Origin of the sequence: Kribbella sp. NPDC051718 (genome assembly GCF_040681515.1) — a bacterium.
Classification (GTDB): domain Bacteria; phylum Actinomycetota; class Actinomycetes; order Propionibacteriales; family Kribbellaceae; genus Kribbella.
In genome coordinates this window covers 1,018,785-1,241,917 of the sequence record NZ_JBFAYZ010000001.1, presented here as the reverse complement: position 1 = coordinate 1,241,917, position 223,133 = coordinate 1,018,785, and the positions used below count along the sequence as shown (strand labels likewise).

225 protein-coding genes, 5 tRNA genes, 1 pseudogene and 1 riboswitch (2 of these 232 cut by a window edge) are annotated in these 223,133 nt (G+C 67.8%); of the genes and pseudogenes, 125 read left to right on the top strand and 106 right to left on the bottom strand.

The window, feature by feature from the left end; all coding sequences use genetic code 11:
* Positions 1-463, bottom strand: partial view of a nuclear transport factor 2 family protein gene (locus AB0M15_RS06120; RefSeq protein WP_363814391.1) — the 5' portion only. Its footprint begins 116 nt before the window's first position; the window shows 463 of its 579 coding nt (coding positions 1-463); it begins with the start codon at positions 461-463; its stop codon lies off the left edge, out of view.
* 107 nt (positions 464-570) lie between these two features.
* Between AB0M15_RS06120 and AB0M15_RS06115 the strand changes: the two genes are divergently transcribed.
* The gene (locus tag AB0M15_RS06115) at positions 571-948 is read left to right on the top strand and encodes a helix-turn-helix domain-containing protein (protein ID WP_363814389.1); all 378 of its coding nucleotides are present in this window, start codon (positions 571-573) and stop codon (positions 946-948) included.
* 52 nt (positions 949-1,000) lie between these two features.
* On the opposite strand, the gene AB0M15_RS06110 is transcribed toward AB0M15_RS06115, so the two are convergent.
* Positions 1,001-2,056: an SIS domain-containing protein gene (locus AB0M15_RS06110; protein ID WP_363814387.1), complete on the bottom strand. Its 1,056-nt coding sequence runs from the start codon at positions 2,054-2,056 to the stop codon at positions 1,001-1,003.
* Positions 2,057-2,165: 109 nt separating this feature from the next.
* On the opposite strand from AB0M15_RS06110, the gene AB0M15_RS06105 reads away from it, so the two are divergent.
* Both AB0M15_RS06105 and fbaA read left to right on the top strand, forming a co-directional pair.
* Complete coding sequence (locus tag AB0M15_RS06105; protein ID WP_132156117.1) at positions 2,166-2,885, top strand: GntR family transcriptional regulator; 720 nt, start codon at positions 2,166-2,168, stop codon at positions 2,883-2,885.
* A 163-nt stretch (positions 2,886-3,048) separates the two neighbouring features.
* Positions 3,049-4,074, top strand: coding sequence for a class II fructose-bisphosphate aldolase (gene fbaA / locus AB0M15_RS06100; protein WP_363814385.1), 1,026 nt, complete (start codon positions 3,049-3,051; stop codon positions 4,072-4,074).
* 28 nt (positions 4,075-4,102) lie between these two features.
* Here fbaA and AB0M15_RS06095 read toward each other — a convergent pair whose 3' ends face one another.
* On the bottom strand, positions 4,103-4,723 hold the full coding sequence (locus tag AB0M15_RS06095; protein ID WP_363814383.1) for a TetR/AcrR family transcriptional regulator: 621 nt from the start codon (positions 4,721-4,723) through the stop codon (positions 4,103-4,105).
* A 74-nt stretch (positions 4,724-4,797) separates the two neighbouring features.
* Here AB0M15_RS06095 and AB0M15_RS06090 point away from each other — a divergent pair, with 74 nt between their 5' ends.
* Both AB0M15_RS06090 and AB0M15_RS06085 read left to right on the top strand, forming a co-directional pair.
* Positions 4,798-5,241 carry a nuclear transport factor 2 family protein gene (locus AB0M15_RS06090; RefSeq protein WP_363814381.1) on the top strand — a complete coding sequence of 148 codons (444 nt, stop codon included), beginning with the start codon at positions 4,798-4,800 and terminating at the stop codon, positions 5,239-5,241.
* A 226-nt stretch (positions 5,242-5,467) separates the two neighbouring features.
* A complete protein-coding gene (locus AB0M15_RS06085; protein ID WP_363814379.1) occupies positions 5,468-6,325 on the top strand; it encodes a TIGR03619 family F420-dependent LLM class oxidoreductase in 858 nt (285 codons plus the stop codon).
* Between the two features lie 11 nt (positions 6,326-6,336).
* On the opposite strand, the gene AB0M15_RS06080 is transcribed toward AB0M15_RS06085, so the two are convergent.
* Positions 6,337-7,401 (bottom strand): type IV toxin-antitoxin system AbiEi family antitoxin domain-containing protein, encoded by a 1,065-nt coding sequence (locus AB0M15_RS06080; protein WP_363814377.1) that lies wholly within the window; start codon positions 7,399-7,401, stop codon positions 6,337-6,339.
* A gap of 91 nt (positions 7,402-7,492) precedes the next feature.
* Positions 7,493-7,942, bottom strand: a complete 450-nt coding sequence (locus tag AB0M15_RS06075) for an HNH endonuclease (protein ID WP_164601105.1) — start codon at positions 7,940-7,942, stop codon at positions 7,493-7,495.
* Positions 7,943-8,087: 145 nt separating this feature from the next.
* On the opposite strand from AB0M15_RS06075, the gene AB0M15_RS06070 reads away from it, so the two are divergent.
* From AB0M15_RS06070 to AB0M15_RS06060, 3 genes are all read left to right on the top strand, one after another.
* The gene (locus AB0M15_RS06070) at positions 8,088-8,495 is read left to right on the top strand and encodes a DUF3151 domain-containing protein (protein ID WP_363814374.1); all 408 of its coding nucleotides are present in this window, start codon (positions 8,088-8,090) and stop codon (positions 8,493-8,495) included.
* 13 nt (positions 8,496-8,508) lie between these two features.
* The gene (locus AB0M15_RS06065) at positions 8,509-9,282 is read left to right on the top strand and encodes a 2-phosphosulfolactate phosphatase (protein ID WP_363814372.1); all 774 of its coding nucleotides are present in this window, start codon (positions 8,509-8,511) and stop codon (positions 9,280-9,282) included.
* A gap of 125 nt (positions 9,283-9,407) precedes the next feature.
* The gene (locus tag AB0M15_RS06060) at positions 9,408-10,640 is read left to right on the top strand and encodes an MFS transporter (protein WP_363814370.1); all 1,233 of its coding nucleotides are present in this window, start codon (positions 9,408-9,410) and stop codon (positions 10,638-10,640) included.
* Here AB0M15_RS06060 and AB0M15_RS06055 read toward each other — a convergent pair.
* On the bottom strand, positions 10,631-11,452 hold the full coding sequence (locus tag AB0M15_RS06055) for a helix-turn-helix transcriptional regulator (protein ID WP_363814368.1): 822 nt from the start codon (positions 11,450-11,452) through the stop codon (positions 10,631-10,633). The two genes, AB0M15_RS06060 and AB0M15_RS06055, sit on opposite strands and share 10 nt — an antisense overlap.
* Positions 11,453-11,541: 89 nt before the next feature.
* Between AB0M15_RS06055 and AB0M15_RS06050 the strand changes: the two genes are divergently transcribed.
* Together AB0M15_RS06050 and AB0M15_RS06045 are read left to right on the top strand one after the other, a co-directional pair.
* On the top strand, positions 11,542-12,033 hold the full coding sequence (locus AB0M15_RS06050) for a VOC family protein (protein WP_363814366.1): 492 nt from the start codon (positions 11,542-11,544) through the stop codon (positions 12,031-12,033).
* A gap of 367 nt (positions 12,034-12,400) precedes the next feature.
* Positions 12,401-13,693: an adenylosuccinate synthase gene (locus tag AB0M15_RS06045; RefSeq protein WP_363814364.1), complete on the top strand. Its 1,293-nt coding sequence runs from the start codon at positions 12,401-12,403 to the stop codon at positions 13,691-13,693.
* 69 nt (positions 13,694-13,762) lie between these two features.
* Here the strand turns inward: AB0M15_RS06045 and AB0M15_RS06040 are convergent, their stop codons facing one another.
* The gene (locus tag AB0M15_RS06040; protein ID WP_363814362.1) at positions 13,763-15,787 is read right to left on the bottom strand and encodes a serine/threonine-protein kinase; all 2,025 of its coding nucleotides are present in this window, start codon (positions 15,785-15,787) and stop codon (positions 13,763-13,765) included.
* A 139-nt stretch (positions 15,788-15,926) separates the two neighbouring features.
* On the opposite strand from AB0M15_RS06040, the gene AB0M15_RS06035 reads away from it, so the two are divergent.
* Positions 15,927-16,247 carry a DUF1330 domain-containing protein gene (locus AB0M15_RS06035; RefSeq protein ID WP_363814360.1) on the top strand — a complete coding sequence of 107 codons (321 nt, stop codon included), beginning with the start codon at positions 15,927-15,929 and terminating at the stop codon, positions 16,245-16,247.
* On the opposite strand, the gene AB0M15_RS06030 is transcribed toward AB0M15_RS06035, so the two are convergent.
* Complete coding sequence (locus AB0M15_RS06030) at positions 16,240-17,043, bottom strand: alpha/beta hydrolase (RefSeq protein ID WP_363814358.1); 804 nt, start codon at positions 17,041-17,043, stop codon at positions 16,240-16,242. The genes AB0M15_RS06035 and AB0M15_RS06030 overlap by 8 nt on opposite strands.
* 86 nt (positions 17,044-17,129) lie before the next feature.
* On the opposite strand from AB0M15_RS06030, the gene AB0M15_RS06025 reads away from it, so the two are divergent.
* A complete protein-coding gene (locus AB0M15_RS06025) occupies positions 17,130-17,756 on the top strand; it encodes a TetR/AcrR family transcriptional regulator (protein ID WP_363814356.1) in 627 nt (208 codons plus the stop codon).
* A gap of 50 nt (positions 17,757-17,806) precedes the next feature.
* Here the strand turns inward: AB0M15_RS06025 and AB0M15_RS06020 are convergent, their stop codons facing one another.
* Positions 17,807-19,876 (bottom strand): sialate O-acetylesterase, encoded by a 2,070-nt coding sequence (locus tag AB0M15_RS06020; protein ID WP_363814354.1) that lies wholly within the window; start codon positions 19,874-19,876, stop codon positions 17,807-17,809.
* A 213-nt stretch (positions 19,877-20,089) separates the two neighbouring features.
* On the opposite strand from AB0M15_RS06020, the gene AB0M15_RS06015 reads away from it, so the two are divergent.
* A complete protein-coding gene (locus tag AB0M15_RS06015; protein WP_363814352.1) occupies positions 20,090-20,689 on the top strand; it encodes a DJ-1/PfpI family protein in 600 nt (199 codons plus the stop codon).
* Here AB0M15_RS06015 and AB0M15_RS06010 read toward each other — a convergent pair.
* A complete protein-coding gene (locus AB0M15_RS06010) occupies positions 20,675-21,808 on the bottom strand; it encodes an SAM-dependent methyltransferase (RefSeq protein ID WP_363814350.1) in 1,134 nt (377 codons plus the stop codon). The genes AB0M15_RS06015 and AB0M15_RS06010 overlap by 15 nt on opposite strands.
* Before the next feature lie 60 nt (positions 21,809-21,868).
* Positions 21,869-22,435, bottom strand: coding sequence for a TetR family transcriptional regulator (locus tag AB0M15_RS06005; RefSeq protein ID WP_363814348.1), 567 nt, complete (start codon positions 22,433-22,435; stop codon positions 21,869-21,871).
* Between the two features lie 39 nt (positions 22,436-22,474).
* Between AB0M15_RS06005 and AB0M15_RS06000 the strand changes: the two genes are divergently transcribed.
* Positions 22,475-23,248 carry an SDR family NAD(P)-dependent oxidoreductase gene (locus AB0M15_RS06000; RefSeq protein ID WP_363814346.1) on the top strand — a complete coding sequence of 258 codons (774 nt, stop codon included), beginning with the start codon at positions 22,475-22,477 and terminating at the stop codon, positions 23,246-23,248.
* Positions 23,249-23,254: 6 nt separating this feature from the next.
* Here AB0M15_RS06000 and AB0M15_RS05995 read toward each other — a convergent pair whose 3' ends face one another.
* Complete coding sequence (locus AB0M15_RS05995; RefSeq protein WP_363814344.1) at positions 23,255-23,956, bottom strand: SDR family oxidoreductase; 702 nt, start codon at positions 23,954-23,956, stop codon at positions 23,255-23,257.
* Positions 23,957-24,054: 98 nt separating this feature from the next.
* Here AB0M15_RS05995 and AB0M15_RS05990 point away from each other — a divergent pair, with 98 nt between their 5' ends.
* Positions 24,055-24,645 carry a TetR/AcrR family transcriptional regulator gene (locus AB0M15_RS05990; protein WP_363814342.1) on the top strand — a complete coding sequence of 197 codons (591 nt, stop codon included), beginning with the start codon at positions 24,055-24,057 and terminating at the stop codon, positions 24,643-24,645.
* On the opposite strand, the gene AB0M15_RS05985 is transcribed toward AB0M15_RS05990, so the two are convergent.
* On the bottom strand, positions 24,625-25,746 hold the full coding sequence (locus AB0M15_RS05985) for a glycoside hydrolase family 88 protein (protein ID WP_363814340.1): 1,122 nt from the start codon (positions 25,744-25,746) through the stop codon (positions 24,625-24,627). The genes AB0M15_RS05990 and AB0M15_RS05985 overlap by 21 nt on opposite strands.
* Positions 25,747-25,926: 180 nt before the next feature.
* Between AB0M15_RS05985 and AB0M15_RS05980 the strand changes: the two genes are divergently transcribed.
* On the top strand, positions 25,927-27,138 hold the full coding sequence (locus AB0M15_RS05980; protein WP_363814338.1) for an alginate lyase family protein: 1,212 nt from the start codon (positions 25,927-25,929) through the stop codon (positions 27,136-27,138).
* A 112-nt stretch (positions 27,139-27,250) separates the two neighbouring features.
* Here the strand turns inward: AB0M15_RS05980 and AB0M15_RS05975 are convergent, their stop codons facing one another.
* Positions 27,251-28,087, bottom strand: coding sequence for a siderophore-interacting protein (locus tag AB0M15_RS05975; RefSeq protein ID WP_363814336.1), 837 nt, complete (start codon positions 28,085-28,087; stop codon positions 27,251-27,253).
* Positions 28,088-28,208: 121 nt separating this feature from the next.
* Between AB0M15_RS05975 and AB0M15_RS05970 the strand changes: the two genes are divergently transcribed.
* Genes AB0M15_RS05970 through AB0M15_RS05960 form a run of 3 tightly spaced genes read left to right on the top strand, consistent with a single transcriptional unit; the run spans position 28,209 to position 31,307 of the window.
* Complete coding sequence (locus AB0M15_RS05970) at positions 28,209-29,306, top strand: iron chelate uptake ABC transporter family permease subunit (protein WP_363814334.1); 1,098 nt, start codon at positions 28,209-28,211, stop codon at positions 29,304-29,306.
* The gene (locus AB0M15_RS05965; RefSeq protein ID WP_363814332.1) at positions 29,306-30,358 is read left to right on the top strand and encodes an iron chelate uptake ABC transporter family permease subunit; all 1,053 of its coding nucleotides are present in this window, start codon (positions 29,306-29,308) and stop codon (positions 30,356-30,358) included. The genes AB0M15_RS05970 and AB0M15_RS05965 overlap by 1 nt, the downstream gene beginning before the upstream one ends.
* A 1-nt stretch (position 30,359) precedes the next feature.
* Positions 30,360-31,307: an ABC transporter ATP-binding protein gene (locus tag AB0M15_RS05960; protein WP_363814330.1), complete on the top strand. Its 948-nt coding sequence runs from the start codon at positions 30,360-30,362 to the stop codon at positions 31,305-31,307.
* Here AB0M15_RS05960 and AB0M15_RS05955 read toward each other — a convergent pair.
* The 3 genes from AB0M15_RS05955 to AB0M15_RS05945 all read right to left on the bottom strand — a co-directional run bounded on the left by AB0M15_RS05955 (position 31,304) and on the right by AB0M15_RS05945 (position 33,313).
* Positions 31,304-31,921, bottom strand: a complete 618-nt coding sequence (locus tag AB0M15_RS05955; RefSeq protein WP_363814328.1) for a hypothetical protein — start codon at positions 31,919-31,921, stop codon at positions 31,304-31,306. The genes AB0M15_RS05960 and AB0M15_RS05955 overlap by 4 nt on opposite strands.
* 115 nt (positions 31,922-32,036) lie before the next feature.
* Positions 32,037-32,408: an FKBP-type peptidyl-prolyl cis-trans isomerase gene (locus AB0M15_RS05950; protein WP_363814326.1), complete on the bottom strand. Its 372-nt coding sequence runs from the start codon at positions 32,406-32,408 to the stop codon at positions 32,037-32,039.
* 35 nt (positions 32,409-32,443) lie between these two features.
* Positions 32,444-33,313, bottom strand: a complete 870-nt coding sequence (locus tag AB0M15_RS05945; RefSeq protein ID WP_363814324.1) for an alpha/beta hydrolase — start codon at positions 33,311-33,313, stop codon at positions 32,444-32,446.
* A gap of 73 nt (positions 33,314-33,386) precedes the next feature.
* On the opposite strand from AB0M15_RS05945, the gene AB0M15_RS05940 reads away from it, so the two are divergent.
* Complete coding sequence (locus tag AB0M15_RS05940) at positions 33,387-34,118, top strand: hypothetical protein (protein WP_363814322.1); 732 nt, start codon at positions 33,387-33,389, stop codon at positions 34,116-34,118.
* Between the two features lie 13 nt (positions 34,119-34,131).
* Here AB0M15_RS05940 and AB0M15_RS05935 read toward each other — a convergent pair whose 3' ends face one another.
* From AB0M15_RS05935 to AB0M15_RS05920, 4 genes are read right to left on the bottom strand one after another with little or no spacing between them, the layout of a single operon-like run.
* Positions 34,132-37,296 (bottom strand): type I restriction endonuclease subunit R, encoded by a 3,165-nt coding sequence (locus AB0M15_RS05935; protein WP_363814320.1) that lies wholly within the window; start codon positions 37,294-37,296, stop codon positions 34,132-34,134.
* Positions 37,296-38,486, bottom strand: a complete 1,191-nt coding sequence (locus tag AB0M15_RS05930; RefSeq protein ID WP_363814318.1) for a restriction endonuclease subunit S — start codon at positions 38,484-38,486, stop codon at positions 37,296-37,298. The genes AB0M15_RS05935 and AB0M15_RS05930 overlap by 1 nt, the downstream gene beginning before the upstream one ends.
* Positions 38,479-40,101: a class I SAM-dependent DNA methyltransferase gene (locus tag AB0M15_RS05925; RefSeq protein ID WP_363814317.1), complete on the bottom strand. Its 1,623-nt coding sequence runs from the start codon at positions 40,099-40,101 to the stop codon at positions 38,479-38,481. Before AB0M15_RS05925 ends, AB0M15_RS05930 begins: the two co-directional genes overlap by 8 nt.
* A 1-nt stretch (position 40,102) precedes the next feature.
* Complete coding sequence (locus AB0M15_RS05920) at positions 40,103-41,962, bottom strand: hypothetical protein (RefSeq protein WP_363814315.1); 1,860 nt, start codon at positions 41,960-41,962, stop codon at positions 40,103-40,105.
* A 193-nt stretch (positions 41,963-42,155) separates the two neighbouring features.
* On the opposite strand from AB0M15_RS05920, the gene AB0M15_RS05915 reads away from it, so the two are divergent.
* From AB0M15_RS05915 to purD, 3 genes are all read left to right on the top strand, one after another.
* On the top strand, positions 42,156-43,085 hold the full coding sequence (locus tag AB0M15_RS05915; RefSeq protein ID WP_363814313.1) for a hypothetical protein: 930 nt from the start codon (positions 42,156-42,158) through the stop codon (positions 43,083-43,085).
* Between the two features lie 8 nt (positions 43,086-43,093).
* Positions 43,094-43,576, top strand: a complete 483-nt coding sequence (locus tag AB0M15_RS05910; RefSeq protein WP_363814311.1) for a hypothetical protein — start codon at positions 43,094-43,096, stop codon at positions 43,574-43,576.
* A gap of 379 nt (positions 43,577-43,955) precedes the next feature.
* Positions 43,956-45,245: a phosphoribosylamine--glycine ligase gene (purD, locus tag AB0M15_RS05905; RefSeq protein WP_363814309.1), complete on the top strand. Its 1,290-nt coding sequence runs from the start codon at positions 43,956-43,958 to the stop codon at positions 45,243-45,245.
* Here purD and AB0M15_RS05900 read toward each other — a convergent pair.
* Positions 45,242-45,904, bottom strand: a complete 663-nt coding sequence (locus AB0M15_RS05900; protein ID WP_363814307.1) for a TetR/AcrR family transcriptional regulator C-terminal domain-containing protein — start codon at positions 45,902-45,904, stop codon at positions 45,242-45,244. The genes purD and AB0M15_RS05900 overlap by 4 nt on opposite strands.
* A gap of 74 nt (positions 45,905-45,978) precedes the next feature.
* Here AB0M15_RS05900 and AB0M15_RS05895 point away from each other — a divergent pair, with 74 nt between their 5' ends.
* From AB0M15_RS05895 to AB0M15_RS05805, 19 genes are all read left to right on the top strand, one after another.
* Positions 45,979-46,947, top strand: coding sequence for an NAD(P)-dependent alcohol dehydrogenase (locus AB0M15_RS05895; RefSeq protein ID WP_363814305.1), 969 nt, complete (start codon positions 45,979-45,981; stop codon positions 46,945-46,947).
* 382 nt (positions 46,948-47,329) lie between these two features.
* Positions 47,330-48,295: an AvrD family protein gene (locus tag AB0M15_RS05890; RefSeq protein ID WP_363814304.1), complete on the top strand. Its 966-nt coding sequence runs from the start codon at positions 47,330-47,332 to the stop codon at positions 48,293-48,295.
* Positions 48,295-49,338, top strand: coding sequence for a beta-ketoacyl-ACP synthase III (locus tag AB0M15_RS05885; protein WP_363814302.1), 1,044 nt, complete (start codon positions 48,295-48,297; stop codon positions 49,336-49,338). The genes AB0M15_RS05890 and AB0M15_RS05885 overlap by 1 nt, the downstream gene beginning before the upstream one ends.
* Before the next feature lie 10 nt (positions 49,339-49,348).
* Positions 49,349-49,594 (top strand): phosphopantetheine-binding protein, encoded by a 246-nt coding sequence (locus AB0M15_RS05880; protein WP_343974746.1) that lies wholly within the window; start codon positions 49,349-49,351, stop codon positions 49,592-49,594.
* Between the two features lie 117 nt (positions 49,595-49,711).
* Positions 49,712-50,554 (top strand): helix-turn-helix transcriptional regulator, encoded by an 843-nt coding sequence (locus AB0M15_RS05875; RefSeq protein WP_363814299.1) that lies wholly within the window; start codon positions 49,712-49,714, stop codon positions 50,552-50,554.
* The gene (locus tag AB0M15_RS05870) at positions 50,551-51,330 is read left to right on the top strand and encodes an MBL fold metallo-hydrolase (RefSeq protein ID WP_363814297.1); all 780 of its coding nucleotides are present in this window, start codon (positions 50,551-50,553) and stop codon (positions 51,328-51,330) included. The genes AB0M15_RS05875 and AB0M15_RS05870 overlap by 4 nt, the downstream gene beginning before the upstream one ends.
* Before the next feature lie 61 nt (positions 51,331-51,391).
* Positions 51,392-52,846: an MFS transporter gene (locus tag AB0M15_RS05865; protein WP_363814295.1), complete on the top strand. Its 1,455-nt coding sequence runs from the start codon at positions 51,392-51,394 to the stop codon at positions 52,844-52,846.
* On the top strand, positions 52,843-53,766 hold the full coding sequence (locus tag AB0M15_RS05860; RefSeq protein ID WP_363814294.1) for an AvrD family protein: 924 nt from the start codon (positions 52,843-52,845) through the stop codon (positions 53,764-53,766). Before AB0M15_RS05865 ends, AB0M15_RS05860 begins: the two co-directional genes overlap by 4 nt.
* A 23-nt stretch (positions 53,767-53,789) precedes the next feature.
* Positions 53,790-54,479, top strand: a complete 690-nt coding sequence (locus AB0M15_RS05855) for an AAA family ATPase (protein ID WP_363814292.1) — start codon at positions 53,790-53,792, stop codon at positions 54,477-54,479.
* A 69-nt stretch (positions 54,480-54,548) separates the two neighbouring features.
* Entirely contained in the window at positions 54,549-55,280 is a 732-nt protein-coding gene (locus tag AB0M15_RS05850; RefSeq protein ID WP_363814290.1) for an HAD-IB family phosphatase, read from the top strand.
* Positions 55,277-55,819: an AAA family ATPase gene (locus AB0M15_RS05845; protein ID WP_363814288.1), complete on the top strand. Its 543-nt coding sequence runs from the start codon at positions 55,277-55,279 to the stop codon at positions 55,817-55,819. Before AB0M15_RS05850 ends, AB0M15_RS05845 begins: the two co-directional genes overlap by 4 nt.
* 206 nt (positions 55,820-56,025) lie before the next feature.
* On the top strand, positions 56,026-56,178 hold the full coding sequence (locus tag AB0M15_RS05840) for a hypothetical protein (RefSeq protein WP_363814286.1): 153 nt from the start codon (positions 56,026-56,028) through the stop codon (positions 56,176-56,178).
* Between the two features lie 26 nt (positions 56,179-56,204).
* The gene (purB, locus tag AB0M15_RS05835) at positions 56,205-57,650 is read left to right on the top strand and encodes an adenylosuccinate lyase (RefSeq protein ID WP_363814284.1); all 1,446 of its coding nucleotides are present in this window, start codon (positions 56,205-56,207) and stop codon (positions 57,648-57,650) included.
* Between the two features lie 28 nt (positions 57,651-57,678).
* On the top strand, positions 57,679-58,035 hold the full coding sequence (locus AB0M15_RS05830; protein ID WP_363814282.1) for a hypothetical protein: 357 nt from the start codon (positions 57,679-57,681) through the stop codon (positions 58,033-58,035).
* A gap of 1 nt (position 58,036) precedes the next feature.
* Entirely contained in the window at positions 58,037-58,435 is a 399-nt protein-coding gene (locus AB0M15_RS05825; RefSeq protein ID WP_363814280.1) for a hypothetical protein, read from the top strand.
* A 65-nt stretch (positions 58,436-58,500) separates the two neighbouring features.
* Positions 58,501-59,733, top strand: a complete 1,233-nt coding sequence (locus AB0M15_RS05820) for a bifunctional glycosyltransferase family 2/GtrA family protein (RefSeq protein ID WP_363814278.1) — start codon at positions 58,501-58,503, stop codon at positions 59,731-59,733.
* Entirely contained in the window at positions 59,733-61,778 is a 2,046-nt protein-coding gene (locus AB0M15_RS05815) for a glycosyltransferase family 39 protein (protein WP_363814276.1), read from the top strand. Before AB0M15_RS05820 ends, AB0M15_RS05815 begins: the two co-directional genes overlap by 1 nt.
* A 14-nt stretch (positions 61,779-61,792) precedes the next feature.
* Entirely contained in the window at positions 61,793-62,182 is a 390-nt protein-coding gene (locus AB0M15_RS05810) for a hypothetical protein (protein WP_363814274.1), read from the top strand.
* Between the two features lie 91 nt (positions 62,183-62,273).
* Positions 62,274-62,693: a hypothetical protein gene (locus AB0M15_RS05805; RefSeq protein ID WP_363814272.1), complete on the top strand. Its 420-nt coding sequence runs from the start codon at positions 62,274-62,276 to the stop codon at positions 62,691-62,693.
* Positions 62,694-62,760: 67 nt separating this feature from the next.
* On the opposite strand, the gene AB0M15_RS05800 is transcribed toward AB0M15_RS05805, so the two are convergent.
* Positions 62,761-63,345: a TetR family transcriptional regulator C-terminal domain-containing protein gene (locus AB0M15_RS05800; protein ID WP_363814270.1), complete on the bottom strand. Its 585-nt coding sequence runs from the start codon at positions 63,343-63,345 to the stop codon at positions 62,761-62,763.
* Between the two features lie 47 nt (positions 63,346-63,392).
* Here AB0M15_RS05800 and AB0M15_RS05795 point away from each other — a divergent pair, with 47 nt between their 5' ends.
* Positions 63,393-64,556: an FAD-dependent monooxygenase gene (locus AB0M15_RS05795; protein ID WP_363814268.1), complete on the top strand. Its 1,164-nt coding sequence runs from the start codon at positions 63,393-63,395 to the stop codon at positions 64,554-64,556.
* Positions 64,553-65,425 (top strand): phosphoribosylaminoimidazolesuccinocarboxamide synthase, encoded by an 873-nt coding sequence (locus AB0M15_RS05790; protein ID WP_363814266.1) that lies wholly within the window; start codon positions 64,553-64,555, stop codon positions 65,423-65,425. Before AB0M15_RS05795 ends, AB0M15_RS05790 begins: the two co-directional genes overlap by 4 nt.
* Before the next feature lie 3 nt (positions 65,426-65,428).
* Here AB0M15_RS05790 and AB0M15_RS05785 read toward each other — a convergent pair whose 3' ends face one another.
* Positions 65,429-66,277: a helix-turn-helix transcriptional regulator gene (locus AB0M15_RS05785; RefSeq protein ID WP_363814264.1), complete on the bottom strand. Its 849-nt coding sequence runs from the start codon at positions 66,275-66,277 to the stop codon at positions 65,429-65,431.
* A 51-nt stretch (positions 66,278-66,328) separates the two neighbouring features.
* Between AB0M15_RS05785 and AB0M15_RS05780 the strand changes: the two genes are divergently transcribed.
* A complete protein-coding gene (locus tag AB0M15_RS05780; RefSeq protein WP_363814262.1) occupies positions 66,329-67,891 on the top strand; it encodes a tannase/feruloyl esterase family alpha/beta hydrolase in 1,563 nt (520 codons plus the stop codon).
* Here AB0M15_RS05780 and AB0M15_RS05775 read toward each other — a convergent pair.
* The 5 genes from AB0M15_RS05775 to AB0M15_RS05755 all read right to left on the bottom strand — a co-directional run bounded on the left by AB0M15_RS05775 (position 67,888) and on the right by AB0M15_RS05755 (position 71,635).
* Entirely contained in the window at positions 67,888-68,376 is a 489-nt protein-coding gene (locus AB0M15_RS05775; protein WP_363814260.1) for a hypothetical protein, read from the bottom strand. The genes AB0M15_RS05780 and AB0M15_RS05775 overlap by 4 nt on opposite strands.
* Before the next feature lie 79 nt (positions 68,377-68,455).
* The gene (locus AB0M15_RS05770; protein ID WP_363814259.1) at positions 68,456-69,076 is read right to left on the bottom strand and encodes a CDP-alcohol phosphatidyltransferase family protein; all 621 of its coding nucleotides are present in this window, start codon (positions 69,074-69,076) and stop codon (positions 68,456-68,458) included.
* Positions 69,076-70,446 carry an FtsX-like permease family protein gene (locus tag AB0M15_RS05765; RefSeq protein WP_363814257.1) on the bottom strand — a complete coding sequence of 457 codons (1,371 nt, stop codon included), beginning with the start codon at positions 70,444-70,446 and terminating at the stop codon, positions 69,076-69,078. Before AB0M15_RS05765 ends, AB0M15_RS05770 begins: the two co-directional genes overlap by 1 nt.
* On the bottom strand, positions 70,443-71,117 hold the full coding sequence (locus tag AB0M15_RS05760; RefSeq protein WP_363814255.1) for an ABC transporter ATP-binding protein: 675 nt from the start codon (positions 71,115-71,117) through the stop codon (positions 70,443-70,445). Before AB0M15_RS05760 ends, AB0M15_RS05765 begins: the two co-directional genes overlap by 4 nt.
* Positions 71,114-71,635 carry a PadR family transcriptional regulator gene (locus tag AB0M15_RS05755; protein ID WP_363814253.1) on the bottom strand — a complete coding sequence of 174 codons (522 nt, stop codon included), beginning with the start codon at positions 71,633-71,635 and terminating at the stop codon, positions 71,114-71,116. Before AB0M15_RS05755 ends, AB0M15_RS05760 begins: the two co-directional genes overlap by 4 nt.
* A 113-nt stretch (positions 71,636-71,748) precedes the next feature.
* Here AB0M15_RS05755 and purS point away from each other — a divergent pair, with 113 nt between their 5' ends.
* The 10 genes from purS to AB0M15_RS05705 all read left to right on the top strand — a co-directional run bounded on the left by purS (position 71,749) and on the right by AB0M15_RS05705 (position 80,698).
* Complete coding sequence (gene purS / locus AB0M15_RS05750; protein WP_363814251.1) at positions 71,749-72,003, top strand: phosphoribosylformylglycinamidine synthase subunit PurS; 255 nt, start codon at positions 71,749-71,751, stop codon at positions 72,001-72,003.
* Positions 72,000-72,671 carry a phosphoribosylformylglycinamidine synthase subunit PurQ gene (purQ, locus tag AB0M15_RS05745; RefSeq protein ID WP_363814249.1) on the top strand — a complete coding sequence of 224 codons (672 nt, stop codon included), beginning with the start codon at positions 72,000-72,002 and terminating at the stop codon, positions 72,669-72,671. Before purS ends, purQ begins: the two co-directional genes overlap by 4 nt.
* On the top strand, positions 72,671-74,764 hold the full coding sequence (locus AB0M15_RS05740) for a hypothetical protein (protein WP_363814247.1): 2,094 nt from the start codon (positions 72,671-72,673) through the stop codon (positions 74,762-74,764). The genes purQ and AB0M15_RS05740 overlap by 1 nt, the downstream gene beginning before the upstream one ends.
* Positions 74,742-77,003: a phosphoribosylformylglycinamidine synthase subunit PurL gene (purL, locus tag AB0M15_RS05735; RefSeq protein ID WP_363814246.1), complete on the top strand. Its 2,262-nt coding sequence runs from the start codon at positions 74,742-74,744 to the stop codon at positions 77,001-77,003. The genes AB0M15_RS05740 and purL overlap by 23 nt, the downstream gene beginning before the upstream one ends.
* 1 nt (position 77,004) lies before the next feature.
* A complete protein-coding gene (locus AB0M15_RS05730; RefSeq protein WP_363814244.1) occupies positions 77,005-77,700 on the top strand; it encodes a tyrosine-protein phosphatase in 696 nt (231 codons plus the stop codon).
* 70 nt (positions 77,701-77,770) lie between these two features.
* Positions 77,771-78,268, top strand: coding sequence for a DUF1707 domain-containing protein (locus AB0M15_RS05725; protein WP_363814585.1), 498 nt, complete (start codon positions 77,771-77,773; stop codon positions 78,266-78,268).
* Positions 78,269-78,384: 116 nt separating this feature from the next.
* Complete coding sequence (locus AB0M15_RS05720) at positions 78,385-79,149, top strand: hypothetical protein (protein WP_363814242.1); 765 nt, start codon at positions 78,385-78,387, stop codon at positions 79,147-79,149.
* Between the two features lie 18 nt (positions 79,150-79,167).
* Complete coding sequence (locus tag AB0M15_RS05715; RefSeq protein ID WP_363814241.1) at positions 79,168-79,500, top strand: YnfA family protein; 333 nt, start codon at positions 79,168-79,170, stop codon at positions 79,498-79,500.
* Between the two features lie 14 nt (positions 79,501-79,514).
* The gene (locus AB0M15_RS05710) at positions 79,515-80,066 is read left to right on the top strand and encodes a GNAT family N-acetyltransferase (protein WP_363814239.1); all 552 of its coding nucleotides are present in this window, start codon (positions 79,515-79,517) and stop codon (positions 80,064-80,066) included.
* On the top strand, positions 80,063-80,698 hold the full coding sequence (locus tag AB0M15_RS05705; protein WP_363814237.1) for a hypothetical protein: 636 nt from the start codon (positions 80,063-80,065) through the stop codon (positions 80,696-80,698). Before AB0M15_RS05710 ends, AB0M15_RS05705 begins: the two co-directional genes overlap by 4 nt.
* On the opposite strand, the gene ptsP is transcribed toward AB0M15_RS05705, so the two are convergent.
* The 6 genes and pseudogenes from ptsP to AB0M15_RS05675 form a co-directional block, all read right to left on the bottom strand.
* Complete coding sequence (ptsP, locus tag AB0M15_RS05700) at positions 80,689-82,665, bottom strand: phosphoenolpyruvate--protein phosphotransferase (RefSeq protein ID WP_363814583.1); 1,977 nt, start codon at positions 82,663-82,665, stop codon at positions 80,689-80,691. The genes AB0M15_RS05705 and ptsP overlap by 10 nt on opposite strands.
* Before the next feature lie 81 nt (positions 82,666-82,746).
* A pseudogene (gene dhaM / locus AB0M15_RS05695) lies at positions 82,747-83,127 on the bottom strand (dihydroxyacetone kinase phosphoryl donor subunit DhaM); the annotation flags it as partial.
* A complete protein-coding gene (gene dhaL, locus AB0M15_RS05690) occupies positions 83,124-83,744 on the bottom strand; it encodes a dihydroxyacetone kinase subunit DhaL (protein WP_363814581.1) in 621 nt (206 codons plus the stop codon). The gene dhaL and the pseudogene dhaM, both read right to left, overlap by 4 nt.
* A gap of 2 nt (positions 83,745-83,746) precedes the next feature.
* Complete coding sequence (dhaK, locus tag AB0M15_RS05685) at positions 83,747-84,751, bottom strand: dihydroxyacetone kinase subunit DhaK (protein WP_363814235.1); 1,005 nt, start codon at positions 84,749-84,751, stop codon at positions 83,747-83,749.
* 40 nt (positions 84,752-84,791) lie between these two features.
* On the bottom strand, positions 84,792-85,355 hold the full coding sequence (locus tag AB0M15_RS05680) for a DUF4240 domain-containing protein (RefSeq protein ID WP_363814233.1): 564 nt from the start codon (positions 85,353-85,355) through the stop codon (positions 84,792-84,794).
* The gene (locus AB0M15_RS05675; protein WP_363814231.1) at positions 85,355-85,915 is read right to left on the bottom strand and encodes a sigma-70 family RNA polymerase sigma factor; all 561 of its coding nucleotides are present in this window, start codon (positions 85,913-85,915) and stop codon (positions 85,355-85,357) included. Before AB0M15_RS05675 ends, AB0M15_RS05680 begins: the two co-directional genes overlap by 1 nt.
* 62 nt (positions 85,916-85,977) lie before the next feature.
* Here AB0M15_RS05675 and AB0M15_RS05670 point away from each other — a divergent pair, with 62 nt between their 5' ends.
* Both AB0M15_RS05670 and AB0M15_RS05665 read left to right on the top strand, forming a co-directional pair.
* Positions 85,978-87,903, top strand: a complete 1,926-nt coding sequence (locus AB0M15_RS05670) for a serine/threonine-protein kinase (protein ID WP_363814229.1) — start codon at positions 85,978-85,980, stop codon at positions 87,901-87,903.
* A 10-nt stretch (positions 87,904-87,913) separates the two neighbouring features.
* A complete protein-coding gene (locus AB0M15_RS05665) occupies positions 87,914-88,036 on the top strand; it encodes a hypothetical protein (protein WP_363814227.1) in 123 nt (40 codons plus the stop codon).
* A 180-nt stretch (positions 88,037-88,216) separates the two neighbouring features.
* Here AB0M15_RS05665 and AB0M15_RS05660 read toward each other — a convergent pair whose 3' ends face one another.
* The 4 genes from AB0M15_RS05660 to AB0M15_RS05645 all read right to left on the bottom strand — a co-directional run bounded on the left by AB0M15_RS05660 (position 88,217) and on the right by AB0M15_RS05645 (position 91,848).
* Positions 88,217-88,930, bottom strand: a complete 714-nt coding sequence (locus tag AB0M15_RS05660; protein ID WP_363814225.1) for a hypothetical protein — start codon at positions 88,928-88,930, stop codon at positions 88,217-88,219.
* 97 nt (positions 88,931-89,027) lie between these two features.
* A complete protein-coding gene (locus AB0M15_RS05655; protein ID WP_363814223.1) occupies positions 89,028-89,762 on the bottom strand; it encodes a hypothetical protein in 735 nt (244 codons plus the stop codon).
* Positions 89,759-90,370 (bottom strand): transcriptional regulator, encoded by a 612-nt coding sequence (locus AB0M15_RS05650; RefSeq protein ID WP_363814221.1) that lies wholly within the window; start codon positions 90,368-90,370, stop codon positions 89,759-89,761. The genes AB0M15_RS05655 and AB0M15_RS05650 overlap by 4 nt, the downstream gene beginning before the upstream one ends.
* 47 nt (positions 90,371-90,417) lie before the next feature.
* The gene (locus AB0M15_RS05645) at positions 90,418-91,848 is read right to left on the bottom strand and encodes a family 43 glycosylhydrolase (protein WP_363814219.1); all 1,431 of its coding nucleotides are present in this window, start codon (positions 91,846-91,848) and stop codon (positions 90,418-90,420) included.
* Between the two features lie 95 nt (positions 91,849-91,943).
* On the opposite strand from AB0M15_RS05645, the gene AB0M15_RS05640 reads away from it, so the two are divergent.
* The 6 genes from AB0M15_RS05640 to AB0M15_RS05615 all read left to right on the top strand — a co-directional run bounded on the left by AB0M15_RS05640 (position 91,944) and on the right by AB0M15_RS05615 (position 97,484).
* The gene (locus AB0M15_RS05640) at positions 91,944-92,198 is read left to right on the top strand and encodes a hypothetical protein (RefSeq protein ID WP_363814217.1); all 255 of its coding nucleotides are present in this window, start codon (positions 91,944-91,946) and stop codon (positions 92,196-92,198) included.
* A 251-nt stretch (positions 92,199-92,449) separates the two neighbouring features.
* Entirely contained in the window at positions 92,450-92,683 is a 234-nt protein-coding gene (locus AB0M15_RS05635; RefSeq protein WP_343974893.1) for a hypothetical protein, read from the top strand.
* A 74-nt stretch (positions 92,684-92,757) separates the two neighbouring features.
* Positions 92,758-93,954: a Gfo/Idh/MocA family oxidoreductase gene (locus AB0M15_RS05630; RefSeq protein ID WP_363814214.1), complete on the top strand. Its 1,197-nt coding sequence runs from the start codon at positions 92,758-92,760 to the stop codon at positions 93,952-93,954.
* A gap of 62 nt (positions 93,955-94,016) precedes the next feature.
* The gene (locus AB0M15_RS05625; RefSeq protein WP_363814212.1) at positions 94,017-95,690 is read left to right on the top strand and encodes a phosphodiester glycosidase family protein; all 1,674 of its coding nucleotides are present in this window, start codon (positions 94,017-94,019) and stop codon (positions 95,688-95,690) included.
* 146 nt (positions 95,691-95,836) lie between these two features.
* Positions 95,837-96,514: a hypothetical protein gene (locus AB0M15_RS05620; RefSeq protein ID WP_363814210.1), complete on the top strand. Its 678-nt coding sequence runs from the start codon at positions 95,837-95,839 to the stop codon at positions 96,512-96,514.
* Positions 96,456-97,484: a hypothetical protein gene (locus AB0M15_RS05615; protein ID WP_363814209.1), complete on the top strand. Its 1,029-nt coding sequence runs from the start codon at positions 96,456-96,458 to the stop codon at positions 97,482-97,484. The genes AB0M15_RS05620 and AB0M15_RS05615 overlap by 59 nt, the downstream gene beginning before the upstream one ends.
* A 40-nt stretch (positions 97,485-97,524) precedes the next feature.
* Here the strand turns inward: AB0M15_RS05615 and AB0M15_RS05610 are convergent, their stop codons facing one another.
* The gene (locus tag AB0M15_RS05610; protein ID WP_363814207.1) at positions 97,525-98,205 is read right to left on the bottom strand and encodes a GntR family transcriptional regulator; all 681 of its coding nucleotides are present in this window, start codon (positions 98,203-98,205) and stop codon (positions 97,525-97,527) included.
* Between the two features lie 81 nt (positions 98,206-98,286).
* On the opposite strand from AB0M15_RS05610, the gene AB0M15_RS05605 reads away from it, so the two are divergent.
* Genes AB0M15_RS05605 through AB0M15_RS05575 form a run of 7 tightly spaced genes read left to right on the top strand, consistent with a single transcriptional unit; the run spans position 98,287 to position 108,888 of the window.
* Positions 98,287-101,037, top strand: coding sequence for a UxaA family hydrolase (locus AB0M15_RS05605; protein ID WP_363814204.1), 2,751 nt, complete (start codon positions 98,287-98,289; stop codon positions 101,035-101,037).
* Between the two features lie 25 nt (positions 101,038-101,062).
* A complete protein-coding gene (locus AB0M15_RS05600) occupies positions 101,063-101,953 on the top strand; it encodes a fumarylacetoacetate hydrolase family protein (protein ID WP_363814202.1) in 891 nt (296 codons plus the stop codon).
* Positions 101,950-103,401: an aldehyde dehydrogenase (NADP(+)) gene (locus tag AB0M15_RS05595; RefSeq protein WP_363814200.1), complete on the top strand. Its 1,452-nt coding sequence runs from the start codon at positions 101,950-101,952 to the stop codon at positions 103,399-103,401. Before AB0M15_RS05600 ends, AB0M15_RS05595 begins: the two co-directional genes overlap by 4 nt.
* Before the next feature lie 34 nt (positions 103,402-103,435).
* A complete protein-coding gene (locus AB0M15_RS05590) occupies positions 103,436-105,289 on the top strand; it encodes an IlvD/Edd family dehydratase (RefSeq protein ID WP_363814199.1) in 1,854 nt (617 codons plus the stop codon).
* Entirely contained in the window at positions 105,289-106,608 is a 1,320-nt protein-coding gene (locus AB0M15_RS05585) for a DUF2088 domain-containing protein (protein WP_363814197.1), read from the top strand. The genes AB0M15_RS05590 and AB0M15_RS05585 overlap by 1 nt, the downstream gene beginning before the upstream one ends.
* Before the next feature lie 31 nt (positions 106,609-106,639).
* Entirely contained in the window at positions 106,640-107,515 is an 876-nt protein-coding gene (locus tag AB0M15_RS05580; RefSeq protein WP_363814195.1) for a hypothetical protein, read from the top strand.
* A complete protein-coding gene (locus tag AB0M15_RS05575; RefSeq protein WP_363814193.1) occupies positions 107,512-108,888 on the top strand; it encodes an FAD-linked oxidase C-terminal domain-containing protein in 1,377 nt (458 codons plus the stop codon). The genes AB0M15_RS05580 and AB0M15_RS05575 overlap by 4 nt, the downstream gene beginning before the upstream one ends.
* A gap of 276 nt (positions 108,889-109,164) precedes the next feature.
* Here AB0M15_RS05575 and AB0M15_RS05570 read toward each other — a convergent pair.
* The 7 genes from AB0M15_RS05570 to AB0M15_RS05540 all read right to left on the bottom strand — a co-directional run bounded on the left by AB0M15_RS05570 (position 109,165) and on the right by AB0M15_RS05540 (position 111,895).
* Positions 109,165-109,255 (bottom strand) — tRNA-Ser (locus AB0M15_RS05570).
* Positions 109,256-109,308: 53 nt separating this feature from the next.
* Entirely contained in the window at positions 109,309-109,689 is a 381-nt protein-coding gene (locus AB0M15_RS05565) for a hypothetical protein (RefSeq protein WP_363814191.1), read from the bottom strand.
* Positions 109,690-109,743: 54 nt separating this feature from the next.
* On the bottom strand, positions 109,744-110,886 hold the full coding sequence (locus AB0M15_RS05560; RefSeq protein ID WP_363814579.1) for an RtcB family protein: 1,143 nt from the start codon (positions 110,884-110,886) through the stop codon (positions 109,744-109,746).
* An 86-nt stretch (positions 110,887-110,972) separates the two neighbouring features.
* Positions 110,973-111,045: transfer RNA gene (locus AB0M15_RS05555), tRNA-Gln, on the bottom strand.
* 32 nt (positions 111,046-111,077) lie between these two features.
* A complete protein-coding gene (locus tag AB0M15_RS05550) occupies positions 111,078-111,524 on the bottom strand; it encodes an HNH endonuclease (protein WP_363814189.1) in 447 nt (148 codons plus the stop codon).
* A 76-nt stretch (positions 111,525-111,600) separates the two neighbouring features.
* Positions 111,601-111,674 (bottom strand) — tRNA-Arg (locus AB0M15_RS05545).
* A 148-nt stretch (positions 111,675-111,822) separates the two neighbouring features.
* A tRNA-Pro gene (locus AB0M15_RS05540) sits at positions 111,823-111,895 on the bottom strand.
* Between the two features lie 595 nt (positions 111,896-112,490).
* Here AB0M15_RS05540 and AB0M15_RS05535 point away from each other — a divergent pair.
* A tRNA-Thr gene (locus AB0M15_RS05535) sits at positions 112,491-112,563 on the top strand.
* A 146-nt stretch (positions 112,564-112,709) separates the two neighbouring features.
* On the opposite strand, the gene AB0M15_RS05530 is transcribed toward AB0M15_RS05535, so the two are convergent.
* Entirely contained in the window at positions 112,710-112,970 is a 261-nt protein-coding gene (locus tag AB0M15_RS05530) for a hypothetical protein (protein ID WP_363814187.1), read from the bottom strand.
* Positions 112,971-113,381: 411 nt separating this feature from the next.
* Positions 113,382-113,735 (bottom strand): carboxymuconolactone decarboxylase family protein, encoded by a 354-nt coding sequence (locus AB0M15_RS05525; protein ID WP_363814185.1) that lies wholly within the window; start codon positions 113,733-113,735, stop codon positions 113,382-113,384.
* 235 nt (positions 113,736-113,970) lie between these two features.
* Between AB0M15_RS05525 and AB0M15_RS05520 the strand changes: the two genes are divergently transcribed.
* From AB0M15_RS05520 to AB0M15_RS05500, 5 genes are all read left to right on the top strand, one after another.
* Positions 113,971-114,876 carry a helix-turn-helix transcriptional regulator gene (locus AB0M15_RS05520; protein ID WP_363814183.1) on the top strand — a complete coding sequence of 302 codons (906 nt, stop codon included), beginning with the start codon at positions 113,971-113,973 and terminating at the stop codon, positions 114,874-114,876.
* The gene (locus AB0M15_RS05515; protein WP_363814181.1) at positions 114,873-115,289 is read left to right on the top strand and encodes a cupin domain-containing protein; all 417 of its coding nucleotides are present in this window, start codon (positions 114,873-114,875) and stop codon (positions 115,287-115,289) included. Before AB0M15_RS05520 ends, AB0M15_RS05515 begins: the two co-directional genes overlap by 4 nt.
* Before the next feature lie 4 nt (positions 115,290-115,293).
* Positions 115,294-116,280 carry an aldo/keto reductase gene (locus tag AB0M15_RS05510; protein WP_363814179.1) on the top strand — a complete coding sequence of 329 codons (987 nt, stop codon included), beginning with the start codon at positions 115,294-115,296 and terminating at the stop codon, positions 116,278-116,280.
* A gap of 381 nt (positions 116,281-116,661) precedes the next feature.
* Entirely contained in the window at positions 116,662-118,605 is a 1,944-nt protein-coding gene (locus tag AB0M15_RS05505) for a S8 family serine peptidase (RefSeq protein WP_363814177.1), read from the top strand.
* Positions 118,606-118,695: 90 nt separating this feature from the next.
* Positions 118,696-119,628: an XRE family transcriptional regulator gene (locus tag AB0M15_RS05500; protein ID WP_363814175.1), complete on the top strand. Its 933-nt coding sequence runs from the start codon at positions 118,696-118,698 to the stop codon at positions 119,626-119,628.
* 79 nt (positions 119,629-119,707) lie between these two features.
* On the opposite strand, the gene AB0M15_RS05495 is transcribed toward AB0M15_RS05500, so the two are convergent.
* From AB0M15_RS05495 to AB0M15_RS05485, 3 genes are all read right to left on the bottom strand, one after another.
* On the bottom strand, positions 119,708-119,986 hold the full coding sequence (locus AB0M15_RS05495) for a hypothetical protein (RefSeq protein ID WP_363814173.1): 279 nt from the start codon (positions 119,984-119,986) through the stop codon (positions 119,708-119,710).
* Positions 119,987-120,078: 92 nt separating this feature from the next.
* A complete protein-coding gene (locus AB0M15_RS05490; protein WP_363814171.1) occupies positions 120,079-121,074 on the bottom strand; it encodes a chitinase in 996 nt (331 codons plus the stop codon).
* Between the two features lie 120 nt (positions 121,075-121,194).
* Complete coding sequence (locus AB0M15_RS05485; protein WP_363814169.1) at positions 121,195-121,410, bottom strand: hypothetical protein; 216 nt, start codon at positions 121,408-121,410, stop codon at positions 121,195-121,197.
* Between the two features lie 186 nt (positions 121,411-121,596).
* On the opposite strand from AB0M15_RS05485, the gene AB0M15_RS05480 reads away from it, so the two are divergent.
* The 3 genes from AB0M15_RS05480 to AB0M15_RS05470 all read left to right on the top strand — a co-directional run bounded on the left by AB0M15_RS05480 (position 121,597) and on the right by AB0M15_RS05470 (position 122,890).
* On the top strand, positions 121,597-121,980 hold the full coding sequence (locus AB0M15_RS05480) for a DUF4440 domain-containing protein (RefSeq protein WP_363814167.1): 384 nt from the start codon (positions 121,597-121,599) through the stop codon (positions 121,978-121,980).
* Between the two features lie 89 nt (positions 121,981-122,069).
* Positions 122,070-122,426 (top strand): hypothetical protein, encoded by a 357-nt coding sequence (locus AB0M15_RS05475; protein ID WP_363814165.1) that lies wholly within the window; start codon positions 122,070-122,072, stop codon positions 122,424-122,426.
* 23 nt (positions 122,427-122,449) lie between these two features.
* Positions 122,450-122,890 (top strand): GNAT family N-acetyltransferase, encoded by a 441-nt coding sequence (locus tag AB0M15_RS05470; protein WP_363814163.1) that lies wholly within the window; start codon positions 122,450-122,452, stop codon positions 122,888-122,890.
* Here AB0M15_RS05470 and AB0M15_RS05465 read toward each other — a convergent pair.
* From AB0M15_RS05465 to AB0M15_RS05445, 5 genes are read right to left on the bottom strand one after another with little or no spacing between them, the layout of a single operon-like run.
* The gene (locus tag AB0M15_RS05465; RefSeq protein ID WP_363814161.1) at positions 122,844-123,119 is read right to left on the bottom strand and encodes a hypothetical protein; all 276 of its coding nucleotides are present in this window, start codon (positions 123,117-123,119) and stop codon (positions 122,844-122,846) included. The genes AB0M15_RS05470 and AB0M15_RS05465 overlap by 47 nt on opposite strands.
* A complete protein-coding gene (locus tag AB0M15_RS05460) occupies positions 123,116-123,568 on the bottom strand; it encodes a GNAT family N-acetyltransferase (RefSeq protein ID WP_363814159.1) in 453 nt (150 codons plus the stop codon). Before AB0M15_RS05460 ends, AB0M15_RS05465 begins: the two co-directional genes overlap by 4 nt.
* Positions 123,568-125,940, bottom strand: coding sequence for an excinuclease ABC subunit UvrA (locus AB0M15_RS05455; RefSeq protein ID WP_363814577.1), 2,373 nt, complete (start codon positions 125,938-125,940; stop codon positions 123,568-123,570). The genes AB0M15_RS05460 and AB0M15_RS05455 overlap by 1 nt, the downstream gene beginning before the upstream one ends.
* Complete coding sequence (locus AB0M15_RS05450; protein ID WP_363814157.1) at positions 125,937-126,347, bottom strand: VOC family protein; 411 nt, start codon at positions 126,345-126,347, stop codon at positions 125,937-125,939. Before AB0M15_RS05450 ends, AB0M15_RS05455 begins: the two co-directional genes overlap by 4 nt.
* A gap of 5 nt (positions 126,348-126,352) precedes the next feature.
* Positions 126,353-126,802, bottom strand: a complete 450-nt coding sequence (locus AB0M15_RS05445) for a helix-turn-helix transcriptional regulator (RefSeq protein ID WP_363814155.1) — start codon at positions 126,800-126,802, stop codon at positions 126,353-126,355.
* Positions 126,803-126,925: 123 nt separating this feature from the next.
* Here AB0M15_RS05445 and AB0M15_RS05440 point away from each other — a divergent pair, with 123 nt between their 5' ends.
* From AB0M15_RS05440 to AB0M15_RS05420, 5 genes are all read left to right on the top strand, one after another.
* On the top strand, positions 126,926-128,203 hold the full coding sequence (locus AB0M15_RS05440; protein ID WP_363814153.1) for an MFS transporter: 1,278 nt from the start codon (positions 126,926-126,928) through the stop codon (positions 128,201-128,203).
* Positions 128,204-128,298: 95 nt separating this feature from the next.
* Positions 128,299-130,218 (top strand): heparinase II/III family protein, encoded by a 1,920-nt coding sequence (locus tag AB0M15_RS05435; protein WP_363814151.1) that lies wholly within the window; start codon positions 128,299-128,301, stop codon positions 130,216-130,218.
* Between the two features lie 86 nt (positions 130,219-130,304).
* Positions 130,305-130,718 (top strand): VOC family protein, encoded by a 414-nt coding sequence (locus AB0M15_RS05430; protein WP_363814149.1) that lies wholly within the window; start codon positions 130,305-130,307, stop codon positions 130,716-130,718.
* A gap of 1 nt (position 130,719) precedes the next feature.
* Complete coding sequence (locus AB0M15_RS05425) at positions 130,720-131,604, top strand: alpha/beta hydrolase (RefSeq protein WP_363814575.1); 885 nt, start codon at positions 130,720-130,722, stop codon at positions 131,602-131,604.
* Complete coding sequence (locus tag AB0M15_RS05420; protein WP_363814147.1) at positions 131,601-132,119, top strand: DinB family protein; 519 nt, start codon at positions 131,601-131,603, stop codon at positions 132,117-132,119. Before AB0M15_RS05425 ends, AB0M15_RS05420 begins: the two co-directional genes overlap by 4 nt.
* A gap of 5 nt (positions 132,120-132,124) precedes the next feature.
* Here the strand turns inward: AB0M15_RS05420 and AB0M15_RS05415 are convergent, their stop codons facing one another.
* On the bottom strand, positions 132,125-133,096 hold the full coding sequence (locus AB0M15_RS05415) for a 2-hydroxyacid dehydrogenase (protein ID WP_363814145.1): 972 nt from the start codon (positions 133,094-133,096) through the stop codon (positions 132,125-132,127).
* 156 nt (positions 133,097-133,252) lie between these two features.
* Between AB0M15_RS05415 and AB0M15_RS05410 the strand changes: the two genes are divergently transcribed.
* Positions 133,253-134,725: an alpha/beta hydrolase gene (locus AB0M15_RS05410; RefSeq protein WP_363814143.1), complete on the top strand. Its 1,473-nt coding sequence runs from the start codon at positions 133,253-133,255 to the stop codon at positions 134,723-134,725.
* Here the strand turns inward: AB0M15_RS05410 and AB0M15_RS05405 are convergent.
* Positions 134,722-135,375, bottom strand: a complete 654-nt coding sequence (locus tag AB0M15_RS05405; protein ID WP_363814573.1) for a response regulator transcription factor — start codon at positions 135,373-135,375, stop codon at positions 134,722-134,724. The genes AB0M15_RS05410 and AB0M15_RS05405 overlap by 4 nt on opposite strands.
* Positions 135,372-136,499 carry a histidine kinase gene (locus tag AB0M15_RS05400; protein WP_363814141.1) on the bottom strand — a complete coding sequence of 376 codons (1,128 nt, stop codon included), beginning with the start codon at positions 136,497-136,499 and terminating at the stop codon, positions 135,372-135,374. The genes AB0M15_RS05405 and AB0M15_RS05400 overlap by 4 nt, the downstream gene beginning before the upstream one ends.
* 92 nt (positions 136,500-136,591) lie before the next feature.
* Between AB0M15_RS05400 and AB0M15_RS05395 the strand changes: the two genes are divergently transcribed.
* The 3 genes from AB0M15_RS05395 (at position 136,592) to uppS (ending at position 138,940) form a co-directional block, all read left to right on the top strand.
* Positions 136,592-137,590, top strand: a complete 999-nt coding sequence (locus AB0M15_RS05395; RefSeq protein WP_363814139.1) for a magnesium and cobalt transport protein CorA — start codon at positions 136,592-136,594, stop codon at positions 137,588-137,590.
* Positions 137,591-137,629: 39 nt separating this feature from the next.
* Positions 137,630-138,064 carry a VOC family protein gene (locus tag AB0M15_RS05390; RefSeq protein ID WP_363814137.1) on the top strand — a complete coding sequence of 145 codons (435 nt, stop codon included), beginning with the start codon at positions 137,630-137,632 and terminating at the stop codon, positions 138,062-138,064.
* Positions 138,065-138,163: 99 nt separating this feature from the next.
* A complete protein-coding gene (gene uppS / locus AB0M15_RS05385) occupies positions 138,164-138,940 on the top strand; it encodes a polyprenyl diphosphate synthase (protein ID WP_363814135.1) in 777 nt (258 codons plus the stop codon).
* A gap of 1 nt (position 138,941) precedes the next feature.
* Here the strand turns inward: uppS and AB0M15_RS05380 are convergent, their stop codons facing one another.
* Positions 138,942-139,430, bottom strand: a complete 489-nt coding sequence (locus AB0M15_RS05380; RefSeq protein ID WP_343975049.1) for an Lrp/AsnC family transcriptional regulator — start codon at positions 139,428-139,430, stop codon at positions 138,942-138,944.
* A gap of 118 nt (positions 139,431-139,548) precedes the next feature.
* Between AB0M15_RS05380 and AB0M15_RS05375 the strand changes: the two genes are divergently transcribed.
* From AB0M15_RS05375 to AB0M15_RS05365, 3 genes are read left to right on the top strand one after another with little or no spacing between them, the layout of a single operon-like run.
* A complete protein-coding gene (locus AB0M15_RS05375) occupies positions 139,549-140,637 on the top strand; it encodes a thiamine pyrophosphate-dependent enzyme (protein ID WP_363814133.1) in 1,089 nt (362 codons plus the stop codon).
* A 2-nt stretch (positions 140,638-140,639) separates the two neighbouring features.
* On the top strand, positions 140,640-141,626 hold the full coding sequence (locus AB0M15_RS05370; protein ID WP_363814131.1) for an alpha-ketoacid dehydrogenase subunit beta: 987 nt from the start codon (positions 140,640-140,642) through the stop codon (positions 141,624-141,626).
* Positions 141,623-143,047: a dihydrolipoamide acetyltransferase family protein gene (locus AB0M15_RS05365; RefSeq protein ID WP_363814129.1), complete on the top strand. Its 1,425-nt coding sequence runs from the start codon at positions 141,623-141,625 to the stop codon at positions 143,045-143,047. The genes AB0M15_RS05370 and AB0M15_RS05365 overlap by 4 nt, the downstream gene beginning before the upstream one ends.
* A 104-nt stretch (positions 143,048-143,151) precedes the next feature.
* On the opposite strand, the gene AB0M15_RS05360 is transcribed toward AB0M15_RS05365, so the two are convergent.
* Positions 143,152-143,859 (bottom strand): TetR/AcrR family transcriptional regulator, encoded by a 708-nt coding sequence (locus tag AB0M15_RS05360; protein WP_363814127.1) that lies wholly within the window; start codon positions 143,857-143,859, stop codon positions 143,152-143,154.
* Between the two features lie 105 nt (positions 143,860-143,964).
* A complete protein-coding gene (locus AB0M15_RS05355; protein WP_363814125.1) occupies positions 143,965-144,759 on the bottom strand; it encodes a serine protease in 795 nt (264 codons plus the stop codon).
* A gap of 663 nt (positions 144,760-145,422) precedes the next feature.
* Between AB0M15_RS05355 and AB0M15_RS05350 the strand changes: the two genes are divergently transcribed.
* On the top strand, positions 145,423-146,235 hold the full coding sequence (locus AB0M15_RS05350; protein ID WP_363814123.1) for a hypothetical protein: 813 nt from the start codon (positions 145,423-145,425) through the stop codon (positions 146,233-146,235).
* Between the two features lie 4 nt (positions 146,236-146,239).
* Here AB0M15_RS05350 and AB0M15_RS05345 read toward each other — a convergent pair whose 3' ends face one another.
* Positions 146,240-147,067, bottom strand: a complete 828-nt coding sequence (locus tag AB0M15_RS05345; protein ID WP_363814121.1) for an aldo/keto reductase — start codon at positions 147,065-147,067, stop codon at positions 146,240-146,242.
* Positions 147,068-147,079: 12 nt separating this feature from the next.
* Complete coding sequence (locus tag AB0M15_RS05340; protein ID WP_363814119.1) at positions 147,080-148,264, bottom strand: MFS transporter; 1,185 nt, start codon at positions 148,262-148,264, stop codon at positions 147,080-147,082.
* Positions 148,265-148,390: 126 nt separating this feature from the next.
* On the opposite strand from AB0M15_RS05340, the gene AB0M15_RS05335 reads away from it, so the two are divergent.
* Positions 148,391-148,846 carry a MarR family transcriptional regulator gene (locus AB0M15_RS05335; protein WP_363814117.1) on the top strand — a complete coding sequence of 152 codons (456 nt, stop codon included), beginning with the start codon at positions 148,391-148,393 and terminating at the stop codon, positions 148,844-148,846.
* Here AB0M15_RS05335 and AB0M15_RS05330 read toward each other — a convergent pair.
* The gene (locus tag AB0M15_RS05330; RefSeq protein WP_363814115.1) at positions 148,802-149,194 is read right to left on the bottom strand and encodes a MerR family transcriptional regulator; all 393 of its coding nucleotides are present in this window, start codon (positions 149,192-149,194) and stop codon (positions 148,802-148,804) included. The two genes, AB0M15_RS05335 and AB0M15_RS05330, sit on opposite strands and share 45 nt — an antisense overlap.
* Positions 149,195-149,285: 91 nt before the next feature.
* Here AB0M15_RS05330 and AB0M15_RS05325 point away from each other — a divergent pair, with 91 nt between their 5' ends.
* The 5 genes from AB0M15_RS05325 (at position 149,286) to AB0M15_RS05305 (ending at position 153,695) form a co-directional block, all read left to right on the top strand.
* Positions 149,286-149,795 (top strand): sigma-70 family RNA polymerase sigma factor, encoded by a 510-nt coding sequence (locus AB0M15_RS05325; protein WP_363814113.1) that lies wholly within the window; start codon positions 149,286-149,288, stop codon positions 149,793-149,795.
* A complete protein-coding gene (locus tag AB0M15_RS05320) occupies positions 149,792-150,319 on the top strand; it encodes a hypothetical protein (RefSeq protein WP_363814111.1) in 528 nt (175 codons plus the stop codon). The genes AB0M15_RS05325 and AB0M15_RS05320 overlap by 4 nt, the downstream gene beginning before the upstream one ends.
* Before the next feature lie 164 nt (positions 150,320-150,483).
* Positions 150,484-150,912, top strand: a complete 429-nt coding sequence (locus AB0M15_RS05315; RefSeq protein ID WP_363814109.1) for a hypothetical protein — start codon at positions 150,484-150,486, stop codon at positions 150,910-150,912.
* Between the two features lie 77 nt (positions 150,913-150,989).
* Positions 150,990-152,273 (top strand): DUF1800 domain-containing protein, encoded by a 1,284-nt coding sequence (locus AB0M15_RS05310; RefSeq protein ID WP_363814107.1) that lies wholly within the window; start codon positions 150,990-150,992, stop codon positions 152,271-152,273.
* 171 nt (positions 152,274-152,444) lie between these two features.
* Complete coding sequence (locus tag AB0M15_RS05305) at positions 152,445-153,695, top strand: DUF1501 domain-containing protein (RefSeq protein ID WP_363814105.1); 1,251 nt, start codon at positions 152,445-152,447, stop codon at positions 153,693-153,695.
* On the opposite strand, the gene AB0M15_RS05300 is transcribed toward AB0M15_RS05305, so the two are convergent.
* Positions 153,685-154,989, bottom strand: a complete 1,305-nt coding sequence (locus AB0M15_RS05300) for a HAMP domain-containing sensor histidine kinase (protein WP_363814103.1) — start codon at positions 154,987-154,989, stop codon at positions 153,685-153,687. The genes AB0M15_RS05305 and AB0M15_RS05300 overlap by 11 nt on opposite strands.
* 5 nt (positions 154,990-154,994) lie before the next feature.
* Positions 154,995-155,657 carry a response regulator transcription factor gene (locus AB0M15_RS05295; RefSeq protein WP_363814101.1) on the bottom strand — a complete coding sequence of 221 codons (663 nt, stop codon included), beginning with the start codon at positions 155,655-155,657 and terminating at the stop codon, positions 154,995-154,997.
* A 96-nt stretch (positions 155,658-155,753) separates the two neighbouring features.
* On the opposite strand from AB0M15_RS05295, the gene AB0M15_RS05290 reads away from it, so the two are divergent.
* Positions 155,754-155,933 (top strand): hypothetical protein, encoded by a 180-nt coding sequence (locus AB0M15_RS05290; protein WP_343975101.1) that lies wholly within the window; start codon positions 155,754-155,756, stop codon positions 155,931-155,933.
* Here the strand turns inward: AB0M15_RS05290 and AB0M15_RS05285 are convergent, their stop codons facing one another.
* The gene (locus AB0M15_RS05285) at positions 155,934-156,803 is read right to left on the bottom strand and encodes a LysR family transcriptional regulator (RefSeq protein WP_363814099.1); all 870 of its coding nucleotides are present in this window, start codon (positions 156,801-156,803) and stop codon (positions 155,934-155,936) included. It lies immediately after the preceding gene.
* A 71-nt stretch (positions 156,804-156,874) separates the two neighbouring features.
* On the opposite strand from AB0M15_RS05285, the gene AB0M15_RS05280 reads away from it, so the two are divergent.
* The 6 genes from AB0M15_RS05280 to AB0M15_RS05255 all read left to right on the top strand — a co-directional run bounded on the left by AB0M15_RS05280 (position 156,875) and on the right by AB0M15_RS05255 (position 163,445).
* A complete protein-coding gene (locus tag AB0M15_RS05280; protein ID WP_363814097.1) occupies positions 156,875-157,930 on the top strand; it encodes an SDR family oxidoreductase in 1,056 nt (351 codons plus the stop codon).
* Between the two features lie 56 nt (positions 157,931-157,986).
* Positions 157,987-158,550, top strand: a complete 564-nt coding sequence (locus AB0M15_RS05275) for a helix-turn-helix domain-containing protein (RefSeq protein WP_363814095.1) — start codon at positions 157,987-157,989, stop codon at positions 158,548-158,550.
* Positions 158,551-158,624: 74 nt separating this feature from the next.
* Entirely contained in the window at positions 158,625-159,779 is a 1,155-nt protein-coding gene (locus AB0M15_RS05270; protein ID WP_363814093.1) for an FAD-binding oxidoreductase, read from the top strand.
* Complete coding sequence (locus AB0M15_RS05265) at positions 159,776-161,548, top strand: FAD-dependent oxidoreductase (protein ID WP_363814091.1); 1,773 nt, start codon at positions 159,776-159,778, stop codon at positions 161,546-161,548. Before AB0M15_RS05270 ends, AB0M15_RS05265 begins: the two co-directional genes overlap by 4 nt.
* Complete coding sequence (locus AB0M15_RS05260; protein ID WP_363814089.1) at positions 161,545-162,447, top strand: dihydrodipicolinate synthase family protein; 903 nt, start codon at positions 161,545-161,547, stop codon at positions 162,445-162,447. Before AB0M15_RS05265 ends, AB0M15_RS05260 begins: the two co-directional genes overlap by 4 nt.
* The gene (locus AB0M15_RS05255) at positions 162,444-163,445 is read left to right on the top strand and encodes a proline racemase family protein (protein WP_363814087.1); all 1,002 of its coding nucleotides are present in this window, start codon (positions 162,444-162,446) and stop codon (positions 163,443-163,445) included. The genes AB0M15_RS05260 and AB0M15_RS05255 overlap by 4 nt, the downstream gene beginning before the upstream one ends.
* On the opposite strand, the gene AB0M15_RS05250 is transcribed toward AB0M15_RS05255, so the two are convergent.
* From AB0M15_RS05250 to AB0M15_RS05235, 4 genes are read right to left on the bottom strand one after another with little or no spacing between them, the layout of a single operon-like run.
* A complete protein-coding gene (locus AB0M15_RS05250) occupies positions 163,426-164,259 on the bottom strand; it encodes a biotin-dependent carboxyltransferase family protein (protein WP_363814085.1) in 834 nt (277 codons plus the stop codon). The two genes, AB0M15_RS05255 and AB0M15_RS05250, sit on opposite strands and share 20 nt — an antisense overlap.
* Complete coding sequence (locus AB0M15_RS05245; RefSeq protein ID WP_363814083.1) at positions 164,256-164,858, bottom strand: allophanate hydrolase subunit 1; 603 nt, start codon at positions 164,856-164,858, stop codon at positions 164,256-164,258. The genes AB0M15_RS05250 and AB0M15_RS05245 overlap by 4 nt, the downstream gene beginning before the upstream one ends.
* On the bottom strand, positions 164,858-165,610 hold the full coding sequence (locus tag AB0M15_RS05240; RefSeq protein ID WP_363814081.1) for a 5-oxoprolinase subunit PxpA: 753 nt from the start codon (positions 165,608-165,610) through the stop codon (positions 164,858-164,860). The genes AB0M15_RS05245 and AB0M15_RS05240 overlap by 1 nt, the downstream gene beginning before the upstream one ends.
* An 18-nt stretch (positions 165,611-165,628) precedes the next feature.
* The gene (locus AB0M15_RS05235) at positions 165,629-166,942 is read right to left on the bottom strand and encodes an NRAMP family divalent metal transporter (protein ID WP_363814079.1); all 1,314 of its coding nucleotides are present in this window, start codon (positions 166,940-166,942) and stop codon (positions 165,629-165,631) included.
* A 153-nt stretch (positions 166,943-167,095) separates the two neighbouring features.
* Here AB0M15_RS05235 and AB0M15_RS05230 point away from each other — a divergent pair, with 153 nt between their 5' ends.
* From AB0M15_RS05230 to AB0M15_RS05210, 5 genes are all read left to right on the top strand, one after another.
* A complete protein-coding gene (locus AB0M15_RS05230; RefSeq protein ID WP_363814077.1) occupies positions 167,096-167,842 on the top strand; it encodes a GntR family transcriptional regulator in 747 nt (248 codons plus the stop codon).
* A gap of 3 nt (positions 167,843-167,845) precedes the next feature.
* A complete protein-coding gene (locus AB0M15_RS05225; RefSeq protein WP_363814075.1) occupies positions 167,846-168,793 on the top strand; it encodes a putative hydro-lyase in 948 nt (315 codons plus the stop codon).
* Positions 168,793-170,211 carry an aminopeptidase P family protein gene (locus AB0M15_RS05220; protein WP_363814073.1) on the top strand — a complete coding sequence of 473 codons (1,419 nt, stop codon included), beginning with the start codon at positions 168,793-168,795 and terminating at the stop codon, positions 170,209-170,211. Before AB0M15_RS05225 ends, AB0M15_RS05220 begins: the two co-directional genes overlap by 1 nt.
* A gap of 25 nt (positions 170,212-170,236) precedes the next feature.
* Positions 170,237-170,800, top strand: a complete 564-nt coding sequence (locus AB0M15_RS05215; RefSeq protein ID WP_363814072.1) for a hypothetical protein — start codon at positions 170,237-170,239, stop codon at positions 170,798-170,800.
* 178 nt (positions 170,801-170,978) lie between these two features.
* Positions 170,979-171,215, top strand: coding sequence for a hypothetical protein (locus tag AB0M15_RS05210; RefSeq protein ID WP_363814070.1), 237 nt, complete (start codon positions 170,979-170,981; stop codon positions 171,213-171,215).
* Between the two features lie 58 nt (positions 171,216-171,273).
* Here the strand turns inward: AB0M15_RS05210 and AB0M15_RS05205 are convergent, their stop codons facing one another.
* A complete protein-coding gene (locus tag AB0M15_RS05205; RefSeq protein ID WP_363814068.1) occupies positions 171,274-172,728 on the bottom strand; it encodes an alpha/beta hydrolase in 1,455 nt (484 codons plus the stop codon).
* A gap of 97 nt (positions 172,729-172,825) precedes the next feature.
* On the opposite strand from AB0M15_RS05205, the gene AB0M15_RS05200 reads away from it, so the two are divergent.
* Together AB0M15_RS05200 and AB0M15_RS05195 are read left to right on the top strand one after the other, a co-directional pair.
* Positions 172,826-173,158, top strand: a complete 333-nt coding sequence (locus AB0M15_RS05200) for a DUF3817 domain-containing protein (protein ID WP_363814067.1) — start codon at positions 172,826-172,828, stop codon at positions 173,156-173,158.
* A 69-nt stretch (positions 173,159-173,227) separates the two neighbouring features.
* Positions 173,228-173,320, top strand: a riboswitch (glycine riboswitch).
* 77 nt (positions 173,321-173,397) lie between these two features.
* Entirely contained in the window at positions 173,398-174,771 is a 1,374-nt protein-coding gene (locus tag AB0M15_RS05195; RefSeq protein WP_363814065.1) for an L-serine ammonia-lyase, read from the top strand.
* Here the strand turns inward: AB0M15_RS05195 and AB0M15_RS05190 are convergent.
* Complete coding sequence (locus AB0M15_RS05190; protein WP_363814063.1) at positions 174,733-175,425, bottom strand: alpha/beta fold hydrolase; 693 nt, start codon at positions 175,423-175,425, stop codon at positions 174,733-174,735. The two genes, AB0M15_RS05195 and AB0M15_RS05190, sit on opposite strands and share 39 nt — an antisense overlap.
* 30 nt (positions 175,426-175,455) lie before the next feature.
* A complete protein-coding gene (locus AB0M15_RS05185) occupies positions 175,456-176,154 on the bottom strand; it encodes an SDR family NAD(P)-dependent oxidoreductase (protein WP_363814061.1) in 699 nt (232 codons plus the stop codon).
* Positions 176,155-176,257: 103 nt separating this feature from the next.
* Between AB0M15_RS05185 and AB0M15_RS05180 the strand changes: the two genes are divergently transcribed.
* Entirely contained in the window at positions 176,258-177,100 is an 843-nt protein-coding gene (locus AB0M15_RS05180) for a helix-turn-helix transcriptional regulator (protein ID WP_363814059.1), read from the top strand.
* Here AB0M15_RS05180 and AB0M15_RS05175 read toward each other — a convergent pair.
* The 3 genes from AB0M15_RS05175 to lysX all read right to left on the bottom strand — a co-directional run bounded on the left by AB0M15_RS05175 (position 177,071) and on the right by lysX (position 182,454).
* Positions 177,071-177,940 (bottom strand): alpha/beta fold hydrolase, encoded by an 870-nt coding sequence (locus AB0M15_RS05175; protein ID WP_363814057.1) that lies wholly within the window; start codon positions 177,938-177,940, stop codon positions 177,071-177,073. The two genes, AB0M15_RS05180 and AB0M15_RS05175, sit on opposite strands and share 30 nt — an antisense overlap.
* 69 nt (positions 177,941-178,009) lie before the next feature.
* Entirely contained in the window at positions 178,010-178,972 is a 963-nt protein-coding gene (locus AB0M15_RS05170; RefSeq protein WP_363814055.1) for a hypothetical protein, read from the bottom strand.
* A gap of 128 nt (positions 178,973-179,100) precedes the next feature.
* Positions 179,101-182,454 (bottom strand): bifunctional lysylphosphatidylglycerol synthetase/lysine--tRNA ligase LysX, encoded by a 3,354-nt coding sequence (gene lysX, locus AB0M15_RS05165; RefSeq protein WP_363814053.1) that lies wholly within the window; start codon positions 182,452-182,454, stop codon positions 179,101-179,103.
* Positions 182,455-182,541: 87 nt separating this feature from the next.
* Between lysX and AB0M15_RS05160 the strand changes: the two genes are divergently transcribed.
* Positions 182,542-183,279: an alpha/beta hydrolase gene (locus AB0M15_RS05160; protein ID WP_363814052.1), complete on the top strand. Its 738-nt coding sequence runs from the start codon at positions 182,542-182,544 to the stop codon at positions 183,277-183,279.
* Here AB0M15_RS05160 and AB0M15_RS05155 read toward each other — a convergent pair.
* The 6 genes from AB0M15_RS05155 to AB0M15_RS05130 form a co-directional block, all read right to left on the bottom strand.
* The gene (locus tag AB0M15_RS05155; RefSeq protein WP_363814050.1) at positions 183,276-184,505 is read right to left on the bottom strand and encodes an ROK family transcriptional regulator; all 1,230 of its coding nucleotides are present in this window, start codon (positions 184,503-184,505) and stop codon (positions 183,276-183,278) included. The genes AB0M15_RS05160 and AB0M15_RS05155 overlap by 4 nt on opposite strands.
* A gap of 194 nt (positions 184,506-184,699) precedes the next feature.
* Entirely contained in the window at positions 184,700-187,621 is a 2,922-nt protein-coding gene (locus AB0M15_RS05150; protein WP_363814048.1) for an AAA family ATPase, read from the bottom strand.
* Positions 187,622-187,744: 123 nt separating this feature from the next.
* Positions 187,745-187,951 (bottom strand): hypothetical protein, encoded by a 207-nt coding sequence (locus tag AB0M15_RS05145; protein WP_363814046.1) that lies wholly within the window; start codon positions 187,949-187,951, stop codon positions 187,745-187,747.
* 15 nt (positions 187,952-187,966) lie between these two features.
* Positions 187,967-188,164 (bottom strand): hypothetical protein, encoded by a 198-nt coding sequence (locus AB0M15_RS05140; protein ID WP_363814044.1) that lies wholly within the window; start codon positions 188,162-188,164, stop codon positions 187,967-187,969.
* 29 nt (positions 188,165-188,193) lie between these two features.
* Positions 188,194-188,409 (bottom strand): hypothetical protein, encoded by a 216-nt coding sequence (locus tag AB0M15_RS05135; protein WP_363814043.1) that lies wholly within the window; start codon positions 188,407-188,409, stop codon positions 188,194-188,196.
* Between the two features lie 34 nt (positions 188,410-188,443).
* A complete protein-coding gene (locus AB0M15_RS05130; protein WP_363814041.1) occupies positions 188,444-191,335 on the bottom strand; it encodes a type 2 lanthipeptide synthetase LanM family protein in 2,892 nt (963 codons plus the stop codon).
* A 398-nt stretch (positions 191,336-191,733) separates the two neighbouring features.
* On the opposite strand from AB0M15_RS05130, the gene AB0M15_RS05125 reads away from it, so the two are divergent.
* Positions 191,734-192,813, top strand: coding sequence for an MsnO8 family LLM class oxidoreductase (locus AB0M15_RS05125; RefSeq protein ID WP_363814039.1), 1,080 nt, complete (start codon positions 191,734-191,736; stop codon positions 192,811-192,813).
* Positions 192,814-192,861: 48 nt separating this feature from the next.
* The gene (locus AB0M15_RS05120) at positions 192,862-194,322 is read left to right on the top strand and encodes an NAD-dependent succinate-semialdehyde dehydrogenase (RefSeq protein ID WP_363814037.1); all 1,461 of its coding nucleotides are present in this window, start codon (positions 192,862-192,864) and stop codon (positions 194,320-194,322) included.
* Here AB0M15_RS05120 and AB0M15_RS05115 read toward each other — a convergent pair whose 3' ends face one another.
* The 5 genes from AB0M15_RS05115 to AB0M15_RS05095 are packed head-to-tail and all read right to left on the bottom strand — an operon-like array spanning position 194,323 to position 198,872.
* Complete coding sequence (locus tag AB0M15_RS05115) at positions 194,323-195,549, bottom strand: glutathionylspermidine synthase family protein (RefSeq protein ID WP_363814036.1); 1,227 nt, start codon at positions 195,547-195,549, stop codon at positions 194,323-194,325. It lies immediately after the preceding gene.
* The gene (locus tag AB0M15_RS05110) at positions 195,549-195,974 is read right to left on the bottom strand and encodes a hypothetical protein (protein WP_363814034.1); all 426 of its coding nucleotides are present in this window, start codon (positions 195,972-195,974) and stop codon (positions 195,549-195,551) included. Before AB0M15_RS05110 ends, AB0M15_RS05115 begins: the two co-directional genes overlap by 1 nt.
* Positions 195,971-197,326 carry an APC family permease gene (locus AB0M15_RS05105; RefSeq protein ID WP_363814032.1) on the bottom strand — a complete coding sequence of 452 codons (1,356 nt, stop codon included), beginning with the start codon at positions 197,324-197,326 and terminating at the stop codon, positions 195,971-195,973. Before AB0M15_RS05105 ends, AB0M15_RS05110 begins: the two co-directional genes overlap by 4 nt.
* A 51-nt stretch (positions 197,327-197,377) precedes the next feature.
* Positions 197,378-198,283, bottom strand: a complete 906-nt coding sequence (locus AB0M15_RS05100) for a polysaccharide deacetylase family protein (protein WP_363814030.1) — start codon at positions 198,281-198,283, stop codon at positions 197,378-197,380.
* Between the two features lie 31 nt (positions 198,284-198,314).
* Positions 198,315-198,872 (bottom strand): GNAT family protein, encoded by a 558-nt coding sequence (locus AB0M15_RS05095; RefSeq protein WP_363814028.1) that lies wholly within the window; start codon positions 198,870-198,872, stop codon positions 198,315-198,317.
* A gap of 49 nt (positions 198,873-198,921) precedes the next feature.
* Between AB0M15_RS05095 and AB0M15_RS05090 the strand changes: the two genes are divergently transcribed.
* Genes AB0M15_RS05090 through AB0M15_RS05080 form a run of 3 tightly spaced genes read left to right on the top strand, consistent with a single transcriptional unit; the run spans position 198,922 to position 200,234 of the window.
* Positions 198,922-199,509 carry a TetR family transcriptional regulator C-terminal domain-containing protein gene (locus tag AB0M15_RS05090; protein WP_363814026.1) on the top strand — a complete coding sequence of 196 codons (588 nt, stop codon included), beginning with the start codon at positions 198,922-198,924 and terminating at the stop codon, positions 199,507-199,509.
* A gap of 39 nt (positions 199,510-199,548) precedes the next feature.
* Positions 199,549-199,824 (top strand): ribbon-helix-helix protein, CopG family, encoded by a 276-nt coding sequence (locus AB0M15_RS05085; protein ID WP_363814024.1) that lies wholly within the window; start codon positions 199,549-199,551, stop codon positions 199,822-199,824.
* A complete protein-coding gene (locus AB0M15_RS05080) occupies positions 199,824-200,234 on the top strand; it encodes a type II toxin-antitoxin system VapC family toxin (protein WP_363814022.1) in 411 nt (136 codons plus the stop codon). The genes AB0M15_RS05085 and AB0M15_RS05080 overlap by 1 nt, the downstream gene beginning before the upstream one ends.
* 1 nt (position 200,235) lies before the next feature.
* Here the strand turns inward: AB0M15_RS05080 and AB0M15_RS05075 are convergent, their stop codons facing one another.
* Together AB0M15_RS05075 and AB0M15_RS05070 are read right to left on the bottom strand one after the other, a co-directional pair.
* Positions 200,236-200,991 (bottom strand): 3D domain-containing protein, encoded by a 756-nt coding sequence (locus AB0M15_RS05075; RefSeq protein WP_363814020.1) that lies wholly within the window; start codon positions 200,989-200,991, stop codon positions 200,236-200,238.
* 82 nt (positions 200,992-201,073) lie between these two features.
* Positions 201,074-203,584 (bottom strand): glycoside hydrolase family 2 protein, encoded by a 2,511-nt coding sequence (locus AB0M15_RS05070; protein ID WP_363814019.1) that lies wholly within the window; start codon positions 203,582-203,584, stop codon positions 201,074-201,076.
* Between the two features lie 138 nt (positions 203,585-203,722).
* Between AB0M15_RS05070 and AB0M15_RS05065 the strand changes: the two genes are divergently transcribed.
* Positions 203,723-204,304, top strand: a complete 582-nt coding sequence (locus AB0M15_RS05065; protein ID WP_363814017.1) for an adenylate kinase — start codon at positions 203,723-203,725, stop codon at positions 204,302-204,304.
* A 50-nt stretch (positions 204,305-204,354) separates the two neighbouring features.
* Here the strand turns inward: AB0M15_RS05065 and AB0M15_RS05060 are convergent, their stop codons facing one another.
* The 3 genes from AB0M15_RS05060 to AB0M15_RS05050 are packed head-to-tail and all read right to left on the bottom strand — an operon-like array spanning position 204,355 to position 206,800.
* Entirely contained in the window at positions 204,355-204,960 is a 606-nt protein-coding gene (locus AB0M15_RS05060; protein WP_363814015.1) for an SGNH/GDSL hydrolase family protein, read from the bottom strand.
* On the bottom strand, positions 204,960-206,057 hold the full coding sequence (locus tag AB0M15_RS05055; RefSeq protein WP_363814014.1) for a Gfo/Idh/MocA family oxidoreductase: 1,098 nt from the start codon (positions 206,055-206,057) through the stop codon (positions 204,960-204,962). The genes AB0M15_RS05060 and AB0M15_RS05055 overlap by 1 nt, the downstream gene beginning before the upstream one ends.
* Positions 206,054-206,800, bottom strand: coding sequence for a sugar phosphate isomerase/epimerase (locus AB0M15_RS05050; protein ID WP_363814012.1), 747 nt, complete (start codon positions 206,798-206,800; stop codon positions 206,054-206,056). Before AB0M15_RS05050 ends, AB0M15_RS05055 begins: the two co-directional genes overlap by 4 nt.
* Positions 206,801-207,167: 367 nt before the next feature.
* On the opposite strand from AB0M15_RS05050, the gene AB0M15_RS05045 reads away from it, so the two are divergent.
* Positions 207,168-208,181, top strand: coding sequence for a LacI family DNA-binding transcriptional regulator (locus AB0M15_RS05045; protein ID WP_363814010.1), 1,014 nt, complete (start codon positions 207,168-207,170; stop codon positions 208,179-208,181).
* Between the two features lie 4 nt (positions 208,182-208,185).
* On the opposite strand, the gene AB0M15_RS05040 is transcribed toward AB0M15_RS05045, so the two are convergent.
* The 5 genes from AB0M15_RS05040 to AB0M15_RS05020 all read right to left on the bottom strand — a co-directional run bounded on the left by AB0M15_RS05040 (position 208,186) and on the right by AB0M15_RS05020 (position 212,277).
* Complete coding sequence (locus tag AB0M15_RS05040; protein WP_363814008.1) at positions 208,186-210,285, bottom strand: molybdopterin-dependent oxidoreductase; 2,100 nt, start codon at positions 210,283-210,285, stop codon at positions 208,186-208,188.
* 32 nt (positions 210,286-210,317) lie between these two features.
* On the bottom strand, positions 210,318-210,836 hold the full coding sequence (locus AB0M15_RS05035; RefSeq protein WP_343975244.1) for an AAA family ATPase: 519 nt from the start codon (positions 210,834-210,836) through the stop codon (positions 210,318-210,320).
* A gap of 70 nt (positions 210,837-210,906) precedes the next feature.
* Positions 210,907-211,068 carry an Imm49 family immunity protein gene (locus tag AB0M15_RS05030; protein WP_363814005.1) on the bottom strand — a complete coding sequence of 54 codons (162 nt, stop codon included), beginning with the start codon at positions 211,066-211,068 and terminating at the stop codon, positions 210,907-210,909.
* Positions 211,034-211,681, bottom strand: a complete 648-nt coding sequence (locus AB0M15_RS05025) for a hypothetical protein (RefSeq protein ID WP_363814003.1) — start codon at positions 211,679-211,681, stop codon at positions 211,034-211,036. Before AB0M15_RS05025 ends, AB0M15_RS05030 begins: the two co-directional genes overlap by 35 nt.
* Positions 211,678-212,277 (bottom strand): TetR family transcriptional regulator C-terminal domain-containing protein, encoded by a 600-nt coding sequence (locus AB0M15_RS05020; protein WP_363814001.1) that lies wholly within the window; start codon positions 212,275-212,277, stop codon positions 211,678-211,680. Before AB0M15_RS05020 ends, AB0M15_RS05025 begins: the two co-directional genes overlap by 4 nt.
* 78 nt (positions 212,278-212,355) lie before the next feature.
* On the opposite strand from AB0M15_RS05020, the gene AB0M15_RS05015 reads away from it, so the two are divergent.
* The 3 genes from AB0M15_RS05015 to AB0M15_RS05005 are packed head-to-tail and all read left to right on the top strand — an operon-like array spanning position 212,356 to position 214,239.
* A complete protein-coding gene (locus AB0M15_RS05015) occupies positions 212,356-212,901 on the top strand; it encodes a 2TM domain-containing protein (protein ID WP_363813999.1) in 546 nt (181 codons plus the stop codon).
* A 41-nt stretch (positions 212,902-212,942) separates the two neighbouring features.
* Positions 212,943-213,584 (top strand): Pr6Pr family membrane protein, encoded by a 642-nt coding sequence (locus AB0M15_RS05010; RefSeq protein ID WP_363813997.1) that lies wholly within the window; start codon positions 212,943-212,945, stop codon positions 213,582-213,584.
* A 7-nt stretch (positions 213,585-213,591) separates the two neighbouring features.
* A complete protein-coding gene (locus AB0M15_RS05005) occupies positions 213,592-214,239 on the top strand; it encodes a methyltransferase domain-containing protein (protein ID WP_363813995.1) in 648 nt (215 codons plus the stop codon).
* A 62-nt stretch (positions 214,240-214,301) separates the two neighbouring features.
* Here the strand turns inward: AB0M15_RS05005 and AB0M15_RS05000 are convergent, their stop codons facing one another.
* On the bottom strand, positions 214,302-214,949 hold the full coding sequence (locus AB0M15_RS05000) for a transglycosylase family protein (RefSeq protein ID WP_363813993.1): 648 nt from the start codon (positions 214,947-214,949) through the stop codon (positions 214,302-214,304).
* A gap of 872 nt (positions 214,950-215,821) precedes the next feature.
* Here AB0M15_RS05000 and AB0M15_RS04995 point away from each other — a divergent pair.
* Positions 215,822-216,421: a response regulator transcription factor gene (locus AB0M15_RS04995; protein WP_363813991.1), complete on the top strand. Its 600-nt coding sequence runs from the start codon at positions 215,822-215,824 to the stop codon at positions 216,419-216,421.
* A gap of 4 nt (positions 216,422-216,425) precedes the next feature.
* Here AB0M15_RS04995 and AB0M15_RS04990 read toward each other — a convergent pair whose 3' ends face one another.
* From AB0M15_RS04990 to lanKC, 5 genes are all read right to left on the bottom strand, one after another.
* Positions 216,426-218,114: an ABC transporter ATP-binding protein gene (locus AB0M15_RS04990; protein ID WP_363813989.1), complete on the bottom strand. Its 1,689-nt coding sequence runs from the start codon at positions 218,112-218,114 to the stop codon at positions 216,426-216,428.
* Complete coding sequence (locus tag AB0M15_RS04985) at positions 218,111-219,772, bottom strand: ABC transporter ATP-binding protein (protein ID WP_363813987.1); 1,662 nt, start codon at positions 219,770-219,772, stop codon at positions 218,111-218,113. Before AB0M15_RS04985 ends, AB0M15_RS04990 begins: the two co-directional genes overlap by 4 nt.
* Entirely contained in the window at positions 219,769-221,730 is a 1,962-nt protein-coding gene (locus tag AB0M15_RS04980) for a prolyl oligopeptidase family serine peptidase (protein WP_363813986.1), read from the bottom strand. The genes AB0M15_RS04985 and AB0M15_RS04980 overlap by 4 nt, the downstream gene beginning before the upstream one ends.
* 137 nt (positions 221,731-221,867) lie before the next feature.
* Entirely contained in the window at positions 221,868-222,005 is a 138-nt protein-coding gene (locus AB0M15_RS04975; RefSeq protein WP_328330177.1) for a SapB/AmfS family lanthipeptide, read from the bottom strand.
* Between the two features lie 4 nt (positions 222,006-222,009).
* Positions 222,010-223,133, bottom strand: partial view of a class III lanthionine synthetase LanKC gene (gene lanKC / locus AB0M15_RS04970; protein WP_363813984.1) — the end only. The gene runs 1,438 nt beyond the window's last position; 1,124 of the gene's 2,562 nt are visible here — the last part of the coding sequence; its start codon lies beyond the right edge, outside the window — the gene reads right to left on this strand; the stop codon is at positions 222,010-222,012.

The window sequence follows — 223,133 nt, the reverse complement described above, 5'->3', positions numbered from 1 at the left end:
TGCCGGTCGGCTGGATGAAGCCGCCCTTGCCGTCGGGCATCGGCTTGGTGAAGGTCCCCAGCATGTTGCCGGTGACCGCGGTCAGCTGGCCGTTGGCGAGCCGGAAGGGGTGCTCCTCGATCCGGGTGTCCGGCGCCCAGACGAACAGCGCGGCCAGGTCGGCGATGTGCTTGTCGATGCCGTCGGTGAAGTGCCCGTCGGGCCAGTGCGCCCGGATGTTGCGGGCGTGGCTCTCGTGCAACCGATCCCACTTCTGGCCGGTGAAGATCTCGAAGTCCAGCTCGTCGAAGATCTTCAGGTGCTTGCGCTCGGCGGCAGTCAGGTTGGCCGGGAAACCGTCCCAGCCGCCGTGCCCTTCGGCGGCGCCGTAAGCCAGCTCACTGCCGCTGCTCACCGCGGCCAGCGCCAGTGCGCCGAAGCCCGCCGCGCTGCTGTTCCGGATCAGAGAACGTCGATCGATCATCTGGGTCGCATCCTTCGGTGGAGGTCTGGAGTCACTTTTAGATACTGCTCTCCAGAAGGTACTACAACCTTCAAGTAACTGGTACCCGGCAGCGGTACTCTGGTGGCATGGCTGACGAGGTGGAGTACGACGTCTTCGGCGCCGCCTGCCCGTCCCGGCCGGTGCTCGAGGATGTGACCGGTCGCTGGGGGGCACTCGCGCTAGGCGCTCTCGCCGACGGCCCGATGCGCTTCAACGAGCTGCGTCGGCGGGTCGAAGGGGTCAGCCAGAAGATGCTGGCTCAGTCCCTGCAGGCGCTCGAACGCGACGGCCTGGTGATCCGGGAGGTCCAGTCGACGTTCCCGCTGAAGGTCGAGTACAGCCTCACGCCGACCGGCGAAGTACTGGCCGCCAAGCTCCTCGACCTGATCGGCTACCTGACCAGCAGCATGCCCGGCATCCTCGACGCCCAGCACTCCTACGACCAGTCCCGCGCCGAAGCCTGAACGACAAAACTCCCGCCACCCTTGTGGGTGACGGGAGTTTTCTGGGTGAAGGTCAGTCGGTCTGGGTGACCTTGCGGAGGCCGCGGGGGGCGTCGGGGTCGAGGCCGAGTTTGCGGGCCAGGGCCTCGATCGCGCGCTGGGCCGGGATGATCAGGGCCAGCGGGGCGAGCGTCTCGGGCAGGTCCGGGCCGGCCAGGTTGACGTCGCAGAGCGAGGCGAAGCGGGCGTCGCCGCCGATGCCGAGGATCTTGCTGCCCTTCTCCCGGACGATCGCGGCCAGCTCGGTCATCCCCGGCAGTGCGGGGCCTTCGCCGGCCGCGACCAGGATGGTGACCAGGTCGGAGTCGACGACGGCGATCGGGCCGTGCTTGAGGTCGGCGTACGAGAGGCCACGGACCGGCTGCAGGCAGGTCTCCTCCAGCTTGAGGGCGACCTCGAGCGTCGTACCGAAGGTCAGGCCGCGACCGCTGGACAGGACGTCGTGGGCGCCGGCGAGCAGGTCGGCGGCGGCGTCGACCGAGCCTTCGAGCATCTTGGCGGCCGCCTCGGGGACGCGGGCGATGTCGGCGTCCAGGGTGCCCGGCTTCTGCGCCAGCGCGTCGACCGCGACGGTGATCGCGGCGAGCTGGGTGGTGTAGGTCTTGGTGGCCGGGACGGCCAGCTCCTTGCCGGCCTGGGTGATCAGCGCGACGTCGGCCACCGAGACCAGGGGGCTGTCGCCGTCGTTGGTGATGCCGACGATCGCGGCGCCGTTGCGCTTGGCCCACTCGGCCGTGTCGACGATCTCCTGGGTGGCGCCGGACTGGCTGACCGCGACGACGAGCGAGTTCGACAGGTCGAGGTTGGCGCCGTACAGGGTGGCCACCGACGGCGCGGCCAGGGAGGCCTGCCGGCCGGCGTGGATCTCGGTCAGGTAGCGGCCGTACACGCCGGCGTTGTCCGACGACCCCCGGGCCACGAAGATCACGTGCCGGCGGCCGGCGGCCAGCCGGGTGATCTCGTGCCGCAGCGGCAGCACGTGCTCGAACGTCGCGGCCAGCGCGGCCGGCTGCTCGGCGATCTCGCGTGCCATCTGGGTGGCAGGGACGGGGACGGGCGTTGACACCACGACGATCACTGGTCCTATCTGGTCTTAACAGGTATGCTGCGCACGATAGCAGTGAGCGGTGAATCGGGGCACCCCCGACTTCCGCCGAGGTCTGGAGGATCGAGTTTCGATGGTGGCGACCAAACGGGCCCAGGTCCGATCGGTACTGGAACGGCTGATCGACGTCGAGCTGCACCCGGGCGACCCGATCCCTTCCGAGCGGGCGCTGGTGGACAAGCTGAACGTCTCCCGGGTGACCGTCCGGCAGGCGATCAGCGACCTGGTCGAGTCCGGCGCGCTGGAGCGGGTGCACGGCAAGGGGACCTTCGTCACCGGCCCGCAGGTCGACTCCCAGTTGCACCTGACCTCGTTCTCCCGCGAGATGCGCGCCCGTGGCCTGGAGCCTGGCACGGTCGTCTTGTCGGCGACCGAGATCGAGGCCTCCGACGAGACCGCGAAGGGCCTGCGGGTCGCCAAGGGCACCAAGGTGATCCGGGTCGAGCGGCTGCGCACGGCCGACGCGTCGCCGATGGCCTACGAGGTCGGCTACTACCCGTCCGCGCTCTTCCCCGGCCTGCTCGGCCGCGAGCTCGGCACCCTGTACGACGTCTTCGCCAGCGAGTACGACGTCGTCGTCACCTCGGGTGAGCAGACCGTCCGGGCGGACAACGCCGACGGCCATGTCGCCCGGGTGCTCGGCGTGGCCAGGCGGGCACCCCTGCTGGTCCTCGAGCGCACGACCTTCGCCGGCCGCAAGGTGGTCGAGCTGTCCTGGTCGGCGTACCGGGCCGATCGTTATCGGCTGCACATGGCCCTCACGCCGCGGGGTCCGCGGTCGGGGTCCGCGTAACAAACTGGATCGGTCCTGTTCATCAACTGGTCTGTTCCCCTGCTGTTCGCTCCCCGGTCACCTGGCCGGCTCAGCAGGCGGGCCGCCTCGTCCGACGAAGTGTGCGGCGGCAATACTGGAGCTCAACCCACATGGAACTTTGCTGTGAGGAGTACCGCGAGACATGCCTATTGCCACCCCTGAGGTCTACGCCGAGATGCTGGACAAGGCGAAGCAGAACGCCTTCGCCTACCCGGCCATCAACGTCAGCTCCTCGCAGACGCTGACCGCCGCGATCCGTGGTTTCGCCGAGGCGGGCTCGGACGGCATCGTCCAGGTCTCCACCGGCGGCGCGGAGTACCTGTCCGGCTCGACCGTCAAGAACATGGTCAGCGGATCGGTCGCGCTGGCGGCGTACGCGCACGAGGTCGCGAAGAACTACAACGTGAACATCGCGCTGCACACCGACCACTGCCCCAAGGACAAGCTGGACGGCTTCGTCCGGCCGCTGCTGGAGATCTCCGCCGAGCGGGTCGCGCGCGGCGAGAACCCGCTGTTCCAGTCGCACATGTGGGACGGCTCGGCCGTGCCGCTGGACGAGAACCTGGAGATCGCCAAGGAGCTGCTGGCCAAGGCCGCGGCGGCGAAGATCGTGCTGGAGATCGAGGTGGGTGTCGTCGGCGGTGAGGAGGACGGCGTCGCCAACGAGATCAACGACAAGCTCTACACCACGGTCGAGGACGGCCTGGCCACGGTCGAGGCGCTCGGCACCGGCGAGCACGGCCGGTACCTGACCGCCCTGACCTTCGGCAACGTGCACGGCGTCTACAAGCCGGGCTCGGTCAAGCTGCGCCCGGAGATCCTGAAGGACATCCAGGACGCGGTCGGCGCCAAGGTCGGCAAGGACCGCCCGTTCGACCTGGTCTTCCACGGCGGCTCGGGCTCGACGCTCGAGGAGATCCGCGCGGCCGTCGACCACGGTGTGATCAAGATGAACGTCGACACGGACACGCAGTACGCGTTCACCCGTCCGGTCGCCGGTCACATGTTCGCCAACTACGACGGCGTGCTGAAGATCGACGGCGAGGTCGGCAACAAGAAGGCCTACGACCCGCGCGCCTGGGGCAAGGCAGCCGAGGCCGGCATGGCCGCCCGGGTAGTAGAGGCCTGCGAAAACCTCCGCTCCACCGGCACCTCGCTCCTCGCGTAGTACCTGTTTTTTCTGGAAGGGCTCGCCGTCAGGCGGGCCCTTCCAGCTTTTGGCGGGCTGCTTGGACGAGTGCTTGGGCTGCCCAGACCATCGTGTCGAGGGCTTCGGCGGGTTCGAGGCCGACGGCGTCTCGGGTGGCGATGAGGGCTTCGACTCCCCAGACCAGCATCACCGCGTTGACCAGCCGGGTGAAGTCCTTCGGCGGTAGCTCGTCGACCAGTGGGCGCAACGCCAGTTCGACGCCGTCGCGGCGGGCGGTGGACCGTACCGGCACCATCTCGCCGCCGGCCTCCCACTGGGCGAACCAGCGCTCCTGCGTCATCTGGAACACGCTCCGCCAGACCGGCTCGTCCGCGAACTGCAGTCCGGTAATCGTCCGGATCAGCAACTCGACCCGGACCAGCGGATCGTCGCCGGCGTCGGCCAGTACGTCTTCGAAGCTCGGGAAGTCGCGGGTCGCCCAGGTCGACCCGTCGTCGCGCAACGACTTCGGATTCGGGAAGTACCGGTACGCCGTGGCGACCGAGATCCCCGCCTTCTCGGCCACCTGCTGCACGGTCGGCGACTCGCCGCCGTCACGAACCATCGTCAGGTACGCGTCGATGAGCGCCTGCCGGGTGCGCTGCTTCTGCTGCTCACGGCCTGTCATCGAACCCCTTGACGTGAGAATGATTTCTCATGATGATAAACCTATCGCATAATGACGAACCCTGGGGGATCGCAATGACACCAGCTGAGATGGACGCCGTCCTCGACCGGCACTTCGCCGGTGAGGCCGCCCACGATCTGGAGGCCACGCTCGCCACTCTGACCGAGGACGTCGAGCATGACGTCGTCGGCCTCGGCGTACGTAAGGGACATGCCGAGGTGGCGCCGCTCTACCAGGCGTTGTTCGACGGCGCGACTGACGAGATCTACGAGCCGATCCGGCGGATGTACGGCGACGACTTCATGGTCGACGAGGTGATGATGACGCAGACCGTCGTCGGCGACCTGTACGGCGTACCGGGTAACAACACCGTGGTCACCGCCCGGCTGCTGCATGTGCTCGAGTTCCGCGACGGACTCATCAGCCGCGAGAACGTCTGGATGGACACCGGCACCATCATCGCCCAACTGACCGCGGCCAACGCCGCAACCCAGGCCGCTGCTGAGTCCGGGGCCTGATGAGTTCATATCGGGTGACCTTCTCGACCCGGCCGTCGCCGAACCGCTCCGGCGGCAGTCGCACGGCCGGCGCGTACCGGGTCCTCCGCAACCCACCCACCGACAAACCGCACCCCACCAAACCCCCGACCCGCCAGCGGTGGCTGCTCGAACATCGTGAACCCTGATCGCCTCCATCGGAAATGATCGCTATTCATGAACCCCTGCCCTTTCTACGGTGGGGGACATGACATCGCTCAAATCTGCCGTCTGGATCCCGTTGTTCGACGAGCTGGCCGATCCGCGGGTGGTCGCGTCGCTGGCCGCGGCCGCTGAGGAGGCGGGCTGGGACGCGTTGTTCGTCTGGGACCACGTGCGCTGGCGCTCCCCGGTACGCGCGGTCGCCGACCCCTGGGTCGCCCTCACCGCCGCGGCGATGGTCACCGAGAGACTCCGCCTGGGCCCGATGGTCACCCCCCTTGCTCGCCGGCGCCCGGCGGTCCTCGCCCGGCAGACCGCGTCCCTCGACGTATTGAGCGGTGGTCGCCTGACCCTCGGCGTCGGCATCGGCGCCGACCGCTTCGGCGAAGAGTTCAGCCGCTTCGGCGACGAGCCCGACGACCGGGTCCGCGCCGCGATGACAGACGAATCCCTGGACATCCTCCGAGCCGCCTGGACGGGCGAACCGGTCCACCACCACGGCAACCACTACACCATCGACGACGTCGAGTTCCTCCCCAAACCACCTCAGCCCGATGGCATCCCCATCTGGATCGCAGGCTTCCCCGGCAACCTCCGCCCCCGCCGTCGAGCAGCCCGCTACAACGGCTTCTTCCCCGTCAACCTGACCTCTCCCGACCAACTGGCCGAAGCAGTAGCAGCAGTACAAACCTTCCGCACCGAAGCCGCCACACTGCCGGCCGATCCGGGCGCGACGTCGGCCGGGGCGGTTGCGCCGTACGACTTTGCGGTTGCTCTGGAGCCGGACGTCGACCCCGCGCCCTACGTCGCGGCGGGTGCGACCTGGTGTCTCACCGAGTTCGACCCGCACTCCGTCACGCAGGCGGAGGTGGCAGCGGTGATTGCCGAAGGCCCCTTCAGATAGGCGACGGGGAGTCAGCTGGGTTGGTCTGGGGTGGCGGTGGAGAGGTAGAGGTGCGAGCGCCGGAAGGCTGAGCGAGGGCGGCGTTGTCGGGTGGGGTCGAAGAGGTGGACGCCGGTTTGGCGGGCGGCTCGGGCGAAGGTCGATCGGAGTTGGTCGACGACGGTGCGTGGGGTGTCGAGGTCGTGCCAGGAGATGAAGCAGTACTCCAGTGGCTCCGGTGGATCGGGGTCCACCGACGGGCTGGCACCGAATGCGCGGTCGGCGGCGTCCGTCGCGTAGTCGTCGAATTCCTCACTCCAGAAGGGAAAACGAGGCTCGAACTCAACCACCGTCCGCTGGTCCGGGAACCAGAGCGCGCAAGCCAGATCGACCAGCTGGTCATCAGACATCGGCGGTGCCGAGGAGGACGGCTTCGGCAACCCCGCCTCCGCCAGGATCAACCGAAGCCGAGACTCAGCCACCGACGCCGACTCAGTACAAGCCAACTCGAAAACCCGCAACGCACGAGCAAGCGGCCCGTCCACGTCGCCGAGGAGGTGGGTGGCGGAACGTTTTAGGGAGGGGAGGGTGGCTAGGCCGGCGTAGAGGGTGGCTTCGGTTAGGGCTACTGCGGGGGCGAGGGGAGCGGTGGCGGCTACCTCGGCTACGGCTCGGGCTGGGGTGGTCAGGCGGAGTTTGTTCCAGGTGGTGATGCCGGGGCCGATGGGGTCTCGGACGTGGTGGTGGGTGCCAGGGGGATGCGGGCCAGGATGGGCTGTGCGGGTGGTGAGGTGAAGGGTGGTCAGGTCCAGGCCCCAGAGGGGGAGGGCGTGGAGGGCTGCGGCTGATTGGTGGCTGGCGATGAGGCCGGGGTCGCCGCGGCGTAGTACCTGGAAGAGGCGGCGGACGTGGAGCATGGCGTCGTCGACCAGGGTGAGGGTCTGGTGCGGGGCATACGTGCCCGGCCGGATCCGGCGCCAGCCGCCGGTGTCCAGCAGGGAGTCGATGTCAGGGTCGGGGTAGCCGCACGCGCGCGCATCGGCTCGCGTGAAGACCCCGCCGCGGATGTGCGTCATCACGCTGAGTTGTGGGTTCATACCCAAGAAGGTGCACCGGACACCGCCCCGGATCCGCGACTACTTCAAAGCTGTGGACAGCCGACCGGTGAGAGGGCATAAAAATAGCCCGTCATGTTTGTATGACGAGCTCGGCGCGGGTTGGTACCCAGGGTTGCCACAGGAGCGGCATATTGGCCTCGGACGGCGTCCGGTTGCCTTTGCGCTCGTTGCACGAGGCGTGGGCGGCGACCGCGTTCAACCACTCCGTCCGGCCGCCTCTGGACCTCGGTTGGACGTGATCCATCGTGTCGGCGTTGGCCAGGCCGCAGTACGCGCAATGGAACTTGTCCCGCCGCAGCACGCCGTGCTTGCTGTACTTCATCCGGCCGGCGGCATACCGCCAGTGCGTGACCACGTAGCGGACCAGGCGGAGCACTCTGGGCACCGGGAAAGGACCGATGGTCCGTTCGCCATGCGCCTCTTCGACCACTGCGACCTCGCGGACCAGCATCCGGATGGCGTGCTGGATCGACACGGTGTGCAGCGGCTCGTATGACGCGTTCAGGACGATCACGCTCATCCGGTGCCTCCTTCCGGCCGTAGCTGGGAACCACGGCGGTCTCGACGCAAGGTCTCAAGCATCCGTGGCCATCAGGTGAACGGTCAACGGATTTCGACAGACGGTCACGTGCCGGGATGGCGGCGTGATCGGCGAAGATGTGCTTATGGAATTGAACAATCTGCTATCAGGCCCACCCGAGACATTACTCCCCGTCGACCCCGCCGCTGCGGAACTCGCCGCCGGGGCCGCCGCAGTGGACCTCGCGGCCAAGTACCCGACCTCTTCGCTGGCCTGGTCGGTGCTCGCCGAGGAGGCCCTGAAGGAGGGCCACACGATCGAGGCGTACGCCTATGCCCGGACCGGCTACCACCGCGGTCTGGACTCGCTCCGCCGCAACGGCTGGAAGGGCCACGGGCCGGTCCCGTGGGAGCACGAGCCGAACCGCGGCTTCCTGCGCTGCCTGGCCGTCCTCGGCAAGGCAGCGGCGATCATCGACGAGAAGGACGAGGCCGAGCGCTGCAAGACGTTCCTGCGTGACTCGTCTGCCACCGCGGCCGACGTACTGGCTTAAGTAAGTTGTAGGGGTGACCAGCCCCTATGCACAGCAGGGATTCCGCGTCGGCTTCGACTGGGGACCGGCCGGCGCGGCCGCTGTTCCCGGCAGCATTGTGGCGGTGGTGGACATACTGTCATTCACCACCGCCGTCACGGTGGCTGTCGACGTCGGCATCGACGTGTACCCGTACCGCTGGCGCGACGAGACAGCAGTCGCGTACGCCGAACAGCACGACGCCGTACTAGCCGTAGGCCGGTCTCAACCCGGTATCACCCTCTCGCCGGTCTCGATCCGTCAGGCCCGGGGAGTGCGACGCCTGGTGCTCCCATCGCCCAACGGCTCCACCATCTCCCAGCAGCTCAGCGACAGCGGCTCTACTGTCGTCGCCGTCTCGCTGCGCAACACCTCCGCCGCCGTGGACTGGGTCGCTGCCCAGCTCGCCGCCGACCCGTCGCTGACCGTAGTGGCGATCGCTGCCGGTGAGAGGTGGAAGGACGGCTCGCTGCGCCCGGCAGTGGAGGACCTCTGGGGTGCCGGCGCGTTTCTGGCCGGCCTGGCTGACCGCGGGGTTGGCCCGCTGTCACCGGAGGCTCGGGCGGCCGCAGCGGCGTACAGGGAGGTGGTGGACGAGCTCCCGGAGGTGCTGCACGAGTGCGCTGGTGGGCGGGAGCTGACGGCGTACGGGTTCGCGGAGGATGTGGCGGTTGCGGCGGAGGTGGACATAAGCGGGCTCGTGCCGGTGTTACAAGGTAGTAGACTCAGCGAGTCATCAAAACCCTCGAGGTTCTGCCCGGTGACATAGCCGGCAGGCGGCGTGCGTCCCCGCTTCCTGCCGAACTTGGACGGTTGTAGGCGGCAACGACGGATCGGCGTAGTAGGACGCCCACGGTCAGGTCACCGCCCCGCCGGGCAGCGGAAGGTACTACCGTGCCGGCACTCACCGGACGGATCCGCACGCCCCAAAAGACTGCGCAGAAGACCGCGCAGCAGACAGAGAGCGGCTACCGAGTCGCCCTGCGCACCCCGGGAGCGTTGAAGTTCTACCTGGCCGCCGCACCAGCGCGGATCGGCATCGCCATGACCGGCCTAGGCATCGTCTGGCTGGTCCACGGCTCCACCGGCTCGTACGCCGTAGCAGGCGCAGTAACCGGCGGCTTCGCCGTCGCCGAAGCAGTAGGCGGCCCACAGGTAGCCCGGCTGATCGACCGCTACGGCCAACCCCGCATGCTCCCAATCACCCTGCTGCTCCACACCATCGCGATAGCGCTGCTCATCGCCCTGACACTGGCCGCCGCGCCGCTGTGGATGCTCGTACTTGCCGGGGTGCTCGCCGGAGCATCGCTACCCCAGATCGGCGCCCAGACCGCCGCCCGCTGGTCGCACGCACTCCGGGGAGTCCCGGCCCTCTCCTCCGGCTTCGCCTTGGAGTCACTGGGCACAGGCCTGGCCTTCCTGGTTGGCCCGGCGCTCATCGGCACAGTCAGCGCCCTGGTGTCCCCGGTAGCCGGCTCAATCCTCGCGACGACCCTGGTGGTCGGCGGCGGCCTGTCCCTGGCGGTGCAACGCAGTAGTGCGCCGCCACCGACTGCCGGGGTACGTGCTGAAGGCTCAGGACGCCTGCTGACCAAGGGATTCCTGGCGCTCGCCGGCACCAACGTCGGCGTCGGCCTGTTCTTCGGCAGCATGCAAGTCTCGGTGACTGCCTTCGCTGTCGGCAGGGACTCGGCCTCGCTCGCCGGACCGCTCTACAGCATCACCAGCCTGATCAGCCTGGCGGCCGGTATCGCCTACGGAGCAAGGCGTTGGCGCATGCCTGCCCGGACCCAGTTCGTGGCCGCCATGGCGATCCTGTTCGTCACAACCTTGCCGTTGCTTGCTGCAGACACCCCATTGGCGCTTGCGCTCGCGCTGGCTTTGCCTGGGTTGGCGTTGGCGCCTATTCAGGTGTTGGCGTCGGTGCTGGTTGAGTCAGAGGTGGAGCCTGCGGTGCTGACGCAAGCCTTTACCTGGTTGAACTCCGGGAGTGCGGCCGGCATCGCGATGGGGGCGGCGGTAGCTGGTCGGGCGGTGGATACGCATGGCTCGCAGCTGGGGTTCGCGCTGGCGATCGCGGCGACGCTGGTCGCCACCGGGATGGCTGTTGTGGTGCGTCAGCGGTAGGTGATTTGGGATTCTGCTGCGGCTCGGGTCGCGTATTCGGCGGGGGTCAGGCCGATCTGTTCCTTGAACTCGTGGGAGAAGTGGGCCTGGTCGAAGTAGCCGAGGGCGGTGGAGAGGGTGGCCAGGTCGGTCAGTTCGCCGCGGGCGAGGAGGTCGGCGCCGTCGTGGAGGCGGTAGCGGCGGAGGACCCACTTGGGTCCGACGCCGACATACCGGCGGAAGAGGCGTTGGAGTTTGCGGATGGGGAGGTCGAAGCGTTCGGTGACCTGGTCCACCCGGGTCAGGTCGCGGTCCTCGCTCATCGCCGCGATCACCGCCCGGACCAGCTCGTACTGCGCGTCCGCCGCCACCAGGTGATCGGACAGGAACGCCTCGAAGACGGCCCGGCGGCGGACGTCGTCCGGCTCCGCGAAGACCAGGTCGGCCAGCCGGTCGGCGTCGTCGAACACCTCGCGCAGGGGCAGCACCTCGTCGCGGAACGAGCCGACATCCAGCCCGGTCATCGCGCCGAACCCGCCGGCCCAGAACTTCACCCCGAAGGCACGCCCCGGCCCGACCAGCTCCCGCTCGAACTTGCGGGTGCAGACCCCGTTCACGAAGGCGCCGCCCGGCTCCTCGAACGTTACGTTGACGCACGGATACGGCAGCACCTCGGCCACGTACGGCTCTTGGAGGTCCCACTCGACGATCCAGTACCACTCCACGAACCGGTCGATGCCGGGGCTCGGAAGGAGCCTGCTCAGGCTCCGGTGCCGGGCCTGCTCGCGGGGATGCAGGATGCCGCGCTCGCTGTCGTACGGCTGCCTGGACACGCCCCCAAACCTACGACAGTCCACCGACAGAAACCTGCCTGTCGCGTTCTTACAAGACCCGGCCCAGCCGGCTCGCGAAGACTGCGGGTATGACGACGAACAAGGTGAATCCCATCCCGGCCGGCTACCACTCGCTCACCCCGTACCTGGCCGTCTCGGACGGTCCGAAGGCGATCGAGTTCTACTCGGACGTGTTCGGGGCGGAGGTGGTCAGCCGGCAGGACCTGCCTGACGGGCGACTCGGCCAGGCGGAGCTGAAGTTCGGCGACTCGATGCTGCAGCTGAGCAACGAGATGCCGCAGATCGGGCTGCAGGCGCCGACCGGCGAGTGGGTGCACTCGTCGCTGGTGCACTACGTACCGGACGTGGACGCGACCTTCGCGAAGGCGATCGAGGCCGGCGCCCGCCAGGTGGAGGCGGTCCAGACGTTCATGACCGGAGACCGCTTCGGCACGATCATCGACCCGTTCGGCCACCGCTGGGCGATCATGACCAAGGTCGAGGACGTCACCCCGGAGGAAGCCGACCGGCGGATCAAGGAGTGGTTGGCAACCAACCCCGAAGGCCTCGACGCGGACTGATTCGACGCCCCGGGCAACGAGCTTGAGCGTTTGTGAATGGACCGGAATCCCTTGTAGGCATGAAGAAAGCGGCCCGCCGGAACCGTCCCCTGCGGCAGTTTCGGCGGGCCGCTGACTAAGAGTGTGCACGTGATCACGGAAAATGGCAACCCGTCGTGGTGAATTGCGCGCTCGGTGTCACGTGTTGCCCACGCCGACGAGCAACTACGTGGTAATGCGCAGTTCCGGTAGGGTTGGGTCGCAAGAGCCTGGACGCGTCACCGAAGCGAAGCTTTGGTGAACCGTGCCCGGGCTTCACCGTTTCTAGCGGCCGGCCACCGAACGGCGACGATGCCGTCCGGGCCGACGCGTGAAGAGGAGGGCTGAGATGCCCGCAATCGTGCTCGTCGGCGCCCAGTGGGGCGATGAGGGCAAAGGCAAGGCGACCGATCTGCTCGGCAACACCGGAGCGACGATCGACTACGTGGTCAAGTTCAACGGCGGCAACAACGCCGGCCACACGGTCGTGATCGGGGACGAGAAGTACGCCCTGCACCTGCTCCCGAGCGGAATCCTGACTCCGGGCGTCACCCCGGTGATCGGCAACGGGGTGGTGGTCGACCTCAGCGTGCTGTTCGAGGAGCTCGACGCGCTGCAGGTCCGGGGGGTCGACACCTCCCGGCTGCTGATCAGCGCGAACGCGCACCTGATCCCGCCGTACAACCGGACCCTGGACAAGGTCGCCGAGCGATTCCTCGGCAGCCGGAAGATCGGTACCACCGGGCGCGGCATCGGCCCGACGTACGCCGACAAGATGAACCGGATCGGCATCCGGGTCCAGGACCTGTACGACGAGAAGATCCTCGAGCAGAAGGTCACCGGCGCGCTGGAGCAGAAGAACCAGCTGCTGGTGAAGGTCTACAACCGGCGCGCGGTGGAGATCGCCGAGGTGATGGACGAACTGCTCGGGTACGCCGAGCGCCTGCGCCCGATGGTCGCCGACACGCCCCTGCTGCTCGGCCGCGCCCTCGACGAGGGCAAGACGGTCCTGATGGAGGCCGGCCAGGCGACGCTGCTGGACGTCGACCACGGCACCTACCCGTTCGTCACGTCGTCCAACGCGATCTCCGCGGGCGCCTGTACCGGCTCGGGCATCCCGCCGACCCGGATCGATCGCGTGATGGCGGTCGTGAAGGCGTACACGACGCGTGTCGGCGAGGGGCCGTTCCCGACGGAGCTGCTGGATGCCGACGGCGAGTGGCTGCGGCAGCAGGGGTTCGAGTTCGGTACTACGACCGGGCGGCCGCGACGCTGTGGCTGGTACGACGCGGTGATCGCCCGGTACGCGGCGCGCATCAACGGGGTCACCGACTTCGTGCTCACCAAGCTGGACACGTTGACCGGGCGCGAGAAGATCCCGGTCTGCGTTGCGTACGAGGTGAACGGCGTCCGGTACGACGAGATGCCGATGACGCAGACCGACTTCCACCACGCGACCCCGGTCTACGAGGAGTACGACGGCTGGAGCGAGGACATCACCGGCTGCCGGACCTTCGAGGACCTGCCGAAGAACGCGCAGACCTACGTGAAGGCGGTCGAGGCGCTCAGCGGCGCCCCGATCTCCGCGGTCGGCGTCGGGCCGGAGCGCTCCCAGATGGTCATCCTGGACAACCGCTTCTGACCGCTGCACCCCAGCCGGTCGTCGATCGGCTGGGGTTGCCGCTTGTACGCCGTATTGCCTCGCGCGGCGTCAGCCGTTGCCGATGATGGGCAGGTCCCGGACGATCGGCCAGTCGCCGATGTCGCCGAGGCCGGGGCGGTTGGGTAGCTCGGGCGCGGTGATCGGCTGGCGGGCCCAGGAGGCGCCGTTGCCTGCCGCCGCGTCCTTGAAGGTGAGCGCGGCCGCGCCGATCAGGATGGCGGCGATGAGCAGGCTCAGCCAGGCGGGGCGGAAGGCTTTGCGGAGGGTGATCTTGGTGCCGCGCCGCAAGGAAGTACCACCTGGTCCCCACCATGCGGTGAACAGACCGGCGATACCGCCGGCGCCGAAGCCGACCGCGGACAGCGGCACCCAGTCGAGGCCGTGGGTGTTGGCGGCGCCGACGGTGACGATCCCGCCGACGATGAAGCCCATGATGACCGGCAGGATCAGGCAGAAGACGGTGATGAGCGCGGCCGCGAGCAGGTGCATCGGGCTGGCGGCGACTGCCACCAGTCCGTCCGACTTGCCGCGACCACCGCGGACCTGACGGCGGCGCATGATCGCCGTACTACCGCGGTCGACCGTCCGTGCGAGAGCAATCAGCAGTGCGGCCACCAGTACGCCGAAGCCCGGCGTGTACGCGATCAACCCACCCAGCGCCACCATGAACCCGACCACCAGCACCGACCGAGCCACCTGCTGGTCACCCGACGGCGGCACATCAGCCCTCGATACCGGCACAGCAGCATCTCGCCGAGCAACCTCCTGCCCCCGATATGCCTGCGGTTGAGGCTGCGGCTGGTACGGCTGCTGCACCGGGTACTGCGGCTGCGCCGGGTACTGCGGTTGGTATGCCCCAGGCTGATACCCCTGGTAGTTCAGCGGCATCCCCGCAGGCGCAGCAGCAGTAGGCGTAGGACTGTAGGTCGCCGGATGAACCGGCACGCCGGCGGGGCCGCCGGCCAGGGCTGCGCCTCCAGCGCCTGCTGCTGCGGCAGCGGCGGCCTTCTTGGCTTTTTGTTTGGCGGCTACGTCGCGGAGCATGTCGCGGGCCGGGGCGAAGGCAGAGAGCGGCGGGATCACCGGTGGTACGAGCTGTGCAACCTCGGCTGGGTTGTGGTCGCCGACTGGTGCGGCGGCTGCTTCGTCTTCTGGCATGACTCGGGTCATCACCGCGGTTGGTGGGGTGATGAGGGCGGTCTTCGGTGGCTGCTCAGTGTGGGGGTTGGGGATCAGGGCGTCGCGGCCCTCGGCGTAGCGGTTCAGGCCGGCCATGATCTCCGCCTGGGTGGGACGGTCGCGGCGGTCGGGGGAGAGAGCTGCAGCGAGCAGTGGCTTCAGGCGGGGGTCCAAGCCCTCCAGATCCGCCTGGCCGCTGTGTACGCGATGCAGTACGACCTCGAAGGGCCCTTTGCCGAAGGGACGGCGGCCAGTAGCCGCGTAGGCGACAGTGGCTGCCCAGCCCCACCAGTCGGCCGACTCGGAGACCATCTCGCCCTCGATGAGTTCCGGCGCGAGGTAGCCGGGCGTACCGATCACCAGGCCGGTCTGGGTGAGGCGGAGGTCGTCGGCCGCCTGGGCGATGCCGAAGTCGATCATCACCGGCTTGCCGTTGAACATCATCACGTTGCCCGGCTTGAGGTCGCGGTGCACGACCCCCACCTGGTGGATCGCCTGCAGCGACTCCGCCAGACAGCCGGCCACCGGCAGCCAGCGCTGCGGCGTCAGCGGCCCGCGCTCGTCCACCTGCTCGTCCATCGGGCGCCCCGGGACGAATCGCGTCACCAGGTACGGCCGGTCGCTGTGCAGGTCGTGGTCGAGAATCCCTGCGACACCAGGGTGGTTCACCTTCTGCAGGGTCGTCGCCTCGCGCTGCAGCCGGGCCCGCGCGGTCGGGTCGTGCGCGACGTGCGCCCGCAGCACCTTGAGCGCTACCTCTTTGTGTTCAGGCCCTTCCGCCAGGTAAACGACACCCATGCCGCCTTGCCCGAGCCGCCGGATCAACCGGTACGGACCGATCCGCTCCTCCATCACCTCCGTGGGTGTCGAAGGCTGTCCCCCTGTACCTGACATGGCATCCACCGTACGTCGAGACCAGCCCAACCGCTGTCCCGCGACGGAGTCCTTTCGCTATGACCTCGGACGTAATCGTCCTCGAGCACGTTCCGTCCGACCCTGGTCTCATCCGAAGGAACGAGAAGGAGACCGGCCGATGACGCACTACGCGATCGCGAACCTCACCAACGTCCGGCTGTGCGCCGGGATCATCGAGTATCTCGAACGGATCGACGCCACCCTGGCCCCCTTCGACGGGCACTTCATCGTGCACGGCGGCGTACCGGAGCACGTCGAGGGGGAGTGGCAGGGGACGTTGATCGTGATCGAGTTCCCCGACTACGAGCACGCGCGCGGCTGGTACGACTCCGCGGCGTACCGGGAGATCCTGCCGCTGCGCACCGACAACTCCGACGGCGTCACGATGCTCCTGGCCGGTGTCGGCCGTGAGCACCTGGCCACCGACGTCCTCAGCTGAAGAACCGCAGCAGCACCGGCGCGATCACGTCAGCCGCGACGTCATGCGTCTGACCAGGCAGTACTTCGAGAGTGGCCGCCGGCAGCACCTTGGCCAGCAACTGGTCGCCCTCGATGATGGAGGCGTCGGTGGCGTCTCCGTACGCGACGAGCGTCTCCGTTGCGATCCCGGCGTACCGGTCGAGCGTGGAGGGGTCGCCTGACATGGTCTTGCCGACGATGGCGCCGTCGTTGGCGATGGTGTGCGCGATCTCCAGCATGGTCGGCCAGAACGGGCTCTCGGTGATACCGCCGAGGTACTCCTCGGGCATGCCGACCGCCTTGGTCAGGAAGATCTTCGCGGCGTCGTCCCGGCGCCCCTCGGCGACCGCGGTCTGCAGCTGGGCGACGTAGTCGTCAGGCAGCGGCGGGCGGACGTCGGAGACGATGAACGGCGGCTCGTAGACGGCCAGCTTGGTGATCGGCAGCCCAGCGCGGGCGGCCTCCAGGGCAAGGATCCCGCCCGACGAGATGCCCCAGACCGCGGCGGATCCGCCGGCTGCCTCGATGATCGCGGCCAGGTCGGCCAGCTCGTCGTCGTACGGCGTGGTCGAGGCGTCGTTCCAGCCGCTCTCGCCCCGGCCGCGGCGGTCGTAGGTGTAGACGGTGAAGGAGCCGGACAGCAGCTCCGCGATCTGCCCCGAGGTCGGGTTGAAGGCGCGGAAGGCGGTGGCGCCGTCGACCAGGATCACGGCCGGGCCGGAGCCGACCTGCGAGTAGCCGAGCTCGGTGCCATCGGACGAACGAACAGTGGACATCGGATTCTCCTCACGATTTGAGTACTGAACCGTACCGTACCCAGAAGAGTACGGTACTGTCTAGTACTGGCGAAAGGAGACGACCGATGCCAGAACTCACCGCCCGCGCGGCACTCAAGCGCGAGCAGATCCTGGACGCCGCGCTGGAGGCGTTCCTGGAGAACGGTTACGTCGGCGCGAGCATGGACCAGGTCGCGGCCACCGCGTCGGTGTCGAAACAGACCGTCTACAAGCAGTTCGCCGACAAGGAACATCTGTTCCGGGCCCTGATCGTCGCGATCAGCGACCGGGTCGAGGACCCCTTCGCCGAGATCGGCCGCGAGGTCGCCGAGGCCGACGACATCGACGACGCCGTCCGCCGGCTCGCGGACGCCTTCGTCGGCGGGATCATGACCGAGTCCGTGCAGCAGATGCGCCGGCTGGTGATCGCCGAGGCGGCCCGCTTCCCCGACCTCGGCCAGGAGTACTGGAACCGCGGCTTCGGCCGGGTCCTCCCGACCCTGGCCGCCTGCTTGGAGCGGCTCGCCGACCGCGGGCTGCTCAGCATCAAGGATCCGGTGATCGCCGCCAATCACCTGGCCGGCCTGCTGTTGTGGATCCCGAGCAACCGGGTGATGTTCTTCGGCCGGATGGACGCGAACTCACCCGAGGAGCTCGCCCATTTCACCGAAGTAGGCGTCGAGGCGTTTCTCGCTGCATACAAGAAGAAGTAGTACTGGCGCGGCCAATGCCTCGGGGCGGAGGGCACCGGCCGCGCCCGGCTTCAGGTGACTGGCAACGTGAAGGCGAGCAGACCCGTCCCAGTGGCGTTGGTGATCCAGGGCCCGGCACCGTTGTGCCCCTGGTAGGTCAGGGCGGTCACACCGGCCGCCGGCCCGGACAGAGTCAGTACGAGCTTCCCGCCGGCCTGGTAGGCCACAGACGACACAGCAACCGCCGCACCATCCACCCGGAAGTCAGCAGCCACCCCTGCATCAACAGTCAGCACATCGCTCGACCGCAGCTGTACTACGAGTTGCGACCCGCTAGCACTAACGCTGGAAGGGTTAGGCGGCGCCACCCCAACGCTCGGCCCACCGTAAAGATCCCTGGCCAGCACCGCGAACGTATGGTCGCCCATATCGCGATACCCGCCCAGGTACGCGTAGTGGCACCCGTCATGCCCCGACAGCCCATTCGTCGAGAGCACTGTGACCCCTGCGGTGTCGCCAAGCTCCCGCTGCGCCTCCCGCAAGCTCATCGCAGTCGTGTTGCCGCAAGGCGCGGTGCGCACCTGGTAGACGTAGTACCGAGCAGCACTCCCGAAGTCAGATCGCCAGTCCTGCAGCAAGGCGGTGAAGCCGGCGATGTGCACCGGAGCGTTGTCGTTGTCCGACTCGCCCTGGTACCAAAGCACACCCTTCACCTGGTTGATCACACCAGCAGAGGTCAGGCGCTGGCGAAGCCTTCCGTAGTTGGTGGTGACGTCATCGGGGTTCGCGTCGTTGCGCTGGAAGAAGCTGATCGGTTGGCCGCCGTGTGCTCCGTTGATGAGCGCCACGGGCACCTTGTAGGTGTCGACGATCCGCCGGCCCATCCGGATCGCCCACTGCCCGATCGAGCCGGACTGATTGGTTACGTCACCAGTCGCGTAGTGCCAGACCCGGTCGGCGCCCGAGATGCTGGGGTTCGAGGTCGGCGAGCCGTAGCTGCGCAGGTACTCGGATTCCTCCGCGTTGGCAGCGCCGTTGTACTTCGCCGCCTCCGAGTTGGACTGTCCCTGCACCACATAGACATCACCGGAGACCACACTGTCGCGCCGAGTCACTACCCGGTCCAAACCGGGACCAGTGGCACGCACCTCGAAGCTGTACTCCTGCAGGCCCGCCTTGATCCTCGGCGTGAACCGGAAGCTGCTCGACGAAGAGCTGTAGGTGTCGGTATGGCCGTTGCTGCTCACTCGCAGCTGCACCCGGCGTACCCGGGGATCGGTGACCCGCCCGGCCACCGGCACCGTCGAGCCGCCCTTGGCGTCGCGCGGGATCAGCTGGCGATCCTGCGGCGACTCGCTGAGCGCCACGACCGCAGTACGGACGTACGCGGTGAAGCGGCGTTGGGAGTAGCGGTTCGCGTTGTTGGCGAAGGTCCAGTCCGGTTGACCGGCGAGGTTGGTGCCGATGCCGAGGGACAGCGTGCTGTTGTCCGACTCGGTGAACGTGTTGATCGCGAAGACCTGCTTGGCGGCGAGGTTCGACGGCCGGGTCGGCCCGATCTGGGCGACCTGGAACGAGCCGTAGCCGAGCGGTGAGGTCGGGTTGTCGTCGACGTCGAAGGTGATCGGCGACGCGTTCGAGACCTGGGTGCTGGCGCTCTCCTGGTACTGGTTCGGCCACATCTCCAGGTAGCCGGTCTGGCCGGTACCACTCGTCACGCTGGGCACGTTCGACTGGACGTCCAGGTCGCTGACCCGCTGCCGGACGAGTTCACCAGGCCTCGTCGGCAGCCCGATCCGCCTTGCGTCTGTGGAGAACGGCTCCATGGCCGTCCATACCCATTGCGGCCCATCTGGCCCGTTGAGCTCGACGCAGTAGCCGACCCGGTCGAAGTTCGCGCCGATCTCGGCGGTCCGGTCGAGGCTGTACGGCGGGGTCTCGTTGAGCCAGCCTGCCTGCTGTGGGACGTCCAGCTGGAGGACCAGAGTGAAGCCCGTCGCGGCAGCGTCGCAACCGGTCGCGGCCGCGAGTCCGGAGGAGGTTGCGGCTGCCGGTGCCACCACCGCCTGCAGGGTGGCAGTGGTGGCGATCAGCGTGGTGGCGATGGTGACGATCGAGCCGGCGTTGACGCGTCGAGGCATGGGCGGACCTCCATGGGCGGGATGTCTCCACCATGGGTAGCGGGTCGCTCACCCTTCGTGCGAGCTTTCTGCGCCCAGCGGTCCGATCCCTGCGCCCAGCGGTTGTCACTACCATTTTCTGTGCGCCGGTGTTCGAGCCTGTTGGCTGGAATCTAGCGAACGATGTCTATCGAGCCACTTCCGCTGTGGCGGCGGTCACGATGAGCTGGTTCCATGCGAATCGAGATCCTGGTGTTCGACGGTGTGGACGAGATGGACGTGATGGGCCCGTTCGAGGTCTGGAGCCACGCGTCCCGGCGACCGGAGTTCGAGCTGGCCTTGGTCGGGCTCGACGGCCCGGCCGAGGTGACCGGCCTGCATGGCCTGCAGTTCAAGGCGCCGGAAGGACTCGGTACGCCGGACGCGCTGTTCGTCCCCGGCGGCGGCTGGATGAACCGCGCCGAGCGCGGGTCCTGGGCGCAACGCAACCTGCTGGCCCCGAGGATCGCCGAGGTCGCGCCACACACCCAGTGGATCGGCTCGGTCTGCACCGGCTCGATGTTGCTGGCCGAGGCAGGTCTGGTGAAGGGCCGGCCGGCGACGACGAACCGCGGCGCCTGGCACGAACTGGAGGCGTTCGGCGCCGACGTGAAGCACAACCGCGTCGTCGACGACGGCGACCTGGTGACAGCCGGCGGAATCACGGCCGGCATCGACCTCGCCCTGCACATCGTCGAGCGTGAGGTCTCGGCCGAGGTAGCGGATGGCATCGCCGCAACGGTGGAGTACGCCCGGGTCCGCGACGTCTGCCAGAGCGGATTACCTTCTGCGTAAGAGGATTCCGCGGCTGCCGCGTTTGCGGAGGTAGGCGCGGCCGCCGACGACCGCCTCGACTCGCGGGGTCACGAGATCGAGTTGCTGCTCGACCGACCACGCGGCCGGCCAGACCTGGTGCGCCAGGACCTCGGGGTCCATCGAGACGAACAGTCGGTCGGTGGGGAAGCGGTCGAGGAGGGTGAGGTCCTGGCCGTAGTACAGCATCTCGATCAGCAGGTACGCCGAACCCGTCAGCCGCCGTGTCGTCGTCAGCTCCTCGAAGCTGTGCGAGTGGATCCGGACGTCACCCTCGACGTTCTCGTGCAACCTCGCGAGGAAGACCGGATTCGGCTCGGTGGCGTCGACCGAGTAGCCGTCGGCGAGCAGCCGTCGAGTCAGTGCGCCTTCGCACGCGCCGACCTCGATGACCTGGCCGGCGGCCGGATCGAGATGCTCGCGCACCCAGGCCGCCGTCGCGTCCAGCCGCTCGATCTCGTACGCCGAAGTCGCGAACTCCCACGGATCGGGGACGATCGCCGCGTCCGAACTCATGCTGCCCATCAACGCGAACAGCCGGGCGCGCTCGTCGGCGCTCGCGTCGAAGAACCGCTCGACCGAGTGGAGCCGACGCGTCAGCAGGGCATTCTCGTCCTCCTCGCCCAACAGGAGCAGGTCGGCGCAGTGCGTGTTGACGAAGTCGAGCTTGGCGTCGATGAGTGGCTGGTCGAGCTGGACATCGAAGTCGGTCTTCCATTGGAGCCAGTGGCCGTCGCCGACCGCATGCCGCACCGCCGCCCGGCCTATGGCGGCAGCGAGGTCGAGCGCCCACCGGCTGCGGCTCGAGCGGGTGTCGGCAGGGGAGTGGGTCCAGATGGTCGCCGCGACGTCGCCCGTTTCGAGCGCGATCGCTTCGGCGGCGCTGCCCGGCGAGAACGGTTTCGCGCCCTCGCCGGACGTCTGCAGCAGGTCGGCCAACGGCGCCAGGCGGCCGGCGAGCGGGACTCCCGCCGGCAGCTTCAGATAGGCACCGCGGCCGGCGATGACCAGATGCACTTCGCGGCCGGAGCCCGGATCGAGAACGGAGAGGAAGTCCACCACGACGTCCTCGGGACGCGTCACCGCAACGACATCAATCATCACCAGCCATTTTACGCAAGAAGGCTACGAAAAGATGTCGCGCGCGTGTCGCGGAGTGGACTAGACCTTGAGTAGGGCGCTGACGGCGTCGGTGACGACCTTCCGGCGCTCGGTTGCGGAGGTCCGGCTGACCATCAGTGCGTACTCCGGGGTCATCCCCGCCCAGAGTGCCGCCAGGTGCAGGACCAGCCCGAGGAGCACGATCGGCTCGTAGTGCGACGGCAGCCGGCCGTCGGCCTGGGCCTGCGCAATCGCCTCGACCTTGTGCTTGTTGCTCGCCATGATCAGCTCGAGCGGGTCGTCGGCGGTCGACCGCTCCAGCCGGTACCAGGTCGCGAGCCGCTGGATCTCGGGGTCCTGCTCGTAGCGGTCGAACAGCTTGCCGGCGTACTCCGGCAGGTCGAGCGGATCGATCGGCGTCTCGCTGGTGGTGCCGACGACGATCTCGTTGAAGACCGCGTCGAACAGCCCGTCCTTGCTGCCGAAGTAGTGGTAGATCTGCGCCTTGTTCGAGCCGGACTCGGCCGCGATCCGGTCCACCCGGGCGCCGGCGATGCCGTACGCGCCGAACTCCTTGCGGGCCGCCGCCAGCAGCCTCTTCTTCGTCGCTTCCGCATCTCCGGCCATGCTCCAAGAGTAGCCGACTAACCGGATAGTTGACGGCTGGTGGCGACCGCCCGGCGGCCCGAGCAGCTCGACGATCTCGTCGCGCGGTACGGCGACCGGATCCGCGCGGTGAAGCTGGATGTGACCGACTACGCCGCCGCGCAGGACGCAGTACGGGTTGCGATGGAGGCGTTCGGGCGGCTCGATGTGGTGGTCGACAACGCGGGCTACGCCAACTTCGTGTCCGTCGAGGACATTCCGGTCGACGACTTTCGGGAGCAGATCGAGACCAACCTGTTCGGCGTCGTCAACGTCACCAAGGCCGCGCTCCCGACCTTCCGCGAGCAGGGCGCCGGGTACTTCATCCAGGTCTCGTCCGTCGGGGGCCGGGTGGTCGCGCCTGGACTGTCGGCGTACCAGGCGGCGAAGTGGGCCGTCGGCGGATTCTCCGGAGTGCTCGCCCGCGAGGTGAACCCGCTCGGGATCAAGGTGACGGTGCTCGAACCGGGTGGCATGTCCACCGACTGGGCCGGCTCGTCGATGAAGGTCTACCCGATCAGCGAGCCGTACGAGCAGTCGCTCGGCGCCCTGCGCGACGCCATGGACGGCGGCCTCACCGCCAGCGACCCGGACAAGGTGGCCCAGGTGGTTCTGCAGTTGGTCGAGCTCGACGAAGTACCGCAAAAGCTCTTGCTGGGCAGCGATGCCGTCACCGTCGCCGCCGCCTTCGAGCAAGCGCGCGCCGAGTCCGACGCCCAATGGATCGACCTCTCCCGTTCAACGGACCACGACAACGTCGCACCGGAGATGCTCGACCCACTGGGTCATCTCTGAGATCGGCTACTTCTTGAGTTCGGCGTAGACGTCGGCGAGGTCGCCGGCTGTCGAGGCCTTCGCCCAGCGGGCGGTGTCGTCGGCCAGTACTTCGTACGCGTTGGACTCGATGCCGTCGAGGGCCGCCTTGGCGACGTCGGCCGGGGCGGTCTTCGGGCCGGGGGCGTTGGCTGCCATGTCGGTGTCGACGTAGCCCATGTGCAGACCGGTCACGTTGATGCCGCGGTCCAGCACCTCCAGCCGCAGCGAGTTGCTCGCCAGCCAGAGTGCCGCCTTCGTCGCCGAGTACGCGCCGTGCCGGGCGACCCAGGACAGGGCCGAGTGGGCGTTCAGGATGTGGCCGCCGCCGTTGCGCTCGATCACCGGGACCAGCGCGCGGGTCAGGTTCAGCGGGGCGAAGAAGTTGATCTCGAAGACCTCGCGGAGCGTGTCGAACGGCACGTCCAGGTAGGTGTCCGGCGAGCTGCCGCCGGCGTTGTTGATCAGCACCGTGACGTCCTGCACCTGGGCGACCAGGGCGTCGACCGATGCCTGGTCGGTGGCCTCGAGCGGCAGGGGGACGACGCGCGGGTCGGTGCTCGGCTTCGGGCTGCGGGCGGTGGCATAGATCTTCTTCACGCCGCGGGTGAGCAGGTCGTCGACGAGTGCCTTGCCGATACCGCGCTGGCCGCCGGTGACGAGAACGACGGCGCCTTCGAGGGTGATCATGTCAGATGCTCCTGGGGAGAGAGTGTGGAAACCGATCTGTTTCCAGAGCCTAAACCGATCGGTTTCCAAACGCAAGCCGAGCCGGTACGCTCGATCCCATGACCACCCAGGCGACACCCCGCGAGCGGCTGCTGGACGCGGCGGGCGAACTCTTCTACCGAGACGGCGTCAACATCGGCGTGGACGCGCTCTGCAAGGCGGCCGGCGTCTCGAAGAAGTCGATGTACCAGCTGTTCCGTTCCAAGGACGAGTTGATCGCGGAGAGCCTCGCCAGCGTGGGGCCGTCGTACCAGCGCGCGCTCGAACCGGATCTGGGCGAGGCGTCGACGCCGCGCGAGCGGATCCTGGTCGTCTTCGAGAAGCAGGACCGGCTGACGGCGCAGGGCGAGTTCTTCGGCTGCCCGTTCGTGAGTACTGCGTTCGAGCTCAAGAATCCCGAGCACCCGGGCAGCGTCGTGGCGCGACACTTCAAGCAGCGGCTGACCGACTTCTTCCTCGGTGAACTGGTGGCCGCCGGGGTCGACGACCCCGAACTGATGGCGGTGCAGTTGACGATGGCGTTCGACGGCGCGAGCGCCCGGGCCGTCGTACGGGCCCAGGCGCTCGGCGGTCTCGGCATCAAGATGGCCGAAGCCCTCCTGGATGCGGCTGGTGTGCGGGCTCCCGAGCTAGCTAGCCAGGCCCGCTAGCTCGGAGCCGGCGAGCAGGAAGCCGCCGACGCCGAAGTCGGCGGTGGAGTCGTAGGTGATCGGCTGGCTCGACTCCGGCCGGTCGCCGACCTTCTGGACATAGCCGAGGAATCCGTCCGGGTGGACGGCGGTCGCGACCATTCCGTTCCAGGCGCGGGCAGCGGTCGACAGATAGCCACTGGCTGTCACCAAACCGGTTTTGATCGCGTATGCGCTGGCATAGGTGAAGAATGCCGTGCCGCTGGTCTCCGGGCCGGGCAGGTGTTGCGGGTCCGCCAGATTGACGTTCCAGAATCCGTCGCTCCGCTGGATCGGCCGCAACGCACCCACCAGTTGCGTCAGCGTGCTCCGGTACTCGGCGACATTCGCTTGGGTCGCCGGCAATGCCTTCAGCGTCTTCACGTGCCCGGCGGCGACCCAGCCGTTGCCACGCGACCAGAGCACAGGCTTGCCGTTCGGCGAGACGATCTTGCCGGGCAGGAACCGGTCGTCGCGGTACCAGAGTCCGCGCGACGGAACGTACAGACCGCGCCTGATCTTGGTGTCCTGGTAGAGCTGGTAGAGCTTCGTCCAGTACGCCGGATCGCCACGCAGCTTGCCGATCCGGGCGAACGGCGGCATCGCCATGTGCAACGCGTCGTCCCACCACCAGTCGTCGATCTTGCTACTGGCAACCATCCGGCTCAGGGTGTCCGTTGCCGCGGTCAACTTGTTGGCGGAAGGCTCTATTTCGTAGAGATCCAGGTACGCCTGGATGGCCGTGTGGTTGTCGGCGTGCCGGGTGGCGACGCCGCCCATGATCCCGTACGAGTGCTTCTCGGCCCAGCTGTGGGTGTAGTCGAGATAGCGCTTCTCGTTGGTCAGTCGGTAGGCGGCCATCAGGCCGCTGAAGAAGGTCGCGCGAGCCCAGCCGTTGTCGCCGGAATCGGGGTGGGTGGCGATCCACTGATCGGCGACCTTGCGGACCAGGCTGACGATCTGGGCCTTCGCCGGGAGGACGTCGGAGGGTGCTGCGGCGGGGGCTGCGGAGGCGGTGACGGAGGGTAGTGCCGGGGCGGCCATGACGGCGGTTCCGAGACTCAGGAAGTGGCGTCGTTTCATGGGACAAGACCTCACTTTGTTCCATTGAGGATGGGACAAATCAGATTTCTGTTCCGGAGTGAAGTTAGTGCTGGTTTGGATATTGACGCCTTCACCCTCTGTCGTCAAACTTCCGAAAAGACTCTTCGGTAGTGGGGGGAACCTGCGAGTCTTTCCGCCCCCACATGCAAGGACCCGCCCATGAAAAAGAAAGCAGTCATTCCAGCGCTGGCCGCCGCCTGCGCGGCCTTGGTCGCCGGCACGCTGACCAGCCCGGCCGTCGCCGCCTCGAAGGCAGAGTCAACGATCCAGGCGCCGCTGGCGCCCGCCACCTTCACGCACCCCGGTGTCGGCGTCAGCGCCGCGCAACTCGACTTCGTCCGCGCCAAGGTCAACGCCGGCGCCCAGCCCTGGACGAACGCGTTCAACCAGGCCAAGAACAGCGTGTACGGATCGCTGTCCCGGGCGCCGAAGGCCCGCGCGGTGGTCGAGTGCGGCCCGTACTCCGACCCCGACATCGGTTGCCGCGACGAGCGTGGCGATGCGATCGCGGCGTACACGGACGCCCTGATCTGGTACATCACCCGAGACGATCGCTATGCGCAGAAGGCGATCCAGCTGATGGACGCCTGGTCGGCGACGATCCGGGACCACACCAACAGCAACGCGCCGCTGCAGACCGCCTGGTCGGCCTCGTCCTGGCCGAAGGCCGCCGAGATCATCAAGCACGTCTACGGCAACTGGCCGAACTCGGGCCGGTTCGGCACCATGCTGCGCAACGTCTATCTGCCCGAGATCATCAACGGCTCGAACTCCAACGGCAACTGGGAGTTGAGCATGACCGAGGCAATCCAGGGCATCGGCGTGTTCCTGGAGGACCGGACCGTCTACGACAAGGCGATCTCGCTGTACCGGGTCCGGGTGCCCGCCTTCGTCTACCTGGAGTCCGACGGCGCGCTGCCGAAGACGAAGCCGAGCCAGAACCTCAACACCCGCGACAAGATCGTCGCGTACTGGCAAGGCCAGGGCACTTTCGTCACCGGCCTGACCCAGGAGACCTGCCGCGACTTCGTCCACACCGGCTACGGCATCTCCGCGATCGGCCACGTGCTGGAGACGTCCCGGATCCAGGGCATCGACCTGTACCCCGAGTTCGGTGAGCGACTGCGCCAGGCCCTCGGCTTCCAGTCCCGCTGGGAGCGCAACCTGGAGCCGGTCCCGTCCTGGCTCTGCAAGGGCAGCGTCAACCGCGGCCTAGGCCCGATCACCGAGGTCGGCTACAACGCCCTCCACACCCGCCTCGGCATCGCCATGGCCAACACCCAAGCCCTCACCGAATCCCGCCGCCCAGCCGGCACCAACGACCTCTTCGTAGCCTGGGAAACCCTCACCCACGCAGAAAACCCGAGCTGACCACCCGCCAGGAGTAGCGACTTCGAACACCCAGTGGCGACCTCGGACATGCTATTACCTGTCCGAGGTCGCCGTTTGGTGTTCAAGGTCGCCATTTGCGGGCGACGCCGCGTCAGATCTGGGGTTCGCCGCGTTTCCAGTAGCCCTGGAAGGAGATGGCGGGTTTGGGGAGGCCGACTGTGTTGACCAGGTGGCGGCGGATTTGTTTGATCATGGTGGATTCGCCGGCCACCCAGGCGTAGTCGACGTCGAAGGGGAGAGTCGCCGATTTCAGGGCCTCGGGCAACGACTTGGGGCCGTCGGTGGGGCCGCCGGTGTGCGGGAGCCAGGTGATGTCGACGCGGCCGGGGCTCGGGAGGGGGCGGATGTCGCGGATGTCGGGGACCTCGACGAAGACGGTTGCCTGTACGTCGGCCGGCAACTGCTCCAGAATGCCGGCCAGCGCAGGCAGTGCGGTCTCGTCGGCGACGAGCACCCGACTCACACTCGTTGCCGGGGGCACGTAATCCACGCCGGACATCAGCATGCCTTTGATGCTCGTGGTGTCCACCGCGAACGGCAGGATCAGACCGATCTCCGCGCCGACGGAGACGGAGCTGACCCAGGCCGACGCAGGACCGTTCACCCCGTGCAGTACGAACTCGATGTCGAGCTCGCCCACCTCGGGACGGAGCGCGCGCACCGTGTACGTCCGCATGATGAAGCGCTCGTCGGCGGGCTGCGCGCACCACTCGGCGTACCAGTTGTCGCCGGCGGGCAGCCGCAGCTCCCCGCCGTCGGGCGGGGAGAGCAGCACCTTGATGCGCTGGTCGGGGCCGGCCGTGACCGCGTCCGCGATCCGCGGGGCCACGAACGTCACCCGGCGCAGGTGCGGGCTGAGGTCGTCGACCGCCGCCACGGTGGCCAGCACCGCCTGGAAGTCGATCGGGCGCTCGAGCACTGTCGTCATGCCAGTGTCTCCGTCAGGGGAAAGTAGTGACAAAGTAGGAGTTCAGGTGCGACCCAGGAGCGAGCCGGGTTAGAGTGAAGCAACTAGAGGTTAGCCTTACCTAAGAGGATCCCAAAGTCCAATGCCCCCGCCTGCAGCAAACGACACGGTCGCCGCAGACCCGGTGTCCGGCGGCCGTTCGGCGACCGGTGCTGCCGGTGGTCAGCGGCGCCCGCGCGCACGGCGTACGACGCTCATCATCGGTTTGATCGTCTGCGCCGCGCTGCTGGTGCTGGTCACGTTGCTCAGCATCGCGGTCGGCTCGAAGCAGATCCCGCTGTCGACCGTGATCGACGCCCTGCGCCACTACGACGCCGGCAACACCGATCACGTGATCATCCGGTCGCTGCGGATGCCCAGGACGGCGATCGGCCTGATGGTCGGCGCGGCGCTCGGCCTGTCCGGCGCGCTGATGCAGGGGGTGACCCGCAACCCGCTCGCCGACCCGGGCATCCTCGGCGTCAATGGCGGTGCCGCCCTCTTTGTTGTCGCGGGCATCTATTGGTTCGGGCTGACCTCACTGACCGCGTACGTCTGGCTCGCCTTCGCCGGCGCGGCTGCTGCCTCCGTCGCGGTCTATCTCCTCGGATCCCTCGGGCGAGAAGGCGCAACCCCGGTCAAGCTCGCCCTGGCCGGCGCGGCGCTGACCGCGATGCTCGGCTCGCTCACCACCGCGCTGCTGATCGGCGACGTCGACACCTTTGACCAGTTCCGGTTCTGGGCGGTCGGATCGCTGGCCGGCCGCGGTTCGGACATCGCCGGGCAGGTCGCGCCGTTCATCCTGATCGGCATCGTGCTCGCGCTGCTCTCCGGCCGCGTCCTCAACGCCCTCTCGCTCGGCGACGACGTGGCCCGCTCACTCGGCCAGCGCGTCGGTATGGCCCGGATCTTCACCGCGATCACCGTCGTACTGCTCTGTGGCGCGGCAACAGCAGCCGCGGGACCGATCGGTTTCATCGGCCTCACCATCCCGCACATCGCGCGCCTGGTGACCGGCCCGGACTACCGCTGGATCCTGCCGTACTCGATGCTGCTCGCCCCGATCCTGCTGCTCGGCTCGGACGTGATCGGCCGGGTCGTCGCCCAGCCCGGTGAGCTCCAGGTCGGCATCGTCACCGCGGTGATCGGCGCACCCTTCTTCATCGCCCTGGTACGCCGCCGGAAGCTGGCGGACCTCTGATGGCCGCCGTCACCGCGGAGCACTCGCCCGCCCAGATCATCGCCCGGGCGCGCGCCGTCCGGCGGGCCCGCAATCTCGCCGTCGTCGTCGTGCTGGCGGTCATCGTCTTCGTCATCTTCTGCGTCTCGCTGTCGCTGGGCGACTTCAAGATCCCCGTCATCGATGTCGTCAAGACACTCTTCGGCGGCGGTGACAAGGCGACCGAGTTCATCGTCAACCGGCTCCGGCTGCCACGGGCGCTGACCGCGATCCTGGTCGGCGCGGCGCTCGGCATCTCCGGCGCGATCTTCCAGAGCATCGCCCGCAACCCGCTGGCCAGTCCGGACATCATCGGCGTCACGTACGGCGCGAGCGCGTTCGCGGTCTTCGCGATCGTCACCCTCAGCCTGACCGGCTGGGCGGTGGCCGGCTTCGCGATCTTGGGCGCGCTGGTCACGGCGCTGACCATGTACCTGCTCGCCTGGCGGCGTGGAGTGTCGAGCTACCGGCTGATCCTGGTCGGGATCGGCATCGGCGCGATCGCGACCAGCGTCACGTCGTACCTGCTGACCAGGGCGCGGGTCGAGATCGCCCAGCAGGCGTTCATCTGGCTGACCGGCAGCCTGAACGGGCGGGACTGGTCGCACGTCCGCACTATGGCGATCATGCTGGTACTGGCCGCGCCGGTGACGATGATCCTGGTGCAGCGGCTGCGCATCCTGCAGCTCGGCGACGAGACGGCGTACGGGCTGGGTCTGCGGGTCGAAAGTACCCGGCTGGGGCTGATCGTGGTCGCCGTCCTGCTGGCCGCGGTCGCCACGGCAGCGGCCGGACCGATCGGTTTCGTCGCCTTCGTCGCGCCGCCGATCGCCCGCTGGCTGACCCGCTCGCCCGGTCCGGCGCTGGTGGCGTCCGCGCTGATCGGCGCGCTCGTGATCGCGTTGTCGGACCTCGTCGCGCAGCACGTGCTGGGCCAGACCCAGTTGCCGGTCGGTGTCATCACCGGGGTGATCGGCGCGCCGTACCTGATGTTCCTCTTGGCCCGGACGAACCGGATCGGAAGTGGTGGCTGACATGGAGACGCACGTGGAACACAGCCTGTCGGCCGAGCACCTCGCCGTCGGCTACGACCAGCGGGAGATCATCCACGACCTGTCGGTGCGGATCCCGACCGGCAAGATCAGCGTGATCGTCGGCGCGAACGCGTGTGGCAAGTCGACCCTGCTGAAGACGCTGGCCCGGCTGCTCAAGCCGAGCCGCGGCACCGTACTGCTGGACGGCAAGAGCATCCAGTCGATCCCGACCCGCGCCGTCGCCTTGAAGCTCGGGTTGCTGCCGCAGTCGCCGACCGCGCCGGAGGGGATCACCGTCGCCGACCTGGTCGGCCGCGGCCGGTACCCCCGCCAGGGCTGGATCCGGCAGTGGACCAAGGGCGACGACGAGGCGATCGCGGACGCGATGACGTCGACGGACGTACTCGAGATCGCCGACCGGCCGATCGACGAACTGTCCGGTGGCCAGCGGCAACGGGTCTGGATCGCGATGGCGCTCGCGCAGGAGACCGACATCCTGCTGCTCGACGAGCCGACGACGTTCCTGGATCTGACCCACCAGTTCGAAGTACTGGACCTGCTGGTCGATCTGAACAAGCGCGACCAGCGGACCATCGTGCTCGTCCTGCACGACCTCAACCAGGCCTGCCGGTTCGGCGATCACCTGATCGCGATGAAGGACGGCGCAATCGTTGCCGAGGGCAACCCAAGCGAGGTGATCACCGAGCAGGTCGTCCAAGACGTCTTCGGCCTTGCGGTGAAGGTGATTCCTGACCCCGTCGCCGGCACCCCGATGGTCGTCCCGATCGGCCGCCACACGACCCGCACCGCCCAGCCCGCGGCCAATCACCCCGCGGCCACCGGACAACCCGCGGCCGGCAGCCAGCTCGCGGGCGCGGGGAACCCGGCCGCGAAGGCGCTGGCCGCGTCGGCCGCCGCCAACGGAATCTGCCGACCGGCCGACCGCTAAGACCTCTTGCGGCTTACCTGGAAGAAGATCAGGCCTGCCAGCAAGGCGCCGAGGGTGCCGAGGGCGAGGTCGCCGAGGGTGTCGGTGTAGGCGGTTTGCAGTTCGGGGGAGTGGCGGACGAAGGCGACGTACTCGCCGAGCTCCCAGATCACCGCGGCGGTGGCGCCGAAGCCGAGGGCGACGAAGGTGGTCAGGCCACGGGTCAGTTCGCGAGGGGCGAAGGCGGTCAGCACACCGGCGGTGAGCAAGCCCCACAGGATGAAGTGCATCGCGTCGTCCCACCAGTTGATGGTGTCGAACAGGTTGAGCCGGTTGCCCAGCAGATCGACCAGCCACGGCAGGGTGATCAGCAGGTCCGCGTGCCACGGGAACCTCTTGTGCAGCTTGCTTTTCGTCCGGCCGTACGCGAACCACCACAGCGGAAGTACCAGCGCCCCGAGCGGATAGACGACCAGCCGGGCGCCAGACGCCTTGCCCTTGATGCCGCTCAGGTCCGGCCAGATGATTGCTGTCAGCAACAAGGCGAACAGCGCGGCTTTGGCCAGCAGGGCGGCGTACTTCGTCCAGTCGGTCCTGGCGCGGGCCGGAGCAGTGGTGGCAACCATCGTCGTCATGCCTCCCAGTCAACCCTGCTGGGGCGGCAGCGCGGATGCGTAGTACTACCTGAAAAGCCCCCGATCGCGTCATTGTGACGCAACCGGGGGCCAGTGGGTTACTGCGGTGGATGGATCAGCTCACGCTGAGCAGGTCGACCACGAAGATCAGGGTCTCGCCGGGCTTGATCGCGGCGCCCGCGCCGCGGTCGCCGTAGCCCAGGTGCGGCGGGATGACGAGCTTGCGCCGGCCACCCACCTTCATGCCCTGGACGCCGGTGTCCCAGCCCTGGATGACCTGGCCGACGCCGAGCTGGAAGGCCAGCGGCGCGCCCCGGTCGTACGAGGCGTCGAACTGCTCGCCGGTGGAGTGAGCAACGCCCACGTAGTGCACGTTGACGCGGGAACCGGCCTTGGCCTCGTCGCCGTCGCCCTCGGTGATGTCGGTGATCTCCAGATCCGCCGGCGGCGGGCCATCCGGAAAGTCGATCTCAGGCTTGTCAGTCATGTCTCCAGCTAACCAGATGGGTCGGCGGGGATCGGTCAGCGGGCCAGTACTTCGCGCAGGCGCGCCGCGAACTCGGCCGGTTTGCCGGGCATACCGTACTCGTCGCCGAGGAAGCCGCCGTGGTTGCTCGGGAACACCACCGGGGTCAGGTCGAGTCGCTCGGCAACCGCCTTCCCACCGCGCGCCGCGAGCTGGTTGGCCGACTCCTCGCCGATCCCGACCACCAGCTTGCCGCTGCTCCGGCCGAGCGCGTCGAAGTCGGGCTGGTACGACGTACAGCCGCGGAGGTTCTGCCCGAGCAGCGCGTCCTCGCGGGAACCGTCGTCCTCGGCCGGCAGCCCGAACATCGCCGGATCGGGTGCCGGCTGGTCGGTGTAGTCGGCCGGGATTTCGCCTTCGAAGCTGACGATCGAGATGAACTTGGCCATCCCGGCGCCCATCCCGTCGCGCTGGTAGGTGTCGTAGATGTCCTTGACGGCTTTGAGCGCCGCCTCGCTGTCCGGGATGATCGCGGCCAGCGGAGGCTCGTGCGCGACCAGCGTCTTGACCAGGTCGGGCCGCTGGGCGAGCAGGCCGAGCGCGTTGACCGCTCCACCACTGCTCGCGAACAGGTCGACCGGCCCGGCGTCGATGGCCTCGATCAGCGCGGCCAGGTCGGCGGCGTGGTCGTCGGGGGAGAGCTCGCCGGTGCCGTCGGTGCGCGTGCTGCGCTCGACGCCGCGCGGGTCGTACGTCACCACGGTCCGGTCGGTGAAGTGCGAGGCCAGGGTCGGGAAGCCGCTCGCCCCCATCGGGGAGCCGATCATCAGGAGTACGGGCTGTTCGCGATCGTCGAGTTCGCCGCGCACGTCGTACGTGAGAATCGCGCCCGGTACGGCGAGGATGTGGGTGACGGGTTCCGGCATGACAACTCCTCAGGTCGGTCTCGTTGCTGCACCTTAGACCCCCTGCACCCTTCCAGGGCTAGCGTCGAGACCCATGCGGAAGAAACTCGTGATCCTGCTCAGCGCCGCGACGATCGTTGCCGCCGCAACAGGTCTCTCCGTCGCGCGCCCCTCGGACGCGGCTGCACCGGGGGAGAACTACGGCCAGTACTCCCTGATGTTCGAAAAATCCGCCGGCCAGTACTGGGCAGGGGGCGCCGCCGCCGGCCAATGGGCCTGGACCCCACTGACCGCGACTACTTCCGACATCTCCTGGGGCGACCCCAAAGCCTGGCCCCCCAAATCCGCCGAACACTTCATCCACTCCGGCGACTGGGTCCTCCTGGACGGCTACAACGACGGCGCCGGCCGCCCCCTGACCCAGATCCAACGAGTCACTTCCGAATCAATCGGCTCAGCCACCTGCACCGGCATGCAACCCCTACCGTCAGCCTCCGGCCGCCAGCACTACGTCAAATGGAACATCCCCACCACCGGATACTGCCTGGACGCGTCCGGCACCATCAAGCCCCCCAACAACTCCACCACGGTGAACTTCCGTCACCTCCAGAAGTGGAGCCCCCCACACCCCTGCTCCAACCAGTACTTCCCCACCCAAACCTGCATCACCCAGTTCGAACAATGGTGGGACGACAACCACCACCCCTACTCCCTCCAACTCTCCCGCACCCTGGAAATCGCCAAAGGCAAAGGCCCAGCCTTCACCAACCACACCACCGTCCCCCTCACCTGGAACGCAGAAGCCAGGTACTACTGGCACTACTAGACCGAACAGCTGTCTACCCGGCGAACCGCGGGGCCATCGCCTCCATCTGTTCGATGACCAACTTGATTGCCTCAGGTTGTCTGTCCGGCGGGTACTTGTACTTCACCAACAGTCGTTTGATCGAAGATCGCAGCTTCGCCCGTACGTCGTCGCGTACCGTCCAGTCGGTCTTGATGTCACGGCGCATCACCTCGACCAGCTCTCGGGCGATCTGAGCCAGGACGTCCTCTCCCTGTACCTCGACGGCGGATTCGTTGGTGGTCACGGCGTCGTAGAAGGCGAGCTCATCTTCAGACAAAGGCGGAGTGAACTCCTTGCCGCGGTTACCTTCAGCCGCGACTTCCTTGGCCATCTCAATGAGCTCCGCGATGACCTCGGCCGAGGTGAGTTGCTGATTGGTGTACTTGTTCATCAGCTCCCTGATGCGCTCGGAGAATGCCCGTTGCCGGACGAGATTGTTGCGGGTCGCCCGAGCGGTCTCCTCCGTGAGCAGATCGCGCAGTGCCTCGATCGCGAGGTGCGGGTTGTCGGCCTTCTGAGCCTTCAATCGGAAGTCTGGGCCGAGGTCCGACAGCGATGGCTTGGGCAGACCAGCCGCCTCGTAGATGTCAACGACCTCGCCCGTGGCGGTCGACGTGGCCACCAGGCTGGCGAGTAGTCGCTGTATCTCCTCCGGGACCGGCTCGCCGGAAGCCTGCCGCTCCTGGGCATCGAACTTGGCCATCCACACTCGGACTTCTTCGTAGAATTTTGCTGTACTACGAAGCTCAGCGAGCGTGTCGCGTCCGGAGGCCAGGGCCCACGCTCGGGCGAGCTGGTTGGAAAGCTTTCGGAACCGCTGGCCCAATGTCTCCTCGCTGTCGGTAGCTTGATTCCCCGGCGTCGATGGCGAACGAAGGTAGTTGGTGAGTCCGACAGCAGCTTTGATCCAGCTCTTCGTATCTCCCGCCAACTGCTTCCGCCACGAATAGCCGGAGCAAACGTTGTCGAGCGTTTCGAGGAGCGTCCGGGCGAGCGCAGCCGCCTCGTCGACATTTCGGCCGACAGGCTTCTCGGCACGATCCGTCTCGGTGTACTCCGCAAGCGCATGGGTGAGGTTGTCGCCCAGTGGCGCATATGCAACCAGCAAACCGCTCGGCTTCCCCCGAAAGGTGCGGTTTACCCGTGCCAGCGTCTGCATCAGCAGGGCGCCCTTGAGCGGCCGATCAAGGTACAGGGTGTGCAGAGGTGGCGCGTCAAAGCCGGTCAGCATCATGTTCTGGACGATGACCATCTGCAGCGGATCTTCAGCGTCCTTGAGGCGCTTCTGGATCACCTTGTTGAGGGCCTCGCGGCGAACGTGCTTGGCGACCAAGCCGGTGTCTGTCGCGTCGCCGGAGTAGACGACTTTGACCACGCCCTTGTCGACGGCGGAGTCATGCCACTCAGGGCGAAGCTTGATGATCTCCTCGTAGAGGTTGGCGCAGATCTCGCGGGTGGCGCCAACTATGAATGCCTTGCCAGGTGAGGAGATGAACGGCCGCATCACCTCCGACCGCTCATCCCAGTGTTCAAGGATGTCGGCCGCCAGCGCAGCGAGGCGGGCTGGAGCGCCGTACACGGCGTTGATCACCGCGACCGTCTTCTCGATCCGATCGCGCTCTACGACGTCGAGGCCGACCGTCGCCTCGTCGGCTGCCTCATCGAGTTGCTCATCGGTGACTTCGCCCGCGAGCTTCACTGCGACGATGCGCGGCTCGAAATAGACAGGAACAGTGGCCCCGTCGTCAACGGCTCGAGTGAGGTCGTAGGTATCGATGACGTTGCCGAACACATCCTGGGTGTTGCGGTCCGCGAAGGAGAGCGGTGTTCCAGTGAAGGCTATGAAGGCAGCATTGGGAAGTGCATCGCGGATGTGGCGGGCAAAACCGTCAAGGTCGTCGTAGTGGCTGCGGTGAGCCTCATCGACGATCACAACGATGTTGCGCCGGTCGGTCAGCAGCGGATGGTCGAGCCCCGCATGGCGCTCCTTCTCCGTGAGCCCGAACTTCTGCAGTGTCGTGAAGTAGATGCCGCCGGTGTTTCGGTTGGTCAGCTCATCCCTCAGCCGGCCGCGCGTCGTGACTTTGACCGGAGTCTCGGCGAGGAGGCGCGAACGGTTGAAGGTCTCGAAAAGCTGGCTGTCGAGCTCTGTGCGGTCGGTAACGACTACAAGAGTCGGGTTTCTGAGCTTGGGCTGGAGACTCACCAGGTGGGCGTAGAGCTCCATCTCCATCGACTTGCCTGAACCCTGGGTGTGCCAGACGACGCCGGCCTTGCCGTTGCTCTCGACCGCCGCAACCGTCGACCCGACCGCCTTGGTGACTGCGAAGTACTGGTGTGGCTTGGCGATCCGCTTCGTATACCCCTCCGCTCCGGTGTCAAAGGCAACGAAGTTCCGCTGCAGCTGCAGGAACCGCTCCTGATTGCAGACGCCATCGAGGAGCCACTCCAGCTCGACTCCCGTGCTCGTATCGTCCTTGGTGTCTGAAGTCAAGCGACGCCCGTCGTCATCGACGTTCCACGGCGAGTAGTGGTTGAGCGGAGTAAAGGGCGTGCCGTACCGCGCGGTGATGCCGTCGCTGATGACAGACAACACACAGAACCGAAACGCCATCGGGAACTCGCGAAGGTAGGTACCCAACTGTGCGTGCGCCGAGGCGACGTCCGCTCGCTTGGCGCCTGCCTTCTTCAGTTCGACGACCACCACGGGCATGCCGTTGAGATACAGCACGACATCGAACCGCCGCTCGACCTCCGACGACCTGATGCTAACCTGGCTGACGGCCAGGAACTCGTTCTCCTCGACTACCTGGCTGACCAGCCGGATCGTCGGATTCTGCTCGATTCCGCCGGCATCCACATAGCTGATGCCGCGATATCCGTGCACCACAAGCTGGTGAATCCGATAGTTCTCCGCGATCGCGTCCTGCGACGTCGGCGAGACGATCTCGGCCATCGCCTGCTCGACATACTCCCCCGGCACCAGCGGATTCAACTGCCTCATCGCGGTAAGCAGCCGCCCGCGCAGCACGATATCTTCCCATGATGCCCGCCCGCCTTCAGTGCCCGGCGCAACTTCATTGCCATGAAGCTTCTCCCACCCATGGTCGAAGAGCTCGCCCAGCGCGAACTCCTCCCACTCAGCTTCGCTGACCATCAGACGACCTCCTCCACCAGCTTCTCAGCGTCCCGTACTCGGATTTTTCCCGACATCAGAAGGGGCAGTAACGCGTCGCGTGTGGCCGCCAGCCGCCTTGATTCCACGCCGGCCGCGTGTGCGCGATATCGGAGAGGTAAAGCGAACTCTTCGAAATGATCCCAGTCCGCAGCATCCAGTTCGGGGATCGGAGCCTCAGCAAAACGCTCCGCTCTGACAGCCGGGTAGGCGCTGCCTTCGGCCACGCTCTCCAGATAACTGGCGAACTGCTCGGTTCGCGTTGCTTCGTATACGCCTGCAATCCGTCCCGCGCGAGGAGACAGCACAGCCAGACCTGTCGACGCGATCAGCAGTGGATCGTCATCGAGCACAAGCGCGTGGGACCGGCGGTTGGGGCGAACCGTCGACCAGACCGTGTCGCCGGCGCTGACGACCCGCCGCGCCCGTCCAGGCGCGTCATCCCACGATGACTCGTCAGGGAGGACATAGTCGCCCTGACTGACCGACGAGATATCGATGTAGCGCAAAGAAGCGCCTGGCTTCGGCTTCGTGACACCAGCGTTGATGACCGCGAGATCGGCCATTCTCGCCGGTCGCCGACCAGCTGACAGGCGGCGGAACCGTGCCATCGCAACCTCGTCCACGAGTGCCCGGATCCGGTCATTGGCGGACATCTTGTCGTCGAGTGCTCCCAGCACCTCCGCGATTGCGTGCTGCTCTTGGATCGGACGGTCCGGGATCGTTAGCCGCGCCAGAATACCCAGGTTGGTATGCGGAACGCCGGTCGATATAGCATTGTCATTGATCTGATTCAAGAACTCCTGGCCGGAGCACGCGTAATATACGAACGTTGGGTCAGCGATTTCTTCGTCGACTCGTAGTCGCATCTGACTTTGCGATACAACATATTCGGCGTGCTGGCCTCGAGGCACTACGGCCACCTGACCGAGCGTCCCGCGCTGGGTAAAAATCAGGTCGCCTGGGACCGCATTATTCCGGGCGAGGTCGCGTGCGAACTTGTCCGGAGTTACGAACGCGAAGTCGCCGCCAACGTAGCGGCGGAGCATGTTCGCACCCCGGATGACCGGCACGCCGTCGTCAACGTAGTCCGCACCGACGAGATCGGAACCGAACGGCCCACCGACCAATCCCCGATCGACGGCAACGGTGGCTAGCGCGCGCTCATGCATCGAGCCGCTCCAACTGCTCGCGGACGACCTTCTCCAGACGTGCCGACTCATCGAACGCGTGAAGGAGATCGTCGGTAAGCCGCTTGATCTTGGCGTCGATCGGTTCGCCGTCCTCATCTGCGTCGGGGCTACCGACATACCGGCCGGGTGTGAGGGGGTAGTCGGACGCCTTGATCTCACTGAGCGCGGCGGATTTACAGAAGCCAGGGAGGTCCTCGTAGACGAGCTTCTTGGCCGCGGCCGATTCCGAGCCGCGCCAGGCGTGGTAGGTGTCGCCGATACGGACGATGTCTTCGGTGGACAAGTCTCGCTCGGCGCGGTCGGCCATGTAGCCGAGTTCGCGGGCGTCTATGAAAAGCACCTGGCCGGTGCGGTCGATGGAGCCCTGTTTGCCGGCGGTCTTGTCCTTGGCGAAGAACCACACGCAAACCGGAATTCCGGTGCTGCGGAAGAGTTGCGTTGGTAGGGCGATCATGCAGGAGACCAGGTCGGCCTCGATGATCTGGGCGCGGATGTCGCCTTCGCCGTTGGAGTTCGACGACATGGAGCCGTTCGCCATCACGACGCCGGCCTGACCGCCTGGGGCGAGCTTCGAGAGGATGTGTTGGATCCAGGCGTAGTTGGCGTTGTTGGCCGGCGGTACGCCGTACTTCCAGCGCTTGTCCTCGACGTTGCGGGCCCAGTCCTTGATGTTGAAGGGCGGGTTCGCCATCACGAAGTCCATCTGGACATCGGGATGCTGGTCGCGGGCGAACGTGTCACCCCAGCGAGCGCCCAGGCCCTTGTTGTCGATGCCGTGGATGGCGAGGTTCATCTTGGCCATCCGCCAAGTCTCCTCGTTCGCCTCCTGGCCGTAGATGGAGATGTCCTTCGGGTCGCCCTCGTGCTCGTAGATGAACTTCTCTGTCTGTACGAACATGCCGCCCGAGCCGCAGCACGGGTCGTAGACACGGCCACTGTGCGGCTCCAGTACCTGGACGATCGTCTTGACAACGCTCGGCGGGGTGAAGAACTCGCCGCCCCGCTTGCCCTCGGCGCGGGCGAAGCTGCCGAGGAAGTACTCGTATACCTCTCCCATCAAGTCGCGGGCGCGGTGCTCGCCCTGTCGACTGAAGCGAGCGCTGTTGAAGAGGTCGAGGAGTTCGCCGAGCCGGCGCTGGTCGATGTTGTCGCGGTTGAAGAGCCGGGGCAGGGTGCCGCGAAGACTCTCGTTGGCATTCATGACCGCGTCCATGGCCTCGTCGACCAGTGAGCCGATCGTGCGAGGCGCCAGACCGTCGACCGACTGCTTTCCCTTGGCGTTCTCTGCCAGGTAGGACCAGCGGGCCTCAGGCGGTACTACGAAGACCCCATACCCCTGGTACTCCTCGGGGTCATCGATGAGATCGGCGATCTGCTGCTCGTCGTAGTCCTGCGCCGTCAAGTCCGCACGGATCGCCTCGCGGCGTTCGTCGTACGCGTCAGAGACGTACTTAAGGAAGACCAAGCCAAGGATGACGTCCTTGTACTGGCTCGACGACAGGGAGCCCCGTAGCTTGTCCGCTGCCTTCCAGAGCGTGTCCTTGAGCTCCTTCATGGTCGATGGCGCGGTCGGTTCCTTCTTACGTGGTGGCACGTCATCCTGCTCTCTTGGTAATAATCGAATCGATCGTGACCGCGCCTGCGGCCACTCCCTCGATCAAGCTCGTTGTCAGATCCTCGAGTGCCCGCTCATGACGGCGGAGCGCTTCGAGATGGTCAGCAGCGGCCGTGAGCGCCGCTTCAAGCGCCTCAGACTCTCTTGCCGCGAGTTCCGGCACGTTCCAGGTCTGCCATTCGCTTCCCTGCGGAACGACCTCGTTTATCAGCGCAGCAAGGGCGAACGGCCCGATGCCGGCGCCTTGCTGGAGCCGCAGTATGCGGCTCGGGGACGCCACTAGCGAGCCGCCCTCGGTGTCGACCTGAGCCATCGGTCGCGGCTGCTGGACGAATACGACGTCGCCCGGCTCCGTTCTGTTCGCCCGCGGGTATTGTCGTTCTGCGTCAAATGGATCGAGCCGGAGCCCGTCGGTACTTCTGTCGGCCGACACAATCCGAACTGTCGCGCTAGCGTCGGTAGGCACCGTGCTGATGCGGTTTCCTCGCTTCATGACAATCTGCCCCGCTCCGAGCAGCTCACCCAGAGAACGTTGTCGCAATATCACTTGACCGGGTGCAGGTGCGACGGTGACGTCATATCCAGAGAGTGGCTCACTCGTCGTCAGCGTCGCGGTATACACGCGGTCGAGGTGTGTTGTCGCATCGGCTGTTCCGAGTCGGATTGCTCGAACACCTCGAGGTACGACCGGTCCGCCGGCGAGCACTGGAGCCAGGTCGGCGCGTCGGGCGTACCGGTATGCGCGGTCCTCGGTGACCTGCAAAGCGGCGACAACATCAGACGCAAGGTCTTCGAAGTCAATCGTCACCCCAGCGAGGTCGGCCACGCGTAGCGACTGGGCACTGCGACCGCCGTGAAGGATCCACAGTGCCAGGCTCTGCCGGTGGGCCGCCTTCCAGAGGCCGCGTGGGAGACGAACTGCCATCGCAAGGCTTCCAGTACGGAGGGTCTGCGAACGCCGCTGCTCTGCATCGCCGATGAGCGGGTCGCAAAGAACGGCGGCAGGGCCAAGGACGACACCGATATCCGCCGCCCCAAGGGAGAGTGCGAGGTTGTCGACAGCCTCTAGCATGGCGGCATCAGACTCTCCCACCACCGAGATCACGTGCACCGCACCGCGGGCTTCGCGGAGTACTTCGACACCATCGATCACAGCCCGCCTGCGTTGTGGACGCGCCGCGGTGTCGTCCTCGTCGAGGAGGATGCCGGCGAAGGCCTCGGGAAGCCCTCGCATGAGCTGGTGGTCTGCCGGTGGAACGAGGGCGATAGCCTCGTCGCCCAGGTAGGCCCGGCCGGCTGTCGCGACCGCCTCAAGCAGCGCGACGAGCTTGTCGGTCAGCCCCCGCTCTGTTGTTTCGCGCTTGAGTCGACCTGATTCGGCCCGCGCAAGAGCGTCAGCCGCGCCGTACGACGCCTCGATCAGGTCGGCGACATACTCCAACAGAGGTGGCGTGTTTCCGAGTGCGAGCACCTCGCGGAGCAGCAGTTCGTCGGAAGTGTCGGCGCTCTCGGCAGCTGCGACCAGCTCTGCTCGGCTGAGACCATCCAGTTCGACGCCTGTAAGGACATGGAGACACAGGAGAGTCACGATGTCCTCGAGGGCGATGTCGTCGGGGATTGCGAAGGCGGGAGCGTCCTGCCGTACGTCGACGTTGTTGCCGCGTCCCGTCTCCTCCAACCACGCCACTATCTCGTCGCGGTCGAAGTGATCGAGCCCGCCTACGGTCCTGACCGGCAGCGGGAAGGGGATCTCTCGCCCACGCACCCGAGGGCGGCGGCGCCACATCGACACAACGGGCCGGCTCACCCGAGCGAGCTCGGCGATGTCTTGCAGCGTCAATGCCGGTCTTGTAGTCATTGCGCACCCTCCCTCCAAAGCCTGGCTTCGACCAAGACTAGGGCAGATTTGAGCGGTATACATGAAATATCTGATAAGCGGCCTTATCAGTGTTTATGCTCGACCTGGTGAACAGGGCAACGCATTCTCGAGTCACTCGCTGTCACCCGACGGCATGAGCACGGGAGCGACCTCGATGACCGACAGCCACATCAACGCGCACTTCGATACCGCGGCGGCTGCCGTGGTCATCCGGGCGCTGACCATCACGGACAAGGACGTCGTCCGCGAGGCTCAGCACTGGACCACCGGGCGGAGGGGCCCGGTGGTCCAGGAGCCGACTGAGCTTGCCGGAACCGATCTGTCGACGTTTGCCACCGAAGCGATGGTCATCGGCGCGCGGGCACTCGCCGCCACGGCGCAGACCACTGAGGCACGCGTCATCGAGCAGCTGCTCAAGGACGTCGGCGACAAGACTGCAGCAGCGACGACCAAGGCCGCGGAGCTGACTGAGCAGGCGGTGAAGGACGCTGCCCAGACTGTCACCAAGGTGGCCACGGATGCGAAGAAGGCGATCACCGAGGCAGATCAGCAGAGCCGCAAGGAGTTCACGACTGCGGTGGAGGGTGCCAAGAATGGCCTGACCGCCGAGATCAAGCGTCTGTTCGGCGGAGACAGCCCCGAGTTGCTCGACCGCCTCCAACCGCTACTGGACAAGTTCGGAGCCGGCCTGGAAATCCAGGTGAGCACCAGCGCCCGCGAACTGCTGGAGAGGGCAGCCAAGCAGTTCGACCCCGCCGATCCCACCTCTCCGATGGCGAAGCACGCCGCTGCGCTTACGACCCAGCAGGAGAAGTTCACGCAGCAGATCGAGAAGAACCACTCGGAGCTCGCGCTCAAGGTCGACGAACTGACGACCACCCTGAAGGTGCAGCAGGCCAAAGCCACCTTGGCGAAAGTCACGCCCATCAAGGGCAGCTCGTTCGAAGCTCAGATCCATGATCTGATGCGAGGCATCGCGGCCGGACTCGGCGACGAATACACCGACACGACTTCTAAGGTCGGTCTGGTTCCCCGCAGCAAGAAGGGCGATGTCTCCTCAACGTCGGCAGTTCGGCGCGCGTAGTACTCGAGATGACCGATTCGCCGCGCACCGGCTGGATCGACTATTTCGATGAGGCAGAGCGGAACCGGGCTGCAGTTGCAGCGATCGGGCTCGTCCGCAGCCCGGAGCAGAACGACAACCAGACGATCCGGGTGCTGGGTCCGCGCAGGATTGTCGCGTCGTTCGATCCGGACCAGGACGACCCTGAACTGCTCCGCACCATTGTGATGCTGCTGAGGACGGTGGCAATCGCCGCCTCCGCTCGGACCGGCGCCACCGAGGTCGCCACGGCCGAGGAGAAGATCGCGGAAGCACTCACGCAGCTGGACAAGATCGCCAGGGTGAAGAAGCTTGCCAACGGCATCCAGAAGAGCGCAGGCACGATCGACAGTGAGTGCGCCGGCATCAGCGCCGCAATCGAACGCCTCCTCAACCAGGCACTCAACGCGCTGACCGGAACCACGAACGCGACGCCAACCGTAATCCACAACATCGAGTCCGGCGCCGCATGAGCGCCATGAAAGTCTGTTGTGACGAGACGTGGCTGGCTTCTACCTGGTTGCCAAGTACGGCACGAAACGCGCGGCAGTGACGCTGTCCAAGGTGGTTCCCGGGGTCGGTGGTGGAGTCGACGCTGCGGAAACCCGCACGATCGGTCGGGCGGCAAAGAAGGTCTTTCCCCGATGAGCAGTAGGCGGTAGCCGCGCGGCCCGGTCGTCGGCTGGGTCGGCTCCACGGCGGGGTCGCGGAGTGCGCGACAGAGGAGCGTGGAAGTCGCGCGACGTAGGAGCGCAAACACGGGCGGGTGGGAGCGACCCGGAGCTGGAGCGACGCAGGAGCGGAAGTGGAGGGCGCGTGGGGGAATGCGTGCGTGCACTAGGCTCAGGGCTTGTGAAGGTTTTGGTTGTGGGCTCTGGTGGGCGTGAGCATGCACTGGTCTGGGCGTTGAGCCGGGATCCTGAGGTTGAGCAGGTTGTGGCGGCGCCGGGGAATCCGGGGATCGAGGCGTTGCAGCCGGCACACGACGGGCAAACGATTGTTTGCCGGGCGGTGGAGATCTCGGATCATGACGCGGTGGTGGCGCTGGCGCAGGAGGTCGGCGCCGATCTGGTGGTGGTTGGTCCGGAGGCACCGCTGGTGGCCGGGCTGGCTGATCCGCTGAGGGCGGCGGGGATCGCCGTGTTCGGGCCGTCCAAGGAGGCGGCTGAGATCGAGGGGTCCAAGGCGTTCGCCAAGGATGTGATGGCCGCGGCGAGTGTGCCGACCGGCCGGGCGTACGTCTGTACGACGCCGGAGCAGGCCGCCGAGGCGATCGACGCGTTCGGGCCGCCATACGTGGTCAAGGATGACGCGCTTGCGGCGGGCAAGGGGGTCGTCGTCACGTCGGACCGCGCGGAGGCGCTCGAGCACGCGGCCGGGTGTGAGCAGGTGCTGATCGAGGAGTTCCTCGACGGCCCCGAGGTCTCCCTGTTCGCGATCACCGACGGCCAGACCGTGTTGCCGATGCAGCCGGCGCAGGACTTCAAACGCCTTGCGGACAACGACGAAGGGCCCAACACCGGCGGCATGGGCGCGTACACCCCGTTGCCCTGGGCACCGGAAGGGCTGGTCGAGGAGATCACCGAGAAGGTGCTCCAGCCGACCATCGACGAGCTCCGCCGCCGCGGCACCCCGTTCAGCGGACTTCTGTACGCCGGACTCGCGCTGACCTCCCGTGGCGTCCGGGTGATCGAGTTCAACGCCCGCTTCGGCGACCCGGAGACGCAGGCCCTGCTGCCGTTGCTGCAGACCCCGCTCGGCGGACTGCTGTACGCCGCCGCGACCGGCAAACTCGCCGACGCCGAACCCCTGCGCTGGAAGTCGGGCGCATCGGTGGCGGTCGTGGTCGCGGCCAAGAAGTACCCGGCCAAGCCGCGCAGCGGTGACGTCATCACCGGCATCGACCAGGCCGAGGCCGGGGGCGTCCGCGTCTTCCACGCCGGTACGACGATCGAGGACGGCGAGGTCGTCACGTCGGGCGGCCGGGTCCTCGCGGTCAGCGCCACCGGCAAGGATCTCGACGAGGCCCGCCAGCGTGCCTACGCCGGCGTCGGCCAGATCCTCATCAAGGGCTCGCAGCACCGCACCGACATCGCCCTCAAGGCAGCCCGCGGTGAGATCCAGCTGGAGCCGGTCAGCTAACCGAGCAACCGGGCAAGTCCGTCCAGGATCAACGAAAGACCGAAGTCGAACTCGTCGCCGAACGCGTAACCGGGCTGGAGGACATGATCCACCGCCAGCTCGGTCAGGTGCGGATACTGCCCTGAGCCGAACTGCTCCATCATCCCGCCGGCCACCTCGGCCGCGCCCTCGGATCCCTCGAACGGCAACGACGCCTCCTGTACCGCGAACCCGTAAACGAACGCGTCGAGCAAGGCATAGGCGTGCGCCGTCATCGCCACCGAGAACCCGGCCGCCCGAAAAGTCCCCACATTCGCGTCGTGATGCCGCAATGTCGCCGGCCCCGGGCTGGTCCGCGACTCCATCAACGCGATCGCCCACGGATGCCGCCGCAACACCTCCCGGGCCGAGTGCGCCCGCTTGCTGATCTCCACCCGCCAGTCACCACCGGGCACCGGCAGCTCGATCTCGCCGAAGACCAGGTCGACGATCCCGTCGAGGATCTCGTTCTTGTTCGCGACGTAGTAGTAGACCGACATCGGCTTCACATCGAGCTGGCTGGCCAATGACCGGATCGTCAGTCCGCCCAGGCCGCCGCCGTCCGCGACCGCGACGGCAGCCCGCAGTACCCGCTCGCGGCTGAGTTGAGCGCGCTCCGTAGACCCCTGTGACCGTGGCATCGGAACGGACGATAGCAGTTTCGTACTAAGTACGATACGCTCCACTTACTTAGTACGACGAGGGGGAGACGGAAATGCGCGCAGTCGTCAGGGACAGCTACGGCACGGCCGACGTGCTGCGAGTGGCCGAGATCGCCAAACCGACACCGGGTCCGGGGGAGGTGTTGGTGCAGGTCGAGGCTGGAGGGCTCGATCGGGGCGCCTGGCACCTGATGACCGGCAAGCCGTACCTTCTCCGCCTCGTCTTCGGCGTGCGCCGGCCGAGGAACCCCCTGCTCGGGCGGGAGCTCGCGGGTCGCGTCGTCGCCCTCGGCGAAGGGGTGAGCAAGTTCGCCGAGGGCGACGAGGTGTTCGGCATCGGCGAGGGAAGTTTCGCCCAGTACGCCGTTGCGCGCATCGACAAGCTGGCCGCGAAACCGGCCGGCCTCGCCTTCGCCGAAGCCGCGGTGCTCGGGATCTCCGCGACTACCGCATTGCAAGCACTCCGCCACGGCAAGATCCAGGCCGGTCAGAAGGTACTGATCACCGGCGCATCCGGTGGCGTCGGCTCGTACGCGGTCCAGCTCGCCAAGGCCTTCGGTGCCGAAGTCACCGGCACCGCCAGTACTGCGAAGCTCGCGCTGGTGCAGAAGTTCGGGGCCGACCATGTCCTCGACTACACCAATGAGGATTTCGCGGACGGCACTCACCGCTACGACCTGATCATCGACCTGGCCGGCAATCCGACGCTGAAAAGACTGCGCCGGGCACTCACCAAGACCGGGACCGCTGTCATCGCAGGAGGCGAAGGCGGCGGTCCCATTTCCGGCGGCACCGATCGGCAACTCCGGGGACAACTCCTGTCGCTGTTCATCCGGCAGCGGCTGACCGGCCTGCTGGCGAAGGAGAACGCCGCCGATCTCGAGATCCTGCTGGAGCTGGTCGAAGCGGGCAAGGTGCAGCCGAGCATCGACAGTGTGGTGCCGCTCGACGGGGTGCCGCAGGCTCTCGTCGACCTCGGTGACGGCCTGGTCAGCGGCAAGATCGCGGTCGCCGTCTCCTGATGTGGACGTCCAGACCCCCGGCGACCGCTCGCCGGGGGTCTCGTCATGTTGCCGCAAAGTGCATCCCGTGAGTCGTACGTGTTACCAGCGGCAACGGATCGGAAATCTCCCGGCTGTATGAAGCGTTTGACCTGCGCTCCGGCCGGTCGCCTGGTCAATTGTCCAGGAAATACTCCGGAAATCACCCGGTAATCTGCCGGTGATTGAGTGCCGATGGCGGGCTTGTAAATTCTGTAAAACGCCTCGGACTGACAGGTTCGATGGCCTACAGTCGCTGCTGAGCAGTTCGAGCATGCCGCCCCGCTGGCTCGAAGGGCCTTCCCAGGCCATTGTTTGATCATTTGTATTGCGGGGGTTATTGATCCGTGGGGGATTGATCAGAATGCCTGTTAATACCACCCTGCCCGCTGTCGACGACATTCTCGGACCAGCGGCCCAGCGATTCTTCGGCCGTGGTTTCCGTCGGGTCGGATATGACGTCGAGGAGCTGACGGCGGGCTGCGCCGACCAGGTCCCCTGGGCGTCGGCGAGTGTCGACGTCAGCTATCCGGGCGATTGGTCGAGGAAGGCCGTCGGCACCGACCTCCGCCCGCACTTCAGCACCATCGATGCCTTGGTCCTCGGCGCGCAACTGGCTGAGCACTGCCTGCAGTCTCCGGGCCAGGACCCAGCAGTTCTCGCCAATGGCTGGTTGCGCAAGGTCCGGATCACCGCCGGCAGCAAGCCGCAGGAAGACCTGGCCGGCTTGAAGGCGACAGCCCGGAGGAAGAGCGTCACGCCGGCCGAGGAGGACGGCTGGACGGTCTCGGTCTTCGACTCCGCGATCGGCGCGATGCGCGTCCAGTCCGAGATCGTCCATCCCGCCGCCGAGCTCGAGTCAGGCGAGTGGACCGCTGGGGATCTGCCCCAGGACCGGTACTACGGCGCCGGGTTCAAAGCCCGGACCCAGTGGATCCGCGATCTCGAAGTACAGGACCAGACCAAGGCCACCGCAGTGCTGGAGCTGTCCGACGATGGCGAGGCCAGTGCGAACGGCCTGGAGGGGGCGTATCACCCGGCGCCTTCGATGGTTGACGCTTTCGTCACTGCGCTGCAGCTGGCGCAGGTGATGATGTACGACCTGGACGGCGTACCAAGGCAGGCCAGTGACACGCTGTGGATGCGCCAGACCACGATGACTGCCCCGAAGCCCAGTAAAACAAGGGAGATCCCGGTCACGACCGAGCTGGCCGACCCCGCGTTGCTGCAGATGGGTGGCGACACCTGGCGCACCTTCACCGTGCTGGCGGACGTTGCCGGCATCAGCGTCCGGTCCGCTGTCACCCACCGACTGCCCGGGAGCGCGTGATGCGCGCCGCGGTCATCTGCGGCCTCGGTGGCAGCCTGCCGCCGCGCGTCGTCACCAACGACGAGCTGGCCCAGCGCCTCGACACCTCCGACGACTGGATCCGCACCAGGACAGGGATCGGCCGCCGCCACGTCGTCGATCCCGGTACTACGACCAGCCACCTCGCCGCCGAGGCCGGCCTGCGGGCCCTGAAGAGTTCCGGCCATCACACCGTCGACCTGGTCGTCCTGGCCACCACGACGCCCGACCGCACTTGCCCGGGTACGGCGCCGACGGTCGCCGCGCGGATGGGGCTGACCGACGTACCGGCGTACGACGTGTCCGCGGTGTGCTCTGGTTTCGTCTATGCCCTGCAAGCCGGGGCCGGCGCGATCGCGGCCGGGTTCGCCGAGCGGGTGATGGTGATAGGTGCCGAGTCGTTCAGCACGATCCTGGCGCCCGACGACCGGACCACCTCGGTGATCTTCGGCGACGGCGCGGGCGCGGTCATCCTGCGAGCCGGCGAACCAGACGAGCTCGGCGCCCTGCAGCACTTCGATCTGGGCAGCGACGGCAGCATGGCCGACCTGATCACGATCCGCGGTGGCGGCGCCGAGCAGCGGTCGAGCGGTACCCCGGCCAGGCCCGAGGACAGCTACTTCCGGATGGACGGCAAGTCGGTCTTCTTCGCCGCCGTACGCCGGATGGCCGAGTCCTCGCGTGCCGTGCTGGCCAAGACCGGCTGGGGAATCGAGGACGTCGACCGCCTGGTCGCCCACCAGGCGAACATCCGGATCATCCACGCGGTCGCCGAGCAACTCGGCCTGTCGCCGGCCAAGGCGCTGATGAACATCGAACGCGTCGGCAACACCTCGGCCGCCTCCATCCCGCTGGCCCTCGTCGACGGCTTCGCCTGCGGATCGCTCAACCCCGGCGACCGTGTCCTGCTCACTGCCTTCGGCGGCGGTGCGACCTGGGGATCGGCCTCGCTGGTCTGGCCGGCCCTTTCCCAGGAACTCACCCTGCCGATCGAAAACGCAGTACCCCTACTCACCGCCCATTGAGGAGAAAACAATGTCCGCTGACGTGACCGCCCAGATCCTCGACATTCTGATCACCAAGTACGACGTACCGGCCGACGAGCTGACCGAGTCGACCGTCTTCGAAGACGTCGCGATCGATTCGCTGGCGTTGCTGGAAATGGCGCTGATGCTGGAGAAGAAGCTCGGCATCCCGATCGCCGAAGGCACCCTCGGCGGCCATCAGACGATCGCCCAGGCAGGGGCCGCGGTCGGCGCCCTGCTGACGCCGGCGTCCTGAGCACCAGGTGCCTGCGGGCAGTGGTGAGACGTTTGCGGAACGTGTCGAACCGGAACCGGTTCCGTGAGATCATCGCTCCACCGAACGGTTCGATGGCTGGGGGGACAGGAGCCGCACATGACCGCCGTTGACACTGCCCGTGGGCACAGTTCGGATCGCTATCGCCGGTCCGAGCTGGCCGGGTTTCTCCGGGCCCGCCGCGAAGGGCTCACCCCCGACGAGGTCGGGCTGCCGCACGAGACCCGCCGTCGCCGTACGCCGGGGCTGCGCCGCGAAGAGGTCGCCGTCCTGGCCAACGTCGGCGTCACTTGGTACACGTGGATGGAACAGGCGCGGGACATCTCGGTGTCCGCCGAGATCCTCGCGTCGGTGGCGAAGGTGCTGCGGCTGACCGACGCCGAGCGCGACTACCTGTTCGACCTGGCCGGCCACGAACGTCCGTCGACGACGCCCGAAGGCCCGGAATCCGTGCACGTACGGGAGTTGCTGGACAGCATCGCCGACCGGCCGGCGTACTGCGTCGACCGGTACTGGACGGTGCTGGCCAGCAACCGCCTCGGCGAGGTCGTCTTCGGCGCCAGCGCCGGCACGAACTGCCTGGAGCGATTCTTCGTCGACGAATCGGTCGCCGAGCGGTATCCGTTCCGTGAGGCAACGGCGAAGATGCTCATCTCGCAGTTCCGCGAGCAGGCCGCCCGGTTCGCCGGCGACCCCGAGTTCGGCGCGATGGTCGACCGGCTGGCTGCCCAGTCGCCGGTCTTCGAGCACCTCTGGAAGTCTTATGTGGTTGGCGTTGCGCCGCACCTCGACCTTGTCTTCGACCACCCGGAAGCAGGCCGGATGAGCTTCTCGGCGAACGTACTGCGCCCTGTCGTGGACGACGACCGGCGGATCTTCGTCTACCACCCGAAGCCGCACACCCCGACCGCCACCGCGCTGGCCTCGCTGGCCGCCGAGTGACCGCCGGCGAACGGTGGGCCGCCAGCGCGGTCCACCGCACCTTCACGCTCGGCGACGCCGAGATCAGCTACCTCCCCGACGGCCGCGTCGAGCTCGAACCCCATGGCTGGTTCAGCCTCCCCGACCTCGACGCCATCCCGCCTGAATTGCTCACGCCAACCGGGTACCTCACCGGATCCATTGGTGCCTTGCTGGTCCGTACGCCGGACTGGGTCGTCCTGATCGACGCCGGCTACGGTCCACGCCGGCTCGCGCGGGAGCAATCCCACCCGTCGTTGGGCGAACTCACCGGCGGCGGCCTCGCGGAGTACACCGAGGAATACGCCCACGTCGACGCGGTCCTCTTCACCCACCTGCACGACGACCACACCGGCTGGGCGATGGCCGGCTGGCCCGGCACGAGCCTGACCGAGCGGCCGCACTGCGCCGGTGCTCTGGAAGCCCCATCGAGCTTTCACGGCTTGACCGACGGCGAGCAACTCTTCCCAGGCCTGACAGCACTGGCATCGCCGGGGCACACCCGCGGCCATACGTCGTACCTGATCGAGCGAGAAGGCCAGCAATTGCTGGTGTTCGGCGATGTGATGCACAGTCCGGTCCAGGTCAGCAGGCCGGAGTTCAACTCCTGCTTCGAGGCCGACCCGGCCAGCTCCCTCAAGTCGAGGGCGATGACACTGGAGTATCTCCAGCAACCCGGGGTCATCGGAGCGGGCGTTCACTTCGCCGATGTCGTCTTCGGCACCGTGGCCAACGGAGCCTGGCAGCTAGCCAGGTAGTGCGCAGTACCCCCATCAGGACGCTCTGGATGGGATCGGCGCGGGTCGTCAACCTGAGAGCATGACCACCGAAACCCTGACCGGCCGGCAGCGCCTGATCATGTGTCTGCTGCTCGGTGCCCAGTTCATGTTCGCCCTGGACTTCTCGATCGTCACGGTCGCTCTGCCGGTGATCGGCGACGACCTGGACATGACGCCCGCCGAGCTCTCCTGGATCGTCACGCTGTTCGCGCTCTCCGCGGCCGGCCTGATGCTCCTGATGGGCCGGATCGGCGACTACTACGGCCGCAAGCGGATGTTCCTGATCGGGATGGCCCTGCTCACCATCGGGTCCGCGATCGGTGGGTTCGCGAACGAGCCGACCCTGGTCTACGTCGCCCGGATCCTGCAGGGTGTCGCGACGGCTGTCACCGCCCCGGCTGCCCTCGCGCTGCTGACCACCTCGTTCCCGGAAGGCCCACTGCGCAACAAGGCGCTCGGCCTCAACGGTGCGCTGCTGTCGCTCGGCTTCGCCGTCGGCGCGGTGCTCGGCGGGGTGCTGACCGACCTGCTCGGCTGGCGCTTCACCTTCTTCCTGAACGTCCCCGTCGGTCTGCTCGTCCTGGTCCTCGCCCCGGCGCTGATCAAGGAGTCCACGGAGCCGATCCGGCAGAAGCTCGACGTTCCCGGCGCCGTCACCATCTCGCTCGCGCTGCTCTCCCTCGTCCTCGGCTTCTCCCGCGCCGAGGCGAAGGGCTGGAGTTCCCCGCAGGTGTGGATCCTGCTCGTCGCGGCCGCTGTCCTGTTCGGCTTCTTCTGGCTGATCGAGTCGCGCTCCCCGCACCCGCTCGCCGCCGTCACCGTGCTCAAGCGCCCATCGGTTGCCCTGGGCAACCTCGGTGGCCTGCTGACGTTCTCGATGGAGAGCGGCAAGGTCTTCCTGCTGACCATCTACCTGCAGCGGGTGCTCGACAGCTCGGCCTTCCTGACCGGTATCGCCTTCGCCGTCCTCGGCGCCGGTGCGTTCACCGGCGGCATGGTCGCCGCCAAGATCATCAACAAGATCGGCGCCCGCAACACCCTCGTCTTCGGCCTGTTGTTGCAGGGGGCGACCGCCGCCACCTTCGTGCTGCTCGGTCACTCGTTCGCGGCGGGCTACGTCCACATCCTGGTGGCGACCGCTCTCGGCGGCTTCGGGCACGTACTGGCGATCGTCTCCTACACCGTCGCCGTGACGTCCGGCCTGCCGGACAGCGAGCAGGGCCTGGCCGGCGGGCTGAGCGCGATGACGCAACAGGTCGCCTTCACCCTCGGTACGCCGATCCTCGCCGCCATCGCCATCACGGCGGGCGCGACGGCCGGTGCGACCAAGGACGGGATCCTGGACGGCGTACACACCGGTCTGCTGGTGGATGCCCTGGCTCTCGCGGTCGTCGCCGGCCTGATCGCCGTGCTCTACAAGGTGCCCCGGGCAACGGCTGCACCAGCCGAGCCCGTCCAGACCGTTGAGACTGCCGAGGCAGAGGTCGCTGGATGACGAACACAGCGCAGCTGCCGACGGACTACTGGCAGTCCATCGACGATGCGCTCGGCCCCGCGGCCGGCCGGTACTTCGGAACGGGCTACAAGCAGACCGGGCCGACCATCGGCCAGGTCCAGGTCCGTCACGACGCGCAGGCCTCGAGGCTGGCCGGTCACGGCTCGGTGACCGGCGACAAACTCAGTACGACGGACGCGGTCGCGCTGGTCACCGAGGCCTTGGTGGGCCTGGTGGCCGCGCGGTACTGCCCCGAGGCGGCTCGTGAGACCCGGATGACCGCGCTTGATCTCCGGGCCTCGGCCAAGCCGCTCGGGTCGCCGCTCGACGACTTCCCGGTGCACGCCAGGTTGTCCGACGAGCACGGTGGCCCGCTGACCGTCGAGGCCTCGATCGGCAACATCACGGCGGTCGGGCAGGTCGTCCGGCCCACTGAGGCCAGCAGTCTGGTCGACGTCGACTCGGCCGAGCGGCTGCCGTCGCTGTTCGGAGTGGGGGAGGAGCTCGCCTACCAGCGCCGAACGGTGGCGCTGACCAGTGTCACCTCTCGCAGTCCCGCCGAAGCCGAAGCCGACTTCGAAGTCACCGCCGACCGATCCGGTGGTGACGAGGTGGGGGAGGTCTGTTTCATCGACGCGTTCGTCGGGGCGGTTCAGCTCGGGCAGTTGCTGCTCGCCCGGCTGGACGGGCTGGACGAGTCCGGGTCCGGTGGCCTGTTCACCCGCCGGACGTCGTTCCGCGTCGACCGTCCGCTGCGGACCTCGCAGCGCTCGCTTCTGCACACCCGGCTCGGCCGGTCCCGGATCGTCCGGCTCGAAGGAAGTCCCTGGCGCTGCGCCGACATCGTCGCAGGCGTCGGGGATGCCATGACTGTCACCTGTTCCGTCGGTCACCGCCTACCTGACACCCATCAGGTCTGACCACTCACACTGGAGAACATCTCATGCGACTAGCAGTCTCCGGAACGTACTCGACCGGCAAGACCATCACCACGATGGCTCTGGCCCACTACACCGGCATCCCCCGTAGCGCGGCCAAGACGATGCGGGAGCTGCTGCCCATCTCGGTGCCGGGCAAGACGCTCGAGCAGTGCACGGGGTCGGAGATCCTGATGCTGATCACCCGCCGCAACACCGAGCGCGCGGTGAACGAGTCGCACCTGGGCGACAGCTTCATCTCCGACGGATCGTCCATCCACGAATGGATCTACGGCACCGTCCGGGTCATCGTCGGGGTCAACCCGACCGCGAACACGACGATGGAGAACGTCGAGCGGACCGACGAGATCCGGTACTTCGAGGACGTGATCGACAAGCTCGGCGTACCGGCCAAGCAGCACGCGCTGGCCAACTACGACGCCTTCGTCCGGCTGCCGATCGAGTTCCCGATGGTTGCCGACGGCCACCGTCCGGTGAACGAGCGGTTCCGGCTGCTGGCCGACGAGATGATCCAGGCCGAGGTGGACAAGCTCGGCATCCCGACCTTCACCGCCGGCGGCACGGTCGAGGAACGCCTGGTCTCGATCACCGGCCACTACGACCTGCCGACCGTGATCAGCATCGAGGAGGCGGTCGCCCGGGCCAAGGCCGACTACGACCTGATCGACACCCGCTCGGAACTGGAACGCGTCTAGTCCTGCTCCCGGCCCAGGGCTCATCACCCTGGGCCGGGGCTGTCACGACCACGAACGGAGAATCCCCCAGTGGCCCCCACCCGTCCCGCTCCAGACGGTTTCGACGCCATCCCGACCACCGGCCGGTCGGCTCGTCCGCGGCTGGTGATCGCCGACGCGGACGGGACGCTGCTCCGGATCAACTCACTCTTCTCGCTGCTCCGCTTCGACGCCCGCCGCCGCAACATCCGCGAACGCGGCGAGACCTTCCTCGCCGACCTGCGAGCCCATCGCGAGCGCGGCGCTCCCCGCGAGTTCACCAACCGCCGGTACTTCACCTGGTGGCAGGATCGCGAGGTCGACGAGGTCGCGAACCTCGCCCTCGACTGGTCGAGTTCAGCGCTCGGCCCCCGCAGCTTCTTCCACCCGGGCGTGATCGCGCACGTGGCCCGGCATGTCGCGGCGGGCCGGGACCTGGTCGTCCTGTCGGCCTCCTTCCGGCCGGCTCTCGAACCGATCGTCCGGCGCTTCCCGCAGGCCGAGGTGATCTGCACCGAGCCGACGGTCCTCGACGGCCGCTACACCGGCGAGGTCGAGCTCCCGCTCGTCGGTGAGGCCAAGCGGCAGGCGGTCTGCGATCTGCTCCGGCGCCGCAATGCGGACCTGGCTGACTCGATCGGGTACGGCGACCATCACTCGGACGCGCCGTTCATGGCGTTGCTGGGATCACGCGTGGTGATCGGTACCAGGTTCGACGACATCAGCTGGGCGCAGCGTGAGCTCGGTTCCTTCGAGCTGCTCGATCCGGGCGGCAGCGAGTGAGGCTCGCGCTCGTCGGTGCGCATGGCGCCGGCAAGACGACGTTGGCCAACGCGCTCCAGGCGCAGACCGGGATCGGCGTCGTCCAGCTCAGCCCGATGCGGGATCCACGACCGGGTCATCGGAAGGAATTGGCCGACTGCTCTGCGGCGGAGATCTGCCAACTCGCAGTACGGCGATCGTGGGAGCGGGTTCGGGGCGAGGCTGGGGCTGACGCCTTCATCTCGGACGGCTCGGTCCTGCACGAGTGGGCCTACGTCCTGGCCCGTCTGCCGGACGACGCGGCCGTACTCCGCGGCTTCGCCGAGGGGGTCGCCATCGACACCTGGACCACCCTGGGTGAGCGGTACGACCTGATCGTCTGGGTGCCGGTCGAGTTCCCGCTGCCGGCCGATGCGCCGATCACGACCGAGTTCCAGGCGCTGCTGGAGAGCTATCTCAACTCTTGGGTGACGGCGAGCGGAGTACCGATTCTCACTGTCCGTGGCGCGCTGGCGGAGCGGGTTGCGACCGTTACTTATTTCCTGCGGGAAGCTGTCTGAAGAAACTTTTCACCACAGGCAACTTTTCGGGCATTCGGCGCATGTACATAGGTATGCCGACAATGCTGGTTGTGGAGGAGATCGCCCCGAGCGACTCACACCCGATCGCGCCGCCGCCACCGCCCACCCAGACCCCACCCCCAGAGCCCCTCGACCAGTACTTCCGCTGGCTCTGGCGCTGACCCGCCGGTCCGCACGCTGTCCGGATGATGCGAGACCGCCGGCTCCGAGTGCTGGCCCTGATCGTGGTTGTGGCCGTGGCGGGGCTGGTGGTCTGGCGCCTGGTGTCCGGCGGATCGCAGTACGACGGGAACATGACGCTCAAACCCGCCTCGGTGGCTCCTCCTGTGCCCTGTTGACCGTGGGGCGTTGAGGTTGAGAGAGAATGGGGTACGTGCCGACTCCTCGTAAGCCCCGGATCCCGAACGTTCTTGCTGCGCGTTACGCCAGCCTGTCCATGGCGGAGCTGTGGTCACCGGAGTACAAGATCGTGCTGGAGCGGCAGCTGTGGCTGGCGGTTCTCGGGGCGCAGCAGGAGTTCGGGGTTGACGTCCCGGACGGGGTGATCGAGGACTACCGCAGGGTGATCGACCAGGTCGACCTGGAGTCGATCGCGGCGCGGGAGCGGGTCACCCGGCATGACGTGAAGGCGCGGATCGAGGAGTTCAACGCGCTGGCCGGGCACGAGCACGTGCACAAGGGCATGACGAGCCGGGACCTGACCGAGAACGTCGAGCAGCTGCAGATCCGGGCCGGCCTCGAGCTGGTTCGCGATCGGGCGGTGGCGACCGTCGTCCAGCTCGGTCAGAAGGCGGCCGACCACGCGGCGCTGGTGATGACCGGCCGCTCGCACAACGTCGCGGCGCAGGCGACCACGCTCGGCAAGCGGTTCGCCTCGGCGGCCGACGAGCTGCTGGTCGCGATCGCCCGGCTCGAGGACCTGATCGACCGGTACCCGCTGCGCGGCATCAAAGGCCCGGTCGGTACTTCGCAGGACATGCTCGACCTGTTCAACGGCCAGGAGAAGCTACTCGCCGGGCTCGAGTCCGAGGTCGCGCAGCACCTGGGCTTCCGCCGGGTGCTGACCAGTGTCGGGCAGGTGTACCCGCGATCCCTCGACTACGACGTCGTCTCGGCGCTCGTCCAGCTCGCCGCCGGGCCGTCCAGCCTGGCGACGACGATCCGGCTGATGGCCGGGCACGAGCTCGTCACCGAGGGCTTCAAGGAGGGCCAGGTCGGGTCGTCCGCGATGCCGCACAAGATGAACACGCGGTCCTGCGAGCGGGTCAACGGGCTGGCGGTCATCCTGCGCGGGTACGCGTCGATGACCGGCGAGCTGGCCGGCAACCAGTGGAACGAGGGCGACGTCTTCTGTTCCGTCGTACGCCGGGTAGCCCTGCCCGACGCGTTCTTCGCGCTGGACGGGTTGTTCGAGACGTTCCTGACGGTGCTGGACGAATTCGGGGTGTACCCGGCGGTCGTCGCCCGTGAGCTCGAGCGGTACCTGCCGTTCCTCACCACCACGAAGGTGCTGATGGCCGCGGTCAAGAACGGGGTCGGCCGGGAGACCGCGCACGAGGTGATCAAGGAGCACGCCGTCGCGGTGGCGCTCGACCTGCGCAAGGGGACTCCGGCGAACGACCTGTTCCACCGGCTCGGCGAGGACGGCCGGCTCGGGCTGACCGAGGAGCAGATCGTCGGCATCGTCGGCGAGCCGCTGTCCTTCACCGGAGCTGCCGTCGCCCAGGTCAACTCGGTCGTCGCCACCATCGACGCCCTGGCGAAGCGCTACCCCGAGGCCGCCGCCTACACCCCAGGTGACATCCTTTAGTGCCCACCCGGCAGGAGACACTTAGCTCGTGTACGAACCGCTGACCTTGGTCCTGGTGGCCCTGTCGCTGGGCGCGACGATTTTCGCGCTGTCGATCGCGGGGCTGGATCGCCGGATCAACTGGCCGTTGCTCGGCTTGACCGGCGTGATCGAGGTCTTGCTGGTCGGCCAGTTGGTGGTCGGGATCGTCCAGCTGGTCGGCACGGATCGCGATGTGTCGGGGCCGTTCTTCGTCGGGTATCTGATCGGCTCGCTGCTGATCCTCCCGATCGGCGCGCTCTGGGCGCTGACCGAGAGCAGTCGCTGGGGTGCCGGCGCGCTCGCGATCGCCTGCCTCGTGATCCCGGTGCTCGAGCTCCGGCTGCACGACCTGTGGGCGGTCTGAGATGGCGGACGCATCGGCGACCCGGCACGGCCCCGGCCGAATCCTGATCGCCGTCTACGGCCTCTTCGCGCTGTCGGCGACCGGGCGGGCCGTAGTACAGATCGCCACCCAGTTCTCCGACGCCCCGATCGCCTATCTCTTGTCGGCCCTTGCCGCGATCATCTACTGCGCCGCCACCTTCGCGTTGGCCAAAGCAACCATCGTCTCCCGTAAGGTCGCCACGGTCGCGATCATCATCGAGCTGATCGGCGTCGTCGGCATCGGCGCCTTCAGCTACGCCGTGCCCGACGACTTCCCCGACGCCACCGTCTGGTCCCACTTCGGCCAGGGCTACGGTTACGTCCCGCTGGTCCTCCCCATCCTCGGGCTGCTCTGGCTGCGTCGCACCGCTCAGCACTGACTCTGCCAGCGAACTCCCAGCCGGGCACAGGGAGTGGCTAAGGTTCGGCGGACAGCATCGGAGGCATGCAGACATCAGGTCATCCTCGGGTCGAGATCGTCGTACCCGTTCGCAATGAGGAGTACGACCTCGGTCCCAATATTCGGCGGCTGCGCGCGTTTCTGGACAGTGCGTTCCCGTTTCCGGCCGAGGTCTGCATCGCCGACAACGGCAGTACCGACGCCACCTGGGAGATCGGGGCGCTGCTGGCGACCGAACTGCCGGGGGTCCGGATCGTCCGGATCGAGGAGCCGGGGCGTGGTCGTGCGCTGAAGCAGGTGTGGTCGTCCAGCCAGGCAGAAGTCCTTGCCTACATGGATGTCGACCTCTCGACCAACCTCAATGCCTTGCTCCCGCTGGTCGCACCGCTGCTCGCGGGGCACAGCGATGTAGCGATCGGGTCGCGGCTGGCGCGCGGGTCGCGGGTGGTCCGGCGGCCCAAGCGGGAGGCGATCTCGCGTGGCTACAACCTGTTGCTGCGGGCAACTTTGGGCACCAGGTTCTCGGATGCGCAGTGCGGGTTCAAGGCGATCCGCCGTGACGTCGCCGTCGAGTTGCTGCCACTGGTCGAGGACACCAGTTGGTTCTTCGACACAGAGCTGCTGGTACTTGCCGAGCGGGCCGGTTTGCGGATCCACGAAGTACCGGTCGACTGGGTCGACGACCTCGACTCGCGGGTCGCGATCGCCAAGACCGTCGTCGAGGATCTGCGCGGGATCGCCCGGCTGAGCAAGAACCTCGGCCGGGGAAGAATCCCGCTCGAGCCGGTTCGGCAGACCTTCGGCCGGCCCCCGATCGCTGATCCGCGGACCGCTTTGGCCGCTCGCGTACTGCGCTTCGCCGGGGTCGGCGTGGTCAGCACGCTCGCATACATCCTTCTGTACCTGGCCTTGCGGCACGCGATGCCGGCCCAGGTCGCGAACGTCCTCGCCCTGCTGATCACCGCGATCGGGAACACCGCACTCAACCGCCGGGTCACGTTCGGCGTACGGGGTGTGGAGAACCGCACCAAGCATCAACTGCGCGGACTCGTCACGTTCGGCATCGGCTGGGCGCTGACCGCCTCGGCGCTGTGGCTGTTGCACACGGCGGTCGCAGTACCGGCGCACAGCGTCGAGATCGTCGTCCTGACGGCCGCCAACCTGGCCGCGACGATCGTCCGCTTCAGCCTCTTCCAGGCCTGGGTCTTCGACGACGAGGCGCCCACCTTCCCCACTCTCGAACCCCCGGCGGTTCTCGACAGCACCCGGAGCAATTGATGAGCACTCTGACCGAACCGACGACAGCGGCGCCGTCGCGCGCCAAACGCAGCCGGCCGGAGGCGCGCGTCACGGCGTACTCGATCAGCCGGGACAAGACGCTCTTCGGCGGCCTGCTGGTACTGACCGCGATCGCCTACCTGTGGGGCCTTTCCAAGAACGGTTATGCCAACGAGTTCTACGCGGCCGCCGTGCAGGCGGGTTCGACGAGCTGGAAGGCCTGGTTCTTCGGGGCGTTCGACTCGTCGAGCTTCATCACCGTCGACAAGCCGCCGGCCTCGCTGTGGGTGATGGGGTTGTCCGGTCGGATCTTCGGGTTCGGCGTGTGGAGCATGCTGGTTCCGCAGGCGTTGATGGGCGTGGCGAGCGTCGGCTTCGTCTATGTGTCGGTACGCCGCTGGTTCTCGGCCAATGCCGGGTTGCTCGCGGGTGCCGTGCTGGCGCTGACGCCGGTGGCGGTGTTGATGTTCCGGTTCAACAACCCGGACGCGTTGCTGATCCTGCTGCTGGTGATGGGCGCTTGGGCGGTGACCCGGGCGATCGACTCGGAGAAGTACGCGTGGCGGTGGATGGCGCTGGCCGGTGCGCTGGTCGGCTTCGGGTTCCTGACGAAGATGCTGCAGGCGTTCCTGGTACTTCCGGCGTTCGGGTTGGCGTATCTGATCGCGGGCAAGCCGGCGCTCGGCAAGCGGATCGTGCACAGCCTGATCGCGCTGGGTGCGCTGATCGTCAGCGCAGGTTGGTGGATCGCGATCGTGGAGCTGATCCCGGCGTCGGCGCGGCCGTACATCGGTGGGTCGTCGACGAACAGCATCCTGGAACTGACCCTTGGCTACAACGGGCTCGGCCGGTTGACCGGCAACGAGACCGGATCGGTCGGCGGTGGAGTCGGCAACCCCGGCTGGGGTGGCGCAACGGGTCTGCAGCGGTTGTTCGGTGGCGAGTTCGGGAGTCAGATCGCGTGGTTGCTGCCGGCTGCCTTGCTGTCGACCGTCGTACTGGTTGTCGCCGCGGGTAAGGGCGGGCGGACGAACCGGACGCGGGCCTTCGCGATCCTGTGGGGCGGCTGGCTGGTGGTGACCGGGCTGGTCTTCAGCTTCATGCAAGGGATCATCCACAGCTACTACATGGTCGCGTTGGCGCCGGCCATCGGCGCGCTGATCGGCGCCGCGGCGATGGTCCTGTGGCGTCGGCGCACGGAGTGGTTGCCGCGGGCAACGCTCGCCGGTGGTGCGCTGCTGACCGCCGGGTGGAGCTTCTCGTTGCTGAACGCTTCGCCGACCTGGATGCCGTGGTTGCGCTGGTCGATTCTGGTCGCGGGCGTGATGGCTGCCGGGTTGGTACTGGTGCTGCCTGAGTTGACGCTGCATCGGACGGCGGTACGGCGTACCGGGCTGTTCGCGGCGACGCTGCTCGCGTTGACGGCGCTGGCTGGGCCGGCGGCGTACTCAGTGCAGACGATCAGTACGACGCACGCCGGTGCGATTCCGACCGCCGGACCTGCTGGTGCTGGAGGCCGCGGTGGATTTGGCGGCGGCGCCCGGATGGGTACGCCTCCTGGACAGACCACCAACGGCGCACCGGGCACTACTACTGCACCCGGCACGACAACAGCACCCGGTACTACCGCGCAGGGCGCTCCGACTGGCCGCACTCAGGGCGGCGGCGGGATGGGTGGCTTCCTCGGCGGTGGCGGGATCAGCGGGGTGTCCAGTGACCTGGTCTCGCTGTTGCAGCAGGGCGCCAACGGGTACACCTGGGCAGCTGCGGCGGTCACCTCGAATGCGGCGGCTCCGCTGCAGATCGCGGCCGAGGTGCCGATCATGTCGATCGGTGGCTTCAACGGAACCGACCCGGCGCCGTCGCTCGCCGAGTTCCAGCAGTTGGTTGCCCAGGGCAAGGTGCACTACTTCGTCGGCAGCTCCGGTGGCGGCTTCGGCGGCGGGCGCGGAGGTACCTCGAGCGAGATCAGCACCTGGGTCGCCCAGAACTACACCGCTCAGACCGTGGGCAGCACCACCGTCTACGACCTCACCAGCAAGTGAACGGGAGCAGCAGAATGACCGAGACAACCAACCACACCAACGCTCCGGTCCCACCGTGGGTGGCAGGCCAGCACCAGGTTCCGGTACAGGCCAGTGCCCCGCAACAGACGACAACTGAGAAGTCTGCTGGTAATCGGCCGAGTGGTTTGGTGCTCGCCGGGGCCGGGTCGTTGCTGGCGGTGCTGGCCTTCCTGGGTGGGACGGCTGTCGGGCACGCGTGGGGTGGTTCCAGTGGGACTACGCCGACGCAGTTCGGGCCCGGCGGCGGTGGGTTCCGGCAGTTCCCGGGGCAGGGGACCGTACCGGGGCAAGGGACGGTGCCGCAGCAGGGGCAGCAAGGCGTCGTACCGGGGCAAGGGCAGCAAGGGACCGGGACGGTGCCCGGGCAGACTCGGACCAGTTAGGCGGGTGGTCTTGAGCGTGTCGGCCGTGTCTCAGGATGCGGACGACACGCTCAAGCGTTCGTTCGAGTGAATTGCGGGTAAGGATCGGGGCGTGGAATGGTCGAACGTCACCTGGTTCCTGACCGCGCTCGGGGCGGTCGTCGTGCTGCTCACGCGTGTCCGGCTGGGCGGTGATCCCGAGGGCACGTCGCGATCCAGCGGGGTCGCGAGCTTCTCGGCCGCCTTCGTCAAAGTGCATACGACCGTCGGCGTGCTGACGCTGATCGCCTGGATCGTTGCCATGGTCACCGGGCGGAAAGAGATCGCGATCGGCGCGCTGGCCGGGTGGTACCTGCTGTCGCTGGTGGGGTTGTTGCTGCTGGCCCGCTGGCTGCCGAGCGCGAGCAAACACGCGAGGGACAAGGCGACCGACGCCTGGGGCAACGGCGCCGGTCTGTCCCTGCTCGGCCATCTCGGCGTGGTCGCCGGCAGCGCCTACTTCACCTTCGTCACCTTCACCGACAAGCTCTGACTACGACGGCAGCAGCTAAATACGGAAGTGACTTCCACGTTAGAGTTGATGTCAGTGGTTCGCCGTACTACACGTGTCGCAGCCCGTTCAACAGTGCCGCCAAGCCCTGCCGCACCGAGCTTTCGAAGGCTTCGACCGACAGCGTCGTACCGGCGCCCGCGACCCGGTCGTAGAGCAGGCCGTCCATCATCGCGGCGACCGGCCAGGCGGCGGTGTCGGCGTCCGGGATGCCCAATGCCGCCAGCATGTCCGCGAGTACTTCACGGAGGAGTCGGCCGCCCTGGGTGATCGCGTCGCGCAGCTCTGGTTGGCGACTCGCCTCCAGGGACAGCTCGTACCGAGCGATGAGGTCGTACGGGCGGTCGCGAGCCAGGTCGACGACCATCCTGACCATCAGTTCTTCCAGGTCGAGGTCGGCCGGTGGCGCCAGTGAGCCGCGGGCGAGGTCTCGCTCGAGCATGCGGTTGACGCAGGCGGTGAGCAGGGCGCCGCGGGTGCGTAGGTAGTACGACGTCGAGCCTGGTGGGAGGCCGGCTTCCTCGTCGACCGCGCGGTGGGTGAGCCCGCGCAGGCCCCGGGTTGCCACGAGCTGGATGGCTGCGTCCGCGATGGCTGCCCGGCGGTCCTCGCCGAGCGGCACCTTTTTCGTCACGGGGACACTCTACTCAGGTCGACTCTACAGGTGTAGAGTCATGGGATATGAGGACAGCGATCGTGGTGGGAGCGGGGATCGGTGGGGTGACGGCGGCCGTCGCGCTGGAGCAGTGCGGCTGGCAGGTCACGATGCTGGAGCGGGCGGCGGAGCTGGGGGAGGTCGGGGCGGGCATCTCGGTCTGGCCGGGCGCTGCTGCGGTGCTGGAGGAGTTGGGGGTCGAGGGGGTCGCGAAGGCCGCGCGGCTGGGCGAGGCGGCCGGGATGCGCCGGTGGGACGGGCGGTGGATCGTCGAGGCGGCCGAGCTCGGGATCGAGTTGCCGGTGATGCTGCATCGCGCGCAACTACACCAACTGATCAGGGATCGGCTCGGGTCGGCCGTGACGATCCACACCGGCACGACGGTCACCGGGGTCACGCAGGACTCGGACGGCGTCACGGTCACGGCGACCAGCGTCGCGCCGGCCAGCGCGGGGTCGGGCGGGGCTGGGCCGGCCGGGGCGGCGTCGGGCAGCGTGGGGGCGGGCGGGGCGGAGTATCGGGCTGAGTTGGTGGTTGCGGCTGATGGGATTCGGTCGGGGATTCGGGGGTTGCTGGCTTCGGAGTACAAGGGGCCTCGGTACTCGGGCTATACGGCGTACCGGGGGATTGCTGAAGTGGAGGTCGAGGACAGTGGGGGTGAGACTTGGGGCCGTGGGCAACGGTTTGGGTTCGCGAAGCTGATCGACGGGCGGATCTACTGGTACGCAACGGCAAATCGGGAGCCTGGCGGTGCAGACGACGACGTCAAGGAATTGTTCGCCAACTGGCATGAGCCGATTCCCGCGCTGCTCGCGGCCACCCGGGCCGTGCTGCGGAACGACATCTACGACCTGCCGACGCCGCTGCTCCCGTTCGTCCACGGGCGCGTGCTCCTGCTCGGCGATGCAGCGCACGCGATGACGCCCAACATGGGCCGCGGCGCCTGCTCGGCGATCGAGGACGCCGGCGCTCTCGCCCGCGTACTCCGCGCAGGCAAGGACCTGAGCGCGTACGACGCCGAGCGCCGCCCCGCGACGACCAAGCTGGTCAAGCGCTCACACCAGATCGGCGTCATCGGCCAACTGGACAGCAAACTCGCCTGCACAGTCCGTGACGCAGTGCTGGCGATGGGCGGCAAAACAGCCGGATTGCTGGCCAAGCGTCGCAAGGTGGAACAATCGCCGGTGTGATCACACCTCCGCAGGCTGTCGAGATCCCCGGTGCCAAGCATCTCCACTCCGGCAAGGTCCGGGATCTGTACGAGCTGGAGTCGGGCAACCTGCTGATGGTCGCCAGCGACCGGATGAGCGCGTTCGACTGGATCCTGGACACGCCGATCCCGGACAAGGGCAAGGTGCTGACCGCGATGAGCCTGTGGTGGTTCGAGCAGCTCGACGTGCCGAACCACATCATCTCGACCGACATACCGGCCGAGGTCGCGGGCCGTGCGGTGATCTGCGAGAAGCTGGAGATGCTGCCGGTCGAGTGTGTCGCCCGCGGCTACCTGAGCGGCACCGGCCTGGTCGACTACAACGCGACCGGCGAGGTCTGCGGCATTCCGCTGCGCGCCGGACTGGTCGAGGGATCCCGCCTCGACGAACCGATCTTCACCCCGGCTACCAAGGCGGATCTCGGCGAACACGACGAGAACGTCTCGTACGAGGCGGTCGTGGCGACCGTCGGCGCCGAGCTGGCCGGGGCGCTGCGCAAGCTCACGCTCGACATCTACTCGCGGGCGCACGCGAGCGCCGAGCAGCGCGGGATCATCCTGGCCGACACCAAGTTCGAGTTCGGCAGGCGCGCGGACGGCACGATCGTGCTCGCCGACGAGGTGCTCACGCCGGACTCGAGCCGCTTCTGGCCGGCCGCCGAATGGGCTCCGGGCAAGCAGCAGCCGTCGTACGACAAGCAGATCGTGCGCGACTGGCTGCAATTCGACTCGGGGTGGGATCGCCACTCGGGGGAGGCGCCGCCGCCGTTGTCGGCCGAGGTGATCGAGCGGACGCGGTCGGCGTACATCGACGCCTACGAGAGCCTCACCGGCCAGAAGTTCAGCTGAGGCTCACCAGACGAAGTCGTCGCTGAGCTTGGCCAGCGCGCGCAGTTTCTCCTCGTCGGCACCGTCCGGATCGGCGGTGAAGACGGCGAGGAACTGCGACCGGTCCGCGTCGACGACGAAGTCGCTGTTCAGCTCCAGCGCACCCACGTCCGGATGGTTCAGGTGCAGCCGCGGCCAGTCCTGCGCGAAGACCGGATGCTCGGCCCAGACCTCGGCGAACTCAGAACTCTTGCTCAGCAAGGTGTTGACAAGCGCACCCGCCTCCGGCGCTGACGGATCGGCGCCGTGCGTCGCGAGCACCTCGGCCACGATCGCCCGGCCGATCACCGCGTGGTCCTCGACCGCGTAGAGCTCGCGCTCCTCCAGCTCGAGGAACCATCGATACGCCCAGTACCGCCGAAAGCCCCGGAATCGGGAGTGATCCCCGAAGACGGCGACCGCCAGGCGGTTCTGGACGAGCGTCCGGCCGAGGTGGCTGCAGATCTGCGCCGGCGTGTGTTCGAGCTGCCGCATCACCCGGACGAGGTTGTCGGCCGGCCGGTCGTGCAGGTACTGCGGGGGATTGGGATACCCGGCGATCCGGAACAGGTGGTTGCGCTCGTCGTCCGACAACCGCAGGGCCTCGCCGAGCGCGTTGAGCAGCTGCTCGGACGGCCGCGGACCGCGCTGCTGCTCCATCCGGCTGTAGTAGTCGGTCGACAGGCCGGCCAGCTCCGCGACCTCTTCCCGGCGCAGCCCGCTCGACCGGCGACGCGGCGCCCGGGGCAGACCGACGTCCTCCGGCTGGAGTTGCTCCCGGCGGGTTCGCAGGAAGTCTGCGAGCAGCGCCCGGTTCAGAGTGGGCTGGATCACAGGACAAAGTATCCCTGGTTGCCGCTGCCGGCAGTTGGTGTGGTTGGCACCATGAAACGAATCCTGACCATCTTGGCGGCGGTCGTCCCGCTGGCCGTGCTGATGCCGTTGCCTGGCAGCTCAGCCGCGACCACCGCAGCCAGTACCGCCACCGCTTGCTCCACCGTCTCCATCAAGGCCCCGCAGGGTGTCCGCATCGACTCGCTGACCGGGGTCGACCAGCCCGGCGGCACGGTCGTCATCCCGCCCAACCCGCCCTTCCCCAGCGGCCCGGTCACCGGCGTACCGGCGTACTGCGAGGTCACTGTCCAGCTCAGCCACCCGGGCGCGGGGGACCACGTCAAGACCGTGGTCTGGCTCCCCAAGACCGGCTGGAACGGCAGGTTCCAGGCGCTCGGTGGTAGCGCCTACCAGGCCGGTGAGTTCGGCATCCCGTGGACCAACGCAGTGAAGGCCGGGTACGCCGTTGCCTCCACCGACGCCGGTGTCGGCCCCTCGCCGTTCACTGCGGACGCCTGGGCGCTCAAGGACGGCAAGGTCAACCAGGCGCTGCTACTGAACTTCGCCTCCCGCTCCCTGCACGACCTGGCGACCGTCGGCAAGGCCGTCACCAACCAGTACTACGGACATGCCGCCAACTACTCCTACTGGACCGGCTGTTCGACCGGTGGCCGTCAGGGATACATCGAGGCGCAACAGCACCCGGATGACTTCGACGGCATCCTCGCCCAGTCGCCCGCGGTCAACTGGGACCGCTGGGGCGTGGCCGCGATCTGGCCGGCCGTGGTGATGAACCAGGAGCACACGTATCCGACGGCCTGTGTCTTCGACGAGTTCAACAAGGCCGCGGTGCAAGCGTGTGATTCGAAGGACGGTGTGGTCAATGGCGTGATCGACCAGCCGCAGAAGTGCACCTGGGCGCCGGAGCGGCTGATCGGCCAGACGGTGCTCTGCGATGGCAAGCCGATCACGATCACTGCTGCCGACGCCCGGGTCGTCCGCAAGATCTGGGACGGGCCGCGCGGGCTCTGGTACGGGTTGACCCGCGGTTCGTCGTTCGACGGGCTGGCGGCTACGACGGATGGGAAGGCGGTGCCGTTCGTAGTACCGGACAGCTGGGTGCGCGACTTCGTGAAGCTGGATCCGGCGTTCGACACCAGCAAGGTCACCTACAGCCAGTTCGCCAAGCTGTTCCGGCAGTCGCAGGCGCAGTACAACGAGGTCATCGGTAGCGACGACCCGGACCTGTCGGCCTTCCGGCGGTCCGGTGGCAAGCTCCTGTCCTGGCACGGGCTCTCGGACTCGCTGATCCCGGCACTGGGCACTGTCGACTACCGCAAGCGGGTCGAGCGCGAGTTGGGCGGTAGTACGCGGGTGAACGACTCCTACCGCCTCTTCCTGGCGCCGGGAGCCGGTCACTGCGGCGGTGGCATCACGCCGACCGATCCGCTGGCTTCGCTGGTCAAGTGGGTCGAGCAGGGGCAGGCACCTGCGACGTTGCCAGCAGCAACGGTCGACGGCACCGAGCACCGCGACTTGTGCGCCTACCCGAGCGTCTCGAAGTACAAGGGGTACGGAGACCCCAAGCAGGCCGCTAGCTACCGCTGTAGCTAGAAGAGGCTGACACCCAGGGCAAGGGTGATGAAGCGGGCGGCGCGGCCGGCCAGGACGGACAGGGAGAAACTGACCACGCCCATCCGGCTCGCGCCCGCTATCAGCGCCACTCCGTACAGGGGTGGGATGCCGACCGACGAGCTCAGCAGCGTGACCGGGATGCCCCAGCGCCGGTCGCTGAGCGCGTCGAGCAGGCGCTTGCTGACGTCGCGGTTCCACTGGACGAACCGGCCGCGGCGGGTCTCGAGGTCGACCGGCTTGGGCGCCTTGTCCTTCTTCGCCGCATAGCCCGGCCGGTACCGGACGGCGAGGAACATCGCGACCTTGCCGATCGTCTGCCCGATCGACACCCCGATAGCGGCCACTACCGGATCGAGCTTGCCGGAGGCACCGACCCCGAGCACGTAGACCTCGGCGTTCAGCACAGGGATGACCGCGGATCCGATCCCGAATCCGATCGCCAGCACCAGTTGCCAAACCCACATGACGTCGAGGCTATGTCCCATCCCGGCCCCCGGCACGGGACATAGCACCACCTCGCCCTGTCATCTACGCCACAGCCATCTACGCCACAGCCGGTACTGCGGCCCGCCGCCCGCGCACGATGGCGACCAGCCGCTCCAGCGACACCACCTTGACCACCACACCCGCCAGCGCCACCTCGTAGGGCAGCCAGGCCGCGTCGATCCAGGAGGCGATCAGCAGCGACACCACGACTGCGGCGGTGTTCAGTGCCTTGGCGACCTTGGACCAGTTCCAGCGGTAGATGTGCCGGTCGATCCGGTAGAAGTAGTTCGGGCTGATGCAGTCGGGCCAGAGCAAGAAGGCCAGCGACAGCATCATGTCGAGCACCCCGAACTGGATCAGAAAGATCGCCAGCGGTCCGATCACCGCCGGATAGGTGGCCATGAACGCGGCGGCGAGCAGGAAACAGCAGGCCCGGTCGCAGACGATGTCGAAGACGGCACCCGCGACCGTCTCCTCGTCGCGGTGCCGGGCGACCGCACCGTCGGCGATGTCGCCGATCCAGTACGCCGCGTAGCCCGCGATCAGCCAGGCCAGGTCGCCGGTCGCGAAGGCCACGGTCGCGATCAGCATCGCCAGTACGGTCCGGACCAGCGTGATCCGGTTCGGCAGCCCGAGCAGGAGTCCGGGCTTGTGCACGACCATCGGCGCGGTGCTCATCAGGCGGCCCGGAGGTTCCCGGGCGCCAGCGCGTCCTGGACGTGGTTCCGCAGTACGTATCCCGCGAGACGGGCGCCGAGGAGACCGAGGCCGGCGCCGACAGCGGCCAGCAACAGGCCGGCCAGGGCCAGCAGGGGTGGCCCGACGGCGGTTCCGCTCAACCCCTGGAAGCTGATGGCCGGACCCATCACGAAGCCGAAGAACAACCCGACCGCGAGCGCGGGGCAGGCGGCCACGGCGAGTTGCCGCTCGAGGACCTGGCGCAGGAACCGGGCATCGACCCCGAACGCGGTCAGGCAGGCGAGCTCGCGGCGATGGTCGACGAGCTGGTCGGCGACACCGACGAGCAGGACGACGAAGGCCGTCGCCACGATCAGCCCCAGACCGATTGTCGCGAAGGCGAAGCCGGTGAGATAGAAATCCGCATTGGTCGACTCCACCGGTACTCGACCGAGGTTCTGGCGGAGATTCTCATTGAGCGGGAGCGGTCTCACGATGAGGTCCAGGATGTTGCTCGCCAGGAATCCGACGACCAGGCCGCAGCAGGCCAGCAGCGTGCTCATCCGGCCGGTCGGGCGCGAGTCCGCGATCAGCCGTGCTCCGGCGAGCACGTTCAGTGGTGCCGCGGACCTGGTGAGGCGGCGCCCGATGCCGACGGTCATCCGGGATCCGCCCAGTAGGGCGAAGACCGGAAGTACCAGGAGAACAAGGGCATAACCGATGCTGAACGGCCCGGTGATCAAGGAGAGCGCCAGCAGGATCGTCACCAGGGCCATCGCCAGCCGCAGACCGTTGGGATAGGGCTTCGGGTCGGCCGGGCTGCGGTCGATGGTCAGCATCCAGCCGGTGACCGCCGCGATCGCGGTGATGAACAGAGCACAGGCCAGCCAGGCCGGCAGGTCGAAGAGGTCGGCTCCCGGTAGCAGCCTGGCCATCCGCGGCAGAGCGGCGAACACCAAGCTCAGGGCCAGGTAGATCGGAGCGGCCAGCAGGCCACCGGCAAGCCCGGCCAATGCGGCATCCACCGCGCCCAGCGCCTTGATCTGCCTCGGAGTCCCACCTGCCAGCCGGACAGCGGTCAACCGTCGCTCGCGAGCCGCGACGCCGATCCGCAGTGCTTGAGCGGCCAGCCCGGCCGCCAGGACGGCCAGGATGACGAACACCGTGATGACGCCGTTCCGCAGGCCCCCCTCGGCCAGGTAGTTGCTGTAGGTGTCCTTCGGCAGATCGCCGGGGCCGAGCCGGCCGATTCGGATGGCGCCGATCGCAAGGGCGCCGGACAACCCGATCGCCACGGTGGTGAGCCGGATCCTGCTGCGGTCGGCCGGCGTACGGGACCGGGAGAGCTGAATGGCCGTCGAGAGCTTCATGTGAGCCTCACTTCGTGCTGGATCACTCCGTCGCGGATGCGGACCTCACGGTCGGCGACGGCGGCGATCAGGTTGTCGTGGGTGACCATCACCAGCGCGGCCCCGCGGTCCCGGGTCGCCTTGAGTAGTACGTCGAGCAGCTCCTGCCCGGCCCGGCTGTCCAGGCTCCCGGTGGGCTCGTCAGCGAGTACGACGGCCGGCCCGGTGATCAACGCTCGGGCCACGGCAGCTCGCTGGGTTTGCCCGCCCGACAGCTCGGCCGGAGTGGCCTCTGCCTCGTCGGCGACGCCCACCTGGTCGAGCCACTCGATAGCCGACGTCCGCGCCGTTTGGCGGCTGTGGCCGTCCAGCAGCAGCGGCAGTGCGACGTTATCGGCCAGCGACAGGTCCGGTACGAGTTGGCCGAACTGCAGGACCACACCGATGCGACTGCGGCGGTACTTGCTGCGCTCCTCTTCGGTCAACACCGACAAGTCTTGGCCGTCGATCGTGACCGTCCCGCTGTCCGGCCGGAGGATGCCTGCCGCGCAGTGCAGCAGGGTGGACTTGCCGCCGCCACTGGCTCCCGTGATCGCGACTACCTCGCCTGAAGCGACGGCGAGGGTTACACCACGCAGGGCGACGTTGCGGCGGTAGCTGTACTCGACGTCACGCAGTTCCAGTGCAGTCATCGGCGGGGCTCCTTCTGCTCGGTGATGCGCTCCATGACGCTGTCGAGCCAGCGCAGGTCGGCGTCGAGATGGGCAACCGTGTACTCGCGGACCAGCGGTGAGGTGGGGTCGTCCCCGGCCGGTGTGGCGTTGAGTTCGCGGATCCGGCGCAGGTGGCTCGCCCGCTGCCTGGCCAGGAACTCGGTCGGGTCACCGCCGGTCCGTACGGCGGCCACCAGCTTGCGGAGCATCTCGTCGGCACTGCCCCAGGCCGGTGGTACAGGATCGAGCAGCCAGTCGCCGAGGTGCTTGCGGCCCTTGTCGGTGATCGCGTAGACGGTCCGCTCGGGCCCACCCTCCGAGCCCCGGTCGACCACCTCGGCCAGGCCGTCCCGGGCCAGCCGGCCGAGCGTCGTATAGACCTGCCCGAACGCCAGCGGGCGGTTGTCCGGGAACCAGGCGTCGTGGCCGCGCTTCACGTCGTACCCGTGTGCCGGGCCGTCCGCCAGCAAGCCCAGAACAAGCTCCGCGGTTGCCATGAGAACGACTATACACACGATGTATGTACTGAGTGAATAGTCGCCGATGCGGGCAGATCGGGCGGTGGTCGGTAGGATTCAGGCGTCATCCCCGGTCCGAACCAGGAGTTTCAGTGGCTCGCGTTGTCGTCGACGTCATGCTCAAGCCCGAGATCCTCGACCCGCAGGGCAAGGCGGTGCACGGCGCTTTCGGCCGGCTCGGCTTCGACGGCGTGGCCGACGTGCGTCAGGGCAAGCGCTTCGAGATCACCCTGGACGGTGAGGCGACCGAGGAACAGGTCGCCGAGATCCGCAAGGCGGCCGACACGCTGCTGGCCAACCCGGTGATCGAGGACTACACCCTCCACGTGGAAGCCGACGCTCAGTGAAGATCGGGGTCGTCACCTTCCCGGGCTCGCTGGACGACGCGGACGCTCGTCGCGCGGCTGCCGTCGCCGGCGCCGAGGCGGTCGCGCTCTGGCACGGCGACGCCGACCTGCACGGGGTCGACGCGGTCGTCCTGCCGGGCGGCTTCTCGTACGGCGACTACCTGCGGGCCGGCGCCATCTCCCGGTTCGCGCCGGTGATGGAGACCATCATCAAGAAGGCCGGCGAAGGCCTGCCGGTGCTCGGCATCTGCAACGGCTTCCAGGTGCTCTGCGAGTCGCACCTGCTGCCCGGCGCGCTGATCAAGAACAACCATCGCAAGTTCATCTGCAAGGACCAGCCGCTGCGGATCGAGAACAACCGCACCGCCTGGACCAGCGACTACGACGCGAACCACGAGATCACCATCGTGCTGAAGAACCAGGACGGCGGCTTCGTCGCCGACGAGGCCACCCTGGACCGGCTCGAGGGTGAGGGCCTGGTCGTCGCCCGCTACCTGGACGACAACCCGAACGGCTCGTACCGCGACATCGCCGGGATCAGCAACGAGCGCGGCAACGTGGTCGGCCTGATGCCACACCCCGAGCACTGCGTCGAGACCCTGACCGGCCCGAGCACCGACGGCCTAGGCTTCTTCACCTCGGTCCTGAAGGCCGTCGTCGCCTCCTGATGACGTCACCTGGAGTGCGGCGGCTGCTGTTGTGGACCGCCGCCCTCCTAACAGCCCTGACCGCGACAGCCGGTACGGCCGCAGCTGCACCGACAAGCACCGAACCGGCGCTCAGTGAGCCGGCCAAGGTGATCGTCATCGGGGTGCCGGGGCTGAGCTGGAGTGATGTGAAGGCGTCGCCTGAGCTGACGGCGTTGGTGGGTCAGGCGAATGTCGGCTCGATCACGGTGAAGACGGCCGGTCCGCACACCTGCCCGATCGACGGCTGGCTGACGATCAGTGCCGGCACCCGCGCCTGGGGGAGTGTTCCCGACCAGGCCTGCGGTGAGCTGCCCACCGTGACCGACGGCAAGGTGCAGGACTGGCAGACGTACATCGACCGCCAGGCCGAGCACCACACCGGCGCCCCGCTCGGCCGGCTGACGGCGAGCCGTGAGCGGGTCTGCGGCTTCGGCCCCGGCGGTGCGATCGCCACCGCGGCACCCGACGGCACAGTCAGGAACTGGAAGCCCGAGCTCGACCAGGGCTGGCTCGGCGCGACCTACTGCAGCGACGCGATCATCGACGCGGGCGCGCTGCCGTTGCGCGAGGGCCGGGACGAAGCGCGCAAGCGGGTCGCCGAGCTGGTTCAGCAGGCAAAGGCCGCGTCGCCCGTCGCCTGGGTTCTCCTCGTCGGCATCAGCCAGGAGACGGCCAACGCGCACCAGGAGCCGCTGGTCGCGATGCAGTTCCCACCGGCCGGCGGTCCGCGCTGGCTGACCAGCGACTCCACTCGGCGCCCTGGCCTGATCCAGCTCACCGACGTGACCGCGACCGTCCTCCGCGGTGTCGGCAAGGAGCTGGACCCGGCAGGCGAAGAGCAGCCGGGTCCGCTCGACGGCAACCAGCTTGCCGTCGACGGCTCTGTGCACGCCGACACCTCAGCAGTACTCGAGGACCGGCTCGACACGAACGAGCGGTTCGAGCATCCGCGGCCGGTGCTGATCGCCGTGGCGATGACGTTGCTCGCGGCGCAGTTGATCGCGCTCGGGTGGTACCTCAAGACGCGGAGCCGGCGGGCCCGGAGTACGAGCGAATTCACCCTCCTTGCCCAAGGTGGCTTCTTCATCGCCGTCTTCCTTTCCACTGCGACCGTGTGGTGGCGGTGGCCGTCGCCCGGGCTCTCCCTGTACCTCGTAGTGCTGGCGATCAGCGCTGTCTTCGCCGGGGTCGCCCGGGCAGTCCTGCAGCAATGGGCCGCGCTGGGGATCCTGCTGGCGGCGTACCTGATCCTGCTGGTCGATGGAGTGCTCGGGACGCCGCTGCAGTTCGGCAGCATGTTCGCCGACGGACCGGTGATCGGTGGACGCTTCTACGGCTTCGGCAACTCGACCTTCGCCACCTTGGCCGTCGCCGCGCTCGTCACGGCCGGTTGGGTCGCACAGCGGCTGCTGGACCGAGGCCAGAGCCGGGTCAAGGCGGCGCTCGCAGTACTGGCCATCGGCGGCCTCGCGATCATCGTGGACGGCAAGCCCGGCTGGGGGACCGACTTCGGCGGCATCATCGCGCTGACTCCCGCAGTACTGCTGCTGGCCTGGCTGACCTGGCGCGGCAGCATCTCCTTCAAGGCGCTGGTCGGGGTCGGAGCCGCCGGGGCGATCGCGGTGTCCGCCGTCGCCTTCCTCGACTTCCTCAGGCCCCCGGACCAGCGCAGCCACTTCGGCACCTTCGTCCAGCGGCTGCTCGACGGCGATGTCGGCGACATCCTGATCCGCAAGCTGCAGATGTCGCTCGGATTCTTCCACACCCCGGCCGGCTGGTTCATGCTCGCCGGAGTCCTGCTGGCCATGTACGCGAGTGTCTGGCCGGACCGGGTTCCTTTCGAGCCGTACCGCCGCTTCTACGCCAGTCGGCCGATGGTCCGGCCGACACTGCTCGCGCTGTCGACTTGCGGTCTGGTCGGCATGCTGCTCAACGACGCCGGGGTCGCCCTGCCCGCGATCATGGCCGGCTTCACCCTGCCCTTGCTGGTGGCCCACCTGCTGGCCAGTAGCGTTGTACCCGAGTCCCACCTAGTTCAGGAGTCATCAAGTGTCGACCGACACCGTCAGTAACGCGACCAGTACGCCGGACGTGGAGCAGCCGTGGGCGGAGCTCGGGCTGAAGCCGGACGAGTACCAGCGGATCCGCGACATCCTGGACCGGCGGCCGACCAGCTGCGAGCTGGCGATGTACTCGGTGATGTGGAGCGAGCACTGCTCCTACAAGTCGTCCAAGGTGCACCTCAAGCGATTCGGTGAGATCCCGCAGGAGACCCCGGCCGGCAAGATGCTCGCGGGCATCGGCGAGAACGCCGGCGTGATCGACATCGGCGAGGGCTACGCGGTCACCTTCAAGGTCGAGTCGCACAACCACCCGTCGTACGTCGAGCCGTACCAGGGCGCGGCGACTGGCGTCGGCGGCATCGTCCGCGACATCCTCGCGATGGGCGCCCGCCCGGTCGCGGTGATGGACCCGCTGCGGTTCGGCCCGCTGGACGCGCCGGACACCAAGCGGGTCCTGCCCGGCATCGTCTCCGGCGTCGGCGGCTACGGCAACAGCCTCGGCCTGCCGAACATCGGCGGCGAGGTCGTCTTCGACGCGACGTACCTGGGCAACCCGCTGGTCAACGCGCTCTGCGTCGGCGTCATGCGGCACGAGGACCTGCACCTGGCCAACGCGACCGGCGTCGGAAACCAGATCATCCTGTACGGCGCCAAGACCGGCGGCGACGGGATCGGCGGCGTCTCCGTGCTGGCGTCCGAGACCTTCGCGGACGGTGGGCCGACCAAGCGTCCCGCGGTACAGGTCGGCGACCCGTTCATGGAGAAGCTGCTGATCGAGTGCACGCTCGAGCTGTTCGCGGCCCGGATCGTCGAGGGCATCCAGGACCTCGGTGGTGCCGGGCTGTCGTGTGCGACCTCCGAGCTGGCCAGCGCGGGCGACGGCGGCATGCACGTCTCGCTCGACAAGGTGCCGCTGCGCGACGCTTCCCTTGCTCCGGAAGAGATTCTGATGAGCGAGTCGCAGGAGCGGATGATGGCGGTCGTCACGCCGGAGAACGTCGAGCAGTTCCTGAAGATCTGCGAGAAATGGGACGTCCAGGCCGACGTGATCGGTGAGGTCACCGACACCGGGTTGCTGCAGATCGACTGGCACGGCGAGCGCGTGGTCGACGTACCGCCGCGGACCGTAGCGCACGACGGCCCGGTCTACGAGCGTCCGTACGCGCGGCCGGCCTGGCAGGACGAGCTGCAGGCCGACGGCGCCGAGAAGTTGCCGCGGGCAACCACCGGCGAGGAGCTGCGGGACACCCTGCTCAAGCTGATCGCGTCGCCGAACCTGTGCGACAAGTCCTGGGTGACGGACCAGTACGACCGGTACGTGCTCGGCAACTCCGTGCTCGCGCAGCCCGAGGACAGCGGGATGATCCGGGTCGACGAGACGAGCGGCCTCGGCGTCGCGGTCTCCACGGACTGCAACGGCCGCTTCGCCAAGCTCGACCCGTACACCGGCGCCAAGCTCGCGCTGGCCGAGTCGTACCGCAACGTGGCCACCACCGGCGCCCGGCCGGCCGCGGTCACCGACTGCCTGAACTTCGGTTCGCCGGAGGACTCGGGCGTGATGTGGCAGTTCACCGAGGCCATCCGCGGCCTGGTCGACGGCTGCATCGAGCTGGGCATCCCGGTCACCGGCGGCAACGTGTCGTTCTACAACCAGACCGGCGAGACGCCGATCCTGCCGACGCCGGTGGTCGGCGTACTGGGTGTCATCGACGACGTCACCCGCCGGACCCCGATCGGTTTCACCGCCGAGATGGAGGGTCACCAGCTCTACCTGCTCGGCGAGACCGAGGAGGAGCTGTCGGGCTCGGAGTGGGCGCACGTCATCCACGGCCACCTCGGCGGTCGCCCGCCGGCGGTCGACCTGGCGCATGAGCAGCAGCTCGCCGACATCCTGATCAACGCGTCCCGCGACGGTCTGATCGACGCGGCCCACGACGTCAGCGACGGCGGCGTGGCCCAGGTACTGGTCGAATCCGCCCTCCGCGGCGGCGTCGGAGCCCGCGTCTGGGCCCCCGACAACCTCGACCCGTTCCTCTTCCTCTTCGCCGAGTCCGCGGGCCGTGCGGTCGTCGCCGTCCCGCGCACCGAAGAGGTCCGCTTCACCGACATGTGCACCGCCCGCCGCTTCCCGCACACCAAGATCGGCGTCGTCACCGGCGAATCCCTCGACGTGCAGGACCAGTTCGAGGTCTCCCTGACCGACCTCCGCACCACCTGGTCCGCGACGCTGCCGGCCGCTCTTGGCTGACGTGAGCCGCGAGCTGGAGTGGGACGGCGCGGTCAATGCGCGGGATCTCGGTGGACTGCCGGCTGGGTCGGGAACGATCCAGCCGGGCCGGGTCTATCGATCGGCGCGCCCGGACCTGCTGACCGACACCGGGTGGAAGCAACTGGCCGAGGCGGGCGTCAGTACGGTGATCGACCTGCGGAACGACTACGAGCGGCTCGAAGTACGGGTGCTCGATGTCATTCACCACCATCCGGTCGAGGATCCGCAGGACGCCGAGTTCATGGCGGTCTGGGGTGACCGGCTGGACAGCCCGGCGTACTACTCCGAGGTGCTCCGGCGCTGGCCGGGCCTGGTCACCTCGGTGTTCGCCCGGATCGCGGACGCCCCGGAGGGCGGAGTTCTCGTCCACTGCAAGGCCGGCCGGGACCGTACCGGCATGATCATCGCGATGTTGCTCCAACTGGTCGGCGCCCCGGTCGCGGACATCCTGGACGACTACGAGCTGGGCCTGCGGACGATCAACGCGTACTACGAGTCGACGCCCGAGGCCGGCGAGACGCCGCTGACCCCGGACGCGCTCGAGCAGCACTGCGCGGACAACTGCCTGGCGATGGTCGCCTTCCTCGGTTCCACCGATGTTGCGGGGTATCTCACCAACAGCGGGTTGACCTTCGAGCAGCTCGATCGGCTCAGGGAACGGCTGACACTTCCCTGATCTGCTTCTCGGGCGGTTGGGTGTTGCCCTCGTGGCTGGCACACTCGGGAAGAAGGAGTGGGGTGTGAGGATGACCGATCGGTACAAAGGCCGTCCGCGGGCTGATCTGGCGAACCTGGCCGGGATGGCCGCGGCAGCCGGCCAGGAGGCGCGGGCTGTGGCCGCGCGCCGGCGCATGCAACCGCTGCGCCTGACCGATGAGGAACGCCACCTCGCCATCGACGAGCTCTCCGAGCAGTTCGCCATCGGCCGCCTCGACGAGGTCGAGCTCCATCGCCGCGTCGACATCGCCAACGAGGCCGTCACCCACGCCGACCTGCAACCCGCCTTCCACGGCCTCCCGCAACCCGCCCTCTACGCACCGACCCCACGCCAGCCAGGTCGCTGGCGCTGGGCCGCCTTCATCGGCGCCGTCTGGCTGGCCCTCCCGTTCTTCCTGACCGGCCTGGTCTTCCTGGTCTTCGGCCGCGAGATCGCCGCCGCCATCTTCGCCCTCCCCGCCCTCGCCTGGACCGCAGTCATCTGGCGCTGGGCCAAAGCCCCCACCCGCAAACCCCGCCGACCCTGAGCGCAGGCATCTTCCCCGCCCCACCGGATTGCAGCAACTGGCAATGCCGGTTCTCGCCAGGATGACCGGCCGAGCTGGGAAACTACTGGCTGTGCCGATCTGGGGTGGATCGGCGGATGCTGGGGGCGCGAATGGCCGAGGTGACCGAACCCGAGTACCACGTGCTCAGTGCGCTGTCGGTGACGGTACCGCGCTCCGTGACGGTGCTGGCAAGGATGTCGGGGGTTTCCCGCGTGGAGGTACGGAAGCTGCTCCAACGGCACGTGCGCGACGGTTTCGTGGCGGTACTGCGACAGCGTGGACGTGTGGAGTACGAGCTGACCCCCCGCGGCGCCGGACGGCTGGCGACGCTGCAGTCCGGCGCGAAGGAGGGTTCGATGTCCTCCGGGGAGTCGAACTGGGCTGCCTCCTATCGGTCGACGCTCGCCGAGAGCCGCGCGCAAGCGGCCCGCGACGCGCGGGCCAGTGAGCTGCTGACCGACGACGAACGCGCCCGTTGCGCCGCGGAACTGACCCGGCAGCACAAGATGGAGCTTTTGGGCGACGACGAGTTGCGCAGGCGGCGAGCCAAGCTGAGTGCGGCGGTCACCCGCCGCCAGCTCGTCCAGGTGTTCGATGGACTGCCGGCGCCGCCTGTGGACGGTCCTCAGTTCGCGCCGGTGCGCACCAGGCTCTGGCTCAAGTTGGCGATGGGGAGCCTGTTCAACCTGGTGCTCACGGGGTACGGCATTTTCACGCTGGTCACGGGGTCGGGCTGGTCGGACTACGTCCTCGGCGGAGCCTGCGTGCTCCTGGCTCTCGTCCACAGCCGCGGAAGCATCCGCTGGCTGACGGCCGTCTTGAGGCAGCGGTCCCAGCAGACGGCCCGGCGGCAGAGGTGATCGCATAACCTGCGAGGCATGAACGTTCTGCGCTCCGTCGGGCTGTTCGGGTTGGCTGCGGTGGCTGAGATCGGTGGGGCGTGGCTGGTGTGGCAAGGGGTTCGGGAGCATCGCGGGGTGTGGTGGGTGCTCGGCGGAATGGTTGCCTTGGGCGCCTATGGGTTCGTGGCGACGTTGCAGCCCGATGCGAACTTCGGACGGATTCTGGCGGCGTACGGCGGGGTGTTCGTGGCCGGCTCGCTGGCCTGGGGGATGGTGCTCGACGGGTTCCGGCCGGATCGGTGGGACGTGGCCGGCGCGGCCGTCTGTCTCGCGGGGGTAGGGCTGATCATGTACGCCCCACGCGGCTGAAATAGCCTGGCCCCGTGGAGCCGCTGCTACGACTTGCCGTGCCTGGGGATGCGTCTGCCATCGCGGAGTTGATGCGGGCGTCCGTGCTCAGCCTCTTCCCGGCGTACTACGACGACGTACAGGTCGCGAGTGCCGAGGTGCACATCGCAGGCCTGGACCTCGCGCTGATCGAGGACGGCACGTACTACGTCCACGAGGCCAACGGTGAGATCGTCGCGTGCGGTGGCTGGAGCCGGCGCAACAAACTCTTCAACGGTTCGGCAGCCGGCTCCGACGACCGGTTGCTCGACCCAACGACCGAGCCGGCCAGGATCCGCGCGATGTTCGTCCGTGGCGACTGGACCCGGCGTGGCCTCGGCCGGGCCATCCTCACCGCGTGCGTCGACGCCGCCCGGGCCGCCGGGTTCACCCAGTTGGCGTTGATGTCGACGCTGCCCGGTGTACCGCTGTACAAGTCGTTCGGCTTCACCGAGGTCGAGGCCGCCGAGCTGACGATGCCCGACGGCGTCGTGCTCGGCGGGGTCGCGATGGAACGCCCAGTTGATCTGATCGGAGACATGCGATGACCGCAGGCACCACCGTCCAGGCCCCCGACGGCACCGAGGTCGTGCTCGGCGAGATCGGTACCCGGGTACTGCTGGAGAATTCCCGCGTCCGCGTCTGGGAGGTCTCCCTGGCGCCGGGTGAGGCCCAGGCCTGGCACCTGCACCACAACCCGTACGTCGTCCTGTGCCTGGCGACCTCGCCCTGCCACATGGACTGGCTCGACGGCAGCGCCGCCCGCGAACTCAGCGAGACCGTCGGCGGCTCGGTCTACCGCCCGGTCTCCCCGGTCCACATGCTCACCAACGACGGCGACTCGCCGTACCTCAACCGCCTGATCGAACTCCTGGACCTCGGCGAGGAAGCCTCCAACGAGCCCTACGCCCCCGGCGAAGGCGTCGGCCGCTTCTCCGAACTCGGCGAGATCCCCGCCAAGGTGGTCGTCGACGACACCGACGTACAGGTCATCCACGTCACACCCGACGCCGGCGAGACCTACACCTGGAACACCGGCGCCCACCCCACCCTGATCGTCGACCTGGACCTGGACAGCCCGGACGTCACCTACCTCCAGCCCGGCGACGCCTACGCCCTCCCACCGAAGCAGTCCCGCACGAGCGGCTTCAACGTGGTCGAACTCCGCTACTACAGCTGAGCTCGTACAGCGGCCGCACTGGGCAGACTCAACGCCGCGGCGGCGAGCGTCGCGGCATCTTCCAGATTGGTCTGCCGTAGCCGGGCCTTGACGGTCGGTACCTGCGGACCGACAGCACTCAGCTCGTGAACGCCCAGCCCCGCAAGCACCACCGCAGCCGACGGATCACTCGCCAGATCCCCACAGACCGCCACCTCGACACCATCCGGCACCCCACGCACCACCCGGTCGATCAGCTGCAGCACCGCCGGATCCAGACCGTCGGCCAGCCCTGCCACGAAAGTGTTGCCGCGGTCAGAGGCTGTCGTGTACTGCGTGAGGTCGTTGGTGCCGATGCTGACGAAGTCCAGACCTTCGGCCAACGTCGCGATCCGCAGCGCGGCCGCCGGCACCTCGACCATGATCCCGACCTTCAAGCCTGGTGGCGGCTCCAGCGCGTCCAGTTCTGCGCGTGCCCACGCGACCTCTTCGGCCGTCGTCACCATCGGGAACATCACCTGTACCGGCGTTTCTGCGGCTACTTGGCAGATCGCCTTCAGCTGATCGCGCAGCAACTCCGGCCGTCGACGGAAGACCCGGATCCCGCGCTCACCCAGGAACGGATTCGCCTCCTGCTCCTGCGGCAGGAACGCAAGCGGCTTGTCGCCCCCGATATCCCAGGTCCGGATCGTGATCGGCTTCCCTTGGAACGCCGCCGCAATCGCCCGGAACACCTCCACCTGCTCCTCGACAGTCGGCGCAACCCGCCGCTCCCCGAACAGCACCTCAGTCCGCACCAGCCCGGACCCATCCGCACCGCGCGCATCCAACGCGTCCTGCACCGACCCGACATTCGCCAGCACGGCGATCGTCCGCCCATCCAGAGTCACCGCAGGCTGCTCGGCCGCCACCAAGGCACCCTCACGCTCAGCAGTACGTTCCTGTACGACCGCCCGCAACCGCTCACCACCGTCCGCCGGGTCAACGACGAACTCACCCGCCCGAGCATCGAACCCCACCAACGCCCCGGCCGGCACCACCACATCCCCGATCCCGGTAATCAACGGAATCCCCCGAGACCGAGCCACAATCACCCCATGCCCGGTCGTCCCCGCCGCCCGCACAGCAATCCCGACGATCCGCTCAGCATCAACCCCCGCAGCAGTAGCCGCATCCAACTCCCGCACGACAAGCACTCCGCCACCTGTCGGGCCACCACCTGCCGGGCCACCGCCTGTCGCTCCGCCGGCGCCCGCGGCCTCGTCCTGGCCCACCAGCGCGCGTAGTACGCGATCGCGAACGCTCCGGACATCCTGAGCACGCTCACGCTGGTACGGATCGTCCAACGCCTCGAAGTCCGCCGCGACCGCGTCCAACGCCGCCTTCCACGCGTCCGGCGCGCTCTTGTCCTCGCCTTGCGTGATCGCCCGGAAGACCGCGTCCTGCACCATCACATCGCCGAGCAACGCCAACTGCGCATCGAAGATCGACGCCTCCGCCGTACCAACCGTCTTAGCCGTCTCGTCCCGCAGCGCGGTCAACTGCCCCTCGGCAACCCGCATCCCATCCTTCGCCCGCTGCCGCTCAACGTCGACATCACCCGCCTGATACCCACTCAGGTCAACGTCTTGATCAGCCACGACCGCCACCCCGACAGCGACATCCAAACCGGACCCACCCCGGCCGCCCCGCCCCCGAGCCGCACCGCCCGCACCGCTCGCATCCGCCGGCGTCGGTACGTCATCGAACCCGCGATCAGCCAGCGCCCCAAGCGCCGCGACGGCAGCATCCGCCTCCGGCCCGCTCGCACTGATCCGCAACCGATGCCCCTGCTGGGCATTCAGCGTCGCCACCATGCTCAGACTGCCCGCGTCGACAGGCCCTTTCCCAGTCGTCAGATTCGTCAGCGTCACGTTCGCATGGAACCGCTGAGCAACCCCGACCACCTTCGCCGCCGGCCGCGCATGCAACCCATGCTCGTTGCTCACAACGACTTCCGCAAAGCTATTGCCCTCAGCAACCACTGGCTGTTCGGCAACGGCATCGCCAAGATGATCTTGCTTCCCCGCGAGTCCCCGCGAAGCCTCAGCCAGTACGGCGTCCAGCCCAGCCCCGGTCGACGCCGTCACCACGGCCGCCACAAGCCCTTCCACCAAAGGCGCACCCGACAGCTTCACCCGCCCGGCAATCTCAGGATCCACAAACTCCAACGCCATCTCGGCACTGAGCACCGCGCTGCCCAAATCAAGCAACACCAGAACGCCGTCGGGACTGTCCGCAACCCCGATCGCCTCAGCAACCGCCGCCGCATCCGTCCCGAACGTCGTCTCATCCAGCCCGGCCGCCACCGCGATCACCGGCCGATCGCCCTCGGCAACCATCTCCGAAGCCAACCCGACAGCCGCCTCCGCCAGCGCCCGGCTATGCGAAACAACCACGATCCCGATCATGCAAGTGTGCGTGCAGCGGACTCCAGCAACAACGTCGTACTGGTCGCCCCCGGATCCTGATGCCCAGCACTGCGCTCACCGAGATAACTAGCCCGCCCCTTACGCGCCACCAACGGAGTCGTAGCGTCCCGCCCCTTCGCAGCCGCCTCAGCCGCCGCAGTGAGCGCCCCTCCGAGATCAGCCCCGCCCGCAACCGCAGAGTCGTAAGCCTCCAGCGCCGGCGCCCAAGCGTCATACATCGTCTTGTCGCCCAACTCAGCCTTGCCACGCTGGAGGATCCCGCCGACGCCGGCCTTCAACGCCTCACCAACACTCGCCGCCGTGATCTCCACCCCGGCCAACGCCGCCCCGAAGCGCAGAAAGAACGTCCCGTACAACGGCCCGCTCGCCCCACCGACCTTGCTGACGAGCGTCATCCCCGCCTTCTTCATCAGCTCGTCGACAGACCCGAAACTGCCCTCATCCAGCACGGCCACCACGGCAGCGAACCCACGATCCATATTGCTCCCGTGGTCCGCATCCCCGATCGCCGAGTCGAGCTCAGTCAGATACGCCGCGTTCTCATGAAACACACCCGACGCGTCACGCAACCAGTTGGCGAAGTCATCCACTCCCATGCTCACGCGTTCCAGCGTAGGCCCGGGGTGTTCACCGGAGCGTCCCAGAGGCGTACCAGTTCGTCGTCCACCTTCAGCAGGGTGACCGAGCAGCCGGCCATCTCGAGTGAGGTGATGTAGTTGCCGACCAGCGAGCGCGCGACCGTGATGCCGGCGCGGTCCAGCAACTGCTGTACCTCGTTGTACATCAGGTACAGCTCGAGCAGCGGCGTACCGCCCATGCCGTTGACGAAGGCGATCACCGAATCGCCTTGCTGGTAAGGAAGATCGGCCACGACGGGATCGACGAGCAGGGCGGCGATGTCCTTGGCCGGTGCCAGCGGCAACCGTTTCCGGCCGGGTTCGCCGTGGATGCCGATGCCGACCTCCATCTCGTTCTCGGCCAGCTCGAAGGTCGGCTTGCCGGCGGCCGGTACGGTGCAGGAAGTCAGCGCCATGCCCATGCTGCGGCCGTTGTCGTTGACCCGCTTGGCCAGGTCGGCGACCTGCTGCAACGGCATACCTTCCTCGGCCGCGGCGCCGACGATCTTCTCCAGCAGTACGGTCACGCCGACCCCACGACGCCCGGCCGTGTACAGGCTGTCCTGCACCGCGACGTCGTCGTCGGTGACGACGGACAGTACTTCGACCCCGGCGTCGGCCGCGGCCAGCTCGGCGGCCATCTCGAAGTTCATCACGTCGCCGGTGTAGTTCTTCACGATGTGCAGCACGCCGGCACCCGCGTCGACGGCCTTCGTCGCGGCCATCATCTGGTCCGGCACCGGCGAGGTGAACACCTCACCCGCACAGGCCGCATCCAGCATCCCGAACCCCACGAACCCACCATGCAGCGGCTCATGCCCCGACCCGCCCCCGGAAATCAGCCCGACCTTCCCAGATCTAGGCGCTTCCTTGCGATAGACGATCCGATTCTCCAGATCCACCCGCAGGCGATCCGGATGCGCCGCGGCCATCCCACGCAGCGCTTCACTCACAACATCGGCAGGGTCGTTGATGAGCTTCTTCATGCCACCCATCTGAGCACACCGAAGCCTTTTCGGGGAGCCCCTACCGATCGTTGCGTACCGGGTCCTTGGGCTCACTGGAGAACGGCCCGTACACCGCGGTCAGCCGCGGATAACGCTCCGCCATCACTCCCACACTCTCCACGAACCGAACCCCGGCCAGATCCTCCTGAAACTCGACCCCCTCACGCTCCGGCAGCAAGTCCCAGATCTCACCACCAGCCAGCTCCGCGAACACCTCCGCCGCCACGCCGGCGTACATCTCGGCGGCGCCCAGCTCCTCCTGATCGTCCAGCCCGGCATCGACGATCGAGTCGGGATCGGCCCGGAAACGCTCGTACGTCGTGCGGCCCTGCGCGATCACCCAGGACCGGAAGTCGGTGAAGGTGTCGTCACCGACCCAGCCGAGCATCACCGAGGCAGCACCCACGTGCTCCCAGCTGTAGATCGCCCTGCTGGCTTCTGTGAAGACAGCGTCGAAGGCAACGACCTGGTCCTGGCCGAGTTCGAGCAACGCGCCGCCCAAGTGCTCGGCCTGGTCTTCGAGCGAATTGTCGGACGCCTCGCGGGATGCCTCGACGAGTGCCCAGAAGGTGTTCTCGTCCATCAGTCCTTCGGGCGGAGGAGGGGGCGGACTACCTCGCGGGCGTCGTGGATTCGGGACTTGATTGTGCCGAGCGGGGCTCCGACCTCGGCGGCGATTTCCTCGTAGGAGAGGCCGTAGACGTCACGTAGTACCAGTGGGGTCACCATCTGTGGGCGGTCTCGCTCCAGGGTCTCCAGGGCTTCCAGGAGGTCCAGGCGGGTGCCGGCGATGACGCTGGTGGTCCGGGGGTCCGGCTTGTCCATCTGCTCGGGGTTGTGCGCCGCCTGGGCGGTCCGCTTCAGCTTGCGGTACGTCGAGCGGGCCGAGTTCGCCGCGACCGAGTGGACCCAGGTCGAGAAGCTGCTGCGGCCGGAGTACGTGTGGATCTTGGTGGCGATGTTGAGCAGCGCCTCCTGAGCCGCGTCCTCGGCGTCCGCGGAGTACGGCAGCACGCTGCGGCAGATCCGCAGGACGCGCGGGTGGACCAGTCTGAGCAGGTCGTCCATGGCGTTCTTGTCGCCTGCGGCGGCACGCTCGGCCAGGACGGCCAGTTCATCGGTCGGGCTGCTGCTTTCGCTCATCTGCGCCTTCGTTGTCATCGGTCCCCAGGGCGTAGGACTCCGCGTGCACCATAATGCCTTGTATGGGGGTCCCATCCAGACTAGGCCGGTACGTCGTGCGCCGCCGCCTGGGCTCAGGCGGTTTCGCCACCGTATGGCTTGCGCACGACGAGCAACTTGACGCCGAGGTGGCGGTCAAGGTGCTGGCGGACAACTGGGCACATGACGATTCGGTCCGCCGCCGCTTCCTCGAGGAGGGGCGGTTCCTGCGCCGGGTCGAGTCCGAGCACGTCGTCCAGGTGCACGACGTGGGGGAACTGGAGGACGGCAGGCCGTTCCTGGTACTCACGTACGCCGACCGTGGCACGCTCGCCGACCGGCTCAAGAAGGAGCCGCTACCGCTGGAGCCGGCGATCGGGGTGATCGTCCAGGTGGGGCGTGGGCTCCAGGCGCTGCACCGGCGTGGGCTGCTGCACCGTGACGTGAAGCCGGCCAACGTGCTCTTCCGCAGTACCGACGACGACGGCGAGCGGGCTGTCCTGTCCGACCTGGGCCTGGGCAAGTCGCTCGACGAGGTGTCGAGAATCACCATGCCCGGCGGGACGCCGTCGTACGTCGCACCCGAGCAGGCGATGGGGGAGCGGCTCGACCAGCGCGCGGATCAGTACTCCCTGGGCGCCGTCGCGTACGCAGCGTTGACCGGCCGGTCCCCGCACCAGGTGGACGGCCTAGGCGCTGCCGGACGCGTCAAGGCGGCCCCGCCACCCAGCTCACTCGGCTTCACCGTCCCGGAGCGCGTCGACGCGGCGATCGTCCGCGCCCTCGACCCGGACCGCGAGAAGCGCTGGCCCGACATCGAGTCCTTCACCCGCGAACTCGTCGGCGGCCTCGACGAAACCACCCAGAACTTCATCGCCTCAGCCGGTACCCCGGTAGCCACCTTCGCGACGATCGCATCAAGCACCCCGGTCTCCGCCACGGACGAGACCGAGGTAGGCGAGAAAACCGCCCTCAGCGACTCCAACGCCCCCACCGTCATCAAGACCGGCACGACCACCGTCGCAGCCGACGCCACCCCCCTAGCCGACCGCGAAACCACCGATCCAACCACCGCAGTCGGCACAACAACCACCCCCGCCGGCACCGCGACCTCTGCCGCAGCCGCCGGCACAGCGCCCTCCGGCGCACCCGCCAGCGCAGCGCCCGCTGGCAGCGCCGGCACAACAACCACCACCCCCGGCGCCGCCGCAGCAACAACCGGCGCGGCCGCCGGCATAGCGACCGCTGGCGCAGCCGGCACAGCGACCCCCGGCGCGCCCGCAGGCGCAGCAACCTCCGGCGCGCCCGCTGGCGTAGCCGGGACCGCCGATGCGCCGCCGGCCTCCAGCGGCGCAGCCAGCACCGCTGCAGCCACCGGAGCCGCGACCGATTCCTCCGCTCCCGCAGGGTCCGCCTCGCCGCCTCGGCGTCGCCGCGGCCGTTGGGTGCTGGCCGCGATACTGGCCCTCCTGCTAGGCGGCGGCGCCGGCTTCGGTGTTCAGCGGTATCTGGAGACGACGAGCGGGTTCGCCAAGATCACCGAGGAGCACTTCTCGGTCAAGACCCCACGCAACTGGATGGGCGTCGTGTCTGCCTCGACCTGGCATCCGCCGGGCTCTCAGCAGGAGCGGCGGGCCCTGCTGGTCAGCAAGGACACCACCTGGAACACCCCGGACAACAACACCCCGGGTGTCTTCATCGGCCAGTTGGCGACCCCCTTCAGTCCGTCGAAGGTCCTGGTGGATCCGAAGAAGTACGGCTGCACCACGGTCGGCAACCCGACCACCACGACCGAGGGCACGACAACCTATCTGGACCAGATTTCGGAGAATTGCGGAAACGGCACTACGCTGCTCCAGCGAGTAGTCAGCACGGGGAATGACAACTCGCTCCTGATCCAGGTCCAGGTGCCTGGATCCGAGCGCGACAAGGCCGTCGAGGTGGCCGCGTCGGTCACCTTTACCAGCTGAAGGATCCCCCGTGAGAGTTGTCGTCGCCGAGCGACTCCGTCCGTCCCCCGCCCTGGTCCAGTCGAGCCGCCGCCGCTTCTACCGCCTACGTTCGGCAATCTTCCGCGCCATCTGGCCCGTCGACGCCTGCTGACTCAACGGGCCACCCAGCTGCCCACGAGCCTGAGCAACCAGAGCCCGGCCCAGCCGCCTCAGCGGCATTCGGTGCCCTAGGCATCGATCTCGCGGGCGACCCCTCACCCCGCCGGCTCCTACCCGCGCGCCGTCACCCTCACCGCCACCGGCGAGCAACGCATCGCCGGACTCCTGGCACTCAGTTGAGCGGCTCGTCCGACCGCGTCGCCGACTCGGAGGCGTGGTCGAGGATGTCGGCCAGCGCCGACTCGTCCTGCGGCAGGCCGGTGACCGCGATCTCCAGGATGCACAGGCCTTCGTCGTCGGCGACCCAGCGGATCAGCCCGAGCTTGAGGGTGTTGTTGTCGGGGTCGGCGTAGTTGTAGGTCAGCGTCGCGTTCTTGGTCGCCGGATCGACGGTGTGCGACAGCACCGAGACCATCTTGTCCGCTGGCAGGGCCTTGAACTGACCGATCCGGACCTTCATCGAGTCCTCCGGCGGCCGGGTGATCTTGAAGCCGCCCTGCACCCGGACCGCACGCCGGCGTTCCGGCTCGTTGAACTTCATGTCCTTCACCGGATCCTGCAGGGTCATCTCCCACCTGCTGGGCACCCGGACGCTGACATGTGACCTGACCACGCTGCTCACGTCGAAGACGCGGGTCCGGTAGCGGATGTCGTCCGCCTGCAACGGCTCGCTGTCGTCCCGCCGGAGCTTCCGGGAAGGCGTGGACGACGGGGTCGAGGAAGGCGTCCCGGCGGAAGCCCCGGGCAGCGGCGCGGCCGTAGTACCGGCCGATGCCTGTTGCCCGGTCGTCACCAGCCCGAGCCCGTAGCCCCCTGCTCCCCCGAGCAGGGTGACTGCGAGCAGGCCGGAACCGAGCAGCGCGCGTCCGACACCCCTACCGGCCACGCCCACCCCTCCTCACGGTCCGCCCCCGATACGTCTATGACACCGTAAACCGTCAAAAGGTTGCCAATGAATTCCCGCTGCCCGATCGGGCGTGAGATCAGTCGCGGATGCGGACCGACGCGGTCGCCTCGGCGAGGATCTTCTCCAGCACCTTCTGCTCCTTCGGCAGCCCGGTAACGCTCATCGAGATGGTGGCCACGTCGCCGTCGCCGGTCGCGACGAAACGGACGATCACGTACCGGGTGGTCGCCCCCGGGATGTAGGTGTAGACCAGCGTCGCCACCGGCCGCAGCTTGCCGTCGTCGTCCTTGACCTGGCCGACGCCCTGGAACAGGGGCTGGAAGTCGTTCTGGTACGGCTGGCTGGACTGGAGCTGCGTCATCAGGACCTCGAGCGAGTCCTTCACCGTCTGCTCGGGCGACAGCGCCGACTGCACCCGGACCGCGCGCTCGCCCGAGGGGTCGACGAACCTGACCTCGGAGGGCTTGTCCTTGGTGGGGTTGAGCACCCAGCCGGCCGGCACCCTGATCGACAACCTCACCTCGCCGGCGACGTCCCCGGTGACGGTGAAGTTGCGGGTCTTGAACTCCAGGTCGTCGATGTCCAGCGCCTCGAGCGGATTCGGCTGCGGCGTCTTGCGGATCAACGGGACCGATGGGGTGCTCGACGGGGTCGGTCCGGGAGTCGGGGAGGTCGCCACGTCGGCCGGCAGCGGCCCGGCGTACCCGCCGGCCGTCACCCGCCCGTCGAACCGTTGGCCGCCCAGGTAGCCGCCCGCGCCGCCGAGGAGAGCGAGCAGCACGATGCCGCTCACCAGGACCGGAGCCTTCATCCGTGCACCAGGTCCCAGAATGCCAGTTCGAAGCGCAGTACTCGGTCGAAGGCCACTGTCATGGCCGGGGTCAGCGGTTCGCGGTCGACCAGGTCGGCCAGCTGTTCGACGTACGCCGCGAACTCCGGCGACGACCAGTTCGCGATGAATCCGGCGTACTGCGTATCGGGCCCGGTGGTGTCGCGCACCGACGCCCAGGCGTCGTAGTAGGCCTTCTCGACCGCATAGAGCACGGTGATCCCTACCGGCCAGCCCTCCTCGACCGAGGTGAACAGGTACGCCGAATAGCCCAGGTTCAGCAGCGACGGCTCGACGGCAAGGTCGACACCGCGCTCGGCCGCAGCCGCCTCGAACAGCGCGAGCTCCGGTACGAGCGCGGCCAGCCCACCCGCGAGCACCTTCCGCGCCTCGTCGTCAGGTGCCACCGCGGACAGCGCCTCGAGGTACCGGTGGAACGACCGGACGAAGAAGCAGTCCTCGGCGATCCACCGGTCGAAGGTAGCCTTGGGCAACGAACCGGCGGAGGTCCGGGAGACGAACGGGTGGTCCAGGATCCGCTGCCAGGCGGCTGCCTGCGCGGTCAGCAGGGCACGGGTGGTCTCGGGCACCTCGCCATCTTCTCAGGCAACTACCACCGCGACCCTACTGAAACCTTTCAAGAGTAGATCTCGATCCGGTCGAGGCTGATCACGGTGTTGCTGGACGACCCGTTCTTGCTCCCGGTCACCCGCACCTTCAGCGTGTGCGGACCGTTGGCCAGCGTTGGACTGACGTAGATCAGCTGCTCACCGACCCGGATCGAGCTGTAGTAGTCGATGCGTTGTTCGGCGCCGCCGTCGATGGAGATGCCGGCGATGCCGTTGCCGGTGTCCAGCACGCTGAGCAGGGCGACCTTGGTACCGGTGAAGCGGATCGTCGCCGACGCGTTGAGCTGGTTGCTCCAGTGGTCGTTGCCCCAGAAACACTGATTGCCGCAGCCCGAGCCGGACGACCATGTACCGGAGTACTGGACCTGGTTCTGGCCGGTGCCGACGTCGGTGTCGTTGATGACCGAAGTGGCGGCTCCGGGGTCGCCGGACGGCAGGTTCTGGGTCGCGCCGGCGGCGAGTGGGCTGCCGAGGTTCGGCGTACCGTCCGCGTTCCAGCTGATCTTCTGCACCCGCGCGGTCCGGAAGGAGTACGTGTAGGTGCTGGTGTTCTTGCCGTGGTACGCGATCCAGTCCTCGGTACCGTCCGGCGACTGGAAGAAGGAGTGGTGCCCTGGTCCCCAGACGCCGGTCGTGTCGTTGCGCGAGAAGATCGGTCCCGGGTGCTGGACCCAGTTGGGCGCGACCATCGGGTCGGCGCCGTTCGCGATGCTCTTCATCCACAACTGGTAGTCCGGCTTGCCGGTGTCGCAGGTCGAGTACGTGAGGAACGTCCGCCCGTTGCGATACAACGGCGTCGGACCTTCCCGTACCTCCGTACAGCCACCGTCCGCGGGGATCGCGACCCGGGCGCCCGTCGCTGTCCAGGGGTTGCTCATCCGGACGATGTACAGCTGCGCCGGTCCACCTTGGCCGCGACCGGGGCCGGTCCAGACGAAATACTGCTGGCCGTTGTGGGTGATCGGCTCACCGTCGATCGCGTACTCGCCGAAGTCCGCGATCTTCGCCTTGAAGCTGTACGGCCCGGTCGGGTCGTCGCCGGCAGACTCGAGGACGTACATGCGGTGGTTCGCGTCGACCCCGTCGGAGGCCGTGTAGTAGATGTACCAACGGCTGCCGACATGGCGGAACGCCGGCGCCCACATCTGGGTGTTCCGGCTCGGGTCGGTGTCGCGCCAGACCACCTTCTCCGGCGCGACCAGCAGCGTCGCCAGGCTCGGTGACGACCAGATGCCGATGTGGTCGCCGGTCGTGGTCGCCACGTGGTACCGGCCGCCGTAGTAGAAAAGCGACGGGTCGGCGCCCGGGTTGACGGGGTTGCGGAAGGTCTGGGTTTGGATGGTCTTCTCCAGTACCGGCGCGGAGGTGGCCGGTAGTCCGGTCAGCAGGACGGCGGCGGCGAGCGCGGCCGTGAGTACAGCGGGGCGGATGTACTTCATGGTTGGTTTTACAACGATAGAAGTGGGTTTGTGAACCGTTCACACCAGAACAAAATGGCTGGCCAGGATCCGTCGGGAATGGAACCGTGGAGATCATGGGGGACGTCCTAGACCGCATGAAGCTCAAGGTTCGCGTGGTGCACTACCACCGCGGCGACGTTGACTGCTGGTACGCCGACATCGACGACGCCGACGATCGCCAGCCCGACGACCCGTACTGGTACGTCGACGGCTGCCGTACGCAGGCCGAGGCGCTGTCCGCCGCCTGCACCCAGCTCGCCGCCTTCGACCAGGCCGTCGCGGCCGGCGCCTACCCCCTCCGGCTGAGCGACCGCGGCCTCGCCGCCTGAGCGCTGCCAGACCTCCGATGTCCTGGGTGGTGGTCGGTGGCGATGGTTGCCCGCGCCCCGGATCGTCTCGCTGAGTAATTGGTTGCTTACTACACGCATCGCTAGCCAAGACAGGTGTGGAGCCAATAATCTTTACCAAGATTTAGGCGTGACGTCCGCGCGAGCCGTTCGTTGATCAGTCAGACAACGTGCCGATCAAGATCGGATCTCCTGGGGACTTGTCACCGAATCGACTGGGGAAAGGCTCGCCCGTGCACAGATTCAACCCACCGCCCAGCTGGCCCGAGCCGCCGACGGCTGCGTGGCGTCCGCCGGTCGGCTGGGAGCCCGACCCGGAGTGGCCGGACGCTCCCGCGGGCTGGGGATTCTGGCTCAACCGGCACGGCCGCAAGGCCAGTGGACCGATCGGCGCGTACGGCGCCGTCGACGCCGGCCGCCTCGAGCTGGCCACCGCGGATCGCTCGCTCCTGCTGATGCACGGCTGAAAGCTGCAGTAACGCGCGTCTTGATGTGCGGAATTGTTCTTACGTGATCAGGCGATGTGTGATTGCCTGGGGGTATGAGCATCAGCATCGGTGTGGTCGGAGCCGGACAGTTCGCCCCCTCGTTCCTGCGGTTGTGGTCGGCTCACCCTGACGTCAAGGACGTCCGGCTGACCGATGTGGTGCCTGACCGGACGGCCGAGCTGGCCGCCAAGCAGGGGGTCGCGCTCACGTACCAGTCGTTCGAGGAGATGCTCGCCTCCGACGTCGACGCGGTGGCGATCTTCACCCAGCGCTGGCTGCACGGCGAGATGGCGATCCAGGCGCTGGAGGCCGGCAAGCACGTCTACTCGACGGTGCCGATGGCGATCGAGGCGGACCAGATCGCGCGGATCATCGAGCTGGTCAAGGAGACCGGCCTGACCTACATGATGGGCGAGACGAGCTTCTACTACCCGTCGTCGGTGTACTGCCGGCAACGGCTCGCGGCCGGGGACTTCGGTCGCGTCTTCTACTCCGAGGGCGACTACGTCCACGACATGGATCTCGGGTTCTACGCGGCGTACCAGTACAGCGGTGGCGAGGACTGGAAGAAGACCGCGTCCTTCCCGCCCATGCTCTACCCGACGCATGCCGTCGGCAACGTCTTGTCGGTGACCGGCCAGCACGCCACGCATGTCTCCTGTATCGGCGTTCAGGACGACCGTGGTGACGGTGTGTTCGACAAGGACGTCAGCCAGTTCGACAACGACTTCAGCAACGCGACGGCGCTGTTCAAGCTCGCCGACGGCGGCATCATGCGCACCAACGAGATGCGTCGCGTCGGGTACCCGTCGCACATCCGGGAGTCGCGGCTGCGCGTCTTCGGTACCGAGGGCAGCTTCGAGCAGCTGGCGACGACGACGCTCTGGCAGAACAAGGAGGGTGTCGAGGACATCTCTGCGTTGATGGCGACCGAGGCAAGCGGCTCGCTCGACGACGCCGATCTCGCCAACGTCGACCCGGCGCTGCGTGATGCCTTCCTGTCCGGTCTCTCCCCGGTCCATGACCGCGACCGGCTGCCGGCCGAGTTCGCCGGCCTCCACAACGGCCACGAAGGCTCCCACCACTTCCTGGCCGACGACTTCGTCCGCGCGGTCGCCGACAAGACCCTCCCCCCGATCAACGCCTGGGTCGCCGCCCGCTACACCCTCCCCGGCATCTACGCCCACCAGTCGGCGTTGCAGGGCGGCGTCCAGCTGGAGATCCCCGACCATGGCGACGCTCCCGCCTGAGTTCGTAGCCAGTTCACCGCGGGGTCATTGCGGGTAGTCAGGTACTGACATAGGAATGACCTATGACCTCCCGCCCAGCATTGCCCTCCCGTACTGCGACGCTGGCGGTCGCGGCTTCTCTGGTCGCCGCGTCCGCCCTGGCCGGTACTGCGGCCGCCCAACCATCGGGTGACTCGGCACTCGTCCCGTCCCAGGCCTCCGCCACCCGCGCCTCTGCGGCCCTGCCGCTCGGCCCGGCGACGCTCGCCGAGACCCGCGAGAGCCGGACCCTGCAACCCGGCGTCACCCTGACGACGATCGTGCGCGGCCAAGCTGGAGCGTCATCCTTCTGGACCGTCGAGGTGGCGATCCCCTCCAGTTCGCCCGACCCAGACGCGCCGGCCACCGCCCTCTCGGATCGCGCGGCCGCCGACACCGCCGCGGCCAGACTCCGCACGGCCGGCCTCGATCCCCGCGTGGAAGACGTCCCAACTCCCAAGCTCGCGGATGCCGGCGGTGGCTCCCTCGGCTACCGCGTCCGCCTCGGCTCGTTCCCGACCAAGGCTGAGGCCGACGCCCTGCGAGCGAAGGTCATCGCGGCCGGATTCGGCGGTTCAAGCATCTACACCGGCTGGGACGGCGAGCCCGACGACGTCAGTGGTTCGACCGGGCCTTGGCACGTCCAGGTGCTGACGATCGACCCGAAGAAGTTCCGCGGCGGCCTCGACGCGTCGTACGGGCTCGACCTCGAAGCGCGCGAAACCACCACCACACTCGCCGCGCTCACCGGCGCGACGGCCGCGATCAACGCCGGCTTCTTCGTCCTCGACCCGAAGGCGGGCGCTCCCGGCGACCCGGCCGGCGTCGCGGTCTACGACGGCCGTCTGGTCAGCGAACCGACCGCCGGCCGTCCAGCCTTGGTGATCTCGGACAACGCTCGCGGTACTGCGGTCGAGCGCTTTCGTTGGCACGGTGAAGTGCGAGGCGCCGGCCGCCCGCTCCCGCTGGACGGCCTGAACCGCATCCCGGGTCTGATCCGCAACTGCGGTGGTACGGCCGACGACCTGCCGACCTCCGGGCCCCTCCACGACGTGACCTGTACCGACCCCGACGAGTTGATCGCCTTCGACTCGACCTACGCGGCTCTCACCCCGAGCGGCCCCGGCGCGGAGGTGATCCTCGACCGCCGCGGCACCGCCACCGCGATCCGCCCGACCACCCGCGGTGGTGCGATCCCCGAAGGCGGCCGCACCATCCAGGCCACCGGCACCCAGGTCGCCGCTCTCCTGGCTGCCGCCAAGGTCGGCAAACGCCTTGAAATCAAGGCATCTCTCACCGACCTCCGCGGCCACGACGTCCGGCTCTCACCCCGCACGACAATCGTCAACGGTGGCCCCGAACTGATCCACGACGGCCGCATCAACGCGACCCCGAAGGCCGACGGCATGGCCCCCGCCGACAACCCGAACTTCTACTACGGCTGGGTCCACAAGCGAAACCCCCGCACGATCGCCGGCGTCGACGCCCAAGGCCGCACGGTCCTCATCACCGCCGACGGCCGCAACGTCGACAGCCTCGGCCTGGGCATCGCCGAAGCAGCCGCCGTAGCCAAGTCCTTCGCCCTGCAATCCGCCATCAACCTAGACGGCGGCGGCTCCACCACAATGGTTGCCAACGGCAAGGTCCTGAACACCCCCTCCGACGCCACCGGCGAACGTCCCGTCGGAGACGCCTTGGTGATCACCCCTACCAGATAGTCCCGCGGCCGATTGCGGAACGTCACAGGGCGCGGTGGAGTCTCTACTCCACCGCGCCCTGTTCTGCCAGGATCCCTTGCCGGCAAGAGGAATTCGGTCGATCAACGATTTGGCGGCGCCGCCTACTGAGCGTTATAGTCGAAGATATGTTCGATACGGAGATCGCCAAGATGGATGCGACCGAGGCGCTGACCTCGCTCGCGTCCATGCACGACCTGCGAACCCGTGCCGATCTCGAGATTCTTCGCCTCGCCCAGCATTTCGCCGATCTGTTTCCCGACCCGGCCACGGTCCCCGACCATGTCTCACTGCCCGGCGGCGAACGCGGTCATGTCTACGGCGGTGCTGGGTGTCCGGCGGTTGCAGAGTTCGCAGTCGCGGAGTTCGGTGCGGCGATCGGTCGCTCGGCAGGCTCTGCCGCGAACCTGATCGGCCAGGCCCTTGCGTTGCGCTATCGACTGCCCTTCCTGTGGGCGCAGGTCGAGTCCCTGAACGCGGAACCGTGGAAGGCGTGCACCGTCGCTACCGCCTGCCTGACCCTGTCGGTCGAGGCCGCCGCGATCGTCGACCGCCGAGTGGCTCCGATCATCAACACCGTCACCCCACGTCAAACTTGCGAACATCGTGAAGGCAGCCGTCTGTCAGGCCGACCCCGAAGGTGCTCGCGCCGCGGCCGACCAGAGGGCCAGGGAGCGCGGTGTGTGGGCCGGCCTCCCCGACGAGCACGGCACTACCAGCCTCCACATCCGTGCTGCGACCGGCGCCGTGATCCGTCTCAAGGCAACCCTGCGCCAGATCGCGGACGTCCTGGCCGAGTTGGGTGACACCGGCACCCTCTCCGAACGCATGGCCCGAGCCGTCGAAGTGATCAGCGACCCCGCCCTCACCCACGAACTCCTCACCATCACCCATCACCTCACCACAACCGCCCCGGCCACTGCAGACAGTTCCACCGCTGCCACCGCAGACGCCACCAGCCCGGCCGCCGACGCTTCCGCTGAGGCCTGGCCCGAGCCGGATCCGGCCGGCGACTCATGGTTTGCCGTTGATGAACCGGGCCAGGATGACGAGGCTGGCCGGAATCCGCAGCCTCCCAGTGACCCGATGAACGACGACCCACCCGATGCCTCAGCGGCGAGCGAGTCAGGCGGTGCAACTGACACCGAGCCAACTGACACCGAGTCGGCGGGAACGGCTGGTCCGGTAATGGATGGGACTGCGCTCCAGGGGCTCCGCTTGAAGCTGGCCGCGATCCGCCGCGAGGCCTACAGCACCGGAATCGGCGCGACTGGGTACCGCCCGGCGGCGACCACCATGTACCTGCACATCACCGACCGCACCCTGCTGGATGGGGGCGGTGTCGCCCGCGTCGAGCGGTTCGGGCCTGTCTTCGCGGCCCGGCTGGAGGAGTTGCTCGGCCACGGCCAGATCGTGGTGAAGCCGGTGATCGACCTGGAGAAGAAGCTCAACACCAACGCCTACGAGGTCCCGCGAGAGCTCCGTGAACATCTCAAGCTCATCCACCCCGTCGAGCAGTTCCCGTACGGGTCGGCCGAGACCACCAACAGCACTGACCTCGATCACATCCAGCCGTACGACTTCACCGACACCGGCCCACCAGGTCAGACCACCATCACCAACCTCGCCCCGTTACGGCGCTACAGCCATCGGGTCAAGACCCATGGCCATTGGGCTTACACACGCCTCAACGACACCACCCTCGAATGGACCACCCGCCACGGCCTGAAGTTCCACGTAGACCACCAGGGAACCCATCCAGTCAACCGCCAGTAGGCGGGCTCGCGTATCGCTCAACCGAACCCATCGCCGCAACCTACTGTTCGTAGACCTTGCGGAGGCGGACGGACATCGAGTTGTCGAGGTGCTTGGTCATTGCGGCCTCGGCGGCGGTGGGGTTGCCGGAGAGGATGGCTTCGACGATCTGGCGGTGTTCGACCAGGACTTCGGGGCCGGTGTCGCGGTCGTAGTGCAGGCGGAAGATATGCAGGTGGCAGTGGGTCCGCTGGAAGGCGAGGCGGACCTGCTCGCTGCCTGACAGTCCGGTGATCAGCGTATGGAACCGGTTGTCGTGCGCGGTGAGCGACTTGTACCCGGCGTAGTCGACTGACGTCGGTTCGACCGCGGTCGCGAGCTCCGCCGTCAGCAGATCGCGGCCCGCGTCGTCGATGAGCTCGGCCGCCCGCCGTGCTGCCCACGGCTCGAGCAGCAGGCGGAAGCGGTACAGGTCATCGAACTCTTCCAGCGACAGCAGGGGAGTAGCCCGGTAGCCCTTCAGTGGTTCCTTGTCCGCCAGCCCCTCCGACTCGAGCCGCGCCAACGCCTCGCGGACCGGCGTGGATGACACCTGGAAGTCCCGCGCCAGACCATCGATCGAGATCCGCGCGCCCGGCCGGATCGCGTGGTCCATCAGCATCGTCTTGATCGCCTCGTAGACGTCGTCGGCCAGCATCTGCCGCCGCAACAGCCGCCGATCCTGCGGCTCCACCGTCTCCATCGGGTTCCCTTCTCCAGGGACTGGTCGTGCCCTTGACCCGGCCTGCGGAGTTCGGCAGGGTGGCACTGGTAATCATGCATCATGCACGATTCCAGCTCGACCAGCCAGCCGGAGGCGGAAACGATGCTCAGGTTCGACGAGATCGGCGTACTGCCCGAGCCGGGCGACAACGTCGCCATCTCCTCGCGCCGCCTCGAGGCCGGTACCGTCGTCGACTTCGCCGGTACGCCGGTGACGCTGCCGCACACCGTGCTCGAAGGCCACCGCTTCGTCGCCCGCCCGGTCGCCACCGGCGAGCCGCTGCTCTCCTGGCACACCCCCTTCGCCCGAGCCCTCCGCGACCTGGAGATCGGTGACTACGTCTGTACGCCGACCAGCCTCGCCGCCGTGGCCGCGCGAGGAGTCGAAGGCCTCCCGAGTGAGCCCAGCGCCAAGAACGAGCCGCTCGACCCGTACGAACTCGACGAGTCGGCCCTCAACCTCGGCCGCCAGGTCACGTCGGTCGAGCAACCCGGCACCTTCCTCGGCTATCCCCGGGAGCAGGGGCCGGCGGGTACGCGCAATCACGTAGTACTGATGGCGACGAGTTCACGCAGCAGCGGATTCGTCACCGAGCTGGCTCGACGGTTCGGCGACGGCTTCGTCGTACCGGTCGCTCATACCGAAGGCGGCGAGGAAGGTACGCCGAACAACCTGGCGTTCCTGCTGGCCACGTTGGCAGGGTTCGCGCTGAACCCCAACGTCGGCGCGGTGCTGATCGTCGACACCGAGGGCGAACTCGTCTCCGGGCAGGCGATCAAGGACTTCATGGCCGAGCGGGGCTATCCGGCGATCCGGGTGCCGCATGCGTACTTCACCAGGCGAGCCGGCTTCGAAGCGGATCTCACCGCTGCGGGTCGACTGGTTGAGCCCTGGTTGCCCATCGTCGCTGCACAGGAAAGGCAGGAGGTACCGCTCGCGGATCTGTGGATCGGGTTGCAGTGTGGCGGGTCGGACGCCTTCTCGGGTGTCAGTGCGAATCCGTTGTCGGGGGCGGTCGCGCGCGAGGTGATCAGGCATGGCGGCATCGCCGTACTGGCTGAGACCGACGAGTTGATCGGCGCCGAGGGCTACGTCCTGAAGAACGTCAGAGACCTGCCGACGGCCAGGCGGTTCCTCAAAACCGTTCAGTCGTTCAAGGAGCGCGTCGGCTGGCACGGCCATACCGCCGAAGGCAATCCGTCCGGTGGCAACGTCTACCGCGGGCTCTACAACATCGTCCTCAAGTCGGTCGGCGCCGCCCGCAAACTGGATCGCGACGTCCGCCTCGACCACGTCATCGACTACGCCGAACGGATGCCCGGCCACGGTTTCGTCTTCATGGACAGCCCCGGCAACGACCTCGAATCCGTCGCCGGCCAGGTCGCCAGCGGCTGCAATCTGATCTTCTTCACCACCGGCAACGGCTCGATCACCAACTTCCCCTTCGTCCCCACCATCAAGTTCGTCACCACCACAACCCGGTACGACCTCCTGCACGCCGAAATGGACGTAGACGCCGGCCGCTACCTGACCGGCACCCCGATGGAAACCTTGACCGAGGAAACCTTCGCCCTGACCGTCCAGGTAGCCTCCGGCCAACCGAGCGCCGGCGAGCGAGCAGGCCACAGCCAGGTCTCCATCTGGCGCAACTGGCGCCAAACCGCCCCCCGCCCCGGCATCTCCATCACCACAGACGGCCGCACCACCATCCCCCTGACAGCCCTCCCCACCGAAGACCGAGACGCACCTCTAGTCGGCACGCCGATCGCCACCGCCGCCGGACCAGCAACTGAGTTCAATGAACTTCGGTTGTTGCGGGTTGATGGGCGGGTGGTGCCTGAGGCTGTTGGGCTGATTCTTCCGACGAGTTTGTGTTCGGGGCAGATTGCTTTGCGGCTGGCTGCTCAAGGGGAACAAGAGCGGTGGGCTGGGGATGCGGTGACTCGGATGGTGGCGTTGCCGCATACCGAGGGGTGTGGATCCAGCGGTGGCGCGTCTGAAGAGACGTTCGCCCGGACGATGCTGGGATATCTGCTCCACCCGAACACCAGGATGGCGTTGCTGCTCGAGCACGGCTGCGAGAAGACGCATAACGACTACTTCCGGTCGCGACTGGTCGAAGCCGGCGCCGACCCGTCGCGTTTCGGCTGGGCGAGCATCCAGGCAGACGGCGGTCTCGATGCCGTCACCGGACGCGTCCGCGACTGGTTCGGCGGCTTCAACCTCCCAGCTCCAGAGGAAGTCCAGAGCACGCTCGGTGAGCTGACCATCGCCCTCGAAGCTCGCGGACCGTTGACCACCGAAACGGCAGAGGCACTCGCACTGACCGGCCGCGAGATCGTCAACGCAGGCGGTTCAGTGGTCCTGTCTTCGCGAGGCGCACTCCTCAACGACGACCGATTCCGGTACGCCGCCTTCGGCACAACCACCCCAGTCGGCCCGACGATCGCCCACGGCCAGCGCTTCACCGCGAAGGGCTGGCACGTGATGCGGATGCCCGGCACCGACTGGATGGAGACCGTCACCGGCTTCGGCGCCGGCGGTGTCCAGCAAGTACTCGCCCACGTCGCCGGCGGCACCCTGTCGGCCCAGCGTTTCGTTCCCGTCATCGAGTTCAGCAGCGACCCCGAGACAGTCGCGCAGTACGGCGACGACCTCGACGCAGTCGCCTCAGGCAACGCGAGCGAACAGGCAGCCGTAGCACTCGAGACCCTGGCCGCAGTAGCGAGCAGACAGCAAGTACCTAAGGCGGTTGCGTCCGGAAACGTCGGCTTCCAGATCACCCGCGGCCTCCTCGGCACCTCGATGTGACCACAAGCTCGAAAGGTGGAACCAAATGCATTTGGTCCGGTACCTGCTCCCGGGACAAAGGCCGCGAGCCGGAGTCCGAACTGGTGACACGGTGGCACCGGTTCGCGGGGTCGCCACGATGGCGGAGCTCCTGCGCCTGAGCGCGGAGGAGTTCCGCTCGGCGACGGATTACCGCGAGGACGGCGTACCGGTGGCTGACGTGACCCTGCTGCCGCCGCTCGACGGGCGCGGCGAGGTCTGGTGCGCCGGCGTCACGTACGAGCGATCCCGCGGCGCGCGGATGGAGGAGAGCACCGAGCAGTCCGTGTACGACCGCGTGTACTCCGCGCCGCGCCCCGAGCTCTTCCCCAAGTCGCCCGCCTGGCGGCTCGTCACCGACGGCGAGCAGATCGGCATCCGCGCCGACTCCGGTCACGACGTACCGGAGCCCGAGCTCGCGATCGTCGCGAACAGCCGCGGCGAGATCGTCGGGTTCACCGTCTGCAACGACGTGTCCTCCCGCTCGATCGAGGGCGAGAACCCGCTCTACATCCCGCAGGCGAAGGTGTTCGCCGGCGGCTGCGCGCTGGCGACCGGGATCCGCCCGGCCTGGGAGGTCGCGGACCCCAAGAACCTGACCATCGAGCTCGTGATCCGCCGCGACGGCGCCGACGTCTTCACCGGTACGACGTCGACGAAACAGCTCGTCCGTGAGCTGACGGATCTGATCGACGTACTGTTCGCCGCCAACGAGTTCCCCGACGGCGTGATCCTGGCGACCGGTACCGGGATCGTGCCGGAACTGGACTTCGCGCTGCGGGCCGGCGACCAGGTGGTGATCTCGATCAGCGAGGTCGGCACGCTGACGAATACGGTGGCAGTCGGCCGGGAACCATTCGCCTTCCTGGCAGCGCAGACTCTGGAGGAGACCCGATGACCCCCGACACCACTCCCGCTGAACTCGACCAGGCACTCAGCGACGCGGCTGCCGCAGCCGGTCCGCTGGCCGCCTCGGAGCCCGGAGTACGAGCCGGCTGGATCCGGGCGGTCGCCGATGCGCTCGATGCCGCCGCGGACGAGCTGGTACCGATCGCGATGCGCGAGTCGTCGCTGCCCGAGGCCCGGTTGCGGGGTGAGGTTGCACGGAGTAGCGGTCAGTTGCGGATGTTCGCCGACGCGCTGGCCGAGGGGTCGCTGCTCGAGATCATCATCGACACGGCCGACCCGCAGGCCAAGCCGGTACCGCGCCCTGACCTGCGGCGCGTGCTCGTGCCGCTCGGACCGGTACTGGTGTTCGCCGCCAGTAACTTCCCCTTTGCGTTCAGTGTTTGCGGCGGTGACACCGCGTCGGCGCTCGCGGCTGGGTGCCCGGTCGTCGTCAAGGCTCATCCGGGGCATCCGGATCTGTCGGTGCGGACGGCTGAGGTGATGATCGAGGCACTGCGTGCCGCTGGTGCGCCAGCTGGCACGCTGGGGTTGATCCAGGGGTACGACGTCGGCGTGACCGCTTTGAAGGATCCGCGGATCACCGCAGCCGGGTTCACCGGGTCGGTGCCGGCGGGCAAGGCGTTGCACGAGATCGCAGTGACGCGGCCCGAGCCGATCCCGTTCTACGGCGAGCTCGGCAGCCTCAACCCGGTCTTCGTCACCCAGGCGGCTGTCGATGCCCGAGGCAACGAAATCGCCACGGGTTACGTCGGGTCGTTCACCCTCGGTGTCGGGCAGCTCTGTACCAAGCCCGGCCTGCTCTTCCTGCCGGCCGGACACGGCCTCTCAGACAAGTTGATCGAGGCGACCGGCGGCGTCGCCGAAGCCCCGATGCTCAACGACAGAATCGCCTCCGGCTTCTCCTCCGGCCTGGACCGCCTCCGCAAGGTAGACGGCCTCCGCGTGCTCAGTGACGGTCCCGCCACCCTGCTCGGTACGACGGTCGCCGAACTGCTCGAACGCCGCGAAGAAATCCTCGAGGAGTGCTTCGGCCCCGTCTCCATCGTCGTCGAGTACTCGTCCCCAGAAGAACTCACCGCCGCGGTAGAAGCCTTCGAAGGCAACCTCACCGCCACCGTCCACGCCGAAGAAGCCGACATCGACCTGGCCCGCGCCTTGCTCCCGCTCCTTACCGCGCGAGCCGGCCGAGTCCTCTGGAACGGCTGGCCGACAGGTGTCGCCGTCTCCTGGGCCCAACACCACGGCGGTCCGTTCCCCTCCACCGTCGGCTCCATCCACACCAGCGTCGGTGTCACGGCCGCCCGCCGTTTCCAGCGTCCCGTCACCTACCAGGACACCCCCGACGCCGTCCTCCCGGAGGTACTGCGCAACACCAACCCCGCCGGCATCCCGCGCCGCGTCAACGGCACCATCACCACCGCCGACGTACCCCGCTAACCACCCCGCACTCCGACAACCGCGGAGGTTCCCCTTGAGCGACTCCACCCTCCCACCCGCCACCGGCGACCCAACCCCGGAGAAGACCGGCCGCCCAGACGGCGCCCCACCCAGCTCCGCCGGTGCGTCCACCCCACCTTCTCCCGCCGCCGCAGGCGGCGGGACCGGACGCCGGAGCTTCGATCACTGGTTCGGGGAGAAGGATCGCAACGGGTTCATCCACCGGTCGTGGATGCGGGCTCAGGGGTTCTCCGACGAGGTGTTCGACGGCCGGCCGGTCATCGGGATCTGCAACACCTGGTCCGAGCTGACGCCTTGTAATGCGCATCTGCGCAGGCTGGCGGAGTCGGTCAAGCGCGGTGTTTGGCAGGCGGGCGGGTTCCCACTTGAGTTTCCGGTGATGTCGCTGGGCGAGACGATGTTGCGGCCGACCGCGATGCTGTTCCGCAACCTGCTCAGCATGGATGTCGAGGAATCCCTGCGGGGCAACCCGATCGACGGCGCCGTCCTGTTGACCGGCTGCGACAAGACCACGCCGGGCTCGATCATGGGCGCGGCCTCCGTCGACCTGCCGACTCTGGTGGTGACCGGCGGCCCGATGCTGAACGGCAAGTTCCGCGGTTGCGACATCGGCTCCGGTACTGCGGTCTGGCGCTTCACCCAGGACGTCAATGCCGGCCGGATGACGCAGGAGGACTACGCCGCCGCCGAATCCGGGATGTCGCGCAGCAACGGCCACTGCATGACGATGGGTACGGCGTCCACGATGGCCTGTATGGCCGAAGCGCTCGGCCTCCAGCTCACCGGCTCGGCCGCCATCCCGGCCGTCGACTCCCGCCGGTACGCGATCGCCCAGCAGGCCGGCCAACGGATCGTGCAGATGGTCGAGGAAGACCTCAAGCCGAGCGACATCCTGACCCGCGACGCGTTCGCGAACGCGGTACGGGCCAATGCGGCGATCGGTGGTTCGACCAACGCGGTGATCCACCTGCTCGCGATCGCCGGCCGGGTCGGCGTCGACCTCACCCTCGACGACATGGACGAGTGGGCTCGCGGCGTACCGTGGCTGGTCGATCTGCAGCCGTCCGGCAAGTACCTGATGGAGGACTTCTACTACGCCGGCGGCCTGCCCGCCGTCCTGCGCGAAATCCTCCCGCTCCTGAAGGCCGACGCGATCACCGTCACCGGCAAGACGATCGGCGAAAACGTCGCGAACACCGAGCGGACCGTCGACACCCAGGTGATCCGAGCCGTCGGCAACCCGCTGGGCAGCGGCGCCGGAACCGCTGTACTCAAAGGAAATCTGGCCCCCGATGGTGCCGTCGTCAAGCAGTCCGCAGCCTCCGAGAGACTGTTGCAGCACCGCGGTAAAGCGCTCGTCTTCAGCAGCATCGAGGAGTACGACCTGGCCGTCGACGACCCCGATCTGGACGTCGACGCCGACACCGTCCTGGTCCTCCAGAACGCCGGCCCGCGCGGCTATCCCGGCATGCCCGAGGTAGGCAACATGACCATCCCTCGCAAGCTGGCCGAACAAGGAGTGGACGACATGGTCCGCATCTCGGACGCCCGCATGAGCGGCACGGCGTACGGCACGGTGGTCCTCCACGTAGCCCCCGAAGCAGCAGTAGGCGGCCCGCTAGCGCTGGTCCAAACCGGCGACTGGATCGAGCTGGACGTCCCCGCCCGCACCCTCCACCTGGACGTCCCCGACGAAGAACTAGCCAAACGCCGAGCCGCCTGGGAATCCGCCCCACCCCCCACCAAGCCGGCAGACCGAGGCTGGGCCCGCCTCTACGTAAACCACGTAACCCAGGCAAACGAAGGCTGCGACCTAGACTTCCTAGTAGGCCGCACCGGCTCAGCCGTAGCCCGCCAGAGCCACTAATGCCTACAGATCAGGGGTGGGGGCCGTTCGAAGCCGTCCGCGGCCTGCGACCGACTGGCACCCTGCCGCAGGTCACGCCCATCCGCCGACTGCTGCATGACGTACCGACGGAGGACGATCCGTATGCCGCCGCGCAACGGGCGCTCGAACCGCTGGCCACCGCGATCCACCCCGGGGACCGGATCGCGGTGACAGCGGGGAGTCGGGGGATCCACGACCTGGTGACCGTCGTACGAGCGGCTGTCGACTGGTTGCGGGCGAGGGGTGCCGAGCCGTTCGTAGTACCGGCGATGGGTTCGCACGGTGGCGCAACGGCTGATGGTCAGCGGGAGATGCTGGCAGGGTTGGGCGTCACCGAGGAATCCATCGGCTGCCCGATCGAGGCGACCATGGAGACGGTTGTCCTGGGCAACTTGCCGGACGGTACGCCGGTACACCACGACGCCCTGGCCGCCAAAGCCGACGGCGTCCTACTCATCAACAGGGTGAAGCCGCACACCGACTTCCACGGTCCCGTCGAGAGCGGCCTGGGCAAGATCCTCGCGATCGGACTCGGCAACCACCAAGGCGCCGCCGCCCTGCACGCCGGTGGCATCCCACTCCTCGGCTCCTCCATCGAACAAGCCGCCCGCACGGTCATCGCCGCCGGCAAGATCCTCGGCGGCCTCGCGATCATCGAGAACGCTTACGAGAAGACAGCCTCCGTCGAGCTGGTCACCCCCGACGGCATCGCTGGAGCAGCAGAGAACGCACTCCTGCAACGAGCCGGCAGCCTGCTGGCCCGACTCCCGTTCGACGACCTCGACGTCCTCGTGGTCGACGAGATGGGCAAGGACAAATCAGGCACCGGCATGGACACCAACGTCCTCGGCCGCTGCTGGGTCTACGGCATCCCCGAGTTCGAGTCCCCGTCGATCGCCGCCGTGAGCGTGCACCGCCTATCAGAGGCCTCCCACGGAAACGCCTCCGGACTCGGCCTCGCAGATGTCATCCCCGCCAGGATGCTCGAACAGATCGACCTGCGGGCCAGTTACGTCAACGCACTCACCTCCGGCGCGGGCGGAGCAAGAAGATCCCGGCTGCCGATGGTGCTGGAGGACGACGCAGCCGCGATCCTGGGCGCAGTGACGATGAGCGGCCGGCGCGACTGGTCCGAGCTGCGCCTGGCGCGGATCGCCGACACGTTGAGACCGAACGAGTTGATGGTGACGCCGGCGCTGCTGGCCGAGGTCGGCGACCGGTTCGACCTCGAGATCACCGGCACCGCACGAGAGCTCACTGGCCCCACGGGCGAGCTGACCAGCTGGGGCGAGTCATGAACTGGAGGAGAATCATGGGCTGGGGAGAGGCATGAACCTGCGCGAGGCCCGCCTGTTGCTCGCCGAGCGCGGCTTGATCACCCCGGCCCAGGACTTCACCTCCAAAGGCCGGTTCGCCGACGGAGCGCAGTACAAGGTCGAGATTCCGAGCTGCGAAGGGCCGGCCGTGATGCGGACCGTCCTCGACGAGGCCGCCGCGCGCGGCGTGACGGTGCATCGCGTCTCGCAAGGCAGTGGCGTGATGATGCTGACCGACGGCGAGATCGACGAAATGCTTGCCCTGGGCGCCGATCACGATGTCGAGGTCTGTCTCTTCCTCGGCCCGCGAGGTGCCTGGGACACGGGTGGGCAGGCGAAGGTCTCGGCTGCTGTCGGTGGAGTTGCTAGAGGCAACGAGATGGTCGCTGCATCGCTGTGTGATGCCTACCGTGCGGTTGAGCTGGGTGTACGGAGCCTGCTGGTCGGCGACATCGGCGTACTCGAACTGCTCGGCCTGCTGAAGAAAGAAGGCGAGCTGCCGGCGGACCTCGTGCTGAAGACCTCGGTGCTGATGCCGTTGCCCAACGCACCGACCGCCGCGCTCTACGAACGGCTCGGCGCGACCAGCCTGAATGTGTCCACCGACCTCCCGATCAACGTGCTCGCGGAGATCCGCGCAGTGACGACAGTGCCGATCGACATGTACATCGAAGTCCCCGACGATCAGGGCGGGCATGTGCGCTTCTACGACGTACCGGATGTGGTGCGGGTGGCGGCGCCGGTCTACTTGAAGATGGGTCTGCGGAACGCGCCGAACATCTACCCGGTCGGCGCCCACCTGGCCGCGACGGCCGAGGCGCTCGGGCGCGAACGAGTGCGCCGGGCCGAATTGATCCTGCGACTGCTGGCTGAACAGGATGAGGAATGAGCACTGACTTGCTGATCGGGCGACTGCGCGCCGCGCTGGGGGAGAAGGCGGTCGTCACCGACCCCGACGTACTGGACAGCCATCGCAATGACCACGCGACCTTCTGCGAGGCCGGGATCCCCGCCGTGTTGGTGCGGCCTTCGTCGACCGCGGAGGTGCAGGAGGTACTCCGGGCAGCGGGGGAGTACGGCGTACCGGTGGTACCGCAGGGCGCGCGGACCGGTCTCTCAGGTGCTGCCAACGCGCTCGACGGCTGCCTGTTGCTGTCGACGTCGCGCCTGAACCGCATCCTGGAGATCTCGGCCGAGGACCAGATCGCCGTCGTCCAGCCCGGAGTCGTCAACGCCGAGCTGTCGCGGGCCGTGCTGGCACAGGGGTTGTTCTATCCGCCGGACCCGTCATCGTGGGAGATGTCCACGATCGGTGGCAACATCGCGACCAACGCGGGCGGGCTGTGCTGCGTGAAGTACGGCGTGACCGGCGACTTCGTGCGAGGTCTCGAGGTAGTGCTCGCATCGGGCGAGGTGGTGCGTACCGGTCGGCGGACGGCGAAGGGGGTGGCCGGCTACGACCTGACCTCGTTGATCGTCGGATCGGAGGGGACGCTCGGCGTGGTCACCGAGGCGACGCTTGCGCTCCGGCCTGAGCCCGAGGCGGCGTTGACCGCAGCCGCGACCTTCCTGTCGATCGAAGCGGGAATCGCCGCGGCTGCTGCCGTGATGGCCTCGGGGTTGCGGCCGTCGCTGCTCGAGTTCCTCGACGGGCCGACGGCGCGGGCGATCCAGAACTACCGCGACATGGGGCTGCCGGCTGACGTGGGTTCGCTGCTGATCGCGCAGTCGGATCGGGGTCCGCGGGCGGCGGAGGACGTGGCGGCGATCGCGCGGATCTGTACGGAGTACGGGGCTGTCGAGGTGGCGGAGGCCTCCGACGCGGAGGAGTCCAAGATGTTGCTGGAGGCCCGCAGATTGGTGAATCCCGCGCTGGAGCCGCTCGGCGCGACGCTGATCGACGACGTCGCGGTACCCCGCAGCAAGCTGGTCGCGTTGCTGCAGGGGATCGCGGAGATCGGTACGAAGTACGACGTACTGATTTGTTGCCCTGGGCACGTAGGCGACGGCAACATGCACCCGACGGTCGTGTTCGACCGCGACGACCCGGCCGCCGAGGCTCGCGCCCTGGAAGCCTTCGGTGCCGTCATGAACCTAGGCCTGTCCCTCGGCGGAACCATCACCGGCGAACACGGCATCGGCAAACTGAAGTCCCGCTGGCTAGCCCAAGAACTAGGCCCAGTAGGCCTAGTCCTGCAACGCCAGCTGAAGGCGATCTTCGACCCCGCCAACCTGCTCAACCCAGACAAACTCTTCCTCTGAATACCTGTACGCCGGTCGCAGCCGACCGGCGTACAGATTCTCGACTACTCCTCCACCGAGACCACTCGGACCCAGTCGGCGCAGTCTGTTTCACACCACACGTGATCGCCCGCGTGAGCGATCCGATCGCGCTGCACATGCCCGCAGGCGAGGTGCACGCGTCGCAGAGCATGACCCTGCTGGACCGGAGCACCGGTCCTACCGCCAGGAATCTTCCTCCGCTTGTTTCTGAGGTCGGCCATAGCCGGTCCTCCTCTCTGACTAGTTGTTGTTGCGCGGTGAGGGCGAGATTCGAACTCGCGAACCGGCTCGATGACCGATCGACGGTTTAGCAAACCGCTGCCCTTGCCATCAGGCGGACCTCACCTCGGCCCGGCCGCCGTGCCCCCACGGCGACTCGTGCTGCGGCGGCCACACCGGCTAGCTGTGGAGCTGGCCGATCGGGGCGACCGTGTCGCCGGACCTCGGGCACTGCCAGGACGGCAGGCCTGAGGTCAGTACCGGTGTTAGTGGATGGGACGCCGGGTGCTCCGGGCACTCCGGCCAGGTGACCGGAAGCCCGAGGCGTGCCAGCTCCTCGAAGACGAACTCCTGGATCTGGTCGGCCACGTGGGCCAACCGCTCGTCGTCCGTCAACGCGATCGGCGCGAGCAGCCCCGTCCAGCTCCGTCGACCAGACAGCAGCAGCACCGACTCGTACCCAGGATCGCTGGTCGCCGGCTCGTCCGAGATCCGCAACTCGATCCCACCGGTGTTCCGAAGGTCTCGGACCACCGCTTCCAGCGCGTTGGCAAGCGACATGTTCAACCCTTCAGTAGACCCGGCCGCCGTGTCCCCTGAGCACGGCGGCCGGCTTCAGCCCTTGACGCAGATGACCTGCTTGAGATGCGCGACGACCTCGACCAGATCCGACTGCGCCGCGATCACCGACTCGATGTCCTTGTACGCCGCCGGCAGCTCGTCCAGTACGCCGGCGTCCTTTCGGGACTCCACTCCGGCGGTCTGGGCTATCAGGTCGTCGACCGTGTAGCGGCGCTTCGCCTCGTTGCGGCTCATCCGCCGGCCTGCCCCGTGCGAGGCCGAGTAGAACGACTGCTCCGAGCCGAGCCCGCGGACGACGTACGAACCGGTCCCCATCGACCCCGGGATCAGACCGAGATCACCCAGCCCGGCCCGGATCGCACCCTTGCGGGTGACCAGCAGGTCGAGGTCGTCGATCGTCTCCTCCGCCACGTAGTTGTGGTGGCAGGAGATCGGCTTCTCGAAGGTGATCTCCTGCTCGAACGACTCCCGGACGGCCTGCATCACCAGGGCGAGCATCACGGCCCGGTTCCGCGAGGCGTACTCCTGCGCCCAGGTGAGGTCCTGACGGTAGGCATCCATTTCCGGCGTACCGGCCAGGAAGACCGCCAGGTCGCGGTCCGGCAGGTCGGCGTTGTGCGGCATCGCCTTCGCGATCCGCATGTGCCGCTCCGCCAGCTCCTTGCCGATGTTGCGCGAACCCGAGTGCAGCATCAGCCAGACCCGGTCGTCGTCGTCCAGGCAGACCTCGATGAAGTGGTTGCCACCGCCCAGCGAACCCATCTGCTGGTGCGCCTTCTTCTCCCGGTCCTGTACGCCGTCGTGCAGGCTGCTGAACGAACCCCAGAACCGGTCCCACCCGCGATCCAGCCCGAGCTTGCGCACACTGACCGGGTACTCGTGCGCCCGGAAACCGACCGGTACCGCCGCCTCGATCCGCGACCGGATGCCGGCCAGGTCGTCCGGCAGGTCGTCAGCCGTCAGTGAAGTGAGCACCCCCTCCATGCCACAGCCGATATCGACTCCGACCGCAGCCGGCGACACCGCCTGGTACATCGCGATGACCGACCCGACGGTCGCGCCCTTGCCCAGGTGCACATCCGGCATCACCCGGACGCCATGCACCCACGGCAGCGCAGCGATGTTCCGAAGCTGCTGCAGCGCCTGCGCGCCCACCTCATGCTCCTGCGCCCACATCAGAGTGGAGCTCTTCGCCCCACTCAGCTCAACCGGGTACTGAACGTTCATCTCCACTCCTCTTCTTGTTTTACGGCATGCTGAAGCTGCCAGAGCAGGACTCGAACCTGCGGGACCTCGGGTCAGAACCGAGGGTGGGATGCCGTCACCCACCTGGCATGGCTCTGACGCCATACCCGGTGGGTACTACGTCAGAGTGCTAACTCGGCACGCGAGGGGATCCACGGCTGCCACAGCAGCGGCATACCGGCTTCCTCGGGCGTGCGGCAGCCCTTCTTCTCGTTGCAGCGCGCGTGCGCGGCGACGGCGTTCAGCCACTCGCCACGGCCGCCACGGGAGCGCGGTACGACGTGGTCCATCGTGGTGGCGCCGGTTTGGCCGCAGTACGCACAGCGGTACTTGTCACGCTTCAGTACGCCGACCCGGGTGTACTGCAGCCGGCCGGACGCGTAGCGCCACTTGGTCACGACGTACCGGACCAGTCGCAGTACGCGGGGGAAGGGGAACGGGCCGATGCTGGCGCCGTCGTGCGCCTCCTCGACGACCGCGACCTCCCGGACGAGCATCCGGATGGCGTGCTGGATCGACACGACGTGGAGCTGCTCATATGAGGCGTTGAGCACTATGACACCGCTCATGCTTGGTTCCTCCTCTCCTCCAGTGTGCCCGACAGGTAGTTGCCGGGTCTGCTTTCTCGGTGCGGCACAGCGTCGGTACGCCCGGCAGGACTCGAACCTGCAACCCCCTGCTTCGTAGGCAGGTGCTCTCTCCGGTTGAGCCACGGGCGTGCACCGGCCCTGCGCCGGATTTTCGGATTTTCGGCGCAGGGCGCGTGCGTGGGCGACGGTCGCGGTTCGGAGCCTCCCCCGATCGCCGCCGTCGTCCCTTGGTTCGGCGCCCACTCGGCCGGTAGCTGAGCATCCTGCGGGCGCCCGGTCGAGCTGGAGGGACTCGAACCCCCGATCCCCTCATCCCAAATGAGGTGGCCTGGCCGCTGGCCTACAGCTCGCTATTGCAAATTGGCATATCCAGTTATCAAGAATCGGGCAGCACGAAGCGCAATTCACATCGCATTGATGGTGAAAACAAAAGAGCCGCCTGGGCCCGGACTCTCCCGGCTCTGGCGGCTCCTGACTGATGCTGGATGATCAGTCAGGTGGACCGCCGCACGCCGGGCTCAGGCTCCCCGAGAGCCGCTCGATTTCGGCGTACAGGTGCACGGATCGCAAGCAAGCAGGCATGACATCGCGCCCTTGGCGCCACGCCTTCCCGAACTCCCGCTTGCCGGTCACAGTGCTTCTCCTAGTCAGTTGGTCCTTGCGGGCATTAGTTTCACCCACCCCGTCAACCAAAGTCAATGCATTTCCCACAACATCTATTCCCGCAAATTCCCCGCCCCTTCGACGCCGCCCTCCGGCCCGTTCGACGCCACTCTCCCGCCCTTGGTTCCGCCGCCGACCACCCCGCCCTCGCCCACCTCCAGCCGACCCGCCCTCCTCCACCCCTGCACCCCGCCGAGGTCTCCGACCCCCCGCCGCGTTCCGGTATCCGATTCGGAATCAGCCCGCCATCCCGCTACACTCTTGCATCGGCCCCCGGGCCACGCCGCCTTAGCTCAGTCGGCAGAGCGTCTCACTCGTAATGAGAAGGTCGTCGGTTCGATTCCGACAGGCGGCTCAGCAAGAAAGCCCAGGTCAGAGCGTGTATCGCTCGACCTGGGCTGTGTGCTTCAGCCGATCACGTGGCACGGTCCTAGCATGTGCGACATGGCGAAGCGTGACGGCCGGAAGAGGCGCCAGCCCGGCAACGATGAGCTCCTGCGGTCAGGGTCGATCATGGTTCGCGTGTACGCGGGCATTGACCCGGTCACCAACCCCGCTCGGTAGCTCCGCGAGACCGTTCCAGCTGGCCCGAACCAGCAGAAGGAAGTCGAACGCGTCAGAGCGGAGTTCGTCGCCCAGGTTCGCGCCGAGAGGCATCCCCGGACCGATGCCACGGTGCAGCAGTTGATCGAGCAGCACCTGAAGGATGCCAAGCTCGGTTTCAAGACGCGCAAGAACTACCGCAGCCAGACCGGTAAGCACGTCATTCCTAGCATCGGTAACCTGAAGGTCGCGCCGTCGATGCACGCGTCATGGACTCGTTCTACTCAGAACTGCGACGCTGTCGCGACCACTGCGACGGGCGCCCCCACGTCCAGCACCGAACGCCGCAGCAACATGAGTGCGACCACCGGTGCAAGCCACACGTTTGCCGGCCGCTCAGTGAGTCGAGCATTCTCTACATTCACCAGATCCTGAGCGGAGCCTTCAGACGCGCGGTCCGCCTTCGATGGCTGTCGGTGCCCGGCGCCGCGGTAGTCCCAGAGGTCCGATCCGCACACGCAGCTCGCGGCCAGCCGGATGACGGCGTCGGTGGGCGGTTCGATCTGCGGGGTCCTGGCGTTGCTCGTAGCGGACGTCGCGGGAGCGTGGATGACGGCTCCGTGCACGATGTCAGTCCGCCTTCTCGACGATGTTCTTCAGCGCCGTCATCGCGTCCATGCCGTTGGGCCATCCGGTGTAGAAGGCGAGGTGCAGGATCGCTTCCTTCAGCTCGTCCTCGCTGACGCCGTTCTGCCGGGCGAAGTCGAGGTGGAATTGCAGTTGGTCGGTCTTGCCCAGGGCGGTCAGGGCCGCCACGGTGACGAGGCTGCGGTCGCGCTTGGCCAGGAGGTCGCGCTCCCACACCTGGTCGAACAGCACCTTGTCGGTGTAGTGGACCATCCCGGGGGCGAAGTCGCCGAAGGCGTTCTGCCCGCCGGTCCAGCCGGTGTTTCGGTCGTCTGAGCTGTTGGTCTTGCCGGTCAAGGGTTTCTCCTTCTTCATGTTTCCGGCGGCGGTCTCGGCGCCCGGGGTGTTGCCGGAAGGAGTCGTTGAGAGTGGGGTTTGCGGCCCTGGGCCGCGTTCTCGGCGGGGGCGCGCCTGGACGCCGAGCGTTTGGTGGTTCCATGACACCGCGTCCTCGGGCGGGTAGGGAGTCCCGGATGAAGGAGGTACTGGCAGGGCATCCCTCGCGGCGTCCTCAGGCCGTAGCGTTGAGGACGTGGACAACAGGACCGAAGCACGAGAGTTCCTCATGTCCCGTCGGGCGAACCTGAGCCCCGAGCAGGCCGGCCTGACCGTCTCCGGGCAACGCCGGGTGGCGGGACTGCGGCGCAGCGAGGTGGCGATGCTGGCGGACGTGAGCCCGGAGTACTACGCCAAGATCGAGCGCGGCAATTTGGCCGGCGTCTCCGACGCCGTCCTGGAATCCGTCGTGCGCGCACTCCAGCTGGACGACGCCGAGCGCGAACACCTGTTCGACCTCGCCCGGGTCGCGGGCGGCGCCGCCCAGCCGGTGCGCAGGCGCAGGCCGAAAACGTGGGTAGCCCGCGAGAGCCTGACCCGTGCGCTGGACGTCATCGACCACGGGCCGGCGTTCGTGCGTAACGGCCGGATGGACATCCTCGCGACCAACGCCCTCGGCCGCGCGTTCTACGACGAGGTCTTCGACGGGCCCGGGCAGGGCAACCTGGCCCGGTTCTGCTTCCTCGACACGCGGGCTACGGCGTTCTACCCCGATTGGGAGGCCGCCGCCGACATCACGGTGTCGATCCTGCGCACCGAGGCCGGCCGCGATCCCCGCGACAAGCAGCTGCACGACCTGATCGGGGAGCTCTGCACCCGATCCGACGCGTTCCGGACCCGGTGGGGCGCGCACAACGTACGCCGCCACGGGTCAGGTACCAAGCTGTTCGTCCACCATGACGTCGGCGAGATCACCTTGACCTACGAGGGCATGGAGCTGACCGCCGAGCCCGGCCTGTCGTTCCTCATCTACACCGCCGAGCCCGGCTCGCCCAGCCAGGAGCGCCTGCAGTTGCTGGCCAGCCTGGCTGCTACCGCGAAGCGAGAGCTCGACGACGAGCCGGCGTCGCAGGCAGCCGAAACGAAGGAGACGAAGCGATGAAGCAGCTTCCCCAGGCCTCGACAGTGAAGAACCCGCCGGAGCAGTTCACCGGCGACGTGTGGGTCGACCCGATCGCCGCCCCGCAGGAGCCCGGCCAGCGGATGGTCGCCGCCCGCGTACGGTTCGCGCCCGGAGCCCGCACCGCCTGGCACTCCCACGCCAACGGGCAGACCCTGCACATCACCGACGGCGTCGCCCTGATCGGCACCCGCGACGGCGGCGTGATCCGCGCCACCCCCGGCCAGACCATCTACACCCCACCCGGCGAGGAGCACTGGCACGGAGCCACGCCGGACCGGTTCATGGAGCACCTCGCGTTGCTCGAGAACGCCGACGCCCCCGCAACAACCACCACATGGCGCGAGCACGTCGCCGACGACGACTACGCCCGTGCCCACACCACGGAGGGCTGACCCGATGCACAGCAGGACGCTCGGCCAAGGACTGGAAGTCTCTGCGATCGGGCTCGGCGCGATGGGCATGTCCCAGAGCTACGGGCCCAACCCCGGCGACCGCAACGACATGATCTCCGTACTGCGCTCCGCCGTCGACCACGGCGTCACGTTCTTCGACACCGCCGAGGTGTACGGCCCCTACGTCAACGAGGAACTCGTCGGCGAGGCACTCTCGTCGATCCGTGGCCAGGTCGTGATCGCCACCAAGTTCGGCTGGGACATCCGCGACGGCAAGAGCGTCGGACTGAACAGCCGACCGGAGCAGATCCGCCGGGTCGCCGAGGCGTCCCTGAAGCGGCTACGCACCGACGTCATCGACCTGTTCTACCAGCACCGCGTCGACCCCGACGTCCCGATCGAGGACGTCGCCGGCACCGTCGGCGAACTGATTGCCGAGGGCAAGGTGATGCACTTCGGCCTTTCCGAGGCCTCCGCCGCCACCATCCGCGCAGCACACGCCGTCCACCCAGTCACCGCCGTGCAGAGCGAATACTCGCTGTGGACCCGCGACCCCGAGGCCGAGGTCCTGCCGACCCTGGCGGAGCTGGGCATCGGGTTCGTTCCGTTCAGCCCACTCGGCAAGGGATTCCTCACCGGCACCGTCGACGCGTCTGCCACGTTCGCCGAGGACGACATCCGCAACCGCGTCCCGCGCTTCGACCAGGACAACCTCGCCGCGAACCAAGCCCTGGTGGACCACGTGAAGGACCTGGCCGCGTCAAAGCACGTCACCCCGGGGCAGATCGCCCTGGCATGGCTGCTGGCCCAGCAGCCATGGATCGTCCCGATCCCCGGCACCCGCCGCACCACCCGCATCCAGGAGAACGCCACCGCCACCCAGGTCGCCCTGTCCGCCGACGAGCGCGCCGACCTCGACTCCCTCGCCCAGCGCATCGGCGTCCACGGCGACCGCTACAACCCCACTCACATGGCCTACGTCAACCGCTGACGCCTGCCAGTCTGCCTGGAGCCCTGGCGCTGCCAGATCCAGACCGCACCGGCACCTGGAACGTCATCCGGGCCGACCATCCAGACGCCGCGTTCGTCCACGCCGAGAACCGTGTCCTCGGCAACTGTCAACGCTCCGGACCATGCCGAAGCTGTCTGGCGGAGCAGTCGGGCAGCGGATCGTTCGCCGATATCGCGCCCATTCTCCAAGCCAGTAATGCCAACCACCAGATGAGGTTGTTCCGCTGATCCGCGCTTCAGGAAGGTCAAAAAACAGTATTGAAACAGCAGATGGTCGGGAGGTGTTGGCGAACCTATCGCCCGGTGATCCACCGTCCTTAGCCTCGGCAGGCAAGACCCGCCCGTCAGAGGAGAACCAGGCATGAGGAAGAGAACAGCGCGTGTGCTGATCGCGACAGCCGTCACGGTCGGCTTCTTGACCATGGCGGCGCCCGCCGCACATGCCGCCGAGGGGCCCGTCCGCAACGCGGGCACCTCAACGGCGGTACCAGGCAAGTACATCGTCACGTTGAAGGACGCCCCCGTGGGCAAGGCAAGCGTGGCGGGTCTGCGGACCCGCGCGAACGGCCTGGCCGGCAAGTTCGGCGGTTCCGTCGGCTACATCTACGACCAGGTGGTAGGCGGCTACTCGGCCCGAATGACCGACGCCCAGGCGCGCCGGCTGGCCGCGGATCCGTCCGTCGCCGCGGTCGAGCAGGTCCAGACGCAGAGCGTCTCCGACACCCAGACCAATCCTCCGAACTGGGGTGACGACCGGATCGACCAGCGCGACCTGCCGCTGGACAAGTCGTTCACCTATCCGGCCAACGGCGGCCAGGGTGTCACGGTCTACATCCTGGACACCGGGATCAACGCGAACCACCAGGACTTCACCGGGCGGGTCAAACAGGGCATCGACTTCGTCGACAACGACGACGACCCGACCGACTGCGCTGGTCACGGCACCCATGTCGCCGGTACCGCAGTGGGCACCAAATACGGCGTTGCCAAGAAAGCAAACGTTGTTTCCGTTCGCATCCTGAACTGTCAGGGCAACGGTGCCGACGACGACATCCTGGCCGGCATGAACTGGATCAAGGCCAACGCCGTCAAGCCTGCTGTAGTCAACTACAGCGTCGGCTGCGGCGGCCGGTGCAGCAGCGACGCGATGGACAACGCGGTCAAGGCGATCATTGCCTCCGGCATGCAGTTCGTCCAGGCGGCCGGGAACAAGACCGACGACGCGTGCTACTTCAGCCCGCAGAAGGTGCCGGCGGCCATCACAGTCGGCAACAGCACCAGCTCGGATGCTCGCTACACCGACTCCAACTACGGTTCATGCCTGGACATCTGGGCGCCCGGCACGAACATCGTCTCCGCCGCCTACAACAGCAACACCGGCACGGCGACGATGACCGGTACGTCGATGGCCTCGCCCCACACCGCCGGCGCGGCGGCACTGTACCTGGGCGCGAACCCGAACGCCACCCCGCAACAGGTCCGTGACGCGCTGGTCAACAACGGCAGCAAGGACAAGCTGTCCGGCATCAAGACGGGCTCGCCGAACGTCCTGCTGTACACCGCCTTCATCGGCGGTGGTACTCCGGCCGGCCCCTCGGTGACGAACCCGGGCAATCAGTCCACCCCGGTCGGCGGCACGGCGAACCTCCAGTTGCAGGCGACCGGCGGCAGTTCGCCCTACACCTGGAGCGCGTCCGGGCTCCCCGCCGGACTGTCCATCGGCTCGAGTACGGGCAAGATCACCGGCTCGCCGACGTCCCAGGGCACCTCCAACGTGACCGTCACCGTCACCGACTCGGCCGGCAAGACCGGGCAGACGACGTTCACCTGGACCGTCGGTGACTCCGGCGGTTGCACGGCGGCGCAGGTCGTCAGCAACTCCGGCTTCGAGAGCGGCAGCACGCCGTGGACCGCGACTGCCAACGTGATCGGCACCTGGTCCGACCAGCCCGCACACGGCGGCAGTCGGTACGCGTGGCTCAACGGTCACGGCCAGACCTACACCGACTCCGCGTCACAGTCGGTAACCGTCCCCGCAGGCTGCCCGACGGTAACGCTGCGATTCTGGTTGCACATCGACACTGACGAGACCGAGAACGTGGCGTACGACAAGCTGACCGTCTCGCTCGGCGGCACCACGCTCGCGACGTACTCGAACCTGAACCAGGCCAGCGGGTACGTCGAGAAGGTGCTCGACGTGAAGCAGTTCGCCGGCCAGACGGCGACACTGAAGTTCAACGGGGTGGAGGACCAGTCCCTCCAGACCAGCTTCGTCGTCGACGACGTGACGCTGTCCGCCTCCTGACACCAAGTTGGCCGGCCGGCGCGTCCGCAGCGCGCCGGCCGGCCGGCGTCAGCCCTCAGTAACTGAGGGTTCGAGAGGCATACTCTGCTCATGGGAGAGCAGACCATCAGCCGGGAACTGGCCCACGTGCTCCGAACCGGGCCGTTCTCCGCCGCGTTGCACCTGGCCATCGAGTCCAGCGGCCTGCGGCTGGAAGAGATCCAGAACCAGCTCGCGGCGCAGCACATCATGGTCAGCCAGACCACGCTGGCCTACTGGCGCCGCGGGCGCAGCCGGCCCGAGCGCCCGGCCTCCCTTCTGGCCGTCTCGGCACTCGAAGGCATCCTGGGCCTGCCGCCCGACGCGCTCACCGCCCAGCTCGGCCCCCGCCGCCCGCGCGGGCGCTGGCTGGACCACCCACCGGGCACCATGGAGATGACCGACGTGTGGTCGGGCGCCGAAAACCTCGAGGGGCTGCTACGGGCCGTCGACACCCCTGTGCACAACCACCTCTACCGGGTCAGCCTGCACGACCTGTTCTCACTGGGTCCGAACCGGGAGGTGGTCTCGCTGGTCACCCGCGCGGTCGTGCGCGCCACCGCCGACAGGATCTCCCGCAGCGTGTTCGTCTATCACAACGACGACGCCGGGAGCGGCCTGCCGACCGTCCACCCGGTCCGCAACTGCCGCATCGGGCGGACCCGTTCCGACCCTGACGAGGAGTTCGTCGTGGCCGAGCTGATCTTCGACCGGGTACTGAACACCGGCGAGACAGCGGCCATCGAGTACGAGACCAGATTCCCCTCATGCATCACCTCGAACCACTACCACCGCGCATTTCCTGCCGAAACCGGCGACTACCTCCTCCAGGTGCAGTTCGATCCCGCAGCGCTACCGGCCCGATGTTTCCGGTACAGCAGACGGCGCGAGGACGCCCCCGATCAAGGACTCCGCGAGGTATGGGTGGGATCGACGTACGGCGCACATCTGGTCGAAAGGGACATCCCGCCGGGCCTGGTCGGCCTGCGCTGGGAGTGGGAGTAGCCGCCTACCGGAGTCCCGGCCGGCGGCTTCAGGCGTGCTGCCCGTCCACGCGAGGAAGGCGCGGTAGAACGAGTTGGGGCTACAGTCGATCCGCCTGGATTTCCTGGGTGCGCGACCACAGTTGCCAGACGTCCCGAGCCAGCGACTCGTATTGCTCAGCCGGACCGGCGCTGCTGCCGAACCAGGCAGAGAATTCCTCATGCAGGATTCGCTGCACGTCGATGGCGTTCGACGCATCGGGCAGGCGCGGTAGGACCGTTCGAACCTCGGGCTCGTACTCGTCTGTGTTGGTCTCGAAGTTGATTCCCACAGGGTCTGCCCGGAAGAACATCGCAAGCAGCTCAGTTGCCAGTTCCACGCGGCCAAGGATCGCAGATCGCCAGCGGAAACCGCAGGCCTCGAGAGGCCGGTGAAGGCGCCCCGGTGCAGGGTGCCGGGGCGCCTTGTGGGTCAGCCGTGGAATTGGGCGGCGATTTTGGTGAAGGCGTAGGTGCTCTGGGAGATGCCGCTGCAGTCGGAGCCGGCGTCGCCGCCGCTGCTGCATTGGCGGTCGCGGTTGATGGCCCAGAAGGTGAAGCGGGCCAGGTGGTGCTGCTGGGCGTAGCTGAGCATCGCCTGGTAGTCCGACACCCGGACGGTTTCGCCGTCGTCGGTCTTGCCGTTCATCGACGAGATGCCCATGTGCCGGTACGCCGTGTCGTCGCTCCAGCCGTACGCGGTCTTGAGCTTGCCCTTCAGGCCTTCGGACGCCTTCTGCGTCAGCGTCGCCATGTTGCCCGACCCCGCGCCGAAGTCGAACGGCATCAGCACCCAGCCGTCCGGGGTGAAGCCGGAGTTCTTCGCCTTGGTGATCAGGCCGCTGCCCCACGAGTCCGGGCCGCCCTGCTCGGTACCCATGGTGATGTAGATCTTCAGCCCGGCGTTGTTCGCCCGGATCGTCTTCAGCGCGTCGACGACCCGCTGCTGGACGGTGTTGTTCTGGAACTCGGTGTTCTCGATGTCGATGTCGATCGCCTTCAGCCCGAAGGCGTTGATCACCTTCTGGTACGCGCCGGCCAGCGCGGAGGCCGACGTGCACCGGACGCCGAGCTTGTCGCCGTCCCAGCCGCCGAACGACGGGATGATGTCACCGCCGGCGCCGCGGATGCTGTTGATGACGGACTGGTCGTTGCCGCCGGTGAGACTGCGGTTGCCGTCCCACTTGGGGTTACAGCTGCCGTCGGCCAGTACGAAGGCCATCGTGAACCACTTGTTGCCGGCGGCCTTCATGATGTCGGTCGCCTTCTGCGGGCTGCCCCAGCCGAGATACAGGTAAGGCGCCGCGCCGATGCTGGCGGGGTCGGCCTGTACTGCGCTGGGAGCGGCCTGGGCGGCGGCTGCCGCACCGAGGGCGAGTGAGCCGGCTGCGAAGGCGGCAGTGGCGATCTTGAGCATGCGTGAGCGCATCTCGAACCTCAATCCTGGGGCGTAGGAGTTGGGCCGAACTAAGTTAGGAAACTTTCCTATCGATTACCTCGACGATCATGACGCGCTGTCCGCGTGCGGTCAATATGCGTGACAATCTTTCTAGAAGGTGACCCCGGGAGCCGGCTCCGAGCACGACGTCAGCGGTGCGCCCGGGGCCTCGTGGTCGATCTCGTACTGACATTCGCTACAGCCCTCGTCGGGCAGATGCTCACGCCAGTCGTGCAGGCAGGCCGGGCAGGCGCCGTAGTAGGCGTTGCGCACCCGGTACGCCCGCCAGTCTCTCCATCGCGTGTCGATCCATTTGACTGCACTCACATCTGACAGCGAAGCAGCGCCCATCTCTGAACACAAACGGATTTCGGCCTCGAACCCGAGGACAGTCGTGTACCACTCCACGGCGGCGTTCAGGTCCGAAACGTCGCCCGAACATGCTCAAGCCTCGTCCCACCCATCTCCGAAGCCTGCCACAGAACTGTCGGCAGGCCCTGCCAGGCTGCGGGTATGAAGCAAGCCGAGTCGCTCAGCGTCGAGCTCGACGCGTTCCTGGTGGAGTACGGCAAGCGAACCAACGCGCACGACGTCGGCCGGTTGCGGGAGCTCATCGCGGATGACGCGAGCTACTGGCTCACGGACGGGGCGTACGAGGGAGTCGAGGCGATCGCGGCTGCCGTGCAACGCACTTTCGACGCGATCCGGGACGAGGTCTACACGATCAGCGACGTGCGATGGGTCTATGTCTCGGCGGACTTCGCCGTTGTCCGGTACAGGTTTCATTGGGTGGGCTTCGTCGACGGTAGGCGATGCGAGGGGCGAGGGCGAGGTACCAATGCGCTGGCCAGGCGTGAAGGTCGGTGGCAGATGGTGCACGAGCATCTAAGTACCTGACCCGTGGTGGGTCGCGGGGTGATGATGGGGTGATGGGACACAAGCGGAGGGGTGAGCGCGGGAAGAGTTTTGCAGCGATTTTTGCTGAGGTGCAGGCTTCGGGGTCGGGGCCTAGTGAGCCGGCGGTTGTGTGGAGTCAGCCGGTTGTTGAGGGGGAGTTCACGGATGAGCACGGCGTCTGGTGGCAGTTGCGGGGTGGTGACGAACTGATGCCGTGGAAGCGGGTGGAACAGTTGCTCAGGGATCCGAAGGTGCGGGTTCTGCGGTTCTACGCGAACGAGGCCCGTGATGTGCTTCCGGAGCAGCGCGAGAGCTTTGCGGCGGAGATTCGGCCTTATCTGACCGACACCGTCGTCCGGCAGGCAGGTGACTGCACCGACTTCCTTGCCGGTGAGTTCAAGGACGAGCATCACAACCACCTGCTCGTGGTCGAGCAGTCCTGCTAGTAGGCCGCGCCTAGCATTACCCGGTGCTGATCGAAGAGCGGGTGATGGGGGACGGGGAGCTGGACGGGCTGCTGGCGGCCGCCTTCCGGGAGTTGGTGGCGCGCTATGGGGGCGATGGGCGCTCGACGGTGCACGAGAGGGCGCGGTTTCTGGTGGCGCGGGTGGATGGACGAGGCGTCGGGTGTGGGGCATTGCAGCCGACTGGGGATCCGCTCGTGGGCGAGCTGAAGCGGATGTATGTCGAGCCGGCCTTTCGCGGGCGCGGGATCGCGTCGGCTGTACTGGCCGGCCTCGAGGAACTGGCGTCAGGCGTGGGCTATCGGGCACTCCGCCTGGCAACGGGTGAGCGGCAGCCGGAGGCGATTGCCTTGTACGAACGCTGCGGCTATCGATCGACCGAGCCGTACGGCAAGTACGTCAACGATCAGCTGGCGCGCTGCTACCAGAAGACCCTCGCCTGCTGATCCGCCAATGCCGGCCCAGCCAGCCCGTTGCAGCCACCGAAATCGCGAGGGCCAGCGTGGCCAGCAGCCAGTGGCTGCCTTCGCCGGCGATGGCGGCGCCGAAGAAGCCGGCGTAGAAGGCCACGAGTATCGGCCAGGGGGCCGCTTCCTTGCGGATCGGCGGAAGCCAACTGGCGGCTCCGAGAGCGAGGATGGTGATGACCACCAACCACGGTGGGTCGGTGGTCACAGGGTGGTCCAGGAGTAGAGCAAGCCGGTCGGGTCTTCTCGGGGTGCTCCGACGAGGGTGAAGTCGCAGCGGAGCGCCAGGCGTTGGGAGGCGAGGTTGTCGGAGGACGTGATCGCGATCAGGCGCTTCAGGTCCGGGGACTCGGCGACGTGGTGTTGGAGGAGGCGTAGGGCTGCTGTGCCGACGCCGTGCCCGCGGTGGGCGGCGGCGAAGAGGTGATAGCCGACCAGAGCCTCGTCCAGGTGGCGGTCGTGGAGGAAGATCTGGCCGACCAGGACCTCGGAGCGGAAGATGCCGAAGTAGAGCATCGATGGATCGGATGCCGCGCGGTCGGCCCACGTCAGCGAGTGCCTGACGGTGGGGTCCGTCAGGCACTCGTGGACGTCTGCCGGTCGTACTGCGGCCTGCGAGACCAACTCGTCACGCAGCGGCGGGCCGGAGTACAGCATCAGGATGCGACGTAGGCCGCGAGGTGTTTGCCGGTGAGGGTGGATTGGTGGGTGATCAGGTCGGCGGGGGTGCCTTCGAAGACGATTTGGCCGCCGTCGTGGCCGGCGCCGGGGCCGAGGTCGATGATCCAGTCGGCGTGGGCCATCACTGCCTGGTGGTGTTCGATGACGATGACTGATTTCCCGTCCTCGACCAGGCGGTCCAGCAGGCCGAGGAGTTGCTCGACGTCGGCCAGGTGGAGGCCGGTGGTCGGCTCGTCGAGGACGTAGATGCCGCCCTTTTCGCCCATGTGGGTTGCCAGTTTGAGGCGTTGGCGTTCACCGCCGGACAGCGTCGTCAACGGTTGGCCGAGGCTGATGTAGCCGAGGCCGACATCCGCCAGGTACGTCAGGATCTTGTGCGCGGCCGGCGTCCGGGCGTCTCCTTCGGCGAAGAACTTCTCCGCCTCGGTGACCGACATCGCCAGTACTTCGCTGATGTCCCGCCCGCCGAAGCGATACTCCAGCACCTCTTCCTTGAACCGCTTCCCCTCGCACACCTCGCAAGTGGTCGCGACCCCGGCCATCATCGCCAGGTCGGTGTAGATCACCCCGGCGCCGTTGCAGTTCGGGCAGGCGCCCTCGGAGTTCGCGCTGAACAGAGCAGGCTTCACCCCGTTGGCCTTCGCGAATGCCTTGCGGATCGGCTCGAGCAGTCCCGTGTACGTCGCCGGGTTGCTACGCCGCGACCCCTTGATCCCCGCCTGGTCGATCGACACCACATCAGCGGACGGCGGCACCGACCCGTGGATCAGCGACGACTTCCCCGACCCCGCGACACCGGTCACGACGGTCAGCACTCCCAGCGGGATGTCGACGTCGACCGACTGCAGGTTGTGCGAACTGGCACCCCGGATCTCCAGGAAACCGGAAGGCTCCCGCAGCGAAGGCTTCAGCGACGCCCGGTCGTCGAGGTGCCGGCCGGTCAACGTGTCGCTGGTCCGCAGCCCCTCGAGGGTGCCCTCGAAGCAGATCGTGCCGCCGCCGGTGCCGGCGCCCGGCCCGAGATCGACGACGTGGTCGGCGATCGCGATCATCTCCGGCTTGTGCTCGACCACGAGCACCGTGTTGCCCTTGTCGCGGAGCCGGAGCAGCAGCTCGTTCATCCGCTGGATGTCGTGCGGGTGCAGCCCGATCGACGGTTCGTCGAAGACGTAGGTGACGTCGGTGAGCGAGGACCCGAGGTGCCGGATCATCTTGACCCGCTGCGCCTCACCACCCGACAGCGTGCCGGCCGGCCGGTCGAGCGACAGGTAGCCGAGGCCGATCTCCACGAACGAGTCGAGCGTGTGCTCCAGCTTCTCCAGCAGCGGCGCGACCGACTTGTCCTTCAGACCGCGCACCCAGTCGGCCAGATCGCTGATTTGCATCTTACAGCAGTCGGCGATGTTGGTCCCGTTGATCTTCGACGAGCGGGCGCCCTCGTTCAGCCGGGTTCCGTCGCACTCCGGGCAGGTCTGGAAGGTGATCGCCCGCTCCACGAAGGCGCGGATGTGCGGCTGCATCGCCTCCACATCCTTGGCCAGGAAGGACTTCTGGATCTGCGGGATCAGGCCGCTGTAGGTGAGGTTGATGCCCTCGACCTTGATCTTGGTCGGCTCCTGGTAGAGCAGCGCCTGCAGTTCCTTCTTGGTGAACTTCGCGATCGGCTTGTCGACGCTGAAGAAGCCACAGCCGCGCAGGATCCGGCCCTGCCAGCCGTCCATGCTGTAGCCGGGGATGGTGAGCGCGCCCTCGTTGATCGTCTTCGACGCGTCGTACAGCGCGGTCAGATCGAAGTCGGTGACCGAGCCGCGGCCCTCGCATCGCGGGCACATGCCGCCGGTGATGCTGAAACTGCGCCGCTCCTTCGTGGTCTGGCCGCTCTTCGTCAAGGTGACCGCGCCGGCGCCGCTGATCGAGGCGACGTTGAAGGAGAACGCCTGCGCCGAGCCGATGTGGGGGGTGCCGAGCCGGCTGAACAGGATCCGCAGCATCGCGTTCGCGTCGGTCGCCGTGCCGACCGTGGAGTGCGGGTTGGACCCCATCCGCTCCTGGTCGACGATGATCGCCGTCGTCAGCCCCTCCAGCACGTCGACGTCCGGCCGGGCGAGCGTCGGCATGAAGCCCTGGACGAAGGTGCTGTAGGTCTCGTTGATCATCCGCTGCGAGTCGGCCGCGATGGTGCCGAACACGAGCGAACTCTTGCCCGACCCCGAGACGCCGGTGAACACCGTCAGCCGGCGCTTCGGGATCTCGATGCTGACGTCCTTCAGGTTGTTCACCCGCGCGCCCTGGACCCGGATCAGGTCGTGGCTGTCAGCAACATGTTCTTTCTTCGGCATCGTCGTCAGCGCGCTTCCTGGAGCCGGACCATGTTGCCGGACGGATCGCGGAAGGCACAGTCCCGGACGCCGTAAGGCTGGTCGATCGGCTCCTGCACGATCTCCACGTCGGTGGTCTGCAGCTTGGCGAACGCCGCGTCGACATCGGGCGTCGCGAGCAGGATGCTGGCGAACGTGCCCTTGGCCATCATCTCGGTGATGAGCTTGCGCTCCTCCTCGGTGATGCCGGGGTCGACCGCCGGCGGGTGCAGCACGATGCTGGTGCCGGGCTGGCCGGGCGGGCCGACGGTGAGCCAGCGCATGCCGTTGTAGCCGACGTCGTTGCGCAGCTCGAAGCCGAGCGCGTCGCGATAGAACGCGAGCGCGGCATCCGGATCGTTGTGGGGGAGAAAACTCGCGCTGATCGTGATGTCCATGGCCGTCACGCTAGCCGTGACTCGGGGCCGGGCGCTTCTCGATTCCTGATCGGTCTGCTCACGTGCTTCGACAGCAGCGTCGGCATCCCGGCCAGTTCCCCCGCGGCCTGCTTGCGATACACACTCGGCGGTACGCCGACCAGCTCGGTGAACCGGGTGCTGAAAGTACCCAGCGACGAGCACCCCACCTCGAAGCACACGTCCGTGACGCTCAGATCGCCCCGCCGCAGCAGCGACATGGCCCGCTCGATCCGCCGGGTCATCAGATAGGCGTACGGTGACTCTCCGTAGGCAAGCCGGAACTGGCGGCTGAGATGCCCACCCGACATGTTCACCCCCCGGGCCAGCGCCTCGACGTCGAGCGGTTGCGCGTACTCCCGGTCGATCCGGTCCCGGACGCGCCGCAGCAGCGCGAGATCGCGCAACCGCTGGTCGTCGTCCGTCTTGCCGCTCATGTCACAGATCGTGCCATATTCCGCAGACTGCCGGGGGCACGATCGAGCCCGCCTGTGGACAACCAGGTCGAGACGGTCGCGGGCGCTCCGACGTACCGGGTGAGGCGATGAAAGGGGTGCACGATGCGATCGACGGCAGATCGTCTGTTACGGACTTACCTGACGCTCATGGTGGTGTCGACGGCTGCCTCGTCGATGATCTGGGGCATCAACACGCTGTTCCTGCTGGACGCCGGGCTGAGCGTGGGTCAAGCATTCGCGGCCAATGCGTTCTTCACGCTGGGGCAGGTGCTGTTCGAGGTGCCGACGGGCGTCGTCGCGGACACGGTCGGCCGGCGGGCGTCGTACCTGCTGGGGACGGCCACCCTGGTCGGGTCCACCTTGCTCTACCTGCTGCTGTGGCAGGTCAAGGCAGGGTTCGCGCCCTGGGCGGTGGCGTCGGCGCTGCTCGGGCTCGGGTTCACCTTCTTCAGCGGGGCGACGGAGGCCTGGCTGGTCGACGGGCTGGCGGCCAGTGGGTACCAGGGGTCGCTCGAGTCGGCATTCGCCAAGGGGCAGGTCGCTAGTGGTGTCGCTATGGTCGGCGGCACGATCGCTGGTGGCGTACTGGCTCAGTCGACCAACCTCGGTACGCCGTACCTGGTACGCGCCGTACTACTCGTCCTGACCTTCGTCGTGGCCTGGCGGGCGATGCATGACGTCGGGTTCGCGCCGAAGCCGCGTGTGTCGGTCATTGCTGAGATGCGGGACATCCTGCGCTCATCGCTCGACCACGGCCTGCGCAACCCGCCGGTGCGCTGGTTGATGCTCGCGGCCCCTTTCACCGCAGGTGTCAGCATGTACGGCTTCTACGCCGCCCAGCCGTACCTCCTGCAGCTCTACGGCCACGCCGACTCGTACGCCGTCGCAGGGGTCTCTGCTGCCATCGTCGCCCTCGCGCAGATCCTGAGCGGCGTCACTGCACCAGCTGTGAGCCGACTCTTCCGATCCCGTACTTCGGTATTTCTGCTGATCGCCGTCGTCACGGCCGTCGTGCTGGTCCTGATCGGGCTGGTCTCCACCTTCTGGCTGGCGCTGGTCCTGCTGGCGATCTGGGCGACCGTCTTCGCAGCTATCACTCCTGTCCGGCAGGCACTCCTGAACAGCCTGATCCCGTCCGCTCAGCGGGCGACCGTGCTGTCCTCGGACAACCTGCTCGGCTCGGCCGGCGGCGTGGTCATCCAGCCGGCGCTCGGGAGGGCTGCGGACGTGTGGGGCTATGGGCAGGCGTACGTCGTCAGCGCCGGCATCCAGCTCCTCGCGGTGCCGTTCATTCTGCTGGCCCGACGAGACGCTCCAGTCGGCGACCAGATCTCTCCGCTGAACTCGAGCCGCACCCACCCCGAATACGACCCGGCATAACTTTCCGGCCGTTTTGCTCATCGTGCTTCGTGCACGGGGATTCAGCGCTCGGGTTGGGGGAAGTCATGGTGGCTAGGCGGTCTTTGAGTGCGGCGGTGGGGTTCGCACTTGCGCTGGGGGCGCTTGTCGCAGGTACGCCGGAGGTGGTGGCGGCCGAGCCGGTGAGGCCGGGGATCGCGGTGCTGCCCGACCTGCCTGAGGTGGGGGAGTCGCAGTTCGAGCCGGGTGAGAGCAACTTCGTACCGCCTGTTGCGCCCGCCGCGGCTGATCTGAAGAGCTTGGCCGCCAAGGCGACCGGGACTGGTATCTACACCTGCCCGGGCTTCAGCACAGTCGACGACAAGACCTCTGTGGCGATGCTCAAGGCGGACAAGTATGCGTGGGGTCCGTACGCGGCGTACAAGGTCGGCAACGGCAGCGGGAACATCAACTGGCGGCTCAATCCCTACAAGAACCGCAGCTGGTACATGTGGTTCCACTCGCTGCGCTGGCTCGGGCAAGGGATCGTCGCGGCCGGCAAGGGGGATACCGCCGCGATGGCCCGGGTCGCCACGATCAGCAAGGACTGGGTCGCCGACAATCCGTACTCCTGGAAGGCGGACGCCGGCGCCTTCGAGTCCACGATGCACCGGACCAACGTGCTGCTGTGCCTGCGCCAAGCGGTCATGGCGGGGCTGGGCGTCACAGCGTTACCGGCGGCGTACAGGTGGATCGACGTCGCGCTGGTCAACCACGCCAGGTTCCTGACCGCCAACTGGAGTGGGGTGTGGAACCACGGTACGGACGAGAGCATCGCGCTGTTCGGTGTCGGCTGCACGCTGAACCGCAACGACTACAAGGCGACCGCGCAGAACCGGCTGGCGACCGCAATCACCACCGCGATCGACTCGCAGGGTTCGACCAACGAGCAGTCAACGGCTTATGCACAGTTCAACTACAACCTCTGGGGCCGTGCCGTCACCGCGCTCAAAGCCTGCGGAGCCAACCCCGGTACGACGATCACCACGCGGCGCGAGTTGATGGCCGGCTGGCTCGCGCTTGCCACCAACTCCCTCGGCAAGCTGCACCAGCTCGGCGACTCGGAAGTCGTCGCTACCGGCCCGGTCGCTGGTACGCCGCTGGCTTATGCGGGCACCCTCGGCCGGGAGGGCACAGCTCCGGTCCGGCGGATCGGCACCTTCAAGGCGGGCTACGTATTCGGACGCACGGGGTGGGGCGAGACGCGTCCGTTCACGCAGGAGTCGGCGTACAGCATCCGGTACGGGCCGTCGCGGGCCGCGCACGGCCACAGCGACCACACGGCCATCACCTACACGTCGCGTGGCCGGGACATCCTGATCGACGGCGGTCACTCCGGCTACCAGAAAGACGTCTGGCGTACTTGGGTGGTCAGTCCGTACGCAGCCAGCGCCATGACGACTCCGTTGGCCGCGCAGACCGACCCGGTCACAAAGTTGACCCGGTCAGTTATCAACCCGACTTCCGAATTCTATGAGTTCGCCGATGTGCCGGGCGTCGGGATCAGCCGGTATCGCGCGGTTCTGGTGCTCAAGAATCCGGATCTGATCGTCACGCTGGACCGGGCGAGCAGTCAGAAGGCACAGCAGTTCCAGACCCTGTGGCACCTGCCGTCCGACCAGAAGGCGACTGTCTACTCACGGACGACGGCGATCGGGATGAAGCCGGGCGACACGACCCGGACCATCCTGTTCCAGGTGCCTTACCGGCAGCCGTTGCCGCGCGGGGCGATCCTGGTCAAGCAGGGCCAGACCAAGCCGATCCAGGGCTGGCACTACCCGACCATCTTCACCCGGAAGTCCGCCCCGACGCTGATGTTCGCGCGTGCGGGGACGCGGGCCTCGATCCTGTCCGTCATCGCCCCGGTACGGGCCACTGGATCCGTGCAATACAAGGGCCGCTGGTCAGGTACGACGTACGTCGTCGATCTGGTCGTCGCGGGCGTCAAGACGTCCTTCGGGATCACCCCGGCGGGGTCGCTCTACCGCGTTCGGTGACGGCCCGGGCCGAGCTGTCGAAAAGTGTCCGGCGGTGGGTCTAGTGTGCGAGCGGTCAGGGGAATTTCGGGCGAAGGGGCAGACTGATGGCATCACGACTCAATCCGTACATCGGCTTCAACGGGGACGCGCGGCAGGCGTTCGAGTTCTACAAAGAGGTCTTCGGCGGCGAGCTGGCGATCAACACGTTCGGCGAGTTCGGCGCGTCGGACGTTCCGGACGCCGACAAGATCATGCACGCGATGCTGGAGACCCCGCAGGGCTACACCCTGATGGGATCGGACACTCCGTCGCATCTGGACTTCCAGCCGGGCAACAACATCTCGGTCAGCCTCAGCGGTGACGACAGCGCCGAGTTGCACGGGCTGTTCGACAAGCTCGCCGAGGGTGGCACGGTGACGATGCCGCTGGAGAAGCAGATGTGGGGCGACGAGTTCGGCATGGTCGCCGACCGGTTCGGGATCTCCTGGATGGTCAACATCAGCCAACCCCAGGGCTGAGCTGACGACGGAGCTGCTGCGTCTGCCGGATGGGCGGCAGGCGCAGTACTGGAGTGGCGGCGACCCGGACGGGCCGGTCGTCTTCTTCCTGCACGGGTGCCCGGACACCAGGCATGCGGCGTACTGCGGGGACGTGGCGGCCCGGCGTACGGGCGTGCGGTTGGTTGCGGTCAATCGGCCGGGGTACGGGTTGTCGACCGAGGTTGCGTCGAGCCATTTGTCGGTGGCGGATGACGTCGCGGCGGTGGCCGACTTGCTGGGCGTCGCGCGGTACGGCGTGCTGGGCATGTCCATCGGTGGGCCGTATGCGCTGGCGTGCGCGGCGAGGCATCCCGAGCGAGTGACGGCGGTCGGGGTGGTGGCGAGTCCGGCGGAGGTTCCGTCGCTTGATCCGCCGTACCACCGTGATGATCTCGGCGACGAGCAGAAGGGGTTGTTCCGGGCCTTGGCGCGGACGAAGCCCAGGGATGCGGTGGAGCTGATCCGGCCGGAGTTCGAGGCGTATGTGGAGAAGCTCGCGCCTGGTGATCCGGATGACGATGCGCTGGCCGGGCGGTTCTGTGCCGGGCTGGGGGCGCTCGACGCCGAGGTTGCCGGGCGGCAGACGGCTGCCGAGGTCGCCGCGGCCACTCGGGAGGCGCTGGTGAACACGGCCGGCTACCTGCGTGATGCCGCGATCTCCTTCAGGCGTTGGGATTTCCGCCCTGAGGTGATCAGTTGCCCGGTGAGTCTGTGGTACGGCGAACTCGACGCCAACGCGTCCGTCCGCAACGGCGAGTGGCTCGCGGAGCGGATACCGGGGGCCGAGTCAATCGTTCGTCCGGGGGAGGGGCATCTCGGTAGTCTGCACAACCACTGGGACGAGGTGCTCGGCAGATTGGGGTGACCGTGAACGAGGTGCTCTTCGACGCGGTCCGGCACAACAACTGGGCGACCCAGTCGCTGCTCACGTTCTGCCGCGACCAGAACTTCACCGCGGAGCAACTCGAGGTGACCGGCGTCGGCACCTTCGGCGGCATCCTCGCCACCCTCCACCACATCATCACCTGCGACGGCAGCTACCTACGCCGCCTGGCCGACAGCGACCTGCTGCCCTGGGCCGACGGCGGCCCGCCCGAAGCCGACTTCGCCACCTTGGCCGTCTGGGCCGAGGAAGCCCGCCTCCTCTGGGAAGACGTCCTCAGCAAGCCGATAGACGTCGAGCGCGTCGTCGTCGTCGACGACGGCCTCCGAGCCTGCCACGCCGGCATCTTCATCGCCCAGTCCCTCAACCACGCCAACCACCACCGAGAACATGTCTGCGCCATCCTCACCGGCTTCGGCATCGAACCCCCAGACATCCAAGCCTGGGAATACGCCTGGTCCACCAAGCGAATCTGGGATCTTCCTGCTGCCGAGTAGATGCGTCAGGTGGGTAGCTGGTTGACCAGGTTGGTGGATTCGGGGACGGGGGTCAGTGGTGTGCCGGTGGTGAACCAGTTGGTGAGGTTGTCTACGACTAGTTGGCCCATGGCGTTGCGGGTGGGGATGGTGGCGGAGCCTACGTGGGGGAGTAGGACTGCGTTGGGGAGGTCCAGGAGGGCCGGGTGGACCTGGGGTTCGTGTTCGAAGACGTCCAGGCCGGCGCTGAGGATGGTGTTGGTGGACAGGGCTTCGGCCAGGGCTGCTTCGTCGACGACTGTGCCTCGGGCGATGTTGATGAGGATGCCGTCGGGGCCTAGGGCGTTCAGGATTTCTGCGTTGACCAGGTGGCGGGTTTCGTCGCCGCCGGGGATGACGATCATCAGGATGTCCACGGCGGTGGCCAGTTCCAGCAGGGTCGGGTAGTAGGTGTAGGCAACGTCTTTGGGGTGGCGGTTGTGGTAGGCGATGTTGATGCCGAATGCCTGGGCGCGGTGGGCGATCGCCTCGCCGATCCGGCCGAGGCCGAGGATGCCCATCGTGCGGCCGTTCAACGTTGCCTTGGTCAACGGGTAGGCGCCGTCGGGCCAGGAGCCGGCGCGTAGGTAGCGCTCGGCGCGGGACAGTTCGCGGGCCGTCATCAGCAGCAGGCCGAGGGCGGTGTCGGCGACCTCGTCGTCCAGTACGCCGGGAGTGTTGGTGACGATCACCCCACGCTCGGCGGCCGCCACCGCGTCGATCTTGTCGTACCCGACACCGAAGCTGGCGACGATCCGCAAGGCGGGCAAGCGGTCCAGGAACGAGGCGTCGATCGTAGTACCGCCGGTCGCGACCGCGGTGATGTCTTTGGCGCGCTCGGCCAGCACCGCGTCCGGATCGTCGGCCTCCCACAGGCGGATGACGTCGAAGGCCTCGGCGGTCCCGGTCAGTACCGTCTCGTTCATCGGGCCAGGCATCAGCACTGTGGGACGTGACATCGGAACTCCCGCGGGTCGAGGACTTGCCGCCAACCCTATTTCGCCGCCTCCGCCGTGAGACGGAGGGCCCATCCCCCGGACGGCAGAGAACGATCGTCAGAAGGTCGTCCCGCGGCGCGATGTGCGCGCCCGCTCCGGATTTCTAGGTTCAGGGGTATGCGAAAAACCTTGGCCGCGGCGCTCGCGGCAAGCTTGATGATCACCACGGTGACAACCTCAGAAGCCGTAGCGGTGCTGGACTGGCATGGCTGTAGTACCGGTTCTGCGGATGAGGTCGGGCAGCAGTTGGATGCGGTCGGCGCGCAGTGCGCGGAGCTGCAGGTGCCGCTCGACTACGCGCACCCGACTGGGCGGCAAATCACCGCCGCCATCGCGCGTCGGCCCGCGACCGACACGAAGCATCGCCTGGGGACGCTCGTGGTCAACGTCGGCGGTCCCGAGGCCTCCCGGCAAGGCGTCAACGTCTTCCTCGACGCCTCCCCGAAGGTCGCCGCGACCTACGATCTCGTCGGCATCGACCCGCGCTTCTTCGGGCGCAGTACGCCGCTCGAATGCAACTGGCCGACCAACCGCTATCTCAACCTCGCCCAGTTCGGTACTCCGGATCGCGCGTCGTTCGAGCACAGCGTCAGCCTCGCGAAGGACCTCGCCGGTCGCTGCGCACCGTACGCCGACGTGCTCCCGTTCGCCTCCACCCGCAACATCGCGCGCGATCTGGACCGAGTCCGGGGGGCGCTCGGTGAGCGCCGGATCTCCTTCCTGGGTTGGTCGTACGGGACGTACCTCGGGGCGGTCTACCTCCAGCTGTTTCCCAAGCACAGTGATCGATTCGTGCTCGACAGCTCGCACGGTCCGGATTCGTATGGGCCGCGGTGGACTCGTGAGACGGCGTCGGCGGACGCCGGCGCGCTGGCCGATTGGGCGGGGTGGGTTGCGCGGCGCGATACGGAGTACGGGCTTGGTACTACGAAAGCGCGGGTGCTGGCGACCGTCGATCACATCGCTCGGGTGGCGAAGCGGCGGCCGCTGATCGTCGGCACGCATCGGGTTGATGCGGCGATGCTTCCGGGGTTGTTGCTGACCGTTGCCGATACGGATGAGCTGTATGGGGAGTTCAGTGCGCAGGTTCGCGTGTTGCGGGATGCGGCTGCTGGGTTGCCCGTCACGCCGACGGCGGTGCAGGAGGAACGGTTCGGGCTGTACGAGTTGGCTGACGTGATCCCTGAGTTCGGCTTCAGCGCCAGCAATGCCAACCAGTGCGCGGATCGGGCGACTCCTCGTGACCCGGAGGTCTACTACCGGGATATCCAGGCGCATCTCAGCACTGAGCCGCTGTACGGACCGCTGGCTCGGCACGTCACCCCATGCGCCTTCTGGCCGACCTCCCCGGTCGAGAAGCCGACAGTGATCGACAACAACCGCCCGGCCCTGATCGTGAGCGCTACCGGTGACCCTGCCACTCCGTACGCCGGACAGGTTGCCATGCACCGCGCACTCAAGGGCTCCCGCCAGCTCACGGTCGCTAACGCGTACCGGCACGGTGTCTTCCCCTACACCGCTTGCGTCAACGACACCGTCAACCGCTACCTGGGCGAGGGAGTTCTACCGGCTAGCGACCTGACCTGCTAGCGGTGGCCGGGGCGGACCAGGCCGGCTTCGTAGGCGACTACTACTGCTTGGACTCGGTCCCTGATGCCTAGCTTGGCCAGTAGGTTGCTGACGTGGGTCTTCACGGTGCCGGGGGAGACCGTCAGGTGCTGGGCGATCTCGGCGTTCGATCGGCCACGGGCGATGGCGATCAGTACTTCCCGCTCGCGGTCGGTCAACGCTGCAACCGCCCGTACTGCGGCCGCGTCCTCCCCAGGCGCCAGGTGCTCTAGTAGTCGCCGGGTCGTTGAGGCGGCTAGTACTGCGTCCCCTGCATGCACGGTACGAATCGCCGCCAGCATCTCCTCGGGTGGCGCGTCCTTCAGCAGGAACCCACTGGCGCCGGCCCGGATCGCGGCCAGCGCGTACTCGTCCAGGTCGTACGTCGTCAGCATGATTACCCGAGGCGAACACTCCAACGCCACCGTCCGCCGAGTCGCCTCGACCCCATCCATCCCCGGCATCCGTACATCCATCACCACCACATCCGGCCCCAGCCGCTCAGCCTCCCGCACCGCACTGAGCCCATCCCCAGCCTCCCCCACCACAGCCAGGTCGTCCTGCGACTCGATCACCATCCGGAACCCGGCCCGCACCAACACCTGATCCTCAACCAACAGCACCCGAATCACCACGGCAACCAAGCCTCCAGCCGCCAGCCCCCGTCGATAGACGGACCAGCCTCGACGGACCCGCCGTAAGCAGCTACCCGCTCCCGCACTCCCATCAACCCATACCCACCCACTCCATCCCGGGAGGGCTGCTCGGCCACTCCGCTGTTGGTGACGGTGATTGTCAGCTCGGTGGTGGTCCAGTGGAGGGTTACTGCGGTGTGGGGGTTGGGGCCGGCGTGCTTGAGCACGTTGGTCAGGGCTTCCTGGACGGTGCGGTAGGCGGTTAGTTCGCGGCCGGGGTCAGAGGGTGGTGGTGAGGGCGGCATGGTGAGGGTGACGGCTTGGCCGGCTGACTGGAGCTGGGTGATGAGGGTGGGGATGTCAGCCAGGCCGGGAGCCGGTGGGGGTGGGGTGGTGGGGGTCGGGCCGTCTCGTAGTACGCCGAGGATCTGGCGGGTTTCGGCTAGCGCCTGGCGGGCGTAGGTGGCGATGGTCGTGAGGGCTGCGGTGCCGGCTTCGGGGGAAGTACCAGCGGCGTAGCGGCCTCCGTCGGCTTGGGCGATCAGTACTGCGAGCGAATGCGCCACCACGTCATGCATCTCCCGCGCGATCCGGTTTCGCTCACCTAGTACCGCGAGCCGATCGCGCGCCGCCAACTGCTCCAACCGCACGCGATGCAGCGACCCAAAGGCCCACGCCCCCAGCACAGTGCTCCCCATGAACGCCCCCAGCAGCACGTGCGCCGCCACCCCGTCAGCCAGCTGCGGCCAAGACAACCCACCCAGTACCGCCCCAACCAGCCCAGAGCCCACCCCGACCCGCGCAGCCCACACCGGCCCGTACGCCGAGAGCGCGTAAACCGCCATCGGTACGGCCACATCGGCCGGCAACGCCCCGGCACTGTCACGCATCGTCAACCACTGCACGAGCGCGGCCGCCATGACCACACCAGCACACGCCACCGGAGCACGCCGACGCACCACCAGCGGTACGACCAGGAGCGCTGTCAGCAGGAAGGAGCCCCACCCGCTCCCGGCGATCACCTCGAAGAGCAGGCAACCACCCAGCAGTAGGCCGGCCGCGCATGCGTCGACAGCTAGTTCATGCGAGCGCACCCAGGATTCCACCCGCTCGCCAAGCACAACGGCCACTGTAGTTGCCCCGCCCACAAGTCAGGGGTACCGCGGGCGCGGTACCGGCGAGCACCATCGGAGGAGACAGTGAGGAGCTGAGCATGATCATCGACTGCGCTTACTACCGGGACGGCCGTCGGCAGCACGTCGGGGCGATGTCGGTGGAGGATGCTGCGTCACACTGCCGGCTGGGTGGGTTCGTCTGGCTCGGGCTGTTCGATCCGACGCCGGAGGAGCTGACGCAGGTCAGCAAGAACTTCGGGCTGCACGAGCTCGCCGTCGAGGACGCTCAGACCTTCCACCTGCGGCCGAAGGTCGAACCGTACGAAGGGGACATCCGGCTCGTCATCCTCCGCACCGCCCGGTACGACGACGAGCGCGAGGAAGTCGACTTCGGCGAAGTCAGCGTGTTCGTCGGCCCGTCGTTCGTGATCACCGTCCGGCAAGGTGTCGCCAGCGAGCTGCACGGCGCCCGGACCAGGCTCGAGCAACGACCCGAGCTGCTGGAGAACGGGACCAACTCGGTGCTCTGGGCAATCCTCGACCAGGTCGTCGACACCTACGGGCCGGTGGTGGCCGAGCTCGAACGCGACATCGAGGAGGTCGAACGGACCGTCTTCGCCGGCTCGGTCGCGCCGACGGAGCGGATCTACTTCCTCCGGCGTGAGGTCACCGACTTCTACCGGGCGGTGCACCCGCTGCTCGCAGTACTGGCGACGATCGAACGCGGAGCGCGGAGTACCGGGTTGTTGCCGTACTTCCGCGACGTGCACGACCACCTCGTGCTGGTGAACGAGGAGGTCGCCGCGCAACGCGACCTGCTCGCGACCGTGCTGGAGGCGAACATGGCGGTGATCTCGGTGGAGCAGACGAAGGTGAGCGTCCAGCAGAACGCGACCATCGAGCAGCTCACCATCCTCGCGACCGTCTTCCTGCCGCTGACCTTCGTGACCGGCTTCTTCGGCCAGAACTTCGGCTGGCTGGTCGACCACGTCGGCGCGTTCTGGGACTTCGCCGTCCTCGGCCTCGGCGGCCTGCTCGTCCCCTGCATCATCCTCTTCATCTGGATCCGCCGCCAACGCGCCACCCGAAGTCAGTAGCGGTCAGCTCCTGGCCGCTACCGTCGGCAGGCTGGGCGCATGACTACAAACGGAACGGCCAGCTTGCATGCGTACTTCGGGTATCGGGATGCCGTCGCGGCGTTGCGATGGCTCAACGACGCCTTCGGGTTCGAGACGACGATGGAGTATCCCGACGACAAGGGCGGGATCATGCACGCCGAGATGCGGCGTGGGGATGCGTCCTTCACTCTCTTCACCGACGAGGAGGGGTACGAGAAGCTGCCGCGCAAGGGCGACAGCGTGGGGCACGGGCTGTACATCGCGCTCGGGTCCGAGGCCGAGGTCGACGAGGTGTACGCCGCCGCGACCAAGCACGGCGCCGAGTCCGTCTGGACGCCGGACACCACCGAATGGGGCAACTACCGTTGCCGGGTGACCGATCCGGAGGGATACGAGTGGACGTTCGGCACCCATGTTCCGGGGCAGCCGGCGACCGGGTGGAGCGAGGAGTAGAACGCCTTGCGGTGCTGGGTTTGTTGAGTATGCAAAGGGAGTTTCAAGGACTGGGCGACGGGCTGTGCGTTACGGACCGAGACGAGTAAGTTACTCCGCATGCCCGTCACCAGTCCGCTGTATGCCTTGTACGTCCGCCGCCTCCGCTCCCAGCTCGCCGGCCGCGCGTTGCCCGAGCACATCGGTGTGGTGACGGATGGGAACCGGCGCTGGGCACGGGGCAAGGGACACAGCAACCCGAGCGTCGGTCACCGGCGCGGCGCCGAGCACATCGAGAACCTGCTCGGCTGGTGCGAGACCGCCGGCGTACCGCACGTCACCGTCTTCCTCTGCTCCACCGAGAACCTCGCCAAGCGCGACGACGCCGAGGTCGCCTACCTGATGGAGGCCGTCGAGGAGATCGTCGCCGGCCGCCTCGCGCAACCGGGCGGCCGTTGGCAGGTACACATCGCCGGCCTCCTCGACCTGCTGCCGGACAGTACCGCGCACGCGTTGAAGAACGCCGTCGACGCGACCAGGGATGTCGCCACCGGCAACCACGTCACTCTCGCGATCGGGTACGGCGGTCGCCAGGAAGTGGTCGAGGCGGTCCGCTCGCTGCTCGAGTCCGAAGCGGATTCCGGCAACGACCTCAACGGCCTGGCCGAGACGCTGAACGCGGACGACATCACCAAGCACCTCTACAACGTCGGCCAGCCCGACCCCGACCTGATCATCCGCACCAGCGGTGAGCAGCGGATGTCGAACTTCCTGCTCTGGCAGAGCGCCTACTCCGAGCTCTACTTCTGCGAGGCGTACTGGCCGGCCTTCCGCGAGGTCGACTTCCTCCGCGCCCTCCGCTCCTACGCCGACCGCAACCGCCGCCGCGGCGCCTGATCTACAACGTCCCGAGGTCCTCGAAGATCAGCGCCGTGCGGGTGCCGAGGACTTCGGGGATGGCCTGGAGTTTCTCCAGGACGACCCGGCGCAGGCCTTCGTTGTCGGCGGCGCGGACCAGGAGGATGGCGTCGAAGTCGCCGCCGACGAGGGCCATGTGTTTGACCTCGGGGATCGCCTGGAGCTGTTCGCGCAGCGCGCGCCAGGACGACTGGCGGAGACTGAGGGTGACGTACGCCGAAGTGGCCAGCCCGAGTTTGAGCGGGTCGACGGTCGCCGTGAACCCGGTGATGACGCCGGTCGTCGTGAGGCGTTCGACCCGGGCGTAGGCGTTGGCCCGGGAGATGTGCACCTGGTCGGCCAGGGCCCGGATCGAGAGCCGGCCGTCGCGGCTCAGGGCCGCCACGATCTGCCGGTCGATCTCGTCCAGCGCCGGGGCGACGACCATCTGTCCAGGTTCGGCCGGGCGGACCGTCACGTCGTCGGACATTCTGCTCCTCCATGGGCACCGGCCGGACCGATCGTCTGAGGATTCTCCCAGCTATGGATCCGAATGGCCAGAAGTATGACGATGAACCATCCGTACGTCTCCCTGCGCAGGAGGGTTCATGACTACCGTCGAGGAGCGTTTGCTCCCCTCCGATCACCCGGTCCAGCTCGTCGACGAGCACGGCAAGCGGCACGACGACCCGCAGTACGGGATGCCGCCTGTCGAAGCTCTCGTCGACGGTTACGCACAGTTGGTCGTGGGCCGCAGGATCAACGACCAGGCCAGCGCGCTCGTCCGCCAGGGCCGGCTCGCGGTCTACCCGTCGTCGCACGGCCAGGAGGCCTGCCAGATCGCCGCCACCATGGTGCTCGGCGAGCAGGACTGGCTGTTCCCGACGTACCGGGACACCGTCTCCATCGTCAGCCGCGGCGTCGACCCGATCGAGACGCTGACGCTGCTGCGCGGCGACTGGCACTCCGGCTACGACCCGTACGAACGCAATGTGGCGCCGCAGTCGACGCCGCTTGCGACGCAGCTGATCCACGCCGTCGGGGTCGCGCACGCCGCGCGGCTCAAGGGCGAGGACACCGTCGTGATGGCGCTCTGCGGTGACGGCGCGACCAGCGAGGGTGACTTCCACGAGGCGCTGAACTTCGCGGCCGTGTTCAAGGCGCCGGTGGTGTTCTTCATCCAGAACAACGAGTACGCGATCTCGGTCCCGCTCGCGCGGCAGACGGTCGCGCCATCCCTTGCGCACAAGGGGATCGGGTACGGCGTACCGGGCGAGCGAGTCGACGGCAACGACCTTGCCGGGCTGCTCGCCGTACTGGGGTCCGCTGTCGCCAAGGCGCGGGCCGGTGAAGGGCCGCAGCTCATCGAGGCGCACACCTATCGGGTGCAGGCGCACACGAACGCCGATGACGCGACGCGGTACCGCAACGAGGCCGAGGTTCAGCCTTGGCTGGAGCGGGATCCGTTGAAGCGGCTGGACGCGTATCTGTCGACCGAGGGGTTGCTGGACGACGCCAAGCGGGCCGAGGCGGCCGCGGCTGCCGACCAGGTCGCCGAGGATCTGCGGGTCGGGTTGATGCAGGAGGTGTCGCCGGATCCGGCGGAGCTGTTCGCGCATCTGTACGCGACGCCGACGCCGCAGCTTGTCGAGCAGGCCGCTTTCTTGCAGGACGAACTGTCGCGAGAGGAGGCCTGATCATGGCGCACGAGAAGCTCTCCATGGCGCAGGCACTGAACCAGGCTTTGCGCGACGCGATGCGGGCCGACGACACGGTACTGATGTTCGGCGAGGACGTCGGTGCGCTCGGCGGGGTCTTCCGGATCACCGACGGGCTGACCGCGGAGTTCGGTGAGGACCGCTGCTTCGACACCCCGCTGGCCGAGTCCGGCATCGTCGGGATGGCGGTCGGGCTGGCGATGAACGGGATGCGTCCGGTCGTCGAGATGCAGTTCGACGCGTTCGGCTACCCGGCGTTCGAGCAGGTGGTCAGCCACGTCGCGAAGATGCGCAACCGCACCCGCGGCAAGGTCTCGCTGCCGATCGTGATCCGGATGCCGTACGCCGGTGGCATCGGCGGGGTCGAGCACCACTGCGACTCCTCCGAGTCGTACTACGCGCACACGCCGGGCCTGACCGTTGTTGCGCCGTCCACCGTCGCGGACGCCTACACGTTGTTGCGCAAGGCGATCGAGTTCCCCGACCCGGTGATCTTCATGGAGCCCAAGAAGCTGTACTGGGCCAAGGAAGAGGTCGACCTGAGCGTCTCGGAGCCGGGCATCGGGACGGCTGTCGTGCGACGCGAGGGGACGGACGCGACGTTGATCGCGTACGGTCCGTCGGTGCCGATCGCGCTGGAGGCGGCCGCGGCCGCTGCTGCGGAAGGCCGGTCGCTGCAGGTCGTTGATGTACGGTCGATCGTTCCTTTCGACGACGAGACGGTTTGCGCGGCTGTTCGGAGTACGGGCCGGGCTGTGGTTGTCGCCGAGGCGAGTGGGTTTGCGAGTGTTTCGTCGGAGATCGTCGCGCGGGTGACGGAGCGGTGCTTCCACTCGCTGGCGGCGCCGATCCGGCGGGTGACCGGGTTCGACATCCCGTACCCGCCGCCGAAGCTGGAGCGCCACCAACTGCCCGGGGTCGACCGGATCCTCGACGCGGTGGACTCGCTGCAGTGGGAGGACTCATGAGCACCACCCAGACCTTCCTCCTCCCCGACCTCGGTGAAGGCCTGACCGAAGGCGAAATCGTCCGCTGGCTGGTCGAGGTAGGCGACGTCGTAGCCGTCGACGCCCCCGTCGCCGAAGTCGAAACCGCCAAGTCGATCGTCGAGGTCCCCACCCCGTACGCCGGCGTCGTCGCCGAACTCCACGGCACCGCCGGAGACACCATCGACGTAGGCAAACCCCTGATCACCATCGGCACCCTCGCACCAGCCGCCGAAACCTACCGCGAAGAAGAAAAAGCCGGCTCCGGCAACGTCCTGATCGGCTACGGCACCCCCGAATCCGCCGCCTCCGGCCGCCGCCGACGCCCCCGCCCGACGACGGGCGCGCCCGCGCCGATCACCACCACCGCGCCCACGCCGGCCACGGCCGCCGCGCCTGCGCGGGCCAGCGCAGCAGCTCCCGCGACAGCTAGCGCCGCTGCCTCGGCGGGCACCGCTGTTGGGACCTCCGTAGCTGCGTCCGGTACTTCTGCCGTCACGCTGGGATCGCCCACCCAGATGCGAACTGTTCCTTTGGTGATTTCGCCGTTGGTGCGGCGGATGGCGAAGGATGGGGCGGTCGATTTGCATCAGGTGACCGGGTCCGGTGCAGGTGGGTTGATTGTCCGGCGGGATGTCGAGGCGGCGATCTCGGCGAAGGCCGAGAAGCCTGTGGTGGTTGAGGAAACGGCTGACTCGCGCACTGGGCTGGCTGAGTTGAAGCGGGTTCCCGTGAGTGGCTTCCGGAAGGCTGTGGCGGCGACGCTCAGTCGGAGTCGGCGGGAGATTCCGGAGGCGACCACGTGGGTGGATGTGGATGCTACCGAGTTGCTCGCACTCCGGGAGTCGTTGCGGACAGCAACGGACGCTGGGCCGGGGTTGCTGGCGTTGATGGCTCGGTTTGTTGTTGCTGGGTTGAAGAAGTATCCGGAGCTGAACGGGTTCGTCGATACCGAGCGCGAAGAGCTGGTGCAGTATGACGGCGTCAACCTGGGGTTGGCGGCGCAGACCGAGCGCGGGCTCGTCGTACCGGCTGTGGTTGATGCGCATTTGTTGACGGCTCGTGGTCTGGATGCGGAGATTCGCAGGCTGACCGAGTCGGCGCGGGACGGGAAGCTGACCCAGCGCGAGCTGACCGCCGGGTCGTTCACGTTGAACAACTACGGCAGCTTCGGGGTCGACGGCAGCGCGGCGATCATCAACCACCCGCAGGTCGCGATCCTCGGCGTCGGCCGGATCATCGACCGGCCGTGGGTGGTCGACGGCCAGCTGGCAGTCCGCAAGCTGACCCAGCTCTCGCTCGTCTTCGACCACCGGGTCTGCGACGGCGGTACCGCGGCAGGCTTCCTCCGCTTCGTCGCCGACGCCTTCGAATCCCCAGCCTCGATCCTCGCCGATCTGTGACCGTACCTAACAACAGGCAGTAGTCCCGATCTCGCCGTCGGCTGCGACCTCCGTGAGCGTGGCAGCCGACATCACAGCTGCGGACTTCCTGTTGTTAGGTACGGCTAGATGAGTTGGCGGGGGCGGAGGCCTATGAGGATGGCTCGGAGGCCGGTTTGGAAGCGGGCTGCTGGGCCGGCTGAGTCGGCTCGGTTCAGGTAGGCGGTCAGGGTGCCGGCGGCTATGCCTAGTTGGTCGCCGGCGGCGTTCGCCCAGTCGGATTCTGTGAGACGGCTTCTGCGGACGGTCGCGCTCCAAGCTGCATCCGTCACCGCGGCTCCGACGACGTAGTGGAAGACAGCAGAAACGGCGGCGTCCAGGTAGACGCCCTTGAAGCCGGCCGAGCGCAGGATCGACAGCAATCGGTCGGCGTACGCCTGGTAGTTCGGCCCGAGGCCCGCATGGCTCGCCATCAGCTGCGACGCCCACGGATGTTCAGCCAGTACGTCGTACGCCGCGCCCGCCAGCACCGTCAACCGGTCACGCCAGTCGCCCTCGTCGGCCGGTACCAGCGCATCGGCCAGGACGGTGTCGACCGTCAGCTCAAGCAGATCGTCCTTGTTCGCCACTCGCCAATAGAGCGCCGACGTGGCCGCCGTACCGAGTGAGGCGGCGAGCCGGCGCATCGACAGCTTCTCCAGTCCGTCCCGGTCGAGCATCTCGATCGTCGCCCGGACGATGTCGTCGCGACTCAGCGGCGCTCGCGTCTCGTCCGGCTCGGGGCGCAGCCAGACCGAGCCGAGCACAGTCTTCTCATCCGCCTCGCGTGCCATCCCCAGATCTTAACTGAAACGACGTCCTAGGATGCAAACCGGCGTTTTAGCGGAGGCAAAACGAATGGCCGGTCCCCGTGGGACCGGCCATTCGCGGGGGTGGAGCTAGTTGTTGATCTGGGTGGTCAGGGCCGAGGCGTACGAGGCGACCTCGGCGTACACGCCCGGGTTGCCGGCGTCGGCGCAGCCGAGACCCCAGGAGACGACACCGAAGAGCCGGCCGTTCAGGACCAGCGGGCCACCGGAGTCACCCTGGCAGGAGTCCTTGCCGCCGGCCTTGTATCCGGCGCAGATCTCGCCGTTGGCGACGTAGCCCTCGCCTGCGTACACCTGACCGCAGTACGCGTCGCCGAGGACCGGGACGAGTACCTTCTGCAGGCGGTTCGCCGGGCCGGTGCCCTCGGTCTCGCCGTACCCGTAGGTGACCGACTGGGCGCCGACGGCGTCGGCTGCGCGGCTGGTCTCCAGCGGGAGGGTGGCGACGCCGGTGAACGGGGTGGTGAGCGTCATGACGGCGACGTCGTGGCCGTTGACCTGGCCGTACTGCGGGTCCTTCCAGATCTTGGCGATCTTCGAGGTCCGGCCGCCGGTGCCCGAGTTCAGGTTGTCGCGACCCTGGATCGCCGTGTAGGTGCTCCGCGGCTGGGTGACGCAGTGCGCCGCGGTGACGATCTTGTTCGCCTTGACCAGGGTGGCGCCGCAGTACTGGTCGACCGGGGACGACGAGTTGCTGTTGTTCAGCGCGATCATCCACGGGACGTTGGCGGTGGTCTCGGTACTGCCGCCGACGATGTCGGCCACCGGTGGCGTCCGGGCCTCGGCGGTACCGATCGCGCCGGCCGACGCGAGGGCGACGGTGGCGACGGCGAGCACTGCACGGAACTTGAGCTTTCCGGTCATGCCTCACACTCCAGAGTTGTCTCGGGCCGCTGAATGGGCGGATGCGGCCGGATACAGAGAACAATTGAGCGTTCACTGTGGGTAGCGCAAGGTATTCCCCGGGCACATCGGTGACGGCGCAGTCCCGTGCCACGACTTAAGTCTCGGCACGAGCAACCGAGGACCGATGAATCCCGCGGCAACACGGCGAAAACTCAACCCATGAAGGAAAACCTGCACATAACAAGAGCACAGTTCTTGAGCCGAGCAGCAGCTCTCGGCTTGTTGGTCACCGGCACCGCGCCCGCCGCCGCTAGCGCGGCGACGGGCGCGGGAGGTGGAGGAGGGGCCGCACTAGGCGGTGGTGCTGGGCCGGGCGCCGGTGTTGGCCCGCCGGGCGCTGCCGGCTCCGCCGTCGGTGGCGCTGCGGGCTCCGCCGCCGGTGCGGCGGGTGGTGCGGGGGCGGTGCGCGCGGGGGTTTGGCGGGGGTTGGCGTTCAAAGGCGTTGCCTATGACGTTGGGACCGGGTTTTTGGGGGATGACAGTCGGGTGCGGTGGAGTCGGGAATTGATGCGGGGGGAGGTGAGGGCGATCAAGGAGCGGTTGAGGGCTAACTGGGTGAGCGTTTATGGGAGTGATGTTCAACGGTTGCGGGGGACTGCGGAGGAGGTGCTGAGGCGCGGGATGAAGGTGTCCGTGCAGCCTCGGGCGTTTGATCAGCCGCAAGAGGATGCGCTGGAGCAGTTGCGGCGGACGGCTCAGGAGTTGGAAGGGCTGCGGAAGAGGTACCGGCCGGAGGCGGTTCTGGTGATCGGGTGTGAGTTCATGTTGTTCACGCCGGGGATCGTGCCGGGGGCGGACTTCTTCGAGCGGGTCGAGTATCTGACCAAGGGGGAGTTCGACATGGCTGAGCTGCAGCGGAAGCTCAGCGTCTATGTGAAGAAGGCGGTGAAGGTTGCCAGGAGCAACTTCAAGGGGCGGATCACCTACGGGGCGGCGTCGGATCTGGAGGTGATCGACTGGAGCCTGTTCGACATCGTGGGGCTGGACTACTACTCGTACCACGCGGATCGCGCCGGGCACACGAAGGAGCTGGCGCCGTTCAAGCGGTGGAAGAAGCCGATCATGATTCTGGAGTTCGGCTGCTGCACCTTCACCGGCGCCCCGGAGCTGGGCGGGATGGGCTGGGACATCGTCGACTACACCGTCGACCCGGTCCAGATCAAGCCCGGCTACTACCGCGACGAGCAGGAGCAGGCCGACCACCTGCGGCACATGCTCGAGGTGTTCACCGAGGAAGGCTTCCTCGGTGCGGCAATGTACACGTTCATCTCACCCGACGCGCCACACCGAAAGGAACGGAAGTACGACGAGGACATCGCCGCGTTCAGCCTCTGCAAGGTGATCCGGCAGACCTCCTCGGACCCGGCGTCGAAGTACCGCTGGGAACCGAAGAAGTCCTTCCACGCCGTCAGCGACTTCTACGCGAACTGCTGAGGGCTCAGACGACGTTGAAGGTGTCCGGGTCCGGCCCGGTCCGCTCACCGCGGTCGAGCCCGGCCAGGGAGTTCAGGTCCGCATCCGTCAACGAGAAGTCGAAGACAGCGAAGTTCTCCCGGACCCGCGCCGGGGTGACCGACTTCGGGATCACGATCGTGCCCTGCTGCAGGTGCCAGCGCAGAACGACCTGGGCGGCGGTCCGTTCGTACTTCGCGGCCAGCGCCGTCACGGCCGGCTCGGTCAGCAGCGAGCCGCCCTTGGCCAGCGGGCTCCACGCCTCGGTGGCGATCCCGTGCTCGTTGCCATAGGCCCGTACTTCGGCCTGCTGCAGGTAGGGGTGCAACTCGACCTGGTTGACAGCAGGCACCACGGAGGAGCCCGCAGCAAGCTGCTCGAGGTGCGCCGGATGGAAGTTGGAGACGCCGATCGCGCGAACCACTCCATCGGCGGACAGCTTCTCCAGCGCGCGCCAGCTGTCGGCGTACTTGCCGAGCTCGGGGGCCGGCCAGTGAATCAGGTACAGGTCCAGGTAGTCGAGCCCCAGCAGGCTGCGGCTGCGCTCGAAGGCGGCGAGCGTCTGCTCGTAACCCTGGTCGGCGTTCCACAGCTTCGTGGTGATGAAGAGTTCCTCGCGGGCGATACCGGAGACGGCGAGAGCCTTCCCGACGGCTGCTTCGTTCTGGTAGGCCGTGGCGGTGTCGATGCTGCGGTAGCCGGCCTCCAGTGCGGTGGTGACGGCCGCGGTGGTCTCGTCGTCGGGCACCTGGAAGACGCCGAATCCGAGCTGCGGCATCTCGACGCCGTTGTTGAGCTTCACGGTGGGGATCATCAGATCTCTTTCTTAGACAGTGGTGAGTGCAGGTTCGGGGGTTGCCGCGGTCCGCTTGCGGCGGTCCAGCAGGCCGGAGGTGAGGGCGACCGCGAGCCCCGCTGCGGCGAGGGCGGCGCCGACCCAGTTGGGGGCGGTGTAGCCGAGGCCGTGCTCGATGGTGAGGCCGCCGAGGTAGGCGCCGACCGCGTTGCCCAGATTGAAGGCAGCGATGTTCGCGGCGGACGCGAGTGCTGGTGCGCCGGCCGCCTTGTCCATCACACGCTTCTGCAACGGCGCCACGGTCGCGAAGCCGGCCGCGCCGAACAGCGCGATCGTCACCGCCGCCGGTACCCGTCCATGTGCGGTGAAAACAAAGGCCACCAGTACTATGGCCAGCACCGCCAGGATCGCGTACAGGCTGGGCATCAAAGACCGGTCGGCCAGCTTGCCGCCGAGCAGGTTGCCGACCACGAGTCCGCCGCCGAACAGGACGAGCAGCCAGGTGACGGCGCCGGACGAGAAGCCGGCCACGTCGATCATCATCGGTGCGATGTAGGTGAAGGACGCGAACACTCCGGCGAACCCGAGCGCGGTCATCGCCAGCGCCAGCCAGACCTGCAGGTTGCGGAACACGGCCAGCTCGCTCCGCAGCCCCGGGCCCTCACTGACGCCTTGCCGCGGTACCAGGAAGACGATGCCGAGCAGCCCGATCACGCCGAGCACGGTGACGGCCCAGAAGGTCGACCGCCAGCCGAACGCCTGCCCGAGCGCGGTACCACCCGGTACTCCGAAAACGTTGGCGACCGTCAAACCGGTGAACATCAACGCGATCGCGCTGGCCTGCTTGGCCTTCGGAACCAGTGATGCGGCGACCACCGAGCCGACGCCGAAGAAGGCGCCGTGCGACAGCGCCGCGACGATCCGCCCGGTCATCAGCACGCCGTACGTCGGGGCGAGCGCCGAGATCAGGTTGCCGACGATGAAGACGCCCATCAGCGCGACCAGCACGGTCTTGCGGGAGACCTTGGACCCGATCGCGGTCAGCAGCGGGGCGCCGACGACGACGCCGAGGGCATAGCCGGAGATCAGCAGACCGGCCGACGGGATGCTGACGCCGAAGTCGGTGGCGACCTCCGGCAGCAGTCCCATGATGACGAACTCGGTGGTGCCGATCCCGAAGGCACCGATGGCCAGCGCCAGTAACGCGGCAGGCATGGCTCTCTTCTCCTCGAATGTAGTCTTATGACTGTTACCGGCGTCCGCGATAGTTGCAGACGCGGGCTATTGCATGAGCCCTATACTGCATCATGCAAACGGTTTGGTTCAAGTCAAGGAGGAGTTGTGGGGTATTCGGACGACGCGGCCGAGGCGCGCGCCCAGGGCTGGCGGACGCTGGCAGCGCTGCACGCCCGGATCGAGGACGAGCTGGAGCGCGCGCTCCAGAAGCAGCACGGGCTGTCGGTCAGCGAGTACTCCGTACTCGACGCCCTCGCCCGCCAGGACGAGCACCACCTGCGGATGAACCAGCTGTCGAACGCGGTCGTGCTCAGCCAGTCGGCGACCACCCGCCTGGTGAACCGCCTCGAAGACCGGCACCTGCTGGAGCGTTACCTCTGCCCCACAGACCGCCGAGGCATCTACACCGAGGTCACCGAGGCCGGCCGAGCCCTGCTGGCCGAGGCCGAGCCGACCCACGACGAAGTACTCACCGCCGCCCTGCAGAAGGCTGCCGACTTCCCCGAGCTGGCCCCGCTAGTCGACGCTCTCGCTCAACTCGCCCTGCCGGCGAAGCTCTAACACTGCTTCGAGGTACTCCGCCACGGCGTCCCGGTTGCGTGCGAGGCAGTCGATCCGCGCCGTCATCCGGTCGCGCTCCCGCTCCAGCGTCGCGACCATCTCCGGCGTCGCGTCCTCGACGACGATCGCGCCGGGCCCGTCGAGACACGGCAGGATCTGCTTGATGATCCGCGTCGGCAGCCCCGCGTCGAGCAGCCCGCGCACCTGCTGCACGCGGTCGATCGTGCCATCGGTATAGCTGCGATAGCCGTTCTCGCCCCGCTGCGAGGAGATGAGGCCCTGCTCCTCGTAGTACCGCAGCAGCCGGCGCGGCGTGCCGGTTCGCTCGGACAACTCCCCGATCAGCATCGCCACCTCCAGGTTCCAGGCGAGGATTCGAGCATACGAGCCGGGGGACTCAACCTTTGGACTGCTCCGTCGTCATTCTGTTGTGAGACTGATGACAGGAGAACGGATGACGGCGGGCGCGATACCGGGCGACCCGTCGTTCGAGGAGCTTTTCCGGCTGCATGCGGGCCGGCTGGTCCGGCTGGCGCATCTGCTCGGCGCGGACGATCCGGAGGACGCCGTGCAGGAGGCCTTCTGCCGCTTCTTCGTCGTGCACCGCGACCGGCAGGCCGCGAACCTGGTCGGCTACCTGAACCGGATGGTGGTCAACGAGGTCCGGACCCGGCAGCGGCGTAGCAAACTGGCCGACCGCAAACGCCTGCACCTGGTCACCGCGCCGCCCGCGAGCGAGCAGGTGGAGCGGGACGAGTCTGTCCACGAGTTGGTCCGCGCGCTCAGCGGCCGGTCTCCCCGGCAGCGGGAGGCGCTGGTACTGCGGTACTGGCTGGACCTGCCTCTCGCCGACATCGCCGTCGCCATGGACGTGCGGCTCGGCACGGTCAAGTCACTCATCAGCCGCGGCGTCGCGACGCTCGGCAAGAAACTCGAGGATCACCGATGAACGAGACGGAAACCCGCCTGACCGACGGGTTGAAGCAGGAGGCCGACTCGGTGCAGGTCGACCTGGACCGGATGTGGTCGGCGGTTCAGGAACAGACCCGGTCAACTCCCGCGGTACGTCCGGCAGCCCAGCCCCGGCATTGGCGCCGGCGCCTGGTGCCGTACGTGGCAGCGGCCTCCGTTGCGGCCGTGTTGGTCACCGTGGCAGTCGTCGACGACCATGACCGCGGGCCGTCGACGGCGACTCAGACCAGCCCGACCCCTGCCAAGAAGAAGCCCAGCAAAGCTCCGACCGGTCCGGTGGATCAGACCGTCGGAGACTGGGCCTGCAGCTACCGAACTGTCATCCAGCCTCGGCGCAGTCTGCAGAGTTTCGAGCTGTTGGAGGCTTTCGTGGACGCTCGGGAGGTGCCACCCGAGGCGCTCGAGTACGGCGTCCCGCGCTATCACTTCACTCTCAAGGGAAAGACCGGCGTGCTCGAGTACGGCGATGCGGCGGGCCGGCGCATCTCCCAGACAAGCTGACCAAGGCTGGTGACCGCTGGCGGATCGGGGACCGGACGGTCTGCTCCGGCTCCGATGGCCGGCCGTCAGCCGATCCTGTTGCTCTAGGCAAGTACACGGGTAAGCCGCTGTCCTTCGACCCCAAGGCTGTTCCGGTCAAGCAGGCGCCGCCGACCGGAACACCGGTGCTGGTCGACGACCGGACCTACTTCGACGCCGTCGGTCTTCCGCATCAGACCACCCTCTACGCCTACCCGGCCAAGGGTGGCTACGCCTTCTCGCGGGTTCCGGACACCTCCACCACGCTCTGGGTCATTCCCGAGAACCGCCTCGGTGGAGACAGCGCTCAGGTGAACCGCTCTTCGAGCGGCCCCACCAACCCCTTCGGTGAGCATGCGTTCAGCCTCGAGCTGATCATCAGCTATCTGACCGGCGACCACGATGTGACCGGGCTGCGCATCACCAGCGACTCCGGCCGTCCCCAAGGGCCCGCACAGAAGCTCGTCTTCGGCGGCAAGACCCTCTACACAGCGGTGGCCCGCTCGAAGATCGACGGCGACACGCTGGTGACCGTGCTCCGCAAGAGCGGGAACGAACCACCGCGCCGGTACTGACCTCAGGCGGCTGTGGGTTGGCTGAAGAAGTCGGCTGGATCCTGGCCAGGCGGCGGTCCGCTGGCCAGGATCGGGGCATGGGTGAGATCACGGAACGGGCCGCTGTGCGGCGGTTGCATGATCGGTTTGGGTTCGGGCCCAGGCCGGGGGCGCTGGACGCCGGGTTCGAGACCACGGCGGCGCGGTTGTTCGGTACTGCGGCTGAGGCCGGGACGGCGCCGCCTGTGTTGCCGGTGTTGGGGATGGCGGCCAAGGGTGACAAGGAAGCGAAGAAGGCGGCCAACAAGTCTCGGGCGGGGCAGGAACTGAAGGTCTCGGCCTGGTGGCTGGATCGGATGGTCGCGGGGGAACGGGCGACGGAGAAGCTGACCTGGTTCTGGCACGGGCACTTTGCGACCAGTAACCAGAAGGTGCGGAGCGCGCAGTTGATGCTGGCGCAGAATCAGGTCTTCCGGGCTCAAGGGCGGGGCAGTTTCACCGGGTTGGCGCGGGCGATGATCGTGGACGCGGCGTTGATCAAGTGGCTCGACGGGAACGACAACCGCAAGGGGTCGCCCAACGAGAACCTGGCGCGGGAGTTTCTGGAGCTCTTCACGCTGGGGATCGGACATTACGCCGAGGTCGACGTCTTCGAAGGCGCTCGGGCGTTGACGGGCTGGACTGTGCGCCGTACTTCTGCGAAGCCCGTCTTCCTGGCCAAGCGTCATGACGGGGATCCGAAGACCATCTTCGGCAAGACCGGTGACTTCGATGCGCAAGCCTTTGCGGACCTGGCCCTGGCGAAGCCTGAGTCGGCGGCCTTTGTGATCGGGCGGCTCTGGTTCCGGCTGGTTTCGGCGACGCCGCCTTCGGCCGCGACGGTTGAGCGGCTGGTTGCGGCGTACGGGAGTGGGCGCGACATCCAGGCGGTGCTGCAGGCGATCGCTGTGGATCCGGCCTTCAGAGACAGTGCTTCGGCGATGGTGAAGCAGCCGGTGGAGTGGGCCGTGGGGCTGATGCGTGCGCTGGGAGTTCGGCCGTCGAAGCTTGACGACAAGACGAAGCTGAAGGTGCTCGCCGGGCTGCGGGGGATGGGGCAGGTTCCGTTACGGCCGCCGAGTGTCGGCGGCTGGCCGTCGGGGGCGAGTTGGCTGACGACGTCCGCAGGGGTTGCGCGGCTGCAGCTTGCGCAGTTGCTGGCGAAGCAGGCGTCCGGGCTCGCGCAGTTGGAGAAGTCGAGCGCGCGGGTGGACGGAGTACGGGTTCTGCTGGGGGTCGAGGCGTGGACCGATCGGACACGGAATGCCCTTGCAGGCTTGACGGATCCTGCGCAGTTGATCGCCGTGGCGGCCTGCGCGCCCGAATACGTAGTGAGCGGTTAGTGCTCCGAGTCCGAGGTTGTTTGACGTGGGCGGCGCCCAGGCACGCACCTCGCGGCACTGGCGAACCGCCCACGATGCTCCGCATCGAGGACGCTCCTCCAGCACCGCGATGCACGCACCTGAACACCGCCCACCATCAAACAACCTCGAACTCGGAGCACTAGGAGAATCATGGACGACCTGACCCGACGCCGGTTCCTGACCATGAGCGGAGTCACCGCGGCCGGAGCGCTTGCCGTGGGGGCGACCCAGGTGAGCTGGTCCGATCTGATGAGCGCGGCGGTGCAGAATCCCTTGCACAGCGAGGATTCCGTGCTCGTGGTGGTCACGCTCTACGGCGGCAACGACGGGCTCAACACCGTGGTGCCGGCGGGCGATCCGGAGTACCAGAAAGCCCGGCCGGATCTTGCCTACCAGCCGAACGAGGTACTAGACATCGGTGACGGACTCGGGCTGAATCCCGGTCTCAAAGGCCTGAAGGGGTTGTGGGACGACAAGGCGCTCGCGATCGTCCGCGGCGTCGGCTATCCCCAGCCGGACCGGAGTCACTTCCGGTCGATGGCGATCTGGCAGACCGCGTCCCCGAAGACGCCGGTGCCGACGGGCTGGCTGGGGCGCTGGCTCGACGTGGCCGGCGCCGACCCGCTGCACGCGGTGTCCGTAGAGCCGTCGCTGCCGCCGTTGCTAGCAGGGGCAACGATGGCGGCAGCGTCACTACCTGTCCGCGGCTTGAAGCTTCCCAAGGGCAAACTCGGTACTGCGTACGCTGCGCTAGGCCAAGCAACCCCCAACGAGGAGCACTGGCAAGCCGCCGCGGCAAAGTCGCTAGCCGACCTCCAGAACGCGGTCCGCGTACTCGGCGGCGCCGTCCACGACCAAGCCGAGCGCGACGACGACGAGGACGAGACCCGCACCAAGGGAGCCTCAGCCGGTGGCGGCTCGCAACTCGGCGCCCAACTGGACCTCGTGGCCGGACTCGTCGAAGCGGGCGTGCCCACCCGGGCGTACTCCGTCTCGCTCGGCGGATTCGACACCCACGCGGACGAGCGCGGCACCCAGGAGCGGTTGCTCGGCGAACTCGATGGGGCGCTGACGCCCTTCATACAACGGATGCGGAAGACCGATCGCGGCAAGCAGGTTGTCGTACTCGTCTACTCCGAGTTCGGCCGGCGGGTGCACGCCAACGGGAGCGACGGCACGGATCACGGGACGGCCGGCCCGCTGTTCATGCTGGGCGACAAGGTGAACGGTGGCTTCTACGGAGCCCAGCCGAGCCTGACCGACCTGTCCAACGGTGATCTGGTGGCGACGACGGACTTCCGTGACGTCTACGGGACGGTCCTGCGCGACGTACTGGGTGCCGATGGCGAGAAGATCCTCGACGGGCACCAGGGGAACGTCGATGGCCTACTCAAAGTGTGAGCACGAACGCGGCGCCGGGCTTGCCGTCGGGGCGGTCGGTGGCGATCAGGTCGCCGCCGTGGGCACGGGCGAAGCCGCGGGCGATCGGAAGGCCGAGCCCGGAGCCCCGGCTGCGTTCGCCGTGGACGAGCCGTTGGAAGATCCGCTCGCGATCCTCCGGCCGGATGCCAGGACCGTTGTCCTGGACGATCAGCGTCACGCCGCCGGGGTGGTTGCTGAGGGCAACCTCGCTGCGCGCGCGGTCGCCGATGGCGTTGCTGAGGACGACCTCGATGAGGCCGTGGTCGCCGGTGGCGTTGCGGGCGTTGTCGAGCAGGTTGGCGAGGATCTGGGTGATGCGGTCGGGGTCGGCCTGGATTTCGACCTCGGGACCGTTGACCTGGATGGTGTGGCCGGGTGCCATCAGGCGGACCCGGTCGGCCTGGGTCTGGGCGAGGTGTTTGAGCAGGACGGGTTGGTGGCGTAGTACCAGGCCTGCGTCGATCCGGGCGAGCTCGAGCAGGTCGGCGACGAGAGTGCCGGCGCGGCGGGATTCGCGAACCAGGAGGAGTTCCAGCTCCTCGCGGCGTTCGGTCGGGGCGTCGGGGCCGAGTTGGAGGAGGGTCTCGGCGGCGGTCTGCAGGCCAGTGACCGGAGTGCGGAGTTCATGGGCGGCGTCGGCGACGAACTGCCGCATGTACTGCTCCTTGCCTTCGAGGGAGTCGAGCATCTCGTCGAAGGCGGCGGCGGTCCGGCCGAGCTCGGTGTCGCGGCGGGTGGGCTGCAGCCGGCCACCGCGGCGGCCGGCGGCGATCGAGCGCGCGAGGGAGGTCATCGCGTCGAGGGGTGCGAGAGCGACGCGCATGCCGAGGATCAACGCGACGGCTGTGATCAGCAGGGCGGCGGCGCCGGCGATGAACAGAACACGTCGCAGGGTCCGGCTGGCGCCTTCGAGCAGTGAGGTGTCGGCGGACAGGACGAGGGTGGCGCCGCGGGTGCGCTGACCGGCGGTCAGGGTGGTCTTGACCTGACGGGTGCCTTTGCCGACGTCGAGCGGTGGGGCGCCGACCACTTGACCGTTGCGGAGGGTGAGAGTCACCCGGATGCCGTCGGCGTCGATCCGGCGTACGAGGTTGTTGGGGGCAACATTCTGCCGGGCCAGCTGCTGGGCGAGCTGGGCGCGGCCGTTCAGGAGGGTGTTGAGGTTGCGCTCGGCCTGGGCGTCGAAGATCGCCTTCACGGCGAGGCCGGTGATGGGGAGGACGGTCAGCAGGACCAGGAGGGCGGTGATGGTCACGCGCCGCCGGAGCGACATCGTGATCACGACGGGGCCCGCAGGATGTAGCCGGCGCCACGGATGGTGTGGAGCAGTGGCGGCGTACCGAGTTTGCGGCGCAGGGCGCTGACATGGACCTCGACGAGGTTGGCGGCGTAGTCGTCGTACCCCCACACGGCAGCCAGGATCTGCGCCTTGCCGACCACCTTGTCCCGGCGTCCGGCGAGGAACGTCAGCAGCTTCAGCTCGGTCGCCGTCAGATCGAGCTGCTTGCCGTCGCGGGTGACCGAGCTGGCCTCGACGTCGATCGTGAGGTCGCCGATCTCCAGTACCGTCCGCAGCCGGCCCATCCGGCGGAGGACCGCCTCGACGCGGGCGATCAGCTCGGCCAGTACGAACGGTTTGACCACGTAGTCGTCGGCGCCGGTCCGCAGGCCGTGCAGCCGGTCCTCGACGGCGTCCCTCGCGGTGAGCAGGACGATCCCGGCATTCGAGACCTCGCGGACGACCGCGAGCAGCGCGAACCCGTCCCGGCCGGGCAGCATCACGTCCAGCAGGACGAGATCGGGGCGGAAGGCGGCGAGGTCGCGTTCGAGCGTCTCGCCGTCGGCGCGGGTCAGCACCTCGCAGCCGGCCTCTTCCAGGGCGATCCCGACAGCGGTCCGGATCGCCTCCGCGTCCTCGACCACGAGGACTCTCGCCACCATCCGCCCATCGTGCCATCGTCGGGCGGTTCGCCTGTACTACGCGCCGCGGCCTTCAGCGCACCTTCAGGTTCGACGGTTCGGTGGGACACTGGGACTGTGGCGAAGCGGGACAAGCACAAGGTCTACTTCTGGCTGATGGGAACGTGCATCGGCCTCATCGTGCTCGCCTGGTTCGTCGTCCGGCTGTTCTCGATACCGGCCGCCATCGGCATGAGCGCCGTCGCCGCCGTCATCCCGCCGATCGCCGCGATCGTCGGCAACCGCCCCCAGCAGTAACTAGACCCAGGTCTCTTTCAGTACTTCGATGAACGCGGCCGCGAGTGGATCCGGGCTGCCTCGGGTGTAGGCGGTGAGCGTCCGGCGGGTGGGCGGCTCGGTCCGTAGTACCTGACCGTCGAACCCGGGCGCCAGGATGTTGGACGGAACCAGCGCTGGACCCAGCCCGGCCGCCGCCAACGCCGGAGCGGCAGCGGTCTGCTCGGTGTGGACGGCTGCCTTGGGCTCGAAACCGGCCTTCGCGCAGACCTGATTCAGTACGTCGGCCAGCCCGTGACCCGGCGTGTAGTGGACCCAACTGCGGTCGGCCAGGTCCTTCAACCGGATCGACTTCCGGCCCGCGACCGGATCGTCCTTGGCGACGACCACGACCAGCTCCTCCTTGCCGAGGACCTGGGTGCTGCCCGCCCAGTCCTTCGGTGTCGGGCCGACCGCGAGGTCCGCCTGGCCGGCGCTCATCGCCTCGATCAGCTCGTCGGTGTGCCGATGCTCGAAGAGCCGGATGCCGACCTCGGGGTGGGATCGGCGCCAGGCCTTGAGCGCGATCGGGAGGATGCCGAGGCTGATCGAGTAGAGGGTCGCGATCTGCAGCTCGCCGACCTCCGCACCGGCGGCCTGGCGTGCGGCGCAAGTGGCCCGCTCGGCGTCGGCCAGGGCGGCTCTGGCGTGCGGAAGCATCGCGCGGCCGGTCGGGGTCAGGCGGATCGCGCGGGGAAGCCGCTCCAGCAGCGGGCTGCCGGTGGAGCGCTCGAGCGCGCGGATCTGGTGCGAGAGCGCGGGCTGGGTGACGTGCAGGAGGTCGGCGGCCTTGGTGAAGGAGCCCAGGTCGACGACAGCCACCAGATATTCGAGCTGCCGGAGCGTCGCCATGAACAGAGCTTATGGGATCGGTGATAACTATGCGTTGGACTTATCCACAGGGTTAGCCACAGGCTGGGGATATGGAGCAGACGAAGGTCGCGCTGGTGGTCGGTGCGCGCGGAGTGATCGGTACCAACCTGGTCGAGCATCTGGAGTCGCTGCCGGACTGGCGGGTGATCGGGTTGTCCCGGCGAGGTGGCACCGACAGCGTTCGCGTCAGGCACGTCGCGGTCGACCTGCTGGATCCCGATGACACGGCGGCGAAGCTGGCCGGGCTGACCGACGTGACGCATGTCTTCTACGTCGCGTACCAGGACCGGCCGACCTGGGCCGAGCTCGTTGCGCCGAACCTCGCCATGCTGGTGAACGTCGTCGACGCGATCGAGCCGGTCGCCCGCGGGTTGCGGCATGTGAGTCTGATGCAGGGGTACAAGGTGTACGGCGCTCACCTCGGGCCATTCAAGACTCCTGCGCGCGAGGACGACCCGCCGCATCTGCCACCGGAGTTCAACGTCGATCAGCAGCGGTTCCTGGAGTCGCGAGCTGCTGAGGCGGGGTGGGAGTGGTCGGCGTTGCGGCCGTCCGTCGTCGGCGGGGCGGCGCTCGGCAATCCGATGAATCTGGCGGTCGGGATCGCCGTCTATGCGTCGATCTCGAAGGCATTGGGGGTGCCTTTGCGCTTCCCCGGCAAGCCGGGTGCGTACGACAGTCTGCTGGAGATGACGGACGCCGGGTTGTTGGCCAAGGCAACTGTTTGGGCGGCGACGGCGCCGGCCGCGGCGAACCAGGCGTTCAACATCACGAACGGTGATCTGTTCCGGTGGAACGAGCTGTGGCCGAAGCTGGCCGGCTGGTTCGACCTGGAGGTGGCGCCGCCGTTGCAGATGTCGCTGGCCACGGTGATGGCGGACAAGGAGCCGCTGTGGAAGGAGCTCCAGGCTGCGCACGGGCTGGTCGGGACGCCCTACGCCGACGTTTCTTCGTGGCCGTTCGCCGACTTCGTCTTCGGCTGGGACTACGACTTCTTCGCCGACGGGTCGAAGGCCCGGCGGGCCGGTTTCCACGAGTACGTCGACACGGAGGCGATGTTCTTCGGCATCTTCGAGACGCTGCGACGGGAGCGGATCATCCCCTGAGCCGCGGTCGTTGTGGCATGCTCCGGGCTGTGTCGGGTCAAGGAGCGGGACGCGTATTGGGAGCCAACTTGCGGGCTCGGCGGGATGAGCAGGGGATCTCGCTGTCCGAGCTGGCCCGGCGGTCGGGGATCGCCAAGGGGACGCTGTCGCAGCTCGAGTCCGGGGCAGGCAATCCGACGATCGAGACGGTGTTCAGTTTGTCGAACGCCCTCGGGGTACCGGTGTCGTCGCTGCTGAACGAGCCGCCGGCGTCGGATCTGGTGCATGTGCGGTCGGCGGAGGTGGACGTGCTGAGCGGGGATGCGGTGGATCTGCGGATGCTGCGGCGGTTGGAGCATCCGGGGTCGTTGCTGGAGGTCTACGACCAGCAGATCCGGGCGGGGGCGGTGCAACGGTCGGCGGGGCATCCGGGGACGGAGCATCACGTAGTACTGGCTGGGCGGTTGCGGATCGAGGTTGGTGGGCGGCAGTTCGAGCTGGCGGCGGGGGACTACCTGGCGTTTCGGGCTCATGGGGCGCATGAGTACGAGGCGCTCGATGGGCTGGTGCGGTCGGTGCTGCTGCTGGAGTACCCGCCGGACGTGCGGCCGGTGGGGCCGGACGGGTTGCATCTGGAGTGAGAGCCGTTGACCGGGGGGCGGTAGCGGACGTACTCTCGAATCGTTCATTTTACTGAACGGTTAGCGAGGGTCGGATGGCTGAGGTCGACGTGGTGGTGGTCGGGGCGGGCATCGTGGGTGCCGCTTGCGCCGAGGCCCTGTCGGCTGCCGGTGTCCGGGTGCTCGTGCTGGATCGCGGGGCGCCGGCATCCGGTACGACGGCTGCGGGCGAGGGCAACATCCTCGTCTCCGACAAGGGGCCGGGGGCTGAGCTCGACCTGGCGATCGCGTCGCGGGCGGAGTGGCTCTCCGTGCTGGAACGGCTGCCTCGGCGGGTCGCGGATGTCGAGTGGGAGCCGAAGGGTGGGCTGGTCGTCGCGACCGGCGAGCCTGGGCCGTTGGAGGACTTCGCCGCCGCGCAACGGAGTGCTGGGGTCGACGCACGGGTGTTGAAGCCTGCGGATGCCTTCGAGTTGGAGCCGTTGCTCACTCCTGCGGTGACCGTTGCGGTGCATTATCCGGATGATGCTCAGCTGCAGCCGGTGCTTGCGGCGACGGCGTTGCTGGCCGCAGTACGGGCTCGTGGTGGTGAGGTGCGCGGTGGGGTGACGGTTCTGTCCGTACTCCGGTCCGCGGGGCGCGTGGTCGGGGTATCGACGGACGCGGGGGACTTCGCGTGTGGGGCCGTGGTGAATGCGTGCGGGCCTTGGGCTGGGGCGTTCAGTGTGTTGGCGGGTGGGCCGGTGGAGATCTTGCCTCGGCGGGGGATGATCCTGGTGACCGCGCCGCTGCCGGAATGCGTGCGGCACAAGGTTTATGACGCCGACTACGTCGGGGCTGTCGGTAGCGGGGATGCGGACCTCCAGACATCGACGGTGGTGGAGTCGACGCGGGCCGGGACCGTGCTGATCGGGTCGAGCCGGGAGCGGATCGGGTTCGACGACTCCGTGCGCGTCCGCGTGCTGCGTGAGTTGGCGAGGAAGGCCGTCGGGTTGTTCCCGTTCCTGGCTGAGGTGCCGGTGATGCGGGCGTACGGCGGGTTTCGCCCGTATGCACCGGACCACCTGCCGGTGATCGGAGCCGACCCGCGCGTCGACGGCCTGTGGCACGCCACCGGCCACGAAGGCGCCGGCATCGGCCTGGCCGCCTCGACCGGCCGCCTGATCACCGAACTGTTCCTCGACCTTGCGCCACATGTCGACCCGCTGCCGTTCCGCGTAGACCGTCCAGCCCTGCTAGGTGTCTCATGAGTCCGTACTTGAGGTCGGCCGAGGGCGACCCGGCCGAGCCGCAGCGTGGCGAGCCGATCACGATCACGATCGACGGCCAGCCGGTCAAGGCGTTGCCCGGCCAGAGCGTTGCGGCTGCGTTGATGGCCGACGGCCGCGACTCCTGGCGGCGCACCCGAGGCGGCGGCCGGGCCCGAGGTGTCTTCTGCGGTATCGGCGCCTGCTTCGACTGCCTGGTCGTCGTCAACGGCCTACCGGACGTCCGCGCCTGCCAGCGCACCGTCCGCCCCGCCGACGAGATCACCACCCACCAGGGCGCAGTACTACCGTCGCCCGGCGCCCCCCGGGGCGACTTTGTGCTCGACGTGAGTGTTTTGGAGGAGGCCAGACGCTCAGGCGGAGCACAAGGTGCCTTAGGCAACGGGGTGCAGGTGGCGCCTGTGGTGGTGGTCGGGGCTGGGCCGGCGGGGATGAGTGCGGCGGTGGCTGCGGCTGACGCTGGGAGTGCGGTGTTGCTGGTTGACGCCGGGGCGAGTGCTGGTGGGCAGTTCAATCGGCAGTTGCCTGCCGAGTTCGGGGCGAGGCGGCCAGAGAAGTTGCAGCACGGGTGGGCGACGTTTGCCCGGCTGCGGGACCGGATTTCCGCGGACCCGCAGATCACGCAGCTGACGGACACAACGGTGTGGAGCCTTGAGCGGGGCGAGGGTCGTACGAGGTTGTGGTTGCAGACGGGCGCGGCCGACTCGGCCGGGCGGCGGGTGTCAGCGGTCGAGACTCCTGCGCTGGTGCTGGCGACGGGCGCGTACGACCGGGTGCTGCCGTTCCCTGGGTGGGATCTACCGGGCGTCTACACCGCCGGCGCCGCCCAGGCACTGGCGAAAGGCCAGCGAATCAGCGTCGGCAAGCGGGTCGTGGTCGCCGGTACCGGACCGTTCCTCTTGCCCGTCGCCGAATCGCTGCTCGGTGTTGGAGCCGGAGTGGTCGCGTTGCTCGAGGCCAACAAGCCGAGCACCATCGCCCGCGGCTGGCTCACCGACCCCTCGGCCGCCGCCAGCAAGCTTGCCGAAGGGCTCGGCTATGCGGCGTTGCTGGCGCGCCACCGGATCCGGCTGCGCCACGGCCGTACAGTCATAGCCGCCCACGGCACCGACCGGGTAGAAGCCGTCACCACAGCTCGCCTGAACGCCGACTGGACCCCGATCCCGGGTACAGAAGAGCGCATAGAGGTCGACGCGGTCTGCTTGGGCTTCGGTTTCACGCCCAACCTCGAACTGGCTTTTTCGGCCCGTTGTCAGCTGATCGACGGGCCGGCGGTACTCGTGGACGAAAGCCAGCAAACCAGTACTCCTGGAGTGTGGGCCGCGGGCGAGCTGACCGGTATCGGCGGCGCCCAGTTGGCGGTGGCAGAAGGTCGCGTCGCGGGAGCTGCGGCGGCCGGGTCGCAGATGGATGGGCGAGCAGTTGCCAAGGGCAAGCGATTCGCGCGAGCGCTGGACGCTGCGTATCCGGTGCGGGACGGCTGGCTGAAGTGGAGCGGCGGCGACACCGTGGTCTGCCGATGTGAAGGGGTGTCGCGGGGGGACCTCGAAGAAACTGTCGAGGAGCGGGATGTGGGTGGGGCGCGGAGTTTGAAGCTGACGTCCCGGGCTGGGTTGGGGATGTGTCAGGGACGGGTCTGTGGGCGGAACGTTGCCGGGATCACCGGTGTGAAGGACGGGTACGGGCGGCCGATCGCGCAGCCCGTGCGGTTGGTGGATTTGGCGTCGGCGGAACAACTGGAGGATTTGTGAGCGAGAAGCTTGATGGTGTGATCGTTGCTACCGCGTTGCCGTATGCGGAGGATGCGTCGGCGCCGGCGGGGTTGCGGCCGGACTACGACAAGTATGCGGAGCATTGCCGGTGGTTGGTGGAGAACGGCTGCCGTGGGGTCGGGCCCAACGGGTCGTTGGGGGAGTACTCGTCGCTGACGGATGACGAGCGGCGGACGGTGGCGCAGATCGCGATCGATGCTGTCGGCAACGATGGGATCGTCGTGGTCGGGGTGCACGGGGCGGGGGCGCATCAGGCGCGGGCCTGGGCCGAGAAGGCGGCGGAGGATGGGGCCGATGGAGTGCTTTGTCTGCCGCCGACCATGTATCGGGCCAACCGGGGCGAGGTGATCCATCACTACACCGAGGTCGCCAAGGCGGGGTTGCCGGTGATGGTCTACAACAACCCGCATGACACGAAGGTGGATCTGACGCCTGACCTGCTGGCTGAGCTCGCGCAGATCGAGAACGTCGTGGCGGTGAAGGAGTTCACGGGCGATGTCAGAAGGATTCTGGAGATCCGCGAGCTGGCGCCGAGTCTGACTGTTGTGGCCGGTGCGGATGACCTCACGCTGGAGGCGCTGCTGATGGGAGCGACCGGGTGGTTCGCCGGGTTCCCGAATGTGTTCCCGGCCGAGTCCGTCCGGCTGTACGACCTTGCGCTCGAAGGGAAGCTCGCCGAGGCACGTGCGTTGTACGAACCGCTCGTCGCCGCGTTCCGGTGGGACTCGCGGGTCGAGTTCGTGCAGGCGATCAAGTACGGGATGGACTACGTCGGCCGGTACGGCGGTCCCTGCCGTCCGCCGCGCGGTCCGCTCGTACCGGAGCATCTCGCGCAGTTGGAGCAGGACATGAAGAAGGCCGTGGAGTCGCTGGTATGAGGTCGATCCGGACCCTGAGCGCGATCGACTCGCACACCGAGGGGATGCCGACACGGGTGATCACCGGCGGCGTCGGCGTCATCCCCGGTGCGACGATGGCCGAGCGGCGCGAGTACTTCATGGCTCACGACGACGACCTTCGGTTGTTCCTGATGAACGAGCCACGCGGGCACTCGGCGATGAGCGGCGCGATCCTGCAACCGCCGACCCGGCCGGACGCGGACTGGGGCGTGCTCTACATCGAGGTGTCCGGCTGCCTGCCGATGTGCGGGCACGGGACCATCGGCGTCGCCACGGTGCTGGTCGAGTCGGGCATGGTGAAGGTGACCGAGCCGCTGACCCAGGTACGGCTGGATACGCCGGCCGGGCTCGTAGTGGCAGATGTTGCTGTGCGCAACGGCCGGGCCGAGCACGTGACGATTCAGAACGTACCGGCGTACTCGCATGCGCTTGATGCGACGGTGAAGGTGGATGGGCTCGGTGAGGTGACCTACGACCTCGCGTACGGCGGCAACTTCTACGCGATCCTGCCGCTCGAGCAGCTCGGCATCCCGTTCGACCGGTCGGAGAAGGACCGGATCCTGCAGGCGGGGCTGGACATCATGGACGCGATCAACGCGACCGACCGGCCGGTGCATCCGCTGGATCCGTCGATCAACGATTGCAAGCATGTGCAGTTCACTGCGCCCGGTACCGATGGTGCCGACTCCCGCAATGCGATGGCGATTCACCCGGGGTGGTTCGATCGGTCGCCTTGCGGGACCGGTACCTGCGCGCGGATGGCGCAGTTGCATGCCCGCGGCGAGCTGGGGCTGGGGCAGGACTACGTCAACGAGTCGTTCATCGGTACTCGCTTCACCGGCCGGCTGCTGGAGGAGACGACGGTCGGCGACCGGCCTGCCGTAGTACCGACTGTCACTGGCCGAGCCTGGATCACCGGGATGGGGCAGTATCTGCTCGATCCGACTGACCCGTTCCCTACTGGCTTCGTGTTGTGAAACGGAGGGGTTGGCCGGGGCGGACTTGGGCGCAGAGGTCGAGGTCGGCGGTCGCTACGTAGGCGATGACGGGGTAGCCACCGGTGACGGGGTGGTCGGCGAGGAAGATGACGGGCAGGCCGGAGGGCGGGACCTGGATGGCGCCCAAGGCCATGCCCTCGCTGGGGAGTTCGCCCTCACGCCGGCGCACTAGTGGAGTCCCGTCGAGGCGTACGCCGATGCGGTTGCTGTTGCTGCTGACGGTGTAGGCCTGCCCTCGCAATGCCTCCGGGGCGAACCAATCCGCTCGCGGCCCAGGAGTCACCCGAACTACGACCTCGCCCGCCGCCGGATCGGCTACTGCGGCCAGATCGACGCCAGGCATCGCCCCTTGCTCGGTGCCGATGGGTAGCACATCACCGGCACGCAAAGGCGCTGGGCCGAGACCGGACAGCAGGTCGGTTGCTCGTGACCCGAGGACGGACGGGACGGCGATACCGCCTCTGACGGCGACATAGGTACGCAGTCCGCTGCGCGGCGCACCAAGCCGCAGGACTTCGCCTTCCCGCAGGGTGGTGGGTGCGTTGAGAGGCGCGCCGGCGCAGGGTGCACCGGTTGCGGCGATGACGACCTCAGCCTCGGCGCGCAGGGCGAGCCCACCGAAGGTCACCTCGATCACGGCGGCGCCCGGCTTGTTGCCGACCAGCCGATTGGCCAACTCGTACGACCGCTGGTCACAGGCCCCCGACCGCGGCACCCCCAACGCCGCCAGCCCGACCCGCCCCCGATCCTGAATAGTTGCCAGAGGCCCCGTTTCCAGTACTGCCAAGGTCATCGGCTGCTCACGAAGCGGACGCGGCGGCCGGGGTGGAACAACGCTGCGGGGTCGCGGTCCTGGTCGAAGATCTTCAGCTCTGTGTGGCCGATCAACTGCCAGCCACCGGGGGATTCCCGGGGGTAGACGCCGCTGAACTCGCCGGCCAGGGCTACGGCGCCGGTGGGTACCTTGGTGCGAGGGGATTGGCGGCGGGGGATGTCCCAGGTAGTGGTGCCGGTGAGGTAACCGAAGCCGGGGGAGAAGCCGCAGAAGGCTACCGTCCAGTCTTCGGTGGTATGGCGTTTGATGACGTCGTCGATGGAGCAGTCGAGGTGGGCGGCGACGTCTGCGAGGTCTTCGCCGTCGTAGCTGACCGGGATCTCGAGGAGGTCGCCGCCGGTGTGACCACCAGCGACCGGCTGGACTGTGCGGAGTAGCCGAGTCAGAGCGTCGAGGTCGGTGCCATCGGTGGTGAGCAGGACGGTTCGGGCGGCGGGGACGATGTCGATGACGCCTGGGGGAGGCGAGTCGGACAAAGCAGCGTAGTAACCGAGGACCTGGTCGAGATCGTCGAGCTCGACGAGTACTGCGCGGTCGCCCGCCGGCAGGATCCGCATCAGCGGCTGAACGGGGTCAGCGTGACGCCCGCTCCCTCCAGCGCCTTGCGGACCTGCTGCGCGATCGCGACCGCGCCCGGGGTGTCTCCGTGCACGCAGATCGACGCCGGCGACAGGCTCAGCAAGCCACCCGCACTGTCCTCGATCACCCCACCCGTCGCCATCGCAGTACAGCGGGCTGCGATCTCCGCGCCATCGTGCAGCACCGAGCCGGGCTCACGCCGCGACACCAACGTCCCGGAAGGTGTGTAGGCGCGATCGGCGAAAGCCTCGTGGACCACGGTCAGCCCGGCGTCGGCGGCGAGCCGAAGCCAGGCTGACCCAGGCAGACCGAGCACCGGCAGCGACGGGTCGTAGTCGACGATCGCGCCGACCACGGCCGCCGCCTGCTCTTCGTGCGTACCGATCGTGTTGTAGAGCGCCCCGTGCGGTTTCACGTACCGGACGCGATCGCCCGCGATCCGGGCGAACGCGTCCAGGGCGCCGAGCTGATAGACGACCTCGTCACGCAGTACGGCGGGTTCGATGTCGAGGAAGCGGCGGCCGAAGCCGGGCTTGTCGGCGTACCCGACGTGGGCACCGATCGCGACGCCCCGCTCGACCGCCTGGCCGGTCACCCGGCGCATGATCGACGGATCGCCGGCGTGGAAGCCGCAGGCGACGTTGGCGCTGGTGACGACGTCGAGCAACGCACTGTCGTCGCCCATCGTCCACGAGCCGAAGCCTTCACCGAGATCGGCATTGAGGTCCATCACGCAACTCCTGACCGACTAGCTGAACAGTTCGAACACGGGCTTCACGGACCGGACGGCCAGGTAGATGGTCAGCAACCAGGCCGCGCCGCCGAGTGCGAGGAGCCATCGTGGGTACGAGTACCCACGCAGCAGATCCTTGCGCTGCCACGCCACCCAGAGAAGCACACCGATGCCGACCGGCAGCAGCAACCCGTTGAAGGCGCCCGCGAAGACCAGCAACTGCGTCGGCGCGGTCCCGACGGACAGGAAGATCACCGTGCTGACCGCGATGAACCCGACCACCAGGATGGTCCGGGTCTTGTCCGTCGTCTTCGTCCGCGACGTCACGAAGGTGACGGTCGTGTACGACGCGCCGATCACGCTGGTGATCGCGGCCGCCCAGAGCACCACCCCGAACGCCCGCAACCCGAACTCGCCCGCCGCGTGCTGGAAGGCCGAGGCGGCCGGGTTCTTCGGGTCCAGCGCGGTACCGCCCGCGACGACACCGAGCACCGCCAGGAACAGCACGATCCGCATCACGCCGGTGATCAGGATGCCGGTGATCGACCCGCGGCTGATGTCGCGGATGTGCTGCGGGCCGGACACCCCTGAGTCGAGCAGCCGGTGCGCACCGGCGTACACGATGTAGCCGCCGATCGTGCCGCCGATCAGCGTGGTGATGGACAGGAACTGGATCTGGTCGGGCAGTACGACGTTCTTCAGCGCCGTACCGATCGGTGGGCCGGAGGTGATCGCGATGTACGTGGTCAGCAGGATCATCAGCGCGCCGAGGACCAGGACGACCCGGTCCATCGCGAGGCCGGCCCGTTTGGACAAGAAGATGCCGATGGCGATCAGGGCGGAGAGCGCGCCGCCGATCTTCGGATCCAGCCCGAGCATCGCGTCCAGGCCGAGCCCGGTGCCGGAGACGTTGCCGATGTTGAAGACCAGGCCGCCGATGAACAGCAGCGCGGCCATCACATAGCCGAGGCCGGGGACGACCAGGTTGCCGAGCTCCTGGGCCCGCCGGCCGGAGACGCCGATCACCCGCCACACGTTCAGCTGCAGCGCGATGTCGACCAGGATCGAGACGGCGATCGCGAACGCGAACGCGGCGCCGAGGGAGACCGTGAAGGTGGTCGTCTGGGTGATGAACCCGGGGCCGATGGCCGAGGTGGCCATCAGGAACATCGCGCCGATCAAGGTCGACTTGGTGCTCGCCTTCATCGCGGTGTCGGGGGTCTTCTTGCCCGCGGCCGGCGGCAACTGCCGGCCGGACGAATGGCCTGTACTGCGGGTCGGCTGGCGCCGGGCCGGCTTGGAGAGGGGCTTGGTCGGGGGTTTCGACATGGCGGTGGCTCCTGGATCGTCAGAAAGCTGTCGGTCGGATCTCCTGCAGACGGTCGGTAGGTGGTTGAACGCCTTGAGTGACTTTGAGAGTAGGGATTGTTGAACAATCCTGCAAGAGGATCGTTGAGTCAAAACTTCCCATGGTGGCTCGACGTGAGCGATGATGCTGAGATGGTGATCAGTCAGCGCAGCGACGACGAGGGTCGGCAGGCCTGGTTGCGCGGGGTCGCGGCGGACGTCGCGCGGCAGGACCGGAGCAGCTCGGCCGAGCGCGCGGCGGACATCCTCCGGCGCAGCATCACCGAGGGTGCCCTCCGCCCGGGCGCCCAGCTGTCGGAGGTCGAGCTGACCGAGGTCCTCGACGTCAGCCGGAACACGCTGCGCGAGGCCTTCCGGCTGCTCACCCACGAGGGCCTGCTGGTCTACAAGCTGCACCGTGGTGTGTTCGTGCCCGAGCTGGACGAGCAGGACGTGGTCGACCTGTACCGGCTCCGCCGGGTCCTCGAGGTCGACGTCGTCCGGGAGCTGGCAGACCGCCCGACGGAGCTTCCCGAGGAGCGACTCGAGCCACTCGAGGCCGACGTCGAGCTGGCGGAGGCCGCCGCGCTCGACGGACGCTGGGCCGCGGTCGGTACGGCGAACATGCGCTTCCACCGGCATCTCATCGGCCTCGCCGACAGCCACCGGCTCGACGAGATCACCGGTCGGCTGCTCGCCGAGCTCCGCCTGCTCTTCCACGTCATCGCGACGCCGCAGGAGCTGCACGAGCCCTACATCGCCCGCAACCGGGGCATCCTCGAGCTGCTGCGCGAGCGGAAGTACGAGCAAGCCGCCGACGACCTCCAGGTCTACCTGCTCGACTCCGAGCAAGGCCTCCTGAAAGCCTTCGAAGCGAGGTAACGCATGCTGACCCCGGCCGACGCACGAGCGCAGTACCGGGGCGGGCTGATCGCGCCGACCTCCGGCCACGCGCCTGGCTTCACCCAAGCGAACCTCGTCGTACTGCCGCGCGACTGGGCGTACGACATGCTGCTGTTCGGCCAGCGCAACCCCCAGCCGGTGCCGCTGCTCGATGTCACCGACGCGGGCTCGACCAGAACGGTCCTGGCGCCGGGCGCTGACCTGCGCACCGACCTCCCGAAGTACCGGGTGTGGCGGGACGGGGAGCTGGCCGACGAGCCTGCCGACGTGGTCGAGCTGTGGCGGGACGACCTGGTGAGCTTCCTGATCGGGTGCAGCTTCAGCTTCGAGCAGGCGCTGCTCGACGCGGGCGTGCCGGTGCGAAACCTCGAGCAGGAACGCAATGTGTCGATGTACCGGACCAACCGCGACTGCCGTCCGGCGGGACGACTGAGCGGGCCGTTGGTGGTCTCGATGCGCCCGATTCCGGCGGCGTTGGTGGCGACCGCGGTGCAGGTGACAGCGCGGATGCCGAGGGTCCACGGAGCTCCTGTGCATGTGGGTTCCCCCGAGGCACTGGGCATCGCAGACCCGGCGCGACCTGACTTCGGGGATCCGGTGGAGGCCGAGCCGGGTGATGTTCCGGTGTATTGGGCTTGCGGAGTGACACCCCAAGCTGCGTTGATGGATGCGTGCCCTGCGTCGGGGGATTCCTCGGCGCTTGCGGCGCCCAGGCACGCACCTCGCGGCACGGGAGGACCATCCACGATGCTCCGCATCGAGGACGCCCCTCCCGCACCACGATGCACGCACCTGGACACCGCAATCACTCGAGCAATCCCCGACGCAGGGCACTCGGCCCCCGTTTGCGATCACCCACGCCCCTGGGCACATGTTCGTGACCGACGTGCCGGATGCCGTTTGTCGCGAGCCCTGAGGGGGAGCAGTTGATGAATGAAGACCGGACCGAAGAGCAGCGGAAGTCCTACCAGCCGAGGGACGCAGCCGGGTTCCGGGCGTCGATCGCACGGGACTGGGGGCCGGTCGACCGGTCGGTGGTGTTGCCGGACGGGCTGGCCGAGGCGGCCGCCGAGCACCGGCAGAAGCTGCGTGCCGCGCTGCCGGGGCGCCGGATCGCGGTCGCCGCCGGGCGCGCGCCGGTGCGGTCGAACGACACCGACTACCGGTTCCGGGCGGACAGCGACTTCGTCTGGCTGACCGGTTGTCAGGCCGAGGGCTCGGTGCTGGTCATCTCCGGTGACGGCGACGCGACGCTTTATCTGCGCGAGACGGCTGGGCCGGGTGAGATGGACTTCTTCGCGAATGCGCGCGACGGGGAGCTGTGGATCGGGCCGGTACCAGGGCTGAAGGACTGGTCAGAGGCGTTGCAGCTGCCGTGCCGGCCCATTGAGGAGCTGCCTTCGGCCGTGCGCGGCGCAGTACCGGCGATGTTGACGACGTACGGCGTGGAGCCGTTGCTGGACGCCTTCGTCGGCGGCGGCGGCACGCAGGAGCTGCGGCAGGTGCTGGCCGAGCTGCGGCGGATCAAGGACGACTGGGAGCTCGACCAACTGCGCCAGGCGGTCGCCGCGAGTGTGCAGGCGTTCGGTGATGTGGCGCGCGAGCTGCCCGAGGCGGTTCGGGGCGGTGGCGAGCGGTGGTTGGAGGGCACCTTCGACCGGCGCGCGCGGACTGCGGGCAACGGGCCGGGCTATGCGTCGATCGTTGCTGCTGGCAACCATGGGCCGGTGCTGCACTGGGTCCGCAACGACGGCGCCGTTCGCGAGGGGGACGTCATCCTGCTCGACGCCGGGGTGGAGACGCGGACGCTCTATACAGCCGATGTGACCAGGACGTTCCCGGTGACCGGCGAGTACACGCCGGCCCAGCGGCAGGTGCACGACCTGGTCCACAAGGCGCAGGTCGCCGCGCTGGCAGCGGTTCGCCCGGGTGCGCCGTACCGGGCCTTCCAGTACGAGGCGATGCGGGTGCTGATCGAGGGCCTGCAGGACTGGGGTGTTCTGGACGTCTCGATGGACGAGGCGCTCGGGCCGGACGGGCAGCAGCACCGCCGGTACGTCGTCTGCGGGCTCGGCCACTACATCGGCCTCGACGTCCACGACTGCGACGCGGCCCGCCCGGAGACGTACTTCGCCGCAGACCTCGACGTCGGCATGGCGCTGGCTGTCGAGCCGGGTCTCTACTTCCACCCCAACGACGAGACCATCCCGCCCGAGTTGCGCGGCATCGGCATCCGGATCGAGGACAACGTGGTCGTCCACTCCGACCGCCTCGAGATCCTCACCGAAGCCCTCCCGATCACCACCGACGGCCTGGAGGCGTGGACACGCGGTCATCTCCCACAGTGACCTCGGCGGTGCGTACCGTCAGGACATGAAGCTGATCGGCTGGGGGATGCTCGTCGTCCTGGTGGACTTCCGCTACGGGAACGTCGACGTCGTCGTCGACCTGGTCGGTTGGCTCATGCTGTACTTCGGGCTGCGCCGCCTCTGGCGACTCGACAACGCCTTCCGAGTGGCCTGCGGCTTCGCCTTCGTCGGCGCCGTCGCCTCCTTGCCCGAACTGTTCCCGCTCTTCGGCGGTGCGGTCGGGGTCGGTGGCGAGCTCCGGCTAGCGGTGCTGATCGTCGTCGGCGGGATGGTGATCATCCTGACCTGCACCGGATTGATGCGGGTGGCCGACCAGGCCGGCGATCACTCGTTGGAGCAGCGGGCGCGCTGGTTACGGGGCGTGGAGGCGGTCTCGGTGGTGCTGAGTCTGCTGATCGGGCCGCGGCAGATCGTGGTGTCGGGCGGCGATCGGATGGGCGATGTCGTCGGCCTGCTGAGCTTCCTGTCGCTCGGGCTGGCGTTCGTGGCAGTGGTGTGGTTCGTGGTGCTGGTGTTCTCGCAGAACGTGGTCGGATCGCCCACTGAGCGTAGTCAAGCAATCACTTAAAATAATTTGGTCACGAGTAGTAACGCCGGGCCGTCCAGCACGATGTAAGGAGCGGGGGAGGGTCAATCTCGGCCCGGTGCGCGGTAGTGGGGGGCCGCGGCTGCGCACCGGCCGAGCTGGCCCCGGCTGGGAACCCGGGGGGGATCCCAGGGATTTACGGTTCGGGGGGATTTTCGTGATGAACCTGCGAGTGCGGGTGGTGCACTGCACCTGCGCCGGCGACCAGCACTGGTTCGCCGACATCGACGACACGGACGACCCGCAGCCCGACGATCCGTACTGGTTCGTCGACCGCTGCAGGTCCCAGGCCGAGGCTCTCGAGCGCGCTTGCGCCCGACTGCTCGAGCTGTCCACCGATGCGCTCCGCAGCGGATCGCTGATCCGCGTCCAGGAAGCGCATCTGGTCTCAGTCTGACCGCCGGTTGGGAACAACGGTGGGTCTCCTCGCCATGCCCGGCGAGGAGACCCGTCGTTCAGTTCGCCGGCGGTACCGCCGGACAGGCCGTGCCGCGTCGCGGAACGGTCAGTGCGATCAGGTAGTTGTCGATTGCTTGCCCAACGCAAGGACTCTTGTTGTAGCTGCCGTGTCCCCAACCTTCGTACGTGAGCAGCACACCCTGCTTGCCGAACTGACGCGCGACACTGGTCGCCCAGCTGTAGCCGGTGGCCGGATCGTGGAGCGCGTTCGCGAGCAGAGCCGGAGTCTTCAGGCCGCGAATCTTCAAGTCCTGCTGGGGATTCACGGCCTTCGGCAATCCGAGGCAGTTGGTCACCGCGAGCAGTGTCGGCGGGATCTTCAGGTCCGGATTGTTCCGCGCCAGCCGTCGTAGATGCGCCGAGAACTCGCCGTACGTGCGAACCGGCAAGCTGAGATCCCGGCAGAACGGTGCGAGCGTGTTGGGTGCCAGCCCGGTCGGTACCGGCGGTTCGCCCGTCGGCGGCGGGCTCGTCTCGAGCCGCTTCAACAGGTCGGCCAGTGCGGCCCACTGCGGGTCGTAGAGCATCCGGAACACCCCGAAGGTCAGCGTGAACGGCGTCGCCTTCACGCTCGCCTGACGCGGATCGGGTAACTCACCGCGACCAGCCCGGGCGACCAGGTCCGCCCACAGCGCGTGGATGTCGCGCCCGTGCAGCGAGCACGTTGTCGTCTTGGCGCACCAGTTCACGAACTCGGTGAACGAGTCCTGAGCCGTCGCCGCTTGAGCGTCGAGGAACTCGCCGGTCGTCGAGTCGCCGTGGTCGAAGATGCTCTCCAGGACCAGCGCACGCAGGCGATGCGGGTACCTCTCGGCGTACAGCTCACCGAGCAACGTCCCGTACGAGCTGCCATGGAAGCTGATCCTGGTCTCACCCAGTGCCGCGCGGATCGCGTCGACGTCGTGGACCGTCTGCAGGGTGTCGATGTGGTCGTAGACCGGTCCGGTGTGCGCGCGGCAGTCCTGGTCCAGCTCACGGTTGTAGCGGATCGTCCGGTCGAACTCGGCGCGGCTGCCGATCTGGGGCGAGGGCTGCTTGGCGAGCAACGCGGCCGAGCAGACGACCGGGTTGCTGCGGGCGATCCCGCGGGGATCGAAGCTGACGATGTCGAACTTGTCTTCCAGTGCGTCGCTGAACCGGCTCATCCCGGTCCGGATCCGGTCGACGCCGGAGTCGCCGGGGCCGCCCGGGCCGAACACCAGCGTGCCGATCGGGTCTTCAGTAGTACGCCGGGCGACAGCCAGGCCAAAGGTAGGTCCGTCCGGGTGGTTCCAGTCCACCGGGACCTGCAGGGTCGCGCATTCGGAGCCGGCGACGACGTTGGGATCTTCTTTCGGTTTGACCTCGCACTTCGACCACTGCAAGGTCTTGGACTCTACGGCCGTTGCCGGTATCGCAGTCAGGCCGGCGAAGACGACGCCGGCGACCGCACCCCAGGTGATGAGCTTCATCCCCCGATCCTCGGCAAACGCCTTCCCTCGCACATCCGGGGCGACCCGGGCCCGAACCCCTGGCCTGCTTGGGGGACTTGTTAGGGTCATTGACCTGATGACTGAGACGACGACCGCTGTTGACGCCCCAGCCGGATCGAAGCACGCGACGGTCTTCCGGGCGGTGGCGATCGCCGAGGCGATCTCCTGGACCGGGCTGCTGATCGGCATGCTGTTCAAGTACGTGCTGTCCGACAACGAGATCGGCGTGAAGATCTTCGGGCCGGTGCACGGCACGATCTTCATCGCCTACGTGATCACGGTGCTCGCGGTCCGCAAACAGCTGCGCTGGACCGTACCGGTCACGCTGGCCGCCCTCGCCGCCAGCATCCCGCCGCTGTTCACCTGGTTCTTCGAGCTCTGGGCGCAGCGCACCAACCGGCTGTCCTGAGTTCACCCGCCATCGGATTGACGCATGGCGTCGGTCCGCCGTACCGTCGCGGTGAAATCAGCAGCCGCATGAACCCGTGCGGGAGAGACCCGGGCCTGACCCGGGCGCCGTAGGAGCAACTCTCCCCAAGAATCTCTCAGGCACCTTCACCGTGCGGGCGAGGCACCTCTGGAAGGCACACTGCCTGACAGAGCGGGGAGGCATACCAATCGGTCAATGACGACCAGGAGGCCTCCAGCATGGCGATCAGCGTGTTCGACCTGTTCAGTATCGGGATCGGTCCGTCGAGCTCCCACACCGTGGGACCGATGCGAGCCGCCCGTACCTTCGCACTCGGCCTGGCCGCGGACGGGTTGCTCGACCGTACGACGGCCGTCGAGTCGCAACTCTTCGGCTCCCTCGGCGCCACCGGCCACGGGCACGGCAGCAACAAGGCGGTCATCCTCGGGCTGGAGGGTGAGGACCCGGAGACGGTCGACACCCGCTCGGTGGAGAGCCGGGTCGCCGCGATCCGGGCGGCCGGGCGGCTCCGGCTCGCCGGGCAGCGGGAGATCGTCTTCGACGAGGACAACCAGCTGATCATGCACCGGCGCAAGGCGCTGCCGTACCACCCGAACGGGATGACCTTCGTAGCCCGGGCCGCCGACGGAACCTGTCTGCGGGAGCGGACATACTACTCGGTCGGCGGCGGTTTCGTCGTCGACGAGAACGCGGCGGCCGGTGACCGGATCGTCGCGGACCGTACGCCGCTCAAGTACCCGTTCCTGTCCGGCAACGAGCTGCTCGTCCGCTGCCAGGAGTCGGGCCTGCCGATCAGCGAGGTGATGCTCGCCAACGAGCTGGCCTGGCGGACCGAGCCCGAGATCCGCGAGGGGCTGCTGCACATCTGGCAGGTGATGCAGGACTGTGTCGACGAGGGCTGTGAAACCGAGGGCACGCTGCCGGGCGGGCTGAAGGTGCCGCGCCGGGCGGCCGCGCTGCACAAGAAGCTCAGCGGCGACAAGTGGTCGGTCGATCCGCTGAAGGTGATGGACTGGGTCAACCTGTTCGCGCTCGCGGTGAACGAGCAGAACGCGTCCGGCGGCCGGATCGTCACCGCGCCGACGAACGGCGCCGCGGGGATCATCCCGGCCGTGCTGCACTACTACCGTCGATTCGTGCCGGGGGCGTCGGAAGACGGTGTGGTCCGGTTCCTGCTGGCGGCTGCGGCGATCGGCGTTCTGTACAAGGAGAACGCGTCGATCTCCGGTGCCGAGGTCGGCTGCCAGGGCGAGGTCGGTTCGGCCTGTTCGATGGCGGCGGCCGGGCTGTGCGAAGTACTGGGTGGAACTCCGGAGCAGGTCGAGAACGCGGCCGAGATCGCGATGGAGCACAACCTCGGGCTGACCTGCGACCCGGTCGGCGGGCTGGTTCAGATCCCCTGTATCGAGCGCAACGCGATGGCGTCGATGAAGGCGATCAACGCCGCCCGGATGGCGATGCACGGCGACGGCGTGCACGTCGTCTCGCTCGACAAGGTGATCAAGACGATGCGCGAGACCGGCGCGGACATGAAGATCAAGTACAAGGAGACCTCACGAGGCGGCCTGGCCGTGAACGTGATCGAGTGCTGACGGATCCTCCACATGCGCGTTGTGCCCCAGCCCGCTGAGCGTCACAACCTGTCCGCTCAGCGCGGCCAGCTCGGCATCGGTGTTCATCGGATCCAACTCACCCCGAGCCAGTACTACCTCCGCCTGACTCGCGGCTAGCAGCTTGGCCATGTCCGGTGCACCGACGCCCCAGGTCCCCGGATCCATCGCCAGCCGCCACCGCCCGTCGACCTGTTTGATCCCATGCTCGACCGCGCTGCTGTCCGGCTCAACCAGCCCTTGCAACCCAGAAACCTTGAGAAACCGGGCAGCCGCCTCCTCGCGACTCTCGAACCACCCGATCGGCTTCTGTGCCAGGGCCCCCGCCCGCCCCAGATCATCCGCCGACCAGCTCACCTTCACCCCCAACGCGACAACCCGATTCACCTGCACGTCGTACCGTCCACTGGCGAGCTCCAGCGCAATCACGCCCCCCAGCGAATGCCCCACAACCACCAACCCACTCCGCACCGGCAGCGTCACGGCGATGCAGGCGGCCATCGACTCGAACGTGTACCGCGGCAGACTCTCCGCGCTCCCGTGCCCCGGCAGATCCGGCGCCACCCGCGGCTGCGGCCACCCGTCCCAAACCCGACCGTTGGCTCCCAGTCCATGCAGCAACACGAGCGATGACATGCGGGCCAGGCTCTCAGAAACCGGCCGCTGTCACCAGGGGACGAGGCCGGCGTTGCGTTGGTACGTGGCGGTGGGGCCGGTTTTGTCGATGGTGGCCAGGCGGATGATGCTGGCGGCGCCTTCGGGGATGGATTGGTGGCCTCGGTGGGCGTTGAAGTCGGTGGCGGTGTAGCCGGGGTCTACTGCGTTGATGCGCATTTCGGGGTGCAGGTGGGCGTACTGGGCGGTGAGCATGTTGAGGGCGGCCTTGGAGGAGCTGTAGATCGGAGCCGGGATCCAGGCGGCCTCGCGAGCGGTGGGGTCGGCGGCCATGGTGATGGAGCCGAGGCCGGAGCTCACGTTGACGACGACCGGGTTTTCGCTTGCCTTGAGCAACGGGAGGAAGGCGTTGAGGACCCGGAAGGCGCCGAAGACGTTGACGTTGTAGACGGCCTGGAAGTCGTCGGCGGTCAGCTCGTCGGCGGGCTTGAAGGGGCCGGGGACGCCGGCGTTGTTGACCAGTACGTCGAGCTGGCCGACCTCCTCCTGGATCTGCTTGACGGCGTTCTGGACGGACTCGTCGTCGGTCACCTCCAGCTGGACGAAGCGGGCGCCGAGTTCGTCGGCGGCTTTGCGGCCGCGCTCGGGGTCGCGCGCACCGACGTACACGGTGTGGCCGAGGGCAACCAGTTGACGGGCTGTTTCGTAGCCGAGGCTCTTGTTGGCCCCGGTGATGAGTGTCGTGGTCATGGCTCCAATCTCGTCGGCGGACGGGGGTACAGGTAGTGCACGCTTTGTCCTGGGGATTGGCAGTACCCAGGCTGAAGTGGGCGTTGCGGGACATACTGGACGGGTGGCTGAACTCGGTAAGACGCTCCACGCCTGGCGGGATCGGGTGACTCCGGCGGAGGCGGGCCTGCCCGCGGGTGGGCGACGGCGGGCGCCTGGGCTGCGGCGTGAGGAGCTTGCGCAGCTCGCCGGGCTGTCGGTGGACTACATCCTCCGGCTCGAACAGGGCCGGTCGTCCTCACCGTCGGCTCAGGTGCTGACGGCGTTGGCCAGGGCGCTGCGGTTGAGTGATTCCGAGCGGGACCACCTGTTCGTCCTGGCCGGTCAGACGCCACCACGGCCCGGTGCGATCTCGACGTACATCCCGCCCGGCGTGCAACGGCTGATCGGCCAGCTCGAAGGCGCACCCATCTGCGTGTGCGCCGCCTCCTGGACGATGATCAGCTGGAACCCGCTGTGGTCAGCGCTGATCGGCGACCCGTCCGTGTTCCGCGGACGCGAGCGCAACATCATCTGGCGGCACTTCATGCGGTCCGGGACCGCGGGATTCGGCCGGGTGGCGCAAACCCCGGAGCAGACGGCCGCCTTCACCCGGGCGATGGTCACCGACCTCCGCGCCGCTTCCGCCCGCTACCCCAACGACGCAGACCTCCGCGCCCTGATCCACGAACTCCACACCGGCAGCCCCCGGTTCGCCGCCCTCTGGGACGACCACGTGGTCGGCTTCCACGAGTCCAACGTCAAGACGGTCAACCACCCCGAACTCGGCGAGATGGTGCTCGACTGCGACGTCCTCACTGCCCCCGGCAGCGACCTCCGCCTGGTCATCTACACGGCCGCCCCCGACACCGAAGCCGCCGAAAAACTCCGCCTGCTGTCAGTCCTCGGCCTGCAATCCCTCAGTTGAGGCTGAGACCGAGGCTGATGCCGAGGTGTTGAGGATGGTTCGGGCGACGAGGTCCGGAGCGTCGTTCATGGGGACGTGGCCGCAGCCGTAGAGGGGGATGATCCGGGCCTGCGGGATCTGGAGATGGGCCCGGGCTGCCTGGCGGGGGAGAAGGATTCGGTCGTGGGTGCCCCAGGCGATGGTGACGGGGAGGTCCGGTACGTCGCCGTCGAAGGTGACTCCGGATTTGCCTAGGCGGGCCACCCGGTCGAAGGCGGTGGCGGTGCGCAGGGCGAAGGTTTCGGCGATGACCGCCTCGGGGGAACGCTGGGCCGGGTGGTGGTAGATCATGCCGGTCATCACGCGTCGGCCGGCGGCGGTACGGGCCATCCGGCGGATGGTCGAGTCGGGGGTGCGTTGAGCTACCCGGCGCATGTTGGCGAGGACGTTGAGGGCCCAGGAGCGTTCGCGGGGAGTCCAGAAGCCGGCCGGGGACAGCGCGGTGACCGAGCGCACCGAGCCGAGTTGGCCGAGGCGCAGGGCGACCAGGCCGCCCATCGAGTTGCCGGCCACGTCGGGTTTGCCGAGGTCGAGCGCAGTACAGAAGGCTTCGACCGCGTGGGCGAAGGAGTCGACTTCGTCGGGGATGCCGGCCGGTACGTCGGGAGACTCGCCGAACCCCGGGAAGTCGAGTGCGATCACGTCACGCGACCCGGCCAGCTGCTCGATCACCGGATCCCACGCCTGCCGGTGGTGACCGATGCCGTGCAGGAGTACCAGCGGCGGACCCGCGCCCTTGCGGTCGTACGCGATCTCCACCCCGGGGACACCGGCCACGGTCACGGTCGCAGTAGCGCTCATGAACTCATGGTGACCCCGGGGTGGATCGCTGTCATCGTGACATGGCCGATGTCACATACCTGCAAACCTTCAGTACGGGTCGACCTCGCTGGACGAGGCGTTGCCGAGGACCGAGGCCTGCAGCTGGACCTCCCAGCCCTGGTTCTTGCCGAACGGCTGGTCGAACTTCTTGAAGGAGCAGTCCGAGCTGAACTGGCGCCGCTTCGGGTTCCAGTCCTTGCCGCTCTTGATGTACAGCTGGTAGCCGCCGCCGATCCGGCGGACCGTCGCGGTCTTCTTGGCCTGGACGTACATCATGATGTGCGGCTTGCCGGGCGCCTTGCCGGTGGGGACGATCGAGACGGCCACGTCGCTGGACGATCCGTTCTTGACCCGCAGTGCGCCGGACCCGCCGTTACCGCTGCGGACGATGACGTCACCGTTCGACGGGCGGTTGTCGGTCGGCTCGGGGCCGAGGTCCGGCAGCGTCCGGCCGACGATCAGCCCGATGGTCCGCAGCTGGACCACCGCCGGAGACAGCGTCGCGGTGAGCTGGCGCTGCAGTGCCTGCGAGACGTACGCGAGTCCGCCGCAGCCGATGTCGCTGGTGTCGCCGTTCCGCATCGCGGTGGCCGCATTCCTCAAGCGCAGCTGAAGTACGCGGTTCGCCGGGATCGCGCGGGCCGGTGGCTTGATCGATCCGAGCTTGAGCGACTCGGCGTTCAGTGCCTGGGTCAGGTTCTCCAGCGCGGTGTCCAGGCTGTCCTCGGTCTTGACCCGTCCCAGCGCGCTGATCTCGCTGTCCAGCCGCTTGTCGAGCTCGAGCAGGACGCCTTGGTACTGCGCCTGCGTCAACGGCCCCGCGGGCTTCGGCGGCACCGTCGGCGTCGGGGCGGAAGTGGGCGCCGAGGTCGGCGCGGTCGTTGGATCGGTCGACGACGCACTGGTCGTCGGTTCGACGCTCGACAACGTCTTGCCGTCGTCGGAATCGCCACAGCCCGCCACCAGCGCCAGCATCGCGATGCCGACGGAAATGGACAGAGTTCTGCGCATGAAATGCCCCCAGGTCCTCGATGTTCCCCTTGTCAGCAAACCCTATGTGGCAAAGGGATTCCCCGCGACCCCGAGGCCAGAACCTGTCAGACGTATCTGCGTCAGGATCGGTTCCGCCGATGGGGAAACTAGCTTCGAGGTGCCGGCCGGACGAACGGGAAGGCGAGGGTGGCGCGGATGTTCTGGCCGGTCAGCATCATCATCACCCGGTCGACGCCGATGCCGAGCCCGCCGGTCGGCGGCATCGCGTACTCGAGCGCGCTGAGGAAGTCCTCGTCCAGCGACATCGCCTCGGGGTCGCCCGACGCCGCCTTGAGTGACTGCTCGGTGAGCCGCCGCCGTTGCTCGACGGGGTCGACGAGTTCGGAGTACGCCGTACCGATCTCCGCGCCGAAGGCGACCAGGTCCCAGCGCTCGGCCAGTCGTGGGTCGTTGCGATGGGTGCGGGTCAGCGGTGACGTCTCGAGCGGGAAGTCGGTGTAGAAGGTCGGCAGCGTCGTCGCCGGCTCGACCAGTTCGTCGTACAGCTCGAGCACGAGTTCGCCCGCGGTCAGGTCGAATGCGGCATGCACACCGTGCTCGTCGCACAGCTCACGCAAACGCTCGATGGACGTGCCGGAGTCGATCGGTACGCCGGTGGCGCGGCCGACCGCGTCGTGCACGGTGATCACCGGCCACTCGCCCGAGATGTCGAGCTCGCCGTCGGGGCGCTTCACGATCGGCTTGCCGTGGACGGCCGTCGCGGCCTCGATCAGCAGCTCCCGGGTGAGCTCGCGCATCACGTTGTAGTCGGCGTACGGCTGGTACGCCTCGACCGAGGTGAACTCCGGGTTGTGCGTCGCGTCCGCGCCCTCGTTGCGGAAGTTGCGGTTCAGCTCGAAGACCTTGCCCATCCCGCCGACGCTGAGCCGCTTGAGGAACAGCTCCGGCGCGATCCGCAGGAACAGGTCGGTGTCGTAGGCGTTGATGTGGGTGACGAACGGCCGCGCGTTGGCGCCACCGTGCACCGCCTGCAGCATCGGCGTCTCGACCTCGATGAAGCCGCGCGTCTCGAACCCGTTCCGCAACGCCCGGACCGCCGTACTGCGATGCTGCATCATCTGCAGCGAGTCGGGGTTCATCACCAGGTCGAGGTGCCGTTGCCGCACCCGCGCCTCCGGGTCGGTGAAGCCCTTTCGCTTGTCCGGCAGGGGATGCAGGCACTTGGCCGCCATCACCCACTCGGTCGCGGCGACCGACAACTCGCCCCGGCGGCTGGTGACGACCTCGCCGGTGACGCTGACGTGGTCGCCGATGTCGACCAGGCGCCGCCAGTTGTCGACGGACTCGTCACCGGTCGCGCCGGCCGACAGCATCACCTGCAGGCTGGACAGACCGTCCTGCAGCAAGGCGAAGGAGAGCGCGCCGTGGTTGCGCATCCGCATCACCCGGCCGGTGACCGAGACCTCGTGGCCGGTGTGGTGATCGGGTGGCAGGTTCTGGTGGAGGGCGCGGATCCGTTCCAGGGTCTCGGTTCGCGGCACCGTGACCGGATACGGGTCGATGCCCTTGGCAACGAGTTCGGCGAGCTTGGCGCGCCGGATCTGCTCCTGCTCGGTGAGCTTGCGGTCAGGCATGACCGGCCGCAGCAGCTCTTGCTCCTGCGTCCGGACGGCCGCGGCGAACTGGCCACCGTCGGCAGCCATGATCGCGTGCCGCTCGGCGGTCTCCGCGCTGTCGACGCGGGTCCAGGGGCGAGGGGCCGGGAGGAAGCCTTCCGCAGTACCGGCGGCCAGCAGTACTTGGGCCAGCGAGGCGCCACGGGAGTAGCAGATCAGCCGGGGGGACCAGCGCGGCAGGTACTTCTCGTTGGACTGGTACAAACTCTCCAGCTGCCAGAATCGCGACGCGGCGGTCAGCAGCGCGTTGGTGAGCCGCAGCACCGGACCGGCGCCGACGCGCTCGGCGTCGCTGAAGATCTCCCGGAACATCGCGAAGTTCAGCGAGATGTGGTGTACGCCGAGATCGCCACACGCCTCGACCAGCGCGTTGACCATGAACTCCATCAGGCCGTTCACGGACTCGGGATCGCGCCGCATCAGGTCGAGCGACACCCCGCGAACACCCCACGGAGCGAACGAGAGCAGACCGCGTACCGAGCCGTTGGAGTCGCGCGCGATGACCATCACGCACCGGGCGTCGGCGGGGTCGCCGAGCCGGCCGAGAGCCATCGAGAAGCCCCGCTCGGTCTGCGCGCCCCGCCACTTCTCGGCGAGCTTCACGTACTCCGCGAGTGCCTCGGGCGAGAGGTCACCATGGCGCAGCACCTCGGCGTGGTACCCGGCTCGCTGCGCCCGGGTGACCGCCTGCCGCACCGGGCGCATGGTCCGGCCCTCGAGGGTGAAGTCGGCGACGTCGATGATCGCCTCGTCGCCCATCGCGAGGGCACGCAGGCCGGCGTCGACGTACGCGTGCGCGGCCTCCTCGCTGGCGGACAGGACGGCCGGGGACCAGCCGTAGTTCTGCGCCTCGGCCAGCCAGCGCTGGATCGCGCCGGGCCAGGCCGCTGGATCACCGATCGGGTCGCCGCTGGCGAGACTGACGCCGTTGACCACCCGGTACGCGATCGCCGCCTGGTTGTCGGGCGCGAAGACGACGGCCTTGTCGCGCCGGGTGGCGAAGTAGCCGAGCGAGTCGCGTTCGCCGTACTCGAGCAGCAGCCGGCGGACCTGGAGCTCCTCGGCCTGGCTGAGGTAGCGGACCCGCTGCACCGATCGGAGGAAGATCGCGAAGGCGACGACCAGCGAGGCCGCGGAGATGGCGCCGACGGTCAGACCGACCCAGCCATGGCCCTCGTGCCCGGCGCCCATCTTGCTGCGGCTCTGGCCGAGTGCGGCGATCACCGCCCAGCCGATCTTCTCCTTCTGGCCTGTCAGCGTCCGGGGGAAGGCCTGGGTCAGCATGATGCTGACCGTGACCGAGATCAGCAGGCCACCGATCAGGGCGCCGACCGCGAGCCGGCGGGTACCGGGCGCGAGCCGGGCCGGGAACGAGGCGCGGATCTTCCACAGCAGCAGCACCAGCGCCGCCACGACGATGACCCGGGCGATGGCCAGCTCGAGATCCTGCGGCTTGGCCTCGCCGAACTCCTGGATCAGGTCCTGGTCCCGCGGGTTGGCGAGCCGGACGCTGGCCAGGCCGACCGCGGCCATCGAGGTCAGCAACCAGAGTGCCTCGAAGACCCAGAGCACCCAGAGCAGCGCGGCCCGCTTGCCGCGCAGCAGCGCACTGCCGACGACGGCGAGGTAGACGGCCGAGAAGAACGTGTGCCCGGCGGGGATACCGAAGAAGTCGAAGGCCTGGTCGACGCGCTTCACATAGGCCGGTGCGAACAGGTGCAACGGGATCGCCAGGAACGACCAGATCGACGCGAACACGACGACCCGCCCGACCCAGACGGCCGCACGCTGTTGCCACTTCGGGATGACCTGTTCCGATGACACCCAGCGATCATCCCATCCCACGGTCATCACTTTGGTCTCGTCTGCGACTCTTTCGATTATGGCGACGCCTGGGGCAGGCTTTCTCCGATGACCAGCAACTGGATGATGGTGCCGGGACTGGCCGAAGCTCCCGAGGAGTTCGGCGAAGTCCTCGCCTTGCTGTCCGGCCACGACGTCCAGGTGCTGGACCCGTGGCTGACGCCGATCACGGCGCCGGTGTCGGAGTTGCGCCGGGGCCTGACGCTCCCGGTCGGGTTGCTCGGCCACTCGATCGGTGGGCTCGCGGTACTGCGGTGGGCGCTCACGCATCCCGGCGAGGTCGAGCGGCTGGTGCTGATCGACTCGAGCCTCACGTCGGAGACCGGATGGCGGTGGCTTTACCCAGGGACGGTGGGGGACCGCGTGGTGAGGGCGGTGTTGCGTGGGGTGGGGCGGTTCGGCGTACCGCAACTGATCGGGACTACTGCGCGTCGGTTGCTCATCCGGGTCGGCAGCATGCGGAACAACGACCTGCTGTCCAGGACGACTGCCAGACGTCGGTACGGCGCTGCCGGCTCGTGGTTGCTGTTCTGGGACGAGTTGACCGGCAGCTGGGAGCTCGCGGCCGAGGTTGCCCGGCTACTGGAGTCTCCACCGGCCGTGCTGCCGCCCACGGTCGTACTGGTGGCGACCGGCGGCAGCTCCCGCTTCACCGCCAATGGCTGGCTGGCCGGGCAACGAGCACTGGCTGCCAGGCTGAACGCCACTGTCGAAGTACTGCCCGACTCCGCACACCTGGTCCACCTGGACCGCCCTGACGCCATCGCCAAGGCTGTGACTGGCTAGGCGGGAGTGGTGAGAGCAGGGGTCGGGAGCTTGCGCTGCCAGACCTCGTCGAGGGCCATCCGCATCGCGCCGGTGACCACTGCGTCCTCGGCCAGGGCGGAGAGCTCCAGCTTGGGGTGGTTGAGGGTGAGCAGGCGGAGCTGGTCGGAGATGGCGTCGAGGAGGACTGCGCCGGCCCGGGCGACACCGCCACCGATGACTACGGCAGTGGGGTCCAGGACCAGTACTGCGGGCGCCAGTGCGCGGGCGAAGTCGCGGGCGACCTGCTGGACGACTGCCTGGGCAACCGGGTCGCGCTCAGCCGCTGCGGCGAACACGTCTGCCGTGTCGAGCTGGTCGCGGCCGAGCTCGGCGAGGCGGGAGTCCGGGTTGGCGAGCGCAGCCTGACGGCCGAGCTCGGCGATGGCCTCGGAGCCGACAGCACGCTCCAACGGGCCGCGGCTGTCCTCGGGGTTGATCACGTCGTCCGGAGCGGTGGCGATGAAGCCGATCTCACCGGCCGCGCCCGTACCGCGGTGGAGCCGGCCGTCGATCACGATGCCGGCACCGAGCCGCTCACCCCACTGGACGGCCAGGAGAGTGCCCGTACCGCCGCGGGCCGCGGCGATGGCCAGGGCGGCCAGGTTGGCGTCGTTGTCGAGCATGACCGGGCAGTCGAGCAGGCTGCGGACGTGCTTGGTCAGGTCGATCGCGGACCAGCCCGGTACGGACGGGACCAGCTGGACCCGGCCGGTGTGCTCGTCCACGATGCCGGGGCTGGCGGCGACGGCTGCGGCGATGTCTTCGGCGGGGACCTCTGCCTCGGCCAGTGCCTCGGTGATCACCTCGCTGATGACGCCGAGCAGCTCCTGAGCCGTCCAGCCTGGGCCGGAGCGGCGTACCAGGGAGAGCTTGCGGCCGGCCAGGTCGGAGACCCCGACGGTGACGCGGTGCGGGCCGACGTCCAGCCCGAGCACCGGCGCCGCGCGCCCGCGCAGGGAGACCCTGATGGCCGGGCGGCCCAGCGAGCGGTCCGCGGAATCAGGCCCGTGCTGCTGCAGCCAGCCGGCGTCCAGCAGCTCGTCGACGGCCTGGGCCACCGTCGGCCTGGCCAGTCCGGTGCGTTCGACCAGTTCGGCGACCCGCAGCGGTGCCGGTGCCGAGCGGCGGACCGCGTCCAGCACAGCAGCGACGTTGATCCGCCGCAGCATCGTCGTACCGCCGCCGCCGACCGTTCCCTTGCTCATGTCCGACCCCTTGCCTGCCACTCGCCCATCCTATATATAAAGCGAGCGTTCATAAATTATCCGGCCAGTTGCGCGCGTGCCGCCGGAGTTCCAGGGCGGGCGGTCGCCCGGAATTTCCGTGAGTCGACAACTATCACCCGAACGCCCTCCGGACGCCCAGCACACGCACGGGGCCCGGGATCAGTCCTGCAACTTCAGTCTTGCAGCACCGTCCGCGCAAAGCTGCTCAACGCCTCCCGATCCGGCTGCTGAGTCTTCGTCATCAAGCTCGCGACATGCTTCTCCACCGTCCGCGGCGAGATGTGCAACCGGGACGCGATCGACTTGTTCCCGATCCGATCCACCAGCAACTGCACCACTTCGTACTCCCGCGTGGTGATCCCCAACTGCCGAAGATGAGCCGGCACCTGATCAGACCCGGTACGCCGCTGCGACACCGTCGCCCCCAGCTGCCGCAACATACTCCGGCAAGCACTGGCCACCGCCGGCACCTCGGCGTTGTGAAAGTAGTCCTCAGCCTGCCGCAACCAAACCACCGGCTCCCCCCAGCCGTCCGCGGCCGCCGGCTCCGCGATCAACCGCAACCCGAGATGCCGCGCCATCGGGTAGATCTCTGAGGATTCCAGTGCGGCGGCTACCGCCTCGGCCGCTTCGGCCGTCCGTTCGCTCCGCCCGAGCAACACCGCGTGCGCCAGCTGTACGAACTGCCGGTTCCACCGCATCTTGCTCCCGGCGGTTGCCGAAACAGCCTCGAAGTGCGGCCACCCGTTCCGGCCCGCGAGCACACCGAGCAGCAACCCGAGCCCGTTCTTGCCCGCCATGTGAAACGTGGTCGGATTCTGCGCGTCGTAGGCCAGCGCCTGGGCCATTTCCGACTCGGCCAGCTCCCGGTTCTCCTCGAGCAGGGCGCAGAAGGTCCGCGCCAGTCCGTAGGACAACGGCAGCTCGTGCGAGGCCCGCTCACCCCAGGTGGCCAGCTCACCGAGCGTGGTCTCCATCTCCGCGCGCTTGCCCTGATGTGCGGCCAGTACGGCCATCGTGACCAGCTCGTAAGGTGCTCCCCGGCTGAGCTTGAGCCGTTGGGTCACCTCCAGACACGCCGCGATCATCTCCTCGGCTTTCGCGTACTCGGATCGCAGGATCGCCTGTAGGCCAAGGGCTCCGTCGATCTCGTAGGCCGTCGGGATCGCGCCGATCTGGAGTGCCTGAAGCCGGGCGTGGTCGAGCTCGGAGACATCGCCTTCGGCCAGACAGATCGTGCCGGCCTGGTACAAGTGCGACATCACTCGCTGCAGAGCGAGGTTGTTCTCGGTGGCGACTTGGCGGGCTCGGCGGAAGTAGCTGACCGATTGCTCCAGATCGTGCTGGCGCGCCAGCATGCCGAGCTGTTGCCAGGCGTCCACGGCGACGCTCGGAAGGTTGGCGCGTTCGGCGGCGGCGGCCGCGCGGGTGGCGAACTCGGCCGCCGACTTCAGTCTTCCGGGGCTGGTCTTCGCCAACTCCAGATGAGCTGCCATGGCGTCCACCGGAGCCAGATCGACGTCAGCCGCATTTTCTCCGAGCATGGATCGGGCAATCGCCACGTGCGTGGACGCGGACGACCAGCGGCCCGCCAGATTCTCCAGGCCGGCCAGCCGCACGTACAGAGCTGCCACCAGGCGATGGTCGAGATTCTGGTTCTCGAGCTTCTCGATCACGGCGGCATCGGCGGCAGGGTGATCGAACTGCCCGTTCTCGCCGGCGGCGAGTAGCAGCGAACTGAGAACCTCGGACCGGTAGACCAGGTCGGAATCGCCGGCGAGCAAGGTGTGGGCGCGATCCAGGAGATGTACGGCAGACGCCATCGAACCCTCGTCGAACGCGCGCCGCCCTGCCTGGGCGAACAACCGACCGGCCTGTACGGGGTCACCGCCACTCTGAGTGAGCTCGGCCGCCATCGGGCACCACTCGCCGGGCAGCTCGGGATGAAGTTGCTCGATCGCGTTCGCGCACCGGATCGCGAACGCCGACCGCTCGGTCGGTGTCAGGCCTGCCAGCAACGCATCCGCGGTCAACGGGTGCCGAAACGCATACCAGTCAGGTACCGGTTCGTCAGGTCCGACCAGTTGGGCGGCCAGACCCGCCCGCAGTGTTGCCAGCAGCAACCGCTCGTCGACGCCACCGGCCTGCCGGACCACACTGAGCGGAAAGCGATGGCCGATCACTGCCGCGAGGAGAAGGAGTTCCCGAGACTGGGAGCTGAGCCGGCTGGTTCGGCTGTTGATACTGCGGATCACGGCAGGTGGAACAACGGTCTGCAGACCTTCTACCACTCGGACCGTCCCGTTGGCGTCCGCGAGCAGTTGCCCGGTCCGGTCCGCCTCCTGAAGCAACTCCTCCACGATGAAAGGGATTCCGGCGCTGTCCTGCCAGAGGCGCTCGGCCAGCTCGTCGGGCACACCGTCGGCGCTGACCTCGAGGCACCCCGCGGCGAGTTCGCGGACCTCTTGGCGGTCGAGCGGCTGTAGTTCGACCACCTGGGCGGTGCCGCGCTGGTCCGCCAGCCGGGCCAGGTCGAGCCCGGAGCCTTGTTCCGCGCGCAAAGTGCACAGCAGGACGACCGACTGGTCCTCCAGGTTGTCGAGCAGGTACTCGATCACCGCGAGCGTCTCCGGGTCGGAGTCGTGCAGATCCTCCATCACCAGAAGAACGCCCCGGTCTGCGGCGATCAGTCCGAGCAACCGCAGAATCGCTTCGCCGAGGACCACGGCGGAGAGCCCTGCCTCGTGTGAATCGCCGTCGTCCCACTCCGGAATCAGCCGCCCCAGGACCTGGCGGTAGGGACCGAGGGGCCCCGGGTCGGGCATCTCACCGCGCCTGATCAAGGACAGAAATGCTTCGGTGAAGGGTCTGAAGGCAACCATCGTGCCCATCGCCCCCACCCGGCCACGCAGTGTCGCCAGTCCGCGACCGAAAGCCATGGTGGTACAGACCGCGCCGAGCCGGCTCTTGCCGATGCCGGGCTCACCAAGAAGGAAGATCGCACTGCCTCGACCATCACGAGCGTCGGTGATCAGCCGGTCGAGTCGCGCGATCTCCCTGTCTCTGCCGACCAACTTGGGCGCATGGGTCTGCATGCCTGCAAACTCTAGCGATGGTCTGCTGACGGCGCAGCGAGTTCGGCCGGGTTGCCGCTGGTTTGAAATGCAGCTCAAACGATCGCTTGCGCTTCACCCCAGCGGCACCGGCCTAGGTCGTGGTCACTGGCGGCTGACCGTGGTTGTCTGGCAGGTGTCGCCGAGATCGATGATCGCCGCCGACAGCACGCTGGCGGCTCCGACCAGGACGAGGGCCCTGGCGCCTATCCAGCTTCGTTTGGGCAGCTCGACCGGACCGATGGGGTCGCTGCCCTGCTCGTCCGAGCGAGTGCCGTCATTCTCATCGAGAGGGCTTCCGTGAGCGGTCATGGTGGTTTCCCGTTCCTAGTTGCTGACTGTCGTTGTGACGGGCACGCACTCGGTGAATGTGGCCAGCCCGGTGGACAGGACACTGGCGGCGCCGACGAGTACGAGAGCCCTGAAGCCGATCCGGCTCCGCTCGGGCATGGTGATCCGGCCGATCGGGTCCGTTCGGTCGTCACCCGCAGGGGTCTTGCCTGAGTCGTTCTGTTCGGAGGTCATGATGCTGTTCTTCGCGGTGGGATCCGGGGTCAGTGCGGAGCACTGACTGACGTTGTCACGTTCACGTAGTCGACGTACACAGCCAGTCCGATGGACAGCACGGAGGCGGCGCCGACGAGTGCGAAAGCCCTGGAGCCGATCCGGCTCCGCTCGGGCAGGGTGATCGGACCGAGCGGATCGGTCCCGAGCTGGCCGGCTTCGGCCGCTCTCGGTTCTTGCTGGTCGGGCGAGTTCTGGGCGGTCATGCGGTTTCCCCTGTCGAATGGTTGCGGTCGGCGATCAGCACTGTGATGGGTGCCGTGCGCCGGTATTCGGGTCGAGCAGCAGGACGGATGGGACACGTCCGGCGAAGCCGAGACGAAGGAGCCCGTAGCCGATGCCCGCCAAGCCGGTCAGAAGGCCGGGCGAGGGCACCCCCCTCGGCGTACCGCATCGCGGTCCGTACTGCTGCACTGCGGCGAGCGCCAGCCCGGCCCGGCGTCGCCGGACAACCTCAATGGCTGGATCGTCGCGTTCGGCCAGCCACAGAAGTGGCTCGACCGCGCCGAGCTCGCCATGACACAGACTCATGTCGGCGAGCACCGGACGATTTGCGGCGGACTCGAGGTAGGCCTCGAGGTCCGCGGGTACACCGGCGCTGAACCGGGTGAGGGCGGTGCCGGCGTCGCCGGAACACCAGCCGGAGTTGGGCGATCCGGACGCCCGATCCAGATCCGCGGCGACTGCCGCCGCGGCAAGGTACTTGTCACCCGGTACGCCGTACTGGCTGAGGGCCCACGCGATGCCCTGATAGCCGCGGGCGAAACCGCTGTCGGGTTCGGGGCGCTCCCTGCGTACGCCGAGCTCCACTTCCGCGACCAGTTCGTCGGCGTACCGCGCTGTCAGCTTGGTCGCGAGTGGGTGGTCCGGAATCGCTCGCAGGGCAGCGAGTGCGCCGGCCGCACCCTCGACAAACCCAGGAAACGCTTCGTGGTCGGGGCCGAGCCCGGCGGTGATCTCCAGCGAAGTGGAGAGCCAATCGCCGAGGTCCGGGTCGTCGAGCAAGGTCTTCAACCGGTTGATGCCGTAGCTGATACCGCCCATGCCGCAGAAGCCCGGCCCGACGAGTTGGGCCGTCTGCCTCGAAGACGCCAGCATGTCCAGCAGTTGCGGCAGCGGGCGAATCGCGTCCCGGGCGAGCTCGGAGTACTTGTCGGCGCCGGTGAGGGCGCCGATCTGTGCCAGGAAGAGCGCCACCCCGGTGTAACCGTGGGAGAGGCCCGCTCCCATCGGCATCACTCGCCAGTGATGATCGTCCAGCAGCTCGAGACCGAGCCAGTTCGCCCGGCCGTCCTGGCCGTCCTCGACCCGAGCCATGATCTCGTCGGCGATGTCGGTGGCGGCCGCGAGTAGCTGCTCGGGATCGGCCTCCGCAGGCTCCAGTTCTGTGCGAGTCGTACTGCAGACATGCGCGATACGCTCGGGCCGGGTGGCCAAAGTGGCCGAGATCAGCCACTGCTGGCGATGCTGGTCGACCTCGCTCAAGATGGCGATCTTGGCCTCGACCGCGTCGATTCCCGTGTGTGCCAGGAACTTCGGCACCAAGGTGCCATCGGATGCCCACACGTCCAGGCTGTTCGGTCGCGCGGTGTACAGCGGAATGTCGCCCGCCCAGAGGTCTGCCAGTTCGGTCGGTACCAGACGATGCAGAGTCGGGTCCGCGTCCCAGAGGAGGTCGAGCAGTTCACTGCGGCCGGCGGCGTCGCGCAGGGCGTTCGGATGAGTTGACTCGTCGAGCAGGGACGCGTAGGTCTGGGTCGCCCGAGGTACGTAGCGGATCTCGTCCTCGGCGCAGGCGGTGATCAGGCCGCCGGGGCCTACCAGTTCGTCGCGGTGCCAGGCGATCGCCTCATACGCGGCCTGGAATCCTGCTAGCAAAGCGACTTCGTGCTCGCGCGGCTCGAGTACCGCACCGCCGAGGCTTGGGCGGTTCCGGCTTCCGATGGTTCTGGCCGGGCGCCGGACCATGTGCATGGTGTCCAGGCCGGCGTCGTTCCAGTCGATCACACTGATCGGCGACACCTCGTCGGAATCGCCCCCGAGACCCGAGATGTCCACGACGCCGTGCTCACCCGACATCAGCAACGGCAGCAGCGCCGTCCGGTAGACCGAGTTCCGCAAAGCCGTGTGGGCGGGGTCCTGACCGGGCAGACCGGCCAGGTTCTGGGTCGGATGGAACAGGGTCTCCAGGTCCACCAGGACCGGCTGATCGCCGTGGGCGATGAGGTTCTCGTAGTGCATGTCGGTGCCGTCTAAGACGTACAGCAAGGCGAGTAGGGCGCCTTGCCGGTGGTAGAAGCGGCGTACGTCGGTGAGGTCCTGGCACGGTGTGTGCTCGATGTACTCGAGCCACCCGTATCCCGCGCGGCTCAGTACGTGAACCGTCTGGATACCTAGACCGGTCTTGTCGTTCAACCACCGCACCAGGTCGTTGAAGTGGTCGTGAAGGTCGAGCGGCCGGGGCTTGTAGATCAGGTGGTGGCCGTTGGCGAAGGTGAGGGTGGCTGTGGAGCGGCCGCCCCGGTGGGGGTCGCCGCTGGCCTCGATGCGGACCAAGGGGCCGGGATCGATGCCGTGCAGGAGGGTGCTGATGAGTTGCTCGCGGTCCTCGGCGAGGCGGGCCAGCAGTTCGAGGTGACCCTCGACCGACTGTCGGCACGCCTCGCCCAGGACCCGGGCCAGCACCGGGTATGCGGCCAGGAACTCCGCCAGCTCGCTCCCTCCGACGAGCCGGTGGGTGAAGTCGAGAAATCGTTCGGCCGGGGTGTCGCCGACCAGTTCGCCGCGGCTGCGGGCCCGGGAGAGCTCCAGTACCAAGGTCCGGGACGCCAGGCGTACCAGGCGGAGGCCGAGTCGCTGGATGAACTGCTCGGCTACCGCGCCTTCGTGGCCGGCTGCGGTAAGGTCCTGCCTGGCAGTGGCCAGGAGTGGCTCGAGGCACCGGACCAGATCTTGCTGCCAGTCACTGCCTGGCATCGATGCCGCAGTGCGACTCTGCAAGGCCGTACTACGCTCCACGTACTCCGCCCAGGCGGGGATCGGCAGACCCTGCTCATGCGGGCCCATCCCGGCAGACCACCAAGCAGGCGAATGGTCGGCCCGGGGCGACCCGGTGGTTGCGGAATTGAGCACGAGCTCAGGTTGACAGCAAGGCGTTGCCCTTGCCATGGGTAGCAAGCCCCCATATTCAATTCTGGCGATAACAAGTTGGCGACGGTGCCGGAATGTGCTGTACCGCGGGATGTCGACTGGGGGTAGCCATCCCGCGGTCCAGCATCGCCTGTGCCGGACGTCCTCTGGTGGAAGGCCGTTCGGCACAGGAACCTGTGGATCTTGTCGGGCATTCGGTCACTGGGTGGTGCCGAATTCCCGACGCCATGAACGATGCCGGATGGCCGGCGCTGCCAGGAAGGGCTGCCGGTACCCAATTTCGCAGGGATTTCCCGGGCCTCGACCGTGGGTGAGGGGCGACGGAAACATGGGGGCTCAGCCCCCATGCGGAATATCCTCGGGGCTGCGACGGTGAGCGGGTGTACAGCCTCGCGACGCCCGGACTTCCGGTATCAGCCCACTCGGTGCTCGATGTGGTGCCGCAGCTGCCTGGGCAGTCTGCCGCGGCGGCGCTTCGCGAGACCGTCGAGGTGGCTCAGACCGCCGATGATCTTGGCTACCGGAGGTTTTGGGTTGCAGAGCAGCATGGCGTCCGGGGGGCCGGTGGCGCAAGCCCTGCCGTGTTGGCGGCGGTACTGGCCGCCAGGACTGACCGGATCCGGCTGGGGTCGGGCAGTGTGCTGCTGACGAACCATCGGCCGCTTGTGGTCGCGGAGCAGTTCGCGGCGTTGGCTGCGGCGTACCCGAGCCGGATCGACCTGGGTGTGGGCAGGGCACCGGCCGTTCCGCCCAGTACTGCTGCAGCGCTTGGTCTGAACGAGAAGGGGTGGGACACCTTCCCCCAGCGGCTGGATGAACTCTGCCGGTTCCTGAGGGACGGGCTGCCCGGGCGTGCGCCGGTTGGCGACGTGCGGCTTGCCCTGGCTGGGTTGCCGCCGCCTGTCTTCGTGATGACGGATAACCCGGCCAGCGCGCAGGTGGCCGCAGTACGGGGGCTGCCGCTCTTCCTGGGGCATCACAGTGCGCCGGCAGGGACGCTGGCGTCGGCTGCGGCGTACAGGGACAGCTTTGAGCCGACAGGGCCGACGGGGAAGTCGTATGTCGGGGTGACCGTGGCAGTGGTTGCCGCTGACACCGATGAGGAGGCAGTCGTCCGGCTGGGGGAGTACGTGCGGGTGAAGTCGCGTCTGCGGACCGCAGCCAACAGGGCGACGCCGGCGGAGCTCATGGAGTTGCTGGAGCCGCCGATCACCGGCCGCGAGCGGACCAAGGCCGAGCGGCTGCTCGACGAGCCCGGGTACGTCGTCGGGACGCGCGCTGGTGTCGCAGCCGGGCTGGCATCGGTGGCAGCCAGTACTGGAGCCGACGAGCTCATGCTGGTCCCGCTGGCCTTCGACAGCCTCGTCCGCTCGGCCATCCTCCGTACTGTCGCCGCCGGCCTGACCAGGGCCATCCGCAGCGTCCCCCGGCACGCCCCACACTTCGTCGCGACTGCCTGACCACACCGGCCTAAAGTGGGCGATGTCCACTACTGAAAGGCTGGGCTGATGTCGCGGGAGCAGGAAGTCGTCGAGGCTTGTCCGACCGAACTCTTCATCGCAGGCAAGTGGCGACCGGCCGAGGGCGGCAAGACCCTCGCCGTAGAGGACCCAGCCACCGGTACGACGCTGTGCGACATCTCCGACGCGAGTCCTGCCGACGGACTGGCCGCGTTGGACGCCGCCGTCGCCGCGCAGGCTGACTGGGCTGCGACGGCCCCCAGGGAGCGCGGTGAGATCCTCCGCCGCACGTATGAGCTGATGACCGAGCGGGTCGACGAGCTGGCCCTGCTGATGACGCTCGAGATGGGCAAGCCGGTCGCGGAGTCGAAGGGCGAGATCGCGTACGCCGCCGAGTTCTTCCGCTGGTTCGCCGAGGAGGCGGTCCGGATCGAGGGCGGCTACCAGGTGGCCCCGAACGGCAAGGGCCGGCTGCTGGTGATGCGCCAGCCGGTCGGGCCCTGCCTGCTGATCACGCCGTGGAACTTCCCGGCCGCGATGGGCGCTCGCAAGATCGGGCCGGCCGTCGCCGCCGGCTGCACGATGGTGATCAAGCCCGCCTCGCAGACACCGCTGTCGATGCTGAAGCTGGCTGAGCTGATGACCGAGGCGGGCCTGCCGGCCGGCGTACTGAACGTCGTCACCACCCACGACTCGGGCGGCGTGATGGAGCCGCTGATCCGCGACGGCCGCGCTCGCAAGCTGTCCTTCACCGGCTCGACCCCGGTCGGCGTGAAGCTCATCGAGCAGGCGGCCGAGAAGGTGCTGAAGACCAGCATGGAGCTCGGCGGCAACGCGCCGTTCCTGGTCTTCGAGGATGCCGACCTGGACAAGGCGGTCGACGGCGCGATGCTGGCCAAGATGCGCAACGGCGGCGAGGCCTGCACGGCAGCCAACCGGATCTACGTTCAGTCATCGGTGATGGACGCTTTCGCGGCCAAGCTGACCGAGCGGATGGCCGCGCTGAAGGTCGGGCGCGGCACCGAGGACGGGATCGACCTCGGCCCGATGATCGACGCCAAGCAGCGGGACAAGGTGAAGGACCTGGTCGACGACGCGGTCGCGCAGGGCGCCGAGGTACTGACCGGCGCGACCGTTGCTGAGGGCAACGGCTACTTCTATCCGCCGACCGTGCTGGCCGGCGTACCGAAGTCGGCGCGGCTGCAGAAGGAGGAGATCTTCGGCCCGGTCGCGCCGCTGACCGCGTTCGAGACCGAGGACGAGGCGGTCGCGATGGCCAACGACACCGACTTCGGCCTGGTCTCGTACCTGTTCACCAACGACGTCAGCCGGGCGCTGCGGGTCAGCGAGCGGCTCGAGACCGGGATGATCGGCCTCAACCAGGGCATCGTCTCCAACCCCGCGGCACCGTTCGGCGGCGTCAAGCAGTCCGGCCTCGGCCGCGAGGGCGGCACCGTCGGCATCGACGAGTACCTGGAGATCAAGTACGTCGCGGTCGCGGTGGACTGACTACTCCGCGAGCCATTTCTGGATGGTCTCCTCGTCCGGGCGGGCCTCGGTGCCGATCGCGTGCGGGACGAACCGCGCGTAGTAGTCGGTGACCGGCCCGTCGGACTCGCGGACCATCATGCCCGCTGCGACGCCGTCGACGATCCAGCTGCCGATCACGGCCCGGTTGCCTTCGTACGACGGCAGCGGACTCCACTCCTGGTAGACCATCGTGTCCGTGTCGTACGGCCCGTCGTGCACATCGTCCTCGGTGGAGGTGATGGTGTGGATCCGGATGTTGCTGCCCTCCCGGCCGTGCAGCGGCTTGGCCACCCACTCGAGCAGGTCGCCGGGCGTACCGAAGTACGCGGGAAGCAGGTTCGGGTGGTCGGGGTAGAGCTCCCAGAGGATCGGCAGGATCGCCTTGGTGGACAGCATCGTCTTCCAGATCGGCTCGATCCAGCGCACCGGCTCGCGTTCCAGCCCGGACAGGATGTACTTGCCGAACTCGTCGTCGAGCATGTCCTCCCAGGGGTAGAGCTTGAACGCGGTCCGGATCTTCCGGCCGCCGTAGTCGACGAACGCACGCTGCTCCGACTCCCAGCCGAGGTCCTCGATCTCGTGCCCGTACGTCGCCAGGCCGGCCATCGCCGCAGTGTCGCGCATGTAGGCGACCGTCATCGCCTCTTCGCCGGTGGTCTCGGCGGCCGAGTTGAAGAAGTGCGCCTCGTTGCCCGGGAACGCGCCGGCCGCCCGTTGGTCGCTCCACCACTTGACCAGCCGGTCGTGCACCGAGTTCCACTGGTCGGCGTCGGGGAAGACGTCCTCCAGCCAGTTCCACTGGATCACCGCCGACTCCACCAGCCCAGTGGGGGTGTCGCCGTTGATCTCCAGCATCTTCGGCTCGACCCCGTTCCAGACCAGGTCGAACCGCGCGTACACGGACGGGTCGTCGCGCTTCAGTGACTCGCGGACCATCGGCAGCGTGCCGGACGCCAGGCCGAGCTGGGCGTCGCTGAAGCGGTCACCCGACGCCATCACCGAGGCGGCGTGCTTGCACATCTCGTAGAGCTCCTCGGTGACCCGCTCGAGGTGCAGCACCTCGTCCATGGTCACCTCGTACCAGGCGCTCTCGTTCCAGTACGGCGTCTGGCTGCCGTCGGGCAGGTCCGTCATCGGGAAGACCAGCCCCTGCTCGACGACCTTGTCCTTCCAGCCCGGCCGGGGCTTGATCGAGTGCCGCCACATCAGCCGCCGGACCCTCCCTTGCCCGCCTTGCCGAAGCCGCCGCGGGCGATCGTGCCGATGTTGCCACCCTTGGTGGACAGCCCGCCGCGCTGGATGGTCGCCGTACCACCGGAGGAGTTGCGCAGGTTGGAGCTGGTGTAGCTGCCGTCGCCGGCGTTGTAGCGGCCGCCGACCGGTGGTACCAGGAAGCCGCCGCGGGTGGCCATGTAGAACCAGAAGAAGCCGGCGCCGGAGCCGTGGTACTCGCGGTCGTCCTTGCACTTGTCGTCGTCGGTGCGCTGCTGGGTCTCCGGGTCGACACAGATCGCGGCGTAGTCCGCCTTCTCGTCGTCACCGCTGCTGCACCCGGTCAGCGACGCGGCGACCAGGGCGGTCAGCCCGAGCGTGATGCCCGCGCTGCGCATCCTTCTGCGTTGTTGTGTCATGCCCTGCCTTCCCCCTCGGCCGGCGGTTTCATCGAGAACATGATCAGCGCGCCGACCACCATCGTTACACCCACCACAACCAGGGGGCCGGTACCGACGTCAGAGACGGCCAGGACGAGTACTACGACGAACGACGCCGCCGCGAGCAAGGGGACGACTACGCGCTGCAGTACCCGGCCTTCGATCGCTCCGGTGAAGTACACCGGTACTGCGATGGCAGTGGCCAGGTAGTAGATCGATACGAGCACTGAGACGGCCCCGACGGCGTCGGCCAGTACTGCGTCCGAGGTGAGCACCAGGGTCACGTAGATGATCAGGCTGGCGCCGGCGAAGACCATGGTGGAGACGCTGGGGGTGTGGAAGCGGGTGGAGATCCGTGCGAACTGTCCTGGGAACGCGTCGCGCCTGGCCATCGACAGCATCGTGCGGGCGGTCGGCAGGATGGTCGTCTGGGTGGAGGCGAGAGCGGAGACGAGCACTGCGCCGATGAGGAGCTTGCCGCCCGCAGTACCGAGTAGGTCGTTGCTCAGGACGGAGAAGAAGTCGTCGTCGGCTATGTCGGCCAGCGGGCCCACGCCTGCGTAGGCGATGGCTGACCAGGCGACTACGACGTACAGGATGACCAGGAAACCGTTGGCGATGAGTGCTGCGATGGCAGGGGTACGCCGTGGGTCGCGGGTCTCCTCGTTGACGCTGAAGGATGAGTCCCAGCCCCAGTAGAGGAACACTGCGACCAGTACGCCGGTAGCCCACTTGCCCTGGCCGGTATCCGTCGGCAGGCTGAGGGTGCCGGCCTCGTGGAACGCGTTGATGGCGAACCAGAGCAGTGCGACGACCTCTACCGTCAGCAGGATCGCCTGGGTCCACGCGGCGATCTGAATGCCGCGGTAGGCGAGCACTGCCATCACGATGATGAACACGGCGCCCAGACCCGCTTGTGCCGCACGGGAGTCGGCAGCGCCGTCCAGGCCGAGCAGTACGTAAGTGTAGATCGAGGCGACCTGGGCCAGGTTGCTCATGACGAGCACGCAGGCCATCACCGTGGTCCAGCCGACCATGCGGCCGACGCCCAGTCCGAACGCCTTCTCGGTCCACGGGAACGTCGTACCGCAGTTCGGCTCGGCCCTGTTCAGCTCGCGGAAGCAGAGCGTGACCAGGACGACCGGCACGGCGGCCAGCGCGAGGACCATGGGGGCGGCCGTACCGACGTACGCGACCAGTAGCCCGACCGCCACGGCCAGCGAATACGCCGGCGCGGAGGAGGAGATCCCGATCGCGGTGGACGTGCCCAACCCCAGCGCATCCCGCCGCAGGCTCCGCCCACGGGACCGCGAATCAGCTGTCGTCGTCATCGTCCCCCCAGAGTGCCACCCCAGCGGTCCGCCGTCCGTCAGGCGCTGTTGTCAGCCGTTCATCAGTTGAGTCACCGTCACGAACCGGAAGCCGCGGGAACGCAGGCCGGCGATGATCGGGGTGATCGCTTCGTCCGTGTACGGCGCGTTGTCGCCGCCGTGCATGTGGAGGACGACGATCGAGCCGTTCTGGCAGTGGGTGAGGACCTGCTTGACGATCGGCTTCGGGGACTTGGCGAAGCCGTCGGCGCCCGGTACGTCGAGGCCTACCGCGGTGACGCCGGCCGGGGCGAGCTCATGCAGGGCGGTGCCGTCGTAGCAGCCGCCGGGGAAGCGGAACCATCTCGTGGCGTGGCTGTCCAGCTGGTCGAGCAGAGTGACCGCTTTGCGCACATCGGCGAGCATGTCGGCCTTGGGGACGGTGCCGAGCGTGTAGCAGTGCTTGGTGAAGCCCTTGTGGTCGTAGGTGTGGGTGCCCAGCTCGAAGAGCGGATCGGCGGCCAGCTCGCGGACCCGGTCGGGGTACTGCTCCATCCACATGCCGGTGAGGAACAGGGTGGCCGGGACGTGCTCCTGGCGGAGCTTCGTGATCAGGGCGTCGTTGTAGTACGACTTGACCTTGCCGTGGCGGAGGCGCTTGCGCATGAGGGCGGTGAGGTCGGCGTCGAAGGTCAGCGCGATCCACTTCTTGTCCCGCGGCCCGTGCTGAATCACCGGCATCAGGTTGCCGTCGTGCGACTCACCCGGACGTGCTGTGGGAGTAGGCGTCCTAGTCGGAGTGCTTGAGGTGGTCGGCGTACCAGGCGGAGTACTGCTCGGTGTCTGATGGCTGGGGCCGCCCAGCGTCGGCGTACCGGCTGCTGTTCCTGGGGGTGTCGCGGTGTCGCCACAACCGGCCAGTACTACGGACGCGGCGGCGGCGAGCGCGGCGATCCTGATCCCCCAGTGAACAGTCACAGGATCCGAGTATGCCTCGCCCGCCGGGTCGTCACTTCCAGGGGCGGTGTTCCCAGTCGTCGCGGATCATCGCCCAGACCTGGCTGTCGTGGACCTGGCCGCGGTACGGGAAGTCCTGCCGCAAGGTGCCCTCGAGGACCATGCCGAGCCGCTTGGCGACGGCCGCGCTGCGCTCGTTGCTGGTGAAGCATCGCCACTCGATCCGGTTCATGCCACGCGTGCCGATGGCCCAGTCGATCAGCTGCTGCACCCCCCGGGTGATCAGCCCACGCCCCTCCGCCTCGGCCGACAACCAGGCCCCGATCTCGCAACAGCCCGTCCGCGGCTCGAAGGTCCGGAACAGCAGTCCGCCGACCAGTTCGCCCTCGAGCCAGATCCCGTAGAGCCGCCCGCTGTCGGCAGCCTGCCGATCCGCATACCGCTGAAGAAACTCCCGCGACCCTTGCTCGTCGACGACCACATCGACGAAGGACACATACGGCTCGATGTTCGCTCGCGCCTTGTCGATATGCGCGAGGAACTCGGCCGCCTGCCATGGCTCGAGCGACCTCAGCTCGGCGGTCTCGGTGAGCTCGGACGCGAACAACATGGTGCCTCCCCGGCATACATATCAACTGTTATGTACCTACTATAGGACGATGCCGGCAAAGCTGGATCACGAGGCCCGACGACGAGACGTCTCCGCCGCCGTCTGGCGGGTCCTGGCCACCGAAGGCTTCGGCGGCCTGACCCTGCGCGCCGTCGCCACCGAACTCAACGCGACCACCGGCCTGGTCACCCACTACTTCCCCTCCAAACAGGCCCTGATCGTCCACGCCCTGGAGTTGGCCGAAGCCCGCACCCGCGCGCTCGTCCCCCCAACCGAGAACTCCCGCGGCCTGGAAGCCCTGAAACAAGCCCTGGCCGCAGTGCTGCCCCTGACCCCCGAATCCACCGAACTGAACCGAGTCTGGGTCAGCTCCTGGGACGCAGCCCTCGCCGACCCCGAACTCCGCACCATGGAGATGTCCCGCTACACCCGCTGGCGAGCCCGCCTGAAACCCCTGGTAGTCCAAGCCCAGCAAGACGGCGACCTACCACCAACCAACCCCAACGACCTGGTAGCAGGCCTAGCCGCCTTCACCCACGGCCTAGTAGTACAAGCCCTCTTCGACCCCAAAGCCTTCCCTCACAAACGCCTGCGGCACCTACTCGACACTCACCTGGCGGCCCTCCGCCAGAGCTAGTGGTACCGTGCTTGGTGCCACTTGCGGTACCATCAGCTCATGGCTGTGAACTTGAGACTTACTCCAGAGATGGCATCGGCCCTCCAAGCGGAGGCCGACCGCACCGGCAAGTCGCAGCAAGAGATTCTCCGCGAGGCCGTCGCCCGCCATCTTCACCTGGTCGGCGAGGAGTTGCCGGTCAGCGACCGTGACAGCGCCAGGACGGCTCATCGGGTGAACCCCGCGCGAGTGGCCTACCGGAAGGTGACTCCGCAGCTTCGGCTGCCGAAGGGTGTCGACAGCCTGGAACTGCTCGGTCGGGACGACCGCTTCTGATGCGTGTCTACGTGGACAGCGGCGCATTGATCAAGCGGGTCGTGGCGGAGCCGGAATCGACAGATCTCGTGGAGTTCCTCGACGGGCACTACTGGGCGACGGATCTGCTGGCCTCGTCCTCGCTCGCCTGGATCGAGGTCTCCCGGGTCGTGCTTTCCAGGGTGAGGTCGGCGGCTGATGCCGGCGAGCTGATCGAAGGCGCGATGTCCGGCATCGACGAGCGACCGATGGGGACGGATGTGGTCAGTGTCGCCCGTCGGATCGAGCCGTTGATCCTGCGCAGTCTGGATGCGATTCACCTTGCGACGGCAGTGCTGATCGACGCCGACCTCGTCGTCACCTACGACGACCGGCTGGCCGATGCCTGCCGCCGCAACGCGCTCGCCGTCGCGATGCCTGGACGGGACTGACCTACTCCACGACGAGGTTGAGGCGTTGGATTCCCCAGTTGTCGGCTGCGGGGCCCGGGGGGAACCAGACGTCGATGATGTCGTCTTTGATCCAGCTGCCGATGTCGGCGGCGTAGCAGTGGCCGTAGCCGGGGACGTAGAGGCGGGTGCCCCAGGGGATGATGCGGGCGTCGACGGCCCAGATGCCGGTGCCGGCGTTGTAGCCGAGGGCTGTCTGGGCGACGTCGTTGTACGCGGAGACGCGGTAGTTGAAGGTAGTGCCGACGGGGATCGTGTACGCCGTCAGGCGGTTGGCCGAGTTGAGGCGGAACGACGTGGTGATCTGGCCGATCGACGAGGCCGCCGTGTCCTCCTGTGACATGGCGTAGACCTGGTAGTGCGCGCCGTTGCAGGGCGACGAGTCAGTGACCTGCAGGGTCGCCTGGCCCCAGTCGCTGATCCATTGCAGCGCCTGACCGTTCTTGAATGCCCGGTACGCCTTCGCGCCCGTCACCCGGTTGAAGGTGAACGTCACCTTGCCGTCGGTACCGAGTCCGCCGTTGATCCCGGTCGGCGCCGGCAGCCGCCCGGCGACGCGGTATGCCGGTGCCGTGGTCCCGTTGCCGTGACCGCCCGAGACGGGTCGGTCGGGGATCGTGCCGGTGTAGAAGTGCTGACATGCGGGCAGTGCGGCCGAGGCGGTCGCTGGGGCGGCCAGCAGGGCGGCGAGGCTGAGGACGGCGACCGAGATCGCCTTGAAACAAAGGGTTTTGGGCATGACGGACAGACCTCCAGTGGGGGCGGAAGCAGAGCTGTCAGCACCCAGTAGGAGGTCTGTCGATCACTTAGTCAAGATCTCGTCATAAAGCAATCAAGTCGTTGGCCGACCGCAGGACCGGCTTGCCGATCGGTGTCGCCGGGGCCGAGGCGTTGGTGACGTGGAAGGTGTGTGATTCGCCCGCGCTGAGGGTGACCAGACAGCTGTCGACCTTGGCGTCCTTCTCCAGCCGGTCCGGGAACAGCGCGAGATCCTTGGCCAGCGCGGTTGCCGTCACAGTCACGTCATACCCGTCGGCGGTCGGCGTGACCTCGGACGTGTAGGCGTCGCCGACGACCTGCAGTTGCGTGTCCTCGACGAAGTACCAGTACGCCGTACCGCCGCCAGCCGCCCGCACTTCCACATACTCACCCGCAGCGTCGCCCGCCACGGCAACCGACTCGGGCAACGAATTGAGGACCCCGTCCCGCGCTCCGACCTCGAGCACGAAGGTCTCGCTGGCGAGCACCTCGCCACCCTTCGCCGTACTGCGTCGCGTCACCGTCACCTCGGTGCTCCACGCAACGTCCGTGTCGTTGTGTGCGGCAACAACCAACCCGTCTTCGCGCGGCTGCACCGACAGCAGGCGGTCGGCGTACACCCGCTTCAACGTGTGCCACAACGGCTTCCGGATGCCGTGCCCGTCGACCGCCGCCCACGAAACAACCGGCCAGTTGTCGTTGAGCTGCCAGACGATCGCGCCGGTGTTCAGCGGGAACAGGCTGCGGAAGTGCTCGACGCCATAGGCGATCGCCCGCGCCTGGTTGAGCTGCGTCGTCCAGTGCCAGTCGTCCATTCTTGATACATCTCCCACCCCACCGCCCCGATCCGTCTTCCACATCGGCAGGTGATCGCCGAGCCCCTTCTCCAGCTTGAGGTTGCCCTCGAAAGCCTTCTGGTGCACGAGCATCTGCTCGCCGTACGGGTCGAGCGGCTCGTCGTGCACGACACTCGTGAGCGTCGACCAGGCCGGCGGTCCCTGGAACCCGAACTCGGAGACGAAGCGCGGCTTGTACTTGCGGTAGTACGAGTAGTCGACCTGGTTCCACACGTCCCAGATGTGCATCGTGCCGTTGCGCTCGTCGTTGGGGTGGATGTAGCGGTCGTACGAGAACGGGCTGCCGGCCGAGTACGGCGTCCGCGGGTCGAGCTCGGCGACGATGCGAGGGAGGAGTTCCATGTAGTAGCCCTCGCCCCACGCCCGCCCGCCGAGCGGCTCGCGCCAGCCCCACTCGACGTACCCCCAGATGTTCTCGTTGTTGCCGTTCCAGAGTGCGAGGCTGGCGTGGCTGCTCAACCGGGTGACGGCCTCGCGAGCCTCCGCCTCGACCTCGCTCCAGAGAGGTTCTTCCTCCGAGTACGCCGCGCAGGCGAACAGGAAGTCCTGCCAGACGAGCACACCCAACTCGTCGCAGAGGTCGTAGAAGTCTTCGCTCTCGTAGATGCCGCCGCCCCAGACCCGGAGCAGGTTCATGTTGGCGTCGATCGCGTCCTGGATGCTGCGCGCGTAGGTCTCGCGGGTCTGCCGGGTGAACAGGGCGTCGTCGGGGATCCAGTTGGCGCCGTGGATGTAGATCGGCTTGTCATTGACCGAGAGGACGAACGGCCCGCCGTCCTTGTCCGGGGCGACGTTCATCGTGACGGTCCGGAAGCCGACCCGAGTTTTCCGTACGTCGCCATGGTTGCCCGCGGCCACCGAGATCGTCACGTCGTACAAGGGCTGCTCACCGTGCCCGCGCGGCCACCAGCGGTCCACCGCGTCGATCGTCGAGGTGACTCCGACCTCTTCGGTGCCCGCGGCAACGGTCATCTCGGTGGTGGTACCACCGACCTCGACCGTGATCGTGGCGTCGTCAACAGCACCCTTCGACCAGGCAAGACGAACCCGGCTGTCCAGTACGCCGCGATCGCGATCGATCCCGGCGAGCGGACGGACCGAGTCGATCCGTACGCCGGTCCAGGACTCGATCCGCAGCGGCCGCCAGATACCGGCCGTCGCGACGTCGATACCCCAGTCCCAGCCGAAGTTGCTCGCCATCTTGCGTATCGCGTTGTAGGGATGGAGATTCGTGTGCGGCCACAGGCCCGACTCTTCCCGCAGCCGATTCGCCGTCGCCACCGGTGACGCGAACTCGACCACCAGCTCGTTGTGCCCGGCAATCAGCAGTCCGGTGACATCGAACCGGTACGACCGATGCTGATTGCAGGTCGACCCGATCTCGTTCCCGTTGAGCACCACCCGTGCCGCCGTGTCGAGCCCCTCGGCGACGATCTCCTGCACCGCGTGCTCATCCGGCTCCCAGTCGAAGTCCGTCCGATAGCTCCAGCTGGTCTTCCCGATCCAGTGCAGCTTGCCCTCGTTGTCCCCGTCGAACGGATCCGGAATCACCCCGGCCGCCAGCAGATCGCTGTAGACCTCCCCAGGCACGGTCGCCGCCACCGGCGCCCCCAGTAAAGCGCTGTTCCGATCCGGCACAGGTCCTTCCACCGCCCGCACAGTCCAGGCAGCTCCACCCTCGGTGGTCAGCAAAACGGTCCTGAGTGTCGATGTCACAGCCGGTTCTCTCTTTCGGAACGGATTACTTGACGAGCAAAAGAAATTCTAGGTCAGAGTGACGGAGTGACGTACGCCGTACCGCAGGGGCCGAAGCTTCCCTAGGCTGGAGGGCTTACCGATGGTTGGGAGAACGCCGTGACGACTGTCGTCCTGATGGGACCGCCGGGAGCCGGCAAGGGAACGCATGCCGGCCACCTCGCCGAACGGCTCGGCGTGCCGGTGATCTCCACCGGCGACATCTTCCGCGCCCAGGTGGCCGCCGCGACCGAGCTCGGCCGGACCGCGCAGCGCTTCCTCGACGCCGGTGAGTACGTCCCCGACGAGGTCACCAACGCGATGGTTCGCGAGCGGCTGGCCGCCGGCGACACCCGCCCCGGCTTCCTCCTCGACGGCTACCCCCGCACGCTCGACCAGGCCGCCGTACTGGACGGGATCCTGATCGGGCAGGGCCGGTCCCTGGATGCGGCGGTCGTCCTGCAGGTGGACCCCGAGGACCTGCTTCATCGCCTGCTCCGGCGGGCCGAGATCGAGCACCGCTCGGACGACACCGAGGAGGTCATCCGTCGCCGCTTCCAGGTGTACGACGACCAGACCGCTCCGCTGCTCGCCTTGTACGCCGGCCGCGGCATCCACCACGAGGTCGACGCGTCCGCCGACGTCGACACGGTCCGCGAACGCATGCGCCAGGTCGCCGACCTGCTCCGCCCGGCCGCCTGACCCTGCCCGGACCAGGCCGCCGACCTGCTCCGGCCGGCTGACGGCAGTGATCAAGCCCGGACTGTCCTGTGCCAGAGGTCGGCCAGGAATGCGTGCCCGGCCGCGGTCGGATGCACCCCGTCGTCGGCCAGCGTGGTCGCGCCGACTGCTGCCGCTTGCCGGTTGAACTCGACATCGGCCGGGACGAGGAGGGCGTCGTACTCGGCGGCAAGGCGGCGGACGACGTCGATCTTGGGGTCGAGGTCCTCGCGCCAGGCGTGCTGTTCTTCCTTCACCGCGAGCAGGAACGGCTCGATCAGGACGAGTTGCTTGGTCCGGAGCGGTTCCAGCAGTTCGCGGTACGAGTGCTCGAAGGACTCGGCCGACGTCGGGTCGTCCTCGTCGTAGCGGCGCCAGGTGTCGTTGATGCCGACCAGGATCGAGACGACGTCCGGCTCGTACGCGAGTACGTCGGTCTGCCAGCGGGCGACGAGGTCGACCGCCCGGTGACCGGAGATGCCGGCGTTGACGATCCGCGGGCGGTCCGGGCCCAACTCGTCGTACAGGTTCTTCACATAACCGTCGCCGAGGCCGGCCGGGTCGTCCCGGCGGCCGCAGTCGGTGACGGAGTCCCCGGCGAACACGATGGTCCGCCGGGGGTCCAGGAGTGCTGTCATCAGATGGTCGAGGCCTGTACGTCCCAGTCGTCCGGCAGGACGGGCGGGACCTCGACGGTGCTGGTGACGTCGACGAAGGAGCCGGTGTCGATCGACTCCGTGATGGAGGACATCACGTCGACGACGTGGAACGCGAGCGCCCCGGTGGCCCGGTGCGGACGGTCCTCGCGGATCGCGCGCGCCATCTCCAGTACGCCGGTGCCGCGCTCGGCGGTCGCCTTGGTGGTCTCGAGAACCTCCCAGTCCTCGGCGCCCCGGCGACGGATCTTGATCTCACCGTCGAACTGGTTCGGATCCGGTAGCGCCAGCGTCGCGTCGGCGCCGGTGATCTCCACGAACCCGCCCCGCGACAGCGGCGAGTCAAAGCTGAAGATGCTCTGCGACGACTGCCCCGACTCGAACCGCGCGATCGCGCTGACATGCGTCGGCACGGTCACGTCGAACTGCTGACCCTCCAGCGGCCCGGAGCCGATCGTGCGCTTCTCCCGCGACTTCGATCCGATCCCGGCGACCGCCGCGACCGGCCCGAACAGCTGGACGAGCGTCGTCAGGTAGTACGGACCGATGTCCCACAGCGGTCCCGCGCCTTCCTGGAACAGGAAAGCGGGGTTCGGGTGCCAGGACTCCGGGCCGGGGGACTGCATCAGCGTGAGCGCGGTCAGCGGCTGGCCGATGTCGCCGCGCTCGATGATCCGGCGCGACTGCTGCAGGCCCGGCCCGAGGATCGTGTCGGGCGCGCAGCCCAGCCGGAGCCCCGCGTCGGACGCGGTGGCGAGCAGCTTGAGGCCGCTCTCCTGGTCGAGCGAGAACGGCTTCTCACTCCACACGTGCTTGCCTGCGGCAACGGCTGCCAGGGCGACCTCGACGTGCGCGATCGGGATGGTCAGGTTGACCACGATCTCGACGTCGGGGTGGCTCAGCACCGCCTCGGGGCCACCGTGCGCCTCGATCCCGTACTCCGCTGCCTTCGCCTCCGCGGCCTCCGGGCGCAGGTCGCCGATCGCGACCACCTTGAGGTCGGGGAAGCTCTGCATGCTCTTGATGTAGGCGTCGGAGATGACCCCCGCGCCGATCACGCCTACTCCGACAGCACTCATGCAACGTCCTCCCCGGTGAGGTAGGTGAAGCTGCCCTCGACCGCGTCGAAGATGTCGCCCTCGAAGTCGTCCAGCTCGACGACCCGCAGGGTGCCCGGCGACGCCTTCAGGATGTCGTTGATCGCGATGGAGCCGGCGCCGACCGCGACCTGCGCCTTGTTGTTCAGGGTGCCGTCGCCGTCCTTGACGTGGAGCGCCTTCACCCGGTCGCCGAGCCGGCCGAGCAGGGCCGGTACGTCGGCGCCGCCGACCGCGGCCCAGTAGGTGTCGACCTCGAGGATGACGTCGTCGGACAGGTTGTCGGCCAGGATCTCCAGGCCGTGCACCCCGTCGATCACCGACTCCAGCTCGAAGTGGTGGTTGTGGTACCCGACCGTGATGCCGTGGTCGGCTGCCACCTTGGCGGCCTCGTTGAGCGCCGCGGCCGTCGCCAGGATGTCGTCCGCGGACTGCCACCGGGCGGGATCGACATACGGGTCGATGACAGTGCCGATGCCGAGCTTCTTGGCCACCTCGAAGATCGGGCCGGTCTCGTCGCGGAGCAGACCGGCGTGCGTGGTGGGGGCCGACAGACCGTACTTGGGCAGCGCCTCGGCCAGCTGGTCGGCCAGGCCGACGACACCGAAGGGCTCGACCTTGCGGTACCCGATCTCAGCGATCCGGGCGAGCGTGGCGTCGAAGTCCTCCTCCAGCTTGTACCGGACCGTGTAGAGCTGTAGGGACAGATTGTCCACTGCGACCATGTTTTTCTCTCCTCGTCTTCGGGGTCTCCCGCTGCCCATGAGAGCCCCCGGACTGGACTAGCCGAACCGGTTAAGTAACTCGCCGCAGCCTATCTCAGCCGCCCCACCCCGGACCACCCCATAACCACCAGTCGAGCCGCCTTCACCCCTCGAAGGCAAGCGCTTACCGAGAGCCGGTAAAAGCGCCCGGCGAGACGTTGTAGTCAACTGACTACTTTCCGTGTTCCAATCCCGGATATTTGATCAACTGGTTGCGCTGGGTGGTGGAGAGCGTTTACCTGGAGACAGGGAGTACACAGGGGTCGCAGAATGGGGGCTTACCGGACCGCCCGTCACGGTTCGGACCGCCCGTTCGAAGGAGGCCATCGTGCCCCGAATCACGATCAAGGAGATTGCCCGACGGGCCGGCGTCTCCAAAGGCGCGGTGTCGTACGCGCTGAACAACCAGCCGGGGGTCAGTGAGGCTACCCGGGCTCGTGTGCTCAAGGTTGCCGAGGAACTGGAGTGGGTGCCCAACCGGGCGGCGCGGCAGTTGTCGGCTGCGCGCAGTGAGACGTTCGGGTTGGTACTGGCCCGGACCGCCAAGACCCTGAGTGAAGAACCGTTCTACATGGGCTTCGTCGGTGGCGTGGAGTCTGTGCTGAGCGACCGGTCGTACGCGCTCGCCCTGCAGGTCGTGCCGGACCTCGCCGACGAGATGGCGACCTACCGCAAGTGGGCCGCCGAGCGCCGGGTGGACGGAGTGCTCGTCGTCGATCTGCGGGTCGACGATCCGCGGATCCCGTTGCTGCGCAAGCTCGAACTGCCCGCGGTGCTGGTCGGGGATCCAGCCCTCGCGGACGGGCTGGCGTGCGTGTGGACCGACGGTACGTCGGCGATGTACGCCGCCGTCGAGCACGTCGCAGCGCTCGGCCATCGGTCGATCGCCCGGGTGGCCGGGCCGCCCGAGCACGGTCATGTGTGGATCCGCGACCAGGCGTTCGCCGCGGTGAGCCGACGGCTCGGGCTGGAGGAGCGGGTCGTGCACACCGACTTCTCCGGTGAGGAAGGCGCTGCCGCGACGCGGGAGTTGATGGCGAGCCAGGCCAGGCCGACGGCGATCATCTACGACAACGACCTGATGGCCGTGGCCGGTCTCGCGGTGGTCAACGAGCTCGGGCTGCGTTCGCCGGACGATGTCACGCTGGTCGCCTGGGACGACTCGACGTTGTGCCGGCTGACCCATCCGACGCTGACCGCGATGAGCCACAACATCGTTGCCTACGGCGCCGAAGTCGCCCATCGCCTGTTCGACCTGCTGGACGGCGCGATGCCGCAGTCGCACCTCTACTCCACCCCCGCGCTGGTCGTGCGCGGCAGCTCGGGGCCGCCACCCGCCTAGGTTCTCAGTGGGCCGCCGTCACCTTCACTGGTACGCCGTTGAGCGCGGCCGTCCCCGCGACGGGATCAGTCAACGCGCTGTCCGTGATGTCGTTCACGCTCACGCCAGCGACCTTGTTGGCCACGGACAGCTGCGCGCCCGCCCGGCCGTGGCCGAAGCCGTGCGGGAGGCTGACCACGCCCGGCATCATGTCGTTGCTAGCAGCAACCTCTACCGAGATGGTGCCGGCGGCCGACGTGATGTCGACCAGCTGGCCGTCGATGAGCTCGCGGGCGCTCAGGTCGGACGGGTTCATCAGCAGTTGGTGGCGCGGCTTGCCCTTCACCAGACGGGCCGAGTTGTGCATCCAGGAGTTGTTGCTGCGCAGGTGCCGGCGCCCGATCAGCAGCAGTCCATCCTCCGCAGCGCCCGAGAACAGCGCAGTGAAGGCGCGTGGCACATCATCGAGGATCATCGCGGGAGCCAAGTCAATGCGTTTGGTCTTCGTATAGAGCCGCCCAGGCAGTGCCGGCTGCAGCGGCCCGAGGTCCACGCCGCCGACGGACTTCCTCAGCTTGCGTACGGACAGGCGGTACGGCCCGATCCGCAGACCCAGGTCGACGATTCGGCGCGGGGACAAGCGCAGTCGCAGGGAGGTGATGAGCTTCTGGCGGCTCCGGCCGACCGGCCCCAAGAGAGCAAGCCCCAGCCCGCGGAAGATCTCCCAGTCGTGCCGGGACTCCGACGGCCGTGGCAGCACCGCGTCGTTCCACCGGGCAGTGTTCCGAACTGCGAGTTGGTGGAACGCCAAGTCGTAGTGTTCCCGCTCGAGTGGCGGCGTCGGCGGCAGGATCACGTCGGCATGCCGAGTCGTCTCGTTGATGTACGGATCGACCGCCACCATGAAGTCGAGCGTCGGCAGCGCCTCGTCCAGCCGCCGTCCGTTGGGCGTCGACAGCACCGGGTTGCCCGCGATCGTCACCATCGCCCGGATCTGCCCGTCACCCGGCGTCAGGATCTCCTCGGCCATCGCCGACGCAGGCAACTCGCCACCGAACTCCGGCAGCGATCGCACCCGGCTCGTCCACGCACCGATATGTCCCTTCCCGATCCCACGCAACGTATCGACCGCCGGCCGCGGAAACATCGACCCACCCGGCCGGTCGAGGTTGCCGGTGATGATGTTGAGCACCTGCACGGCCCACTGGCAGATCGCCCCGAACTGCTGCGTCGACACCCCGAGCCGCCCATAACAAGCAGCCTTGTCAGCGGCCGCGAACTCCCGCGCCAGCCGCCGGATGTCCTCCGCCGCAATCCCTGTCACCGAGGCCGCCCGCTCCGGCGTCCACTCCCGCGTCACCTCTTCGACAGCCGACAGCCCATCGACATAAGAAGGCACCGCCACAGCCCCGTCGGCCAGGATGACGTGAATCAGCGCGAGCAGAAAAGCAGCGTCCGTCCCCGGCTTCACGAACTGATGTTCATCCGCGACCGCCGCCGTCTCGGTCCGCCGTGGATCGATCACCACGACCCGTCCACCGCGCTTCTGTACTTCCTTGAGCCGCCGCCCGAAGCCGGGCGCCGTCATCATGCTCCCGTTCGACGCGAGCGGATTCGCGCCGAGCATCAGCAGGTACGACGTCCGGTCGATGTCGGCCACCGGGACCATCAGCTGATGCCCGTAGAGCAGATGGACCGCGAGCATGTGCGGCAGCTGGTCGACCGACGTCGCGCTGAACCGGTTGCGGGTTTTCAACAGCCGGACCACGGTCGGCATGTGGGTCATCGCGCCGACGCTGTGCACGTTCGGGTTGCCGAGGTAGACGCCGACCGAGTTCCGGCCGGATTCCTTCTGGACCTCTCGCAGTCGGGTGGCGACCAGGGTGAACGCCTCGTTCCAGCCGAGCTCTTGCCAGCCGGTGGCGGTCCGGCGTACCGGCTGGGTGAGGCGGTCGGGGTCCTCCTGGAGGTCGCGCAGCGCGACGGCCTTCGGGCAGATGTGCCCGCGGGACAGGGGATCCGCCTCGTCGCCGCGGATGTCGGTGACGCGGCCGCTCTCGACGGTCACGAGCACACCGCAGATGGCCTCACACAGGTTGCACGAAGTACGCCGGACGGTCGCCATCCAGCCAAACTACTCCGGAGTAGCCACGGCGACTACTCGAACTTGGCCTCGTCGAGTCGGCCCAGGATGGCGTCGACGGTCTCGTGCGGGGAGAGGTCGGAGTTGTCGAGCCAGAGGCCGCGGCGCGGGCTGAAGGCGTGCAGCTCGTAGTCGAGCTCGTCGACCGAATGCTCGTGCCCGTAGCCGAGCCGGTCGTGGATCACGTCGGGGCGCGGAGTGAGGACGACCAGGTACCGCGGGCGGGTCTCGATGCCGTCCAGGAACTCGCGCAGCAGCTCGCCGATCACGACATCCTCGAGCACCACCGTGAAGCCGCCCTGCGCGTAGCTGTCGGCGACCTGGCAGGCGATCCGGTAGCGCAGCTTGAGTTGCTTCTGCGCTTCCTCGCCGTTGTCGGTCGCGGCCGAGGCCCGGCCGCTGACGATCATCCGGCGGAAGACATCACCGTGCAGATGGACGCCGTACTGGAATCGTTCCGCGAGCAGTTGGGAGACAGTGGATTTCCCTGCCGCCATGATCCCGCTGACGACGATCACCCCCTCGGTCTCCATGTAGGGGATCGTGCCACGCAGGACAACCTTTTAGTCAGGGTTCAGCGAATCTTCTCGGCCCCCGGCCCGATCACCGGATGAGACGCTCCGGCAGGTACTCCGACCTGACGGCGAAAGCGATCCCGCGTTGCCGCGCGATGGCCGCCAGGCAGAGCGGTCCAAGCGCGATGAAACCGAGTGGGTCTCGCGCGTTGGGCTCACCCGGGTTGGCCTCGCAGCCGGTGCGACCCAAGTGTCGCGACGAGCTGCTCCTCGAACCCTCCGTCGAGCACTGTCTGGGCGAGTTTCAGCAGCGGCAACTCGATGTGCTCGTTCCACGGTCCGAGCAGGGAGTGGCTGAGGTAGAGCTCCTCGATCGCCGACCGCAGCAGCTCACCCGCATGCGGATCGCCGGTGACGAGCGCGTGGAACGCGTGCAACACCGTCGAGTTGCCGAGGCTCGCGGCGGTCAGCTCCAGCGACTGCTGATCGTCCAGTACCGCGGCTCCCAGCACCGCGAGCTTCTCCAGGAAACCGGGGTCGCGTCGTTCGGTCGCGCGGTCGAACTCCACCTCCTGGCCGGCGAGTGTGACCGTGAAGGTGCCGGGGCCGGCCGCTTGCCTGACCAGGGTGGCGGCGCCGCTGCGGACGTACAGCTCGAGGAGATCGGACAGTCGCTCGTCGTTCGGGGTGAGCAGCTGGCGCAGGCCCAGCTCCTTGGCGGCGTCGGTCATGACGAGCTTCACGTGCTGGGGCCGGGTGGCCAACGCCTCGATCTGCCACTCGAGTGGGTCCAGGTCGTCCAGGTACTCCTGGAACCAGGTGAGGTCGTCGCGTGGGCCGTGGCGGTCGATGGTGGCGGTCACGGCTGGAGCTCTGTCAGGTGTCTGCGGAGGATGTCGCGGACACGGTCCGGGGTGCTGGCCGTGGGGTCTACCGCGGCGTGCAGAGAGAGGCCGTCGATGAGGGCGTGCAGGCGGTCGGTCTCCAGGTCGATGCGTAGGTCCGGGCGCAGGATGCCGGCCTGGGACAGGGAGTTGAGCAGGGAGGCGCAGAGGTCGCGGAGGCCCTGGTGGACCGGGGCGAGTACCTCGCGCAGGCCGCCGGCGCCGGACTCCGCCTGGGCCTGGGCGATGAAGGAGAGCCAGATGTCGAACTCGGCCTGTCGCTCGGGGTCGAGCGGGATCACCTCTTCCAGGAAGCGCAGTACGACGTCGGGCAGCGGGCCGGTGGTGTCGAGCGCTCTGATCCGGTCGCTGACTCGGCGGGACACCAGGTCCATCGCGAACGCGATCAGCCCCGCCTGGTCCGGGAAGTAGTAGCGGACGGCGCCGGCGGACCAGCCGGCCTCGGTGGCGACGGAACGCACCGACGCGGCGCGGATGCCGTCCCGGCGGACCACCCGCCAGAGCGCCTGGGCGATCTCCTCGCGGCGGGTGTCGTGGTCGACGATCTTCGGCATCTGCCCTTTTTAGCACAGCCGTGTTAGAGTCGGTTGTATAAACACAAGCGTACGAAATAAACGGAGGGGTGAGTCCTCGTGCTGCTCGCTGTGATCGCCGGCTGTGAGATCGGCTTCTGGGTGCTTCTCGCCGCCGGCATGGTGACGCGCTACTTGCTCCGCCTGCCGCGCCTGGGCATGGTGCTGCTCGCGATGGTCCCGCTGGTGGACGTGGTGCTGCTGGTCGCCAGCGTGATCGACATCCGGTCCGGCGGTGAGCCGTCGTTCAAGCACTCGCTGGCCGCGATCTTCATCGGGGTCAGCGTCGGCTTCGGCCACCAGAGCCTGAAGTGGGCCGACGGCTGGGCGGCGTACAAGCTGGCCGGTGGGCCGCGGCCGGTCAAGCTGAAGAAGGGGACTCGGGAGAAGGCTCAGCACGAGCGTCGCGGCTGGTACCACCACGTGCTCGCGTACGGCGTCGGGGTGGCTGTGATGATCGTGCTCGGCCTGCTGTCCGGCAAGGGCTTCGACGCGCTGCTGGGCCCGGCGTGGACCTGGACGATCGTGCTGGTGATCGACGGGTTCGTCTCGTTCAGCTACGGCGTCGACGAAGAAGAGAAGAAGAAGGTCGAGCAAGCCGTCTGACCTCCCCGCCAGACCCGTTCCCACCCCGTAGATTGCTGGCCATGACAAAGGCGGGACGGGTCTGGTCCGGTGTCACGGCGCTGGTGGTTGCAGTGGGTGTGGTCATGCAGTGCCTGGTGACGGCGACGTCCACCGGCGGCGAGGGTTTCTACAAGGAGAATCCCGAGCGGGTCCTCAACGTCTTCGCCTACTTCACGATCCAGTCGAACCTGTTGCTGGGTGGGACCTGCCTGCTCCTCGCGCTCGGTCGCGGCGGGGAGGGCACGCTGTTCAAGACGCTTCGGCTCAACGGCGTGCTCTGCATCGCGGTGACCGGGATCGTGTACCACCTGGTGCTCGCCGGCAGTGACAGCTTGTCCGGCTGGGCCTGGGTCGCGAACCTCCTCGTCCACACGGTCACTCCGCTGCTCGGCGTACTGGGGTGGTTGCTGACCGGGCCGCGCGGGCAGACCGACAACAGGATCGTCGCCTGGTCGGTGGTGTATCCGCTGCTCTGGGTCGCGTTCACGCTGATCCGCGGCGAGGGGACCGGCTTCTATCCGTACCCGTTCATCGACGTCAGCCTGCACGGTTATGGCCGGGTCTTGCTGAACTGTCTGTTCGTCGCGCTACTGTTCCTCGCTCTGGCAGCCGGGGCCACCCTTCTCGACCGCCGGCTCAGCAGACGACCCGTCCGGAGGTAGCGTCCACGTGTTGGTGACATCTCGCTCGTACGCCGAGTACGAGGCGATGTTCGACTTGACCGAGTTGCCCGATTCGATCCTGGACTGCTGTGCGGGCGGGTCGAGTTTCACCGCTGAGGCCGCTGCCCGGGGCGTCGACGCCGTGGCGGTCGACCAGGCCTACGAGCTGCCGACGTCGGAGCTCGTCGACACGGTACGCCGCAGCCTGCCGCAAGGCGCGCAGATCGTCGACCAGCACGCGGCCAGCTTCGTCTGGCATTGGTACGGCGATCCGGGCCGCAAGGACGACCTACGGATCGAGGCGGCGGATCGCTTCCTGCAGGACGTGACGACGGCGCCTGAGCGGTATGTCGCGGGCAGTCTGCCGGAATTGCCGTTCGAGGACGGGCGATTCGACTTGGTGCTGTGCTCGCACCTGCTCTTCACCTGGGCCGACAAGTACGACCGCGACTGGCATCTCGCCGCGTTGAAGGAACTCGTCCGGGTCAGCCGTTCCGAAGTACGGATCTTCCCGCTCGTGCAGCAGGGCGCGGGTGACGCGGTTCCGTACCTGCCCGACCTGCTGGACGACTTGCGGCCGGTGCGATCCGAGATCCGCAAGGTGCCGTACGAGTTCCAGGTCGGTGCGGACCAGATGCTGGTACTGACCCGCTGAGAGAGGACTGCGGCCGCGAGCGAGGGTTGGGGTCTGCCCGCGGGCCGCAGTGCTCGGTTGGGTCAGCGCAGGTACTTCCCGCAGACCGGCCACGGGGAGGCGCCACGCTGGGCGTAGAGCTTCTTCGCGCGCATCAGCTGCTCGGCTGCCGACGCCTTGGTCGGGTTGCCGGTGCCGCCGACGCTGCGCCACGTCTGCAGGTCGAACTGGAACAGGCCGTAGTAGCCCGCCGGGTTCACGGCCTTGGGGTTGCCGCTGGACTCGCAGTTGGCCACCTTGGCCCAGGCACCACTGAGATTCGCACTACCGCTGCTGCCGGTCGAGGGGCGATCGTTCGAGCGGGTCGGGCGAGCCTTGTAGGTCTTCTTGTGGACCGTGGACTTCTTCACCGTCCGGGTCTTGTGGACGACCCGCTTCTTCTTCTCGGTCTGCCGGACGGCGGTCGCGGTCACGCCGTCGAGCTTGAGGGTCTGACCGATCAGGATCAGGTCCGGGTTCTTCAGGTTGTTCAGCTTGGCGAGCTGGTGCCAGTCGGCGCCGTTGGCCTGGGCGATCTCCGACAGCGTGTCACCGGCCTTCACCTTGTAGTCGGCGGCGAACGCGCCACCCGCTCCTGCGGCGGTGATCCCGGCGCCGAGGCCGGCGATCGAGAGGGTCCGGACTACCCGGCGGGTACTTCGCCGGGGGCGGGCATGTCGTGCTTTGGACATCAGGGTTCTGCTCCTCATGAGCTGGGGCATGGTGGATTCTCAGCCCGGATGATTCAGCCGCGTGCGCACTTGCCCCGAGAACCAGCGCTCCGGGCAAGTGCGGCCGGAGTGAGGTGAAGGTGGACGTCACCTGGGTGCGTGAGGCTCGGATCACCGGCCGCTCGTACTCTGCAGCCGAACCGGGCTCCGCAGTCTGGTGAGGTACCACTCCCTTCGAGGGGTGCAGGGGACGGGCATCCGGGCAGATCACGAGACAGCGTCCGAATGATCACGCATCGGTAACGACGTGATCGGCCCATCGTGCTCGAAGCAACGCCGGAGCGCAAGAGGGATCCGCATTTCCGCAGAAGATTTCGCAGACTCCGAAGATCCCGAAAACCCAACAACAGAACGGTTTCCCGCCTGAAACAGATCTGTTTCAGCGCCCGTCCGCGCCACCCGGTCAGCCGACTCCGCCAACTGTTCAGCCAACCAGTGTGGGCTTGAACACCTATCGGCGACCTTGAACACGATATTTCCTGTTCAAGGTCCCCTTTAGGTGTTCAAGGTCGCCGGTGCGTGTGCAAGCCCACCACTGGTGGGCTTGCACAGGTGGCGGTGGGCTTGGACACGATATTTCGTGTTCAAGGTCGCCAGTTCTTGTTCAAGGTCGCGATTTCATGGTCATGGTCGCCAGTTCTTGGTCATGGTCGCGACTTCTTGGTCGAGGTTGCCAGGGCGGCTGTTCTCGGGTTGGGGACAAGCGCTTGCTTGAGGCACGGAACCGGATTCACCCGTGCCCTCCGAGGAGTTCGCTCGTTGAGGGAAGGACGGGACCGGGCCGACGCCTGGGCGGTGCCGTGCTGAGGCAATCGACGTGATGGGGGCGTGCGGTGATCCGAGTAGTCCTCGGCCACCGCGGCACGATGGTGCGAGGTGCACTGGCCGCGGTGTTGTCCCGAGAGAACGACCTGGACGTGGTGGCCGAGGTGGAGTCCTCGGACGAGGTGATGGTCGCGGTCGGCCGGCGGCCGCATGTCGTGCTGCTCGATCCGCAACTGCCCGGCAAGCTCGGGATCGAGGACCTGTGCCGCAAGCTGACCGGCCGCGGCGTGCTCGTGCTGATCGACCACGAGGCGATCGCCGCGACCAGCCTCGCGCTGGTCAAGCAGGCGCCGCGGATCGGGCTGATCGCGACGGACTCGTCCACCGACCAACTGGCTGAGGCGGTGCGCGACGTCGCCAAGGGGTTGCCCGTGGTCGACGTCCGGCTCGCCGTCGCCGCGCTCAAGGCGGGTGACAACCCGCTCACCGACCGCGAATGCGAAGTACTGCGGCAGGTGACCACCGGTGCGACCGCGCAGGAGATCGCCCGGACGCTCAGCCTGAGCGCGGGCACAGTGCGGAACTATCTGTCCCGCATCCTCGCCAAGACGGGGGCGCGCAGCCGCATCGAGGCGATCCGCAAGGCCCAGGACGCCGGCTGGATCTGACGGCTCACGAGGCCGGCTGGATCTGATCGGCCGCGGGTTGCCAGTGGCCGAGGAGTTCGCGGTAGAGCGGTGAGGTCCGCAACAGCGTCTGGTGGGTGCCAATGGCTGCCTTGTTGCCGTCGAGGACGAGGATGCGGCGAGCCCGCAAGGCCGAGCTGATCCGGTGCGCGATCACGATCAGCGTGCCGCCGCGCTTGGCGAAGGCCTCTTCCGCGCGCCGCTCTGCCTCTGGATCGAGGAAGCAGGTTGCCTCGTCGAGGACGACCAGCGGCGCCGGTGACAGGTAGGCGCGCACGAGTGCGATCAGCTGCCGTTCGCCCGGGGACAGTTCGCCCGGTCGCACCCGGGCGCCGAATCCGCCGAGCCGTTCGACCAACCGCTCGGCGCCGATGGCGTCGACGGCCTGCATGACCTCGGAGATCGTGGCGTCGGGCAGCAGGTAGGTGAGGTTCTCCATCAACGGTCCGCTGAAGACGTACGCCTCCTGCGGAATCAGTATCCGCGTCGTGGCCAGCCGCTCCACTGGTACTTCGCTGGGCGGTACGCCGCCGAGCGACAGCCGGCCACTCGTCGGCGCGAGCATGCCGCAGACGAGCCCGGCAAGAGTGGACTTGCCGATGCCGCTCGGCCCCACCACGGCCAGATGTTCGCCTTCGGCCACGGTCAGGTCGAGCCCGTCGAGCACAGGATCCGCGGACGGCCCGTAGGCGAAGGTCAAACCACGCAGCCGAAGCTGGTAGCCGTTCACCTCGTCAACTGGTCGCAGCGCGGGCGTCGGCGCCGCCGAATCGAGAATGCGGCCGAGCGTGATGACATAGCGCAGCCCGCTCTCGCCAAGCGCACCCATCACCGTGCTCAGCGCAGGCTGCAGACCGACGAGTACGTAGGTGAGACCACCGAGCAGCGTGCCGGTACTGATCCCGCGACCGACCAGCCAAGGACCTGCCGCCATCAGGATCAGCAGCGGTGCCCAGCCGCCGACCGCGAAGCACAACGTCCGCAACGCGGCCACCTTCGCGAGGGACCGCTCGGCAGCCGCCTGCGCCTCGATCGGCTTCCCTACAAGGGCTTCCGCGAACTCCTCAGCTCCAGTCGCCGTGATGTCCCGTACGCCGCTGAACGTCATCCCCGCTGCAGTCGCCAACTCCTCATCGGCCTGCAGCGACGCCCGCACCCGATCGGCCGCCATCCCGAGCACCGCCAGCGACAACGCGAAACCGATCAGGAACGGCGGTACGACGAACGCCGCGACCAAAGGCGCCAACGACAACAGCCCGACCAGTACGCCGAGCAGCGTGACGGCGAAGTTGCGGATCACGAGCACGAGACCGGCGAAGGTGTCGCGGACGATCTCGACCTGGCGGTTCAGCCGGGCCACCGCTGCCTCGTCACCGGTACGCAGGGCACCGCCGACGACGCGGCGGACGAGGTCGTCTCTCAACGGCTCGACCAGGTGGCCGAGACGGCCGTAGACCTGGTGGGAGCCGGCCGCGCCGAAGCAGGCCGCTGCGATCAGGCCGCCGAGCCAGGCGATCCCTTGCCAGGCGCGGCCGTCGAGGAAGTTGTCCGTGGCGTGGGCGACCGCGACACCGTAGATGGCGGTCGGGAGGATGTCCGGGATCGACCAGAGGGCGAGCTTGATCGTGGATCGTTTGCGGAGGGCGGCGGCGCCGTAGGCGAGCTCTCGGTTCATCCGAAGACCTCGCGGTAGGCGGCGTCCTGCCATAGCTCTTGGTGCGGGCCGACCGCGCGGACCTGACCGCCGTCGAGCCAGACGACGAGGTCGGCGCGGGCGGCGGTCGCGGTCCGGTGGGTGACGATCAGGCGGGTGCGGCGGTGGCGGTCCTCGGTCAGCGTCTTGCTGATCTGCATCTCGGTTGCGGTGTCGAGGCTCGAGGTCGCGTCGTCGAGCACCAGTAGGCGGCTTGCGGGCCAGGCTCGGGCGAGGCCGAGACGCTGTCGCTCGCCACCCGACATAGGGGCCTTGGGCAACGGAGTGAAGTAGCCGTCGGGGAGGCGGCTGACGAAGTCGTGCGCGTGGGTGGCGCGGGCGGCGGCCAGCGTGCGGACCGGGCCGACGGCGTCATGTGAGATGGCGTCGCCGACAGTCGTGCCGACCAGAGTCGGGCGCTCGAAGGCGCAGCCGACCGCAGTACGGAGGGCTTGGCGGTTGAGGGCCTGGAGCGGTACGCCGTCCAGCAGGACCTGGCCGAAATGGGGGTCGCGGAGGCGGGCGGCCAGCCCGGCCAGGATGGACTTGCCGGCGCCGCTGGGGCCGACCACGGCGACGGTCGCGCCGCCGGGGAGGTCGAGATGGACGTCTCGCAGCAGGGCCGATTCTTCGCCGAAGACGGTGACGCCGTCGAAGGTCAGGCGGCCGGGGCCGGGTGGCAGCGTGAGCAGGCCGTGGGCGACGGGGGTGATGGCGAAGACCTCGGCTGCGCGCTGGATGCCGGCCCGGGCTCGGGCGATCTCGCCGATCACGCCGGTGAGGCTGCCGAGGCCGGCGCCGAGTACGGCGTACTGGCTGGCGGCGAAGAGTTCGCCGGCGGTGATGCGGCCGTCGACCAGTTGGAGGCCGCCGACGGCTAGAACTGCGACGAGGACGAGCGGGCCGACGATGGCGGCTTGGGCGCCGGAGCGGGCCAGCACCTTCCAGGTCTGCAGGCCGTGTTTGTGGAGGTCTGGGAGGAAGCCGAGGATGCGGCGCTCTTCGCGGGCTGTGGTGCCGGCGGAGGTGATGGTGCGGAGGCCGGCTACTGCTTCGGTGAGGAGGGCGGAGATGCGGCCCTGGGTTTCCTGGTAGGCGAGGCTGAGCTCGGCGGTGCGGCGGGCGAAGACGAAGAGGACGCCGACGACGAGGATGACGCCGCCGAAGAAGGCGACGGCCAGCCACGGGTCGATCAGGGCGAGCAGGACGAGGCTGCCGATCGGAGGTGCCATGGCGGCGACGGTGGTGACGGCTGCAGGGCCGGCTTGGGCGGCGTCGGAGGCATTGCCGGAGACGCGGCTGACCAGGTCGCCGGGGTCGAACTCGCGGGTGCCTTCGGGGCCTCCGTTGACAACCTGGTTGACGAGGCGATGGCGGAGCCAGGCGGTCGTACCGGCAACACACGCCGTGCCTGCGAAGGCGTCGATCAGACTGCAGACGATGCCGGTGGTGATGAGTGCGGCGGCGATGGTGAACCACTTGCCGTAGTTGTCACCGGCAACGATCGCATCGACCGAATGCCCGAGCACAGAAGGCAAAGCAAGAGCCACCCCACTACCGGTCAGCGCGGTGAGGCCGATAACCGGCAGCCATCCTCGCCCATGCCGAGCGACGGCACCAAAGGTGGCAGGTGCGGTCATCGGATCAAGCCGGTGTGGTGGGCCAGGAAGGCGAGCATGTCGGCGGCCAGGCCGATGCCTTTGCTGGCTGATCCGCCGGCGTGGCCGGAGTCTTGTTCTAGGCGGAGCAGGACAGGGCTGTTGGTGGCGTGTTGGAGGGCGGCGCACATCTTCCTTGCGTGCAAGGGATCTACCCGGGTGTCGCCGCCGAAGACGGTGAAGAGGACGGCGGGGTACTTCACGCCGGGCTGCACTCGGTGGTACGGCGAGTACGACAGCAGGTTGGTCAAGTGAGCCGGGTCCGAGGCTGAGCCGAACTCGGGCACCCAGCTTGCGCCGAGGCCGGAGTGTTCGTAGCGGACCATGTCGAGCAGTGGCGCGGAGAGGACCGCGGCAGCGAAGAGTTCGGGGCGTTGGGTGAGGGCGGCGCCGACCAAGAGGCCGCCGTTGGATTCGCCGCACAGAGTCAGCTGGTCGGGAGTGGTCCAGCCTTCGGCGATCAGAGTTTCGGCCGCGGCGAGGTAGTCGTCGAAGACGTTCTGCTTCTGGTCGAGCATGCCGGCCTTGTGCCAGTCGTCGCCGCGCTCACCTCCACCGCGCAGAGTCGCCGTGACGAAGATGCCGCCGGCCGCCACCCAGGCGAGCGCGAAGGCCGAGTACGTCGGGGTCAACGACTGCCCGAAACCCCCATATCCGTAGAGGATCGCGGGCCGCGGACCGTGCTCACCCGGCTTGCCGACGACCAGCAGTTGCAGCTCGGTACCGTCCGGTGAAGTGAAGTCGACCTGCCGCGACTCCGCGTCCGCGACTCCGATTGCACCAGGCGGCGGCGACCACAGGGTCGTCCGGTTCGAGGTCACGTCGTACTGGTAGACGGCTGACGGCGTCACGCTGTCCGTGTAGGAGAACCAGACCTGGTTGTCACCCTCCGGCCGGCTCACCAGCGAGCCGACCGAGCCGACGCCAGGCAACGGGACATCGTCCAGGTAGCGCCCGGTGACCAGGTCGTGGATCGCGATCTCACCGACAGCGTTCCGGGTCCGCCCGACGAGCACCACCTTGTCGAGGATGGCGAGGCTGCTGAGCGGAGCCTCGGGATCGGCCGGGACGTAGTCGCGCCAGACGGTCGGATCCTCGGGGTCGCCGACACAGATCTTGCCGGTCGGCGCATCGCGGGTCGTCACGACGTACAGGCGGCCCTCGCGGCACACCGACATGATGGTGATCGCGTCGACGCCTTGCTGGACGACGGCCGGCGGCTGGTCCGTCGTGAGATCGGCGAGCCAGAGATCGTTCGCGGTCCCGCGAGCCGCCGAGATCGTCAGCCAGCGGCCGTCGGCACTGAGATCCAGCCCGTACGCCGCTTCGCCGGGAAGTACCCGCTCGTCGTCGGACCGGCCGAGGATGTGATGCAGCACCTGCCGGAATCGCACGTAGTAGAAGGACTTCCCGTCCGGCAACCAGGCGACCGGGGAGTAGCGGCAACCATCGATCGGGCCGTCGACCACAGCGCCGGTGGCGACGTCGAGGACGTGCAGGATCGACTGTTCGTCGCCGCCGCGCGAGATCTGGAAAGCGAGCAGGGTGCCGTCGGGGGAGGGCTGCCAGCTGTCGAGCGTGGTGCGGCCGGTCGGGTCGAGTTGCTGGGGGTCGAGCAGGACCGCGTCATCGACGTACAGGACCGGATGTTCCTGCGCGGCGGAGCGGCGGAGGACGAAGCAGCGATCGCCGCGCCAGACGGGAGTGGAGACGGAACCGACGCTCGACAGTGCTCGGACCCGGTTGCGGAGCTGGTACCGCCCGGGGAGCGTGGTCGCGTGGTTCAGCCAGAGCTGGTCCTGGATCGCCTGCCAGGCTTGGGTTTGCGGCGTGGCGGCGTCTTCCAGCCAGCGATACGGATCGGGGATCGCGTGGCCGTGCAGATGATCGACGAGCGGCAGACGCTCGGCGTCGGGGTAGCTCAGGTCGGGGTGTCGCACGGGTGCCTCCTCCCGAATGGGAACACAGGTTCGGCCCTGGGTGGGAATGCTGCCCACCCAGGGCCCCCGGAACCTGAGGGTTCACGCCGCCTTGGTCATCACTCACCGACGTCCGGCGGCGCTGCCTCGTAGTCCGATCAGTGGCAGAGCAGAAGGCTCAGGTTGCTCGGACGCTGGGAACCACAGCCCAGCACGGTGAGCGTGGAGCCACCGTGGCCGTGCCCGCCGTGACCGTAGCCCGGGGTCTCCAGACCCTGAAGGTCGAGAAGTGCCATTTGTTTACACCTCCTTCGAGATGAGTAGGGACGGGGACTCGGACCACTGGGGAGGTCCGAGGAACGGGAGGGTGACGCGCTGCTCGTGCAGCGCCGCACCCAGGGCCAGCAGGACGCCGGCCGATCCGGTCGCCAGGTCCATCGAGAGACGGAGCAACTGGTTGCCGGGGTACGCGAGGCCGCCTTCGAACGGCATCGCGTGCCAGCCGAGTCCGCGCACCAGGTCGGTGGTCTCGACCCCGAGCGCCGGAGCGGCGAGGAGAAGACCGGCGCGACCCATGAACAGGCCTGGCTGGACGTAGTAGGAGCAGCGGGTGACCCGCCGCAGGGGGTCGAGCTGCGCGGCCAGTTCCGACTCGGGCCGGAGCTCGAGGAACCGTCGCAGGACGAGCGCGATCCCGGCCGAGCCCTCTTCCAGATAAGGAAGTGTGCGCCAGCCCTGGTTCACCTGGACCGTGCCGTCGGGAGTCTGGACGCAGCGCCGGATGTCCTGCCCGAGGGCGATCTCCGCAAGGTCCAGCAAGCCGGTGTCGCCGGTCAGCTCGTAGGCCTCGAGGAAGAGCAGGGCCGGTCCGGACGAGCCGTACATCAGCCCGGCGCGCGGCTTGTCGCCGCCGCTGGTCTCCGGTACGTCGGTGACGTCGCCGAGCCGGTCTGCCACCAGGTCGACCACGTGGATCGCCTTGGCCCGCAGGACTGGCTCGCCGGTGAAGTGCAGCAGGTTGAGGCCGATGCCGGCCAGGCCGCTGTGCAGGCCGAGCTCACGCGTCTCGAGCTGGTCGGACAGCGTTCGCTCGACGAGGTCCAGTGCGTCCTGCTCGTGGCCGAGGCCGTTGAGGACATGGGCGACGCCGTGCAGCCCGTCGTACAGGCCGGGGCCGATCTCGCTGGTGAGGGCGTGCTTGCGCAGCCAGTCCTCGTACTCCGGGAAGCGCCCGGCCCCGGTTTGGTCGAGAGCGTAGAGCACGCCGGCCGCCCCGGTCGCAAGGTTGGTGCCGCCGCCGGGCTGGAACTGGGCGATGTCGCCGGGGAACAGCCGGTCGTCGCGCTCGGGAGTCGCACTCGCGATGATCGCCTTGGTGAGCGCCGCTCGTACGTCGGTCCATTCCGCCTGACCTGGCAGCGCGA

Bases quoted from the DNA above. Each gene is read 5' to 3' on its own strand.
- AB0M15_RS06115 (WP_363814389.1), top strand. From the start codon at position 571: ATGGCTGACGAGGTGGAGTACGACGTCTTCGGCGCCGCCTGCCCGTCC.
- AB0M15_RS06105 (WP_132156117.1), top strand. From the start codon at position 2,166: ATGGTGGCGACCAAACGGGCCCAGGTCCGATCGGTACTGGAACGGCTG.
- fbaA (WP_363814385.1), top strand. From the start codon at position 3,049: ATGCCTATTGCCACCCCTGAGGTCTACGCCGAGATGCTGGACAAGGCG.
- AB0M15_RS06095 (WP_363814383.1), bottom strand. From the start codon at position 4,723: ATGACAGGCCGTGAGCAGCAGAAGCAGCGCACCCGGCAGGCGCTCATC.
- AB0M15_RS06090 (WP_363814381.1), top strand. From the start codon at position 4,798: ATGACACCAGCTGAGATGGACGCCGTCCTCGACCGGCACTTCGCCGGT.
- AB0M15_RS06085 (WP_363814379.1), top strand. From the start codon at position 5,468: ATGACATCGCTCAAATCTGCCGTCTGGATCCCGTTGTTCGACGAGCTG.
- AB0M15_RS06080 (WP_363814377.1), bottom strand. From the start codon at position 7,401: ATGAACCCACAACTCAGCGTGATGACGCACATCCGCGGCGGGGTCTTC.
- AB0M15_RS06075 (WP_164601105.1), bottom strand. From the start codon at position 7,942: ATGAGCGTGATCGTCCTGAACGCGTCATACGAGCCGCTGCACACCGTG.
- AB0M15_RS06070 (WP_363814374.1), top strand. From the start codon at position 8,088: ATGGAATTGAACAATCTGCTATCAGGCCCACCCGAGACATTACTCCCC.
- AB0M15_RS06050 (WP_363814366.1), top strand. From the start codon at position 11,542: ATGACGACGAACAAGGTGAATCCCATCCCGGCCGGCTACCACTCGCTC.
- AB0M15_RS06045 (WP_363814364.1), top strand. From the start codon at position 12,401: ATGCCCGCAATCGTGCTCGTCGGCGCCCAGTGGGGCGATGAGGGCAAA.
- AB0M15_RS06040 (WP_363814362.1), bottom strand. From the start codon at position 15,787: ATGTCAGGTACAGGGGGACAGCCTTCGACACCCACGGAGGTGATGGAG.
- AB0M15_RS06035 (WP_363814360.1), top strand. From the start codon at position 15,927: ATGACGCACTACGCGATCGCGAACCTCACCAACGTCCGGCTGTGCGCC.
- AB0M15_RS06030 (WP_363814358.1), bottom strand. From the start codon at position 17,043: ATGTCCACTGTTCGTTCGTCCGATGGCACCGAGCTCGGCTACTCGCAG.
- AB0M15_RS06025 (WP_363814356.1), top strand. From the start codon at position 17,130: ATGCCAGAACTCACCGCCCGCGCGGCACTCAAGCGCGAGCAGATCCTG.
- AB0M15_RS06020 (WP_363814354.1), bottom strand. From the start codon at position 19,876: ATGCCTCGACGCGTCAACGCCGGCTCGATCGTCACCATCGCCACCACG.
- AB0M15_RS06015 (WP_363814352.1), top strand. From the start codon at position 20,090: ATGCGAATCGAGATCCTGGTGTTCGACGGTGTGGACGAGATGGACGTG.
- AB0M15_RS06010 (WP_363814350.1), bottom strand. From the start codon at position 21,808: ATGATTGATGTCGTTGCGGTGACGCGTCCCGAGGACGTCGTGGTGGAC.
- AB0M15_RS06005 (WP_363814348.1), bottom strand. From the start codon at position 22,435: ATGGCCGGAGATGCGGAAGCGACGAAGAAGAGGCTGCTGGCGGCGGCC.
- AB0M15_RS05995 (WP_363814344.1), bottom strand. From the start codon at position 23,956: ATGATCACCCTCGAAGGCGCCGTCGTTCTCGTCACCGGCGGCCAGCGC.
- AB0M15_RS05990 (WP_363814342.1), top strand. From the start codon at position 24,055: ATGACCACCCAGGCGACACCCCGCGAGCGGCTGCTGGACGCGGCGGGC.
- AB0M15_RS05985 (WP_363814340.1), bottom strand. From the start codon at position 25,746: ATGAAACGACGCCACTTCCTGAGTCTCGGAACCGCCGTCATGGCCGCC.
- AB0M15_RS05980 (WP_363814338.1), top strand. From the start codon at position 25,927: ATGAAAAAGAAAGCAGTCATTCCAGCGCTGGCCGCCGCCTGCGCGGCC.
- AB0M15_RS05975 (WP_363814336.1), bottom strand. From the start codon at position 28,087: ATGACGACAGTGCTCGAGCGCCCGATCGACTTCCAGGCGGTGCTGGCC.
- AB0M15_RS05970 (WP_363814334.1), top strand. From the start codon at position 28,209: ATGCCCCCGCCTGCAGCAAACGACACGGTCGCCGCAGACCCGGTGTCC.
- AB0M15_RS05965 (WP_363814332.1), top strand. From the start codon at position 29,306: ATGGCCGCCGTCACCGCGGAGCACTCGCCCGCCCAGATCATCGCCCGG.
- AB0M15_RS05960 (WP_363814330.1), top strand. From the start codon at position 30,360: ATGGAGACGCACGTGGAACACAGCCTGTCGGCCGAGCACCTCGCCGTC.
- AB0M15_RS05955 (WP_363814328.1), bottom strand. From the start codon at position 31,921: ATGACGACGATGGTTGCCACCACTGCTCCGGCCCGCGCCAGGACCGAC.
- AB0M15_RS05950 (WP_363814326.1), bottom strand. From the start codon at position 32,408: ATGACTGACAAGCCTGAGATCGACTTTCCGGATGGCCCGCCGCCGGCG.
- AB0M15_RS05945 (WP_363814324.1), bottom strand. From the start codon at position 33,313: ATGCCGGAACCCGTCACCCACATCCTCGCCGTACCGGGCGCGATTCTC.
- AB0M15_RS05940 (WP_363814322.1), top strand. From the start codon at position 33,387: ATGCGGAAGAAACTCGTGATCCTGCTCAGCGCCGCGACGATCGTTGCC.
- AB0M15_RS05935 (WP_363814320.1), bottom strand. From the start codon at position 37,296: ATGGTCAGCGAAGCTGAGTGGGAGGAGTTCGCGCTGGGCGAGCTCTTC.
- AB0M15_RS05930 (WP_363814318.1), bottom strand. From the start codon at position 38,486: ATGCATGAGCGCGCGCTAGCCACCGTTGCCGTCGATCGGGGATTGGTC.
- AB0M15_RS05915 (WP_363814313.1), top strand. From the start codon at position 42,156: ATGACCGACAGCCACATCAACGCGCACTTCGATACCGCGGCGGCTGCC.
- AB0M15_RS05910 (WP_363814311.1), top strand. From the start codon at position 43,094: ATGACCGATTCGCCGCGCACCGGCTGGATCGACTATTTCGATGAGGCA.
- AB0M15_RS05900 (WP_363814307.1), bottom strand. From the start codon at position 45,904: ATGCCACGGTCACAGGGGTCTACGGAGCGCGCTCAACTCAGCCGCGAG.
- AB0M15_RS05895 (WP_363814305.1), top strand. From the start codon at position 45,979: ATGCGCGCAGTCGTCAGGGACAGCTACGGCACGGCCGACGTGCTGCGA.
- AB0M15_RS05890 (WP_363814304.1), top strand. From the start codon at position 47,330: ATGCCTGTTAATACCACCCTGCCCGCTGTCGACGACATTCTCGGACCA.
- AB0M15_RS05885 (WP_363814302.1), top strand. From the start codon at position 48,295: ATGCGCGCCGCGGTCATCTGCGGCCTCGGTGGCAGCCTGCCGCCGCGC.
- AB0M15_RS05880 (WP_343974746.1), top strand. From the start codon at position 49,349: ATGTCCGCTGACGTGACCGCCCAGATCCTCGACATTCTGATCACCAAG.
- AB0M15_RS05875 (WP_363814299.1), top strand. From the start codon at position 49,712: ATGACCGCCGTTGACACTGCCCGTGGGCACAGTTCGGATCGCTATCGC.
- AB0M15_RS05865 (WP_363814295.1), top strand. From the start codon at position 51,392: ATGACCACCGAAACCCTGACCGGCCGGCAGCGCCTGATCATGTGTCTG.
- AB0M15_RS05860 (WP_363814294.1), top strand. From the start codon at position 52,843: ATGACGAACACAGCGCAGCTGCCGACGGACTACTGGCAGTCCATCGAC.
- AB0M15_RS05855 (WP_363814292.1), top strand. From the start codon at position 53,790: ATGCGACTAGCAGTCTCCGGAACGTACTCGACCGGCAAGACCATCACC.
- AB0M15_RS05840 (WP_363814286.1), top strand. From the start codon at position 56,026: ATGATGCGAGACCGCCGGCTCCGAGTGCTGGCCCTGATCGTGGTTGTG.
- purB (WP_363814284.1), top strand. From the start codon at position 56,205: ATGGGGTACGTGCCGACTCCTCGTAAGCCCCGGATCCCGAACGTTCTT.
- AB0M15_RS05825 (WP_363814280.1), top strand. From the start codon at position 58,037: ATGGCGGACGCATCGGCGACCCGGCACGGCCCCGGCCGAATCCTGATC.
- AB0M15_RS05820 (WP_363814278.1), top strand. From the start codon at position 58,501: ATGCAGACATCAGGTCATCCTCGGGTCGAGATCGTCGTACCCGTTCGC.
- AB0M15_RS05815 (WP_363814276.1), top strand. From the start codon at position 59,733: ATGAGCACTCTGACCGAACCGACGACAGCGGCGCCGTCGCGCGCCAAA.
- AB0M15_RS05810 (WP_363814274.1), top strand. From the start codon at position 61,793: ATGACCGAGACAACCAACCACACCAACGCTCCGGTCCCACCGTGGGTG.
- AB0M15_RS05795 (WP_363814268.1), top strand. From the start codon at position 63,393: ATGAGGACAGCGATCGTGGTGGGAGCGGGGATCGGTGGGGTGACGGCG.
- AB0M15_RS05780 (WP_363814262.1), top strand. From the start codon at position 66,329: ATGAAACGAATCCTGACCATCTTGGCGGCGGTCGTCCCGCTGGCCGTG.
- AB0M15_RS05775 (WP_363814260.1), bottom strand. From the start codon at position 68,376: ATGTGGGTTTGGCAACTGGTGCTGGCGATCGGATTCGGGATCGGATCC.
- AB0M15_RS05770 (WP_363814259.1), bottom strand. From the start codon at position 69,076: ATGAGCACCGCGCCGATGGTCGTGCACAAGCCCGGACTCCTGCTCGGG.
- AB0M15_RS05765 (WP_363814257.1), bottom strand. From the start codon at position 70,446: ATGAAGCTCTCGACGGCCATTCAGCTCTCCCGGTCCCGTACGCCGGCC.
- AB0M15_RS05760 (WP_363814255.1), bottom strand. From the start codon at position 71,117: ATGACTGCACTGGAACTGCGTGACGTCGAGTACAGCTACCGCCGCAAC.
- AB0M15_RS05755 (WP_363814253.1), bottom strand. From the start codon at position 71,635: ATGGCAACCGCGGAGCTTGTTCTGGGCTTGCTGGCGGACGGCCCGGCA.
- AB0M15_RS05740 (WP_363814247.1), top strand. From the start codon at position 72,671: ATGACGTCACCTGGAGTGCGGCGGCTGCTGTTGTGGACCGCCGCCCTC.
- AB0M15_RS05725 (WP_363814585.1), top strand. From the start codon at position 77,771: ATGACCGATCGGTACAAAGGCCGTCCGCGGGCTGATCTGGCGAACCTG.
- AB0M15_RS05720 (WP_363814242.1), top strand. From the start codon at position 78,385: ATGCTGGGGGCGCGAATGGCCGAGGTGACCGAACCCGAGTACCACGTG.
- AB0M15_RS05715 (WP_363814241.1), top strand. From the start codon at position 79,168: ATGAACGTTCTGCGCTCCGTCGGGCTGTTCGGGTTGGCTGCGGTGGCT.
- AB0M15_RS05705 (WP_363814237.1), top strand. From the start codon at position 80,063: ATGACCGCAGGCACCACCGTCCAGGCCCCCGACGGCACCGAGGTCGTG.
- dhaL (WP_363814581.1), bottom strand. From the start codon at position 83,744: ATGGGAGTGGATGACTTCGCCAACTGGTTGCGTGACGCGTCGGGTGTG.
- dhaK (WP_363814235.1), bottom strand. From the start codon at position 84,751: ATGAAGAAGCTCATCAACGACCCTGCCGATGTTGTGAGTGAAGCGCTG.
- AB0M15_RS05680 (WP_363814233.1), bottom strand. From the start codon at position 85,355: ATGGACGAGAACACCTTCTGGGCACTCGTCGAGGCATCCCGCGAGGCG.
- AB0M15_RS05675 (WP_363814231.1), bottom strand. From the start codon at position 85,915: ATGAGCGAAAGCAGCAGCCCGACCGATGAACTGGCCGTCCTGGCCGAG.
- AB0M15_RS05670 (WP_363814229.1), top strand. From the start codon at position 85,978: ATGGGGGTCCCATCCAGACTAGGCCGGTACGTCGTGCGCCGCCGCCTG.
- AB0M15_RS05655 (WP_363814223.1), bottom strand. From the start codon at position 89,762: ATGAAGGCTCCGGTCCTGGTGAGCGGCATCGTGCTGCTCGCTCTCCTC.
- AB0M15_RS05645 (WP_363814219.1), bottom strand. From the start codon at position 91,848: ATGAAGTACATCCGCCCCGCTGTACTCACGGCCGCGCTCGCCGCCGCC.
- AB0M15_RS05640 (WP_363814217.1), top strand. From the start codon at position 91,944: ATGGGGGACGTCCTAGACCGCATGAAGCTCAAGGTTCGCGTGGTGCAC.
- AB0M15_RS05630 (WP_363814214.1), top strand. From the start codon at position 92,758: ATGAGCATCAGCATCGGTGTGGTCGGAGCCGGACAGTTCGCCCCCTCG.
- AB0M15_RS05625 (WP_363814212.1), top strand. From the start codon at position 94,017: ATGACCTCCCGCCCAGCATTGCCCTCCCGTACTGCGACGCTGGCGGTC.
- AB0M15_RS05620 (WP_363814210.1), top strand. From the start codon at position 95,837: ATGTTCGATACGGAGATCGCCAAGATGGATGCGACCGAGGCGCTGACC.
- AB0M15_RS05610 (WP_363814207.1), bottom strand. From the start codon at position 98,205: ATGGAGACGGTGGAGCCGCAGGATCGGCGGCTGTTGCGGCGGCAGATG.
- AB0M15_RS05605 (WP_363814204.1), top strand. From the start codon at position 98,287: ATGCACGATTCCAGCTCGACCAGCCAGCCGGAGGCGGAAACGATGCTC.
- AB0M15_RS05600 (WP_363814202.1), top strand. From the start codon at position 101,063: ATGCATTTGGTCCGGTACCTGCTCCCGGGACAAAGGCCGCGAGCCGGA.
- AB0M15_RS05595 (WP_363814200.1), top strand. From the start codon at position 101,950: ATGACCCCCGACACCACTCCCGCTGAACTCGACCAGGCACTCAGCGAC.
- AB0M15_RS05585 (WP_363814197.1), top strand. From the start codon at position 105,289: ATGCCTACAGATCAGGGGTGGGGGCCGTTCGAAGCCGTCCGCGGCCTG.
- AB0M15_RS05580 (WP_363814195.1), top strand. From the start codon at position 106,640: ATGAACCTGCGCGAGGCCCGCCTGTTGCTCGCCGAGCGCGGCTTGATC.
- AB0M15_RS05575 (WP_363814193.1), top strand. From the start codon at position 107,512: ATGAGCACTGACTTGCTGATCGGGCGACTGCGCGCCGCGCTGGGGGAG.
- AB0M15_RS05565 (WP_363814191.1), bottom strand. From the start codon at position 109,689: ATGTCGCTTGCCAACGCGCTGGAAGCGGTGGTCCGAGACCTTCGGAAC.
- AB0M15_RS05560 (WP_363814579.1), bottom strand. From the start codon at position 110,886: ATGTGGGCGCAGGAGCATGAGGTGGGCGCGCAGGCGCTGCAGCAGCTT.
- AB0M15_RS05550 (WP_363814189.1), bottom strand. From the start codon at position 111,524: ATGAGCGGTGTCATAGTGCTCAACGCCTCATATGAGCAGCTCCACGTC.
- AB0M15_RS05515 (WP_363814181.1), top strand. From the start codon at position 114,873: ATGAAGCAGCTTCCCCAGGCCTCGACAGTGAAGAACCCGCCGGAGCAG.
- AB0M15_RS05510 (WP_363814179.1), top strand. From the start codon at position 115,294: ATGCACAGCAGGACGCTCGGCCAAGGACTGGAAGTCTCTGCGATCGGG.
- AB0M15_RS05505 (WP_363814177.1), top strand. From the start codon at position 116,662: ATGAGGAAGAGAACAGCGCGTGTGCTGATCGCGACAGCCGTCACGGTC.
- AB0M15_RS05500 (WP_363814175.1), top strand. From the start codon at position 118,696: ATGGGAGAGCAGACCATCAGCCGGGAACTGGCCCACGTGCTCCGAACC.
- AB0M15_RS05490 (WP_363814171.1), bottom strand. From the start codon at position 121,074: ATGCGCTCACGCATGCTCAAGATCGCCACTGCCGCCTTCGCAGCCGGC.
- AB0M15_RS05480 (WP_363814167.1), top strand. From the start codon at position 121,597: ATGAAGCAAGCCGAGTCGCTCAGCGTCGAGCTCGACGCGTTCCTGGTG.
- AB0M15_RS05460 (WP_363814159.1), bottom strand. From the start codon at position 123,568: ATGCTGTACTCCGGCCCGCCGCTGCGTGACGAGTTGGTCTCGCAGGCC.
- AB0M15_RS05450 (WP_363814157.1), bottom strand. From the start codon at position 126,347: ATGGACATCACGATCAGCGCGAGTTTTCTCCCCCACAACGATCCGGAT.
- AB0M15_RS05445 (WP_363814155.1), bottom strand. From the start codon at position 126,802: ATGAGCGGCAAGACGGACGACGACCAGCGGTTGCGCGATCTCGCGCTG.
- AB0M15_RS05440 (WP_363814153.1), top strand. From the start codon at position 126,926: ATGCGATCGACGGCAGATCGTCTGTTACGGACTTACCTGACGCTCATG.
- AB0M15_RS05430 (WP_363814149.1), top strand. From the start codon at position 130,305: ATGGCATCACGACTCAATCCGTACATCGGCTTCAACGGGGACGCGCGG.
- AB0M15_RS05415 (WP_363814145.1), bottom strand. From the start codon at position 133,096: ATGTCACGTCCCACAGTGCTGATGCCTGGCCCGATGAACGAGACGGTA.
- AB0M15_RS05410 (WP_363814143.1), top strand. From the start codon at position 133,253: ATGCGAAAAACCTTGGCCGCGGCGCTCGCGGCAAGCTTGATGATCACC.
- AB0M15_RS05395 (WP_363814139.1), top strand. From the start codon at position 136,592: ATGATCATCGACTGCGCTTACTACCGGGACGGCCGTCGGCAGCACGTC.
- AB0M15_RS05390 (WP_363814137.1), top strand. From the start codon at position 137,630: ATGACTACAAACGGAACGGCCAGCTTGCATGCGTACTTCGGGTATCGG.
- uppS (WP_363814135.1), top strand. From the start codon at position 138,164: ATGCCCGTCACCAGTCCGCTGTATGCCTTGTACGTCCGCCGCCTCCGC.
- AB0M15_RS05380 (WP_343975049.1), bottom strand. From the start codon at position 139,430: ATGTCCGACGACGTGACGGTCCGCCCGGCCGAACCTGGACAGATGGTC.
- AB0M15_RS05375 (WP_363814133.1), top strand. From the start codon at position 139,549: ATGACTACCGTCGAGGAGCGTTTGCTCCCCTCCGATCACCCGGTCCAG.
- AB0M15_RS05370 (WP_363814131.1), top strand. From the start codon at position 140,640: ATGGCGCACGAGAAGCTCTCCATGGCGCAGGCACTGAACCAGGCTTTG.
- AB0M15_RS05365 (WP_363814129.1), top strand. From the start codon at position 141,623: ATGAGCACCACCCAGACCTTCCTCCTCCCCGACCTCGGTGAAGGCCTG.
- AB0M15_RS05360 (WP_363814127.1), bottom strand. From the start codon at position 143,859: ATGGCACGCGAGGCGGATGAGAAGACTGTGCTCGGCTCGGTCTGGCTG.
- AB0M15_RS05355 (WP_363814125.1), bottom strand. From the start codon at position 144,759: ATGACCGGAAAGCTCAAGTTCCGTGCAGTGCTCGCCGTCGCCACCGTC.
- AB0M15_RS05350 (WP_363814123.1), top strand. From the start codon at position 145,423: ATGAAGGTGTCCGTGCAGCCTCGGGCGTTTGATCAGCCGCAAGAGGAT.
- AB0M15_RS05345 (WP_363814121.1), bottom strand. From the start codon at position 147,067: ATGATCCCCACCGTGAAGCTCAACAACGGCGTCGAGATGCCGCAGCTC.
- AB0M15_RS05340 (WP_363814119.1), bottom strand. From the start codon at position 148,264: ATGCCTGCCGCGTTACTGGCGCTGGCCATCGGTGCCTTCGGGATCGGC.
- AB0M15_RS05330 (WP_363814115.1), bottom strand. From the start codon at position 149,194: ATGCTGATCGGGGAGTTGTCCGAGCGAACCGGCACGCCGCGCCGGCTG.
- AB0M15_RS05325 (WP_363814113.1), top strand. From the start codon at position 149,286: ATGACAGGAGAACGGATGACGGCGGGCGCGATACCGGGCGACCCGTCG.
- AB0M15_RS05320 (WP_363814111.1), top strand. From the start codon at position 149,792: ATGAACGAGACGGAAACCCGCCTGACCGACGGGTTGAAGCAGGAGGCC.
- AB0M15_RS05310 (WP_363814107.1), top strand. From the start codon at position 150,990: ATGGGTGAGATCACGGAACGGGCCGCTGTGCGGCGGTTGCATGATCGG.
- AB0M15_RS05305 (WP_363814105.1), top strand. From the start codon at position 152,445: ATGGACGACCTGACCCGACGCCGGTTCCTGACCATGAGCGGAGTCACC.
- AB0M15_RS05300 (WP_363814103.1), bottom strand. From the start codon at position 154,989: ATGTCGCTCCGGCGGCGCGTGACCATCACCGCCCTCCTGGTCCTGCTG.
- AB0M15_RS05295 (WP_363814101.1), bottom strand. From the start codon at position 155,657: ATGGTGGCGAGAGTCCTCGTGGTCGAGGACGCGGAGGCGATCCGGACC.
- AB0M15_RS05285 (WP_363814099.1), bottom strand. From the start codon at position 156,803: ATGGCGACGCTCCGGCAGCTCGAATATCTGGTGGCTGTCGTCGACCTG.
- AB0M15_RS05280 (WP_363814097.1), top strand. From the start codon at position 156,875: ATGGAGCAGACGAAGGTCGCGCTGGTGGTCGGTGCGCGCGGAGTGATC.
- AB0M15_RS05270 (WP_363814093.1), top strand. From the start codon at position 158,625: ATGGCTGAGGTCGACGTGGTGGTGGTCGGGGCGGGCATCGTGGGTGCC.
- AB0M15_RS05265 (WP_363814091.1), top strand. From the start codon at position 159,776: ATGAGTCCGTACTTGAGGTCGGCCGAGGGCGACCCGGCCGAGCCGCAG.
- AB0M15_RS05255 (WP_363814087.1), top strand. From the start codon at position 162,444: ATGAGGTCGATCCGGACCCTGAGCGCGATCGACTCGCACACCGAGGGG.
- AB0M15_RS05250 (WP_363814085.1), bottom strand. From the start codon at position 164,259: ATGACCTTGGCAGTACTGGAAACGGGGCCTCTGGCAACTATTCAGGAT.
- AB0M15_RS05245 (WP_363814083.1), bottom strand. From the start codon at position 164,858: ATGCGGATCCTGCCGGCGGGCGACCGCGCAGTACTCGTCGAGCTCGAC.
- AB0M15_RS05240 (WP_363814081.1), bottom strand. From the start codon at position 165,610: ATGGACCTCAATGCCGATCTCGGTGAAGGCTTCGGCTCGTGGACGATG.
- AB0M15_RS05235 (WP_363814079.1), bottom strand. From the start codon at position 166,942: ATGTCGAAACCCCCGACCAAGCCCCTCTCCAAGCCGGCCCGGCGCCAG.
- AB0M15_RS05225 (WP_363814075.1), top strand. From the start codon at position 167,846: ATGCTGACCCCGGCCGACGCACGAGCGCAGTACCGGGGCGGGCTGATC.
- AB0M15_RS05220 (WP_363814073.1), top strand. From the start codon at position 168,793: ATGAATGAAGACCGGACCGAAGAGCAGCGGAAGTCCTACCAGCCGAGG.
- AB0M15_RS05215 (WP_363814072.1), top strand. From the start codon at position 170,237: ATGAAGCTGATCGGCTGGGGGATGCTCGTCGTCCTGGTGGACTTCCGC.
- AB0M15_RS05210 (WP_363814070.1), top strand. From the start codon at position 170,979: ATGAACCTGCGAGTGCGGGTGGTGCACTGCACCTGCGCCGGCGACCAG.
- AB0M15_RS05205 (WP_363814068.1), bottom strand. From the start codon at position 172,728: ATGAAGCTCATCACCTGGGGTGCGGTCGCCGGCGTCGTCTTCGCCGGC.
- AB0M15_RS05200 (WP_363814067.1), top strand. From the start codon at position 172,826: ATGACTGAGACGACGACCGCTGTTGACGCCCCAGCCGGATCGAAGCAC.
- AB0M15_RS05195 (WP_363814065.1), top strand. From the start codon at position 173,398: ATGGCGATCAGCGTGTTCGACCTGTTCAGTATCGGGATCGGTCCGTCG.
- AB0M15_RS05190 (WP_363814063.1), bottom strand. From the start codon at position 175,425: ATGTCATCGCTCGTGTTGCTGCATGGACTGGGAGCCAACGGTCGGGTT.
- AB0M15_RS05185 (WP_363814061.1), bottom strand. From the start codon at position 176,154: ATGACCACGACACTCATCACCGGGGCCAACAAGAGCCTCGGCTACGAA.
- AB0M15_RS05175 (WP_363814057.1), bottom strand. From the start codon at position 177,940: ATGAGCGCTACTGCGACCGTGACCGTGGCCGGTGTCCCCGGGGTGGAG.
- AB0M15_RS05170 (WP_363814055.1), bottom strand. From the start codon at position 178,972: ATGCGCAGAACTCTGTCCATTTCCGTCGGCATCGCGATGCTGGCGCTG.
- AB0M15_RS05160 (WP_363814052.1), top strand. From the start codon at position 182,542: ATGACCAGCAACTGGATGATGGTGCCGGGACTGGCCGAAGCTCCCGAG.
- AB0M15_RS05155 (WP_363814050.1), bottom strand. From the start codon at position 184,505: ATGAGCAAGGGAACGGTCGGCGGCGGCGGTACGACGATGCTGCGGCGG.
- AB0M15_RS05150 (WP_363814048.1), bottom strand. From the start codon at position 187,621: ATGCAGACCCATGCGCCCAAGTTGGTCGGCAGAGACAGGGAGATCGCG.
- AB0M15_RS05145 (WP_363814046.1), bottom strand. From the start codon at position 187,951: ATGACCGCTCACGGAAGCCCTCTCGATGAGAATGACGGCACTCGCTCG.
- AB0M15_RS05140 (WP_363814044.1), bottom strand. From the start codon at position 188,164: ATGACCTCCGAACAGAACGACTCAGGCAAGACCCCTGCGGGTGACGAC.
- AB0M15_RS05135 (WP_363814043.1), bottom strand. From the start codon at position 188,409: ATGACCGCCCAGAACTCGCCCGACCAGCAAGAACCGAGAGCGGCCGAA.
- AB0M15_RS05120 (WP_363814037.1), top strand. From the start codon at position 192,862: ATGTCGCGGGAGCAGGAAGTCGTCGAGGCTTGTCCGACCGAACTCTTC.
- AB0M15_RS05115 (WP_363814036.1), bottom strand. From the start codon at position 195,549: ATGTGGCGGCACTCGATCAAGCCCCGGCCGGGCTGGAAGGACAAGGTC.
- AB0M15_RS05110 (WP_363814034.1), bottom strand. From the start codon at position 195,974: ATGACACAACAACGCAGAAGGATGCGCAGCGCGGGCATCACGCTCGGG.
- AB0M15_RS05105 (WP_363814032.1), bottom strand. From the start codon at position 197,326: ATGACGACGACAGCTGATTCGCGGTCCCGTGGGCGGAGCCTGCGGCGG.
- AB0M15_RS05095 (WP_363814028.1), bottom strand. From the start codon at position 198,872: ATGTTGTTCGCGTCCGAGCTCACCGAGACCGCCGAGCTGAGGTCGCTC.
- AB0M15_RS05090 (WP_363814026.1), top strand. From the start codon at position 198,922: ATGCCGGCAAAGCTGGATCACGAGGCCCGACGACGAGACGTCTCCGCC.
- AB0M15_RS05085 (WP_363814024.1), top strand. From the start codon at position 199,549: ATGGCTGTGAACTTGAGACTTACTCCAGAGATGGCATCGGCCCTCCAA.
- AB0M15_RS05080 (WP_363814022.1), top strand. From the start codon at position 199,824: ATGCGTGTCTACGTGGACAGCGGCGCATTGATCAAGCGGGTCGTGGCG.
- AB0M15_RS05075 (WP_363814020.1), bottom strand. From the start codon at position 200,991: ATGCCCAAAACCCTTTGTTTCAAGGCGATCTCGGTCGCCGTCCTCAGC.
- AB0M15_RS05060 (WP_363814015.1), bottom strand. From the start codon at position 204,960: ATGACAGCACTCCTGGACCCCCGGCGGACCATCGTGTTCGCCGGGGAC.
- AB0M15_RS05055 (WP_363814014.1), bottom strand. From the start codon at position 206,057: ATGAGTGCTGTCGGAGTAGGCGTGATCGGCGCGGGGGTCATCTCCGAC.
- AB0M15_RS05050 (WP_363814012.1), bottom strand. From the start codon at position 206,800: ATGGTCGCAGTGGACAATCTGTCCCTACAGCTCTACACGGTCCGGTAC.
- AB0M15_RS05040 (WP_363814008.1), bottom strand. From the start codon at position 210,285: ATGGCGACCGTCCGGCGTACTTCGTGCAACCTGTGTGAGGCCATCTGC.
- AB0M15_RS05035 (WP_343975244.1), bottom strand. From the start codon at position 210,836: ATGGAGACCGAGGGGGTGATCGTCGTCAGCGGGATCATGGCGGCAGGG.
- AB0M15_RS05020 (WP_363814001.1), bottom strand. From the start codon at position 212,277: ATGCCGAAGATCGTCGACCACGACACCCGCCGCGAGGAGATCGCCCAG.
- AB0M15_RS05010 (WP_363813997.1), top strand. From the start codon at position 212,943: ATGACAAAGGCGGGACGGGTCTGGTCCGGTGTCACGGCGCTGGTGGTT.
- AB0M15_RS05000 (WP_363813993.1), bottom strand. From the start codon at position 214,949: ATGTCCAAAGCACGACATGCCCGCCCCCGGCGAAGTACCCGCCGGGTA.
- AB0M15_RS04990 (WP_363813989.1), bottom strand. From the start codon at position 218,114: ATGAACCGAGAGCTCGCCTACGGCGCCGCCGCCCTCCGCAAACGATCC.
- AB0M15_RS04985 (WP_363813987.1), bottom strand. From the start codon at position 219,772: ATGACCGCACCTGCCACCTTTGGTGCCGTCGCTCGGCATGGGCGAGGA.
- AB0M15_RS04975 (WP_328330177.1), bottom strand. From the start codon at position 222,005: ATGGCACTTCTCGACCTTCAGGGTCTGGAGACCCCGGGCTACGGTCAC.